This is a genomic window from Streptomyces sp. NPDC090499 (genome assembly GCF_044769305.1).
Lineage (GTDB): Bacteria > Actinomycetota > Actinomycetes > Streptomycetales > Streptomycetaceae > Streptomyces.
The window spans coordinates 475,072-701,084 of the sequence record NZ_JBIVXP010000003.1 but is presented as its reverse complement, the minus strand read 5'-3'; the positions used below and the strand labels follow the sequence as shown (position 1 = coordinate 701,084).

The window sequence follows — 226,013 nt, the reverse complement described above, 5'->3', positions numbered from 1 at the left end:
CGGTACCGGTGGCGTCGGCGCCGTTGTCGGCGAACGCGGCGGTGCTGCCGCCGAGGGCGAGGGCGGCGGCGAGGGCGCCGGTGGCGGCGAGGGAACGGATGCGCATGCCAGTCTCCAAGGTGTCTGGATGTCAGAACGCGTCCATCACAACCGCCTGCCACCGGGCCCGCATGCGCTGCTGGGCCGATCGGCGCAACCGGCCCCGGACCGGGGCCCGGTGCCGGCGCTCACGTCACGCGGCGAGGCGGTCCGCCAGTTCCTTCGCCTTGCTGGCCGCGTCCTGCAGGGCGCGCTCGCGGGAGGCCTCGTAGAGCGGCACGAGCTCGGCCATCGCCGGGTTCTGCGGGGCCATCGTCAGCTCCGGCACGATGAAGTCGACGTCCAGGCCGAGGCCGTCGGAGAGCAGCGCGGTCAGGTAGTTCTGGACGTACTCGAACGGCTCGCGCGGGGTGCCCGGCGCGTACGAGCCGCCGCGGCTGGCGACGACGGTGACCGGCGTGCCCTTGGCCGAGGGGTTCTCGCCCATCGTGCGGTTGAACAGGACCACGTTGTCCAGCCACGCCTTGAGCGTCGACGGGATCGTGAAGTTGTACATCGGGGCGCCTATGAGCACCGCGTCCGCCTGCTCCAGCTCCTCGATCAGCCGCACCCGGGCCGCGAAGGCGTCCGCCTGCTCCGGGCTGTGGGTGGCGGGGTCGGCGAAACCGGCGGTGTGGGCGGCCGCGGTCAGGTGCGGTACGGGGTCCGCCGCCAGGTCGCGGTAGATCACCGTGCCCTCGGGGTGCTGCGCCAGCCACGCCGTGCGGAAGGCGTCGGTGACGGCACGGGAGGAGGAGGCCCCGCCCGGGAGCAGGGACGAGTCGATGTGGAGAAGGGTGGCCATGAGAGGTCTCCGGATACACGGGCCCAGGGCAGAGCCGCAGGGGCTGAGAATTCGTACTCAGCTATAGATAACACAGGTGCTTACTTTTTTTCACCCCCTTCCTTTTGGTGTGGCTGTACCCTGATGCCATGGCGGTGGAGCAGGTCCATGACCCGGAAGCGTGCAAGGGCGTCGACGACGGCATCACGCGCGTCTTCCAGGTGCTCGGCAAGCGCTGGAACGGCCCGATCCTGTCCGTCCTGATGGATCAGCCCACGCACTTCGCCAGCCTGCGCCGCGCCATCCCCGGCATCAGCGAACGCATGCTCTCCGACCGGCTCGCCGAACTCGCCGCGGCCGGACTCGTGGTCCGCGAGGTCGACGAGGGCCCGCCGCTGCGGGTCTCCTACCGGCTCACCGCACAGGGGGCGGCCCTGGAGCCGTCGCTGAAGGCGCTGGGGGAGTGGGCGCGGGAGCACCTTCCCGACTCGCCCTGCTGACCGGCTCCGGCCCGGCGGCGCCGACTTGCGGGGGGCGCTATGCCCGGAAGGTGGCCCGGTAGTCCGCGGGGGACGTGCCGACGTGGCGGTGCAGCGCACGCCCGGCCGCGACGGCGCCGCGGACGCCCCGTCTCACGCTGGTCCGCAAGGGCAGACCCGGGGGCAACTTGCCCTGAGGGAACCGAAATCGGTCAACCACCGGTGTCGGCGGTCCTATGCTGACCGGGTCTTCGGGAGTCAGCGGTGCGGGAGGGGTCGTGGCAGCTCTGGAGCCCGGCGATCCACGCTCTGTCGGGGAGTACCAGCTGCTGAGGCGGCTCGGCGCGGGCGGGATGGGCCGGGTCTTCCTCGGCCGTTCGCCGGGCGGCCGGGCCGTCGCCGTGAAAGTGGTCCATGCCGAACTGGTCGCGGGACAGCCCGAGTTCAGGTCACGGTTCCGGCGTGAGGTGGAGGCCGCCCGCAAGGTGAGCGGTGCCTTCACCGCACCGGTCGTGGACGCCGACCCGGACGCCCCGCTGCCCTGGCTGGTCACCAGCTACATCGCCGGGCCCTCGCTGCAGGACGCGGTCGCCGAGCGGGGGCCGCTGCCCGCCGCCACCGTGCTCGATCTCGCCGCCGGGCTGGCCGAGGCGCTCACGTCGATCCACGCGGCCCAGCTGGTGCACCGGGACCTCAAGCCGTCGAACGTGCTGCTCGCCGAGGACGGGCCGCGGGTCATCGACTTCGGTATCGCGCGGAGCGTGGAGTCCGCGACGATCACGCAGGCGGGGCTGATGGTCGGCTCGCCCGGCTTCATGTCCCCGGAGCAGGTCGCGGGCAGTGAGGTGACCGGCGCGAGCGACGTGTTCGCGCTCGGCGCGGTGCTGGCGTTCGCGGCCACGGGCGGCAACCCGTTCGGCGACGGGCCCACCCCGGCCCTGCTCTACCGCGTCGTCCACGACGATCCCGACATCACCGCCGTCACCGACCCGGCCCTCGCCTCCCTCGTCGCGGACTGCCTGGCCAAGGACCCGGCCGGGCGGCCCACCCCGCGCGAGATCCTGGCCCGGATCGGCCCGGCGGCAGATGCCACCGCCTTCCTCGCGAGACCCGCAGCCGATCCCCGGGCCGGCTTCACGCGCCCGGCGCCGCAGCCCGTTGCGGCGACCCGCCCGGTCACCAGGCTCGCCCCGGCGCCGCAGCCGGTGCCCCAACGCCGGAACCCGGGCACGAGCCGCCGTACCCTGCTCGTCTCCGGGGGAGCGCTGGCCGTCGCCGCGATCGCCGCCGTACCGGTCGCACACCTGGTCAACCGGGGCAAGGCCAAGTCCCCGCAGCACTCGGCCGGTTCGGGTTCCGTCTCCGTCCCCTCGCCGCTGGACGCCTGGCCGCTGGACGAGACCTCGGGCGCGGTCGCCGCCGACGACACCGGCCGGTACGACGGCGCGGCCACCGCGGTCGGGTGGGGGCGGGGCAAGGACGGGGCCGCGCTGTTCGACGGCGGCACCAGCCAGATCGCGACCGCGGGACCGGTGCTGCGGACCGCGAAGGGCCGCAGCTTCACCGTCTCGGCGTGGGTGGCCCTGAGCAGGGTGCCGTCGTTCTTCGCGACCGCCGTCAGCCAGGACGCGCAGGACGTCAGCGGCTTCTACCTCCAGTACTCGGCCGCGGAGAACCGCTGGGCCTTCGCCCGCCCCGACCTGCGCGCCCTGTCGTTCACGGTCCCGAAGCCGGACGTCTGGACCCACCTGGTCGGCGTCTACGAGGGCCTCCGCAACCAGCTCCTCCTGTACGTCGACGGCGTCCAGGAGGCCGGCATCAACGACAGCAACCCCGTCGCCGCCCACGGCCCCCTCCTCATCGGCCGCGCCACCACCGCCGGCACCCCCGCCGACTGGTTCCCCGGCTCGATCAAACAGGTCCAGGTGTTCCAGCGGGCGCTGACGGCGGCGCAGGTCAAGGCGCTGCTGTAGCGGCCCTGTTCGAATCGAATGCCGTCGACGGCAACACCGTAAAACCCATTCGTGTCCGCCTTGACAGCGGGCTGCCGCCCCTTGTAGAGAAATACCTCCGAACAACTCCGAAGCGAAGAGTGCGCTCTGGCCCGGGAAGAGCAGCACTCTTCCCGGGGTGCGCCTTCCGGAATAGGTACATGTATGCGAATCGCTAGGCGGCTGGACAATCCGGGACCGAGCTGCGCCGGTGACGTGAACTGTCCGGCAGTATTCTCGACATCAACGGGTGATGTGGCCTTCATCGGGCGTACAGCATCGCCTGAGATGAGGGAAACGCTACCCGTCGGCTCGGGCGTGGGCGATGGTGAAGAGCTCGTCGTGGTCCCGAGAGAGGTTCTCATCAGTGCCGGCTGGAATCCACCCGGCGCATGATCCCGGTGGCGTGGCCGTGCAGGCGACCCCTGGTCAGGCCACGCCCCTGCTATCCGATCGGCGAGCGTAGGAGAGTTCCGCGAGATCGTAGAACTTGCGCATGTGTCCGCCATGCGGAGTCGCACGGTTGCGGGCCGATCGCGATGATTCCCAGAAATCGCGCAGGATGTCGTTGCTGAAGGCGTGGAAAAGACACTCCTCCAGTTCGTCGTCGGTGAGGTAATCGAGCTCGTAGCACATGCTGTGGTGGGACATGATCAGGTTGCAGTAGAGGTACTGCTTCCTCTTCTCGTCCGTATCCGCTAATCCATAGATCGGCCAGCACTTCATCAGCGCGGGGTCATTGATGGCCATCTCCAGAAGCTGGATATGACGAGCGCGTACCGCCGCCTCCGCCGAGCGCTGCACCGTCTTGTGCTGGCCCTGGGTGCTCTCGCGTTGCAGGCACAGTTCGGCCGTCTGGGCCTCCAGCACTTCCCGGTGCATTCGAGCCTCGTCGTTCTGGTGCCGGAAGGTGCGGGCTATGTAGATGAGGACCACGACGGAGGTGGCGGCAGCGGCGGCACCGTACGCCTGGCCTGCGTTGCTGGTGGCCGAGGACTGGATGGCGGGAAGACTGGTGAGCAGCATGGTGAGTCCGGCCGAGCCGGCGCATGCTGCCAGAGTGGTGATTCCGAGTATGCAGGCTTCTCGCATATGGCTCGACATGGCCATGGTGTCCTCCGCTGCCCCCGAGGCGTGCCCGACGCCTCTCAGAGTGGATTTCCCCTCTGGTCATATGGCAAAAACCGTCGAGGTGAAGCACGCAAAGGGCGCACGAGGGGGCATGCCGTGGGTGGAAGATCGGACAACCGTGATGACCTCTGGCTGACCCCTCGGCAGGCATCGCGACGTCATGCAAATCACGAACGTCACATCGTCGTTGACGGCCGGATCGCCTCCGGTGACCGACGGCCGTGCATCGGCGCGCCTGCCGTACGCCGTTGCGCAAACACCGAGGATGCTTTCGCGCTTTCGGAACCGGAAACTACTCTTCCCTTTTCCCGTCGCCAATATCGGCACGTCGGCCTATTCAACGGGAGGTGGGGACGTTCTGACAATCAGTCGGTGCGCGGATCGTCCGGCTTCAGCGACTTCAGGAACTCCGGGTTGTCGTCCGGCGCGACCCAGCGCTCGCGCGGCTGCCGGGTCCTGCCCGCCACCAGCCAGGCCACCGGGCCGACCAGGACCTCGCCGAAGAGCAGGATGATGAACACCCACGCCAGCTTCGGCAGGGCACGGACCTCGTCCTCGGGGGTGTTCAGGCAGTCCACGAAGGCGTAGATCCACAGTGCGAGGACCAGCAAGTAGGGCAGATACCTGAGCATGGCGGCCACACTACTGAAGTCGGCAGCGTGATGTCGGTGGGGGAAGCCGGTCGGGCCGGCGTCATCAGGAGCCGGCACCGGACGGCAGCGGACGGCACCGGACGGCAGCGGACGTCAGTGGACGATGGACACGATCCGGCACGCGGCTTCGGCGAGTCGTCGGTCTCCACGGACCCGGGTGCGGGACAGGGCGTCCGCGGGATCGATGCCGCGCGTGCACAGCCGCCAGAGGATCTCCGTGTCCAGCAGGACCACCGTGGTGGGCCGAGCGGTCGGTGCTACGGCCAACGACCACTTGTCCGCCGTGGCGGTCGCCGTCCAGCTGCCGCCGCCGGGGCCCTCGGCGATGACCTGGACCTGCGCCCCGATCGGTGCCGACGTGCTGCGGAGCGTGTGGGGCAGCGCCCGCATGAAGGTGTCGAGGACCAGGGCCAGGGCGCGCGGCTCCGGGTCGGTGCCGTGGCCGACGGCGTGCCGGATCTGCTGCCGGTGGGTCCAGTGCTCGGTGAACTCCCGGGCGATGTCCAGCCACGCCGGCGCGGGGTCGGCGCCGGCCCACGACACGCCCAGGTCGGCGACCGCGCCGAGGTCGGCCGTGGCGAACCGCTGGGCGAGCCGGGTACCTGCCGCGGCCAGGGCGTCGATGAGCGAAGCGGGGCTGTCGGCGGCGTGCAGCTCGACCCACTCCTGGTTCGTGCGGTGGATGAATGCCTCCAGCGTCTCGCCGTCGGCGAAGCCGTTCCGGTGGTCGTGGCCGAGACGGCTGCAGTAGGTGCCGAGGAGGTGGACGGCAACGTTGTGCACCGTCCAGTGCCCGGCCGCCGTCTTGCCCCAGTCGGCGGGCGTCAGGCCACGCAGGGTGTCGAGCAGCGACCTGAGCTCCGGACCGAACAGCGCACGCGCGTCGACCGGGTGCCCCAGCCAGGAACTGCCGGACACCCCGGACACGCCGTCGGACTCGGGACTCATGGCCACAGCCTGTCAGCCAGGAGCCGTGGCCTGCCACCGGATACTCCCGCGTTCGGCAGCGGGTGCCCGAGGCTGCGGACCGGCACCCCGGCATCATGGTTCTCGTCCGACGGGAGGGGAAGCGGTGGGGGTGCGTGGCTGGTCTCGCAGGAGCCGGGTGGCGGTCGGAATGGCCGTGGTGGGGCTGGTCGCCGGGGGCGCTCTGGTCGCCGGTGAACTGGACTCGCCGGTGTTCGGGCTGGCGCAGGGGCCGTTCGCCCGGGACCCGGCGTGTGCGCGGCTCGCCGACCGGTACCCGCACCGGCTCGGGGGTGTCGCCCGGGACCGGGTGACCTTCGAGGGACTCGCCGTGTGGGGGCACGGGGCGGTGGAGCTGCGGTGCGGGGTGAACCCGCCGGGCCCGACCACGGACGCGTGCGTCAGCGTGGATGGCGTCGACTGGGTGTGGCGGGAGACGGCTGGGGACGGCCGCAAGAAGCTGGTCACCTACGGCCGCAGTCCCGCCGTGGAGGTCTCGGTCGCCGGCTCCGTGGCGGGTCTCGACGGGGTGCTGGTGGACCTGAGCCACCTGATGGCGCCGCTTCGGGAGGGCGCCAAGTGCCTTGCCTCCAGCGACAGTTGACCGGGTGCGCTACTCCGCCAGCAGCGGCCCGGTGACGGCGCGGACGTCTGCCTCCGTCAGGGGGCTGAGGTACTTCGCGGCGATCTTCCCGCGCCGGTCGATGAAGAGGGTGTACGGCAGCGCCTGCGGCAGGTATCCCTTCGGCAGCCGGACGAGCTTGCGGCTGCCGGGGTCGTGCAGGCTCGGGTACACCAGGTCGTGCTCGTCCTGGAACGCCCGCCCCTTGTCCTGCCGGGCGTCCGTGTCCACCCCGAGCACCTGGACGCCCTTCGCCGCCAGCGCCCGCTGCGCCCTGGACAGTTCGGGTGCCTCGGCGCGGCAGGGCCCGCACCAGGACGCCCACACGTTGAGGACGACGACCTTGCCGCGGTAGCCGGCGAGGCTGACCGGCGTGCCGTCGAGGCTGCTGCCGGTGAGGTCGGGGGCCGCCTTCCGGTCGGCGGCCGGTATCCGGGTCAGCGGGGAGACCGGCGACCCGGCGGCCTCCCGGGCCGGAGCACAGCCGACGGCGAGCACGAGCAGCGGGGCGAGGAGCGGGGCGAGCAGCGGCAACCGGCGACGACGTCTCACGGCCGACGAGTATGCAGGGGGCGGTGGGCGGGCCCGGACCCCGGGTGGCCGATACTGGGACACATGGCTTACGACGATCTTCGCTCCCTGCTCCGGGCACTGGAGCGCGAGGGAGACCTCAAGCGTGTCAAGGCCGAGGTCGACCCGTATCTGGAGGTCGGGGAGATCGTCGACCGGGTGCAGAAGGCCGGTGGACCGGCGCTGCTCTTCGAGAACGTGAAGGGGTCGGACATGCCCCTCGCGATGAACGTGTTCGGCACCGACCGGCGGCTGCTCAAGGCCCTCGGCCTGAAGTCGTACGGGGAGATCTCCGAGAAGATCGGCGGGCTGCTGCGCCCCGAGCTGCCGCACGGCTTCGTCGGTGTGCGCGAGGCGTTCGGGAAGCTCGGCGCGATGACGCACGTACCGCCGAAGAAGGTGAAAGAGGCACCGGTGCAGGAGGTCGTCCTGACCGGCGACGACGTCGACCTGGACCAGCTCCCGGCGCTGTTCACCTGGCCGAAGGACGGCGGCTCCTTCTTCAACCTGGGGCTGACCCACACCAAGGACCCCGAGACCGGCATCCGGAACCTGGGCCTGTACCGGCTCCAGCGGCACGACCGCAACACCATCGGCATGCACTGGCAGATCCACAAGGACAGCCGCAACCACTACCAGGTGGCGGCGCGGAAGGGGGAGCGGCTCCCGGTCGCGATCGCCTTCGGCTGCCCGCCCGCCGTCACCTACGCCTCCACCGCCCCGCTCCCCGGCGACATCGACGAGTACCTCTTCGCCGGGTTCATCGCCGGCAAGCGGATCGAGATGGTCGACTGCAAGACGGTCCCGCTCCAGGTCCCGGCGAACGCCGAGGTCGTCCTGGAGGGCTGGCTGGAGCCGGGCGAGATGCTGCCCGAGGGCCCGTTCGGCGACCACACCGGCTTCTACACCCCGCAGGAGCCGTTCCCGGCCCTGACCATCGACTGCGTGACGATGCGCAGGCGTCCGCTGCTCCAGTCGATCGTCGTCGGCCGCCCCCCGACGGAGGACGGCCCCCTCGGCCGGGCCACGGAACGCTTCTTCCTGCCCCTGCTGAAGATCATCGTCCCGGACATCGTGGACTACCACCTCCCCGAGGCCGGCGGCTTCCACAACTGTGCGATCGTCTCGATCGACAAGAAGTACCCGAAGCACGCGCAGAAGGTCATGCACGCGGTCTGGGGGGCGCACATGATGTCGCTCACCAAGCTGATCGTGGTCGTCGACTCCGACTGCGACGTCCACGACCTGCACGAGGTCGCCTGGCGGGCCCTCGGCAACACCGACTACGCCCGTGACCTCACGGTCGTGGAAGGCCCCGTCGACCACCTCGACCACGCCTCCTACCAGCAGTTCTGGGGCGGCAAGGCGGGCATCGACGCGACGAAGAAGTGGCCCGAGGAGGGCTACACACGGGACGGGGGCTGGCCGGACATGGTCCTGTCGGACCCGGATACGGCGGCCCTCGTGGACCGCCGCTGGAAGGAGTACGGCCTGTGAGTTCCGCCTCCGCAGCCCTCCCGCAGCCGGGACGGACGAAAGCCTTCCTGCGCCTGGTGATGATCGAGCACTCGGTCTTCGCCCTGCCCTTCGCGTACATCGCCGCGCTGACCGCGATGTTCGAGCTGGACCGGAACATCCACTGGGGCCGGCTGCTCCTGGTCACGATCTGCATGGTCGGCCTGCGCACCTTCGCCATGGCCGTCAACCGGATCATCGACCGCGAGATCGACGCCCGGAACCCGCGCACCGCCCACCGCGAGCTGGTCACCGGCGCGATGAGCGTCAGGCACGCCTGGACCGGCGCGCTGATCGCGGTCGCGGTCTTCCTCGGCTCGGCGGCCCTCCTGAACCCCCTCTGCCTGGCCCTGGCCCCCGTCGCCGTGATCCCGATGGTGGTCTACCCCTACGGCAAGCGGTTCACGAACTTCCCCCAGGCCATCCTCGGCCTCGCCCAGGCCATGGGCCCGATCGGCGGCTGGCTGGCGATCACCGGCGAGTGGTCCTGGGACGCGGTGATCCTCGGCCTCGCCGTCGGCATCTGGATCGGCGGCTTCGACCTGATCTACGCCTGCCAGGACGTCGAGACCGACCGCGAGATCGGCGTCATGTCGGTCCCGGCCCGCTTCGGCATCCCGGCGGCGATCTGGGGCGCCCGGGTCTGCCACGCGGTGGTGACCGGCCTGTTCGTCTGGTACGCCGTGGTCACCCACGCCGGCGCGTTCTTCTGGCTGGGCCTGGTGATCGTCGCCGGCGCCTTCGCCTACGAACACTCCATCGTCCGCCCGCACGACCTCTCCCGCCTGAACCGCGCCTTCTTCAGCGTCAACGGGTTCATCGGGATTGCCCTCTTCGTGTGCGCGCTGCTGGACCTGCTGGTCCGGGGCCTGAGCGTCTGAGTACGGTCGGTCACCGTGGACCCGTCCTGAACTCGCCGGGTCGCGCCGGTACGCTCAAGATGTGAACGCAGGAGAAACGCAGCGCGTGCCTTGGATCGTGGGGGTGTCCGGGGCGTCCGGAACGCCGTATGCCGCTGCTGTGCTGCGTGCCCTGCTGGACGCGGGGGAGAGCGTCGACCTGGTGGTCAGCCGGGCCTCGCGGCTCACCCTGCTGGACGAGACCGGGATCTCCTTCCGGGACGCGCACTGGCAGGACGACCTGGGCGAATGGCTGGCGCGGGGGGCCGACGGCAAGCCGGGCACCTTCGCGGCCGACCTGGCCCGGGTGCGGTACTGGAGCGCCGGGGACCTGGCCGCGGGGCCGTCCTCCGGGTCGTACCCGGCGAAGGGCATGCTGATCGTGCCGGCGTCCACCGCCGCCGTCGCCGGGGTCGCCCTCGGCCTCTCCAAGGACCTGCTCCAGCGGGCGGCCAGTGTCACCCTGAAGGAGCGCCGCCCGCTCGTCGTCGCCGTCCGCGAGACCCCGCTGAACGGCCAGACCCTGCGCCACCTGGTCACCCTGGACGACCTCGGGGCGGTCGTCGTCCCGACCTCCCCCGCCTTCTACGCGGGCGCGACCCACATCCAGGACCTGGTCGACTTCGTCGCCGGGCGGGTGCTGGACGCGGCGGGCGTCGGGCACCGGCTCTACCGCCGCTGGGAAGGGGACCTCGGCGGCGGAAGCAAGTAGCACCACCCCCCGGCACCACCTCCGCACCACCTCTGCACCACCTCTCATCTACTTCGGGAAATCTTCAGCGGAAGGCTTCGATCGCATGGACGCCGTGGACAGGCAGCTCATCCAGGCCCTGAGGGAGAACGGCCGGGCCTCGTACGCTGAGCTGGGCCGCCTCGTCGGACTGTCGGGACCCAGCGTCACCGACCGCATCAACCGGCTGGAGGCGGCCGGGGTCATCACCGGCTACCGCGCCACCGTCAACGCGGCCTCGCTCGGCCTCGGCGTCACCGCCCTCATCGGGATCTCCCTCTCCGACGCGGCCGACCACGAGGACGTGGCGCAGCGGCTGCGGGACCTGCCGGAGATCGAGGACTGCTGGTTCATCGCCGGCGACGACTCGTTCATGCTCAAGGTGCGTTCGTCGGACGTGGACGGACTGGAGAAGACCATCCGGCGGCTGTCCGGGACGAAGGGCGTCTCCCGGACCCGTACCACGATCGTGCTGTCCACGAAGTGGGAGAACCGGGTCGGGGAACTGCCGGAAGAGGCGTAGCCGTACCGTAGTCGGAGTTGTCGTAGAGAGGTGTGGGCATGGACGTCGGGCTCAAGCGTGAGCTGGAGGAGAAGGTCAGGGCCGGTGAGCGGCTGACCCGCGAGGACGGCATCGCGCTGTACGAGTCGGACGACCTGGCCTGGCTGGGCGGCCTCGCCCACGAGGTGCGGACGCGGAAGAACGGCGACGTCGTCCACTTCAACGTCAACCGCCACCTCAACATGACGAACGTGTGCACCGCGTCCTGCGCGTACTGCTCGTTCCAGCGCAAGCCGGGCGAGAGGGACGCGTACACCATGCGCATCGAGGAGGCGGTGAAGCTCGCCAAGGCGATGGAGGGCGAGAACCTCACCGAGCTGCACATCGTCAACGGCCTGCACCCGAACCTGCCGTGGCGCTACTACCCGCGGTCGCTGCGCGAGCTGAAGGCGGCCCTCCCGAACGTCTCGCTGAAGGCCTTCACGGCCACGGAGATCCACCACTTCGAGACGATCTCCGGTCTGTCGGCCTCCGAGATCCTCGACGAGCTGATCGACGCGGGTCTGGAGTCCCTCACCGGCGGCGGCGCGGAGATCTTCGACTGGGAGGTCCGGCAGCACATCGTGGACCACCGCACCCACTGGGAGGACTGGTCCCGGATCCACCGCCTGGCGCACGAGAAGGGTCTCAAGACCCCGTGCACCATGCTGTACGGCCACATCGAGGAGCCGAAGCACCGGGTGGACCACGTCCTGCGCCTGCGCGAGCTCCAGGACGAGACCAACGGCTTCCAGGTCTTCATCCCGCTGCGCTACCAGCACGACTTCGTGGACGTGAAGGACGGCAAGGTCAGGAACCGGCTCCAGGCCCGGACCCAGATGGCGACCGGCGCGGAGGCCCTGAAGACCTTCGCGGTGTCCCGGCTGCTGTTCGACAACGTCCCGCACGTCAAGGTCTTCTGGGTCATGCACGGCGTGCAGACGGCGCAGCTGGCGCTGCAGCACGGGGCCGACGACATGGACGGCTCGGTCGTCGAGTACAAGATCACTCACGACGCCGACAACTACGGCACGCCGAACAAGCTGACCCGCGAGGACCTGCTGGACCTCATCCGCGACGCGGGCTTCCGGCCGGTGGAGCGCAACACCCGCTACGAGATCATCCGCGAGTACGACGGTCCGGACCCGGCGCGCCGGGAGTCCCCGCAGCCGATGCGGGTCTGAGCCTGGGCCGACGGTGCGTTGTCGGGTGCGAGTGCGTGGGGGCTGATCGCGCAGTTCCCCGCGCCCCCAAAAGCCAGAAGCAGGGGCCGCTGCAGTGCGCCCCCGTTTTCAGGGGCGCGGGGAACTGCGCGACAAGCCACGACGCACCCGCACCCGCCAACGCGCCCTCGGCGAAATCGGCGCTACCCACCCCCCGCCGTAATGGATACGATCCCGCCATGCCCCTTACCTTCACCCTCGACCCCGCCGTCACCCCCGCCCTCCGCGACGGTGTCCTCAGCCTGTGGACGGACGTGACCAACGCCGGCGGTGCCGTCGGGTTCGTCGCGCCGGTGACCTCCGAGGAGATCCGGCCGGAGCTGGTCCGGCACCTCGTCGCGATGGCCGAGGGCCGGCACCGGCTCCTCGTGGGGTACGACGAGGCCGGCGAGGTCGCCGCCACCGCCTTCTTCTCCTTCAACACGCACCGGCTGATGACGCACTGGGTGTGGCTGTACACGGTGATGGTGCACCCGAGGCACCAGGGCCGGGGCCACGGCCGCGACCTCCTCGCGGCCGCCGCCGACGCCGCCCGCGGCTTCGACGGCATCGACGCGATACGGCTCGGCTGCCGCGGCGGCCTCGGCCTGGAGGACTTCTACGCCTCCTGCGGCTACAAGGAGGTCGGCCGGGTCCCGGCCGCGGTCCGCGTCGCCCCCGGCGACGACCGCGACGACATCACCATGCTGCTCCCGCTGACCTGACCCGCCCCGACCGACCCCGGTGAAAGATCGGCCCCACGGCGTGCTTCACTGGACGGTGCCCCTTTTCGTCATCGGAAGACTGGATTGAGATGCTCCGCTACACGCTGATGCGCCTCGGTATCTTCGCGGGCTGCCTCCTCGTCGTCTGGGGCCTCGTCTACGCCGGCGCGTTCCCGCGTGGCTTCGGCGACTCCAACTTCCTGTGGGTCCTGCTGCTCTCCCTCGTCCTGTCGGCGCCGATCAGCTTCGTCGTGCTGCGCAAGGAGCGGGACCGGGCCTCGGTGCAGGTCGCGCAGCGGGTCGAGCGGATGCAGGCCAACATCGAGGCCAACCGCAGCCAGGAGGACGCGGCGGTCGAGGCGGCGGACCAGGCCCAGACCTCCTCCTGAGCTCCTGAGCGGCTCCCGCGCCTCCGGCCCCAACTAGGCTTTGTCCCATGGGGACCGTCAAGACCAAGCGGATGCCGCGGGCGGTACGTGAGCAGCAGATGCTGGACGCCGCCGTGCGGACCTTCGGCCAGCGCGGCTACATGGCCGCGTCGATGGACGAGATCGCCGAACTCGCCGGTGTCTCCAAGCCGTTGGTCTACCTGTACCTCAACTCCAAGGACGACCTGTTCACGGCCTGCATCCGCCGTGAGGCGAGCGCCCTGACCGAGGCGGTCCGCACCGGCGTCGACCGCGAGCTGCCCGCCGACCGGCAGCTCTGGGACGGACTGCGGGCGTTCTTCACGTACACCGCCGAGCACCCCGACGGCTGGTCGGTGCTGCACCTCCAGGCCCGTACGCACGGCGAGCGGTTCGCCTCCGAGGTCGCGGCGATGCGCGAGGAGATCGTCGCGTTCGTGACCCAGCTCATCGTCGCCGCCGCCCGCGCGGCGCACCGTGACCCCGACCTGGCGGAGGGCGAGGTCGCCGGCCTCGCCGAGGCACTGGTCGGCGCCGCCGAGTCCCTGGCCACCTGGGCCAACGCGACCCCGGGCGTGACGGCACGCCAGGCGGCGGCGACCCTGATGAACTTCGCCTGGGCGGGGCTGGGCAACCTGATGGAGGGCCGGCCCTGGTCCCCGCCGTGACCGGCCCGGTCCGTCACACGGCACTCCAGCGGCGCAACGCGGGCGCCACTCGGCGGCTGCCCACGCGGTAGAGCTTCTTGGCGCCCCGCCCGGCGACCCGTCGTACGGCCAGCTGCACCCGGCCCCGTCCGGTGGCACCCGGTGGTACGGGCAGCGGGCGGCCCTGCTCGTCGAAGCCGTTGTTGTGGAGGATGCCGGCGAGGTAGATGCCGGCGGTCTGCGGGGTGTAGTAGGGGCGCAGCGGCGGCAGGGGACCGGCGGCGCGCAGCTCGGTGACACGGGCCCGCGCCGCGGCGTACGGGTCGCTCCTGCCGATGCCGTGGGCGGCCGCCCACTCCGGGTCGGGCTGCGGGAGCGCGCCCGCGTCGATGTCGTCCCAGGACGCGAGGCAGCCGGAGTGCACGAAGTAGTGGTTGCCGTGGGCCTCGCGGACGCCGAAGTCGGTGAGGATCGCGGTGGGTATCCGCCGGTGCATCGACTCCAGGGCGGCCGTCGAACTCACCGTGACCAGCAGGTCGGTGCCGTCCAGCACGTCGGCCATGTTGCCGTAGACGAGCTGGAGGTTCGCGGGCGCGGGCTCGGCGAGGGTCTCGACGAGTCTCTGGTACGGGTTGGACTCCACGTGGGTGGTCTGCTCGCCGGGCAGGCTGCGCAGTTTCACCAGCACGAGCCGCTCCGGGTACAGGCGTGCGTGGGCGGCGGCGCGCTCCAGGAGCCGGAGCCGGGACGTGCGGTCCTTGGGCACGGACGGCTGGGCCGCGAAGGTGACGGTGAACGGCCGGTCGGCGGAGGTCCGGTAGGGGGCGCCGCCGAGGAAGGGCAGGGCGCACTCGACCACCGAGCCGGGATCGACGCCGACGCTCGCGAAGACGGAGCGGAAACGGCGGCTGTCGTGGTCGGAGTTGGCGAGCACCAGGTCGGTGCCGGCCCGGGTCATGAGACCGTCGACCATCTTCTCGTAGACCACACCGACGTACCCGCTGACCGTCACCGGCCGGTGCAGCCGGCCCTCCCAGGCCCGCCCCAGGCTGTGCACGAGCGACAGGACGGTGCCGCCGAGGACCGCCAGCACGACGACGTCGGCCGCCGCCAGTTCCTCGTCGTCGACCAGTGCGGCGGCGGGCACCTCACGGCGGCTGTCGGGCTCGATGCCGATCTCGGCGAGCTGCCGTTCGGTGGGCGTGGACCGGCCCTGCAGGAAGTACGCGTCCAGCGCGCAGTCGGGGGCGAGCTGCCGGGCCACCGACGCCCCCCATTTCCAACGGGTGTCAGAGTCGGCGATTACTGCGACGCGTCTGGGAGGCATGCTCAGCGCCCTTCGTGCAATGGATCATAAAAGTGAGCTGAGGCTAGGGACGCATTCTGAGCGCAGCATGGGGGAATTCTTCACGAAGCCTGGGGCAGGCTGGGTGTCCGGTGTGAAAAGGGCTTCGGGTGCAGCGGTGACCTGCGGATTTGCGAAGCGGTGACAGGAGAAGCACAGAAAGGCGAAACACACTCTTTGTACTGCGTTGGCCGATCACTGGGCAACGCGCGGACGCACGCTGCCCTCCACGTGCACCCGGTCGCCGCTCCGCAACTGAAAACGGCCGTCCGCGGCGGCGTACTCGACCGTGCCCGGCAGCAGCACCGGCGCCCGGAACTCCGCCCGCACGACGGCCGCCGTCGGCACCCCGTGCGCGGCCAGGCACCGGGCCACGGTCCACATGCCGTGCGCGATGGCCCGGGGGAAGCCGAAGAGGCGGGCGGTGAGCGGGTGCAGGTGGATGGGGTTGCGGTCCCCGGAGGCGGCCCCGTACCGCCGGCCGACGTCCCCGGCGATCCGCCACTCCTCGACCACGGGCAGCGGCGGGCGGCCGGGCTCGTCCCGGAGCGTCTCACCGGAGTGCCGCGTCCGGTGCCGTGCCAGATACGTACTGCGCGACTCCCACACGACGTCCTCGCCGGCCCGCACCCCGGTCACGACGGTGGCCTCGGTGCCCCGCCGGTGCGGTCTCAACTCCTCGACGTGGACGGCGATGTCGTACGTCCCGTCGCCCGGGAGCTCGGCATACCGCTCGATCTCGACGGAGGTGTGCACCAGCCCCAGCAGCGGCAGCGGAAACGCCCGCGCGCTCATCAGCCGCATGGCCAGCGGAAACCCGAGCACGTGCGGGTAGGTGACCGGCAGCCCGTCGTCCCCGGTGGCGAACCCGCAGACGCGCTCGTAGGCGGCGAGCTTTCCGAGGTCGGGGCGGACGCCGGGCAGTACGAGGCGGGTGCGGGGGAACGAGGCGTCGGCGCCCGGCTTCTTGAAGGGCGACCGCAGTGCGCCGAGTGCGAGCAGGGGCCCGAGAGAAGGAGCCCGGTCAAGGACGATCACAGGGTTGCCTTTCGGTGCCGGTGGCGGAAGTGCCCTGTTTTCAGGGGTGCGTGGCTGTATCCGGTCTGCGGCTCTCGCCGCGCGGGCGCGACAGGCCGCGACGCACCCGCGGCTTGAAACGTTGCTCATGCCGCCATCTCGCCAGATTCCTGACTCTGGAGTAAGGTTACCGTAGGTAAGCCTATGTCACAGCTGTCAATCACCGGGAATCGGGCCGAACGTGAAGGAGCCTCACGTAACCTCCGGGATTGCACAGGCCCGTCCCCGGACAACCCCCGAAAACCCACAAGCCCGCCACAGCGGCCCCGTACGATCTCCAGCCTGAACCGCCGGTAACCCCTCCAACCCCTTTCCGAGGGCCGGTACCGGTGAACGCCTCGGTGCGCGAGGCACGTACGTCATGCAGCAAGCAGTTCACCGCTGCACGCCCGAGGAGCCGCCCCGTGTCCACGTCCTCTTATCCGAACGCCGCCCCCGTCTCCTCCGGCGCGGCGATCCAGGCCACGGACTACGACGGAAACGCGATCCTGGTCGAGCCCCTCGTGCAGCGGCTCGACGGGGCGGTCCGGGAGGCGTACGTACCGCCGTTCGCGCCGCCGGTGCGGCACGGCTCGCTCGCCGACCTGCCGTTCGAGAACGCGGAAGCGGAGCCGGGTGCCGTGGTGCTCAGCCGCAAGTCGGCGGCGGACGACGGCCGTTGGGCGCACGTGACGGCGGCTCAGTTCGCCGCGCAGGTGCTGGCGGTGGCCAAAGGGCTGATCGCCGAGGGGCTGCTGCCGGGCGACCGGATCGCGATCATGGCCCGGACGACGTACGAGTGGACCCTCCTCGACTTCGGCGCCTGGGCGGCCGGCCTGGTGACGGTGCCGGTCTACCCGACCTCCTCGGTCTTCCAGACCCGCTGGATCATGCACGACTCCGGCGCCGTCGCCCTGGTCACCGAGACCGGCGCGCAGGCCGCCGCGCTCGGCCCCGAACTCGACCGGCTGCCCGACCTCAGGCACCTGTGGGTGATGGAGAAGGGGCACGTGGACCGGCTCGCGGAGGCCGGTGCGCAGGTGCCGGACGCCGAGGTGGGCGTACGGCGGGGCATGCTGGGCCCCGACACCCTCGCCACCCTGATCTACACCTCGGGCACCACCGGCCGCCCCAAGGGCTGCGCCCTCTCGCACGGAAACTTCTTCGCCGAGGTCGACAACGCGATCGAACTCCTCTACCCCATCTTCAAGGCGCGCAACGACGAGGAGGTCTCCATCCTCCTCTTCCTCCCCATGTCCCACGTCTTCGGCCGCATGGTCGCGATCGCCTGCGTCCGCGCCGGGGTCCGCCTCGGCCACGCCCCCAGCCTCAAGGCCGAGGACCTGCTCCCGGACCTCGCCGGGTTCAAACCGACCTGCCTGCTGACCATCCCGTACATGCTGGAGAAGGTCTTCAACACCGCGCGGGCCAAGGCGGAGGCGGGCGGCCGGGTCTCCGTCTTCGACCGGGCCACCGGGGTCGCGCAGCGCTACGGCGAGGCGCTGGAGGCGAAGCAGACCGGCACCGGCAGCGGACCGGGCCGGGCCCTGAAGACCGCCCGCACCTTCTACGACCCGCTGGTCTACCGCCGTATCCGCACCGCCATGGGCGGCCGGGTCCGGCACATCATCTGCGGCGGCTCCCCGCTGGGCCGCCGCCTCGCCGCGTTCTACGCCGGGGCCGGCATCGAGATCTACGAGGGCTACGGCCTGACCGAGACCACGGCGGCCACCACCTGCACCCCGCCCCTCAAGCCCCGCCTCGGCACGGTCGGCTGGCCGATGCCCGGCACCAAGGTCCGGATCGCCGCCGACGGCGAGATCCTGGTCGCCGGCGAGCACGTGCTGCGCGGCTACTGGGACCCGGCGGCCGGCGGTGTCGTCCCCGCGACCCGGGACGGCTGGCTGGCCACCGGCGACCTCGGCGAACTCGACGACGAGGGCTACCTGACCATCACCGGCCGCAAGAAGGAGATGCTGATCACGGCCGGCGGCAAGTCCGTGGCCCCCGCTCCGCTGGAGAACTGGCTGCGCTCGCACCCCCTCATCTCCCAGGTGATGCTGGTCGGCGACGGGCTGCCGTACGTCAGCGCCCTCATCACCCTCGACCGGGACGGCCTCACCCACTGGCGCCAGATGAACGGCAAGCACCCGGTGCCGCCCGAACTCCTGATGGACGACGCCGAGCTGCTTGCCGTCCTGCAGCGTGCCGTCGACGAGGCCAACAAGCTCGTCTCCCGCCCCGAGTCCATCCGGCGCTTCGCCATGCTCCCCGTCGACTTCACCGAGGAGGCCGGGCATCTGACCCCGTCGATGAAGCTGCGCCGCGACGCGGTCATGAAGGACTTCGCGACGGAGGTCGAGGGCCTGTACGCGAAGTGACCGCCGACCGCCGCGGGCGGCGGCCCGCGGCCGCAGCCGCCCACGGTGGTTTGCGTTAGCCCACGTGGCCCCACCAGGGGCGATTAACACACCGGTCGATCCGGAAGACGTGATTCCATCACGACAGGAGGTCACCATGGTCGACCGATGAAGGAGAACAACGTGCAGGCCGTCGACTGCCCCTTCGGTTTCAGCAAGGCCCTCGAGTTCGACCCGGCCCTGGCCGGTTTCATGGAGCGCGGTGCTCTCGGCACGATCCGGTTGCCCTACGGGGAGCCGGGTGCCTGGCTGGTCACCAGCTTCGAGTCGGTGCAGGTGGTGACCACGGATCCCCGGTTCAGCCGGGCCGAGATCATCGAGCACGACTATCCGCGGATGACCGCCGAGCCCATCGTCTCCCCCGAGTCGATCAACGTGATGGACCCGCCGCACAGCAGCCGGATCCGTCACCTGGCCACCCAGGCCTTCACCCAGCAGCACGTGGACCGCATGCGGGACCGGATCGTCCTCCTCACGGACCGGTTGCTGGACGAGATGGAGTCCGAGGGCTCGCCGGCCGACCTGGTCCGGCACCTGTCCGACCCCCTTCCCCAGCACACGATCATGGACCTGCTGGGCATCCCGCGCGCCGAGTGGCCCCGGATGCAGGAGCAGGTCCACCGGCTGCTGGTGGTGGGCGAGGGCAACCGCGACGTCGCCCGCGCGGCCAAGCAGGACCTGACGGCCTACTTCGGCCGGCTCGTCACCGAGCGCCGCAAGGCCCCCGGCACCGACCTCGTCAGCCTGCTCGTCCAGGCACGGGACGGCGACGACCACCTCGACGACAGGGAACTGGCCGTACTGCTGCTGACGCTCACGCTCAGCGGCCAGGACACGGCGACCTGCCAGATCAGCAACATCATGTACCTGCTGCTGACCCGCCCGGAGCTGGCGCAGTACGCCTACGCGCACCAGAAGGACATGACGGAGTTCCTCCACGAACTGCTCCGGTACATCCCCTTCCGCAAGGGCGTGGGCATTCCCCGGGTGGCGCTGGAGGACGTCGAGCTCGACGGGGTGCTCATCCGGCGCGGCGACTTCGTCCACGTCTCGTACCTGACGGCCAACCGCGACCCCGGCCGCTACCCGGATCCGCACGAGATCGTGCCCGACCGCCCCGTCGCTCCCCACATGACCTTCGGCTGGGGCGGCCACCGGTGCATCGCGGTTCCCCTGGCGATGGCCGAGCTGGAGGTCGCCGTGGGCCGTCTCCTGGACCGCTTCCCCGACCTGCGCCTGGCGGTGCGGCCGGAGGAGGTCCGCTGGGACACCGAGACCATCCGCCGGTTCCCGCTGGAGCTGCCGGTGACCTGGTAGCCCGTCCCCGGCGCCGCCGGCCCGCGACGCCCCGCGGCGGCTCGGGCCGGCGGCGCCGGACGTCCCTCGCCCGTCTTCACGACCCGTACGGCGCCCGGTGTGGTGAGGGGTGGCACACGGGGCGGTGCTCCTGGCGGCGGCCTGCCGTCGTCGACGGGCTCGGGTGGGGCACCGGCGCCGGGGGAACGCCCGTGCCCCACCACCATGCTGGGCCGGGCCGCACCCCGGCCGCGTCAGCCTCTGGTGCGGCCGGTGCCGCAGCGTGTCGGCCATCCGGCCGACAGCACGGGAGGGGGTCCGTTTCCTACGCTGTAGGGGTGGACTGGAAACTTCCGTTTTCGCCCGGAGTGCGGCGCCTCGTCACCGCCGCCGCGCTGCTGGCCCTGGCCCTCACCTGGGTGGTCGACATCCTCGCGGTGTACAACCCGGCGCAGCCGAGCTCACCCATCCGCTGGCTGCCGGTGTTCGTCACCGGTCCGCTGGCCGTGCTGGCGCTGCCCGACACCCGCTGGTCGCCCCCGCTCACGGTCCGGGCGCCGGTCATCGCCGCCCTGTCCGCCGTGCTGAGCTGCGTGTGCCTGGTCTATCCGCGGCCGGTGAACGACTGGGGCCTCCTGGAGCTCCTCGCCCTGCTGTTCCTGATCGTCCGGGTGCTCGCCGAGACGGAGTCCGACCGCACCACGGGCTGGACCGCCGCCGCCCTGGTCGCCGCCGTGCTGATGATGCCGCTGCGCGGCCGTACCGTGTCCAGCCTCGTGGCCGGGCAGTACGCGCTGACGGTCGCCCTCGCGCTGGCGCTCCTCATCGGCTGCTCCCTGCGCGCCCTGGAGGTCCGCCGCCGGCGCGCCGTCCAGGAGGTGCGCTACGCCGAGCGGCTCGCCCTCGCCCGTGACCTGCACGACCTCATCGCCCACCACATGACGGGGATCATCGTGCAGGCCAACGCGGCCCGGACCGTGCACGCGATCTCGCCCGAGAAGGTCGACCTGGCCCTGGAGGCGATCTCCCGGTCCGGGACGGAGACCCTGGATTCGATGCGGCGCCTGGTCCGGGTGCTGCGCGAGGACGACCACCAGGCGCTGCGCCCCGCCGACCTGCTCTCCGGGCTCGGCGACCTGGTCGCCGGCTTCTCCCGGCGCCGTCCCGACGCCCCCGCCGCCCGGCTGGAGGCCGCGGCGGCGGCCCGGACCAGCAGGTTCAGCCCGGAGGTGGAGACATCCGTGTACCGGGTGGTCCAGGAGGCCCTCACCAACGTGCACCGCCACGCGCCGGGCGAGCGGGTGGTCGTACGGCTGGACGCCGACCCGGAGTGGCTGTACGTGACGGTGGCCAACAGCCTGCCGCACCGCCGGATCGGCAGCCCCGCCGGCGGCCAGAGCGGGCTCGGCCTGATCGGGCTGCGGGAGCGCGTCGAGGCGCTCGACGGCGAGTTCTGGGCGGGCGCCGTCGACCCCGCCCAGTGGGAGGTCCGGGCCAGCGTGCCCCGGTCCCCGGACTCGCCGCCGCACCCACCGCGACCGGCGCGCGATGCTACTCGGACCGCGAGGTGACCACGCCGTTCTCCCAGGCCCAGGCGGCGACCTCCACCCGGTTGCGGGCACCGATCTTGGTCTGGATCCGGGCCAGGTACGTCTTCACCGACGACAGCGACAGGAACAGCTTCTCGCTGATCTCCTGATTGGTGCGGCCCACGGCCACCAGCCGCATGATCTCCGTCTCCCGGACGCTCAGCCCGGCCGCCTCCGCGTCGCGCCCACTGCGCGGGCCGCCGCGCTGCAACTCGCCGAGCAGGCGGACGGTGACCGCCGGTGAGACCAGGGCGTCGCCGCGCGCCGCCGCCCGTACCGCCTCCACCAGCAGCGCGGGGGAGGCGTCCTTCAACAGGAAGCCGCAGGCGCCGTACCGCAGCGCGTCCCGTACGTAGTCGTCCTGGTCGAAGGTGGTGATGACGACGACGTTCGGCCCGCTCCCGCCCTCGCCGCCGCCGTCGCGCTCGCCCGCCAGTATGCGGGTGACCTCCAGGCCGTCGAGGCGGGGCATCCGGATGTCGACCAGCACGACGTCGGGCCGCAGCCGGCGGGCCAGCTCGACGCACTCCACACCGTCGCCGGCCACCCCCGCGACCCGGATGCCCGGCTGGGCGTCCAGGATCATCTCGAAGCCGGCCCGCACCAGTTCCTGGTCGTCGGCGATCACCACGTCGATCGTCTCGTCGGTCACGGCCGGCCGTCCCGGTCCGCCCGCGGCGCGCGGGCCGGGATCGGCGCCCCGGCGCCGGCCTGCAGCATCGTGATGATCCGGTCCGCGTAGTCGGCCGGTGGCGTCCCGTCGAGGCTGTCGCGGTCGTGGTCGTACGCCATGCCGACGATCATGAGGGTGAGGTGTGCGGCGGCCGCGTTCCACAGCTGGTCGTGGCCGCTGCGCTCGGCGATCGCGTCCTCCAGCAGCAGGCGCTCGCGGCTCACCAGGTCCCACAGCCGGGCCCGCGGTCCGGGCGCCCGGTCGAGCTGGGCGCGCAGCCGGCGCAGCCGGGCGAGTTCCTCCGCAGGCAGCTCCAGCGCGGCGCGCACGGTCCACCCGAGGGAGACGGCGACGTCCTCCGCCTCGGGCCGGGCCCGCAGCCGGCCGGCGAGCACGCCGACGCTCCGCTCGACGGGATCGAGCAGGATCGCGTCCTTGTTCGCGAAGTACCGGTAGACGGTGGAGACCGCGACCTCGGCCTGCTCCGCCACCTGTTCCACCGTCGCGGCCTCGTACCCGTCCCGCTCGGCCAGCGCGATCATCGCGTCGTAGATCGCGGCCCGGACCTTCTCCGCCTTCTTCTCCCGCAGTCCCACCCGGCGACCGTAGCAGAACGAGAAGTCTTCTCTTTTGGCAACGCTTCCTCTCTTCCGGCGGAGCGCTCAGCCGACCCCGGCCGCCCGCAGCAGCGCCGTCACCGCCGCGGCCCCGAGGACCACGACCGCGAACGGCGCCCTGCGCCAGGCCAGTACGCCCGCCGCCAGCACCCCGGCCGGGCGGGCGATCCCGGCGAAGCCGCCGCCCTCGGTCAGCGCGCCGGTGGCCAGCAGGGCCGCCAGGAGCACCACCGCCCCCGCCGACGCCAGCTCCTGGACCCGCGCCGGGATCTCCACCCGACCGTGCAGCGCCGGGCCCACCAGGCGGAAGGCGTACGTGCCGAGGGAGAGGGCCAGGATCATGACCACCGTCGCGTTCACCGGCGTACCCCCGGAAGCGTGCACAGGCCCAGCAGGGCGAGGAGGACCGGAAGGCCGGGCGGGACGGCGGGGGTGACCGCGAGGGCGAGCGCCGCGCCGAGCAGGGCCGCGCGCCGCACGCCGCGGTCCGCGCGGAGGGCGGGCAGGACCAGGGCGACCAGCACCGCGGGGAACGCCGCGTCCAGGCCGTAGCGGCCGGTGTCGCCGAGGGCGCTGCCCGCGAGGGCCCCGGCCGCCACTCCCACGTTCCAGGCGGCGAACAGGCCGAGCCCGCAGACCCAGAACGCGGCCCGGCGGCGGTCCGGGTCCGGCTGGGCCAGGGCGAAGGCGACCGTCTCGTCGGTGACCAGGTGGGCGCCGAGCAGGCGGGTGGCGCGGCCGGGGCCGAGCAGGTCGGCGACGGCGAGACCGAAGGCCGCCGTGCGGGTGTTGAGGAGCAGGCCGGTGGCCGCGGCCGCCAGCGGGCCGCCGCCGGCGAGCAGCACGCCGACCGCGCTGAACTGGGCCGACCCCGCGTAGACCACGAGGGACATCAGGACCGGGACCCACCAGGGCAGGCCGCCGGCGACGCTGACCGCGCCGAAGGAGACGCCGACGATCCCGCCGGCCAGCCAGACGAGTGAACTGTCCCGGACCAGGGCGGCCGGCCTCCGCGGCCGGGCCGTGCGTCGAGTCGTTCGGGTTGTTCGGTTTGGCGAACGCATGTTCTTCACGATGAACGCGTAGAGTGGTGTTCGTCAAGGCGAACAGTCGTACCGATGGAGCGAACGAGCGTGATGTCCGAGGCATCCGGCCGGCCGGGCCGGTCAGAACGGCTTCCCATGGAGTGGATCGCCGGGTCGCTGAAGCGGGAGCGGACCCGGGCCGGGCTCTCCCTGTCCGAGCTGGCCAAACGGGCCGGTGTCGCGAAGTCGACGCTGTCCCAACTGGAGGCGGGCGGCGGCAACCCGAGCGTGGAGACGCTGTGGTCGCTGGGCGTGGCGCTGGGCGTGCCGTTCAGCGCGCTGGTCGAGCCGCCGGTGTCCGGCGTCCAGGTGATCCGGGCGGGGGAGGGGCCCACGGTCGCGTCGGAGCGGGCCGACTTCGCCGCCACCCTGCTGTCGTCCAGCCCGCCCGGCGCCCGCCGGGACATCTACCACCTGCGGATGGAGCCGGGCGCGGCACGGGAGTCCGAGCCGCACATCCCGGGAACGGTCGAGCACCTCGTCGTCTGCAGCGGGCAGGTCGAGGCCGGGCCACGCGGAGAAACCGTCGAATTGAACCCCGGGGATTATCTGACGTATCGCGGCGATGTTCCGCATGTGTACGAGGCGTTGGCGCCCGGCACCACGTTCGTGCTGGTGATGCAGCACGTGTGAACGGGGACGGAAAAGGCAGGAGCCCCGTCGCCTGACGGCGCGGGGCTCCTTGGGTACTGCACTCAGTCTGCGATCAGACTTGGATTGTCTGGGATCAGACGGGGGTGACGTTCTCCGCCTGCGGACCCTTCGGGCCCTGCGTGACGTCGAAGCTCACCTGCTGGTTCTCCTCCAGGGAGCGGAACCCGCTGGCGTTGATCGCGGAGTAGTGGACGAAGACGTCGGGGCCGCCGCCTTCCTGGGCGATGAAACCAAAGCCCTTTTCGGCGTTGAACCACTTCACGGTTCCGGTAGCCATAAGCCCTCCTTGGGCCCAAAGGGTCGCCCTGCTCCAGAACCTGCAAGTGTGAAAACAAACTAAGTGCCGCACAACTGCATATGTCTGAAAACTACGAGAGCCCGCGGTTACATGCTCCGCAGGCTCTGTACTGCAAGGGAAACCAAACTGCAACTTGCGGCGAGCCTAGCATGTGGGCAGCCGAAAGCAACAGAGGCCAAGATCACGTCACCCGGACGTTTGAAGGCCCCGAGGGCGGGTTGACCGGAGAGACGGTCGGGACACCAGAGGTGGGGGCGGTCCCAGCACGGTACCCCATGGGGTTTAGTCTCGCGATGTGGACAATTCTCGCACCCGGCCGCGCGTCGGCCACATCCAGTTCCTGAACTGCCTGCCCCTCTACTGGGGGCTCGCGAGAACCGGCACCCTCCTCGACTTCGAGCTGACCAAGGACACCCCTGAGAAGCTCAGCGAGCAGCTGGTGCGCGGCGACCTCGACATCGGGCCCATCACCCTCGTCGAATTCCTGCGCAACGCCGACGACCTGGTCGCCTTCCCGGACATCGCCGTCGGCTGCGACGGCCCGGTGATGTCCTGCGTGATCGTCTCGCAGGTGCCGCTGGACCAGCTGGACGGCCGCCGGGTCGCCCTCGGCTCCACCTCGCGCACCTCGGTCCGCCTCGCCCAGCTGCTGCTCGCCGACCGCTACGGCGTCCAACCCGAGTACTACACCTGCCCGCCCGACCTCAGCCTGATGATGCAGGAGGCGGACGCGGCGGTGCTGATCGGCGACGCGGCCCTGCGCGCCAACCTGCTGGACGCCCCGCGCTTCGGCCTCCAGGTCCACGACCTCGGCGCACTGTGGAAGGAGTGGACGGGCCTGCCGTTCGTCTTCGCGGTGTGGGCGGCCCGCCGGGACTACCTGGAGCGCGAGCCGCACCTCACCCGTGAGGTGCACGGCGCCTTCCTCGACTCCCGCGACCTCTCCCTGGAGGAGGTCGCCAAGGTCGCCGAACAGGCCGCCCGCTGGGAGGCCTTCGACGAGGCGACCCTCGCCCAGTACTTCACCACCCTCGACTTCAGCTTCGGCGCCCCGCAACTGGCGGCGGTGGCCGAGTTCGCCCGCAGGGTGGGCCCGACGACCGGCTTCGCGGCGGACGTGAAGGTCGACCTGCTGAGCGCCCCGTAAGGAGCGCCCCGCAGGGGCGCGGGGAACTGCGCGACCAGCCCCCACCGGCCCGCGGCGAAGGAACCGCCCGCCCCGCGGAGCGAATAGGCTGCTGCCGAACTCTCTGGGGGGTGAGGGCGCATGCAACCGCTCGCGGGTGACGAACCCACCACCGTCGGCCCGTACCGACTGCTCGGCCGGCTCGGCTCCGGCGGCATGGGCCGCGTCTATCTGGGCCGTTCGGCCGGCGGCCGCTCCGTCGCCGTCAAGATCGTGCACCCGCACTTCGCGCTGGACGAGGAGTTCCGCGCCCGCTTCCGCCGCGAGGTGCAGGCCGCGCGGCGGGTCGGCGGCGCCTGGACGGCCTCCGTCCTGGACGCCGACCCGGACGCGCCGGTGCCCTGGGTCGCCACGGCCTACGCGGCCGGTCCCTCCCTGACGGCCGCCGTGACCGACGGCGGCCCGCTGCCCGCGCACACGGTACGGGCGCTCGGCGCCGGGCTCGCCGAGGCGCTGACGGCCGTGCACGAACTCGGGCTTGTACACCGGGACGTGAAGCCCTCGAACGTGCTCCTGACCCTCGACGGGCCGCTCCTCATCGACTTCGGCATCGCCCGCGCCACGGACGGCACGGCCTCGCTGACGTCGTCGGGGGTGTCGATCGGCTCGCCCGGATACATGTCCCCCGAGCAGATCCTCGGCAAGGGCGCCACGGGCGCCGCGGACGTCTTCTCCCTCGGCGCGGTGCTGGCGTACGCGGCGAACGGGGCGCCGCCGTTCCCCGGGGACTCCTCGGCCGCCCTCCTCTACAAGGTCGTCCACGAGGAGCCCGAACTCGGCTCGCTCGGCGGCGAACTGCGGGAGGTGGCCGAGGCCTGCCTCGCGAAGGAGCCGGGCCGGCGACCGGCCCCGGCGGAGGTGGCCCGGCGGCTGGCGCCGGAGGGGGCCGCACGCCTGGTGGCCGGCGGGTGGCTGCCGGGGGCCCTGGTGGAGCGGGTGAGCCGGAGCGCGGTGGAGGTGCTGAACCTGGAGGCGGCGGAGGCCGTGCCTGCCGTCGTACCGGTGTCCGGGCCGGTGTCCGGGCCGGTGGAGTTCAGCACGCCGTCCGTGGCGGGGAAGTTCGGCCCGCCGCCGACGGTGCCGCCCGCGGCCGTACCCGACGCCGTACCGGAGCCGCGGGATGCCGTGCCCGCGCCGGAGGAGACGCCCGGCAAGCCCGGCAAGGTGTCCGTGAGCGTCGCCGCGACCGCCGTACCGGGCGCGGGCGGGCGCGGGCGGCGGGTGAGCTGCACGGTCGCGCTCGCGGTGGCCGCGGCGCTGGCGGTGGTCACCGTCGGGGTGGGGTTCCTGGTGCAGCCGTTCCTCGGGTCCGACGGCGACGGGGCGGGCAGTGACACGGGCGCCGCGGCCAAGTCGCCCTCGACGTCGCCCTCGGCGTCCGCGCCGTCCGCCACCGGTGGCGGGAAGATCCCGGCGGCCTACCTCGGCACCTGGGAGGGCTCGGCGACCGCCCTGTCCGGCAACCTGCCCATCGGCACCTTCCGGGTCACCGTCGAACAGACGGGGGTGGGCCACGAGCTGGGCCGCCTGCGGCAGACCGACCGGCTGGGCGGGGTCTGCACGGACATCCTCACGCTGAGATCGGTGACGGCGGCCCGGCTCGTCGCCTCCTCCACCGGCGCCAAAGGCAACCACGACGGCTGCGACCCCGCCACGAACACCGTCTACCTGACCCCGAGCCACGGCGACCTGGTCTACACCTCGGACAGCTCGGCGGAGGGGAACCCGGTGGCGGTGATGTCGAAGACGGGGGACTGAGGACTCCACTGTCCCCCGGCCTTCGTCCACTACTGCGGGGTCGTCACCGTGACGTGCTCCCCGCTGCCCAGGTGCAGCATGCCCTTGCCGGGCTGGATCGGCCCGCCCACCATGGCCCGGGTGGTCCGGATGCCGATCAGCTCGCCGGAGCCGGACTCCTGCGGGGAGAGCAGGATGCCCCGGCGGGCCTTCTTGGCGTCGACCTGCCAGCCCGAGAAGCCGTCGCAGATCTCGTCCTCGTCACCGGCGATGACGACGGCGAGGCCCTCCTCGGTGCCGCGTTCCACGATCCGCTTGAAGACGTCCTCGGCGTCGCAGTCGTCCAGCACCTCCGCGTCGTCGACGAGCACGACGACCGGCTCGGCCGGGGACGCCGACGACAGCACCTCCGTCAGCTCGTCCTCGTCCACGTCCCGCCCGGTGAAGACCTTCAGCACGCCTTCCTGGCCGTCGAGTTCACGCAGCGGTGACTGCCGGGGCGCGGCGACGACGATCCGCACGCCGTTGGCGAGGTAGGAGCGGGCGAAGCCCAACAGGGTCGTGGAACGGCCGGACTTGGCGGGACCGCCGATCACGAAGGCGGGGACGCCCTGCGCCAGGTCGGGCCCGAAGGCGGTGAGTTCGTCGCCGCCGACGCCGACCAGGGCCCACAGCGGGGTGGCCGCGGCAGCCGGAGTGCGCATCGCCCAGGCGTCCTCGAAGGAGATCCGGCCGGGCAGCACGTCCACCCGGAACGGGCGAAGGGAGCGCGGCACCTGGGCGTCGCGGGCCTCGGCCGCCTCGCCGATCGCGACGATCGCCGCGTTCTGGCCCTGCCCCGTGGTGTCCGCGGAGAGCAGCGCGAACTGGGTCTCGGCGGCCGTCTCGCTGCGGAAGGCGCGGCCGGGCGGGATCTCCTCGGGAACCTTGCGGGAGTTGATGTCCAGCATCGAGAAGTCGGCGCGGTCGGCGAGCCGCAGACCGTACTTGTCCTCGGTGAGGGAGGAGATCCGGCCGGCCAGGATCTGCCGGTCGCCGGTGAGGACGAGATGGATGCCGACGCTCGCGCCCTCCCGCATCATCACCATGATCTGGTCGGTGAGGTCACCGTGGTTCAGCTCGCCGAGGGTGGGCAGCCAGCCCTCCCAGCGGTCCAGGAGCAGCACGATGTGCGGCAGCCGCTCCGCCTCCGGCACGGCCGCCCGCTGCTCGCCGATGTCCGCGAAACCCCGGTCCGCGAGCAGCTCCTGACGACGGCCCAGCTCACCGGAGAGGCGGGCCATGAGCCGTTCCACCCGCTCGGTCTGGTTGCGGCCGACGACGGCACCGCAGTGCGGCAGCCGGGTCAGCGCGTTGAGCGCGCCGTTGCCGCAGTCGATGCCGTACAGGTGCACGTCGGCACAGGAGTTGGTGCGGGCCAGCGAACCGGCGATGGTGCGCAGCACCTGCGAGCGGCCGGTGCGCGGGGCACCGGCGATGATCAGGTGCCCGAAGGTCGCGAAGTCGACGGCGACCGCGCGGCGGGCCTGGTCGGCGGGCAGGTCCTCGACACCGTACGCGGCGGCGGGCAGCGAACCCTGCGCCTGCACGGCCGGTACGTCGTCGAGCAGGAGCGTGTCGTCGAGGGCGGGCAGCCACGGCGAGTGCTGGGCGGGGATCCGCAGGGCGGTGTTGGCCTCGCGGACGGCGTCGACGAGCACCTTCAGGTCGGTGATCTCGTCGTCCTCCTTCGCCTCGGACTTCGGCTTGCGCAGCGCGGCCCGCCCGAGGTCCTGCCAGGACAGCGCCCCGGCCCAGGGCGCGAGGGTGGCCGGGTCCGCGGCGCCCGGCCGCCGTCCGCCGACCCGCCCCGACTGGAAGGGGACCAGCGAGGCGTGCCCGAGCCGGACGTACGCCCGGCCCGGCGTGCTCTTCGCGATGTGCCCGGCGTCCGGCGCGTCGATGACGTCCGTCGACTCACCGGCGTCGGTGACGCGCAGCGCGATCCGGAGGTTGGTGTTGGCGCGGATCTCGGGCGACACGACACCGGAGGGCCGCTGGGTGGCGAGCAGCAGGTGAATCCCGAGCGACCGCCCACGCTGGGCGATATTGACAAGTCCCGTGACAAAGTCGGGCAGATCGCGCACCATCGACGCGAACTCGTCGATGACGATGAGGAGTCGGGGCACCGGGGCGCGCGCGGGGTCCCGCTTGACGAGGTCCTGGTAGTCCTCGATGTCCTTGGCGTCGGCGGCGGCGAGGATGTGCTCGCGCCGCTTGAGCTCCGCCCCCAGCGACTCCAGGGCCCGCTCCACGAGGTGGGCGTCGAGGTCGGTGACCATGCCCACGGTGTGCGGCAGCTTCACACAGTCCTTGAACGCCGAACCGCCCTTGTAGTCGACGAGCACGAACGTCATGTTCTCGGGGGTGTTGGCGACGGCCAGCGCGGCCACGATGGTCTGCAGCAGCTCGGACTTGCCGGAACCGGTGGTACCGGCGATGAGCCCGTGCGGCCCGTCGCGCCGCAGGTCGATGCCGAACGGGCCGTCGTACGACTCCCCGATGACCGCCATCGTCGACTGCCCGCCCATCCGCCAGCGCGCGGAGATCGCGTCCCGCGTGGGCGGCTCCAGCTGGAGCACGTCGAGCAGCCGGCTGGCGGCGGGCAGCGCGGAGTCCTCGCTCTCGCCGCTGATGTCGCGCAGCGGGGAGAGCGAGCGGGCGAGCCGTCCGCACCAGGCGGCGGAGACGAGGTCGGGCCGCACGTTCAGCTTGCGCAGCGCCCCGCTCTGCTCGACGCGCAGCCGCAACTCCAGGTCCTGCGGCGCCTGTTCCTCACCGCCGCCGCTGCCGCTCTGGGGATGCCAGGCCTGGAAGGACGGAAAGCCGCCGACCGCCTGCTGGGCCACCGGCGCCGCCGGAGCGGTCTCCTTGGCGGCCCGCGGCTCGGCGACCACGACCCCCTGGCACTCCCCGGGCAGGAACCGTTCCTCCTCGTCGAGGCAGAGAGAGCGGATGGCGACGCCCGGCCCCTCCTTCAGCAACCGGACGACACCCGGCATGGACCGCAGCCGCCGGGACCCGTCCCACACCACCACGATGTCGGGGTCCGAGAACGCCGGTCCGTCCGTCTTGCTCCGCCCGCCCTTCTGCAGGGCCTTCTGCCGGCCGTCGAGGAGCTGGGTGAGCTCGCCGACGCGGGCGCCGACGGTCTCGGAGTCGGTGCCGATGAGGACGTTCACGTCCTGCCCGCCGCCCGGCCGGGAGTGCGGCAACCACCGCACCCAGTCCCAGCGTTCACCGGCGTCGTTGTCGGTGAGGACGTAGAACTGCACGTCCATGGGGCTGTGCAGGACGGCGGTCTGGGCGACGGCCCAACGGCCCAGCGCATGCGCCGAGTCCCCCGGCCCGGCGACCCCGATCACCCCGAGGTCGCGCAGCGAAAGACCGACCGGGGCGTCCTCGATGTACCAGCGGACCTTGCGCTTGTGCTCGTCCTGCTCGGGGTCGTCCAGCTCGACCTCGGAGGGCACCCGCCCGGTGCCGAACCGGATCAGCAGATGGTCGGCGTCGGTACGCCGCCGCTCCCACAGCCGCGTCCGCGGCCCGGTGCCGTACGTCAGCACGGCCGCCGGGTCCGGCACCGCGGCCCGCCGCTCGGACCGCTCCGCGACCAGCGCCTCCTGCGCCTCCCCCTCGATCCGCGCCTTGTGCTCCTTGTACTCCTTGAGCTGCTTGGCGTGGGACTTCCGGCCGTGCTTCTTGTCCATGAAGTAGTTGCCGAAGAGCATGATCGGGCTCATGACCGCCATCACCAGGTAGTACCAGCGATGGAACATGAAGACGGACACGACCGCGCCGACGAGCGGCAGCAGCGCCATCAGCCAGGGCAGCGGCCGGGCCTCGTAGTCGCCGAGCGGGTTGGGCAGCGAGAAGTGCGTCTGCCGGTCGGCGGGACGCAGCCGCGGCGGCCGGTTGTAGTCGAGCCCGGCACCGTCGTCGGACCACTTGAGGGCGGCGTTGGGGGGACCGTATGCGGTGATTTCGAACAGGGAGTTGCCGAGGGCGAGTTGGGAACCGAGCGGCCAGTCGCCGTCGTTCTTGAACTCCTCCCCGTCCAGCCGCGCGTCGTCCGTGTGGGTCGTGACTTTGCAGGTGCCGTCGATGGCGATGGTGAGGGTGGCCGCGCGGGCGGGCAGCTCCGGGTCCTCGACGCGGAGGGGGGAAGCCTGCCCGCTGCCGATGTCGTACCGCCCGACCCCGAGCCGGTGCACGGCGCCGGCGGCGGGACCGCCCGCGACCCGGAACTCCACCACACCGGTGGGCTCACCGAGCAGACACCCGGCGGGATCGTGCAGACTGACGACGACTCCGTCACGCAACGGCGAGCCGACGACGGTGGCGGCGGGGTCGAGGGCGTACCCGTCGACGTAGGCGAGCGGCCCGGACACCTGTACGGCGGCGGCCTGTTGGCGGCCCGCGCCGATGGGGATGACCTGGGCGCCGCCCGCGGCGGCGTCCGGATGTCCCAGACCGACCTGCCGGGCCAACTCCCTTGCGACGTCTCCGACGGTCGACTCGGGATCTGCGTCGAGCACCACGTCGGCGGTGGCACCGCCGACCGGGTCGACGACGGTCAGACTCAGGCGCACGTTCCGTCCCCCAACACACCTAGAGCACCCAACACAGTGGAAGTGACCTTAGCCGCCCGCCCTTTCCCGGATGCAACGGGATCTGCACGGTTCACGATTCCGCCGCACAAGGCCCGTGCGGTCGCACGCGTCACCCCCGTAGGATCTTTGCTCGTGCGGACGGCCATGTCATGGCCAAGGATCCGCGCGATCGGTGCCACGGGGGAAGGCCCTGAGGCCACACCAACGGGAGGGAGCCGTCATGGCCAGCAAGGACACGGATCTCACATATGCCGAGATGGAGAAGGTCGCCGGCGACCTGATCAAGGACATGCACGAGCTTGAGGACAAGATCAAGAACGTCGAGAAGCGCGTCTCCGCCCTGGTGGAGAACGGCTTCACCACCCAGAAGGCCTCGGGAGCGTACGACGACTCCATGAAGGACTTCACCAAGGGCGCGACGAAGACGATCCAGGGCCTGCACGGCCTGTCCGACTTCCTGAAGAAGGCCAAGGAAGCGTACGAGCAGCTGGACGACTCGCTGGCGAAGCAGGCCAAGGGTTAGTAAAGTCCGAGGTCGCTGAACGACCGGGTGCGACGGAGCACGTCCCGTGCTCCGTCGCACTTGGCTGTCAGGCTTCGGTGGCCCGGGCCTCGCCCGGCTGCTGATGGTGCTTCAAGTACGTGTGCAGTTCGCTGTCCCACTGCACGGTCGTCAGCGTGAGCCACGAGCCGTCCTTGAAACGCAGGACCAGCTTCTCGTTCCTGACCTTGAAGGCGAGGAGGGGGTCCGCAAGGACGGCTTCTTCGGTGGGTATCTCGGCGACGACCTGCATGAGGGCGTCACGGCGGATCGACACGCGCTTGGGCGGAGCGGCCAGCAGGATGCGGTCCCCGGCGAGTGCGACAAGGCGTTGGTGGTGGGAGGAATGGCTGTACCACTGCAGGAGGAGGCGGCCGGCCGCCCCGTTCCAGTCGCCGTCGAAGGTCTTGTCGAGGCCGAGTTCGACGACGGCCTCGTCACGCTGTTTCTTTTCGAGCTTCGCGGCGCGGTGACGCTCTTGTTCCCCGGTCGTCGACAGCATCCGCTGGAGAGCCTCCTCACCCGCGCCGAGGAGACCGAACAGTTTGCCGATGAACAGCAAGGGCATGCCCACCGCGACCCCGAGCATGCCCAGCGGCCTGATGAAGGCGGGACGCAAGGGCGCCGATCCGGCTGCCCGGTGCACTTCGACAGGCGGTTCCGGGATCTTGCCGATCGTGCACCAGACCGCTGCGTCGGGCGTGACGCCGAGCCGGTCCCGCACGGTGTGGTCGGTACTCGTGGACAAACCCGTCCCACCTTCCATGTAGTTCGCCGGAGGAAGTCTCGCGGCAGTGTCTCATGTCCATGATGGGGGAATTTTTCAATGGCCGACAGAATCAGGTACGACCTCGACATGATCAAGGGGTGCTCTCGAACACTGGGCAAGCTCCACAGTGAGTTTGACCAGCACGGGAACCCTTCGGACGGTTACGAGGACGAACTTGGGCACGATGGACTGAAAGACGCCTTCGACGAGTTCAGCACCACCTGGAAGAAGACGCGCAAGACCCTGTCGAAGGAACTCAAGAAGCTGGCCGATTACACCGGAGCGGCGGCCCAGAAGTACGAAGAGATCGACCATGAGTTGGCCAAGGCAATTGCCGACAACACGGGGAGGGGCAAGAAGTGAGCAGGCGATCCGGTGACTGGCCGCCGCTGTGGGACGAAGATCCCACTCCGGGGGATCCCGACGAAGTCGCCGCCCTCGGACGCAAGTTGCGGCAGATGGCCGACATGATCGACGAGCAGGCGCGCGTGATCAAGGCCCTGTCCTCGGTGGAGGGCTGGGACAGTGACGCCGGCCGTGCCTTCAACGAGATCGCCGACGGTGCCGGAGACCGGCTCAAGAAGGCGTTCGAGCGGTACGACGAGGCGTCCAAGGCGCTGGGTACCAAGGTGGCCGAAGGTGAATCCAATGAGTTCGCCGGAGAGTTGCAGCGAGCGCAGAAGAAGGCTGACAAGGCCCTGACGGATTACCGTGAGGCCAAGTCCGATCACGATCTCGCCGATCGGGAAGTGAAGAAGATCACGGACAAGTACCTCGTCAGTGAGATACCCGAGGCAGAAAAGCCCGAGTACGAGCGCTGGGAGAGGAAGCGCGACGACGCGCTGCATCGCATCGGTCAGGCGCGCAAGGAAGTCAAAGACGCCAGGGACATCTTCGACGACGCCGGGGACCGTGCCGCCCGCCACATCAAGGACGTGGTCCATCACGACTCGGTGCGTGACCCCGGCGGATTCATGAACTGGCTCGCCGACTGGGCCGACACGTTCTCCAACATCTCCGCGATCCTGTCCGTTCTGGCAGTCGTCTGCGCATTCATCCCGCCGTTGCAGTTCCTGGTTCCCATCTTCGCCACCCTCGCGGTGCTCACCAGCGCGGCGGCGCTCGCAGGGCACGCCTACGACATGACGGTGCGCGGTGGAAAGGTCAACTGGCTCAAGCTCGGCACCGACTTTCTGGGAGTCCTTCCCGGACTCGGCGCGCTCAAGGGCTTCAAGGCTCTCTCTGGACTCAGGGGCATGGAAAAGTTCACGGCCCTCTTCAAAGCAGGCACCTTGGGTAAAGTCGGGGCTGGTGCTCTTGCCGGAGTCGGGCACAACTTCCTCAACGGCCTCAGCGTCACCTTGACGAACAAGGTCCTTGCCCAAGGTCTCAAAGTCGGGCAGCGGCTCAGCGTCGCCGGTCTTCCTGAAAAATTCGTCCCCATCGCCGGAAAGCAGATCACCGGGGTCATCAAGGGAAACGGCCTCGCGAGCGCACTCCACAGGATGTTCAGTGGCGAGAACGGCGGAACCACCGGCTACCAGGAGCCGGAACCCGCCGAGTCCACACCGACCCCAACTCCGTCGCCATCGCCTCAGCCTTCTCCGAAGCCGTTCCACGCGGCGTTGGCTGCGTAGGCGCTCTGACGTCCGTTCAAGCCGCGTATCAAGAAGGTGATCCAAGTGAGCGACTCGACCGACCTCGGCGAATGGGAATTCGTCGGCCGTAGGGGAGCAGAGGCCGCGCGGCTCGTTCCCGGTGAGGTGATTGCCGCCGTCCCGGCCGCCAAGGCGTTCGCAGAGCAGTCGAGCAAGGAACTCCGCTTCGACTTCCTGGACGACCGGCGGGTCCTTCGTATGCTCCGGCTTCGGCATGAGGACGAGACCGCGCTGTTCAACGCGGGGTTCAAGATCGGTGTGCCCCTGGCGCTCATCGGCTTTGGCGCGGCGGTGTACTGGGGCGGCGTGGTTCAGTTCTGGGAGTCGGGCACCGCGCGACTCGTCTATGCGGCCGTGGCCGGCGCCGTCGTGCTGATCCTGCTCGCCGTCTACGTACGCACTGCCGCTCTGCACTGGGGGAACCCGGTTCGCCAGAACCTCCGGGCCCGCGCGCGTGCCTACCGGGAGCTGGCGCATCTCGCGCGCAGAGGCGGGGCAGATGTACCCGCTCACTATCCGCACTACGGCCCGTATCCATTCGCGGCCACGTTCCGTCCCGAAGCGGACGAAGCAGAATCCGTTGATGGAGAAGGCCTGTCGTGAGCGCCGTAACAGCTGAAGAGAATGTTCAAGGTTCGCTCGGTGGCCCGGGTATCGATGTCCGCTGGATCATGCCGGAGGGATTCTTCGAGATCCCGATGGACGCGGAGAGCCTGGACGAGACCGCCGAGCAACTCGTCGAACTGGCCCGCTCCGTGATGCCCGAAGCCACCTTCGAGGTGCAACTGGAGTGGGCGGTCATGGTTGCCGCGCAGTACGACTCGTTCGCCGAGGCCGGGATCCAGTACTCCGGCTTCGTCATGACGGAGGTGGACGGGGACCGGTGCACGGCGACGGTCACCGTCAGCATGATCGACCTGGATGCGAGGGCCGGCACTCGCCCCGTCGCGTTCCTGGGCTCGACGATGCGTCACCTCGACATGGGCCAGGTCAGCGAGATCGAGCTGCCCTGCGGTCCGGCCGTGTCCTGCATCGGCACCCGGAAGGGGAGCCTGCCCGGCAGCCTCACCGCCTCCGGAGCCGACGAACCGGTGGTGACCTCCTTCATCCAGGTCCAGATACCGCTCGACAACGGAACGGTCCTGGTCCTGGAGATGGGCACACCCACACCCCGGGCCTGGGACGTCTTCTCGGCCATGTTCGCCGGTGTCGTGAAGAGCGTCCGCCTCTTCAACGAGTCGGGCAAGCCGGCAGTGATGCCGGCATGACCACGGAGCCCGACGCCACGGCACCCCCCAGGGACTACCGGCTCCTGGTCCCCCGGGACTGGTTCCGTATCGACCTCACCGAGGAGCGCTGGCGTGCCCAGCTGAAGACGTTCGTGGACCACCAGGCCGACGGAAAGAACGTCCCGGCCGAGATCAAGCAGGAGACCTGGGCGACCCTGCGGAACACCGCTGAGGCCGCGACCAGGACCGGTGCGCTGGAGTTCTTCCTGAGGCCGGAGCTGGAAGGCGGCGGCATTCTGCCTGCTTCGCTCATCGTCTCGCTGATTCCCCGGACCGGGGGGCTGACTCCGCGGGACCTCCGGGAGTCGCTCGCAGCGAAGCAACGGCAGAACCCGGCCCCGGCAGAGGTCTCGGCCGTCACTCTTCCTGCGGGCGAGGCGGTGCGAGTTGTCGGACCGACGATGTTGGACCTGTACGTCCGGATGCCCGGGGGCGTCGGCTATCTGGCCCTGGCGTTCGCGGTGCCGGTCAGCGGAGTGAACGGTCCCATGCGCAGGCTCTGTGACTCGATCGCGGAGTCGTTGCGGTGGATCGTGTGAGGGCAGCGGTTCGGATGCCGCCTTCCGTGGGGCCGACGGAACGAAGCTCCGTCGGCCACATGCCTCCGATCAGCGGACGACGGCCTGGATTTCCTGCACGGTGATGTCCTGCGTGGTTCCGAAGGTGCCGTCGGGCAGGTCGTCTCCCGCGTTGCCGGTACCCGTCCAGGAGATCTTCCAGGTGATCGTCGCCCGGAGCTTGAAGACGCCGTCACCGGAGGAGTGCAGGTACCGGATGCCGCAGGGCGGCGTCCTGCCGGCGTCTCCCTTGGTGTAGGGCTTGCCGATGGAGCCGTCGGCGTTGAAGACGCACTCGCCGGAGGCGGGGAAGGTCTCGGAGTCCGCGGTGCCGGGTTCGAGCTTGAGAGCGACGGGCTTCGCGGTGGTCGTGGCCCGGATGTTGAAACCGGGGACATCGAGAGCCGCCGTGGCCTGGACCTCGTTGAAGACGGCCTTGTCGAGCCAGGCCCAGGTCGGCAGGTTCACCTTGGTGGTGGCCTCGGGCGCGAGGTTCACCTTGGTGTCGGGCAACTGCATGCGCTGGTACGCGAGGGCGGCGAGGATCTCCGGGCTGAGGGCCTCTTCGTACCGGGCCGGCGGGGTGTCGCCGTTCTCGACCCAGAACGGGAGGTCGTTACACGAACTCCGCTTGAGTATGTCGGGTTCGTCGGGGTTCTCGACCGCGGCCCAGAACATCCCCTCGCCGTCCTTGTCGACGTTGTAGTCCTTGTAGCCGGGGGTGTCCGTCCAGCCGTACTCGTCCTCGTAGTGCCGCTGCATCTCACCGATCGCCGCGCCGGCGGTACCCCCCATACCGGGCGTGTTCTTGGCGCTATCGATCTGCCCGGACATCTTCTTCTTGAAGTCCTTGGCACCGAGGTAGGGGGCGTACCAGCAGGGCGGTGGCGTCCAGTTGACGTCGGAGGACGTGACGTTTCCGGTGCTGCCGTCTTTGGTGACGGAGCCGGAGTACTGGATGCGGGCGGCGGCGTAGATGCTGGTGCTGTCCTTGCCGCCCGTCTGCTCTGTGTCGGCGCCCCTGCCCTTGCTCGACGGCCCTTGAGCGTAGGCCGGTTCCGCGAGGAGGAGGCTGAGCAGCAGAGTCAGTGCCCCGGCGCCGAGCAGTACGCGGCGCGATCCGCTCACTGGCACTTCGCCGCCTTGGTCTGGACGTACACCTTGGACGCCTGCCACAGGTCATTGCCTGTGGGGAACTTGGCCATGACGATCTTGAAATAGTCGAAGTCCGCGAGACTGGGCTTGGTCTTCAGGACCTTCCCGGTCTTGATCTCCTTGCCGTAGAACGTGGTTGAGTCCACACAGAACGCCACTTCCACGGCTTGGCCGTTCGTGGTGGACCGGGTGCTGAGGTCGTAGTGGCGCTCAGTGCCGGTCGCCGTCCAGCCGCCCTTGATCCAGTCGTTGATCTGCACCTGCGCGTAGTGGAGCCCGTCGCCGGTGGCGTACGTGGACAGAGCCGCATCCTTGGTCGAGCGCAGGTCGATGCCCCGGTAGATGGCGCGAAGGAAGTTCGCGGCATCCTCCGTCGCTGCCGCCTCGTTCTTGTCCTTCGGCTTGTCCCAGTCGAAGGCCATGGTCAGGTTCATGTCCTTGGGCAGCGACACATCCACGCCGTCCGGCTTGTCCGCTGCCGGTGCTCCCGAAGCGGATGCCGAAGCTGTCGGCGTCTTCGTCCCCTGGTCCGCCCCGGCGATCTTGTCGTTGTCGCTGGCCTTGTCGTCCCCGCTACCGCAGGCGGTCAACAGCAGCGCTGCGGTTGCCGCCAGTGCGGCAGCTGCGGGCAAAGTACGGCGCTTCACAGTGAACTCCCCGTGAGACAAAAGTCCATTCAAGAGGTCCGACGCTATCGGGGAGCTTCTCGGTTTCGCCAGCGCGAACTTCGCTGTGAATGGTGATATTCCTGGGCGCATGGGGTGCTCGGAGGTGTGAGCTGTGTCCTGATCGTGCCTGATCGGATGACGAGGTCGGACGCGCTTGTGTGCCGTGTCCGTGGCTCCGTGCGGCGTGATTCCGCTTCGCTACCGCCGTACCTTGTGGTCCGGGCGGGCGCACGGCTGGTCTGGCGATGTGCGCGGCGCCGGTTCGGCTCGACCAACGGTCAGGATCCTGAGCTTGCCGCGATCCTCGATCACCGTGCCCGTGTCGACCTTGTGGGCGCGCATGGTGAAGGCGGGAGCGGAGGTAAGCGGATCCGCGGAGTTGGAGGAGGGTCGTGTCCCGCCACCATGGCGAACCGGCGTGAGGAGTGTGTGCCTCGTGCCCTGCCGGCACGTCATTTCCGGGCTTCGTCCAGGGGTGAGTCGAAGCTCGTGAGTTCAGCGATGTTGTGGAGGATCGCGCGGTATTGGACGCGTCGCTCCACCGCGGTGGTGCTGAGCGTGAGAACTGCCATGCGCCTGTGGTCCGGATGAGGAAGGTGGGCGTGGATCTGGAGCAACGGGGTCGCTGGAAGACCGGACTCGGGGGACGGGACGCGTACCGTCTCGCTCATGGACGCCGGTCCGCTGGGCAGGTCCAGGTACTCGACATGCTCATGCTGCTCCGCTGTCGCCACCGCCCGTGCCGCGCTCACGGACCGCGGGGCCCAGGCGACTTCCCGCCACGACACGGTGAAGAGGGAGTGCAGAGTACCGCCGCTGCCGTCCGCGACATCGTCGCGGTGGACGCCCAGAGCGCAGTGGACGGTGCCCACCTCGCGCAGGGCACGAAGGAGCTGTTGTCCCGATGCCAGCTGGGCGATGAACTGCTGCCTGGTCACGCCGTCGGGGATGGCCTCGACCAGAGGAGCCAACGCCTGACGGAGCCGGTCCGCCTCGGCAGAAGCCGGCGGCGCGAGAAGCACGTCGATGGGCAGCTCCGTGAAGCCGCCTGGCGTGGCGAACCAGATGCCGGCGTGGGGATCGGTGGCCGACTCGTCGATGACGATCTGGGGCGTTGGGTCCATGTTCTTCGAAAGTTCCGTCGGTGTCGGAGGTTCAGGGACGGGCGGGCACGACCCCGGCACGACGACCGCGGTCGATGTCCTCGGCGGTGGCACCCCAGTCGGCTACGCCACGAGTTCCTGCGTCCGCCCCGGTCTGCTGATCAAGGAAACGGAGCCGGCGAGGCCTCGACCCGTCGGACGCGGGTGCGCCGAGAACCCCGATGAAACGAGGATCGCCGGCGAACCACACCTCGCCGATCTGGGCCTTGAGCTCGGCTGCCGCACGCGGTGACATGCGCCGACTCCACCAGCCCACCCCCCAGTGCCGACCGAACACCATGGGCAGCGACTCCTCCGGTCGAGCCGGGTTCGGGAACTCGAACCAGCCGAACTGCCTGCCGACGACATCGGTTCGCTTGGCGAGGCCGTACCGGATCTCGCGGGACAGCTGCCAGGGGTAGACCCGCAGGACCCGACGCATTCGGAAGACGGAGGCGATGACGAAGAGCTGAAGGAAGGCACGGTAGAAGCTGTAGATCAGGAACGGTACGACGACGACCGAACTCGTTCGGCATGTCGTAGTTACGGTCGTAGCCCGCTCTCCCTGTTCCGCGTCGCCTCCCCGCGGATGCCTTTGTGGTACTCCTCGTCGTCCGGTACGACCAAACGCATGCCCCGGGACTCGGCGATGCGCAGAGTGTCGATGAGGCACTCGGCGAGGCGGATGCCGGCGTAGCGGACCTCGGTGTACGGCGACATCGGGTCGCCCAGCACCTGGCGGGCGTAGGTAAGGACATCGGTGCCGGTGGCGAGCTGGGTGGCCTCCATACCATCGGCGAGGCGGGAGAGATAGCCGCCGTTGTTGTCCGTGACGAGGTAGCACGGCTTGCCCTCGGGGGTGGGCCAGGGGAGGAGGCGGGGGGAGGCCGGGGTGTGTGCCGCGTTGCTGCTGGCCTGTTCCATCACGCGGCCACCTCCGGCGCGCCGATCACGTGCTGGTCGAGGTCGATCCCGAAGTCTGCGGCGAGTACGAGGGCGAGGCGGCGGCGCTGCTGGAGGGCGGCCTCGCGTTCGTGGGCGGTGAGGTAGGGGCGGATCAGGGCGGAGTCGGTGCCGTCGAGGAGCGTGGCCAGGCCGTACGGCGACCGGTGGCCGGGGAGGTGCGGGGGCTCGGCGGTGAGGGGGCAGCGCACGAGGGTGAGGTGCAGGTGGGGAAAGGGGTGGCGGTCAGGGCGGCGGCGCCGTTTCCCGGTGCCGGGGGCGAAGAGGAGGCGCAGCCATTGGAGGGCGCGGGGGATAAGGTCGTGCATGTCGACGCTCCTTGTAAGCGTTGGCCGTGCCCCGGGAGGTCTAGCCACCTCGCCGGGGTCCTGTCATTTCGACCATACCGGTAACTGCGTCCCCCTGCACCCTTCAGATATCTTCTGCGTCCCCCTGCGGCGGGACGCGTTCTGATCCTGCGATGTGCGTAGGGCTGCGGCACGGTGGAGACATGACCGAGCTTCCGCGCTACGAGTACGTGAAACTCGCCGACGCCATCGCGGCGGACATCGCCTCTGGGAAACTGCCGCAAGGGGCCGCTCTGCCTGGCGAGCGCGCCATGACGGATCTGTACGGCGTGAGCATCGGCACCGTGCGCCGCGCCATCGTGGAACTCCGAAAGCGAGGGCTGGTCGCGACGCTGCCCGCGAAGGGGACGTACGTCATCGGGATGCCGGAGGCAGACGGTGACGCCCGCACAGGGGATGGATCGAACGTCTGAAGGGGCTGTGCATTGCGTTGCGTGGTCCCGGCGCCCAGGTGACTACTCGGCGGCAGCAGCCCGCCACCCGCCCCGGTTCTTCTCAGGACGCCAGCGCCGGCCGTTCCGGTCTGTAGGCGCTCAGTTCTCCAAGTCCGACTCGTCGGCTCCGCCGTCGCCTTGGGCTGACGAGTCCATGTTGTTTTCAGGAGCGGGGAAGGACACGGTCCGTAGGATCGCGACCGTCACGTCGCAGAACTCGTTCCAGTATTCAGTGGAAGCCGTGTGGAGCGTGAACACGGCGGTGTAGGGGCCGGTCGGAAACGGGACGTGGATCTGGATCTGACCGGTCAGGAGCTCCTTTTCCGTGTTGTCGGCAGTGAGTTCCGGTGAGAGCGTCACCTCGCGCATGATCACGCAGGAGACCGCGGGGCCGCAGGGAAGATCCATCCAGCGTGCGTCGTGGTGCGGATCACGGGACAGGGCGACCAGGATCCCGTGCGTCGCCGTTTCCGGGTCCGCATGATCGGTTTCGACCGCTGCCACGGTGAAGGCGCACTGTGCGACACCGCCGCCGTCAGTGGAGAAGAGGCCAAGGGCCGAGTACGAGAGACCGCTCAGCGCCAGTTGTTCTGCCAGGGCCGCGTAGAACGGGGCGGCCGGGGTCCACAGGGACTCGTCACCGCGCGAGTAGAGATCGCGCACGAAGGCGTCCGACAGTGCAGCCCGTTCCTCGGGCTCGGCAGCCAGGGGCAGCGGGAAGAAACTCTCGGGGACGTCGAATGTCAGGGGAGGGACGTCGGCGTCGACCGTGATGACGGGTGTGGTCACTGGGAGTTGGCTTTCATCTCGGTCATAGGTCGCCTTCCTGGGCCTTGATGTCCTCGCCGTCGGGGCCCATCAAGCAGAAGTCGCCGCTGATTCCGTAGTTCGGACCGACCGAGTCGGTCCACAGGTACTCGATGAGGAAATGACCGCTTGGCCGGCGGGTGATGAGGAGCGCACCGGGCCTGTCCTGGCGCTCAAGGAACTTCGCGACAGTCTGTTGTTGCCCCGTTGTCAGGGCGTCTTCAGCTACCACTTCCGGCGGAGTGGCCAGGGTGCGGGTGACGTCGTCACGGCAGTTCGTGTTCCACCCCGCGAGGCGGCACCACGAGCCGTCGGTGAACACGAGCTTGAAGTCGACCTTGTACTGGCTGAACCGCATCCGCTTCGCGGTGGAGACGTTGGATCGCTCGGTCTCCCAGAGGACTTCGTCAGAGGGGACGTCCTTGTCGTCAAGCAGTCCGAGGACGAGAACACGCTGGTCCGTCACCACCAGGTGGGTTCGGTCCGTGTTCGGACGGCGGCCGGGATCAAGCTGCCACGGGAGAGTACGAGCCAGGGTGCCGGAGTCCGCCCACATGACGGGGAAATCCTGGACCTCGTTCTCCGGTTCCTCGGGTTCTCCGAGCTTGGAGACGTTCCCCGTGCTGCCCGAACCGGCAAGGGACTCGAGGACGCCGAGCGTCGCCACCAGCAGGAAGCGCGCCCCGAACGCGCCCCCCTTACGGAGTCGGCTTTCGTCCTTGGAGCGGGGTGTGAATCGGGGACCATCGGGCCAGCCCGGCAGTTCGTCCTGGATGTCACGTCGCTTCGTGTCCCTGAACCAGCGCATCCCGGACACCGGGGTCGCGACACCGGCGGCGAAGTTCACTCCGCAGCGTGCGAGCAGGGTCTCGCCGGAGTCAGGCAGCCATCTCGTCATCTTCTCGCGCCTCAGTGTGTGGTGGCGGACTGGTGAAGGCTGTCGCCGGGATTGGCCGAGTCACCGCTGTGCAGGCCGATGCTGATGCCCTTGGGGAGCACCTTGCCGGACACGTCGATGCCCCTGCCCAGTTTGCTCAACGGGTCGATGGTGAACTTCTCGCCCGCGAGGGCGAGTCCCTTGGTGCCGAGCCACTGGCCTTGGTGGTATCCCGCCTCGGCGAGCCCCGCCAGGCGGTTCATCGTGCCGCTCTCATGGGACAGCAGACCGAGGTTCTTGCCCGCGCCGCCCAGAACTATCTTCCTTCCCAGCAGTCCGATGCCTCCTTCAACGGATTTTGCCATGTCACCCGTCGCGATCACGTTGAAGGCACTTTCGATTCGGGAAGCCTTGAAGCCCGCCCCGAACTCGGCGATCCGGTCGACCGCGGCCGCCCTGCTGGCCACCTTGGCGCCCTTTCCGAGGAGGCCGATACCCGGAAGCAGCCCCAGTGCGTCCGTGCCCATGGTGAGCCAGCTGACGTCGGCGCCGCTCGCCTTGGCGACCGAGTGGGCCAGCAGCGCCATCCCGCTGGTGAGAACGGCCGCTGCACCGAAGATCGCGCCGAGCGGTTCGAAGGGCAGGGTGATGATGGCCAGTACACCGAGGATCGCGGTGACGTCACTGAGGATGTCGCCGATTTCCTTGATCGCATCGGCGTGTTCTTTGAGCCAGTCACCCGTGGCGTCCCAGGCGTTCGCGATGCCATGGCCCAGCTTGTCCCAGAAGCCCGGCTCATCCGGAGCGATGTCGCCGGCCTTGTCCAGCTCCTTGCCGACCTGACGGGCGGCCGCTCGGTAATCCTCTTCCAGCTCGTGGACCTTCTGGATGACGCCGTCCACGGCGCTGGATGCTCTGGCGAGGTCGTCGCTGCCCTTGCCGCCGGCCTTTCCCTCGGCCTCGGCCTTCGCGGTCAGCTTGTCTCCGGCGCTCTTCTCCAGCCGGTCCGCCCGGTCCTGGAAGTCCTGGAGTTCGCCTGCCCAGCGGTGCAGCGCACGTGAGGCCTTGTCGAAGGACTCGTGGCTCTTGCGGATGAGCGGGGTGACGTCCTGGCCGACGTACTCGCTGAATGCGATCGCGGTCTTGCCCTTCCAGGCACCGGTCTCGATGCGCTCCAGCTCTCCGAGCGCCGTACCCAGCTCGCCGGCCAGCTTGCCGAGCTGTTTGGCGAGATCCCGGGTGTCCTCCACGCTTCCCGGCGTGGGGTCCCAGCCTATGTGGGGGAAGGCAGGCCGTTGCCCAGCCACGTCACTTGCCCTTCCGCTGCGGAGCCTTGAGGGACTCGGCCAGGTCCAGGTCGAGCTTGCCGAAGCTCTCGCCGATCTTGTTGATCATCTTCACGGCGCCCTGGGTGTGCTTGCCGAGCTGCTTGATGCCGTAGCCCCAGTCGTCGGCGAAGTCCTGGACGTCTTCGACGAGTTGCTTCTCGCCGACAGCCGAGGCATCCGCGCTGCGGAGTGTGCGGCGGGTGGTCTCCATGCGGTCGCTGATGGACGAGAAGGTCTTCTTCAGGTCCTGGAAGATCGTGTCTTCTAGGCGCAGGTCACTCATGTCGGATTCCGGTCTCTTGGAGCGGCCCGGAGCCGTAACTCGGCGGGCCACTCGCGTCTCGTCAGCGGTTGACCGCCTGGATTTCCTTCACGGTCACGTTCTGTTCGTACGTGGACAGGCCGTCGGGCAGGCCCGGCTGCCGTGCGGGCCCGTCCGGGTCAGCCGAGTCCGTCCACGTCACCTTCCAGGTGATCGACGCCTTGAAGGGGTAGGTGCCGGTCCCGGACGAGTGGAGGTAGGTGACGTTGCAGGCCGCGTCCTTGCTGTCGACCGTGTAGCCGTTGTCGCCCTTGACCAGGTCGTACGTGCAGGTCTGCGGATCGGCGTCCGACGTGCCCGCGTCGACCCTGAGGGCCACGGGAGTCGCGACGGTCGTCGCGGCCATCTCGACGCCCTTGTAGTTGATGCTGGCAGTCGTCCAGACCCGGTCGAAGTCCCCCTCGAACTTCACCCGCGTACCGAGGTTCACCTTGAGCCGGTCCGGGCTCGGGTTCAGCACCACGGGCGGCTTCGGCAACTTCGTTGAGTTGTAGGCGAGTTCGGAGAGAATCTCCGGGGTCAACTGGTTGGGGTCGGCCTTCGGCTGGGCGGGCGGGACCCAGATCTCCCAGTTGTCGGTGGTGACGGGGCAGGCCTCGGTGTAGTCGTCGTTGCGGAACTGCACCTGCCACCACAGGCCCTTGTCACCCTTGTGGTAATCCTCGTCAGCGCGTTTCTTCGCGTAGTTCGCGGCCGGTTCCTGGGCGCCCTTGTACGAGGACTTGATGAAGTCCTCGTACTCGTCCGGCGTGTACATCGGTTCGTACCAGCAGACGGGGGGCTTCCAGTTGATGTTGGAGGAAGTCGAGGTGGTGGAGGAACTGCTCGAAGCGAGCTTGCTCTGGTTGATGCGGATGTGGGCACCGATGGAGCCGGGGTCGGAATCGCCGCCGGAGTCAGCGGGCGAACCCTTGGACGACTTAGGGGTGTCGGAGTTGTCGCCGGCGCCGTGCCAGGAGCCGTCACCGGCCTGTGCGGGAGACAAGGTGCCCAGAGCCAGCACGAGGCCGACGGCCGTCACCGTCGCCAGAGGGAGTCGGGCGGCCCTCATCCCTGCACGCATTCCGCAGTTGCCTTCTTCCAGCTCACGCGCCGGACCTGCCAGTCGCCCCGGGAGTCCTTCGCCGTCTGGACCGAGATCTGAATGAAGTCGTCGTTGCTCGGCGTGGTGCGGTGCACCTTGTTCGTCTTGATCTCCTTGGCGAACGCCTGCCGCTGGTCTTCGCAGTAACGGGCAGTCGCAGTCTGGCCCTTGAGGTCGAGTACCTGGAAGTCGTAGTAGCGGTAGGAGCCCGTGCTGGTGAGACCCTCCTTCCGGGTCTCGGAGATCTGCTTGGCGAAGTAGACGAGGGCATCCGCGGCGTAGTAGCGGCTCATGTTCGCCGTCTGGCCGTCGCCTTTGGCCAGGCCTTCCAGACGAGCCTGCGCCGCGTACGCCAGATCTCGCAGCACTGTGTCCTTCGTCGAGTCCCCCGTCGACTGCTTCTCGACGGTCACCTTGATGTCCGACGGGAGATCGAAGCTCGGTGCGCCTTTCTCGGCTGCTGCCGAGGCTGAGGCGGAAGGCGACGGAGAACCCGGTGCTCCCTTGTCAGCCCCCGCGATCTTGTCGTTGTCCTTGGAGCTGTCGTCCCCGCTTCCGCACGCCGTCAGCAGCAGAGCTGTGGTCGCGGCGAGCGCGGCGGCAACGGGCATGGTGCGGCGCTTCACTGTGGACTCCCCCGTGAGACAGATGTTTGGCAAGGACACAAACGCTATCCGTGGGGTTCCCGGTTCGCCACCGCGAACTTCCCTATCAACTTGGGCAAGGTGTTGTGAATCGGGCACTGTGAGAATGGTCCGTCTTCATGCTTTGCCCGAGTGCGCCGGGGCGCTCGCGGGGATGCCGCGGTGATTGTGTGGAGACGGAGTGGTCGGGCGATACCGCTGACTGGGCGTAGCCCCTCCCTTTGAGCTCCCTTTACGGTCCATTGGTTGTAGCACCGAAAACGCTCGACACACAGTGACCCTGGCCCTCTGCGTCTCGCGGGGCGGCCGGTAGGCAGGTGTTCACGGGGGTAGTAGTGGCGGACCACGTCAAGGTGTCCACGAGTGAGTTGCGGGAGATCAGCAGATCTGTCGCGAAGTTGAAGTCCAACTTTGAACATGCGAAGGATCTCGTCGACTCGTACGGCTCCGAGATCGGGTCCGGCGAGGTGGCCGACGCCCTCGGTGACTTCGCGGACGACTGGAAGAAGAAGCGCAAAGAGCTCTGCGACGGGCTGGAGTTTCTCGGGAAGACCGCGGGCGAGGCGGCGAAGGCCTACGACGGGGTCGATCAGCATCTTGCCGACGCGCTGGTCAAGGCTCAGCCGGGGGACAAGTGAGCGATCACGACTTCGCCGGCGTCGACTGGCAGACGGCCCGGTACGACGACAGGGAGTTCACGCCGGGGGACCCGTACGAGGTGGCCCGGCTCGGGAAGCGGATCTCCGACACGGCCCGGCTGATCGAGGAGCAGGCCGGCAAGCTGAACAACCTCGTCGACGGGAACGGGTGGGACTCGGACGCCGGGAAGGCGTTCACCACGAAGACCGGCGACACCGTCAAGCTGCTCAGCCAGTCGCACCAGCGGTATGCGGCGGCGGGGGCGGCGCTCGGTTCCTCCGTGCCGTACGAGCCCATCGCCGACACCGTGCGGGAGAACTGGGCCACCGCGCTCAACCACGCGCAGAACCGGGTGCGTTCCGCGCTGAAGAAGGCCGCGGCGGCCGATGCCGACAGCAGTAACTACCAGAAGCAGATCGATCAGCACCCGTCCGTGGACGACAACCACCCGGACAAGCAGAAGCTGAAGCGGCAGAAGGAGGCCTCGGACGGGGACCTCGACGCCGCGAAGCGGGAGCTCCGGGCCGCGCTCGACTACCGGGACACGCAGGCCGGGTATGCCGCCAAGGCGATACGGGACGCCATCGACGGCGACGGGCTGAAAGATCCCAAGCACCATTGGTGGGACAACTGGAAGGACTGGGTCACCACCATTGGTCACTGGGCGGGAGCGATCGCCGGTGTGCTCTGCCTCCTGGCCCTGTGCCTGAGCTGGGTTCCCATCCTCGGCGAGGTACTCGGGGCGCTGGCTCTGATCGCCTCCGTGGTCGCTCTCGTCTGCGACACCGTCTCCGCGCTGGACGGCAATGGCACCTGGCTGGACGTCGCCATCGACGTGGTCGGCGTGCTGTCCTTCGGCGCCGGCCGGGTCCTCGGGACGACCTTCAAGGAGGCGGCCACGGCCGCCCGGGGATCGTCGGCACTCAGGGAGTTCCTGAACCTGCGCGGGCTGGGCGTGGGCGAGAAACTGGCGGGCGAGATCGCCCAGGCGAACTCGGGGGTCAAGGCGGGCAAGATCGCCGAAGCACTGGCGAAGGGACCGGACAGCGTCCTGCCCAGGATGAAGTCGATCGTCAAGGAGTCCGTCAACGTCAAGGCGTACTTCAGCGACATTCGCACGGCCATCGCCGAGCGCGGAGCCGAGGACCCGATCCTCACCAAGGACCTGCCCAAGTGGCGCGGTCTCTCCGACTCGGTGTTCAAGGGCAAGGCATGGTCGGCCGGCGGCCTGTACGCCGCGAGCCAGGTGCTGCCGCTGGGCGCGGGCATCGTGAACCTGGCGCCCGTGGCGGGCTGGGAACCGACCTCCGTCGAACGCAACCAGTTCGATGGCATCAAGCACATCGCCCCGGTCGGGGCGAACGGCATTCCCTTCTACAACTGGAACTGGAAGGTCACCGGCGGCTGAACGCGTCCGCCGGTACCGGATCATGGCGAGGCCCGTAGGGGCGAGGAGAGAACGAGGAAAGTGGCACCTGGAGACGGTCAGACCGTCGACGAGCAGTTCGCCCGGCTCCCGAGAAGCAGACAGCGCGAACTCGAGGACAAAGGGCTCGGTCTGCCGCGCCTGCGCGAAATCGCCCTTGAGGAGGGCGGTGAGCCGGCCGTGCAGCACATCCTGGCGGAACACTCCCGCCCCTCCAGCCGGTGGGATTTCGACGGCGACCGGGGCACCGACGAGGGCAGAGCGGTGTGGCCATGGCTACGGCTGCTCCTGGTCGCCGTCGTCGGCGTGGTCCTGTGCCTGCTGTCCACGTATGTCCTGAATTCCTCGGCGCTCTTCGTCGGTGCGGCCTGTGGTGTGGTCGTGGCCTGGGCGGGGCTCAGGACGCGCAGGTCCCTCGGCGGGCTGGTGGCCTGCGGCCTCGTCGCGGTCGCCTATGTCGCGCTGATCTGGGTGGGCTCGTACGCCGCCGACGAGTGGTACCTGCACCTGCGCGGGCAGGAGACCACGGTCACCTACGCGAAGCCGCTGCACGAGCGGGCGTCGCACGGCGTGCGCGTCACGTACTGCCGTGTGACGCTCCCGGACGGAACCGTCCGCAGGGTGTTCGAGAACGACAAGCGGTGTACGGACGAGACCATGGTGGGTGCCAGGACCCTTGCGGCGGTCGACCCGTCGGACCACTACCGGCCCGTTCTCGGAGGCAAGTCCGCCATCGGCGGGATCGCCGCCGCGTACGGCTGCCTCGGTGCCGCCGCTGTCCTCGTCCTCGCGCCCCTGGCCGCTGCCGTGATGAGCCGGTCGAACGAGCGGCGCGCCCGACCGGGCGAGCCGGACGGCCGGGCGAGCGGAACGGACGTATGACGGACCGCACCGAATCCCCTGTCGCGGCAGCCGCCGTCCCACCCCCCTCCGACTACCGCCTGGCCGTCCCCGACGGCTGGGAGCGGATCGTGCTGGACAGTCCGGAGCGCTGGACCCACCGCATCGACAAGCTGGTCAGGCGGAGGCTGCGGCGGACGAGGGCCACCCCGCAGCTGGAGGCCGCGCTGGCGGAGCGGATGCGGGCGCAGGCCGAGGCTGCGCAGGCCAACGGCGGCGTGGAGATGTACGTCGTCGACCAGGTCCTCGGCCAGGTCCCGGTCTCCGCCGGTCTGGTCGTGACGGTGCTGCGGCCGTCGCCCGGCACCGAACCCGGCGACCTCGGCGACATCGCCCGCTCCCTCGCCCTCCGCACCGACGCCACAGACGCCGGTGACTCCGGCGTCGGCGACGTCACCCTCGTCGACCTCCCCGCCGGCCCCGCCGTACGCCACCGCTACCTCCGCCGGCCCGCCGCCGACGACCCCGACGGCAACAGGCTCGCCCTCGCCCACCTGGACGTCTACCTCGCCGTCCCGAACAGCGGCCAGCGGCTGCTGCTCTCCTTCTCGACGCCGACGGCACCGCCGCTGGAGCCGCTGGTGGAGGCCCTGGTCACGCTGTTCGACTCCGTCGCCCGCACCCTGCAATGGATGGCCTGATGCCCGAGTTCGCCGCCGCCACCGTTCGCATGCGGACGCCGGAGGACGCCGTCGCGCTGCCCGTGCGCACGTCCGTCGAACTGGGCGCCTGGGCGGGGGAGGCCGCCCGGCGGCTCGCAGGCCCCGACGACGGCGACCCGAAGCTGCTCGACGCCCTCGCCGCCGAACTCCGCGAGGCCGCCGCCGACTCCCGCGGGCGCGGACCCGTCACCGCGCTGTCGTACGTCCCGGAGCCGCGGCTCGGGGAGCTCGCCCGGATCGAGTTGTCGGCGCTGGTCGCCGACGAGACGTACCCGGAGGTGACCGTCGACCTGCTCCGAAGCTACCTCGCCGCTCCCACCGCCGACTCCTACCGCCCGCCCGAGGCCGAGCTGCGTACCCTGCCCGCCGGGCCCGCGGTGCGCGTCCGGCACGCGTATGTCCGGGACGTCGGCCGGGACGGGCTGGGGACGATCATGGAGACGTGCGCGTACGGTATCCGGGCCGACGAGACATGGGGGCTCGTGCTGCTGACGTCCTGGCAGGTGCCGGCCCACACGGACGACCTGTGCGAGCTGACCGACGAGTTGGCCAAGACCGTCCGGGTCACGTCCTAGCAGGGTCGCTCCGCCGGGTCAGGCCAAGGCCCTCCACTACGGCAGCCAGGCACTGCCCCTCGTGGTCGGCTGCTCGAACCTGGCACACACGAACCCCGACGAGGCGTGGAGTACCGGGACGAACTTCATCCGGGGGGCGAAGGAGATGCCGGGCATCGGGGCCGGCGGAACACCGTTCTACAACTGGCCCTGGAGCGCCGGCGGCTGACCCGGTCGGCCGTCCGGTACCCCCGGAGCGGAGAGAGCAAGGATCACGTGGCGAGCGAGGACGAGCGGTCCGTCGACGAACTGTTCGCGGAACTGCCGGAGAGGTGGCAGCAGGCGCTGGAAGAAGCGGACATGGGGCTGCCGGAGCTGCGCCGTATCGCGGTCGGCCCGAACGGCATGCGGCGGGTACGCACCATCCTCTCCGAGTTCTCCCAGTCCACCTCCGGGAATCGGCCGGCGCGGACCGGGTACGGATACGGCGGCGGAATTTCGGTGTGGCCGTGGGCCCGGTTGCTCCTGGTGGCCGCCGCCTCGGTCGTGGTCTGTCTGCTCTCCAGCCTGTTCATCGGCAAGGCGGCGGCGTTCGTCGGCCTGCTGCTCGGGCTGCCGGTGTTCTGGGTGGCCTTCAGGACCCGTGACTCCCGCGGCGCCCCCGTCGCCCGGTGTGCCACCGCGGCCGCCTATCTCGTACTGGTCCTGGTCGGCTCGTACTTCGCCAATGCCTGGTATTTGCAGCTGCGCGGAGTGGAAGAGACGGTCACCATCGCCGCCCCGACCCATCAGTGGACGCACGGGACCCGTGAGACCTACTGCAGGGTCCGGCTGCGGGACGGGTCCGTCCACGAGGTGATCGACAACAAGGAGGACTGTGCCGACCGAGTCGGGCGGACGACCACGGCCGTCGTCGATCCGGCAGGTCACTACAAGCCCACTCTCGGCACCAAGCCCGACATCGGCGGCGTCCTTGAGGGCTACGTCTGCCTGGGCGCTGCCGCGGTGCTCGTACTGGCACCGGTGACGGTTGTCGGCAGGGGACGACGCAGGCTGTACGACCGGGCCGTCGGGGCAGTGGGATGAACGGCGAGACGGCCGGCTCGGCGGATACGGCCGGTGGGGCGGATGCGGTCGGCTCTTGGCACCGATGCCGGTGATCTCGGAGACATCGCCCCGTCCTGGCGAGCGTTGGCCCACACCGACACTGTACGAGCCGGCGGCGACCGTACGGGTCACGCCTCGACCGCGTCGGCTCGCCGGCTCAGAGCCACCATCAGCCACACCAGCAGCACCGCCGAAGCGAGCGTCGAGGCGATGCCCACCGCCCACAGCCAGGGGTAGTGGGCGAACACCCAACTCGGCGCCACCGAACGGTGTTTGCGTTTGCCGCTGTCCATCGCGTCGAAGGCCAGGGACAGGAAGGCCAACAGCGACGCCACTGCCAGGACGGCGAGGAGCGTCCAGCCCAGGGCACGGGCCGGGTGGGTCTTCCACGCCTTGCGGTCCATGCCGTCCAGCGCCCGGAGAAAGAGGGCGGCCAGGAGCGGGGCGGCCATGCCGAGGCACACCGCGAAGGCGTACGCCCCGCCCGGCCAGGTCCGTGCCGCCCACCGCCAGGCGTCGTCGCCCCAGAGCATGGTGCCCAGCGCCATCAGGACGATCCCGCCCCCGATGCCGAGGAACAGCAGGCACCCGAAGAGAGCGTCCCGGTCCTTCCTCGCCTTCTTCGTACCGGCTCCCCGGACCCGCGACGCGGCCGGAGCGGCCCTCGGGCGCCTGGGCTTGGCCGATCCGCCCACGGTGTACCTCTCTCCCGGTCAGCCGGCGGTCAGACGGCGAAGCAGGGGCTCGCCCTCCAGGGACGTCAGGCGGCACCAGGAGCCGTCCGTGAAGGTGATCCTGAAGTCCCGTCCGCCGACGCTGAACGGCCGCCGTTCGACCGTGGCGACCGTGTTCAGGTCCGTCTCCCAGAGGATCTCCTCCCAGGGTTCCCTGGGATCCTGAAGTCCGCCGAGGACCAGCAGGCGGCGGTCGGTCAGGACCAGGTGTGTGACGTCCGTGTCGGGGCGGCGGGCCGGGTCGAGTTCCCAGGGGAGGGTACGGGCGGTCGTGCCGGGGGCGGCCCACAGCACCGGGAAGTCCGTCTCCTCGTTCTCCGGGTCCTTGCTCCTGCCCAGCGAGTCGGAGCCGCGGGGGCCGCTGCCGGAGGGCACGTTGCCGTCGAAGATCACGGCCACGGCCAGGACACCGAGGAGGAACACGCCGCCCAGGACGACCCGCAGCACGGGGCCGATCCTCGATCTGAGCCGGTATGCGGGGCCCTTCGGCCAGTCCGGCAACTCGCCCTGTATGTCGTGCCGTTCGGTGTCGCGGAACCAGCGCCGGCCCTGGACCCGGTCCGCCGCGCCGGTCGCGAAGGACACCGGGGCACGCGCCACGAGCGCCTCGCCCTCCGGGGGTTGCCAGGAGCGGCGCTGCGGCACGGTCACGGTCTGCCATCCTCACGGTCGTTCACGGCGGCGAAACCCATCGCCCGGCCGGGTGATCCGTGATCCTAGTCGGGGCGCCGTCCGAAACCGGCCGCCGTCGTGAGCACTTCGTGCAGGCCTCATGGGCGCACGGTGACGGCGCCGGGCATCGACCGGCCGCGATCGGGACGGGGAGGATTCACCGGCGCACACTTCGGCGTCCCTTGCTGTGTCCAGAGTCCCAACCGCCGCACAGGTCACCGCCGTTGCAGATCGCAACGACGATTTCGGTGAGGTCAAGGAGTCCGGCTGCGCCTTGAGGGGCTTATGTGCGGCTGATACGGTGCGAGCGCTTGACACTCACCCCGCGGCCGAGTATTTGGCTGGTTCGGGGTGATTGGTGTGGAGTGTCCGCTTTCGCTGTGCCGGTGGGCAGGGCGACGAGCGTTGACAGGTTTTCAGAGTTCTTGACAGACACTGTCTTGGCTGTAACGGGGAGCGGTTGCGTGAAGATCCAAGAGCGTACGGGGGCGGGCGCCGGTCGTTCCGCCGGTCCGGCTCAGCCTTCGGTCGGTGACCGGCTTCCCACCGCGCCGCGTGAGCGCAAGCCCGCCCTGGCCGCGCTCGCCGTGCTGCTGATCCTGCTCGGCGCGCTGGGAGCGACGACGCTCGTGCTGCAGGCCGGCAAGCGGATCGAGGTCATCAAGATCACACAGGAGATTCCGGCCGGCTCGTCGGTGACCGGAAGCAACGTGACCTCCGTGATGGTCGCCGACGACTCCAGCATCCACTACGTCCGGTGGTCCCAGCTGCAGAGCCTGAAGAAGCTGAAGGCCGTCAGCACCATCCCGGCCGGTGCCGTCGCCGTCGGTGAGATGTTCGGCAGCGGCAGCAAGCTTCCCGCCGGAAAGTCCACGGTCGGCCTGGCCCTCAAGGAGGGGCAGTACCCGTCCGGCATCGAGATCGGCGACACCGTCGCCGCCTACCGCGTCACCGGTGGCTCCTCCTCCGGCGGTTCGTCCTCCGGCAGTTCGTCCTCCTCCGGCAGTGACTCGCTGATCACGGGCGACGCCAAGGTCAGCGCCGTACCGGCGGACAAGAGCAGCTCGGACTTCACTGCCAGCACCAACTACGCCATCACGCTCACCGTCGACAGCGACAAGGCGGCCGAGCTGGCGGACGCCGCGTCCAACGGCGAGGTCGCCCTCGTCCTTGTACCCGGCGTATCCGGCAACGGCAACTAGAAGGCGGCCCCCACCCCATGGCGCTCATCGCAATCGCCGCCGACAAGGGCTCCCCCGGCGTCACCACCGCGGCCGTCGCGCTGGCCGCGGTCTGGCCGCGCCGGGTCCTGCTCGCCGAGGCCGACCCGGCCGGCGGCGACCTGGTCTACCGCAGTGCCGCCGCGCACGGCGGACCGCTGAACCCGAACACCGGCATGCTGTCCATCGCCGCCACGGCGCGACGCGGGCTCGTACCGGACCAACTCTGGGACCACGTGCAGCCGTTGAGCGGCGGTCTCGAAGTGCTCGTCGGGCTCGGGATAGCCGAGCACGCGGCCGGGCTCGCCGGGCTGTGGCCCACCCTCGGGCACGCCTTCGCCGCCCTCGCCGACTCCCCGAACGCCCCGGCCGACGTCATCGCCGACTGCGGACGGATCAGCGGCGACACCCCGGCCGTGGAGATGTTCCCGCACGCGGCGCTCGTGCTCCTCGTCGCGCGGACCGAGCCCGAGTCGCTCGCCCGGGTCCGGGACCGGGCCGCCGCCCTCGCGCAGAAGCTGCACGGCGGTCCGCGCGGTGCCGCCGCCCTCGCCACCCCGCTGATCGGGGTCGTCCTGGTCGCCGACCCGTCCAGCTCGGGCAAGCTGGTCAACCAGGTCAACGACATGCTCGTGCACGCCCAGACCGGCGCCCGCGTGGTCGGCACCATCGCCGACGACCCGGCCGGCGCCGACCAGCTGGCCGGCCGCAAGCGCGGGCGCCTCGACAAGTCGCTGCTCATCCGCTCGGCCCGCAAGGTCACCGCCGACCTCCACCAGCAGTACGGCGCCGCCTGGACCGTACCGGCGTCCGTACCGCCGCAGGCGCCCCACGCGGGGGCCGGCCGGTGACCGCTGTCGACCACCAGCTGGTCAAGCGGTTCCGGCAGGACGCCGGCGACCGGATCGCCGAGCAGCGCCGGCAGGACCAGACGTCCGGCGTGACGCCGATGTCCACCGAGGACGAACGGCAGTACGCCCGCGCGGTCATAGCCCAGATCCTGGAGGAGTACGCCCGCGCGGAGATCAACGCCGGGCGCACCCCGCTGGACGCGGAGACCGAGGAACAGTACGCGGCCGCCGTGCACGCGGCGCTGTTCGGCGTGGGACGGCTGCAGCCGCTGCTCGACGACCCGGACGTCGAGAACATCGACATCAACGGGTGCGACCAGGTCTTCGTCGGGTTCAGCGACGGACGGGAGGCCGTCGGGGATCCCGTCGCGGAGACCGACGAGGAGCTCATCGAGCTCATCCAGGTCCTCGGCGCCTACTCCGGTCTGTCGTCGCGGCCGTTCGACTCCGCCAACCCGCAGCTCGACCTCCGCCTTCCCGACGGCTCCCGGCTCTCCGCCGTCATGGACGTCACCCGGCGGCCCGCGCTCTCCATCCGCCGCGCCCGCATGGGCAAGGTCTTCATCTCCGACCTGGTGGGGAACGGGACGCTCACGCCCGAGGTGGCGCACTTCATGGCCTGCGCCGTCCGCGCCCGCAAGAACATCATGATCGCGGGGGCCACGAACGCCGGCAAGACGACCCTGCTGCGTGCGCTTGCCAATGAGATCCCGCCGCACGAGCGGCTCATCACCGTGGAGCGGGCCCTGGAGCTCGGGCTCGACACCTTCCACGATCTGCATCCCAACGTGGTGGCGTTCGAGGAGCGGCTGCCCAACTCGGAGGGGCAGGGCACCATCAGCATGGCGGAGCTGGTACGCCGGTCGCTGCGTATGAACCCCTCGCGGGTCATCGTCGGCGAGGTCCTCGGCGACGAGATCGTCACCATGCTGAACGCGATGTCGCAGGGCAACGACGGTTCGCTGTCCACGATCCACGCCAACAGCTCCAGCGAGGTCTTCAACCGCATCTCGACCTACGCCCTCCAGGCCTCCGAGCGGCTGCCCATCGAGGCCAGCCAGATGCTGATCGCGGGCGCGGTGAACTTCGTCGTCTTCATCCAGCGGCGCAACAACTACCAGACCGGCGGCCGCCTCCAGCGCATGGTCACCTCGGTCCGCGAGGTCAACGGCGTGGACGGCCGGGTGCTGTCCAGCGAGGTGTTCGCGGAGGCCCCCGACGGCCGCATCGTCCCGCATGCGCCCATAGCCTGCCTGGAGGACCTGATGGCCTACGGCTACCAGCCGCACGGGGCGTGGGGGTGACATGACATGAACCTCAACCCCTTCGCCTCCCTGGGCTCCATGGGCGGGCTCTTCTCCACCTCGGTCCTGTACGGCCTCGGCTGCGGTGTCGCCGTCGGCGGCGGGCTCGCGCTGCTGATCCTCGCGGTCCGTGGCCTGCCCGCCAAGCCCGAGCACGAGAAGCAGAAGGCGAACGAACGGGCCGCCGAGCTCATCCGGTTCGCAGGACAGCGCGGTTCGCTGGCCGCCATCATCGGCCTGGTCGTGCTGCTGCTGACCCGCTGGGCGGTGGCCGGCATCGCGGCCGGCGTCCTTGTCTTCTTCTGGGACAAGCTGTTCGGCGGCGCCGCCGAGGAGCGGGCCGCGATGAAGCGCGTGGAGGCGCTCGCCTCCTGGACCGAGTCGCTGCGCGACACGATCGCCGGCGCGGTCGGCCTGGAGCAGGCCATCCCGGCCTCCGCCCGCGCCGCCGCACCGATCCTGCGGCCGCACCTCGACGCCCTCGTCGACCGGCTGCGCGCCCGCACCCCGCTGCCCGACGCGCTCCAGCACCTCGCCGACGAGATCAACGACGCCTCCGCCGACATCATCGTGGCCGCGCTCATCCTCAACGCCCGCCTCCGCGGCCCCGGTCTGCGCCAGGTCCTTGGCGCGCTGGCCAAGTCGTCGCGAGAGGAAGTGGACATGCGCCAGCGCGTGATGGCCCAGCGGGCGTCCACCCGGCGCTCGGTGCAGATCGTCGTCGCCGTCTCGGTCGCGTTCGTCCTCGGCCTCGCCGTCTTCAACCGCGACTTCGTCTCGCCGTACGGCACCGCCGTCGGCCAGCTGGTCCTCGCCCTGGTCTGCGGGCTGTTCGCGCTCGGCTTCTGGTGGCTGCGCAAGCTGTCCACCATCGAGACGCCGGAGCGGTTCCTGGTCCGCGACCAGTCCTCCGTGCAGTTCGTACGGCCGCCCCGCACCGCTCCCGGCCAGCCCGGCCAGCCCGGCCAGCCCGGTCCGGTCGGTCAGCAGACGCTGCCCACCGAGGATGGAGTACGCCGGTGAACCTCACGATGCCGATTCTCGTCGGCGTGACCCTGGGGCTCGGCGTCTACGTCCTGATCCGCGCCCTGATGCCGTCCCGGCGCAGCGCGGTCTCCCAGGTCGCCCGGATCGACGCGATGCGGGCCCGCGGCGCGGCCTACGAGTCGGCGCGGCAGACACAGGACACCGGCCGGCTCGGCACCCTGCGCGCCGAGGTCGGCGAGCGGGTCGCCGAGTTCTACCGGCAGCAGGGCTGGGAACAGCGCTCGCTCCGCGCCGACCTCGCCGTCCTGGACCGCAGCTGGGAGAAGTTCCTGGCGACCAAGGTGCTGCTCGCGGCGGCCGGCCTGATCTTCGGGCCGTTCCTGTTCGCCGTCGTCTACACGATGGGCTTCGGCCACAACCCGGTCATCCCGGTCTGGCTGGCCCTGGCCTGCGCGGCCCTGTTCTTCTTCCTGCCCGACCTGGAGATACGACGGGACGCGGCCGAGAAGCGCCGGGACCTCAGGCGCGTGATCGGCGCGTACCTCGACCTGGTGTCGATGAGCCTCGCCGGCGGCCGCGGCCTGCCCGAGGCCCTGATGGCGGCCGCCGAGGTCTCCGACGGCTGGGCCAACCAGCGCATCCGCAACGCCCTCGCCGACGCCCGCATCACCGGCGTCAGCCAGTGGCAGGCGCTCGGCGCGCTCGGCGAGGAACTCGGCGTGGAGGAGCTCAAGGACCTCTCCGCCTCCCTCGCCCTGGTCGCGGACGACGGCGCCAAGGTCCGCGAGTCCCTCGCCTCCCGCGCCGAGACCATGCGCCACCGCGAACTCGCCGAGATCGAGGGCAGCGCGGGCGAGAAGTCCCAGTCGATGCTCGTCGCCCAGCTGCTGCTGTGCGCCGGCTTCCTGGTTTTCCTGATCTTCCCGGCGGCGATGCGGGTGTTCCAGGTGTGAGCCGACCCGAGCTGACCCGAGCTTCGTAGAGAACCTTCGCCAACTGCTGTTTCGAGAGGACAAGTCATCATGAACACACGGAACTTCAGCACCGGGATCCCGGCGATGGACTTCCTGGTCACCTTCCTGCAGGCCCGCGTGCAGCGCGCCCGCTCCGGCGAACTCGACCGCGGTGCCTCCGCCGTCGAGTGGGTCATCATCTCGGCGGTCGTCGTGGCGATCGTCGGCGTGGTGGCCGCCATCATCAACGCGGCGCTGAGCGACGGCGCCAACAAGGTCGGCAACTGCATCAAGGGCGCCAACGCCAGCGGAACCTGCTGAGCGGACGAGCGCGACCACGACGGGGGTGACGGGGTGACGGGGGTGACGGCGATGTCTGCGGGCGTGAACGGAGGCCTGCGCGGCTGGGTACGCCGCCGGGCGGCGGCCGCGCGCGGCGACTCGGGCATGACCGCGATCGAGTTCGTGTTCCTCACCCCTGTCCTGTTCTTCATGATCTTCGCGACGGTGCAGTTCGCGCTGTACTTCTTCGCGGACCACGTGGCCCAGGCGGCGGCCCAGGCCGGCGCCCGCAAGGCCCGCGCCACCGCCGACGCGGAGCCCGGCGCCTGGCGCGGCGAGGCCCAGGACGTGGTCGACTCCTACATCAGGCAACTCGGGCCGCAGCTGGTCCTGTCGCCCGACGTGAAGATGCTCCAGCCGGAGCAGACCACGGTCGGCGTCGAGATCACGGCCCGCATCCCGACGGTGTTCCCGGGCCTGGACCTGACGGTGCACGCACGGTCCGCGGGGCCGGTGGAGCGGTTCGTGGAGGACAAGAACTAGATGTCCGCCGTGGAGAGAAGAGCGCTGGACGACGACCGGGGGCTGTCGACCGTCGAGGTCGTCATCCTCGCCCCGGTCATGATCCTGTTCATCCTCGTCCTGGTCGCCTTCGGCCAGCTCGTCGACGGGCGCGGGGCCATCGACGGCGCCGCGCGGGACGCGGCCCGCGCCGGGTCCATCCAGAAGGACCACGCCACGGCCATGTCGGAGGCGCAGAAGGCCGCCGACGCGGACCTGTCCGACGTCTGCTCGGGGCCGGTCTCCGTCGTCCAGACCAGCGCGGGGTTCGAGTCCGGCGGCATCTTCACGGTCCAGGTGAGCTGCCGGGTGCGGGGGCTGGCCATGCTGGGCCTGGACATCCCGACGACCCTGTCCTCGACGTTCTCCTCGCCCCTCGACCCGTTCCGGAGGGCGGCATGAGCCTTGCGGTGCTGCGCAGTTGGTGGACCGCGCGTCGGCTCCGCCTCGACGACCGGGGCTCGGGGGCGGGCGCGGTCATCATCTTCGCCCTCGTCTTCATCTCCCTGTCGGCGTTCGTCATCGACGGCGGCCTGTCCATCTCCAAGCGGGAACGGGCCGCCGACATCGCGGAACAGGCGGCCCGTTACGCGGCCCAGGACATCGACCTGGAGAAGCTGTACGAGAACCAGGGCGAGGCGCCGATCAACTTCCAGGACTGCGACGCCCGGGTGAAGACCTTCGCCCGCGAGATGGACATGTCCACCGCCGACGTCGCGGGCACCCACTGCACTGCCGCCGACGCCCAACAGGTGCAGGTCGAGGTCCAGTTGACGTACGAGCCGGTCTTCACGGGGATGTTCTACGGCGGGGCGATCGTGGTGCACGGCGAGGCTACGGCCGAGAACGAGGTCGGTTAGCCGCGGAGCGCTCCGCTGGAACGGCCGTTACACGCCGTCGTTCGTCTGCGGCGCCGTCGTGGCTGGTTGCGCAGTTCCCCGCGCCCCTTCACGGTGCTTGTGCCGGGGTGGGCAGTCCTCATCAGGTGGGGTGACCGGGTCCGGGTCGGCCGGTGTCGGGGCGGGGTCCGTGACGGGTGGGGGGTCCGACGGGGGTGTGGGATCGGTGGGCGGGGTCGGTTCGGTGGGCGGGGTCGGTGGTGCCGGGGGAGTGGGGGGTGAGGCCGTCGGTGGGGCGGGCGGGGTCGGCTCCGTCGGTGCGGGGGGAGTGCTGCTCCTGTCGCCGTTCCCGGGGGTGTTCCCACCGGGTTCCGCCGTGGAGCCGTCGCCGTCGCTGCCCGACGGCGGCTGCGTCGTCGGCCCGGGCGAGGAGACGACCGCCGCGGGACCGCCCTCGCCCGCGCCGCCGTCGTCCGTGGCCTGCGGCCGTACCGTCTCCCCGTCGCCCTGATCCGGTGTCACCGTCGGTCGCGTGGCGGGCGTGCCCGTCGGGGTCACCGGCTGTCCGGCCACCGGTGCCTGTGCCACCGGTGCGTCGGCGACCGGTGTCCGGGCGGGGACGGAGGCGGACTGGCCGGGGCCGAGTATCAGCACCAGCGCCGCCGCACCGGCCGCCACCGCGCCCGCCGCCGCGACCATCACCGGTGCCTTCGTGCCGGCGACACCGGTGGCCTGCCGTACGCCGTGCAGCAGCCCGCTCCCCGCGCCGCCGCCGCCCGCGTGGCCGGCCGCCGAGGCTCCGGCGGCGGTCAGGGTCAGCAGGAACTTGCCGGCCGTGCCGCCCACCGCGAACACCAGCAGGGCCGGGCCGACCAGGGCGGGGAGCCGGTCGTTGGCGCTCATCAGGGCGGCGAGCCGGGTCCGGCAGTCCGCGCAGGTGTCCACGTGGCCGAGCAGCCGGTCGGACTGGCGTTCCGTCGCGGTGCCGCGCACGTAGGCGGGCATCCGGCTCCAGTGGACCTGGCAGGCGGGGTCGTCCGGGGCCCCGGTCTGGGTGCGCAGGAAGGCCTGCCGCATCCCCTCCCGGGCGCGGTGCAGCAGGACGGCGGTGGCACCCTCCTTCGTGCCCAGCTGCGGCCCGATCTGCGCCAGCGGCTGGCCCTCCGCCTCGGCCAGCCAGAGGGCCTTGACCCAGCGTTCGGGCAACTGGCCCAGGACACGCACCAGTAGATCGACGGAGGAGACGTGCTCGGCGGGGTCCTCGCCGTGCCGGCCGGGCTCGGCCTGCTCGTCCTCGTGCGGGTCGCGGGGCGTCTCGCGCACGGCACCGTTCGCGGCGTAGGCGAGATGCCGGACGGTCGTCGTCAGGTACGCCGACACGTTGTCGATCTCGTGCCCCTCGGCCAGCCGCCGCCAGACCCGGAAGTGCGCCTCGGCGACCAGGTCTTCGGCGACCCAGGCGTTGCGGGTGAGGGAGCGGGCGTACGCGACGAGCCGCGGCTGCTGTTCCTCGTAGATCCGGGCGTAGGCGGTGGTGCTGATCACTGCAGAGGAACCGTCGTGCATGGCGGAACGCTCCAGTTGCCGGCTCAGGGGCGGGAGAAGGTTTGTCAGCGTAGATGACGAAACTTTCAAGCAAAGTTTCAAGCACACCCGAAAGTGACACATGTCACTCAAGTCGCTTGTGTTTCCGGCGTAATGAACCCGTCGCCAAGCGCTCTCACTTGTACGACGGCCCATCACGCACCCCCGGAGACGATCCGTGCCCATCACGCTCGAGCAGCCCACCGGCGCCCGCCTGCTCACCGCCGACGAGCAGGAGGTGGCGGTCCCCGCGACACTCCGCTACACCTCTGCCGACCCGCAGGCCGTGCACTTCGTCTTCCCGCCGTGGATCTCCCTGGACGGCGAGGAGGTCACCTGGACCTTCGCGCGGGCCCTGCTGGAGGAGGGCCTGGCGGGCCCGGCCGTGCTCGGCAACGTGCACGTACGCCCGTACGGCGACTCCCGCACGGTCGTCGAACTCCGCGCGGAGGAGGGCGTGGCGGCGATCAGCTTCCCGACCTCCGCGCTCGCCCGCTTCCTGCTGTCCTCGCTGCGGGTCGGCGGCTGAGGGGCCGTGTGGGCCGTGTGGGCCGCGTGGAGAGAGTGTGCGCAGGTCGGGTGGCGGTAACTCCGGCCTATGGGGTGCACGTTGGCCAAAGCGGAGAATTCGGGCGGCGGTTGGTCGTTCTACCCCTTCGACGCTGTCGGTGCCAGTCAATAGGATCGTCAAGGGGACCTCGGCTGGCTCGATGCGCCCCCGGCCCACTCCTTCCACACACGACCCCGGGACACCCGCCATGGCGCGACGCAGCACATCAAGCTCGACGGGAAGGCCGACGGGCACCGCCCCGTCGGGTCCGCGGAACCGGACCCCGCAGCCGGTGCGGCTGCGTCGGCGCACGTTCGGGGACGTCGTCAAGGCGTTCCTCGCCTTCGTGGCGCTGCTGGTCCTCGTCGTCGGCGTCCCCGGCGCCCTCGCCGTGACCGTCGGCTGGCCCCTGCCGCGCAGCGCGCCCAGCATGGACTGGCTGTCGCAGCCGATCGGCGTCGACGTGTTCCTGAACACCCTGACGGTCATCGTGTGGCTGGCCTGGGCCCAGTTCACGGCCTGCGTGCTGGTGGAGGTCAAGGCCGCCCTCTCCGGTGTCGGCCTGCCCGGCCGGGTCCCCGGCGCCGGACCCAGCCAGCTGCTCGCCCGTCAGCTCGTCGCCGCGCTGCTGCTGGTCGGCGCCACCGCCGCCAGCTTCACCCCCGGTCTCTCCCAGCTCGGCCACAGCCTGGAGGGCAACCAGAAGGGCACGGTGGCCACCGCCCAGGCGACCCCCGGCATCCTCGCCCAGCAGCAGGAGCAGGCGAAGAGCACCGCCGCCGCCCTCGCCGAGCAGGCCGGCCACGCCGCGGCCCAGGCCGAACAGGGCGGCTCCACCGCCACGCACGGGGCCACGAAGTACTACCGGATCCAGCCGCCCGAGGGCCGCCACCACGACTCCCTGTGGGAGATAGCGCAGCGCCACCTCGGCGACGGCCGCCGGTACAAGGAGATCTACGAGCTCAACAAGGACCGCATCCAGCCCGACGGCTCCCGGCTCTCCGAGGCCAGCCTCATCCGCCCCGGCTGGATCATGGAGATGCCCGGCGACGCGCACGGCGGCGAACTCGTCGCGAACCCCGACGCGCACGTCTCGCCGGAGGTCCGGCAGCAGATCGGCGACTACGCGCAGACCGGCGACCACGCGCAGACCGGCGACCACGCCCAGCACCAGGAGCAGGGCGGCGGACAGCAGGCGGGCGGGGACGGGGCCACCGCCCAGATCACCGTGCCCGCACAGCGCCAGGCCGGCGACACCGGCACCCCCGCCGCGCACGCCCGGGAGAACTCCGGCGACTCCTCCTTCGGCCTGTCCGAGGCGCTGCTCGGCGCGCCGCTGCTCGCCGCCGGCCTGCTCGCCGCCCTCGGCCGCCGGCGCCGGCAGGCCCTGTGGCAGTCGGCGCTCGGCGCCGTCGGCGGCCGCCGCGGCATGGAGCCGCCGATCCCGGCCGGCGACGCCCAGGACGTGCAGGACGCGCTGCTGGTCGGCGCCGACCCGGAGGGCGTACGACAGCTCGACCGGTCGCTGCGCGGTCTCGCCGCCGCCCTCACCGCCGAGTCCCGTTCCCTGCCCGTCGTCTACGCGGCCTGGCTCAGCCACGGCGACCTGCACCTGCAGCTCGCCCAGCCGGCCGGCAAGCCCCCGGCGCCCTGGCAGCTCGGCCAGGACCAGACGTTCTGGACGCTGTCGCGCGCGGACGCCGAGCGCTACGAGGACACCGACGCGGCCGCCCCGTACCCCGGTCTGGTCAGCCTCGGCACCATGGACGACTCGCGGCTGCTGCTCAACCTGGAGGCCGTGCCCGGCATCGTCTCGCTGAGCGGCCGCGAGGCCGACCGGGCCGCCGTGTTCGCCTCCGTCGCCGCCGAACTCGCCACCAACGGCTGGTCGGACCGGATGACCATCACCCTCGTCGGCTTCGGCGCGGACCTCACCCCGCTCGCCCCCAACCGGCTGCGCCATCTCGACGACGTGGAGGCGCTGTTCGAGACGATGGAGGCGGAGACCCGGCAGCGGCGCGGTGCGCTCGGTGCCGCCGGGCACGACTCGGTCCTCACCGGCCGCACCGGCCCGGCCCAGCACACCCGCTGGGCGCCGAACCTCGTCCTGCTCGCCGCCCAGCCGTCCGCCGAGGACGCCGTGCGCCTCGCCGAACTCGCCGCCGACGCGGCCCGGCTCGGCATCGGCTACCTGGTCGGCAGCGAGCGCGACGACCTGCCCGGCGCCGCCTGGGCGATGGAGATCACCCCGGACGGCAGGCTGCTCGCCCCGCTCCTCGGCCTCGAACTCCAGGCCCAGCTGCTGCCCGCGGTCCAGCAGCGCGCGGTCGTCGAACTCTTCGTGGAGGCCGACCCCGAGCGCGACCCCGACGGGCCCACCACCACCCCGCCGTTCCTCGTCGACATCAGCGAGCAGGGCCGCCCCGCGGTGTACGCACGGCTCGTCGGCCCGTACGAGATCATCGGCCTGGACACCCCCGACGGGGACCGCAGCCCCCTCCTCCACGAGGCCCTCGCCCTCCTGCTCCTGCACCGCGAGGGCGTGCACCCGCGCGTGCTGTCGTCCGCGCTGTGGCCGCGGGGTGTCACGGAGGACGTCCGCGACGCGCTCCTGGAGCGGCTGCGCGGCTGGCTCGGCACGGACCCCGACGGCAGCCCCCGGCTCCGCGCCGACGCGGCCGGCCGCCTCACGCTCGCCAAGTCCGTCGTCTCCGACCTCGACGTGCTGCGCTCCCTCTACTACGAGGCGACCCAGGGCAAGGGCGCCGAGAGCCGCGCGGTCCGCGGCCGCCTCCTCACCGATGCGCTCGTCCTGGTGCGGGGCCCGCTGCTCGCCGACCGCGCGGAGGGCCGCTACCGCTGGCTCACCCACGAGATCATCGACGCCCAGCTCCCGTTGCTCGTCGCCGACATCGGCCTCGCGCTGTCCGCGTTCCACCTGGAGAAGGACCGCGCGGAGAAGGCGATCGAGGCGCTCGGCGCGGCCCTGCGGACGGCCCCGGCCGACGAGCGCCTCTGGAACGAGCTGCTGCGCGCCACGCATGCCACCGGCGACCCGGACCGGCTGCGCGCCCTCGCCGCCGACCTGATCACCCGCAGCGGCGCGCGCGGCCTGCCCCCGCGCACCGAGGCCCTCCTCGACGAACTCCTCCCGACCTGGCGCGACAGCGCCGCCGCCACCGGATGACCACCGCCCTGGACCTCGCCCTCCCGGCCGCCGCCGCCCTCTGGGGCGCGACGACCGGCGCCCTGCTGCCCCGCGCCGCATACCGCTTCTCGGCACCGGCGGGGGAGCAGTGGCACACCCGCTGCCCAGCCGGCCACCCCGTCACCGGCTGGCTGGGCCCCGCCCCCTGCAGCACCTGCACAACCACCACACGGACCCGCGCCGACGGACAGGTCCCCGAGGACGGACAGGCCCGCGAGGACGGACAGGTCCCCGAGGACGGACAGGCCCGCGAGGACGGACAGGCTCCCGACGAAGGTCAGACCCGCGACGACGGACGGGCCCCGGACGACGGACGGGCTCCCGCTGACGGATCCGCGGCCGCTGACGGATCCGCGGTCGCCGACGGCGAGGACGCCCCACAGGGGCCACCCGCACCCGACGACGAGACTGTCACGGGTGGTGCGGGTGGGAACACCAAAACCGCAACCACCCACGCACCCGCACCCACCCCCACCCCCCTCACCCTCGCGTCGGCCACCGCCTGCGCAGCCCTGGCCCTCGCCCTCGCCACCGGTACCCGCCCGGAGCTGGTCGTCTGGCTGCTCCTGGCACCCGTCGGCGTACTCCTCGCGGTCGTCGACTTCCGAGTCCAGCGCCTCCCCGACCCCCTCACTCTCCCCCTCGCGGCCGCCGCCCTCGCCCTCCTCGGCGTGACCGCCCTGCTCCCCGAGCACGCCGGCAACTGGTTCACCTCGCTCTACGCGGCCCTCGCCCTCGGCGGCGCCTACTTCGTGCTCTTCCTCGTCAACCCCGGCGGCATGGGCTTCGGCGACGTGAAGCTGGCCCTCGGCGCGGGCGCCGTCCTCGGCTGGTACGGCTGGCCCACCGTGCTGCTCGGCACCTTCGCCGGGTTCCTGTTCGGTGCCCTGTACGGCGGTGCGCTCGTCGTCGTACGGCGGGCCGGGCGCAAGACGGCGATCGCGTTCGGGCCGTTCCTGATCGCGGGGGCGTTCGCCGGGCTGCTGGTGGGGGCGTACACGGCGTAGCACTCCGGTAGTACGCAAAGACGTTCGACCGCTCGCCCCGTGCGGTGATTGTGCGGTTCCGGCGGACGTGGCGATGCTGAGGCAGGCCCGCGCCAGTCATGAACCGCGGGTGAGCCGCGGGTGAGCCGCGATCGGCGCGAGCGGGGGAGAGCCGCAGTGGGCGCAAGCGCAAGGAAGATCGAGCAGGTCGTATCCCGGTACCACCCCGTCTTCGACGTACCGAACCTGAAACTGGGGTACGGCCTGGACGGCAACCGCTACCTGGTCACCGGCGGCGCCCCGGACGGCCGGCTGCTGCGGCTGGGCCCGGACGGTTCCCGCCGCTTCGTCCGGGTCGGCGCCGCCGCCCTGGCCGTCACGGCCAATGCGGCCGGGGTGATCGCCGTCGCGGAGCACCACTTCGCGCACCGGATCGTCTTCTACGACGCCGACTTCACCGAACTCGGCCACTACGACGACTTCGCCGCCGACGACACCCTCGGCTACACCTCGCCCTCCGGACTCGAAGCCGCCGCGTCCGGCACCTTCTACGCCCTCGACCAGCACCGGCGGCGCGTGCTCAGGCTGAACCCCGACGCCACCCTGAGCGAGGAGATCCCCCTCACCGGACTGCCGCAGGAAGCCGTCTCGAACAAGACGGCGGTCGGCCTGCGCGTGGCGGAGGGCGCCGACCGCATCTACACCGCGTGGTCGAAGGCGGGGAACGGCGCGTCCGGCGTCCTCTGCGCCACCGATCTGAGCGGGCAGTTCCTCTGGTGCGACGAGGTCAGGGTCTCGGGCGGGCTCTTCGGCGGCTTCGACGCGAACGAGGACGGCGAACTCCATGTGATCGTCCAGGGCCGGGGCAGGCAGGAGCTGCGGGTCTACCAGCGCGGAAGTCTGGGACAGAAGGCGTGGGCACCCGGCACCATCGCGCTGCCCGACGACGGCCACGAGGTGCAGCACCTGCGCCTGCGCGACAAGAAGTACCACGTCAAGCGCAACGACCCGTTCTGCCTGGTCGAGGTGTACGACGCGCACCAGGGCACGGGCACCGCGCTCGGCCAGGTGCCGGCCGACGTCGAGCGGTTGAGCGTGCAGTACGACGCCGACGTGTGGACCGCCGGCCGGCCCGTGCCGCTGACCGTCACCCACACCCCGGGCAGCTGGGCCGGCCGGCCGCGCTTCCGGGTCTGGCTGCGCCCGCTCGGCCTGCCGGAGTTCACCGAACTCCCGCTGTCCGGCGGCGCGGTGACCCCGCCCGCAGACGCCCGCGGGCTGTACCAGGTGCGGGTGTCGCCGGACGTTGGCGGACGCGTGTCCGAGTACGTCCTCGACGGCATCGTCGAGATCCGCCCGGAAGGCGCCGAGCGGGGCTCGCTGTCCCTGATGAGCTGCCGTGTCGACAAGGACCGCGACGGCGTCGACAAGCCGCCGGTCGGCTTCAACCGCCTGCACTACGGCCGCGGCGAGGCCGTCACCGTCGCGATCGCGGCGCGGGCGGCCGCGGGGGTGCCGCTGCCGACCGCCGTACGGGTCGTGCTGACCCGGGCGGGGTCCGAGATCAGGGAGTGGGACGCCGTCCACCTGGACACCACGGGCGCCGGCCGGCTGGACATCGGCCCCGAGACCACCGCGGCCCTGGAGCCCGGACGGTACGTCGTCGACGCGGACGCGCCGGCCGGTTTCACCGTCGCCCCGCAGTACCTGGAGATCGGGCCGGGACTGGCCACCAGGCCGGACTTCCACCTCACCCTGTACTCCGACATCTACGCCCCCAACCACGCCTGCTTCCCGATCGACCCCCGCGAGGTCCCCAAGGACCCGGCCACCGCCCGGCTGCCGCGCTTCGCCGACCTGCCGGACCTGGTCCAGGCCCACCTGGCCAGGATGCGGGCGCTCGGCCTCAACCTCGCCGTCGACCGGCTCGGCGTGAACTGGGGTGACACCTTCTCCGCCGACTACGACGCCGACGGGGAGATCGTCGACAGGCTGAAGAAGTCACCGGCCGCGGTCCACTGGCAGAAGGCCGTCTTCGAGGACGTGGGCCGCCGGACCATCGCCGGCTACGGCGCGTACGGCATCGAGGAACAGGCGGTGCTCCTCTACAACGACGCCTTCCTGCCGCTTGACTGGCCGAAGAACTACGAGTCCCGTGACCTGCCGAAACTGGTGAACGACCTCACGACGACCACCGACCGGCTCGCCACCTACGCCGCCTTCCGCGGCTGGACCTGGGGCGCCAACTGGTGGAACGGCCCGGTGGGCGTGGCCGCCGCGGAGAGCGACGCGGAGCGGACGGAGTACAACGACCGCCTGCAGGCCATCGCCGACGGCGATCCCACCTGGGCGCCCGTGCTCGACACCGTGACCGACCGCTCGATCAGGCTGAAGCCGACCGCGGCGGAGGACTTCCGCAAGGCGCTCGACGACACGGCCCCGGGCCTGCCCCCTGGCCTGACCACCGCCCTGACCAGCGCCCTGACCACCGCCCTCACCCCGCCCTACCGGCAGCCCCAGACCGTGCCCCCGGTGCTGTTCGCCGAGGCCGACGAGGTCGACCTGCACTACCAGGGCGAGCAGATCCAGGTGATGCTGGCCACCGCCCACATGGTCGACTTCTACCGGCGGCCGGGCAAACCGGTCTGGGGCCACCCGGAGTTGTCCAACGACGACGGCACCGGCGGGATGATCCTTCCGACGCTGTTCCAGCAGGTGCTGCGCGGCCCGAACGGCACAGGCCTGGTCCCCGACGAGGGCGTCCGCCAGGTCGAACCGGTCGCCGCCTACGCGGAACGCACCGGCGGCAGCGGCTGGCGGCGCGGCGAGCCGCGCTCCGGAGGGGCGGGCAAGACCTCGGTCCAGCGCGCCGCGTTCGACCTGATCGCCCGCCTCGCCCCGGCCGTCGCGGGCGCCCGCTCCGCCGACCGGGTCGCGATCGTCGTCTCCACCCGGATGCTGCGCCTGGAGACCAACGAGGGCGGCTGGTTCGCCAGCCTCTACTTCGCCGGCCTCTACGACGCCTACAACGCCTGCCTGTACGCCCACCGCCCCGCGTCCTTCGTCTTCACCGAGGACGCCACCGCAGAGGTACTGCGCGGCTACCAGGCCGTACTCCTCGTGGGCCAGAAGGTCGACCTGGATCCGCAACTGGACGAGGCACTCCAGGCGGTGCGCGCGAACGTGTACGCCGACGCCACCTGCCACCCCAAGTACCTGACCGCCTTCCACCCGCTCGGCTTCGGCTTCGACCAGGTCGACCTCCAGCGGGAACCGGCCTGGCAGGGCGACGACACCTCCTACTACCGTCTGCGCCGCGCCTTCCTGGCCCAGGGCGCCGCCGTCGCCGGGGCGCTGGCCGCCGTCCCGCCGGTCGCCGAGTGCGACAACCCCGAGGTGCTGCTCAGCGAACGGACGGCCGGGGACATCACGTACATCTGGGCCGTCAACAACACGATGCCCGACTGGGAGCCGGAGACCGCCTGGCGGGTGGGGCTGCTCTGCGCCCAACGGCTGCCCGTGCAGGCCAGGCTGAAGGTGCGGCTGCCCCTGCTGCACCAGGTCGTCGACGTGCTCACCGGCGCACCGGTCGCGCTGCTCGACGGCGTCTTCACCGCGGACCTGCGGACCGTACCGGCCCGGCTCTACGCGATCGTCCCGCTGCTGCACGAGCCGCTGCCGACCGCCTCCGAGGACGGGTTCGGCCCGCACGTCCGGGACATCGCGGTCGCCGCGGACGGCCGTACCGCCGCCCTCAACACCTTCGACTGGGACCACAACCTCTACGGCCTCGACCTCGCCACCGGCCGCACCCGCTGGCGGCAGCGGGTCGGCCACCACTTCGCCTACGCCCCCGTCGCCCGCCCCGACGGCTTCGCCGTCCAGGGCTTCGACCTCGGCTCGGCCGAGGGCTACCACCTCTACCAGCTGGACCCCGCCGGACGGGCACAGCGCCGGTACGCCCTGTTCGGCCTGCCGAAGAAGGCCACCGACTGGTCGAAGAGCGAGTGGGGCTACGACTACGGGCTGAGCAACTTCGCGGTGGCGCCCGGCGGTTCGTGGACCGCCTCCTGCGGCGACCTGGGCCTCGCGGTGTGGGACGAGGAGGGGCACCAGAAGTGGACGCACCCCTGGTGGGAGCAGCACCGCCGCACCCCGCTGCGCCTCCTCGCCCTCGACGACGACACCCTGATCACCTTCGCCGACGACACCGTCACCGGCCTCTCCACGGCGGACGGCCGCACCCTGTGGACCTTCGCCACCACCGAGAACGGGAGCCTCGGCGGGGCCTTCGGCGCCGCGGCCGTCAGCGGTGACCGGCGTACGGCCGTGATCGCCTCCGAGGCCGACGGCGGCCGGGTCCTCGTGATCCGTGACGGCACCCTGGCCAACACCCTGCCCACCGCGGCGAGCGAGGTCTCCCTCTCGGCCGACGGCTCCTTCCTCGTCGTCACCACCGGCAACCAGCTCCGCGCCTTCGACACCGCGGGCGGGCTGTTGTGGACGTACACCGGGGACGACTTCCTGCGCCGCCCGGGAGTCTCGCCCGGCTCCACCCGGATCGCCGTGGGCAGCGAGCTGGGCACCCTGTCCGTACTCGGACGCGACGGGACCCTGCTGACCGCGACCGACCTGCGCGCCCTCCCGGTGCCGGCCTGGCTGCCCGACGGCGACCTGCTGGTGGCCACCTGGACGGGCACGGTGATCCGCTACGACGCCGACCTGGAGGAGCGCTGGCGGACCCGGCTGGTCCCGGAGGAGACGGACATCCGGCCGAAGCTGCAGGCCCCCGACCCGGTGCCGGTGGTGCGGGCGGAGTGGGGCAACGCGCGGTCCGAGGCCTACCCGCTGACCCCGAACCTCCTGGTGCAGACGCACGCCTATCTCGGCATGAGGACGGTCGATCCGGACCGTGGCATGACCCAGGACCCGAACGAGGTCTTCGGCCTCCTCACCGACGGCAGCGCCGATCCGCCGGCCGTACCGTGGCTGAACCGGACCCTCCTGAACGGCATGGGAGCCACCGGCTCGGACCACCGCTTCCTCTTCACGGTGGACACCTTCCGCTACCAGCTGGAGCTGACCGGCGTCACGATCGCCGAGGACCCCGCGCACCCCGAGTCCTGGCTGCGGGACGTCCTGCTCCAGTGGTGGGACGCCCGGGCCGGTGCCTGGCGGGACGGTCCGATGCTCCTCTCCGACCAGGCCCTGCACAGTCACGCCATCGAGCCGCCGCTGCACTCCGGACGCTTCCGGTTCGTCACCACCGGCGGCTCCACCTGGCCGGCCGGCAATCTCCGGCTCGGTGAACTCGTCCTCCACGGCAGGGTCCTCGGCCCCTCCCACCGGGACGTGGTGGAGAACAACGGCCTCGCCGTCCTCTTCGACGACCGCGTGGACGACGTGGAGGATCTCCTGCCCGCCAGCCCGTACGTCGTCGACATCCAGGAGGGCGGCGCGTACGCCGGTCACCGGTGCCTGCGGGTGCCCGTGGCGCTGCCGGACGCCCAGTACCCCATCCGGCACGGCCACTTCTTCCTGGACACGATGCACGACTGGAACTTCGAGATCAGGGAGCACCCGAGTGCCCCGGGCCAGTACCGGTACCTGCAGTTCGCCTGGAAGGCGCTCGGCGCCGGGACCACCGGGATCGGCCTGCGGCTGGGGCCCGGCGGCAGCCCGGAGGCGGACGGCGACAACCAGTACTTCGGTGTCAACGCCGGAATCTCGAAGTGGGGGTCCCCCGACACCCTGCTGACCCAGATCACGGTCCCGGCCGCCGAGTTCCCGGCCGGCGGCTGGCGGACCGTCCGCGTGGACCTGTGGGCGGCGAGCACCGGCAGGCTGAAGAAGATCACCCAGCTCGGCGTGCGCACCGACGGCGGCGGCGCCCTCTTCGACCAGATCGTGCTCGGCAGGACCGAGGCCGACCTGCCGCAGAGGCCGGCGCAGCGGCTGGCGTAGGCTGGCGGGGTCCGTCCACGACCCCTGCCGAAGGGAAAGCCCTGGTGACCGAGAAGGCCGACCTCCAGTCTGTCCTCGACCGTGCCGCGGCGGGCGGACGCATCACGCCCGAGGAGGCGCTCGACCTCTACCGTGACGCCCCCCTGCACGCGCTGGGCGCCGCCGCCGACGCCGTGCGCCGCCGCCGCTACGCGGGCACCGAGCACATCGCGACGTACATCATCGAGCGGAACATCAACTACACGAACGTGTGCGTCACGGCGTGCAAGTTCTGCGCCTTCTACGCGGCCCCCAAGGACACCGCCAAGGGCTGGACCCGCGACCTCGACGACATCCTGCGCCGCTGCGCGGAGACGGTCGAGCTGGGCGGCACCCAGATCATGTTCCAGGGCGGCCACCACCCGGACTACGGCGTCGAGTACTACGAGAAGCACTTCAAGGCGATCAAGGACGCGTTCCCGCAGCTGGTGATCCACTCCCTGGGTGCCTCCGAGGTCGAGCACATGGCCCGGATCTCCGGCGTCTCCGTCGAGGAGGCCATCACCCGCATCCACGAGGCCGGCCTGGACTCCTTCGCGGGCGCCGGCGCGGAGCTGCTCCCCGCACGCCCCCGCAAGGCCATCGCGCCCCTCAAGGAGAGCGGCGAGCGCTGGCTGGAGATCATGGAGACCGCCCACAGGCTGGGCGTCGAATCCACCTCGACCATGCTCATGGGCACCGGCGAGACCAACGCCGAGCGCATCGAGCACCTGCGCATGATCCGGGACGTCCAGGACCGCACGGGCGGCTTCCGCGCCTTCATCCCGTACACCTACCAGCCCGAGAACAACCACCTGAAGGGCCGCACGCAGGCCACGCTCTTCGAGTACCTGCGGATGATCGCCATCGCCCGCCTCTTCATGGACAACATCGCCCACATCCAGGGCTCCTGGCTGACCACCGGCAAGGAGGTCGGCCAGCTCTCGCTGCACTACGGCGCGGACGACCTCGGCTCGATCATGCTGGAGGAGAACGTCGTCTCCTCCGCCGGTGCCAAGCACCGCTCCAACCGCCTGGAGATCATCGACCTGATCCGCAAGGCGGGCCGCGTCCCGGCGCAGCGCGCCACCACGTACGAGCACCTCGTGGTCCACGACGACCCGGCGAACGACCCGGTCGACGAGCGGGTGATGTCCCACATCTCCTCGACGGCCATCGAGGGCGGCACGGCCCACCCCGAGCTGAAGCTGCTCAGCGCCAACTGACCCGGCCGTGCTGACGATTCACGCCGCGGTCGAGGTTCGCCGCGACTGGGACGGTGCCGCCATCGAGGACGGCGCCGTCGTGGTCGAGGGCGACCGGATCACCGCGGTGGGGACCCGGGCGGACCTGCTGGAGCGCTTCCCGGGCGCCCGGGTGCGGAACTGGCCCGGGGTACTCGGCCCGGCGCGCGTCCACGAACACGCCCTCCCGGACGCCCCGACACCGCGGGAACGCGTACACGCGGTGCTGAAGACGGGCGCGACGGCCGTCCTCGACCGGCACACCGACTCCCCGGAACTCCGAGCCGCGGCCGCCCGCAACGAGGTCCTGGTACTGCCCCACGCCCCTCGACCCCACCTCACCGAGACCACCAGAGCAGACCTGGCGGTATTCGACGAGACGGGGGAGTGCATCGCCACGGTGTGCGCGGGGCGCCTGGTCCACAGACGGCGCTAGTCCGACCTGTTTTTGGGGGGCGCGGGGCTGTATCGATGTGCGGCTCCGCCGCGTGGGCGCGACCAGCCCCCACCCACCCGCAGCCGACACTCAACCGGCCAACGCCTCCCCGAACGCCCCGGAACTCTGAGAAACCCCGCTGCAGTTCGTCGCTGCGTCGTCGTCATCCGTACCGCTCTCACACTGCACATCCCGGAACGTCGACCACATCGACACCCACGCGACCCCTTCCTCCTCCGCGAACGCCCGCACATCCTTCGCGTCGGACAGCGTGAACGTCTCCCCGTCGACATCGTTCACCCCGATCATCGAGGTCAGCGCCATCCCGCCCCACGCCCCCGCGTCCGACAGCCCGAACACCGTCTTCAGCTGCTTCTGCGTGGCCTTCGCCGAGGTGACCGCGTAGTCGCCCATGTCCCCGTCGTACGACTCGCCGTAGTTCATGGTCATGATGTCGACCGTCGAGACCTGCACGTCGTACTTGTTCGCGGACTCCAGCAACGCGAGGCCGTCCGAGTCGAGCCCCGACGGCATCACGGGGAGGGTGAACGAGACCTCCAGGTCCGGCCGTTCCTTCTGGAGCAGCGCGATCGCCTCCGACCGCAGCGCGACCGAGTCGGAGTCGGCGAGCGTGTCGCCCTCGATGTCGAAGTCGGCCTGCGTGGAGCCCGCGGCGTCCAGCGCGGCGCCGTACGCGGCGGCGAGTTTCGTCGCGCTGGAGCACGTCGTCGCCAGCTCCTTGCCGGAGGCCCCGCCGAAGGACACCCGGACCGTCGCACCGTCCTCCTTCAGCTTGGAGATCCGGGACTTCACGGTCGAACTGCCGACGGCGTCCGTCCCGTTCCAGGCCGGCGTGCAGCTGCTGCCGTCGGCGATCACGAAGGCCAGGTTGTACGTCGAGGGCGACCCGGCGGCGTCCGTGCCGGCGGCCTCCGTCGCGCTGACGTAGGGCGCGAACGACGTGCCGGACTCCGCCGAGCCGTCGGCCGTGCTCGCGGACGCCGACGCCTTCTTCGACGGTGCGGGCGCCGCGTCCGACGTGCCGCCGGAGCCCGAGGAGCACCCCGTGACTGCCATGGCAAACAGGCAGGTAAGCCCAGCAGCCGGCCTGAGGAAACTCCGCATTAAGATGCACCCGCTCTCGTGATTTGTGTCTCAGGCTCGAAACAAAGCCTGATTCCAAAGGAAAACGTCTCACACGGTCATGGTGTTCAACGGTTCGATCAATACATAGAAACTTCATGGAATGAAGGGTGCGGAGAGGACGAAAGGTGCGTCGCGAAAGGGGCGTTCAGGCAGTTTCCCGCCCCTGCCCGCCCTCGCAGCTGTTCATAGAATCTCTCAGTGAAAAGACAGGTTAAGGGGTTTCTCATGGGCACTTCACAAGAACTCAGAAGACGATCACATAAAGGCTCCCTAATATCCGTGGAATGCAATCCGAGCCTGCCATCGAAAGCCGCGCCGCCGGGCGCGGTCGCCGCCGCAAACAAGGCAACGGGTCTGCCGAGGGGCCCGTCTTCGTCGACTCCTCCGGGCGCCGCTCCAAGGTGCTGCGGCGCATCGGCCTCCTCCTCGGCGTCGTCTGCCTCGCCTACACCGGAGTGCTCGGTGCCGCCTTCATGGGCTGGGGAACCTCGCTCACCCCGGACTCGCTGATCCCCGATTTCGCACGCGCCGGCAACGCCCCCGGCGGCGAACGCCCGCAGGGCGGCATCGGCCGTCAGGCCGGCCTGCCCAGCGGCCGCCCCTCGGCACCGCCCTCGACCGCCGCCACCCCGTCCGCCTCCGCATCCGCCACCGCGGACTGACCGGGAACGCAGGCCTCTCCCCGTGACTACTCCGACGTCCGCACGCGGCCGCAGGCGCGCCCCCACCCGCATCGAGCGGGCGGCGGGCAGGGCCGCGGCGCTGCAGAAACCACGTGTCATCCTCGCCCTGCTGCTCCTGCTGGCGCTGACCTGCGTGATGCTGCTCGACGGCTATCTGCGCGCAGAGGTCGGCGGCGACCAGCGGGTGCGCACCGGAGCCAGCTCCAGCAAGGTCCCGGACAAGGTCCTCGACGGCGGCCCGATCCTCACCTTCCGGGGCGGTCAGGCAACCACCGTCTCGGTCCCCTCCAAGACCATCGCCCTCACCTTCGACGACGGCCCGAACCCGACCTACACCCCGCAGGTCCTCAAGATCCTGCAGCAGTACGACATACCCGCCACGTTCTTCCTGGTCGGCTCGATGGTGTCGCGCTACCCGAGCATCGTGAAGACGATGGTCCAGCAGGGCAACGAGGTCGGCATCCACACGTTCACGCACGTCGACCTCTCGTACCAGAGCGACGCCCGGATCAACCGCGAGATGCAACAGACGCAGCTCGCGCTGGCGGGCGCGGCCGGTATCACCACGACCCTCTTCCGCGCGCCGTACTCCTCGGAGACCGACGCCATCGACAACTACAGCTGGCCGGTCTACGAGAAGCTCGGCAACGAGGGCTACACCAGCGTCTTCGTCGACACCGACAGCGACGACTGGAAGAAGCCGGGCGTCTCGAAGATCGTCAAGTGGGCCACGCCCAGCGGCACCAAGGGCGCCGCCGTCCTCTTCCACGACGCCGGCGGCGAGCGCTCGCAGACGATCAAGGCGCTGCCGCAGTACATCAAGAAGATGAAGGCGAAGGGCTACACCTTCACCACCGTCAGCGGTGTCGTCGAGAAGCGGAACGCCGCGAGCCGGCAGACCGCCGCCGCCGGCACCACCACGAACGGCCAGGCCACCACCGGCCTCACCGAGGCCGGGGTGACCGGCACCGGCACCGTTTCTTCCGGCACCGGCACTGCTTCTTCCGGTACGGGCACTGCTTCTTCCGGTACGGGAACCGTTTCTTCCGGTACGGGCACCGCTTCGGGTGCGGGCACCGCTTCGGGTGCGGGCGCCGGTTCCCAGCCCGGTGCCGGCACCGCCCCGAACGGCGAGGGCGGCACCGCCCCGGGCACCCGCAGCACCACCACCGTCTCCCGGCTCCAGGCCGCCCACCGCACGGCCACCGGCATGACCCTCTACGAGGGCAAGGCCCTCATCGTGGCGGTGGCGATAGCCGAGTGGGCCCTCCCCGTCCTCTCCGGCCTGCTGTTCGTCGTCGGCGTCGCGGTGATGGGCCGCTTCGGGATGATGCTGCTCATCGCCCGCCGCCACTACAGACAGCGCAACAAACGCCGCTTCAGCTGGGGGGAGACGGTCACCCGGCCGGTGAGCGTGATCGTCCCCGCGTACAACGAGAAGGAGTGCATCGCCAACACCCTGGAGTCGCTGGCGCAGAGCACCCACCCGATCGAGGTCATCGTCGTCGACGACGGTTCCACGGACGGCACCTCGGAGATCGCCCGCGCCGCCGCCGACAAGCTCGGCATGCACAACGTCCGGGTCATCCGCCAGGAGAACGCCGGCAAACCGGCCGCCCTCAACAACGGTGTGCGCAACGCCAGTTACGACATCGTCGTGATGATGGACGGCGACACGGTCTTCGAGCCGGAGACGGTACGGCACCTCGTGCAGCCGTTCGCGGACCCCGGGGTCGGCGCGGTCGCCGGCAACGCGAAGGTCGGCAACCGCAACACGGTCATCGGCGCCTGGCAGCACATCGAGTACGTGATGGGCTTCAACCTCGACCGCCGCATGTACGACCTGCTGCGCTGCATGCCGACGATCCCCGGCGCCATCGGCGCGTTCCGCCGCGAGGCGGTCCTGGGGGTCGGCGGGATGAGCGAGGACACCCTCGCCGAGGACACCGACATCACCATCGCCATGCACCGCGCCGGCTGGCGGGTCGTCTACCAGGAGCACGCCAAGGCCTGGACGGAGGCGCCCGGTTCGCTGAAGCAGCTGTGGTCGCAGCGCTACCGCTGGTCCTACGGCACCATGCAGGCCCTCTGGAAGCACCGCAAGTCCCTGACGGACAAGGGCCCGTCAGGCCGCTTCGGCCGCGTCGGCATGCCCCTGGTCGTCCTCTTCCAGATCGTCACCCCGGTCTTCGCCCCGCTCATCGACGTCTTCACGGTCTACTCCATGATCTTCGTCGACTTCGAGGCCGCCCTGCTGGCCTGGCTCGCCGTCCTCGGCCTCCAACTGGCCTGCGCCGCCTACGCGTTCCGCCTGGACAAGGAGAAGTACCGCTACCTCGCGATGATGCCGCTGCAGCAGCTGGCCTACCGTCAGATGATGTACCTCGTCCTCATCCACTCCTGCATCACCGCCCTCACCGGCGGCCGCCTGCGCTGGCAGAAACTCAAGCGCACCGGCGAGGTCGGCACCCCGGCGGGGGTGAGCGGCTGATGACCTGGGACCAGCAGAACCCGTACCAGCAGAACCCCTACCAGCAGGGCTACAACGGCTACGACCACACCCAGTACGGCGGCCAGCAGCAGTACGTGCAGCAGCCGTACCCCGACTACACCTACACTCCGGCACCGGACCAGACGGCCCCGCTGCCCGTGGTGGAGCCGGAGCCGGACACACCTGCTGTGGGCACCCTCCCCCGCTCGAGCGAAGCCGAGAGTGGGGGAGGGTGGGCACAGCCGACAGTTCCGGGCACCGAGACAACAGACGCCAAGGAACCCGACGCGGAACCGCAGCCCAAAAAGCCCGCAAGGGACCGCTACTTCGACACCCTCCGCGCCGTCGCCCTCATCCGCGTCGTCACCTACCACACCTTCGGCTGGGCCTGGTGCGGCATGGTGTTCCCCTCCATGGGCATCATGTTCGGCCTCGCCGGCACCCTCATGGCGAAGTCCCTGGAGCGCCCCGCGCTCAAGGTGGTCAAGAGCCGCCTGCGCCGCCTCCTCCCGCCCTTCTGGTTCTGGGGTTTCTTCGTCGTCCTGGCGATGCTGATCCACGACTGGATGCCGGGCTGGCAGATCGTCTACTGGGTCGTCCCGCTCGGCGACCCGCCGGGCAACGCGTGGGGCGAGCAGGCCTGGGAGATCCTCTGGTACCTGCGCACCTACCTGTGGTTCGTCCTCCTCTCCCCGGCGATGCTGTGGATCTTCCGCAAGGCCCCGGTCCCGGTGCTCCTCCTGTCCCTCGCCCCGATCCTGGTCCTGAACTTCGTCTGGTCCGGCCCCGACAACCGCTTCGGCTCCGCCCTGTGGGACCTGTCGACGTACCTCTTCTGCTGGATCCTCGGCTTCGCCCACCGCGACGGCGTGCTCCAGCGGATGAAGCCGGCCCTGGTCGTCGTCGGCTCGCTCGCCGCCGTCGGCTACGGCGGCTGGTACGCCTTCTCGCACCAGGCCGACTTCGGCACCTACGACCTGGACGAGAACCCCCTCGCGCAGGCCTTCTGGTCGGCCGGGTTCGTGATGCTGCTGATGTGGGCGAAGGCCTACTTCAAGATCGACTTCGCCTGGCTGACCCGGTACCGGAAGGTCGACCGGACGGTCACGATCTTCAACGCGCGCGCGGTGACGATCTACCTCTGGCACGAGATCGCGCTGATCCTCGCGGTCCCGCTGATCGACCAGATGTGGAACGTGCCCGCGTTCGAGAAGTGGCTCCCACTGGACAGCCAGTGGTTCATGTTCGGCGTCGGCTGGATCCTGATCGCGGTGTTCGTCGTGGCGTGCGGCTGGGTGGAGGACGTGGCCGCGAAGAAGAAGCCGAAGCTTCTCCCCTGAGGGCGTGCTGCAACAATGGCGGGCGTGACCCGCGCTTCCCTGAACAAGCAGCCGCACGAAGTCGCCTCGATGTTCGACGACGTGGCGGAACGGTACGACCTGACCAACGACGTGCTGTCGCTCGGCCAGGACCGGCAGTGGCGGAAGGAGGTCGCCAAGGCGGTGGACGCGCGCCCCGCGCAGAAGATCCTGGACCTGGCGGCCGGCACGGGCACCTCCTCCCAGCCGTTCGCCCGGGCCGGCGCCTTCGTCGTGCCCTGCGACTTCTCCCTCGGGATGCTCCAGGTCGGCAAGCGGCGCACCGCATGGATGCCCTTCACCGCGGGGGACGCGACGAAGCTGCCGTTCAAGGACGACACCTTCGACGCGGTGACGATCTCCTTCGGGCTGCGCAACGTCCAGGACACCGACGCGGCCCTGCGCGAGATGTACCGGGTGACGCGGCCCGGCGGGCGGGTCGTGATCTGCGAGTTCTCGCATCCGACCTGGGCGCCCTTCCGGACCGTCTACACCGAGTACCTGATGCGTGCGCTGCCGCCGGTCGCCCGCGCGGTCTCCTCCAACCCGGACGCCTACGTCTACCTCGCCGAGTCCATCCGCGCCTGGCCCGACCAGCCCGCGCTGGCCGGCCGGCTGCGCGCGGCAGGCTGGTCGAAGGTGGCCTGGCGCAACCTCACGGGCGGAATCGTCGCCCTGCACCGGGGCTTCAAGGAGGCCTGAGCCCCGGCCCGGGGCTCACCGGCCGCGGACTCACAGGCTGCTCACCTCGAAGGTGTTGTCCCCGGGCTGGTCCAGCTCCCGTTGCAGCCCGCCTCTGGGCGGCCGCGGGATGCGCGGCTCGCGCACGCCTCCGCCGCCCTCGCCCTCACCGAAGTCGAACCACACGTACACCATCGAGTCCCGCGGCACCTCGGCACCGGGCTGCGGGAACTGGCGCACGACGTAGTCGACGACCGTGAGGTGGAAGTCGGGCCGGTCCGGCGCGTTGAGGAACAGACCCCGCGACCGGGCGGTCTCGCGCGCGTCCACGGCCATCAGCCCTACCAGCCGTGGCACGCGCACTTCGGGTGTTTTGGGTGTTATATGCACAGATGTCACCCCCAGCGGTACTGGAAGGGTAACCCCCGGCATATGGCGGCCGGAAGCGCCAAGTGTCTTTCTGTAACAGATCGTTACTCTGTGTAATTGAGTGTGCTGCCGCCCCGCAGGTCGAGCCGGAAGCAGAGAGCCTCCTCCGGCAGGCGCGGGTGCGGGAACGTCTCCCGCAACTCCATCCCGAGGCGCCGGGTCACCGCGACGGAGCGCGCGTTGCCCGGCCGCACCATCGCCACCACCGTCGGCACGCCTGCCGCCCGCAGCCGTCCCAGCGTCATGTGCGCCGCCGCCGTCACGTACCCCTTGCCCCAGTGGGCCCGCCCGAGCCGCCAGCCGATCTCGATCTCACCTCTGGGCCCCCAGTCCGGCGCCCACGGCTGGGCGCCGGTGAACCCGATGACCTGCCCCGCCTGGTCGGTCATCGTCCACAGGCAGAAGCCGAGCTCCGCGTCGTGCCGGCGCTGACGGGCGGTGAGCTCCTCGTAGACGGACAGCTCGGCGGCCCTGCCGCCGTGGAACTCCATGACCTCGGGGTCGTCGAAGACCCGGTGCCAGGCGAACGCGTCCTCGTGCGTGGGCACACGCAGCCGTACCGCGGGGAGAGCTCGGTTCACAGGGGCAGCCCTTCAGCCGGGTGATCAGTACCGCTGAATAGACTGCCCATGTCCAGTGCCGGTCGGCACGCAGATTTCGAGCCTTGGGGAGCCCCCGCCGTGACCGAGCCCCTCTCCGAAAACACCGCCGATGTCATCGTCGTCGGCGCGGGGCCAGCCGGCTCCACGACGGCCTACCACCTCGCCAAGTCCGGTCTCGACGTCCTTCTTCTGGAGAAGACCGAGTTCCCGCGCGAGAAGGTGTGCGGCGACGGACTCACCCCGCGCGCGGTGAAACAGCTGGTCGCCATGGGCATCGACATCTCCGAGGAGGCCGGCTGGCTGCGCAACAAAGGCTTGCGCATCATCGGCGGCGGCACCCGCCTCCAGCTCGACTGGCCGGATCTCGCCTCCTTCCCCGACTACGGCCTGGTCCGCAAACGCGACGACTTCGACGAACAGCTCGCCCGCCAGGCCCAGAAGGCGGGCGCCCGCCTCTTCGAGCGCTGCAACGTCGGCGCCCCGATCGTCGACGACCGCACCGGCCGGATCACCGGCGTGCACGCCAAGCTCGGCGAGGAGAAGCGCGAAGTCACCTTCCATGCCCCGCTCGTGGTGGCCGCCGACGGCAACTCCACCCGGCTCTCCCTCGCCATGGGCCTGCACCGCCGCGAGGACCGCCCGATGGGCGTGGCCGTCCGCACCTACTTCACCTCCCCCCGGCACGAGGACGACTACCTGGAGTCCTGGCTGGAACTCTGGGACCGCCGCGGCCCCCAGGACCGCCTGCTGCCCGGCTACGGCTGGATCTTCGGCATGGGCGACGGCACCTCCAACGTGGGTCTCGGCGTCCTGAACACCTCCGACTCCTTCAAGGAACTGGACTGGCGCGAGGTCCTCAAGGCCTGGTGCGCCTCCATGCCCGAGGACTGGGGCTACACCCCCGAGAACATGACCGGCCCGATCCGCGGCGCGGCCCTCCCCATGGCCTTCAACCGCCAGCCCCACTACACCCGCGGCCTCCTCCTCGTCGGCGACGCCGGCGGCCTGGTGAACCCCTTCAACGGCGAGGGCATCGCCTACGCCATGGAGTCCGGCCAGATCGCCGCCGACGTCATCGTCCAGGCCCACGCGCGGGCCACGCCCGGCGGCCGCGAGCTGGCCCTGCAGCGCTACCCGCGCGTCCTCAAGGACACCTACGGCGGCTACTACACGCTGGGCCGCGGCTTCGTGAAGCTCATCGGCAACCCGAAGGTCATGCAGATCGCCGCCCAGCGCGGCCTGACCCACCCGCTGCTGATGAAGTTCACCCTGAAGCTCCTGGCGAACCTCACCGACCCGACCGGCGGCGACGCGATGGACCGCATCATCAACGGCCTGAGCAAGGTGGCCCCGAAGGCCTGACCGCTCCTAGGAGCCGATCGCCTCGATGTTGGCGGCCCGGCGGGCGTAGACGTCCTCCCGCCGGTCCGCCATCTGCCGCAGCGCTTCCTTCCGCTCCCGCCCGGAGAGCCGGTCGAGATACACGCGCCCGTTCACATGGTCGGTCTCGTGCGCCAGGCAGCGGCCGAAATATCCCGTTCCCTCAATGGTGAGCGGATTGCCTTCCTTGTCTCGTCCGTGCATGACCGCCCGGTCCGGCCGCGGTACGTCCATCACCGCCCCCGGCACCGACAGGCACCCCTCGCCCTCGTCGAGCAGCCGCCGGCCGGCCGGGTCGGGTGCCTCCAGGACGGGGTTGACGATGTGCCCGACATGACGGACACCGTCGTCATCGAGGCAGTCGTACACGAACAGCCGGAGGTCGACCCCGACTTGGTTCGCCGCGAGGCCGGCTCCCTCGGCGATGTACATGGTGCGGAACATGTCGTCGATGAGCGCGGCGAGGTCGGGACCGAACTCGGTGACGTCCCGGCACGGCTTGTGCAGGACGTCCTCACCGGTCTCGGTGATCCGGCGCACCGAACCGCGCCGGGCCTCGGGGGTGTGCCGGGGGTAGTAGTCCATGGGGTCGCCCTGGACGAAGACGCGTGGCATCGCGGTGTCTCCTTCTCGGATCTCGGGGCCGCCGCGCCGTGTGCGAGCGGCCTGCACCGAGCATCCCAGGAGTCACCGGATCGCGGGCGGGCCTGTGGAAAACCCTCGCGAGGGCCTGCGGCCTGTGGAAAACCCGGAGAAGGGTGACCGAAGCGGAGAGGGGAGGGGAGAGAGGGAGAGGGGAGTGAGGAGGGAGGGCCGTGGCCGGGCGGGCATGCCGGAAGGGCCGCTGCCCCCGAGCGGCTGCGGCCCTACCGTGCTTGTGCGATGCCTGAGTTGTCTTGGTTGCCCGGGTTGTCAGAGCACCCGCACCGCGCCGGTCGGCGGGTCGTACGACAGCGGGTGCTCTCCGACGCCGCTGGAGGGGTTCTGCGCGCCCACGAACATGCCGTCGCCCACGTACACCGCCACGTGGTACGCGCTGCCGGCGCTGCCCCAGTAGAGGATGTCGCCGGGCTGGAGGTTGCTCAGCGAGACCTGGGTGCCCTGCGTCGACTGGTCCTGGGAGACGCGCGGCAGGCTGACGCCGACCGACTTGAAGGCGGCCTGGACGAGGCCCGAGCAGTCCCACGAGTTGGGGCCCGTGCCGCCGGAGACGTAGGCGTCGCCGATCTGCGCCTTCACGAAGGCGACCACCGCGGCCGCCGAACCGGTCGCCGTGGACGTGCTCGTGGAGGCGCTGGAGCCCGTGGAGGCGCTGAGGGTGGTCCGCTCGGCGCTGCGTGAGGCGGCGCGCTCTGCGGCGGCCTTGCGGGCCTCCTCGGCCTTCTTCTTCTTGGCCTCGGCCTTCTGCTTCGCCTCGGCGAGGTCCGCCTTGGCCTGCTTCGCGGCATTTGCGGCGGCCGCGTCGCGCTCGGCCTGGAGGGTGTAGTTCGCCGCGGCCTGCTGCGTGGCGTCGGCGGACTGGGCCACCTGGGTGGCCAGATCGGCCGTCAGGGTGGGCAGTTCGAGCGTCTGCGTCACGGGTTCGGCGGCACTCGCCGAGGCCGCGCCCGCCGCTGCCATGCCGAGGACGCCACTGGCAACTCCGGCGCGCACGGCGATGCTTGTCGTCGCGCTGCGGCGGGCTTTCCGGTGGCTGCGTATGTGAGCGGTGTGGGACATGGGAATAACCGGTATCAGGGGCTCCTTCATATCTACAAGAAACGTGTGCTGCGCCACAGTTGCTCAATCGAGACTGTGAATCCCTCGCGTGTCTTTCTTTATTGACGCCGTAACGGACATTGCGGACTCCTGTGATCAAGCCCGTGATCACGCTCTTTCGCTGTTACGTCCGGATTGCCCCCCGCCTACCATCGGTTTGGATGGTTGGCCAAGCCCCGTTCTCAGACGCCTCTCATGGATGTGGCGGAGGTCACGGAACGGTTACCGGTGAGGGTGCGTCTCGCGCGTCCCGGGTTCGTGAACGCGTGCACGCGTCCACATCACCCCTCACACCTCCCTCTGATGTGTGAATGCGGCGCACTATCAAGGCGCCCGGTCCATCGCGAATTTGCATGCAGGGGAACCCTCTTGATATAGAGACGCCCGCTCGAAACCCCCTCCCGTCTGCGGAGACGGTCGAAAATGTCACGTCTGGTGATCAAGCGAACGCTTCGTGTGTGAAGATCACCGCTCATCCGACTTCATGATCGATCGTCAGGTGGTGGAGATCACAAAGCTTGTGCAATACCCCGTGTCGCAGATCACAGAGCGGCGGGCATAAGATGCGAGGCAGTTGGGCTTGTGACCTGCTTCACATGTTCGCGATCTTCGCCCGGGACGCGCGGGGTTCGCGGGACGGACGAGGCAGGTGGGGAGCCCGATCCGAACCGCCACCAGTCAGTGCCGACTGAGAGGAGCGAGGAGCGGTGAACGCCTATGCGCCCATCCTCGTACTGGGAGCCCTCGGGGCAGGCTTTGCGATCTTCTCCGTGGTCATGGCCACGCTGATCGGTCCGAAGCGGTACAACCGCGCCAAGCTCGAAGCCTACGAGTGCGGTATCGAGCCGACCCCCACGCCGGCCGGCGGCGGGCGTTTCCCGATCAAGTACTACCTGACGGCGATGCTCTTCATCGTCTTCGACATCGAGATCGTCTTCCTCTACCCGTGGGCCGTCACCTTCGACGCCCTGGGTGTTTTCGGGCTCGTGGAGATGCTGCTCTTCGTGCTCACCGTCTTCGTCGCCTACGCATACGTCTGGCGGCGCGGCGGCCTGGAATGGGACTGAGGGGTCTTTGGACATGGGACTCGAAGAAAAGCTGCCGAGCGGCTTCCTGCTGACCACCGTCGAGCAGGCCGCGGGCTGGGTGCGCAAGGCGTCCGTCTTCCCCGCCACCTTCGGCCTCGCCTGCTGCGCCATCGAGATGATGACGACCGGCGCCGGCCGCTACGACCTGGCCCGCTTCGGCATGGAGGTCTTCCGCGGCTCACCCCGCCAGGCCGACCTCATGATCGTCGCCGGCCGGGTCAGCCAGAAGATGGCGCCGGTGCTCAGGCAGGTCTACGACCAGATGCCCAACCCCAAGTGGGTGATCTCCATGGGCGTCTGCGCGTCCTCGGGCGGCATGTTCAACAACTACGCGATCGTCCAGGGCGTCGACCACATCGTCCCCGTCGACATCTACCTGCCGGGCTGCCCGCCGCGCCCCGAGATGCTGATGGACGCGATCCTCAAGCTCCACCAGAAGATCCAGACCTCCAAGCTCGGCGTCAACGCGAAGGAAGCGGCCCGGGAGGCGGAGGAGGCGGCGCTCAAGGCCCTGCCCACGATCGAGATGAAGGGGCTGCTGCGGTGAGCGACGCGAACGGCCACAACGGGGTCAACCCCGAGAAGGACCTCGCCGCCGACAACCTCCCCGGCCAGCGTGGCCAGGGCGGCGAGGAGATCCGCGTCCAGCGCGGCATGTTCGGCGCGAACAACGGCGGCGACACCTCCGGCTACGGCGGCCTGGTCCGCTCGGTCCGCCTCCCCGGACCGGCCACCCGCCCCTACGGCGGCTGGTTCGACGAGGTCGCCGACGAACTGGAAGGCGCCCTGGAGGAGCAGGGACTGCTCCCCGACAACGCCATCGAGAAGACGGTCGTCGACCGCGGCGAGATCACCTTCCACATCGAACGCGAGCACCTGCCGCGCGTCGCCCGCACCCTGCGCGACGACCCGGCCCTGCGCTTCGAACTGTGCACCGGCGTCAGCGGCGTCCACTACCTGCACGACAAGGGCCGCGAGCTGCACGCCGTCTACCACCTGCGCTCGATCACCCACAACCGGCTGATCCGCCTGGAGGTCAGCGCCCCGGACGCCGACCCGCACATCCCGTCCCTGGTCTCCGTCTACCCGACCAACGACTGGCACGAGCGCGAGACCTACGACTTCTTCGGGATCGTCTTCGACGGTCACCCGGCCCTGACGCGGATCATGATGCCGGACGACTGGCAGGGCCACCCGCAGCGCAAGGACTACCCCCTCGGCGGCATCCCCGTCGAGTACAAGGGCGCCCAGATCCCGGCTCCGGACCAGCGGAGGTCGTACTCATGAGCACGCAGCACGCAACGCCGCGGGAGACCACCGAGGGCACCGTGTACACGGTCACCGGCGGCGACTGGGACGAGGTCGTCCAGTCCGCGGCCCGCGCCGACGACGAACGCATCGTCGTCAACATGGGTCCCCAGCACCCGTCCACCCATGGGGTGCTCCGCCTCATCCTGGAGATCGACGGCGAGACGGTCACCGAGGCCCGCTGCGGCATCGGCTACCTCCACACCGGCATCGAGAAGAACCTCGAATTCCGCACGTGGACGCAGGGCACCACGTTCGTGACCCGCATGGACTACCTGACGTCCTTCTTCAACGAGACCGCCTACTGTCTCGCCGTCGAGAAACTCCTCGGCATCGAGGACCAGATCAGCGAACGCGCCAGCATCATCCGGGTGCTCCTGATGGAGCTGAACCGGCTCTCCTCCCACCTGGTGTGCATCGCCACCGGCGGCATGGAACTCGGCGCCACCACGATCATGATCTACGGCTTCCGCGATCGTGAAATGATTCTCGATCTCTACGAGCTCATCACCGGCCTGCGGATGAACCACGCGTACATCCGCCCCGGCGGCCTCGCCCAGGACCTGCCGCCCGGCGCCGTCGACCAGATCCGCGAGTTCGTGAAGAAGATGCGCAAGAACCTCCCGGAGTACGACAAGCTCGCCACCGGGAACCCCATCTTCAAGGCCCGCATGCAGGACATCGGCTACCTCGACCTGGCCGGCTGCATGGCCCTCGGCGCCACCGGCCCGATCGTGCGCGCCGCCGGCCTCCCGCACGACCTGCGCAAGGCACAGCCGTACTGCGGCTACGAGACGTACGACTTCGAGATCCCGACGGCCGACACCTGCGACGCCTACGGCCGCTTCCTGGTCCGCCTGGAGGAGATGCGCCAGTCGCTCGGGATCGTCGAGCAGTGCCTGGACCGGCTCCAGCCCGGACCGGTCATGGTCGCCGACAAGAAGATCGCCTGGCCCGCCCAGCTCGCCCTCGGGCCGGACGGACTCGGCAACTCCCTCGACCACATCAAGAAGATCATGGGCACCTCCATGGAGGCCCTGATCCACCACTTCAAGCTGGTCACCGAGGGCTTCCGGGTCCCGCCCGGCCAGGCCTACGCGGCCGTCGAGTCCCCCAAGGGCGAACTCGGCGTGCACGCCGTGTCCGACGGCGGCACCCGCCCCTACCGGGTCCACTTCCGCGACCCGTCCTTCACCAACCTGCAGGCCATGGCGGCGATGTGCGAGGGCGGCCAGGTCGCCGACGTCATCGTCGCCGTCGCGTCCATCGACCCCGTGATGGGAGGCGTCGACCGGTGACCACCTCTTCCTCGGAGCGCGGTGTCAGCCTGGGCATGCCCGAGCTGCCCGCGCCCGCCTACCCGGACGACGTCCGGGCCCGCCTGGAGGCGGACGCGCGCGACGTCGTCGCCCGCTACCCCGACTCCCGGTCCGCCCTGCTGCCGCTGCTGCACCTCGTGCAGGCGGAGGAAGGGCACGTCACGCGCACCGGAATGCAGTTCTGCGCGGACGTCCTGCAGCTGACCACGGCCGAGGTCACCGCCGTCGCCACCTTCTACACCATGTACCGGCGCAAGCCCTCCGGTGACTACCAGGTGGGCGTCTGCACCAACACGCTGTGCGCGGTCATGGGCGGCGACGCGATCTTCGAGACCCTCCAGGAGCACCTGGGCGTCGGCAACGGCGAGACCACCGGCGACGGCAAGGTCACCCTGGAGCACATCGAGTGCAACGCGGCCTGCGACTTCGCGCCCGTCGTGATGGTCAACTGGGAGTTCTTCGACAACCAGAGCCCGGCCAGCGCCAAACGCCTCGTCGACGACCTGCGCGCCGGCCGCGACGTCGAGCCCACCCGCGGTGCCCGGCTGTGCACCTTCAAGGAGACCGCGCGGATCCTGGCCGGCTTCCCCGACGAACGGCCCGGGGCCGTCGAGGAGAGCGGGAGCGCGGGACCCGCGTCGCTCGTGGGCCTCCGCCTGGCAAGGGGTGAGGCCGCACCCGCGCGCGTGGTCCATCCGCGCGGAGGTCCGCAGGAACAACTGCAGGACAGGGTGCACGAGCCGTCGCCGACCGAGCACCTCAGTTCCCATGACGCGCCGCAGGAGACCTCGGCCTCCGACCCGTCGCACCCGGCAGGGCCTGCCGCAGAGGAGGGGGAGTGATGACGGTGGCACCCGACCTGAAGGACACCAGTCCCGAGAAGCTGCTCGCACCCGTGCTGTCGGCCTTCTGGGACGAGGACCGGTCCTGGACGCTCGACGTCTACCGGAGGCACGAAGGATACGAGGGGCTCCGCAAGGCGCTCGCCATGTCACCGGACGACCTGATCGCCTATGTCAAGGAGTCCGGACTGCGCGGCCGCGGCGGCGCGGGGTTCCCCACCGGGATGAAGTGGCAGTTCATTCCGCAGGGAGACGGCAAGCCGCACTATCTAGTTGTCAACGCCGACGAATCGGAGCCCGGGACCTGCAAGGACATCCCGCTCCTGTTCGCCAACCCGCACAGCCTCATCGAGGGCATCGTGATCGCGTGCTACGCCATCCGGTCGTCGCATGCCTTCATCTACCTGCGGGGTGAGGTCGTCCCCGTCCTGCGGCGGCTGCACGAGGCCGTGCGCGAGGCCTACGAGGCCGGCTACCTCGGCGAGAACATCCTCGGCAGCGGACTCGACCTGACCCTCACCGTGCACGCCGGCGCCGGCGCGTACATCTGCGGTGAGGAGACCGCACTGCTCGACTCGCTCGAAGGCCGCCGCGGTCAACCGCGACTGCGTCCCCCCTTCCCGGCTGTCGAAGGGCTCTACGCCTGCCCGACTGTTGTGAACAACGTCGAGTCCATCGCCTCGGTTCCCGCCATCCTCCACAAGGGCAAGGAATGGTTCAGGTCGATGGGGAGCGAGAAGTCGCCCGGCTTCACGCTCTACTCCCTCAGCGGCCACGTCACAAGCCCCGGCCAGTACGAGGCACCGCTCGGCATCACCCTGCGCCAGCTCCTCGACATGAGCGGCGGGATGCGGCCCGGCCACCGCCTGAAGTTCTGGACCCCGGGCGGCTCCTCGACCCCCATGTTCACCGACGAGCACCTCGACGTCCCCCTCGACTACGAAGGGGTCGGCGCCGCGGGTTCCATGCTCGGCACCAAGGCACTCCAGTGCTTCGACGAGACCACCTGCGTGGTGCGCGCCGTCACCCGCTGGACCGAGTTCTACGCCCACGAGTCCTGCGGCAAGTGCACCCCCTGCCGCGAAGGCACCTACTGGCTCGTCCAGTTGCTCCGCGACATCGAGGCCGGCAAGGGCGTGATGTCCGACCTCGACAAGCTGAACGACATCGCCGACAACATCAACGGCAAGTCCTTCTGCGCCCTCGGCGACGGCGCGGCGTCCCCGATCTTCTCCTCGCTCAAGTACTTCCGCGAGGAGTACGAACAGCACATCACGGGCCGGGGCTGCCCCTTCGACCCGGCCAAGTCGACGGCCTGGGCGGACCGCCCGGAGGTGAACGCATGACCGTGACCACGAGTTCCCCCTCCTCGGGGGGAACGGCGGCGGTCCCGCCGGAGGACCTCGTCACGCTGACGATCGACGGCATCGAGATCAGCGTGCCCAAGGGCACCCTGGTGATCCGTGCCGCCGAACAGCTCGGCGTCGAGATCCCGCGCTTCTGCGACCACCCCCTGCTCGACCCGGTCGGCGCCTGCCGCCAGTGCATCGTCGAGGTCGAGGGCCAGCGCAAGCCCATGGCCTCCTGCACGATCACCTGTACGGACGGGATGGTGGTGAAGACTCACCTCACCTCGCCCGTGGCCGAGAAGGCCCAGCACGGCGTGATGGAACTGCTGCTCATCAACCACCCGCTGGACTGCCCGGTCTGCGACAAGGGCGGCGAGTGCCCGCTGCAGAACCAGGCCATGTCGCACGGCAACGCCGAGTCCCGCTTCGCCGGCCGCAAGCGCACCTACGCCAAGCCCGTCCCGATCTCCACCCAGGTACTCCTGGACCGCGAACGGTGCGTGCTGTGCGCCCGCTGCACCCGGTTCTCCAACCAGGTCGCCGGCGACCCGATGATCGAACTCCTGGAGCGCGGCGCGCTGCAGCAGGTCGGCACCGGCGAGGGCGACCCGTTCGAGTCGTACTTCTCCGGGAACACCATCCAGATCTGCCCGGTCGGCGCGCTGACCTCGGCGGCGTACCGCTTCCGCTCCCGCCCCTTCGACCTGATCTCCTCGCCGTCGGTGTGCGAGCACTGCTCGGGCGGTTGCGCCACCCGCACCGACCACCGGCGCGGCAAGGTCATGCGGCGGCTCGCCGCCAACGACCCCGAGGTCAACGAGGAGTGGATCTGCGACAAGGGACGCTTCGCGTTCCGGTACACACAGCAGAAGGACCGCCTGGAGACCCCGCTGGTCCGCAACGCACAGGGCGTCCTCGAAGCCGCCTCCTGGCCGGAGGCACTCGAAGCCGCCGCCCAGGGCCTGGCCGCCGCCCGCTCCCGGGCCGGTGTCCTCACCGGCGGCCGGCTCACCGTCGAGGACGCCTACGCGTACAGCAAGTTCGCGCGCGTGGCCCTCGACACCAACGACATCGACTTCCGCGCGCGCGTGCACAGCAGCGAGGAGGCCGACTTCCTGGCCGCACGGGTGGCGGGCCGCGGCCGTGACCTGGACGGTACGGGCGTCACCCACACCTCCCTGGAGAAGGCACCCGCCGTCCTCCTGGTCGGGTTCGAGTCGGAGGAGGAGGCGCCCGGCGTCTTCCTGCGGCTGCGCAAGGCCTGGCGCAAGCACAAGCAGCAGGTGTTCTCCCTCGCCACGTACGCCACCCGCGGACTGGAGAAGGCCGGCGGCACGCTGCTGCCTGCCGCACCCGGCACCGAGACCGAATGGCTGGACGCCCTCGCGAGCGGCGTCGGCCTGGAGGAGCCCGGCACCCTGGCCGCCGAGGCGCTGCGCTCCGACGGCGCGGTGATCGTCGTAGGTGAGCGGCTGGCGTCGGTCGCCGGCGGTCTCACCGCCGCCGTACGGGCCGCCACCGCCACCGGCGCCCGGCTGGTGTGGATCCCGCGCCGGGCCGGTGAGCGCGGCGCGATCGAGGCCGGCGCGCTGCCGTCGCTGCTGCCGGGCGGCCGCCCGGCCACCGACCCGCGCGCGCGTGAGGAGGTCGCCGCCGCCTGGGGGGTCTCGGAACTCCCGCTCCGCTACGGCCGCGACACCGGCCAGATCGTCGAGGCCGCCGCCCGCGGCGAACTCTCCGCCCTGCTGGTCGCCGGAGTGGAGATCGCCGACCTGCCCGACCCGGCACGCGCGCGTGCGGCACTCGAAGCCGTCGGCTTCCTGGTCTCCCTGGAGCTGCGGCCCAGCGAGGTCACCGAACACGCCGACGTCGTCCTGCCGGTCGCCGCGGTAGCCGAGAAGGCCGGCACCTTCCTCAACTGGGAAGGCCGGGCGCGACTCTTCGAGGCCGCCCTCAAGCCCGAGCAGATGACCCGGCGGCTGCCGCCCACCGACGCGCGCGTGCTGCAGATGCTCGCCGACGCCATGGACGTCCACCTCGGCCTGCCCGACCTGCGCACCGCGCGGGCGGAACTGGACCGGCTCGGCGCCTGGGACGGACCCAAGGCCTCCGAACCGCTGGAGACGGCGGCAACGCTGCCCAGGCCCGCCGCCGGGGAGGCCGTGCTCGCCGGGCACCGGCTCCTCCTCGACCAGGGCGTCCTCCAGGACGGCGACGACGCACTGGCAGGCACCCGGCACGCCGCCCACGCGCGCGTGTCCGCGGCGACCGCCGCCGAGGCGGGCGTCGACGACGGCGGCCTCATCGCCGTCACCACAGGCGTCGGCACCGTCGAGCTCCCGCTCAGGATCACCGAGATGCCCGACCGTGTGGTCTGGCTCCCGCTGAACTCGGCCGGCGGCGGCGTCGCCTCCGACACCGGGGCGCTGCCCGGCTCCCTCGTCCGCATCGGCCCGGCGGCCACCGCCGGCGAGGCACCCAAGGAGGTGGAGGCATGAGCCCGTACTTCGCCGCTGAAGACCTCTCCATGTTCGGCCGCGACCCGTGGTGGCTGGTCGTCATCAAGGCGGTCTTCTGCTTCGCCTTCCTGATGGTGACCGTGCTGATCTCCATCGTCATGGAGCGCAAGGTCGTCGCCTGGATGCAGCTGCGCATCGGCCCCAACCGGCACGGCCCCTGGGGCATGCTCCAGTCGCTCGCCGACGGCATCAAGCTGATGCTCAAGGAAGACGTCGTCGTCAAACGCGCCGACAAGGCCGTCTACGTCCTCGCGCCGATCGTCGCGGCCATCCCGGCGTTCATGGCCATCGCGGTCATCCCGTTCGGCCCGGCCGACAACGAGATCTCGATCTTCGGCCACCGCACCACGATGCAGCTCACCGACCTGCCGATCGCGATGCTCTACATCCTCGCGGTCGCCTCCGTCGGCATCTACGGCATCGTCCTGGCCGGCTGGAGCTCCGGCTCCACCTACCCGCTCCTCGGCGGCCTGCGCTCCTGCGCCCAGATGATCTCCTACGAGATCGCCATGGGCGCCGCGTTCGCCTCCGTGTTCCTGTACTCCGGATCGATGTCGACGTCCACGATCGTCGACCAGCAACAGGGCCGCTGGTACATCCTGCTGCTGCCGGTCTCGTTCGTCCTCTACGTCGTCACCATGATCGGCGAGACCAACCGCGCCCCCTTCGACATGCCCGAGTCCGAAGGCGACCTGGTCGGCGGCTTCAACACCGAGTACTCGTCGATCAAGTTCGCGATGTTCATGCTCGCCGAGTACGTCAACATGGTGACCGTCTCGGCCGTGTCGACCACCCTGTTCCTCGGCGGCTGGCGGGCCCCCTGGCCGATCAGCACCGTCTGGGCGGGCGCCAACCACGGCTGGTGGCCGATGCTCTGGTTCCTCGCCAAGGTCGTCCTGCTGCTGTTCGGCTTCGTCTGGGTACGCGGCACCCTCCCGCGCGTGCGCTACGACCAGCTGATGAAGCTCGGCTGGAAGGTCCTCATCCCGGTCTCCGTCGTCTGGCTGATGCTCGTCGCGACCGTGCGGACCCTGCGCAACCAGAACTACGACTTCGCCGACATCGCCCTGTACGTCGGCGGCGGAGTCCTCACCCTGCTGGTCCTGTCCTTCGTCGTCGACATGTTCCGCGACAAGGGCAAGGAGGCCGCGCAGCCGACCGCGGAAGCGGCCGCGTTCGACCCGATGGCGGGCGGCTTCCCCGTACCGCCGCTGCCCGGACAGGAACTGCCGCCGGTGCCCCGGCGCACCCCGCGCCGGGAGCGGGAGCTGATTGTCAGTGGCGGGCCGGACACTGTCAGTGACGGACCTGCGGATGGAAAGGAGGCGTCCGATGGCTGAGGAGCCCAAGGAGACCAAGCCCGGTTTCCAGAACCCCGTCGCCGGCTTCGGCGTGACCTTCAAGGCCATGTTCAAGAAGCGGCTGACCGAGCAGTACCCGGAGCAGGCGAAGACCACGGCCCCGCGGTTCCACGGACGGCACCAGCTCAACCGCCATCCGGACGGCCTGGAGAAGTGCGTCGGCTGCGAACTGTGCGCCTGGGCCTGCCCCGCCGACGCCATCTACGTGGAAGGCGCCGACAACACCGACGAGGAGCGCTACTCGCCCGGCGAGCGCTACGGCCGCGTCTACCAGATCAACTACGCCCGCTGCATCCTGTGCGGCCTGTGCATCGAGGCGTGCCCCACGCGCGCGCTCACGATGACCAACGAGTTCGAACTGGCCGACAGCAGCCGCGCCAACCTCATCTACACCAAGGAACAGCTCCTCGCCGGTCTCGAAGAGGGCATGGTCGACTCGCCGCACGCGATCTTCCCGGGGACCGACGAACAGGACTACTACCGGGGCCTGGTCACCGAGGCCGCGCCCGGGACCGTGCGCCAGGTGGCCGTCTCCAAGGGCGAGCAGCCCGGGGACCAGGACCAGGAGGTGGAGGCATGAGCCCGCAGCTCGCCGCCTACGCCACCTCCACCGGCGAGGCCTTCCAGTTCTGGGTCCTCGGCACCGTCGCCGTGATCGGCGCCCTGTCCACCGTCTTCATGAAGCGGGCCGTGCACAGCGCGCTGTCACTCGCCGGAACCATGATCGTCCTGGCGGTGTTCTACCTCGCCAACGGCGCCTACTTCCTCGGCATCGTGCAGATCGTCGTCTACACCGGCGCGATCATGATGCTGTTCCTCTTCGTGGTGATGCTCGTCGGCGTGACCGCCGCCGACTCCCTGAAGGAGACCATCAAGGGCCAGCGCTGGCTGGCCCTTCTCTGCGGGGTCGGCTTCGGCGTCCTGCTCCTCGCGGGCATCGCCAACGCCTCCCTCAAGGACTTCGCGGGCACCGGCCAGGCCAACGCCAACGGCAACGTCGAGGGCCTCGCCGCCCTCATCTTCACCAAGTACGTGTTCGCCTTCGAAATCACCGGCGCCCTGCTCATCACCGCCGCCATCGGCGCCATGGTGCTCACCCACCGGGAGCGCACCGAACGCGCCAAGACCCAGCGCGAGCAGTCCGAGCAGCGCGTCCGCGACGGCAAGCACCTGCCGCCGCTGCCCGCCCCCGGCGTCTACGCCCGGCACAACGCCGTGGACATCGCCGGCCTGCTCCCCGACGGCACCCCGTCCGAGCTCACCGTCAGCAAGACGCTCCGCGACCGCGGCCAGCTCCGTGACGTGTCCGCCGAGGCGCTCGGCGACCTGCGCGCCCTGGAACAGCGCTCCGAGGAACGCCTGGAGCGGACCCCGGTCGAGCCCGCGCACTTCAAGCGCAGCGAGGAGGCGTCGAAGTGAACCCCGTCTACTACCTCTACCTCGCCGCCCTGTTGTTCACGATCGGCGCCACCGGTGTGCTGATCAGACGGAACGCGATCGTCGTCTTCATGTGCATCGAGCTCATGCTGAACGCCTGCAACCTCGCGTTCGTCGTCTTCTCCCGGATGCACGGCAATCTCGACGGCCAGATCATCGCCTTCTTCACGATGGTCGTCGCCGCCGCGGAGGTCGTGGTCGGGCTCGCGATCATCGTGTCGCTGTTCCGTACCCGCCACTCGGCCTCGGTCGACGACGCCAGCCTGATGAAGCTGTAAGGGGTCGCTGAATCGTGGAGAACCTGATTGCGCTGCTCATCGCGGCGCCCCTGCTCGGAGCGGCCGTACTCCTCGTCGGCGGCCGGCGGCTGGACGCCGTAGGACACTGGATCGGCACCATCCTGTCGACGACGTCCTTCGTGTTCGGCGTCATCCTCTTCGCCGACCTGCTCGGCAAGAACCCCGAACACCGCACCCTGATGCAGCACCTGTACACCTGGGTGCCGGTGGAGGGCTTCCAGGCGGACGTCACCTTCCGCCTCGACCAGCTGTCGATGACGTTCGTCCTGCTGATCACCGGCGTCGGCTCCCTCATCCACCTGTACTCCGTCGGGTACATGGAGCACGACGAGCGCCGCCGCCGCTTCTTCGGCTACCTCAACCTGTTCCTCGCGGCGATGCTGCTGCTCGTCCTCGCCGACAACTACCTGCTGCTGTACGTCGGCTGGGAGGGCGTCGGCCTCGCCTCGTACCTGCTGATCGGCTTCTGGCAGCACAAGCCCAGCGCGGCGACCGCGGCCAAGAAGGCCTTCATCGTCAACCGCGTCGGCGACATGGGCCTGTCGATCGCGATCATGCTGATGTTCACGACGTTCGGCACCTTCGCCTTCGGCCCGGTCCTCAGCCACGCCACCGACGCCTCCGAGGGCCGGCTCACCGCGATCGGCCTCATGCTGCTGCTCGCCGCCTGCGGCAAGTCCGCCCAGGTGCCGCTGCAGTCCTGGCTCGGGGACGCCATGGAGGGCCCCACCCCGGTCTCCGCCCTCATCCACGCGGCGACCATGGTGACCGCGGGCGTCTACCTGATCGTCCGCTCCGGAGCGATCTTCAACGCGGCCCCCGACGCCCAGCTCGTCGTCACCGTCGTCGGCGCCGTCACCCTCCTCTTCGGTGCGATCGTCGGTTGCGCCAAGGACGACATCAAGAAGGCCCTCGCGGGCTCGACGATGTCGCAGATCGGCTACATGGTGCTCGCCGCCGGCCTCGGCCCGATCGGCTACGTCTTCGCGATCATGCACCTGGTGACGCACGGCTTCTTCAAGGCCGGGCTCTTCCTCGGCGCCGGCTCCGTCATGCACGGCATGAACGACGAGGTCGACATGCGCAAGTACGGCGGCCTGCGCACGTACATGCCGGTCACCTTCATCACCTTCGGCCTCGGCTACCTCGCCATCATCGGCTTCCCCGGCCTGTCCGGCTTCTTCTCCAAGGACAAGATCATCGAGGCGGCGTTCGCCAAGGGCGGCACCGAGGGCTGGATCCTCGGCACCTGCGCCCTGCTCGGCGCGGCCATCACCGCCTTCTACATGACCCGCGTGATGCTGATGACGTTCTTCGGCGAGAAGCGCTGGCAGCCCGACGAGCACGGCCACGAGCCGCACCCGCACGAGTCCCCGAGGACCATGACGATCCCGATGATCGTCCTGGCGGTCGGCTCGGTCTTCGCCGGCGGCTTCTTCAGCATCGGCGACCGCTTCCTGCACTGGCTGGAGCCGATCACCGGCCACAGCGAGGGCGACTCCCCGATCAGCGCAGGCATCGTCACCGGCGCCACCATGGTCTGCCTGATCATCGGCGTCGGCATCGCCTACCTCCAGTACGGCCGTCGCCCCGTCCCCGCCGTCGCCCCGCGCGGTTCACTGCTCACCCGTGCGGCCCGCCGCGACCTCCTCCAGGACGACTTCAACCACGTCGTCCTCGTCCGCGGCGGCGAACACCTCACCCGCTCCCTTGTATATGTCGACCACACCCTGGTTGACGGCGTCGTCAACGGCACGGCAGCGGGCTTCGGCGGGCTCTCCGGCCGACTGCGCAAACTGCAGAACGGCTACGCGCGCTCGTACGCGGTCTCGATGTTCGGCGGCGCTGCCCTCCTGGTCGCCGCGACCCTGCTGATGAGGGCGGTCTGATACCGATGTCCTTTCCTCTGCTGACAGCGACGGCGGTCCTCCCGGCCGTCGGCGCGGTCGCCACGGCCGCCGTACCGGCCGCCCGGCGCACCGCCGCCAAATGGCTCGCCCTGCTGGTCTCGCTCGCCACCCTCGTCCTGGCGATCGTCGTCATGGTCCGCTTCGACCCCGGCGGCGCCCGCTACCAGCTCACCGAATCCCACGCCTGGATCAGCGACTTCGGCGTCCGCTACGAACTGGGCGTCGACGGCATCGCGGTCGTCCTGATCGCGTTGACCGCCCTGCTGATGCCTTTCATCATCCTGGCCGGCTGGAACGACGCCGACCCGCTGGAGACCGGCAGCAGGCGGTGGCGGCCCACCCAGGGCTTCTTCGCCCTGATCCTGGCCGTCGAGGCGATGGTGGTCATCTCCTTCGAGGCCACCGACGTCTTCCTCTTCTACATCTTCTTCGAAGCCATGCTCATCCCGATGTACTTCCTCATCGGCGGCTTCGGGGACCGCGCCCACGCCCAGGGCGAGGAGGCAGCGTCCACGCAGCGGTCGTACGCCGCCGTGAAGTTCCTCCTCTACAACCTGGTCGGCGGCCTGATCATGCTGGCCGCGGTGATCGGCCTCTACACGGTCGCCGGGAACTTCTCCCTCGCCGAGATCGCGCAGGCCCGCGCCAACGGCACCCTGCACATGGCCACCAGCACCGAACGCTGGCTGTTCCTCGGCTTCTTCTTCGCCTTCGCGGTGAAGGCGCCCCTGTGGCCGCTGCACACCTGGCTGCCCAACGCCATGCAGGAGTCCACCGCCCCCGTCGCCGTCCTCATCACCGCGGTCGTCGACAAGGTGGGCACCTTCGCGATGCTCCGCTTCTGCCTCCAGCTCTTCCCCGAGGCCTCGAAGTGGGCGACACCCACCATCCTCGTCCTCGCCCTGATCAGCATCATCTACGGCGCACTGCTCGCCGTCGGACAGCGCGATATCAAGCGGCTGGTCGCCTACGCGTCCATCTCCCACTTCGGGTTCATCATCCTGGGCATCTTCGCGATGACCAGCCAGGGCCAGTCCGGCGCCACCCTCTACATGGTCAACCACGGCATCTCCACGGCCGCCCTGATGCTGGTCGCCGGCTTCCTGATCTCCCGGCGCGGCTCCCGGCTCATCGCCGACTACGGCGGCGTGCAGAAGGTCGCCCCGGTCCTCGCCGGCACCTTCCTGATCGGCGGTCTGGCCACCCTGTCGCTGCCCGGCCTCGCGCCCTTCGTCAGCGAGTTCCTCGTCCTGGTCGGCACGTTCACGCGCTACCCGGCCATCGGCATCATCGCGACCTTCGGCATCGTCCTCGCCGCGCTCTACACCCTCGTCCTCTACCAGCGGACGATGACGGGCCCGGTGAAGCCGTCGGTCGCCGCGATGCCCGACCTGAAGGCACGCGAACTCCTCGTGGTCACCCCGCTGATCGTCCTGCTGATCTTCCTGGGCGTCTATCCGAAGCCCGTCACGGACATCGTCAACCCGGCGGTCAAACAGACCATGTCGGACGTACACAAGACCGACCCGAAGCCCGCAGTGGAGGCGGCCAAGTGAGCGCAGCAGCCGTCCACAGCCTGTGGACAACCGCAGCCGAACCGATCGCGAAGATCCCGGCACCGAAGATCGAATACGGGCAGCTGTCGCCCACCCTGATCGTCGTCGGAGCGGCGATCGTCGGGGTAATGGTCGAGGCGTTCGTCCCGCGCAAGTCCCGCTACTACGCCCAGGTGTTCGTCTCCGCCGTCGCCCTGTGCGCCGCCTTCGCGGCAGTCGTCGCCCTGGCCGCCGACGGCTACGGCACCACCAAGGCGCACATCGCCGCCATGGGCGCCATCGCCGTCGACGGACCCTCCCTGTTCCTCCAGGGCACCATCCTGCTCGCCGGCCTCGTCGGCCTGTTCACCTTCGCCGAACGCCGCCTTGACCCCGAGGCCCACGGCAACCGCGTCGACTCCTTCGCCGCCCAGGCCGCCGCGGTCCCCGGCAGCGACACCGAGAAGGCAGCCGTCAAGGCCGGCTTCACCACCACCGAGGTCTTCCCGCTCCTGCTCTTCGCCGTCGCCGGCATGCTCGTCTTCCCCTCGGCCAACGACCTGCTGACGCTCTTCGTGGCCCTGGAGGTCTTCTCCCTCCCGCTCTACCTGCTGTGCGCCCTGGCCCGCCGCAAGCGCCTCATGTCACAGGAAGCCGCCGTCAAGTACTTCCTGCTCGGCGCCTTCGCCTCCGCGTTCACCCTGTTCGGCATCGCCATGCTCTACGGCTACGCCGGCTCCGTGTCCTACGCCACCATCGCCCAGGTCGTCGACGGCACCGTCACCAGCGTCGACCCCGCCCTCGCCAACACCATGGGCAACGACGCGCTGCTCCTCATCGGCGCCGCCATGGTCGTCATGGGCCTGCTCTTCAAGGTCGGCGCCGTCCCCTTCCACATGTGGACACCCGACGTCTACCAGGGCGCGCCCACTCCGGTCACCGGCTTCATGGCCGCCGCCACCAAGGTCGCCGCCTTCGGCGCCCTGCTCCGCCTCCTGTACGTCGTCCTGCCCGGCATGCGCTGGGACTGGCGACCGGTCATGTGGGGCGTCGCGATCATCACCATGCTGGGCGGCGCGATCGTCGCGATCACCCAGACCGACATCAAGCGGCTCCTCGCCTACTCGTCGATCGCGCACGCCGGATTCATCCTCGCGGGCGTCATCGCGACCTCGAAGGACGGCGTGTCGTCCGTCCTCTTCTACCTTGCCGCCTACTCCTTCGTGACCATCGGAGCGTTCGCCGTCGTCACCCTGGTGCGCGACGCGGGCGGCGAAGCCACCCACCTGTCCAAGTGGGCAGGCCTCGGCCGCCGCTCACCACTCGTGGCAGCCGTCTTCGCCGTCTTCCTGCTGGCCTTCGCGGGCATCCCGCTGACCTCCGGCTTCGCCGGAAAGTTCGCCGTGTTCAAGGCAGCCGCCGAGGGAGGCGCGGTCCCGCTCGTCGTGATCGGTGTGATCTCGTCCGCGATCGCCGCGTTCTTCTACATCCGCGTGATCGTCCTGATGTTCTTCAGCGAGCCCAGGCCCGAGGGGCCCACGGTCGCCGTGCCGTCACCGCTCACCATGGCGGCGATCGGCCTCGGCGTCGCCGTCACCCTGGTCCTCGGTGTCGCACCGCAGTACTTCCTGAACCTGGCCAGCCAGGCCGGAGTATTCGTGCGCTGAAGCACCCCGCACACCCCCACGGGCCCCGGTTCCCCGCACAGGAACCGGGGCCCACGCGTCGCCGCACGGCCCGGGACTACGGGCACGCCACCGTCGGGTTCCACTGCGCGAACAGACCGCTCGGATTGTCCTTCCAGATCCAGGCGCGCAGTGTGTACACGGACCCCGTCACACCGGGAACCGTCGTCGGCCCCTGGAACTGCTGCCCGAACAACGTCGGCACGGTGCCGCTGCCCGCCCGCACGATCCACTCCGCCGCGACCAGCGCGCGGCCGCCGCCGGAATCGGTCTCGTAGAGGAGACCAGCGGGCTCGTCCGGGTCCAGACTGCCGACGCCGGCGGCCTTCACGTAGTGGTAGCCCGCGCCGCCCTTGCCGCCCAGGCCGTCCTTGTCGCAGATGTCGGTCCGGGCGTACCCGTCCGTGACCGCGAACGGCTCGTACTGGTAGTCCGCCGTCGCCGTGTACGTCGGGGTCAGATCCGTCCACACGAACGGGTCGGGGTCGGGGACGGGAGCCGCGCCGGCGGGAACCGCGGCCAGAGCGAACGGCACGGCCAGGGCCAGAACGGCGCCGGCAGTGCGGGACCTGAGAGACATCCTGATGCTCCTTGGGGCGGAAGAGGCACGCGAGCGCGATGCCTCCGTACAACGCGGGCCTCCCCGGTCCCGCCCGTGCAGCATCGCCCGCGCCTCTTCCCCGCCGCCACGCGAAGACCGCCAAAGGAATGAGGAGACCTCCGGACGGCGGAACCCCGCACCCCCACCCCCCTCCCCGGCAGGAAGCCTGTGGATAACTCCGGCGCTGTCGGTCCGGCCCCCTATCGTGGAGGCAGTGGTCGAAGGACGACGTACGGGGGACACGACGATGGGCGGGACGGGCGGGACCGACGACATGCCAGGGACGACCGAGACGCCGGGGGCGCCACAGGCGCACGGCCCGGCGGACAGCGAGGCACTGGCCACGCTGCACCGGGTCTTCGGATACGACGCCTTCCGGGGCGAGCAGGAAGCGATCATCGAGCATGTGGTGGCGGGCGGCGACGCCGTCGTCCTCATGCCCACCGGCGGTGGAAAATCACTGTGCTACCAGATCCCCGCCCTGGTCAGACCCGGTACAGGCATCGTGGTCTCACCGCTCATCGCCCTCATGCAGGACCAGGTGGACGCCCTGCGCGCCCTCGGCGTCAACGCCGGGTTCATCAACTCCACCCAGGACTTCGACGAGCGGCGCGTGGTCGAAGCCCAGTTCCTCGCGGGCGAACTCGACCTGCTCTACCTCGCCCCCGAACGGCTCCGCCTGGACTCCACCCTCGACCTGCTCACCCGCGGCAAGATCGCCGTCTTCGCCATCGACGAGGCGCACTGCGTCTCCCAATGGGGCCACGACTTCCGCCCCGACTACCTCACCCTCTCCCTCCTCGGCGAACGCTGGCCCGACGTCCCGCGCATCGCGCTCACGGCCACCGCCACCCACGCCACCCACCAGGAGATCACCCAGCGGCTCCACATGCCGACGGCCCGGCACTTCGTGGCCAGCTTCGACCGGCCCAACATCCAGTACCGGATCGTCCCCAAGGCCGACCCCAAGAAACAGCTCCTCACCTTCCTCCGCCAGGAACACGAAGGCGACGCGGGCATCGTCTACTGCCTCTCCCGCAAGTCCGTCGAGACCACCGCCGAATTCCTCACCCGCAACGGCATCCACGCCGTGCCCTACCACGCCGGCCTCGACGCGGCCACCCGCGCCGCCCACCAGTCCCGCTTCCTGCGCGAGGACGGCCTGGTCGTCGTCGCCACCATCGCCTTCGGCATGGGCATCGACAAACCCGACGTCCGCTTCGTCGCCCACCTCGACCTGCCCAAATCCGTCGAGGGCTACTACCAGGAGACCGGCCGCGCCGGCCGCGACAGCCTGCCCTCCACCGCCTGGATGGCCTACGGCCTCAACGACGTCATACAGCAGCGCAAACTCATCCAGTCCGGCGAGGGCGACGAGGCCTTCCGCCGCCGCGCCCAGGCCCACCTCGACTCCATGCTCGCCCTGTGCGAGACCGCCCAGTGCCGCCGCGGGCAACTGCTCAACTACTTCGGCCAGGACCCCGACCCCACCGGCTGCGGCAACTGCGACACCTGCCTCACCCCGCCCGAGACCTGGGACGGCACCGTCGCCGCCCAGAAGGTCCTCTCCACTATCGTCAGGCTCCAGCGCGAACGAGGGCAGAAGTTCGGCGCCGTCCAGATCGTCGACATCCTGCTCGGCAAGCGCACCGCCAAGGTCATCCAGTTCGACCACGACCAGCTGTCCGTCTTCGGTATCGGCACCGACCTCGACGAAGGCGAATGGCGGGGCGTCGTCCGGCAACTGCTCGCCCAAGGGCTGCTCGCCGTCGAGGGCGAGTACGGCACCCTGGTGCTCACCGAGGCCAGCGGGACGGTCCTGCGGCGGGAACGCGAGGTCCCGCTGCGCAAGGAGCCGAAGAAGCCGGCTTCCTCACGAGCGGCCGGAAGCACCGGGTCCGCCGGATCCTCCGGCAGGAGCAAGGCGAAGGCAGCCGTGGCAGAGCTGCCCGAGGAACTGCTCCCCGCCTTCGAGGCCCTGCGCGCCTGGCGCGCCGACCAGGCCCGCGAACAGGGCGTACCCGCATACGTGATCTTCCACGACGCCACCCTGCGGGAGATCGTCACCCGCTGGCCCGAATCCGTCGCCGAACTCGCCACCGTCGGCGGCGTCGGCGAGAAGAAACTCATGACGTACGGAGAGGGCGTCCTCGGGGCACTGGCCGCCCTGAAGACACCGGCCGCCGCCCCGGCCCAGGCGGCGCCGGGAACGGCAGACGAGGACCCCTGGCCCGAGATGGACGCGGAGCCGGAACCGGAGGACTGGATATAGGGGCGGCAGCCCGCGGTGGCGGCGGGGGAGCCGATCACAGCCCCCTCGCCGCATACGCCCTGACATCCGCGTCCGGGTCGGCCGTCGCCGTGGCCAGAGCCGCACGGGCCCCCTCGACACCGGAGTGCCGGGTCAGGGCGAGAACGGCAGCCTTGCGGACATCGGCGTTCCGGTCGGCGAGGGACTTGGCGAGAGCTGGCACCGCCACGGCACCGTCCGCGGCCCCCAGCGCCCTGGCGGCACCCACCCGCACCTGCCAGGCCGGCCCGGCCAGCGCGGCCACGGCGGCCTCGGCCAGGCCAGGCGGACAGCCGACGCCCCCCAGAGCCTCGTAAGCCGCACCCCGGACCAGCACATCGGCATCGCCGACCAGGACGGTCAGGGCCCCCAGCACACTGCCCTCTCCAGGGGCGGTACCCGAGGCCCCCACCGTCCCGAGAGCCTTCGCCAACGTCACCCGCACCTCACGGGACGGGTCCTCGACGCCGATGGCACCCACGAGGGCGGCGACGGCGTCCACCGACACCAGCGCACGCACCGCCTCGATCCGTACCCCCGGATCGGAGTCCGCCAGGAAACCGGCGAACAGACCGGCGCCACCCAGGCGCAACGCCCGCAGCACGTCGAGCACGGCCGCCCGGACCAGAGGATCGGCCACACCGAGCGCGTCGACCAGGGCGTCGCCCAGCGCCGGATCGGACGGAAGCGTCTCGACCAGCTCACGCAGCGAGGCCGCGGCCACCGAACGGACCCCGGCATCGGGATCCGCCAGCGCACCCGCCAGCGCAGGCCCGACCCCCGCCGGAGCCGTCTCCGAGAGCACCGCAACAGCGGTACGGCGCACCGAGGCATCGAGGTCCGTCAAGTACGGCTCCAGAACAGCGAGCTCGGGCTCCTCCTCGGCGAGGGCGAGGAGCCCCAGAAGACGGGGCGAGACCGGCTCGGCCCGGTCCCGCTCCACCGGCCGCACGGCGGCAGCCGCCACCGGCCCCGCGGCCACCGGCGGCACGTCCCGGGCACCCGCCGTGGCCACGTCCAGCGGACGCACCTCGCCGATGTACCGGGACGGACCGCCGACCGGGGTGAACTCCTCGACCGGCACCAGATACGGAGCCACGGGACGAGCCGTGAACTCCATCACACCAGAGGGGGACTTGTGCAGATCGAGATGATGGAACCAGGAGACGTCGTCACGCTCGGGGTGATCGAGCCGGTCGTGGTAGAGGCCCCAACGGGACTCGGTACGGGCCAGGGAGGCACGCGCGGCCATCTCCGCACAGTCGCGGATGAAACCGACCTCGGCACAGCGCATCAGTTCGTGCGGAGTGCGCGCACCCATGGCGGCGATGTCCTCCCGCATCCGCTCGAAGGACTCCAGAGCGAGGGAGAGCCGCGCCCCGGACTTCGGCGGCGCCACGTAGTCGTTGACGAAACGGCGCAGCTTGTACTCGACCTGGGGCTGCGGCGGGCCGTCCGGATGGCGCAGCGGACGGTAGATCAACTCGTGCGCCTCACGCACCTGGCCGGCCGGCAACTCCCCCTCGTACGCCGGGTACTGCGAGGCGTCCGCACCCGCCAGATCACCGAAGACGAACGCGCCGATCATGTAGTTGTGCGGGACACAGGCCAGGTCACCGGCCGCGTACAGGCGAGGAACGGTCGTCCGGGCATGGTCGTCGACCCGGACCCCGGAAGCGGAATGCCCGCCACACAGACCGATCTCCGAGATGTGCATCTCGACGTCATGGGTCCGGTAGTCGTGCCCCCGCCCGGAATGGAACGTGCCGCGGGTGGGCCGCTCCGTGGAGTGCAGGATGGACTCCAGAGCGGAGACCGACTCCTCGGGAAGGTGGCTCAGCTTCAGGTAGACCGGACCACGGTCCGAGGCGACCTCGGCGGCGAACTCCGCCATCATCTGCCCCGACCAGTAATCGGAGTCGACGAACCGCTCCCCGTGCCGGTTGACCTGGTAACCCCCGAACGGGTTCGCGACGTACGCGCAGGCAGGCCCGTTGTAGTCCTTGATCAGGGGATTGATCTGGAAGCACTCGATCCCCGTCAGCTCCGCGCCCGCGTGGTACGCCATGGCGTAACCGTCACCGGCATTGGTCGGATTCTCGTACGTCCCGTACAGGTACCCGGAAGCAGGCAGCCCCAGCCGACCGGCCGCACCGGTCGCAAGAATCACCGCACCCGCACGGACCGTCACGAACGCCCCCGTACGGGTGTTGAACCCCGCCGCACCCACCGCACGCCCGTCCACCGTCAGCACCCGCACCGGCATCACCCGGTTCTCGATCCGGATCCGCTCCCGCATCTCACGACGCCGCAGCTGCCGGTACAGGACCTTCTTGACATCCTTGCCTTCCGGCATCGGCAGTACGTACGAACCGGAGCGGTGCACTTGGCGGACCGCGTACGCGCCATGCTCGTCCTTCTCGAACTTGACCCCGTACGACTCCAGGCGCTGCACCATGGCAAAGCCACGCGTCGCCGTCTGCCGGACCGTGGACTGGTCGACGATCCCGTCGTTGGCGCGGGTGATCTCGGCGACGTAGTCGTCGGGCTCGGCACGGCCAGGGACGACCGCGTTGTTGACGCCGTCCATGCCCATGGCGAGCGCCCCGGAGTGACGGACATGAGCCTTCTCCAGGAGCAGCACGTTCGCACCGCGCTCGGCGGCGGTCAGAGCGGCCATGGTGCCGGCGGTGCCACCACCGACGACCAGGACGTCACAGTTCAGCTCCTCGGCGTCGGAGACGGCGGGAACCTCCAGGGAAGCGGGGACGGGGGCGTTCGCGGGGGTGGTCACCGGGATGCCTTTCAGATGCCGAACGAGGAGAGGACGGTACGGCGCAGGGCCACACGGGCCGGGTCGTCGAGGGCGCCGCGCTCACGCGGACGCGGAACATCACGCACCGAGGCCACCCGGCCGGCCGTGAGCAGGGCCACCCGGTCACCGAGGAACAGCGCCTCGTCGACGTCGTGGGTGACGAAGACGACGGTCGCACCCGTGCCCGCCAGCACCTCCACCAGCAGGTCCTGCATGCCGGAACGGGTCTGGGCGTCCAGCGCCCCGAACGGCTCGTCCATCAGCACCGCGCGCGGCGAACCGGCCAGCGCACGAGCCAACTGCGCCCGCTGGCGCTGCCCGCCGGACACCCGGTGCGGCAACTGCCCCGACTGCGCGGCCAGCCCGACCCGGCCCAGCCACGACTCCGCCTGGGCACGGCGCTCGGCACGCGCGACCCCCTTGACGGCGAGCGGCAGTTCGACATTGCCGCGCAACGTCCGCCACGGCAGCAGCGCATCCTCCTGGAAGACCAGCGCCCGGTCGGCCGACGGCCCCGTCAACACCGAGCCGTCCTGCGACACCGTTCCGGCCAGCGGCGGCAGCAGCCCCGCGAACGTCCGCAGCAACGTCGACTTGCCGCACCCCGACGGCCCGACCACGGTGAGGATCTCCCCGGGCCGGACGTCCAGCGCCACATCGTGCAGCGCCGGCGCGCCCGGACGCCCGAGCACGGCCGCACCCAGCGTCAGCCGGGCCCCGCGCGCGACCCCCGGCGCCGCAACCACCGCCAATACGGCCACCTCAGACGAAGTGCTCATCGCGTGCCTCCTTGTCGGTGTCGCCGCGGCCCTGCTGCTGGGCATCGGACTGCTGCTGGGAATCGCCGTCGGCCTGCACTGCGACCGGAGCGGCGACGACGGCGAGCCGCGCGCTGCGCGGCCGACCGCCGGGGACGTACGACGTACGGGGCAGCCAGCGGGTCAGCCACCGGCCGACGAGTTCCACGGCCGTCGAGGTGACCCAGCCGAGCACACCGATCGTGACCATCCCGACGAACACCCCCGGGTAGTTGACGACCGTGTAGTCCTGCCAGGTGCGGTAACCGACCCCGTACTGACCGGAGATCATCTCCGCGGAGATCACACAGATCCACGAAACACCGATACCGACCGACAGCCCGCCGAAGATCCCCGGCAACGCACCCGGCAGCACGACCGAACCCAGGATCCGCCACCTGCCGCCGCCCATCGTCCGCACCGCCTCCTCCCACACCGGAGTGAGAGCACGCACCGCGTGCCGGGTGGAGACCATCACCGGGAAGAACGCGGCGGTGCAGGTGATGAAGACGATGCCCTGCTCATTGGAGGGGAACAGCAGGATCGCCACGGGCACGAGAGCGATCGCCGGGATCGGACGGACCACCTCCAGGACGGGGCCGAGCAGATCCTCGGCGACACGCGAGCGGGCCACGAGCACACCCGTCGCCACACCCAGGACGGCCGCCAGCGCGAACCCGGTCAGGATGCGGGTGAGGCTGTCGGTGAGATCGGTCCAGTAGTCGCCGCCGGAGACCCGGCCGGCGAAGGCACGGGCAACGTCCGCGACCGTCGGGAACTGCGAGAAACGCAGCCACAGATCGACCTTCATGCTGGTCAGCAACTGCCACAGCCCCAGGGCGGCGGCCAGCGACACCAACCGCAGGACGTACCGGGTCACGACGCCCGCCGCAGCGCGTCGGCGTAACTGACGACCTGCGCGCCGTCGTGCGCGTCGACGTACGCCTGCGCCGTCGCCCGCGTCACGAACGGCAGCAACTGCTCACCGTCGGCCACCCACACCGCCTTGTCGGCGAACCATAGGGTATGGGTGGTGGCATCGGGGACGTAGGCGGCGCGAATGCCACCGCTGTGCTTGGCGACGTAGGCCAGCAACTTCTCCGGAGAAGCGAAACTCGTCGTCTTCTCGCTCCCCTTCGCCCACACCTCGCTCGCGGACGCCGGAGGCGCGGCGGCCAGCCGCCTGGCGTAGTCGGCGCTGCCCAGGGCCTTCTTCAGGTACTGGTCGTCGACGAACGAGTCCACGTCGACGTCACCGGTCAGCTTTGCGGCCTTCAGCACCGAGACGTCCTGCTTCAGCGCGGAGACCAGCGCGGGCTTGACGGCGGGGTCGAAGGTGGCGATGCCGTGGGCGCCGTTGTAGAGGTAGACGACCTCCGGGGGCAGGCCGGTGGCCTCGGCGACCTTCTCGGCAGCCGGCACAGGATGGGCGTTGAGGTAGTCCGTGGTCTGCGCCTGGGCTCTGAGGAAGGCCTCCAGGACGGCGGGCCGCTGCTGGGCGAAGTCTTCGCGGGCGGTGACGCCGTGGAAGGTGGGAAGGTTCAGCTGTGCGCCGTCGTAGAGTGCCTTCGCCTTGCCCTGATAGGCGAGCAGACCCGGCCAGGCCACGAACTGCGACAGGGCGTCCACGCTGCCCGCCGACAGTGCCGAAGCGCCCACCGCGGGCTGCTGGTTGAGCTTGGATATGCCCTTGTCCGGGTCGATGCCGGCACGCTGCAGGGCGCGGACGAGCGTGCCGTCGGCAGCGGACCCGATGCTTGTCGAGACCTTCTTGCCCTTCAGGTCCGTCAAGGACGTGAGCTTGGAGTCGGGTGCGGTGACGACGGTGTTGAGGCCGCCGCGGAGGTTGTAGCCGGTGACGGAGACCAGGCGGGTGGGCCGGCCGAGCTGTTTGCCGCGGGCCGCGTTGAGCAGCAGCGGGAAGTCACCCATCGAACCGATGTCGATCTTCCCGGCGGTCATCTGCGCGGTAATGGGGGCGCCCGTGGCGTAGTCCTGCCAGCCGACCTTGTAGGTGTGGCCGTCGTGGAGGGCGTTCAGCTGCTGCTCGAAGTAGCCGAGGGAACGCAGCAGGGTGCCCGCCGTGACCGTGTTGATGGTCTTGGACTGGTAGCCGACGGTGATGGTGACCGTGTTGCCGTCTCCGGCCTGGGCGCTGCCGCCGCAGGCGGAGAGCGACAGCAGAAGGAGGGCGGCGGTCGCGGCGGTCGCGGTGCGTTTCATGGGAGTTGTGGGCCTCTCACCGGAGCAGATAGGGCATGTTGACCGTGACGGCTCCGGTGGGGCAGCGGGCTGCGCACGGGCCGCAGTACCAGCACTCGTCGACGTGCATGTAGGCCTTGCCGTTGCTCTCGTCGATGGCGAGGGAGTCCAGCGGGCACATGTCCACGCAGAGGGTGCAGCCGTCGATGCACTTCGACTCGTCGATGGTCACGGGCACGTCGGCCCGCTGGGGTGCCAAGGGCATGGCTGTCTCCGGGGAACGGGTCTGGCGGGGATGGTCAGAGGGAGCGGTGCAGGAGGCCGCTCATGGTGATGCGGTCTCCGCGGAAGCGGATGAACTCGAGGTCGACGGGGCGGCCGTCGGCGAGGTGCGTGAGCCGTTCCAGCATCAGGACGGCCGCGCCGCGCGGGGCTTGGAGCACGGCGGCGGAGTGGGCGTCCGCGTTCACTGCCTCCAGGGTGATCTCTGCGTGGCCCAGGGGCTGTCCGGTGATCGACTCCAGGAGCCTGAAGACGTCGTTGTTCTCCAGGTCGGCACCGAGGAGGGCGCTGCCGATGTCGAGGGGGATGTAGGTGAGGTCGAGGGAGAGGGGCAGGCCGTTCAGGCGGCGCAGTCGTTCGATGTAGAGGACGTCGGCGCCGGGCGGGACGCGGAGGCGTTCGGCGACGGGCGTGGGTGCCGCGGAGGGGCCCACGGTGCGGACCTCGTTGGTGACCTGGCCGTGTTCACGGAGGGTTTCCGCGAGGCCCATCAGGCGGTCGAGCCCATGTGGGTACTTGCGGGCGACGACCACGGTGCCCACGCCGGGCAGCCGGTCGACGAGCCCTTCCGCCCGCAGCAGATCCAGGGCCTGGCGGACGGTGTTGCGCGTGGCGCGGTAGTCGTCGGCGACGGTGGACTCGTGCGGGAGGGTGCCGTCTGGGAAGGCGCTGGTGAGGATCTGGTGGCGCAGGAGGTCGGCGAGCTGCCGGGCCTGGTCCGCGCGCAGCCGGCGACGCGTCCGGTGGGCGGCGACCGTGGTCGCGGCGCCCTGGCCGGAGTGGTCTCGGATGCGGTCGGCGGGTGGCATGGCTGGAACCATACCGAGGGGGTAGGGAAAGGGGTGTTGCGGAAATGTTGCGCCACTTGAGGCTCCGTCCACACACTGCTGAGCTGGGCTTTTTCCGCCGTGTGGGGAAGATCTGCCACCAGGGCGCACGTTCGTGCGGTGCGGCGATCGGACGGCCGCGACCGGAGCCCTGCCCGCTGACGGCTACGTGAGCATGGACGCGCGGGCTTGTTCGGCCCACCCCGAAACCGCCTTGGCGCCGCGGCTCCGGGCAACGAACTCGGGCTCGTCGAGGTGCTGGAGCGCCGCCGCGCGGTCGCCGGACTCGGCCGCGAGGTGGGTCAGGGCCACCAGGTCGGCCGCCTCCTCGGGTTTGAAGCCGATCTCCCGCCGTAGCGACACCGACTCGGTCAGCCGCTCCCGGGCCAGGTCCAGGCGGCCCGCGTCCTTGTCGGTGAAGCCGGGACGGCGTACCGCGTAGGACATCGTCAACCGGTCGGCGACGGACTTCGCCGGGCGTACGACCGCTCGAAGTACGGTCTGCCGGTGGCGCCCTCGCCCTTCTCCACCTGGTGCCGGCAGCCGATCCAGAACAATGCGTCCGCCTCGCCCGATTGCAGCCCCCTGCCATTCCCGTCGGACGACGACAGCGCCGAAGCCATCTCCGAGGCCCTGCAAGGAGCCGAACAACGGTGACGGCGGCTCTCCTGCCCCTGCGCTGTCAGCGGTCCGGCGGTGATCGCTCTAGCCGAGTGCCGTCAGCCCCGGTGCGAACGCGATCAGGAGCGGCAGCAGAGGGACCAGGGCGGCCACTGTCGTCGTCAGGGCCCGCTGGCGGCGCAGCAGCCGAGGTGGCGGTTCCAGCAGGCGGTCGACGCGCTCGCCCAGCAGTCGGCGGCTCGACGCGCAGGACAGGACCCCGCGGTGCTGGTTCAGTTCGATCAGGGCCAGCGCGGTGGTGAGATGGCCGCAGCGGCGGGACGCCGTGTCGTCGGCGGCGAGTTCGACGAGCCGTTGGGTCTGGTCGCAGAAGTGGGAGAAGAGCGGCACGCGGGGGAAGCCCGTGGCCAGGGCGCTGGACAGGTGGAGCAGCCAGTCGTGATGGGCGCGGGCATGGCCCCGTTCGTGGGTGAGTACGGCGTCGAGCTGGTGGTCGGTGAGGCGGTGCAGTGCCCCCGTCGTCACGACCAGCTGCGGTGGATGTCCCGGCATCCACCAGGCGTCCGGGTACTCGTCCTCCAGTACCAGCATCGGTCCGCGTGCCGCGGGCAGCCCCGCCGGCAGTTCCGGTGCCCGCTCGCGCAGGTGCGCGCGGGTCCGGTCGCGGCGGCGCCGGGCCTCGACCAGTTCGCGGGCGAGCATCGCTGTCGTCCACGCGGCCCCGGACGCGAGCAGCACGGTGAGAGCGACCGCCCAGGGGGGCGCGACGGAGAGGTCGTACGCGGCGGTGACCGCCGGTGGCGCCGGCGCGAACACCCGGTCGCGCACGGTGTGGAAGACGGCCGCCGCACCCAGGGTCAGCGCGGCCAGGCAGCACATCAGCACGGTGGCGACCAGGCACTGCCACACCCACAGCGCGACCACCGGTTCCCGCTCCGGCCACAGGGACCGCACCAGGGCACGCGGCGCAGGTACCGCGGCCGTCAGGGCGACGACGGTCAACAGGAGCAGGCAGACGGTCATGCCGGGGCTCCGTTTCCTGATCGGAGATGCGTGCGGGTGGCGGCTGGTGCGGGGGCGATATGCCGCTGCGTGACATGGCGCGCGCCGGCGCGTCACGTGGTACGCGTGCCGACGCCTCGCATGGTGCGCGTGCGGGCGCATCGCATGGTGCGTGTCCCGTCAGTATGACGGTGCCGGGTGCCCCGAGTCAGGTGTCGACGACGATCCGGGCACCCCCCTTCCGTTCAGCGGCCCGGCGTCGTCCTCACCCCGCGACGACCCGCCCGCTGACCTCGCCGAGTCCCACCCGGCTGCCGCCCGGCCCCGGAGCCCAGCCCGACATCGTCACCACGTCGCCGTCCTCCAGGTACGTCCGCTTTCCGTCCGGGAGTTCGAGCGGGTCGCTTCCGTTCCAGGTCAGCTCCAGCAGCGACCCGCGTTGCCCGGGCTCCGCGCCGCTCACCGTGCCCGAGCCGTACAGGTCGCCGGTGCGCAGGGAGGCGCCGTTGACCGTCAGGTGGGCGAGTTGCTGGGCGGCGGTCCAGTACATGGTGGAGAACGGCGGCTCGGACACCGTCTGCCCGTTGATCGCGATCGAGATCCGCAGGTCGTAGCCGGCGGGCTCCTCCATGGCGTCGTCGAGGTAGGGCAGCAGCGGGTGCGTCCGCCTCGGCGGGGCGACCCGTGCCTCCTCCAGCGCGTCCAGCGGGGTGATCCACGCCGAGACCGAGGTGGCGAACGACTTGCCGAGGAACGGGCCGAGCGGGACGTACTCCCAGGCCTGGATGTCCCGCGCCGACCAGTCGTTCAGCAGGCAGAGGCCGAACACGTGCTCCCTGAAGTCGGCCAGGGCCACCGGGCTGCCCTGTGGTGACGGCGTGCCGACGACGAAGCCGACCTCGGCCTCGATGTCCAGCCGTACCGACGGGCCGAACACCGGTGCCGGGTCCGAGGGTGCCTTCCGCTGTCCCGAAGGCCGTACGACGTCCGTCCCGGACACCACGACCGTGCCCGCGCGGCCGTGGTAACCGATCGGCAGGTGCTTCCAGTTGGGGGTGAGCGGCTCGGCGGCGTCCGGGCGGAAGATGCGGCCGGCGTTCCGGGCGTGGTTCTCGGAGGCGTAGAAGTCGACGTAGTCGGCGACCTCGAAGGGCAGATGCAGGATCACCTCGGCCAGCGGGTGCAGGAGGGGGGCGAGCGTCTCCTGGTGCGCGGGCACGGTCACCCAGGCGGTCAGGGCGCGCCGTACGTCCGACCAGGCGGTGCGGCCGGCGGCCAGCAGCGGGTTGAGGGTCGGCCGGGCGAGCAGGGAGGCATAGGGGGAGCCGAGGGCGAGGGCCGCGGCGCCGGCGTCGAGGACGTGGTCGCCGAGGCGGACGCCGACCCTCCGTTCCGAGCTCTCGGAGGTCGAGAACACGCCATACGGAAGGTTGTTCGGGCCGAAGGGGTGACCCTCGGGGACCTCGAAGGGGGGCAAGGAGGGCATGGGGTGGCTGCCTCACTCTCATCCGTGCCGCGCGGGGGATGGCCATGTGGCGACGTCACTATGGCGTTGCGCGGCATTCCATGTGGTCGCGCCACACGTTACGGGTGAGTTGGCTGTCGTGACAGTGTCTAAAGAGTTCGCAATGTCCTAATAGGCCTTGTCGGAGTAGGCAATTCCGGCTTAGCGTCCTTTGGGGGACACGGACGGGGTGGGTCCGGTCCGTAGAGGGGGACACGTGGGGGGACCCGTGGCCAGGAATGCCGTCAGCGTGCCGTTCGAGGCGGATCGCGACGTGCCGGGCCTGATCGTCAAGTTCGGCGACTATCCGCTGCATCACGGCGGGGTCGGCGCGATTCGCAGTCTGGGCCGCCTGGGCGTTCCCATGTACGCGATCACGGAGGACGCGTACACGCCGGCGGCTTCGTCCCGCTATCTCAAACGGGCGTTCGTGTGGCCGACGACGGGCGCCGAGGAACCGGACCATCTCGTCGAGGGGCTGCTGCGCATCGGCCGCCGCATCGGCCGTCCGACGGTGCTGATCCCCACCGACGAGGAGGCCGCCGTCCTGATCGCCGAGCACCAGGACGCGCTCGGTGACCGCTTCCTCTTCCCGCGCGTGGACCCGGAACTGCCCCGCCGGCTGGCGAGCAAGCAGGGCCTGCACGAACTGTGCGTGGAACACGGCATCCCGAGCCCCGCGGCCGCCTTCCCCGACTCGTACGACGAGATCGCCGACTTCGCGGAGAAGGCCCGCTTCCCGATCGTCGCCAAGAACCGTGAGGCATTCGTCCGGCGCAAGCAGCCTGCCGTCAACGGGACGACGCGGATCGCCACCCGCGAGGGACTGCTCGCCCTCGCCCGTGACTGGGGCACCCATCCGGGTGTCATCCTCCAGGAGTACCTCCCGAGGGAGGAGGCCGAGGACTGGATCGTGCACGCCTACTTCGACGCCGACTCCACACCGCGCGCTCTGTTCACAGGAGTCAAGGTCCGCTCCTGGCCGCCGCACGCCGGCATGACCGCGAACGCGTACGTCGTCGACAACCCGGAACTCGCCGACCTCGCCGCGCGTTTCATCAAGCAGATCGGCTTCACCGGCATCATCGATCTCGACCTGCGCTTCGACCGGCGCGACGGGCAGTACAAGCTGCTCGACTTCAATCCGCGGATGGGTGCCCAGTTCCGGCTCTTCGAGAGCGAGTCGGGGGTGGACGTCGTCCGTGCCATGCATCTGGACCTGACCGGCCGCCGTGTGCCGGAGGGGGAACAGCGCGCCGGCCACCGTTACGTGGTGGAGAACATCGACCTGCCCGCCCTCCTCGCCTACCGCCGCAGCGGCTACACGACGCCGCACGCGCCGAAGCGGCCGAGCGGGACCGAGCTCGCCTGGCTGGCGGGTGACGACCCGCTGCCGTTCGTCACCATGCTCGCCCGCTTCGTGCGTCCGGGCGCGAAGCACCTCTACCAGCTGTGGCGCACCAACCGCCGCGGCTCCCGCAACGCCACGAAGTAGGGCCACGGCGCCGGTCCACGCCTGGCACCACGAGGGGCCGGACCGCCATCCGGTCCCGAGGGCCACGCCTCCTCCCCGGGCTGAACCTGTCGAACACCACCACCGGAGGCGGCCGCCCGAGGATCCTCTCGACCCGGCCGCCGCCGTGCGGATCCCGGACCGGCTGTATGCCCGCGTCGGCGCAGCGCAGCCCCGACAGCCCGTGCCTGGCGTCCGGTTCGACGGCCTCGCCGTCCCCGTCGAACCGGATTCCGAGCCGCCGGACCTCCCCGACGTGCAGCGCATCGCCGCCGGGTCTCGCGGCAGTTGCCGAGCGTCTCGGAAAACGCAACGCCCGTCACTGACAACAGCCCCATCACGGAGGCGGCGGGCGCCACTTGAGGCCGAAACGCACGTGAGTCCCGCAGCCGTACTGTCCGTATTCTCTGATCATGGTCGCACCCTCCCCGTACTCACTGATCGCCACCGACCTGGACGGCACGCTGCTGCGCGGCGACGACACCCTCTCGGAACGGTCCCTGGCCGCGCTCGGGCGGGCTCGCCGGGCCGGAGCCCAGCACCTCGTGGTGACCGGCCGTCCCGCCCCGAGAGTGCGGCCGCTCCTCGACGACCTCGGCTGCGCGGGGCTCGCGGTCTGCGGCCAGGGCGCGCAGGTGTACGACGCCGGAGCGGACCGGCTGCTGTGGTCGGTCACCCTGGACCGGGAGCTGGCGGAGACGGCACTCGGCAAGATCGAGGCCGAGGTCGGCCAGGTGTACGCGGCGGTCGACCAGGACGGTGTGGACGGGCTCACGCTCATCGAGCCGGGCTATCTGATGCCCCATCCCACACTGCCCGCGCTGCGCGTCGCCCGGCGCGACGACCTGTGGTGCGCGCCCATCAGCAAGGTGCTGCTGCGCCACCACACCCTGTCCGACGACGAACTGGCCACGACCGCCCGCTCGGTCGTCGGATCGCTGGCTACGGTCACGATGTCGGGGCCGGGCACCGTCGAACTGCAGCCGTGCGGCGTGACCAAGGCGACCGGGCTCGCGCTGGCCGCCGACCGGCTGGGGCTGAGCCCCGGGCGGGCCATCGCCTTCGGCGACATGCCCAACGACATCCCGATGTTCGAGTGGGCGGCCCACGGGGTGGCGATGGCCAACGCCCACCCCGAACTCAGGGCGATGGCGGACGAGATCACCACGTCGAACGAGGACGACGGCATCGCCGTCGTCCTCGAAAGACTCTTCGACTGAAGCGGGACGTCGATCAGTACGCGCCGTGCACGTTGTCGATCGAGCCGTACCGCGCGGCGGCGTAGTTGCAGGCGGCGGTGATGTTCGCGACCGGGTCGTAGACGTCGAACGACGTGCCGTCCACGTGGTACGTCTTGAACGTCGGGTCGATCACCTGGAGCAGGCCCTTGGAGGGGATGCCGGCGGCCGCGTTGGAGTCCCAGAGGTTGATGGCCTGCGGGTTGCCGGAGGACTCCCGCATCACGTTGCGGTAGATGCCGTTGTAGGTGCCCGGGATCTTCTTCTCCGCCATGATCGCGAGCGACTCGCGGATCCAGCCGTCGAGGTTGTTCGGGTACCCGGCGAGGGTCGTCGAGGCCGTCGTGGTGGTGGAGGAGGCGGCGGACGCGGTCGTCGCCCCGATGAGCGGGAGGGCGAGGACGGCGGCGCCGGTGCCGACGACGGCGAGTCGGCGGACGATGTCGTTACGGCGGGGACGGCGGTGCTGAGCGGCTGCAGGCATGGCGAGGTTCCTCTCCGTCGCCTGCGAGGTGAGCTGTCGGGTTCGGGCCCGGGGAGTGCCCGGCCGCACCGCCCGAAGGCGATACGACTTCACCCCTAGCCGTTCCGGAACGACGTCTGTTCTCTGACGTCGGTCGCCCGGTCCGGCGACTTACCTGGGTCCCCCGCTCCTGCCATGCGAATGAACTCGTCGATGGGTCACTACGGGCGGCGGCAGGATTCGGCGTCCGCCCGGCGAGCCGGAACGTATGCGAGAGCACATGTCCGAAACAAGAGCCTGATTCACACAACATGCCGATTGACCTTGATCTGCGCCGCATGAGGCGCTTGATCCTTTGCGGTTGCCAACCCTCAACTGGCCCACAGGGAAAGGGGAGAGAGGGTCGCCTAACAGCCTTTGCCGTGTCCGGGTCCACGTGACCTACTTCACGAATACGCAATGGCGGCAAATCGGGCATGTGGGACTAGTGGAATCCGCCTTTTTCCTGGTTCGGCGGAATACCGCCAGGCTCGTATTCGTTTGAATTGCACTCGCCGATGTCCTTATATGGATGATTAGAGAGATTAGTCCGAATTGATGGCCTCTGGGGCTGCTGGCCGATGCGGGTCGGGCGAGGAGGGTGGGTGCGTGCCGCTGGCCGGGCTCAACGGCGCAGGTGAGGCGGCCGGTTGGTGGGTCCGGGCGCGGAGAGTGCGTCGAGGGTCGATGTGCGGGCGCGTGATTCTCGTCACGTCGGGGAGGGTGCCGGGGGGCGGGGATCGCCGGTGGGTGTGTCCATCGTGAGGACGGAACCTCCCCTGTGGTGCCAGTCGTTGACATGGCGGCGGCCCGAGTGGGAACCCGGGCGTGTGTTGTCCCTGCGGGCCGGCAGAGGTGCTGCGGGCACCGTGTGCGGATAGGGATGCCGTTCCGTCGGCCGACGGGGTGACGGTCAGGGGGAGCACGCATCCAGGAGTCGCAGGCCGAAGGGTGCATGCCGAGCGGCGCAGACCGAGGGGTGCGGGTCGGCGGAATGCGGAGGTCGTCGTGCGAGGTCCCGTGGAGGAAGGGTGTATGGATGGATACGGGATGCCGCCGTTCGTGCATCGGGTGCCCCTGTCCGCTCGGGCGGACGGAGGAGAGTGCGCCCGGACGGGTGGCGACGTCGGCCGGGGCGAGCGGGGCCGTTTCCGGGCGGCGGCCGTGCGGAGGGCCCGCCGCCGGACGGGCCCGGGATGCCGTCCCGGATCCGGACCCGGTGCGGTGACCGGTGCGGGACACGACCAGTGCCTCGGTTCGGGACAACTGACCGCACTTCCTGTTAAGTCAGTGGATGTCAGGTCATATCAGCTGATCAAAAACATAACGGTCGTGATCCGATAGCGCCCGGGGTGTAACCGTGGGCGCTATCGGTGATCGAAACCTGACCGGATACGCTGACTTGAGTGATGGCAGCGACCTATCGACAAACCGCGTAATCGCCAGTAGACACCAGCAGACAGGAGACCCCTCGTGACCGTCGTCGGGCCGTTCGGGCTGAGCGTGCGGGACCAGGCTCTGGAAGCCGATGTCCAGGCCGGATTGACGGCTGTCGAGGAAGGCTTGCTAGACGCCACCAAGAGCGAGGTCCCGTTCATCACGGAGGCCGCGCAGCACCTCGTACGGGCCGGGGGCAAGCGGTTCCGTCCGCTGCTGGTGATGCTCGCCGCGCAGTTCGGCGACCCGTACGCGCCCGGGGTCGTGCCGTCGGCCGTCGTCGTCGAGCTCACCCACCTGGCCACGCTGTACCACGACGACGTCATGGACGAGGCCGCCGTGCGCCGCGGCGTGGACAGCGCCAACACCCGCTGGGGCAATTCGCTGGCGGTCCTCACCGGCGACTTCCTCTTCGCCCGGGCTTCCCAGATCCTCGCCGACCTCGGCCCCGAGGCGGTCCGGGTCCAGGCCCTCGCGTTCGAACGGCTGGTGACCGGTCAGATCCTGGAGACGGCAGGCCCGTCGGACGGCCGCGACCCGGTCGAGCACTACCTCGACGTGCTCAGCGGCAAGACCGGCTCGCTGGTCGCCGTCTCCTGCCGCTTCGGCGCGATGCTGTCCGGTGCCGACGAGACGGTCGTCGACGTCCTCACCCAGTACGGCGAACGGCTCGGTGTCGCCTTCCAGCTCGCCGACGACGTCCTGGACATCGCCTCCGACTCCCACGAGTCCGGGAAGACCCCGGGGACAGACCTCCGTGAGGGCGTGCCCACGCTTCCGGTGCTGCGGCTGCGCGAGCGGGCGGCCCGGCTGGGGCTGGCCGAGGACATCGCCCTGTGCGAGCTGCTGGACTCCGACCTCACGGACGACGCACGGCACGCGGAAGCCCTGACGGCGCTGCGGGCGCATCCTGCGCTGGAGCAGGCCCGCCGGGACGCGGTCCGGTACGCGGAGGAAGCGCGGGCCGCACTGAGTCCGCTGCCGGAGTGCGACCCGAAGGCGGCGCTCGTGGAGCTGTGCGACGCAGTGGTGCACCGGGCCGGATAGCCGGACAGCCCCTCCGGAGAGCCCCGCGGGCTCCGCGCTCGCCGAAAGCGCCGGCCGTCCCACCGACCTGCGCATCCGCCACAGCGCCAAGGGCAAGGGCGACGGCGGCTTCCGGGTCTTCGCCCGGCGCGACGCCGACCAGGGCGACGAACGGGGCACCGGCAACGTCCCCGTACCGGATCTCGGGAGCAACGGGCACGGCACGCGAGCCGGCCGGACACGGACCGTCGGCAGACGGGCACGGCACGTTATGCGACGGACACGGCGCGTGACAGAAGGCGCCTTCGCCGCACGACCCCTACGGGTCGGAGAGGGCGCCTCCACCCTTGTGTCATACCGCAGGTGTACGCGGAGTTGGCTCCGTGGTCTGACGCTTACCTGCCCTCGATTTGGTGAGATGGAAGCCACGGAAATCACCACCACTCACTGATTCGGGTGAGAATGGCGGCTCAGGGTGGGACACGTGCGAGGACGGCCGCCGCCGACGACGGAGGTAAGGCACACATGGCACCGTACGAATCCGACGACAGCACGGGGGCCGCGCAGGCCGGCGACGAGTTGCGCGCCGAGCGACGGCGCAAGGCCGCACGATACGTCGTCCCCGTCGCGGTGGTGGGCGTGGCCGCGGCCACCATCGGCCTGGTTCCGGCACTCGCCGACTCCGGCGACCCCGACCTGCCGAAGATCACCGCGCAGGAACTCATCGACAAGATCGCCAAGTCGGACGTGCAGCAGCTGTCCGGCACCGTGAAGATCAGCACCGACCTCGGCCTGCCCGACCTCGGCGGTCTGGAGAGCAGCCTGATGTCCGGGGCGACGCAGGGCGGCGGCGACGGCTCGTCCGCCGACCCGACCAGCAAGCTCACCGAGCTGGCCTCCGGCACGCACACCCTGCGGGTGGCCGCCGACGGCCCCGAGAAGCAGAAGGTGTCGGTGCTGGAGAGCGGCGCCGAGTACAGCCTCATCCACAACGGCACCGACGTGTGGGGCTACGACAGCAAGTCCAACGAGGTCTACCACTCCACCGCCGCCGACTCCGGCAAGGCCGAGCAGCACGAAACCCCGGCCACACCGAAGGACTTCGCCGACGAGGTCCTCAAGTCCGTCGACGACACCACGTCGGTGACGGTCGACGGCACTGCACAGGTGGCCGGCCGGGACGCCTACCGGCTCGTCATCAAGCCCAAGCAGTCCGGTACGACGGTCGGCGCGATCAGCATCGCGGTGGACGCGAAGACCGGTACGCCGCTGAAGTTCACGCTCACCCCGTCGAGCGGCGGCGCGGCCGTCGTCGACGCGGGCTACACCCAGGTCAGCTTCGCGAAGCCGGCCGCCTCCACCTTCGACTTCACCCCGCCCAAGGGCGCCAAGGTCACCGAGGGCGACCAGGCGGGCAAGGCCGGCAAGGAGGCTGGGGGCAGCGGGACGGACCAGGGCGGCAAGGCCTCCGAGGCCCCCGGCCACGGCTCCGCCGAGGGTCTCGACAAGTCCGGCTTCGACGTCCTCGGCAAGGGCTGGAACTCCATAGCCGTCCTCGACACCGGCAGCAAGGGAGGCGTGCCCACCGGCTCCGCGTCCGGCGGCGGAGACCTGAGCGGCTTCCTCGGCTCGCTCGGCGACCCCGTCTCCGGCAAGTTCGGCAAGGGCACCGTCTTCTCCACCCGGCTGATCAACGCCCTGATGACGGACGACGGCAAGGTGTACGTCGGTGCCGTGGACAAGGCCGCGCTGGTGAAGGCTGCCAACGCGGGCTAGCAGGGGCAGCGCGGGTGCGGCGGGACCCTCTGCCGCACGAAGAATCGAGGGAGCCGATGGACCGACCGTCCGCCACGGAGAGTCAGCCGGAGGCCCCCGGGCATCCCGGGGGCCTGGGCGACCCCGGGGACGACGCGCCGGTGGCCGCGGGTGTGATCGACACCCGTGGCCTCACCAAGCGCTACCGCGGCGGACAGCTCGCCGTGGACGGTCTCGACCTGACCGTCCCCGCGGGCAGCGTCTTCGGCTTCCTCGGCCCGAACGGCTCCGGCAAGACCACCACCATCCGCATGCTGATGGGCCTGATCGCACCCACCTCGGGCACCGCCCAGGTCCTGGGCCACCCGATGCCGCGCGCCTCCCGCCTGGTACTGCCGCACGTCGGCGCCCTCATCGAGGGCCCGGCGCTGTACGGCTTCCTCTCCGGCCGCGACAACCTGCTGCGGTACGACGCCGCCGACCCGGCAGCCGACCCGCGCACCCGCCGCGCCCGCGTGGAGGCCGCGCTGGACCGGGTGGGTCTCGGAGCCGCCGCCGCGAAGAAGGCGAAGGCCTACTCCCTCGGCATGAAGCAGCGCCTGGGCCTCGCCGCCGCGCTGCTGCAGCCCCGCAAGCTGCTGGTCCTGGACGAGCCGACCAACGGCCTCGACCCGCAGGGCATGCGGGAGATCCGCTCCCTGGTGCGGGAACTGGCCGGGGACGGCACGACCGTGTTCCTCTCCTCCCACCTTCTCGACGAGATCGAGCAGGTCTGCACGCACGCGGCCGTGATGGCGCAGGGCCGGCTGATCGCCCAGGGCGCGATGACCGACCTGGCGGCCGGGGCGCGCGGCCGGCTCGTGGTGACCACCCCGGACCCGGGGGAGGCGGCCCGAGTGCTCAAGGAACAGGGCGTCGCGGACGTCGTCGCCGCCGAGGACCGAGTGACCGGCGAGGCGCCCGAGCGCGATCTCGCCGAGGTGAACGCGGCGCTCGTCACGGCGGGCGTCCGGGTCCGCGGCTTCACCGTGGAACGGGCCTCGCTGGAGGACGCGTTCGTGGCACTGACCGGAGAGGGCTTCGATGTCGCGGGCTGACCTGGCCGTCGTGGACACAGCGGCCGCACGGCCGAACCCGCTGTGGAGCCTCGGCCTGCTGCGCAGCGAACTCGTCACCACGTTCCGCCGCTGGCGCACCCTCGCCCTGCTCGGTGTGCTGGCGGCGGTGCCGGTCCTCGTCGGGGTCGCCGTCAGGATCCAGACGCGGGGCGGCACGCAGGTCGGCCGGGGCGGCGGCGAAGGCCCGGCGTTCATCAGCCAGGTCACCAACAATGGACTGTTCCTGGTGTTCACGGCGCTGGCCGCGACCCTCCCGTTCTTCCTGCCGATGGCCGTCGGGGTGATCGCTGGAGACGCGGTCGCGGGCGAGGCCGACGCCGGCACGCTGCGCTATCTCCTGGTCGCCCCGGCCGGCCGCACCCGCCTGCTGCTCGCCAAGTACGCGACGACGATGGCCTTCTGCCTGGTCGCGACCCTGGTGGTGGCGGCCTCCGCGCTCGCCGTCGGCGCGCTCTTCTTCCCGCTCGGCGACCTGACGACGATCTCCGGCACCCGGATCTCCTTCGCCGACGGCCTCGGCCGCGCCCTGCTGATCGCCCTGGTGGTCGCCGCGTCCCTGGCCGGCGTCGCCGCCCTCGGCCTGTTCGTGTCCACCCTGACCAACAGCGGCATCGCGGCGATGGCGACGACCGTGGGCCTGGTCATCACGGTCCAGATCCTCGACCAGATACCCCAGCTGCACGCGCTGCAGCCGTACTTCTTCTCCCACTACTGGCTGTCCTTCGCCGACCTGATGCGCGACCCCGTCTACTGGGACGACCTGGTCAAGAACCTGGAGCTGCAGGCCCTGTACACGGCGGTGTTCGGATCGGCGGCCTGGGCACGGTTCACGACGAGGGACATCACCGCCTAGCGTGGCCCGCCCGCCCCCCGCCGGAGGTCCCTTCCTGGTGCGAGGCTGTGACGTCGTGGTGACGCGCGAGTCGTGCCGAGCGGAGACACTGGATCGTACGCACGAGTACGACCTGGGTACGACCGGATGGTGACGCCGGGGGAATGAGGGCCGATGTCCCGACTCAGCCGCGAGGAGAAGCGGGAAGTCCAGCAGGAGGGGCGCCTGGCACCGGTCGACGTCAGGGTGGCCGGCGCGGCCGCTTCCGTGGACGGCGTACCGCTGCTCCCGCGCCCCGGTGAGGAACCCCAGCAGGCGGTCCTCAACCACCTCCAGCGCCTCGCCCTCGCCAGCGGCCGCCCCGTCCTCGCCACCGTCCACGACACCCGCATCGGCTACGTCGTCCCCCTCCAGGTGAACCTGGACGGCTCCAGCAGCTTCACCGGCGACCCGGTACGACTGGCCGCACCGGCCGCCGAGCCGAACGAACAGCCCGCGCCGAAGGCATCCACCCCGTCCGACCCGGCACCGGCCGACCCGGCCTTGGCCGAACCAGGTCCGACGGAACCGGCGGAGGCCGCGGCCCCGGCGTTCCCCCGGCAGGCGTTGCACGCGGTACCCCAGCCGCCCGCCGCCCCACCGGCCCCGCCCACGCCGTCGGCCGTGGTTCCGCCCCTGCCGCCCGCGCCCGGTACCGTACGCCCACCCACCGGCGTCTTCGGCCCGCCGCCCGTGATGAGCCCCCCTGCCCCCGCTCCGGCCCTGACCCCGGCCCCTGCCCCCGCCGCCGCGCCGGCCCCCGAGGAGCCGGCGGCCGACCGGCACCCTGACCCCGACCCCCGCTCCACCCCCACCCCCGCCCGCGGCTTCGACGCGGTCGCCGAGGAGGTGCTCGGGGACGAGCCCGTGACGTTGACGGCGGAAGGAGCCGCGCTGCTCACCGAGCCGGTGGCGCGGATCAACGAGGCCGTCCGTACGGGCCGTATCGAAGCGGCGGCCGAGCTCGCGGAGGGCACCGTCGCCGAGGCCGCCGCGGTCCTCGGTGCCGACCACACGGAGGTCCTGCACCTGGGCGAGCTGACCGCGTACATCTCCTACCTGGCGGGCGACCCGGTGCGGGCCTTCCACCTCTCCCTCGACCTGGCCCGGCAGCGCCGGCACGCGGGGGAGGGCGAGGCGGCGTACGGGAACGTGCGGAGCGCGGCGACCGCCTGGCGCGCGGTGCGCGACCCCGAGCACGGGCTGCGCCTGGGCCGCGAGCTGATCGACCTGTGGGCGCGGCTCGCCACCGAGGACGGTCCGGCGGCCGACGACGCCGAGGAACTGGAGTCGGCCCGCGCCCGGATGGCCCGCCTCACGGAACGCGCCCGCCGCGCGGCAGGGAACGCCTGACCACCGCCGACGCCGTCACCACACGCAGGAGTCGTCACCGCTCGTCACTGCACGCAGAACTCGTTGCCCTCCGGGTCGGCCATCACGGTCCACGCCCCGGAGGGCTCCGAGACATGCCGCACCACGGCAGCGCCCAGCGCCTCCAGGCGCGCCACTTCGTCCGCCCGCTTCCCCGCCCCGGCGTGCAGGTCGATGTGGAGCCTGTTCTTGCCGGACTTCGCCTCCGGCACCCGCTGGAACAGCAGCCGCCGCCCCAGCCCTGTCCCGCGCTCCTCGTCGTACGGGTCGTCCGGGTGCCGCACGGCGATCAGGTCACGGAAGGCGGCACGGCCGTGGTACTCCAGGGTGGCCGCGCCCGGCAGCGCGCCCAGCTCCAGCAGCTGTGCCACGAACGCGCTGTTGTCCTCCGCCACGTAGTGCAGCGCGGCGGCCCAGAAGTCGGCCTGTGCGTGCGGGTCGCGGGCGTCGACGACGAGCTTCCAGTGCAGGGGTGCGGGCGTCTGCGTCATGCCGCCCACTTATAGCCGACGGCCCTGACAGTCACACCTGGCTTGCGGGAGTCTCCGCGACCGGCGCGGCCGGCCGTGGTACAGGCGCCGCCGCGAGCGCCCGCGCGCCCCGGCGGGCGGTGCGCAGCGCGTCCCAGGTGAGCAGGGCGAGGGCGAGCCAGACCAGGGCGAAGCCGGCCCAGCGCTCGGCCGGCATCGCCTCGTGGAAGTAGAGGATGCCGAGCAGGAACTGGAAGACCGGCGCCAGGTACTGCAGCAGGCCCAGCGTGGAGAGCGGGACGCGGATCGCGGCGGCGCCGAAGCAGACCAGCGGGACGGCGGTGACGATGCCGGTGGAGGCCAGCAGGGCGGCGTGCCCGGCGCCGTCGTTGACGAAGCTGGATCCGCCGTGACCGGCCAGCCACAGCAGATAGGCGAGCGCCGGCAGGAACTGGATCGCGGTCTCCGCCGCGAGTGACTCGATGCCGCCGAGGTTGACCTTCTTCTTGACGAGCCCGTAGGTGGCGAAGGAGAAGGCGAGGACGAGGGAGATCCACGGCGGCTGCCCGTAGCCGACGGCCAGGACGACGACAGCGGCGAAGCCGACGCCCACCGCCGCCCACTGCGCGGGCCGCAGCCGTTCCTTCAGCAGCAGCACGCCCATGGCGATGGTGACGAGGGGGTTGATGAAGTAGCCGAGGGAGGCCTCGACCACGTGCCCGGCGTTCACGGCCCAGATGTAGACACCCCAGTTGACGGTGATCACGGCGGCGGCGACCGTCACCAGGGCCAGCCGGCGCGGCTGCCGCAGCAGCTCGCCGGCCCAGGCCCAGCGCCGTACGAAGACGAGTGCGACGGCGACGAAGACGAGGGACCACACCATCCGGTGGGCCAGGATCTCCACCGACCCGGCGGGCTTCAGCAGCGGCCAGAAGAGGGGGACCAGCCCCCACATCCCGTAGGCCGCGAAGCCGTTCGCCAGTCCTGTCCGCCGCTCACCCTTCGATATGCCGGCCACCGGCCCTCCTCACACCCAGCTTCAGCACGCCGGGACGAAGGTAGCGCCGAGCACCCCGGTCTGTCATGGCCGTATCGGCATACGGTCATGACGAGCCGGGGTGGGTGGCTTCTGCCGGGTCTACTTGAGCGCGGCGGCGATCGCCTCGGAGATCGGGGAGGTCGGGCGTCCGGTCAGGCGGGAGAGGTCGCCGGAGTCGATGACCAGCTCGCCCTTGGCGATGGACGCGTCGACGTCGACCAGGATCGCGGCGAACATCTCCGGCACGCCGGCGCCGGTCAGGATGCCCTGCAGCACCTCGCCGGGCACGGAGTTGTAGGCGATCTCCCTGCCGGTCTGCCGCGCGATCTCGGCCGCGTACTCGGCGAAGCCCCAGGCGGCGTCGCCGCCGAGCTCGTAGGTCCGGTTCTCGTGGCCCTCGCCGGTCAGCACGGCGGCCGCGGCGGCCGCGTAGTCGGCGCGGGAGGCCGAGGAGACCCGGCCTTCGCCGGCAGCCGCGACGACGGCGGCGTGCTCCAGGACCGGGGTGAGGTTCTCGGTGTAGTTCTCGTGGTACCAGCCGTTGCGCAGCAGGGTGTAGGGCAGGCCGGAGGCGAGCAGTTCCTTCTCGGTGGCGCGGTGGTCGTCCACCAGCGAGGCGTGCAGGCTGCCCGGGGCGCTGGTGTACGCCAGGAGGGCCACGCCGGCCGCCTTGGCGGCGTCGATGACGACCTTGTGCTGGGCGGGGCGGCCCTTGTCGAACTCGTTGCCGGAGATCAGCAGCACCTTGTCGCCTGCGGCGAAGAGGCCGTCGAAGGTCTCGGGGGTGTTGTAGTCCGCGACGGCGATCGTCACGCCCGCCGCGGCGAAGTCGGCGGCCTTGGCCTCGTCGCGCACGACGGCGGTGATCTGCTCGGCCGGGACCTTTTCCAGCAGCTGCGTCACGACGTGACGGCCGAGGTGTCCGGTGGCTCCGGTGACAACGATGCTCATGGTGTGCGATCTCCTTGTGGGGTTCCGATGTCACTAACCCTAGGAGCAGCACTAACTAATGGAAAGTACCCACTTTGAAGTAAGGTACTGGCATGACCGTAAGTGCTGCCGAAGTCGATCAGCCGAAGGCCGCGAAGGCTGCGAAAGCCCCGAAGTACGTCGTCGGCGCGGAGATGTGCCCCTACCGCCTGGTCCTGGAGCACGTCACCAGCCGCTGGGGCGTCCTGGTGCTGATCGAGCTCCTCGACCGCCCCTACCGCTTCAGCGAGCTGCGCCGCGCGATCGGCCGGGTCAGCGAGAAGATGCTCACCCAGACCCTGCAGACCCTGGAACGCGACGGCCTCGTCCACCGTGACGCCAAGCCCGTCATCCCGCCCCGGGTCGACTACTCCCTCACCGGTCTCGGCCGCGAGGCCGCTCAGCAGGTGCGGGACCTGGCGCTGTGGACCGAGCGGCGGATGGCGGACGTGGAGCGGGCCAGGACGGCGTACGACGACGCGAAGCGCGCCTGAGGCCGCCGACCGGACCTGCCCTGAGCCTCCTGACCGCCTGAGCCTGCTGGCCCCCTGGCCTCCTGAGCCTCCCTGGGCCGCCGGGAACGCGAAGCGGGGCCCGGACGCACCGTCCGGGCCCCGCTCATGGCTTCTCCTGGTCAGCCGACGACGGTCCAGGTGTCCCCGCCGGCCAGCAGCGCCGCGAGGTCGCCCTTGCCGTGCTGTTCGGCCGCGGTGTCCAGCTGCTCGGACATCTGGACGTCGTAGACGGGCCGTTCCACCGAGCGGAAGACGCCGACGGGCGTGTGGTGCAGGGTGTCGGGGTCGGCCAGCCGGGACAGCGCGAAGGCCGTGGTGGGTGAGGGGGAGTGGGCGTCGTGGACGAGGACCTCGGACTCGTTGTCCGCGGTCACGTCGACCACCTTCAGGTCGCCGGTGAGCCGGTCGCGTACGACACCGCGCGCGTTGTCCGCGCCGAAGCGGATGGGCTTGCCGTGCTCCAGGCGGATCAGCGCCTCCTCGGCGGACTGCTTGTCCTTAAGGGCGTCGAAGGCGCCGTCGTTGAAGATGTTGCAGTTCTGGTAGATCTCGATCAGGGCCGTGCCCGGGTGGGCGGCGGCCGCGCGCAGCACCTCGGTGAGGTGTTTGCGGTCGGAGTCGATCGTGCGGGCGACGAAGGACGCCTCCGCGCCGATCGCCAGCGACACCGGGTTGAACGGGGCGTCCAGCGAGCCCATCGGTGTCGACTTGGTGATTTTGCCGACCTCGGAGGTCGGTGAGTACTGCCCCTTCGTCAACCCGTAGATGCGGTTGTTGAAGAGGAGGATCTTCAGGTTGACGTTGCGGCGCAGGGCGTGGATGAGGTGGTTGCCGCCGATGGACAGCGCGTCACCGTCACCGGTCACCACCCACACCGACAGGTCACGCCTGCTGGTCGCCAGCCCGGTCGCGATGGCGGGGGCGCGGCCGTGGATGGAGTGCATGCCGTACGTGTTCATGTAGTACGGGAAGCGCGACGAGCAGCCGATGCCCGAGACGAAGACGATGTTCTCCTTCGCCAGCCCGAGTTCCGGCATGAACCCCTGTACGGCGGCGAGGATCGCGTAGTCGCCGCAGCCGGGGCACCAGCGCACCTCCTGGTCGGACTTGAAGTCCTTCATGGACTGCCTGGCCTCGGCCTTGGGGACGAGCTGCAGCAGTCCGCCGGCGGCGTGGGTCCCGGCGTCGGCCCCTGAGTCGGTTCCGGTGTCGGTCCCTGTATCGGTTCCGGCGTCGGTCATGGCGTCAGTCATGGATGGCCTCCTTGAGCGCCGTGGCGAGCTGCTCGGCCTTGAACGGCATGCCGTTGACCTGGTTGTACGAATGCGCGTCCACCAGGTACTTCGCCCGGATGAGGGTGGCGAGCTGACCCAGGTTCATTTCCGGGATCACCACCTTGTCGTACTGCTTGAGCACGGTGCCGAGATTGCGCGGGAACGGGTTCAGGTGCCGCAGATGCGCCTGCGCGATCGGCTCCCCGGCCGCGCGCAGCCGTCGTACCGCGGCCGTGATCGGCCCGTACGTCGATCCCCAGCCCAGTACCAGGGTCCTGGCACCGTCAGGGTCGTCCACCTCGATGTCGGGGACGTCGATGCCGTCGATCTTGGCCTGCCGGGTGCGGACCATGAAGTCGTGGTTGGCGGGGTCGTAGGAGATGTTGCCCGTGCCGTCCTGCTTCTCGATGCCGCCGATGCGGTGTTCGAGACCCGGTGTGCCGGGGATGGCCCAGGGCCGGGCGAGGGTCTGCGGATCCCGCTTGTACGGCCAGAAGACCTCGGTGCCGTCGTCCAGGGTGTGGTTGGGGCCGCTCGCGAACTGCACCCGCAGGTCGGGAAGCTCCGCCGGCTCCGGGATCCGCCAGGGCTCGCTGCCGTTGGCCAGGTAGCCGTCGGAGAGCAGCATCACGGGTGTCCGGTAGGTCAGCGCGATCCGGGCCGCCTCCAGCGCCGCGTCGAAGCAGTCGGCCGGGGTCCGCGGGGCGATCACCGGGACCGGGGCCTCGCCGTTGCGGCCGTACATCGCCTGCAGCAGGTCCGCCTGCTCGGTCTTGGTCGGCAGTCCGGTGGACGGTCCGCCCCGCTGGATGTCGACGACCAGCAGCGGCAGCTCCAGCGAGACCGCGAGCCCGACCGTCTCCGCCTTCAGGGCGACACCCGGACCGGAGGTCGTCGTCACGGCCAGCGAGCCGCCGAACGCCGCCCCCAGGGCCGCGCCGATGCCCGCGATCTCGTCCTCCGCCTGGAAGGTCCGCACACCGAAGTTCTTGTGCTTGGACAGCTCGTGCAGGATGTCGGAGGCCGGGGTGATCGGGTACGACCCGAGGAACAGCGGCAGGTCCGCCTGCCGGGACGCGGTGACCAGGCCGTAGGCGAGGGCCAGGTTCCCGGAGATGTTCCGGTAGGTGCCGACCGGGAACGCGGTCGTCGCCGGGGCGATCTCGTAGGAGACGGCGAAGTCCTCCGTCGTCTCGCCGAAGTTCCAGCCCGCGCGGAAGGCCACCAGATTGGCCTTCATGACCTCGGGCTTGCGGGCGAACTTCTGCTGGAGGAATCTCTCCGTGCCCTCGGTCGGCCGGTGGTACATCCATGACAAGAGGCCGAGCGCGAACATGTTCTTGCTGCGCTCGGCCTCTTTGCGGCTGAGGTCGAATTCCTTCAGTGCCTGAACGGTCAGCGTGGTCAGCGGCACCGGATGGAGGCTGTAGCCGTCGAGCGACCCGTCCTCCAGGGGCGAGGCGTCGTAGCCGACCTTCTGCATCGCCCGTTTGGTGAACTCGTCCGTGTTGACGATGATCTCCGCGCCGCGCGGCAGATCCCCGATGTTCGCCTTCAACGCGGCCGGGTTCATCGCGACCAGCACGTTCGGCGCGTCACCCGGGGTGAGGATGTCGTGGTCCGCGAAGTGCAACTGGAACGAGGAGACCCCCGGCAGAGTGCCTGCGGGGGCCCGGATCTCGGCGGGGAAGTTCGGCAGGGTGGACAGATCGTTGCCGAAGGACGCTGTCTCCGACGTGAACCGGTCACCGGTGAGCTGCATACCGTCACCCGAGTCCCCCGCGAACCGGATGATCACCCGATCGAGGCGCCGGACGGCCTTCACACCGCCCGGCTTGCGCTGCTCTCCCACGACGGTTCCGTCGGCCTGTTCCGTTGTCCTGCTGACCTGGCTGGTCACTGAACTGGACCTCCTTCGAGGCGGCTGTCCGGGGGTGGCCGTCCCACCGACCATCCCGCAATCAACCCTACGTCGGTTAGGGTCGCCTTCCCGTGCCCGCTCGCATGCTGGACGGAGTTCTGAGACGACCTGTCGCCCTGACTTGTCATGATTTTCCCTCCCCCTGGCCGCCTTCCGGTGCCGACACGGTGCCGTCGGCCCGTCAGGAGTTCAGATACGTCAGAACGGCCAGAACACGCCGGTGGTCACCGTCGCTCTGGGAGAGTCCCAGCTTGAGGAAGATGTTGCTGACGTGCTTCTCGACGGCACCGTCGCTCACGACCAGCTGCCGGGCGATCGCCGAGTTCGTCCGCCCCTCGGCCATCAGCCCCAGCACCTCCCGCTCCCGCGGGGTGAGGCCCGCGAGGACGTCCTGCTTCCGGCTCCGCCCGAGCAGCTGGGCGACGACCTCCGGATCGAGCGCGGTACCGCCCTCGGCGACCCGCACCACGGCGTCCACGAACTCCCGTACCTCGGCGACCCGGTCCTTCAGGAGGTACCCCACGCCCCGGCTGGAACCGGCCAGCAGTTCGGTGGCGTAGCGCTCCTCCACGTACTGCGACAGCACCAGCACCCCGAGCCCCGGGTGCGCCTTCCGCAGCCGTACGGCGGCCCGCACGCCCTCGTCGGTGTGTGTCGGCGGCATCCGTACGTCCGCGACGACGACGTCCGGCAACGCGTCCTGCGCATCGAGGTCGGCGATGGTCTTGACCAGCGCCTCCGCGTCCCCGACGCCCGCGACGACGTCATGCCCCCGGTCGGTCAGCAGCCGGGTCAGCCCCTCTCTGAGCAGCACTGAATCCTCGGCAATGACCACCCGCACCCTGTCCTCCACGATCTCCCGGCCCCCCGCACCCCGTCCGGCGTACATGCCTGCCCTGTCCGAAAGTCCAGCATTCCAGCATTCGGATCGGAGTGCGTGCGGGTAACGAGAGGACGCGAACCAAATCAGGCCGCCCGGCCCCGGCCCCTCCGGCGGCGATGGACGACGGCGGGCCGGAACCACATCCAGCCGGCCCGGCGTTCGAGTCTTCGTCTGAGTCTTTCCAGCCCGTCCGGCGTTTGAGGACGAGGCCGCTCAGGCCGAACCGGGCGGTCGAAGGGGGCCCACCCCCTGGAAGGACGGGACGGGACGGGTAGGGGCGGCGGGGGCGTAGAACCCGCCCTCAACCCCGCCAGGGCAGCTCCGCCGTGACCCGCGTCGGCCCGCCCACCGGGGAGTCCACCAGCAGGATCCCGTCGACCGCGTCCAGCCGCTCGGCCAGCCCCGCCAGCCCCGACCCCCGCGCCGTGTCCGCACCCCCCACCCCGTCGTCCACGACCTGCAGCATCAACCGGTCCGCACTCCGCCACACATCGACCGCCGCCGCACTGGCCCGCGCGTGCTTGCTGATGTTCTGCAGCAACTCGGACACCGTGAAGTACGCGATCCCCTCGATCGCCGCCGCCGGCCGCTCCGCCAGGTCGACCTCCACCCGCACCGGCACCGTGCACCGCGACGCCACCGAGGACAGCGCCGCGTCCAGCCCGCGGTCGGTCAGCACGGCCGGATGGATCCCGCGGGCCAGGTCCCGCAGCTCCTGCAGCGCGGTCTTCACCTCACCGTGCGCCTCGTCCACCATCCGCGCCGCGACCTGCGGATCCTCCCGCAGTTTCTCCTTCGCCAGCCCCAGATCCATGGCCAGCGCCACCAGCCGCGCCTGCGCCCCGTCGTGCAGATCCCGCTCGATCCGCCGCAGGTCGGCGGCGGCCGTGTCCACCACGATCCCGCGGTCCGACTCCAGCTCCACAACCCGCGACGCCAGCTTCGACGGCCCCAGCAGCCCGTTCACCATCACCCGGTCCACCAGCGTCAGCGCCCGCACGATCCACGGCGTGGCCAGCGTGAACAGCAGTCCCACCAGCGCGGTCACCGTGATCTCGAACGGGTTGTCGAGGTAGACGCTGTGGTGCGCGTCGCCGTACAGCTGGATTCCGCCCTGCCCGGCCCACACCGGGAACACCCAGAACCACAGCGGATACGTCAGCAGGGCCCAGCCGTACGTCCAGAAGTTGAGGGCGACGACGAAGGAGAACATCGACCAGGGGAACTGCAGCACCGCGTAGAGCAGATGACGCCAGGACGTGCCGCTCTTCAGCACCGCGCCGACCCAGGCGAAGAACCCCGGCTTGCGCATCCGCAGCGGCTCCGGGTCGGCGACCTCCAGCTTCAGCAGCCCACGCGCGCGTGCCCGTTCCAGCGCCCCGAAGCCACGGCACCCGGCGAGGGCCACCGCCAGCAGCGGGATCCCGATGAAGGTCACCAGCAGACCGACACCGAGGGACAGCATCGTCACGGTCCACACGAACAGCGTGACGCCGACCGGCAGGCCCAGCAGGACATAGCCGAACTCACGCCAGCTGCGCGCCTCGAACGGCGCCCGCAACACCGCCGGCATCCGATGCCGGCGCTCGCCGTACGGCTCGCGGCCGTATCCGTGGTCCTGCCCGTACCCGTACCCGTACTCGTGTCCGAACTCCGTGGCCATCCGCGCCGTCCCGTCCTCTCCCCGCCTCGTCGGCCCTGTCCTGCCGTATCTCCACCCTGCTCTGTCGCAGGTCGGGGAACCATGGAGTCCGTCGGCCTCTTGGACGGGGGGTTTTCCCCACCCTCACCCCGCCCACCCCCACCCCGCCCCCACCTCTGCAGCTCGCTACGACCGGTCGCGCCAGGGCAGCTCGGCGGTGACCGTCGTGGGGCCGCCGGACGGTGAGTCGACGACGAACAGGCCGTCGACCGCGCCCAGCCGGTCCGCGAGCCCGCGCATCCCCGAGCCGCCGTCCAGGCTCGCCCCGCCGTGCCCGTCGTCCCGCACCTGGATCAGCAGCCGGTCGTCGGCCCGCCACACGTCCACCGAGGCGGTACGCGCCCCGCTGTGCTTGCTGACGTTCTGCAGCAGCTCGGAGACGGTGAAGTAGGCGATGCCCTCGATCGCGGGCGCCGGTCTGGACGGCAGGTCGGCGGTCACCTGGACCGGCACCGTGCACCGCGAGGCGACCGACGACAGCGCCGCGTCCAGCCCCCGGTCGGTGAGCACCGCCGGATGGATGCCGCGGGCGAGGTCCCTGAGCTCCTGCAGCGCCAGTTTGACCTCGCCGTGCGCCTCCTCGACCATCGCGGCGGCCGCGTCGGGGTCCTCCAGCAGCTTCTCCTTCGCCAGGCCGAGCCCCATCGCCAGATTGACGAGCCGCGCCTGCGCCCCGTCGTGCAGATCCCGCTCGATGCGCCGCAGGTCGGCGGCGGCCGTGTCGACGACCACGCCCCGGTCCGACTCCAGTTCGGCGATACGGCGCTCCAGCTCGTCAGAAGGCGACAGCAGGCCGCGCACCATCGCCCGGTCCACGTTCGACAGCCCGCGCGCGACGAACGGCAGCACCGGCCACAGCACGAACAGCGAGACCAGCGTGACGGAGAAGGTGAGGACACCCCACGGCAGCCGGATGAAGTCGTACAGCAGCGTCCGCCAGCCCACCGGGTCCTTCAACGTCAGCCACAGCCGCCCGGAGCCCGCACCCCGCCTGGCCCACGGCAACGGGGTCGGCTCCTCCACCCGCACCCCGAGCAGCGCACGCGCGCGTGCCCGCTCCAGCTTGCCCAGCTGACGGGCGCCCACCAGGGTCGCGGCGAGCAGGGGGACGCCGATCACCGTCAGCGTCAGCACACCGCTCACCCACACCGTCGTGACGACGTAGACGAAGCCGAACAGCGACATCGGCAGGTTCAGCAGGAGATGCGCGATCTCCTTCCAGGTATGACCTTCGAAGGCGAAGCGCACGGGCGGCAGTCGCTCGCGGTCCTCGCCGGCGTCGGTGAAACCGGGGGATCGGGGTGCTGGTGCGGTCATATGCGCCAGCGTGCCGTGTGCCGGAGCGCGACGCCATGGAGTTCCCCGCCCGGGTCACCCTGGGGAAAACCCCACCAGGCGGCCCTGGTCCCGTGCCCCGCCCTGTCCCACCGCGTGACGGCCTGCTTACCGTGGCTTTATCAGGGCCTAGACTCCCGTGCGTACAGATCGTCGATTCAAGAGTTGACTGAGGTCACGGCACCGGACCGGGTCGGGCCGGTGGTCTGTCGAGGGAGCGAGGGACGGGCGATGCGGGAGACGGTGGGCGGTGGACCGACCGCGGTGCTCGCCGCGGACTACTTCGCGTCCTACTCCGTGGTGGGACTGCTGACGCTGGTCGGCGTGGTCTTCGTCGCCGTCGCCTTCGGCGCCGGCCGGCTGCTGCGCCCGGTGGTCCCCACCCCCGAGAAGCTCCTCACCTACGAGTGCGGTGTCGACCCCGTCGGCGAGGGCTGGGCCCACACCCAGGTCCGCTACTACGTCTACGCCTTCCTCTACGTCATCTTCGCCGTCGACTCGATCTTCCTGTTCCCCTGGGCGACGGTCTTCGCCGCCCCCGGCTACGGCGCGACCACGCTCGTGGAGATGTTCGTCTTCCTCGGCTTCCTCGCCGTCGGCCTGCTGTACGCATACAAGAAGGGCGTCCTGACATGGACGTGACGCCGGAACCCGTGCCGTTGCCGGAGCCGCAGAGGCTGGGCGCGCTCGCCCGCCTCGCCCCCGAACCGATGAAGGTCGTCCTCAACTGGGGCCGCCGCTACTCGCTCTGGGTCTTCAACTTCGGTCTCGCCTGCTGCGCGATCGAGTTCATCGCCGCGTCGATGGCCCGCCACGACTTCATCCGCCTCGGCGTGATCCCCTTCGCGCCGGGTCCCCGCCAGGCCGACCTCATGGTGGTCTCGGGCACGGTCACGGACAAGATGGCCCCGGCGGTCAAGCGCCTGTACGAGCAGATGCCCGAACCGAAGTACGTCATCTCCTTCGGCGCCTGCTCGAACTGCGGCGGCCCCTACTGGGACTCCTACTCCGTCACCAAGGGCGTCGACCAGATCATCCCCGTCGACGTGTACGTCCCCGGCTGCCCGCCGCGCCCCGAGGCGCTCCTCCAGGGCATCCTCAAGCTCCAGGAGAAGATCGCGGCGGAATCCCTGAGCGAGCGCTACGGCACCCCCCGCCCGTCCGCCGCGGCCCTCCAGAGCGACCTGGTCCGGCCGCCGGCCCCCACGGGGGCCGAGAACGAAGGGGACGCGCGATGACGGCCCCGGCCGGCTGGCTCCCGGCCCCCGTCGAGGAACTCTTCGGCACGGACGCCAGGGCCGACGAGTCCTACGACGTCCTCACGGTCGACGTCCCTCCCTCCTCCTGGCTCGCCGCCCTGGAGATCGCCCGTACGACTCTCTCCTGCACCTACTTCGACTGGCTGAGCGCCGTCGACGAACCCGGCACCGGGTTCCGCGTCTCCGCCCACGTCGTCGCCCTCGCCCCGGTCCGCCGCCTGCTCCTGCGCACGACCGTCCCGCACACCGACCCCGAACTCCCGTCCGCCGTCGGCGTCTACGCGGGCGCCCGCTGGCACGAACGCGAGACCCACGAGATGTTCGGCGTCCGCTTCACCGGCCACCCCGGCCTGGACCACCTCCTCCTCCCGGAAACCTTCGAGGGCCACCCCCTCCGCAAGGACTTCGTGCTCGCCGCCCGCGTCGCCAAGGCCTGGCCCGGCGCCAAGGAACCTGGCGAGTCCGACCACGGCGGCCCCAGGCGCCGCCAGATGCTTCCCCCGGGCGTCCCCGACCCGAACGAGTGGGGACCCCTCAAGGGCCAACTCCCGGCCGCCCCCGCCCGCCCGGCCCGCACCGCAGCAGGCCGCGCGGCCGGCGACCGCCCGCCCCGTCCGGCCCGCGAGACCGACGACGGCCCGGTGCGCCGCTCACGCACGGCCGCGGAGGGCTCGGCGAGCCAGGCGACCAGCGCGGCCGCGGCGGCGGAGTCGACCGGGGCGGCGGAGCCGACTGGAGCGGTCGAGTCGACTGAGGCGCCGGGTGCGGCAAGGCCGACGGCCACTCCGCGCCGGGCACGGAGTGCGAGCGGGGGGTCCGCTTCGCAGCGGGCAACCTCCGGTGCGGAGGGCGCGCCCACCGGGAATGGCGTTGCGGAAGGCACCGGCGCGGAAGCGACCGCTGCGGAAGGGGCGGCCGCGGCGACGGGGCCATCGGCTGCTCCCCGGGGGCCTCGCCGGGCGCGTATCGCCTCAGGCGGCTCCTCTTCCCAGCGTGCGCAGGAGACGGAGCCGGGCACCCCGGCGGCACCGGCCACCCCGGGTCGCCCCGCAACCCACCGCAGCTCGGACGCGCCCTGGCACCACGCCCGCCCCGCCTTCGACGAAACGGCGGACGGGGGGTCGGCTGCCGAGACGTCGGCCGCCCCGCCGGAGGCAGCCGGCGCGCCCGGAACCGAGGCCCAGGAGCCGGGCGCGGGGGAGCCGAACACTTCCACGGCGCCCACCGCGGAGCCGACGGCACCGGAGCCGACCGGACCGGAACCGACCGGACCGGAACCGGCGGCGTCGGGGTCGGCCGAGTCGAGCCCTGCCGCGGCCGAGGAGCCCGAGGAGCTCGAGCCGAACGCTGCCGAGGCCCCCGCCCCCGCCCCCGCCCCCGAGCGCATCGCCGAAGCCCCGACCCCCGACGACACCGCCCCCGAACGCCCTGCCCACCCCGACGACCCCTCAGGAGGCCCGCAGTGAACGACGCTCTGGACGTCGCCCTGCGACTCCTCGTCGTGTTCGTCGTCTTCCTCACCTTCCCCCTGATCGTCGGTCAGACCGAGCACAAGGTGATGGCCCATATGCAGGGCCGCCTCGGCCCGATGTACGCCGGTGGTTTCCATGGCTGGGCCCAGCTGATCGCCGACGGCGTGAAGTTCGCGCAGAAGGAGGACGTGGTCCCGGCGGGCGCGGACCGCCGTGTCTTCCAACTGGCCCCCGCGGTGGCCCTCCTCCCGTATCTGCTCGTGCTGCTCGCCATCCCGATCGGCCCCGGCGAGGGCGCGGTCGGCCAGGTCCTGGACGCGGGAGTGTTCTTCGTGCTGGCCGTGATGGGCGTCGGCGTCCTCGGCTCGCTCATGGCCGGCTGGGCCAGTGCCAACAAGTTCTCCCTCCTCGGCGGCCTGCGCACCGCCGCCCAGCTCCTCGCCTACGAACTCCCGATGCTGCTCGCCGCCGCCTCCGTGGCGATGGCGGCCGGTACCGTCTCCCTGCCGGGCATCGTCGGCTCCTTCCACTGGTGGTGGCTGCCCTGGCAGATCACCGGCGGCCTGGTCTTCTTCGTCGCCGGCCTCGCGGAACTCCAGCGGCCCCCGTTCGACATGCCCGTAGCCGACTCGGAGATCATCTTCGGCGCGTACACCGAGTACACCGGCCTGCGCTTCGCCCTGTTCCTGCTCGCCGAGTACGCCGGGATCGTCGTCCTGTGCGGCCTGACCACCGTTCTTTTCCTGGGCGGCTGGCACGGCCCGTGGGGTGCGGACGGCCTCGGCTGGCTGTGGACCCTCCTGAAGACGGCGCTCCTCGCCTTCGTCGTGATCTGGCTCCGCGTGACCTACCCCCGGCTGCGCGAGGACCAGTTGCAGAAGTTTTCCTGGACCCTCCTCGTCCCCCTTTCTCTCGCCCAGATCGCCCTCACCGGCATCGTCAAGGTGGTGATCTCCTAGTGGCCCCCATCCCCGGCTCGGGCCTGGCCAAGGGCCTTGCCGTCACCCTGCGCACGATGACCCGGAAGTCGGTCACCGAGCAGTACCCGGACGCCCTTCCCGACCTTCCGCCCCGCACCCGGGGTGTGATCGGGTTGTTCGAGGAGAACTGCACGGTCTGCATGCTCTGCGCCCGTGAGTGCCCCGACTGGTGCATCTACATCGACTCCCACAAGGAGACCGTCCCGGCGGCGGCCCCGGGTGGCCGTGAGCGCAGCCGCAACGTCCTGGACCGCTTCGCCATCGACTTCTCCCTGTGCATGTACTGCGGTATCTGCATCGAGGTCTGTCCTTTCGACGCCCTGTTCTGGTCCCCGGAGTTCGAGTACGCCGAGACCGACATCCGCGAGCTCACCCACGAGCGCGACAAACTCCGCGAATGGATGTGGACGGTCCCGGCCCCGCCTGCCCTCGACCCCGGTGCGGAGGAGCCGAAGGAACTCGCCGCCGCCCGCAAGTCCGCCGAGAAGCTCGCGGCGGCCCGCGCTGCCGAGGCCGAGCAGGCCACCGACCGGGTCGAGCCGGGGGAGGGGGAGGCGTGAGCCCGCTCGCCCAGGCGCCGCACGGCTTCCTGTCCCCGACCGGCGTGGAGATCGCCTTCCTGCTCGTCGGCCTCGTCACCTTCGGCGCCGCCCTCGTCACGGTCAGCACCCGTCAGCTGGTGCACGCCGCCCTGTGGCTGGTGGTCGCCCTCGGCGGGATCGCCGTCGAATACCTCCTGCTCACCGCCGAGTTCATCGCCTGGGTGCAGGTCCTCATCTATGTGGGTTCCGTCGTCGTCCTCCTTCTCTTCGGCCTGATGCTCACCAAGGCCCCGATCGGCCGCTCCCCGGACGCCGACTCCGGAAACCGCTGGGTCGCGCTGGCCGTCGCCGTGACCGCCGCGGCCACTCTGGTCTGGGTGGTCGTGGACGCCTTCCGCGCCACCTGGATCGACCTGGACGGCGCCGCCGCCGGCTCGACGAAGGTCACCGGCGCGAGCCTCTTCCAGAACTGGGTCCTGCCCTTCGAGGCCCTCTCCGTCCTCCTCCTGGCGGCCCTGGTCGGCGCGATCGTCCTGTCCCGGAAGGCGAAGGCGGAGTCGGCCCCGCCCCCTGTGAACGGCCGGGTCGTCACACAGAGTTCCCCATCCGTCACGGATTCCGGGATTCACCCGATCGAGCAGGAAGCCGAGCAGGAAGCCGAGCAGGAAGCCGAGGGGAAGGCCCAGCGGAAAGCCGAGCAGAGGCCCGACAGGCCCGACCATAGGCCCGAGCAGAAGCCCCAGCAGAAGCCCGAGCAGGAAGGCGCCCGCTGATGCACCTCGCCTATCCCGCCGTTCTCTCCGCCCTCCTCTTCTGCACCGGCCTCTACGGCGTCCTCGCCCGCCGCAACGCGATCCTGGTCCTGATGTCGGTCGAGCTGATGCTGAACGCCGTCAACCTCAACCTCGTCGCCTTCGACGTCTGGTTGAGCAAGGCCGCCCGGGACACCCTGCACTCCGGCCAGGCCCTGACCCTGTTCACCATCGCCATCGCCGCCGCCGAGATCGGCATCGGCCTGGCGATCGTCCTCGCCGTGTACCGCAACCGCGGCACCTCCGACATCGACCGGCTCCGCGACACCGCCGAGGGCCACGAGGACGGCACGCCCACGGACGGGGCGGCCGACGAGAAGGCTGAGGCCACCGCGTGACCACGACCACCCTCGCCGTCCTCGTCCCCCTCCTGCCGTTCCTCGGCGCCGCCGCCGGTCTGCTCCTGGGGCGCTCCGCCCCCGGTTTCGTCCGCCCGCTCGCGGTCCTGCCGACGCTCGCCACGCTGGCCCTCGCCTGCACGGTCGCAGCCGACCAGGGCGGCGGCCGGGCCGTCGACGCCCACACCGAGCTCACGCCGACCGGTTCGGTACCGATCGAACTCGCCCTGCACATCGACGGCTTCGCCGCCCTCGTCGCCGTCCTGGTCGCGTTCGTCGCCGCCTGCGTGCAGATCTACTCGACCGGCTACCTCCGTGACGACCCGCGCTACCCCTCGTACGCGGCCCTCGTCTCCCTGTTCACCTCCGCGATGCTGCTGGTCGTCTACTCCGGCGACCTGATCGTGCTGCTGGTCGGCTGGGAAGTCATGGGCATCTGCTCCTACTTCCTGGTCGGCCACTACTGGGAGACCCCCGAGGCGCGCGCCGCCTCCATGAAGGCCTTCCTCGTCACCAAGCTCGGCGACGTGCCGTTCCTGATCGGCCTGTTCGCGCTGGCCACCGACGCCGGGTCGTTTCGCATCACCACGGTCCTCGGCACCGTCGCGAACGGCGGGCTGCACCATCCCACCCTGGTCGGGCTGCTGCTCCTGTGCGGTGTGGCCGGCAAGTCCGCGCAGTTCCCGCTGCACACCTGGCTCTCCGACGCGATGGCCGGCCCGACCCCTGTCTCCGCGCTGATCCACGCCGCGACGATGGTCGCCGCCGGTGTCTACTTCGTCGCCCGTCTCCTTCCGGTCTTCGAGGCCAGCGCGGCCGTGATGGTCGTCCTCGCCGCCATGGGCGCCGTCACGATGGTCGGTTCGGCCCTCGCCGCGCTCGCCCAGGACGACATCAAGCGCGTCCTCGCCTACTCGACGATCGGCCAGCTCGGCTACATGACCGGCGCCCTCGCCGTCGGCGACCGGGGTGCCGCCGTCTTCCACCTCCTGTCCCACGGCGCCTTCAAGGCGCTGCTGTTCCTCGCCGCCGGCGTGGTCATCCACGCCGCGGGCACCAACTCGCTGGCCGTCATGTCCCGCACCTCCGGCCTGCGCGACCGCGTCCCGGACGCCTACTGGACGATGACCGTGGCCCTGCTCGCGCTCGCCGCGGTCCCTCCGTTCAGCGGGTTCTTCTCGAAGGAGTCCGTCCTCGGCGCCGCTGAGCACGCCGCCACCGGCCACGCCGAGCACGCCCCGGGCAGCGCCGGCTGGATCGTCCTGGTCGCGGGCCTGGTCACCGCCCTGCTCACCGCCGCCTATGCGACCCGGCTGTGGCTGCTCACCTTCCGGGGCCGGGGGGCCGAGGCGCCGGACCACGGCAGGCAGCCGCTGTCCATGACCGTGGTGCTGTGGGTCCTGGCCGTGCCGTCCCTCGCCTTCGGCGGGTTCGCCTACCGGTCGCTGCCCGGCTGGTTCGACGGCCGTGCCCTCACCCCGACCCTGACCACCTCGATCCTCGGCACCGGCCTCGCGCTCGTCGGCGGACTGGTCACCTACGGAGCCTGGCAGCGCACCAGAACACAAGCCGCCCGCGCCCCGCTGGGTGCCGTGGCCGCCCACCCGGAGGGCGACGCCGGACTGGTCGAGGCCGAGGCCATCGCCGCCCACAAGCCCGCGTTCGGCGATGTGGCCTACGCACCCGACCCGGCGGACCCCGGCAGGCTGCTGCTCGGCCCGCTGCACCGGCACGCCGCCGAAGGCTTCCACCTGGACGCCGTCTACGACGCACTGTTCGTCCGCCCGGTCCTGGCCGCGGCGAGCCTCGTCCAGTTCCTGGACCGCGAGGTCGTCGACACCTACGTACGTGGAGCAGGCGCACTGCCCCGCCTGCTCGGCGCCGCTGTACGGCGCGCCCAGACCGGCAACGTCCAGACCTATGTGAGCGCGCTGCTCGCCGGCACCGTCGTCCTGGCGGTCGCCGTCCTCCTCGTCGCCACGGGAGCGTGAGCAGGCGTGATCGATATCAGCGAGTCCGTGATGCAAGTTCTTCTGGCACTGATCGTCGTAGGCCCGCTTCTCGGTGCCGTCGCCGCCCTGCTGCCCGCCCCGCCCGGACTGAAGGGGAAGTCGCCCGAGCAGGCCGTACTCCGGCACGGTGTGACCGTGACCGGCGCGGTCCTCGTCGCCGCGATCGTCCTGGCGCTCGGCTTCGACCACGACCATCCGTCGAGGATGCAGGCCACGACCGACATCGGCTGGATCCCCGCACTCGACGTGCGCATCCACCTCGGCATCGACGGCATCTCCCTCCCCCTCGTGGTCCTGACCGCGCTGCTGACCTTCCTCTGCGCGCTCTACTCCTACTTCAACCCGCCCGCGGGACCGTCCGGCCCTTCCCCGAAGGCCTTCGTGGCCCTGCTGCTCGTCCTGGAGTGCGGCGTCCTCGCGAGCTTCGCCGTCCTCGACCTGCTGCTGTTCTTCCTCGCCTTCGAGACGGTGCTCATCCCGATGTACTTCCTGATCGCCCGCTGGGGCGGCGAGGGACGGACCCGGGCCGCCTGGAAGTTCATCCTCTTCACGCTGTTCGGATCCGTCGTCATGCTGCTCGGCCTGCTCCTGATCGGAATCAAGGCGGGCACCTTCGACATGGTGGCACTCGCCACTGACAACGGCCGGTCACTGACCACATCCGTGCAGGTCATCGCCGTTCTGGCGATCGGGATCGGACTCGCGGTCAAGACCCCGATGTGGCCGCTGCACAGCTGGCTGCCGGACGCCCACACCTCCGCGCCGACCGTCGGCTCGGTACTGCTGGCCGGTGTCCTGCTGAAGATGGGCACGTACGGGTTCGTCCGGATCCTGCTGCCGGTCGCGCCGGACGGTTTCCGCACCTTCGCGCCCTACCTCGCCGCCTTCGCGGTCGTCGGGATCATCTACGGGTCCCTGGCCTGCCTGAACCTGGCCAAACGCGGCGCCCGGGGCGACCTCAAACGGCTGATCGCCTACTCCTCCGTCGGCCACATGGGCTTCGTCCTGCTCGGCATCGCCACCATGACCCCGACCGGCGTCAACGGCGCCCTGTTCGCCAACATCGCCCACGGCCTCATCACCGGCCTGCTGTTCTTCCTGGTCGGCGGCCTGAAGGACCGCACCGGCACGACCGACCTGGACACCCTCGCCGAGGAGACGGGGGCCGCGCTGTACGGCAAGGCACCGCGCCTCGGCGGTCTGCTCGCGTTCGCCGCCGTCGCCTCGCTCGGGCTGCCCGGCCTCGCCGGGTTCTGGGGCGAGATGCTGGCCCTGTTCGGCGCGTTCAAGCCCGCCGCCGGCCTCAGCCGTCCCGCCTTCCTCACCTTCATGGCGATCGCCGCCTTCGGCACCCTGCTGACGGCCGCCTACATGCTGGCCGTGGTCCGCCGCGTCTGCATGGGCGCCGCATCACAGGAAGTGCCCAAGCTCGCCGACGTCCGCAGCTACGAGTTCGCGGCCTGGACCCCGCTCGTCGCCCTCACCGTCCTCGCCGGCCTGTGGCCGAAGGCCCTGCTCGGTCTGACCGACCCGGCCGTGCAGCAGCTCCTCGCAGGAGGCACCCGATGAGCGCCCTGGCCCAGCCGCTGGCCGCGAACCTCGTCCAGTCCGTCGACTGGCTCGCCATCGCCCCGCCCACCCTCACCGCGACCGTCGGCCTGGTCGTCCTGGTCGCCGACCTGTTCGTCCCCGAGGCCAGGAAGCCCCTCCTCGGCTGGATCTCGGTCACCGGACTCGCCGCGGCCGCCCTCCTGCTGCTCCCGCTCCTCGACCACGACCGCAGCACCTTCTGCCTCACCGGCACCACGCGCGCGTGCAGCTACACAGCCGACCGGTTCACCCTGATCGTGCAGTTCCTCGTCCTCGGCGGCGCCCTGCTCACGGCCCTGCTGTCCGTCACCACCCTGAAGGACGGCAACCGCCGCTACCCCCAGGGCGAGTTCTGGTTCCTGCTGCTCTCCTCGGCCGCCGGCGCCGCCCTGCTCCCCGCCTCCCGAGACCTCGCCACCCTGGTCGTCGCCCTGGAGGTGGCCTCCCTGCCCGCCTTCGCCCTCGTCGGCATCCGGCACGGCGACAAGAGGTCCTCCGAAGCGGCCCTGAAGTTCTTCCTGTCCTCGGTGACCGCGACCGCCGTCAGCCTCATGGGCATCAGCTTCGTGTACGCCACCACGGGCAGCCTCTACCTCACCCAGGTCGCCGACCGGATCCAGCACGTCGACGGACAACTGCACACGCTCGCCCAGACGGGCGTCGTCCTCACCCTTGTGGGTTTCGCGTTCAAGACGGCCGCCGTCCCCTTCCACTTCTGGGTACCCGACACCTACGTCGGCGCGCCGCTCCCGATCGCCGCCTACCTGTCGGTCGTCGGCAAGGCCGTCGGCTTCTCCGGGCTGATCCTGGTCACCGTCGTCGCCTTCCCGTCCTACGCCGACGTCTGGGGCCCCGCGCTCGCCGCCCTGGCCGCGCTCACCATGACCGTCGGCAACGCGGCCGCCCTGCGCCAGCGGGCCACGCGCGCGTACAGCGCGGTACGGCTGCTGGCCTGGTCGTCGGTGGGCCAGGCCGGCTATCTGCTGGTGCCGATCGCGGCCGCCGGATACAGCGGGGACGCCCGGAAGACCGTCGGCTCCACCCTTGCCTACGCCCTCATGTACGCCGCCGTGAACCTCGGCGCCTTCGCCGTGGCCGCGGCCGTCGCCCGTACCGAGCGGCTCAACCGGATCTCCGACTACCGCGGCCTGTACGCCAGGAACCCGCTCACCGCTCTGCTCCTCGCGTTCTTCCTGCTGTGCCTCGCCGGACTCCCGCCCGGCATCATCGGCCTGTTCGCGAAGGTCACCGTCTTCTCGGCGGCCGTCAACGCCGGCCTCGGCTGGCTGGCCGTCGTCATGGCCGTCAACGTGGTGATCGCCCTCTACTACTACCTCCAGTGGACGGCCCTCCTGTTCCGAGCCCCCGAGGGCGAGCCCGCCAGGCACCGCCTGCCCGCCCCTCTCACGGCGGCGCTCGCCTGCACCGGCACCCTCGGCGTCGTCCTCTCCGGCGCTCCCCAGCTGGTACTCCGCTTCGCCGCCTCCGGCCTGTTCTGACGCGTCGCACGCGTGCGTGCGAACCGTCCCGCCCCGGACGCGGTCCCTCACCCGTACGGCTCACCCCGCGCACAGCGGACACAAGGGAACTAGTGGCCGTCGCCTGGCGTTGACCAGTGCGGGAGGGTCCACTGGACGTGACACCACGACACCGGTGGCATCGCAGATCGGAAGGCAGCACCGCAGGCAAAGGGTTCCCCTGCCGCACGACTTGGAGGGCGTACCGTGCACCGCCGGCACAACGGGCTCAGGACCGCAGTTCTCCTCGGGGGACTGTCGGCACTCATCATCGTCATCGGCAGCTTCTTCGGCCGAACGGGTCTGATCGTCGCGGTCCTCGTCGCCCTCGGCACGAACGCGTACGCGTACTGGAACAGCGACAAACTGGCGCTACGCGCGATGCGCGCCCGCCCGGTGAGCGAGTTCGAGGCGCCGGCCCTGTACCGGATGGTCCGCGAGCTCTCCACCCAGGCCCGCCAGCCCATGCCCCGCCTGTACATCTCCCCGACGGAGGCACCGAACGCCTTCGCCACCGGCCGCAATCCGCGCAACGCCGCCGTGTGCTGCACGGAAGGCATCCTGCGCATCCTGGACGAGCGGGAACTGCGCGGCGTCATCGGCCATGAACTCAGCCACGTCTACAACCGCGACATCCTCATCTCGTCGGTCGCCGGCGCCCTCGCCTCGGTGATCATGTTCCTGGTCAACTTCGCCTGGCTGATCCCGGTCGGCCGTTCGGACGACGACGACGGCCCCGGTTTCCTCGGCCTGTTGCTGATCATGATCCTGGGCCCGCTCGCCGCAAGCCTCATCCAGCTCGCCATCAGCCGCTCCCGGGAGTACGAGGCGGACGCCTCCGGCGCCCAGCTCACCGGCGACCCCCTCGCCCTCGCCAGTGCCCTGCGCAAGCTGGACGCCGGCACCAGACAGCTTCCGCTGCCTCCCGAGCCCCGGATCGAGACCGCGAGCCACATGATGATCGCGAACCCCTTCCGTCCGGGCCAGGGACTGTCCAAGATGTTCTCGACGCACCCGCCCATGGCGGAACGGATCGCCCGGCTAGAGAAGATGGCAGGTCGCCCTCAGTGAAGACCATCCTGAACATCATTTGGCTCGTCCTGAGCGGCTTCTGGCTGTTCCTCGGCTACCTGCTGGCCGGCGTGATCCTCTGCGTCACGATCATCGGCATTCCCTTTGGCATAGCCGCGTTCCGTATCGGCGTGTACGCCCTGTGGCCCTTCGGGTACACGACCGTGGAGCGCCGCGACGCGGGTGCCCCCTCCTGCGTCGGCAACGTACTGTGGCTGGTCCTCGCGGGCTGGTGGCTGGCCCTCGCCCACATCGTCACCGGCATCGCGATGTGCCTGACGATCATCGGCATCCCGTTCGGCATCGCCAACTTCAAGCTGATCCCGGTCTCCCTGCTCCCGCTCGGACGCGAGATCGTCCCCACGGACCAGCCGTTCGCGACCCGCTGACCGCACCTCGTCCGACCCGACCCGACGCCTGTGGCCCAAGAGTTGTCCACAGGCCGGGACGAGTCCGGAGCGCCGCCGGGAGGTTGTCCACAGGCCGGCGCGGTTGTCGGTGGCGGCCTGCATCATGAAGCCATGACCGAGATCGAGCTGTTGCTGACACGGGTGACCGCACAGGCCCGCAACTCCCGCCCGTGGGGCTGGCCTTCGCTCCCCGCGCCCGTCGACGCCGGCACGCTCGCCCAGGCCGGTCAGACCCTGGGCTTCCCCCTCCCACCTCTCCTCGCGGCGCTCTACGAGCGGGTGGGCGACGGGGGTTTCGGCCCGTCGTACGGCCTGCTGCCCCTGCTCGACTCGGCGCCCTCGGGGGAACCGGCGGCCGTCACCCAGTACCTCACCAACCGTGAGTACGGCCGTAAGAACCCGGACTGGCCCTGGCCCGAGGGCGTCCTGCCGATATCGCACTGGGGCTGCGGCATGTACGCGTGCGTGGACTGCCGGGCCCCGCAGGCCACGGTCCTGCTCTACGAGCCCAACGCCGACGGCGCCGACGGCGCCTGGTTCGTGGACGCGCCCAGCCTGACCGACTGGCTGCACATCTGGCTTGAGGGCACGGGCTGGTACGAGGAGACCGACGAGGGTACGGACCTGGCGCCCTGGCCCGGCTTCCGGACTCGCACGGCCCCGGAGCGGGCCCTCTGAGGGACGGAGCCTCCCGAGAGGGGCCGCCGCGGTCCCCTGCCGCAGCTCGCTGCCGCTGCCGCTGTTGTCGTCGTTGTTGGCGTCGATGTCGTCGTGGCGGCCACCGTGGCTACCGGGCCGCCACCCACCGCCGTACGGCGTACGCCGCCGCACCCACCGCCAGTACGGCCGCCCCCACCACCACCGAGATCACCGGCAGCGCGAAAGCGAGGACCACACACCCCAGCAGCCCCACCGCCGGAACCACCCGCGCCCGCGGCACCGGATCCAGCGTCCACGCCGAGGCGTTGGCCACCGCGTAGTACGCCAGCACTCCGAAGGAGGAGAAACCGATGGCACCTCGTACGTCCACGGTCGCCGCCACCACGGCGACCACCGCGCCCACGGCCAGCTCCGCGCGGTGCGGGACCTGGAAACGGGGGTGCACGGCGGCCAGCGCCGGAGGCAGATGACCGTCCCGGGCCATGGCCAGCGTCGTCCGCGACACCCCCAGGATCAGGGCCAGCAGCGAGCCGAGCGCGGCCACCGCGGCGCCCACCCGCACCACGGGCACCAGCCCCGGTACCCCGGCCGCCCGCACCGCGTCGGCCAGTGGCGCGGCCGCCCGCCCGAGCCCGCCCGTGCCCAGCACCGAGACCGCGGCCACCGCCACGCACGCGTACACCACCAGCGTGATCCCCAGAGCCAGCGGGATCGCACGTGGGATGGTGCGCGCCGGATCCCGCACCTCCTCGCCGAGGGTCGCGATCCGCGCGTACCCGGCGAACGCGAAGAACAGCAGACCCGCCGCCTCGAGCAGCCCGCGCACACCCGTCGGCAGTCCGACGTCCAGCCGCCCCGCGGTCGCCGCCCCGGACGTCAGGCACACGACCACCACGGAAGCGAGGACCACCAGCACCACGGCCACGATCACCCGCGTCAGCCAGGCCGACTTCTGGATACCGCCGTAGTTCACGGCGGTCAGGGCCACCACGGCGGCGACCGCCACCGCGTGCGCCTGCCCCGGCCAGACGTACGCGCCCACGGTGAGCGCCATCGCGGCGCAGGACGCCGTCTTGCCGACGACGAACGCCCAGCCCGCGAGGTAACCCCAGAAGGCGCCGAGCCGCTCCCGCCCGTACACGTAGGTACCGCCCGACTGCGGGTACCGGGCGGCCAGGCGTGCCGAGGACATGGCGTTGCAGTAGGCGACCAGGGCGGCGACGGCCAGGGCCGGCAGCAGCCCCGACCCGGCGGCGCGGGCGGCGGGGCCGAGGGCGGCGAACACGCCCGCCCCGACCATGGAGCCGAGGCCGACGATCACCGCGTCGCGCACGCCCAGTGTGCGCCGCAGACCGGAAGGAGGAGGGGAGGCCACCCGGCGTACCTTACTGATCACCGCAACCGTGCGGTATCGCCCAGGCGTCCTCGTCATCGACAAGGCACGAACAAGCGCGCGACGGACACATGCGGACGGCTCGGACGGCTCGACGGCTCGGACGGCCTGTCCGGCACCACCTGTCCGGCACAGCCGGCCCGGACCGAAATCACAGGGCCGGAACAGTGCGAACACAGCGCGGAAGGGCAGGTTCAGGTCATGGGCATCATCAGCTGGATCATCCTGGGACTGTTGGCCGGCGCCATCGCCAAATTCCTGCTGCCGGGACGCGACCCGGGCGGCTTCATCGGCACGACCCTCATCGGCATCGTGGGTGCGTTCCTCGGCGGCTGGATTTCGGCCCGCTGGCTGGACCACCCGGTCGCCAAGAACTTCTACGACGGTGCGACCTGGGTGGCGGCGATCGGCGGCTCGCTGGTCCTGCTGATCGCCTACCGCGTCCTGTTCGGCAACTCGCGCGACTGACCTTCCTCGGCCGGAGCCGACGCACGACAAGTACGAGGGGGGCGGGCACCACGTGGTGCCCGCCCCCCTCGTACTTCGAAAGCGCTGCCTACCGGTAGTTCACGAACTGGAGCGCGAAGTCGAAGTCCTGGCCCTTCAGGAGCGCGATCACGGCCTGGAGGTCGTCGCGGCTCTTGGAACTGACCCGCAGTTCGTCGCCCTGGACCTGGGCCTTCACGCCCTTGGGGCCCTCGTCGCGGATGATCTTGGCGACCTTCTTCGCGTTCTCCTGGGAGATGCCCTCCTCGATCGACGCGAAGATCTTGTACTCCTTGCCGGAGAGCTGCGGCTCACCCGCGTCCAGCGCCTTCAGCGAGATGCCACGCTTGATCAGCTTCGACTGGAAGACGTCGAGGATCGCCTTGACCCGTTCCTCGGAGTTCGCCTGCATCAGGATCTTCTCGCCGGACCAGGCGATCGAGGCGTCCACGCCCTTGAAGTCGTAACGCTGCGAGACCTCCTTGGCGGCCTGGTTGAGGGCGTTGTCGACCTCCTGCCGCTCGACCTTCGAGACGATGTCGAAACTGGAGTCGGCCATGTCCTGTGGCTCCTTGTATCGGGGGTGTGACGGGAGGCGTCGCGGCGCGCGACGGCAGCCGCCGAGCCCGGGGTGGGGACCGGGCCGCATCCGCACCAGCCTAGCCACCCCGCGTCCCGCGAGCGGCGATCAATCGGGTGGCGGAGCACCCCTGCGGATCGGGTATTGTTTACGTCGTTGCCAGGGAGCACCGCCGAAAAGCGGTACCGCCTGGTGGCAGAACCCCGGCGGTGTGCCCGAGCGGCCAAAGGGAGCAGACTGTAAATCTGCCGGCTCAGCCTTCCCAGGTTCGAATCCTGGCGCCGCCACACGGGAACGAAGAGCCCGTGACCTGCGATCAAGCAGGTCACGGGCTCTTCGTCATGTGCTCGATGGCATGCCTTCGCGCGGGCCGGACCGTGGATGCGGGGCGTGGACGCGGCGCGTGATGAAGATCATGGCGAGGCTGCGCCGGTGCGGCGGCCGGGCAGTGGTCCGCCGCGGATGCCCCGCCTCGGGGCACACTGAACACATGTCCTCCCGACGCAGAACCTGCCCGGTGTGCCGCCGTGAAATCGCCGTCGTGGCAGGCCGTTTCGCGCGGCACGACCCGCCCGGGGCCCGCGAGGCGGGAGAGCTCGTCTCCTGCGCCGGCTCGCGGCAGCAGGCCCGGATCGGGGCCGTGGAACCCTCGTTGGACGGTTACGTCGTGCCGGAGTTCCCCGGGCAGCTGCCGCTGTTCTGAGAACTCAGTTCCCGGCCACCGACTTCACGGCCACCGTGACCGGCGTCGAGCCGCCGATCAGCTCCAGGGTCAGGCCGGCCGTCGCCGAGGTGTCCACCAACTCCGCCAGTACGGCGGCCACGTCGTCACGCGTGACCGCACCCCGGCCCGTGTGCGCCTCCAGCCGCACCAGACCGGTGCCCGGCGCGTCCGTCAGCGAACCGGGGCGCAGGATCGTCCAGTCGAGAGCGTTCTGCCCGGTCACGTACGCGTCGGCCTCGCCCTTGGCCCGCAGATACACGTCGAAGACGCCGTCGCCCCGGTGCGCCGGGTCCGCGCCCATCGAGGAGACGACCACGAAACGGCGTACGCCCGCGCGCACGGCCGCGTCCGCGAACAACACCGCCGCGCCCTTGTCCACCGTCTCCTTGCGGGCCGTGCCGCTGCCCGGGCCCGCACCCGCCGCGAACACCGCCGCGTCCGCCCCCTGCAGGAGCGTCGCGACCTCCTCGGCCGACGCCGACTCCAGGTCCAGCAGCACCGGTTCGGCGCCGGCCGCCCGCAGGTCGTCGCCCTGCTCGGCCCTCCGGATGATTCCCGCGACCTCGTCCCCGCGCGCGGAGAGCAGCCGCTCCAGCCGCAACGCGATCTGACCATGACCACCAGCGATGACAATGCGCATGTTTCAGACCGTACGCCCGAAGCCCCGCATCCGCCGCACGACTTCATGCGCCCCACGCGCCGGGGTGGTTCCTCCTGGCGTGCCGGTCCGGTTCGGGCGTGCTGCGGGGATCCTTCGCTCCGTGCCGCGCGCTCCCGCGCCCCGGCCTGCGTGCGGGCGTTCACGTTCCCGCGTCCCTCAGGACAACTCTCCCCGCCCCTGCCGCGGCAGCCCCAGTTCCGCTGCCACCGCCGAGTTGCAGTACTCGCGGACTGCGCTCGTGCGTGCCACCACGCGCCCCCGGTGCACCACGATCCGGCTGTAGGCGAGCGAGAGCGCGCCGGCCAGGTGGTCGCCGCGTACCGCGAGGAGTTCGGCGGGGAAGCCGGCCTCGACGCGGACCTCGGGCAGGCCGAGGGCGGCGCGCGCGGCGACGCTCACGGCGTCGTAGGCGTCCCCGGGGCGCAGGCCGTGTCGGGAGGCCAGGAGGTAGGCCGCCTCCAGGGGGTCGCCGCGGCCGACGGGGTTCGACAGGTCGCGCAGGGCGCCGCTGCCGGCCGCGATCCGCACCCCGGCCGCGCGCAGCAGCCGTACCGGAGCCGTGCCGCGGCGGTCCACGGCACCGCAGCCGCCCTGGGGCAGGCAGACCACTGTGATGCCGGCCGCGGCGAGCTGGTCCGCGACCCGCGCGGCCACCTCGGCAGGCAGGCGCGCGAGCCCGGCGCACGGTCCGAGGACCACGCCGGGGCGCATGCCGCCCGCCATCGCCGCGAGCCTGGCCAGCCGGGCCGGGTCGGTGGCGTCCGTGTGCAGGTCGACCGGGCAGCCGTGTTCGGAGGCGACCTCCAGGACCGCTTCCGCGTAGCCGGTGGGATCGGGGTCCAGGTCGGGGCAGCCGCCCATGACGGACGCGCCCATCTTCGCGGCGTCCCGCAGTATGGCGAGCCCGTCGGCGCCGGCGATCCCGGTCAGCACGCGCGGCATCGCGACCGCCGTGAGTTCCGCGAGCCCGCGCAGCGAGCGGCGCGCCTGGAGGACGGCGGCAAGGGCGCCCAGCCCCTGGACGTCGCCCACGCGCACGTGCGCGCGTACCGCCGTCGCACCGTGTCCCAGCTGCAGCAGGGCCGCCTCGGTGGCGCGGCGCTGGACGTCCTCGGGTTCGTAGGAGACCGGGCCGTCGTGCTCGGCGGAGAGTGCGGTGTCGCCGTGGGCGTGCGGTTCGGCCGGGGCGGGGAGGAGGAGGTAGCCGGACAGGTCCACGCGCGTGCCGCCCGTGCTGGCCGGGGCCAGGCTGCCGGCCGTACCCACCGCCTCGATGCGCCCGCAGCCCAGCCGCACGTCCACGGTCCTGCCGTCGGTGAGCCGCGCCCCGCACAGCAGGAGCGCGGCCGGGTCGGGCTGGCCCGAGGGACCCTGCGGGTTGGACGACGACGAGGGCGGCTGCGGCTGGCTGTCGGGCATCGCACTCCATCAGGGTCGGTCCAGGCATGGGACTCAAGATCACGCAGAGTGAGTCGAGCCTAGGGCGGCGAGCCGCGTGCGGCGGGGAGGAGCGCAATAGTCGTACCGGAGCCGTCGGACCTGCGGGGAACGGTCCTCCACGCGCGCGTGGAGGGTGACGGAAGGGGCCCGGGAGGCCGTTGTGAGGCGTGCGGGAGGGGGGCCGGAAGGGGCCCGGAGGGGGCCGGGAAGGGCGGCGGGAAACGGATTTGGGCGAACGGCGGCCGAGCGTGTAATGTCTTCATCGCTCGCCCCAATAGCTCAGTCGGCAGAGCGTCTCCATGGTAAGGAGAAGGTCTACGGTTCGATTCCGTATTGGGGCTCTGGTGTGAGAGGTTCCCGTCGCGAGGCGGGGACCGATCTCATCAAAGCGGTGTAGCTCAGTCGGTAGAGCAAGCGGCTCATAATCGCTGTGTCACCGGTTCAAGTCCGGTCACCGCTACTGACAGTAGCCGATTGCGGGGTCGGTCCTTCGATCGGCTACTCTTTCTTGCGTTGAATCAAGTCCATCCGTTCGTCTTAGGAGCACTCACGTGGCTGCCACCGACGTCCGCCCGAAGATCACGCTGGCCTGCGTGGAGTGCAAGGAGCGGAACTACATCACCAAGAAGAACCGGCGTAACAACCCGGACCGTCTTGAGATGAAGAAGCACTGCCCGCGTTGCAACGCGCACACTGCGCACCGCGAAACGCGATAACAAACAGGCTCGTCCGTGAGGCCGTCCCCGACTCGGGGGCGGCCTCACGGCGTTTCGGCCGGTGCCTTTCCCGCTAGTTTGTGGGGCAGCACAGCAGACATCAGGAGGTGCCGGGCCAATGGCGCTCGACCAGTCCTTCGTGGGACGGACCTACCCACCCACCGAGCCCTACGAGGTGGGCCGGGAGAAGATCCGTGAGTTCGCCGAGGCGGTGGGTGACACCAACCCGGTGTACACGGACCCGGAGGCGGCCAAGGCGTTCGGCCACTCCGATGTGATCGCCCCGCCGACCTTTGTCTTCTCGATCACGTTCCGCGCGGCCGGACGGGTCGTCGAGGACCCGCAGCTCGGCCTGGACTACAGCCGGGTGGTGCACGGTGACCAGAAGTTCGCCTACCGGCGTCCGGTGCGCGCCGGTGACCGGCTGACCGTGACCTCGACCATCGAGGCCGTCAAGTCCCTCGCGGGCAACGACATCATCGACATCCGCGGCGACGTCCACGACGAGACGGGCGAGCTCGTGGTGAGCGCCCTGACGAAGCTGGTGGCCCGCGCGGCGGACGAAGAAGAAGGCGGGGCGTGAGGATCCGATGACGTCGAAGATCGCGTACGAGGACGTCGAGGTCGGCACCGAACTGCCGGCGCAGACCTTCCCCGTGACCCGCGCCACGCTGGTGCGGTACGCGGGCGCCTCCGGGGACTTCAACCCGATCCACTGGAACGAGAAGTTCGCCAAGGAGGTCGGCCTGCCGGACGTCATCGCCCACGGCATGTTCACCATGGCCGAGGCGATCCGTGTGGTCACCGACTGGACCGGCGACCCGGGTGCGGTCGTCGACTACGGCGTCCGCTTCACCAAGCCCGTCGTCGTCCCGAACGACGACCAGGGGGCCCTGATCGAGGTCAGCGGCAAGGTCGCGGCCAAGCTCGACGACAACACCGTGCGCGTCGACCTGACGGCGATGAGCGCCGGACAGAAGGTGCTGGGCATGTCACGGGCGGTCGTCCGGCTGGGCTGAGCCCGGCGAATCGGTAAGGGGCGCCCTCCTCTGAGGAGCGCCCCTTACGCGTGGGTGGTCCTGGAGAGCAGCGGCCCGGACCCCCCTTGACGTAGTTAGTGATTGAGTACTAACTTTCTCGCATGGTCAGGATGAGCGCAGAGGAGCGGCGCGAGAGCGTCATCCGTGCGGCGATCGCGGAGTTCGCGCAGAGGGGCTACTACGGCACCTCCACCGAGGCGATCGCCAAGCGGGTCGGAGTCTCGCAGCCGTATCTCTTCCGGCTTTTTCCAGGCAAGAAGGCGATCTTCGCCGTCGCCTCGCAGCGCTGCATCGACGAGATGTGCGAGCTCTTCGAGAAGGTGGCCGAGGGGCTGCGGGGCGAAGCGGCCCTGTCCGCCATGGGTGACGCGTATGTGCGGCTCATCCAGGAACGGCCGGAGCGGCTCCAGATGCAGATGCAGACGTACATCGCCGTCGCGGCCGCCGAGGCGGAGGGCGAGCACGAGTTCGGCGAGCTCGTGCGGTCCTGCTGGGGGCGGCTGTGGGACACCGTCCATCTGCTCTCGGGTGCGGACGTCGGCCGCACCACGACCTTCCTGGCCAAGGGGATGCTCATCAACACCTATGCCGCCATGGGGTTTCCGCCCGAGCACCGGGTCTGGCAGGGGATGTACTCGGACGCCGGGGTCACGGGGCGGCCGGAGGAGTGCGGCGACGAGTGACGGGGCGGTTCGCCGTTCCCGGACCGGGCCTTTTCATGAGCCAGAAAATTAGTGACTAATCACTAATCAACACGATCACGCTCTGGGGGAGCGATGTCACAGCAGACCGCACGTCGCGGCGGCGCCGGATGGGCGCTCGTCATCACCAGTGTCGCCGGATTCATGGCGGCCCTCGACAACCTCGTCGTCACCACCGCCCTGCCCTCCATCCGGAAGGACCTCGGCGGAGCCCTGGACGACCTCGAATGGACCGTGAGCGCCTACACGCTCACCTTCGCCGTCCTGCTGATGTTCGGTGCCGCCCTGGGCGACCGCTTCGGCCGGCGCCGGCTCTTCCTCGCCGGGCTCACCGTCTTCACCGGCGCCTCCGCCGCCGCGGCCATGGCGCCCGGCATCGACTCCCTGATCGCCGCCCGCGCGGTGCAGGGCGTCGGCGCGGCCGTCATGATGCCGCTCACGCTCACCCTGCTGACGGCAGCCGTGCCCGAGGCCAGGCGCGGGATGGCGTACGGCATCTGGGGCGCCGTCAACGGGCTCGCGGTCGCCTCGGGACCGCTCATCGGCGGCAGTCTCACCGAACACGTGTCCTGGCACTGGATCTTCTGGCTGAACGTACCGCTGGGCCTCGCCCTGCTGCCGCTCGCCCGCCTGCGCCTCGCCGAGTCGCACGGCACCGGCGCCCCGCTCGACATCCCCGGCACCCTGCTCGCCAGCGGCGGCCTCTTCGGGATCGTCTACGGCCTGGTGCGCGGCCCCGCCGACGGCTGGACCAGCCCGCTGGTGCTCACCGGGCTGTTCGCGGGCGCCGCACTGCTCATCGGCTTCGTCCTCCACGGCAGCCGCGCCAGGAACCCCATGCTGCCGATGCGGCTCTTCCGCTCCCGCGCCTTCTCCGGGATCAACGCGGCCAGCCTGCTGATGTTCCTCGGGATGTTCGGGTCGATCTTCCTGCTCAGCCAGTACATGCAGGGCGTGCTCGGCTACTCGCCCACCGAGGCGGGCCTCAGGATGCTGCCCTGGACCGGCATGCCGATGATCGTCGCGCCGATCGCCGGCATCCTGTCCGACCGCATAGGCGGCCGCCCGGTCGTCGCGGCCGGACTCTTCCTCCAGGCCGCCGGGCTCGGCTACCTGGCCTCGGTCGTCACCGCCGACGCCTCCTACGGCGCCCAGCTGCCCGGCCTGATCGTCAGCGGCATCGGCATGGCCCTGTACTTCGCCCCGGCCGCCAACCTGGTGATGTCCGCCGTACGCCCGCAGGAACAGGGCATCGCCTCCGGTGCCAACAACGCGCTGCGCGAGGTCGGCGGCGCGCTCGGCGTCGCGGTCATGTCGTCCATCTTCTCCGCCCAGGGCGGCTACGAGAGCGCCCAGAGCTTCGTGGACGGACTGCAGCCCGCCCTGTTCACCGGCTCGGCCGTGGTGGCCGTCGCCGGGATCGCCGCCCTGGCCATCCCCGGCCGGCGGCGGGCCGCGCGGCTCGTGGCCGAGGGGGAGCCGGCCCCGGCACTGGAGACCGTCGGCGGCTGACGACGGCTGACGGCACGCGCGTGTGGGGCCCCGTTTCCGGTGCGGACGGGGCCCCACACGCGCGTGCTGCTCGTGGCGGCCGGACCGCCGGCGGCGTCTCGTAGTCTTGGGCGCGTGCAGGAACTCCACGACGCCCCCCTCGCCCCCCTCACCACCTTCCGGCTCGGCGGCCCCGCCACCCGGCTGGTCACCGCGACCACCGATGCCGAGGTGATCACCGCCGTCCGCGCGGCCGACGACAGCGGGACCCCGCTGCTCGTCGTCGGCGGCGGATCGAACCTGGTCATCGGCGACAAGGGCTTCGACGGCACCGCCCTGCGCATCGCCACCACCGGTTTCGAACTGCGTGGTACGACGCTGGAACTGGCGGCCGGCGAGGTGTGGACCGACGCGGTCGCCCGCACCGTCGAGGCGGGCCTCGCGGGCGTCGAATGCCTCGCCGGGATCCCGGGGTCCGCGGGGGCCACGCCCATCCAGAACGTGGGGGCGTACGGGCAGGAGGTCTCCTCCACCGTCACCGAGGTCGTCGCCTACGACCGGCGGACCGGCGAGACGGTGACACTGGACAACGAGGAGTGCGCGTTCTCGTACCGGCACAGCCGGTTCAAGGCCGACCCGGAGCGGTACGTCGTCCTGCGCGTCCGGTTCGGTCTTGAGGACGCGGGCGGGCTGTCGGCGCCGGTGCGGTACGCGGAGGCCGCGCGGGCGCTCGGGGTGGAGCCGGGGGACCGGGTGCCGCTCGCCGACGCCCGTGAGACCGTGCTCAAGCTGCGCGCCGGAAAGGGGATGGTGCTGGATCCCGAGGACCACGACACCTGGTCGGCGGGGTCCTTCTTCACCAACCCGATCCTCACGGACGAGCAGTTCGCCGCCTTCCACGCGCGCGTGCGCGAGCGGCTGGGCGACGCGGCCGAGCCGCCCGCCTACCCCGCCGGGGAAGGGCGTACCAAGACCTCGGCGGCCTGGCTGATCGACAAGGCCGGGTTCGCCAAGGGGTACGGCAGCGGCGCGGCCCGGATCTCCACGAAGCACACGCTGGCGCTGACCAACCGGGGCGGGGCCACGACCGAGGACCTGCTGGAGCTGGCGCGGGAGGTCGTCGCCGGGGTCCGGGAGGCCTTCGGTGTGACCCTGGTCAACGAGCCGGTGACCGTCGGCGTCAGCCTCTGAGCGCTCCGCCGCATTCAGTACGCCACGCCCACCCCCTGCTTCACCGTCCCCGCGTCCTCGATCATCGCGAGCATCGCGTGGGCCACGTCCGCCCGCGCGATGAAGCGTCCCTTGCGCGGGAAGCCGCCCACGACCGTGCGGTAGGTACCGGTCAGCGGCTTGTCCTGCAGGCGCGGCGGGCGTACCGAGGTCCAGTCGGTGCCGCTGCGGGACAGTTCGGCCTCCAGCTCGCGCAGGTCGTCGTAGACCGGCTTGAGGACGGCGGCGACCAGACCGCGCATGGTGCGGTCCAGGAGGCCGTCGTCCGGTTCCGGGCCCACCGGCGCGGCGCTGACCACCAGCAGCCGTCGTACGGCCTCCGCCTCCATGGCGGCCAGGACCGTGCGGGTCAGCCGGGCGGCGACGCCGGCGTCACCCCGGCCGCGCGGGCCCAGACCGGACAGGACCGCGTCCCGGCCGGTCACAGCCGGACGGACCACCTCGGGGTCGGTGAGGTCCGCGCGGACCACCTCCAGGCCCGTGCCGGTCACGGTCAGCCGGGCCGGGTCGCGGACGACCGCCGTGACCCGGTGGCCGGACGCCAGTGCCTGGCGGACGATCTCCCGGCCGATTCCGCCGGTCGCGCCGAACACAGTGAGATTCATGACTGCTCCCGTTCCAGCACAGTGATTGTGATTCAGGTGGGTGAGTATTCACTCACCTCTGCTCGCCTCTAGGGTGAGTAAGCACTCACCCACCCGTCAAGACTTCTCGGGAAGTCCGTCGGAATCGCCGGAAGGGGCATGTGATCCTTGGTTGCCATGGAGCAGAAACCGGCCCGCGTCCGCATCCTCGACGCCGCTCACGAGCTGATGCGCACCGTCGGGCTCGCCCGCGCCACCACCAAGGAGATCGCCAGGGCGGCCGACTGCTCCGAGGCGGCCCTGTACAAGTACTTCCCCAGCAAGGAAGAGCTGTTCGTGCACGTGCTCACCGAGCGGCTGCCGCGGCTCCTCCCGCTGCTGGGCCAGCTCACCGTCGAACCCGGCCGGGGCAGCCTGGAGGACAACCTCACGCAGATCGCCCGTCAGGCCGCGCTCTTCTACGAGGAGAGCTTCCCGATCACCGCGTCCCTCTACGCCGAGCAGCAGCTCAAGCGGAAGCTCGACGACACACTGCGCACCATCGGCGCGGGACCGCACGTGCCGATGAGGGCGCTGGACGGCTACCTGCGCGCCGAGGCGGCCCTCGGCCGGATCCGGCCCGACGCCGACACGTCCGCGGCCGCTGCCCTGCTCCTCGGCGCCTGCGTCCAGCGCGTCTTCTCCTACGAGGCGACGGAGACGGGCGAGCGCCCGCCGGTGGACACGTTCGCCGCCCGCATCGCCCGCACCCTGCTCGGCGGGCTCGCCGTCGCCGGGGAGCCCGCACGCCCTTGACCGGCGGTCAGGAGACCGGGGCGGTCAGCCAGGCGTCGACGTCCGCCAGGAGCCCGGTCTTCACGTCCTCCGGTGCCGCCGAGCCGCGTACCGACTGGCGGGCCAGTTCGGCCAGTTCGGCGTCGGTGAAGGCGTGGTGCACGCGCGCGATGTCGTACTGCGCGGCCAGCCGGGAGCCGAACAGGAGCGGGTCGTCGGCGCCCAGGGCCATCGGGACGCCGGCCTCGAAGAGGGTGCGCAGCGGTACGTCCTCGGGCTTCTCGTAGACGCCGAGGGCCACGTTGGAGGCCGGGCACACCTCGCAGGTGATCTCCCGGTCCGCCAGGCGCTTGAGCAGCCTCGGGTCCTCCGCCGCCCGGACGCCGTGCCCGATCCGGGAGGCGTGCAGGTCGTCCAGGCAGTCCCGCACCGACGCCGGCCCGGTCAGCTCGCCGCCGTGCGGGGCCGCCAGCAGGCCGCCCTCGCGGGCGATGTGGAACGCCCGGTCGAAGTCCCGTGCCAGGCCCCGCCGCTCGTCGTTCGACAGCCCGAAGCCGACCACACCCCGGTCCGCGTACCGGACGGCGAGCCGGGCCAGCGTGCGCGCGTCCAGGGGGTGCTTCATACGGTTCGCGGCCACCAGGACGCGCATGCCGAGGCCGGTCTCCCGGGAGGTCGTCTCCACCGCGTCCAGGATGATCTCCAGGGCCGGGATCAGACCGCCCAGGCGCGGGGCGTACGACGTCGGGTCCACCTGGATCTCCAGCCAGCGCGAACCGTCCTTCAGGTCCTCCTCGGCGGCCTCCCGGACCAGGCGCCGGATGTCCTCGGGCTCTCTCAGGCAGGAGCGCGCAGCGTCGTACAGCCGCTGGAAGCGGAACCAGCCCCGCTCGTCGGTGGCCCGCAGTCTCGGTGGTTCGCCGCTGGTCAGGGCTTCGGTCAGCGCCTCGGGGAGGCGTACGCCGTACTTGTCGGCCAGTTCCAGGACGGTTCCCGGCCGCATCGAACCGGTGAAGTGCAGATGCAGGTGAGCTTTCGGCAGCTCAGAGACATCACGTACGTGCTCCATTCCAGGATCCTGCCGTACGCACCTGCCGTACCGGTAGCCGATTCCCCATTAGTGGCCTTGCTCGCACACGAGAACGCACACGAGAACGCACACCAGAGCGCACACGAGAACGCATACGAGAACGGGCCGCCTCCCCGCAGGGAGACGGCCCGCACGCGCGTGTGCAGCGCGGGAAGGTGTCTGTCAGTCCTTCGCCTCGGCCAGCAGCTTCTGCAGCCGGCTCACGCCCTCGACGAGGTCCTCGTCACCCAGCGCGTACGACAGGCGCAGGTAGCCGGGCGTGCCGAAGGCCTCGCCGGGGACGACCGCGACCTCGGCCTCCTCCAGGATCAGCGCGGCCAGCTCGACCGAGTCCTGCGGGCGCTTCCCGCGGATCTCCTTGCCGAGCAGCGCCTTGACCGACGGGTAGGCGTAGAAGGCGCCCTCGGGCTCGGGGCAGACCACGCCGTCGATCTCGTTGAGCATCCGCACGATGGTCCGGCGGCGCCGGTCGAAGGCCTCGCGCATCGTCGCCACGGCCTCCAGGTCACCGGTGACGGCGGCCAGGGCGGCGACCTGCGCCACGTTGGAGACGTTCGACGTGGCGTGCGACTGGAGGTTCGTGGCCGCCTTGACGACGTCCTTGGGGCCGATGACCCAGCCCACCCGCCAGCCGGTCATGGCGTACGTCTTCGCCACGCCGTTGACGACGATGCACTTGTCACGCAGCTCGGGCAGGATCGCCGGCAGCGAGGTGAACCTCGCGTCGCCGTAGACCAGGTGCTCGTAGATCTCGTCCGTGAGGACCCACAGGCCGTGCTCCACGGCCCAGCGGCCGATCGCCTCGGTCTCGGCCTCGCCGTAGACCGCGCCGGTCGGGTTCGACGGGGAGACGAAGAGCACGACCTTCGTCTTCTCGGTGCGGGCCGCCTCCAGCTGCTCCACGGAGACGCGGTAGCCGGTGGTCTCGTCCGCGACGACCTCGACCGGGACACCGCCGGCCAGGCGGATGGACTCCGGGTACGTCGTCCAGTACGGCGCGGGGACGATGACCTCGTCGCCCGGGTCGAGGATCGCGGCGAAGGCCTCGTAGATGGCCTGCTTGCCGCCGTTGGTGACGAGCACCTGGGAGGCGTCGACCTCGTAGCCGGAGTCGCGCAGCGTCTTCGCGGCGATCGCGGCCTTCAGCTCGGGCAGGCCGCCGGCCGGCGTGTAGCGGTGGTACTTCGGGTTCTTGCAGGCCTCGACGGCGGCTTCGACGATGTAGTCCGGCGTCGGGAAGTCGGGCTCACCGGCGCCGAAGCCGATCACCGGGCGCCCGGCGGCCTTGAGGGCCTTGGCCTTGGCGTCCACGGCGAGGGTGGCGGACTCGGAGATCGCGCCGACTCGGGCGGAGACCCGGCGCTCGGTCGGAGGGGTTGCAGCGCTCATGGGGCCCATCGTTTCAGACCGGAAACCTGCCCGGCACGCCGGTTTCACGGACTGAACAACTACGGACCGAACCATGCACAAGCGTGCGGATCCGCCGCCGGGCCAGGACGATCTTCCATACGGTCGGCCCGGACTGCTGCTTTCTGTTCGACGCGGCGCCGCGGACCACGTACACTCTCCACTCGTTGGCCTTCAGCGGCCGCGCGTGAGCAGGTGCACACCGAGCACCCGGTCGGATGCGGTACGTTGGGGACACAGCAAAGGGTCGTAGCTCAATTGGTAGAGCACCGGTCTCCAAAACCGGCGGTTGGGGGTTCAAGTCCCTCCGGCCCTGCTACACACACCGCCAGGATGTGTGCGCATGTACGTACAAGCATTGCACCGCCGTGCGGCTCCAGAAACCGGGCGCGGCACGGCCATGACCCGGGACCAGGTGAGGACGAATGACGGACGCCGTGGGCTCCATCGACACGCCTGATGCCGATGAGGTGCAGGAGTCCAATAAGAAGGGCCGCAAGGGCGGCAAGCGGGCCAAGAAGGGTCCGCTGAAGCGCCTTGCCACTTTCTACCGCCAGATCATCGCGGAACTCCGCAAGGTCGTCTGGCCGACTCGTAACCAGCTGACGTCGTACACCACCGTGGTGATCTTCTTCGTCGCCATCATGATCGCTCTGGTGACCGTGATTGACTATGGACTCAACCACGCGGCCAAGTACGTCTTCGGCTGAGCACAGAGCGAAGGGCGCCGTGGTACCGGCGCCCGTTTTCGCATGTTCCACCCCTATGTATCCAGGAAGAAGCAGCCATCGTGTCTGACCCGAACCTGAACGACGCCGTCGAGCCCCAAGAGGCCGTCGAAGACGAGCTTGACATCGTCGAGGGCGCGGACGAGCAGGACGAGTTCGAGGCTGCCGAGGCCGAACTGGGGGAGCCGGCCGAGGAGACCGCGGTCCACGTCGAGGACGAGGACGTGGTGGAGGACGAGGACGCCGACGAGACCGAAGAGGTCGAGGAAGTCGTCGAGGAAGAGCCTGCCGAGCCGGTCGACCCCGTCCAGGCGCTGCGCGAGGAGCTGCGGCTGCTCCCCGGCGAGTGGTACGTCATCCACACGTACGCCGGCTACGAGAACCGCGTGAAGACCAACCTGGAGCAGCGCGCCGTCTCGCTGAACGTCGAGGACTACATCTTCCAGGCCGAGGTGCCGCAGGAAGAGGTCGTCCAGATCAAGAACGGTGACCGCAAGACCATCAAGCAGAACAAGCTGCCCGGTTACGTGCTCGTCCGCATGGACCTGACCAACGAGTCGTGGGGTGTCGTCCGCAACACCCCCGGCGTCACCGGCTTCGTCGGCAACGCGTACGACCCGTACCCGCTGACTCTGGACGAGATCGTCAAGATGCTCGCGCCGGAGGCCGAGGAGAAGGCGGCGCGCGAGGCGGCGGAGGCCGAGGGCAAGCCGGTGCCGCAGCGCAAGGTCGAGGTCCAGGTGCTGGACTTCGAGGTGGGCGACTCGGTGACGGTGACCGACGGTCCGTTCGCCACGCTGCAGGCGACGATCAACGAGATCAACCCGGACTCCAAGAAGGTCAAGGGTCTGGTGGAGATCTTCGGGCGTGAGACGCCGGTCGAGCTCTCGTTCGATCAGATCCAGAAGAACTGAGGTAGTACCTCAGCAGCGGGTCGGTGGGGGCTGTTCGCGCAGTTCCTCCCCCAGCCTTCGGCTGGGGGTACCCCCAGCGCCCCTTTCGGGGCGCCCCGATTGACGTCCGTGTCAGGTCAGGTGCCTTTTTCGGGCCCCTGACCTGCTCGGTTTTTGGCCGCGCATCTATACCCGTTATCGTTGTGCGGTATGCCTGCGTTCGGGTTGGTCCCCTCGCGTAGGCAGGACCCGAAATGAAAGGACCCGGAGAGCTATGCCTCCCAAGAAGAAGAAGGTCACGGGGCTCATCAAGCTCCAGATCAACGCCGGTGCGGCGAACCCGGCCCCGCCGGTCGGCCCCGCGCTCGGCCAGCACGGCGTCAACATCATGGAGTTCTGCAAGGCCTACAACGCCGCGACCGAGTCGCAGCGCGGTTGGGTCATCCCGGTGGAGATCACGGTCTACGAGGACCGCTCCTTCACCTTCGTGACCAAGACCCCGCCGGCCGCGAAGATGATCCTCAAGGCCGCTGGTGTCGAGAAGGGCTCCGGCGAGCCGCACAAGACCAAGGTCGCCAAGATCACCGAGGCGCAGGTCCGCGAGATCGCCCAGACCAAGCTTCCCGACCTGAACGCCAACGACCTGGACGCCGCGTCGAAGATCATCGCCGGCACCGCCCGTTCCATGGGCATCACGGTCGAGGGCTGAACCCCACCTTCGTAGAACCACCGTGGTAGGGCCTGCTCGGCCCGTACACCACGACTCCTTCAGAACACACAGGAGCAAGTTGTGAGCAAGCGCAGCAAGGCTCTCCGCGCTGCGGACGAGAAGATCGACCGGGAGAAGCTGTACGCCCCGCTCGAGGCCGTCCGTCTCGCCAAGGAGACCTCCACGACCAAGTTCGACGGCACCGTCGAGGTCGCCTTCCGCCTGGGTGTCGACCCGCGCAAGGCCGACCAGATGGTCCGTGGCACCGTGAACCTCCCGCACGGCACCGGCAAGACCGCCCGGGTCCTGGTCTTCGCGACCGGTGACCGTGCCGAGGCCGCGCGTGCCGCGGGCGCCGACATCGTCGGCGCCGACGAACTGATCGACGAGGTGGCGAAGGGCCGTCTGGACTTCGACGCCGTCGTCGCCACCCCGGACCTCATGGGCAAGGTCGGCCGCCTCGGCCGCGTCCTCGGCCCGCGTGGTCTGATGCCGAACCCGAAGACCGGCACCGTGACCCCCGACACGGCCAAGGCCGTCACGGAGATCAAGGGCGGCAAGATCGAGTTCCGTGTCGACAAGCACTCGAACCTGCACTTCATCATCGGCAAGACGTCCTTCGAGGACGACAAGCTGGTGGAGAACTACGGCGCCGCGCTGGAGGAGATCCTCCGTCTGAAGCCGTCCGCCGCCAAGGGCCGCTACATCAAGAAGGCCGCGGTCAGCACCACCATGGGCCCCGGCATCCCGGTCGACCCGAACCGCACCCGCAACCTCCTCACCGAGGAGGACCCGGCCGCCGTCTGAGCCCCGAGCTCGGTCCGGTAGCCGCGTCAGGGACGCGACACCAACAGGACGGGCCCCGCAACCGAGAGGTTGCGGGGCCCGTCCTGATGTTTGAGCGACTCCCGGCGCGCTGTCAGTGCCCTGGGTTAGCGTCGGGGTACGGGACCGGGGTGCGGGACCTTCATGGGGGTGGGCGGGATGAAGAGCAGGCGAGCGCGTCGTACGGCCGTCACGGTCGCGGTGGCGGCCGCGCTGACAGGAGTGGCGGCCTGCAGCTCCGCGGCGGGCTCAGGGGGCACCGGAGGCTCCGGCAAGGAGGACAGGGCCGGCGCCCGCGCCGCGACCAGGGTCAGCCCCATCGCCGAACTGCGCTCCGCGGAGAAGTCCACCGACAACGCCGACTCCGCCCGGGTCCGCTCGACCACGACCATGGGCTCCCTGCTGTCCATGACGACGGACGGCAGCCTCGCCTGGGACCACGGCATATCCGGCACCGTCACCATCACCTACACCGGCGGCAGCACGGCCGAGCTGATGCGCAAGCTCGGTACGACGTCGATGGAGGCCCGCTATCTGCCCGACGCCTACTACGCGAAGATGAGCGACACGTTCGCCGCGCAGACGGGCGGCAAGCACTGGATCCGGTACGGGTACGGCGACCTGGCCTCCGTCGCCGGCGGCTCGGGCGCCCTGCTCAAGGACCAGATGCAGAACACCACGCCCAACAAGTCGGTGCAGATGCTGCTGGCCTCCGGGGACGTGCGGAAGGTCGGCGAGGAGACGGTCGACGGGCAGGCCACCACCCACTACGCGGGCACCGTGGACGTGGCCGACCTGGCCGGGCGGAGCAGCACCCTCACGGCGGGCCAGCTGGCCGCCCTGAAGAAGCAGCTCACCCAGGCCGGCGTCAGCACCGAGACCGTCGACATCTGGGTCAACGGCCAGGACCTGCTGGTCAAGAAGACCGAGAAGGCCGCCACGGCGACCGGCACGATGACCCAGACCGCGCACTACAGCGACTACGGCGTGAAGGTCAGCGCAGACAAGCCCCCGGCCGGTGACACCGAGGACTTCAAGACGCTGCTCAAGCAGCAGGGCGCGACCGGGCTGACCTCCTGAGCCGTCCGTGGCCGGGGACCGATTTGCTTGACGGTGCACAGGTCCCGTACTCTCCTACAGAAGCCAAAGACCGCTGGTCGTTGCCGTCCACTCGGAAGAGTGTGCGGTGGCCGAAGGATCCGCTGAACCGCGGACGACCCGCGCAGGTGACTGTGGAAGTGCTCCCGGAGCCGTATGCGTCGCGCATGTGATTTCGGTCGAGCTACGCCCCGTGCGCCTGCGCCGGGGCGTTTCGTTTTCCCCAGCCCCTTCTGAGCGGTCCTCATCACCCGGAAGGAGGCCGACGCTCTATGGCAAGGCCCGACAAGGCTGCCGCGGTAGCCGAGCTGACGGAGCAGTTCCGCAGCTCGAACGCCGCCGTGCTGACCGAGTACCGGGGTCTCACCGTGGCGCAGCTCAAGACGCTGCGCCGGTCGCTCGGTGAGAACGCCCAGTACGCCGTGGTGAAGAACACGCTGACCAAGATTGCGGCCAACGAGGCCGGGATCTCCACGCTCGACGACCTGTTCAACGGTCCGACGGCGGTCGCCTTCATCACCGGTGACCCGGTGACGTCGGCGAAGGGTCTTCGTGACTTCGCCAAGGACAACCCGAACCTCGTCATCAAGGGCGGTGTCCTTGACGGCAAGGCGCTGTCCGCCGACGAGATCAAGAAGCTTGCGGACCTCGAGTCCCGCGAGGTTCTGCTCGCCAAGCTGGCGGGCGCCCTGAAGGGCAAGCAGACGCAGGCTGCTCAGGTCTTCCAGGCGCTCCCCTCGAAGTTCGTCCGCACCGCGGAGGCGCTTCGTGCCAAGCAGGCCGAGCAGGGCGGTGCCGAGTAACTCGGCTCGCGAAATGACCGCCGCCTGAGGCACACCGCCCGAGGCAGTGGTCGTAGCGGGCCGAACGTACGCCCGCCAGACATGTACATACGGCACCAGCCGAATTAGTGGAAGGAAAGCCATCGTGGCTCTCACCCAGGACGAACTGCTCGCCGAGTTCGAGACGATGACCCTGATCCAGCTCTCCGAGTTCGTGAAGGCGTTCGAGGAGAAGTTCGACGTCACCGCCGCCGCCGCGGTTGCCGTCGCGGGTCCGGCCGGTCCGGCCGCCCCGGCCGAGGCCGCTGAGGAGCAGGACGAGTTCGACGTCATCCTCACCGGTGCCGGCGACAAGAAGATCCAGGTCATCAAGGTCGTGCGTGAGCTGACCTCCCTCGGCCTGAAGGAGGCCAAGGACCTCGTGGACGGCGCCCCGAAGCCCGTCCTCGAGAAGGTCGCCAAGGAGGCCGCCGAGAAGGCCGCCGAGTCCCTCAAGGGCGCCGGCGCCTCCGTCGAGGTCAAGTAACACCTCCGAGGTCGTACAGACCTCTGTGTGCTGAAACACCCCCTCGGGGGCTGTAACGCGCAGACCGCGAAGAGCGATCATCCATCCGGGTGGTCGCTCTTCGGCGTTACCGGGAGGCCGACCACGGTTGCCTTGCACCTGTGACGGCGGGGGGTATGGTGATCTTCGTCGTGTCTCCGGCGCACCGGGTTTGCGCAGAGGGGCCTTGACGAACCGCACGCAGCGCGCAATTCTCAGGACGCGTCGCCAGAACGGTCCGAATCCGAGGCATGGATCGGCGACGAAGAGGGCAGTATCAACGTGCGTTGAGGGCAGGCATGACGCAGGCGTTGACGATGAAGAGGGTCTCAGAAAATGGGGACTGGACATCAGTGTGCCAAGTGGCTACACTGACCCTTTGCGCTGCCTGTTAGCCTTCCCCTGCCCGTCACCAGGGGTCTGCCCTCACCCGAATGCCGACGACCGGACCTCCTCTGAACTGGGGTTTCTGTCTCTGTGTCCGGGAAGGGACCGGGGAGCGCGTAGTGAGTCCGAGCCCTCGGAAGGACCCCCTCTTGGCCGCCTCGCGCACTGCCTCGAACGCGAATATGAACAACGGCGCCAGCACTGCCCCGCTGCGCATCTCCTTTGCAAAGATCAAGGAGCCTCTCGAGGTTCCCAACCTGCTCGCGCTGCAGACCGAGAGCTTTGACTGGCTGCTCGGGAACACCGCCTGGCAGAGTCGGGTCGAGGAGGCTCTGGAGTCCGGTCAGGACGTCCCCACCAAGTCCGGTCTGGAGGAGATCTTCGAGGAGATCTCCCCGATCGAGGACTTCTCCGGGTCGATGTCGCTGACGTTCCGCGACCACCGCTTCGAGCCGCCGAAGAACAGCATCGACGAGTGCAAGGAGCGCGACTTCACGTACGCCGCCCCGCTCTTCGTCACGGCCGAGTTCACCAACAACGAGACCGGCGAGATCAAGTCCCAGACGGTCTTCATGGGCGACTTCCCGCTCATGACGCACAAGGGCACCTTCGTGATCAACGGCACCGAGCGTGTCGTGGTGTCGCAGCTGGTCCGCTCGCCCGGTGTCTACTTCGACTCCTCCATCGACAAGACGTCCGACAAGGACATCTTCTCCGCCAAGATCATCCCGTCCCGGGGTGCCTGGCTGGAGATGGAGATCGACAAGCGCGACATGGTCGGTGTCCGTATCGACCGCAAGCGCAAGCAGTCCGTGACCGTCCTCCTGAAGGCGCTCGGCTGGACCACCGAGCAGATCCTCGAGGAGTTCGGCGAGTACGAGTCGATGCGCGCCACCCTGGAGAAGGACCACACCCAGGGCCAGGACGACGCGCTGCTCGACATCTACCGCAAGCTGCGTCCGGGCGAGCCCCCCACGCGTGAGGCCGCGCAGACGCTCCTGGAGAACCTGTACTTCAACCCCAAGCGCTACGACCTCGCCAAGGTCGGCCGCTACAAGGTCAACAAGAAGCTGGGTGCGGAGGCTCCGCTGGACGCGGGCGTCCTGACCGTCGAGGACGTCATCTCGACGATCAAGTACCTGGTGAAGCTGCACGCCGGCGAGACCGAGACCGTCGGTGACAGCGGCGTGAGCATCGTCGTCGAGACCGACGACATCGACCACTTCGGTAACCGTCGTCTGCGCAGCGTCGGCGAGCTCATCCAGAACCAGGTCCGTACCGGTCTGGCCCGTATGGAGCGCGTCGTCCGTGAGCGCATGACGACCCAGGACGTCGAGGCGATCACGCCGCAGACCCTGATCAACATCCGGCCGGTCGTCGCCTCCATCAAGGAGTTCTTCGGCACCAGCCAGCTGTCCCAGTTCATGGACCAGAACAACCCGCTGTCGGGTCTCACCCACAAGCGCCGTCTGTCGGCTCTTGGCCCGGGTGGTCTCTCCCGTGAGCGGGCCGGCTTCGAGGTCCGTGACGTGCACCCGTCGCACTACGGCCGTATGTGCCCGATCGAGACCCCCGAAGGCCCGAACATCGGTCTGATCGGCTCGCTCGCCTCCTACGGTCGCGTCAACGCGTTCGGTTTCGTCGAGACCCCGTACCGCAAGGTCGTCGACGGCCAGGTCACCGACGAGGTGGACTACCTGACCGCCGACGAGGAGGACCGGTTCGTCATCGCGCAGGCCAACGCCGGCCTCAACGACGACATGCGCTTCTCCGAGGCCCGGGTGCTCGTCCGCCGCCGTGGCGGCGAGGTCGACTACGTCGCCGGTGACGACGTGGACTACATGGACGTCTCGCCGCGCCAGATGGTGTCGGTCGCGACCGCCATGATCCCGTTCCTGGAGCACGACGACGCCAACCGTGCCCTCATGGGCGCGAACATGATGCGGCAGGCCGTGCCGCTGATCAAGAGCGAGTCCCCGCTCGTCGGCACCGGCATGGAGTACCGCTCCGCCGTCGACGCCGGCGACGTGGTCAAGGCCGAGAAGGCGGGTGTGGTCCAGGAGGTCTCCGCGGACTACATCACCACCGCCAACGACGACGGCACGTACATCACGTACCGCCTGGCCAAGTTCGCCCGCTCCAACCAGGGCACCTCGGTCAACCAGAAGGTCATCGTCGACGAGGGCGACCGGATCATCGAGGGCCAGGTCCTGGCCGACGGCCCGGCCACCGAGAACGGCGAGATGGCCCTCGGCAAGAACCTGCTCGTGGCGTTCATGCCGTGGGAGGGTCACAACTACGAGGACGCGATCATCCTGTCGCAGCGCCTCGTGCAGGACGACGTCCTCTCCTCGATCCACATCGAGGAGCACGAGGTCGACGCCCGTGACACCAAGCTGGGCCCCGAGGAGATCACCCGGGACATCCCGAACGTCTCCGAGGAGGTCCTCGCCGACCTCGACGAGCGCGGCATCATCCGGATCGGTGCCGAGGTCGTCGCCGGCGACATCCTCGTCGGCAAGGTCACGCCCAAGGGTGAGACCGAGCTGACGCCGGAGGAGCGCCTGCTCCGTGCGATCTTCGGTGAGAAGGCCCGTGAGGTCCGTGACACCTCGCTGAAGGTGCCGCACGGCGAGATCGGCAAGATCATCGGTGTGCGCGTCTTCGACCGCGAGGAGGGCGACGAGCTGCCGCCGGGCGTGAACCAGCTGGTCCGCGTCTACGTCGCGCAGAAGCGCAAGATCACCGACGGCGACAAGCTCGCCGGCCGGCACGGCAACAAGGGTGTCATCTCCAAGATCCTGCCGATCGAGGACATGCCGTTCCTGGAGGACGGCACCCCGGTCGACATCATCCTCAACCCGCTCGGTGTGCCGTCCCGAATGAACCCGGGACAGGTCCTGGAGATCCACCTCGGTTGGCTCGCCAGCCGCGGCTGGGACGTCTCCGGCCTCGCCGAGGACTGGGCCCAGCGGCTCCAGGTCATCGGCGCCGACCAGGTCGCCCCGCGCACCAACGTCGCGACCCCGGTCTTCGACGGTGCCCGCGAGGACGAGCTGGCGGGTCTGCTGCAGCACACCATCCCGAACCGCGACGGCGACCGCCTGGTGCAGCCGACCGGCAAGGCGCGGCTGTTCGACGGCCGCTCCGGTGAGCCGTTCCCGGACCCGATCTCCATCGGCTACATGTACATCCTGAAGCTGCACCACCTGGTCGACGACAAGCTGCACGCCCGGTCGACCGGCCCGTACTCGATGATCACCCAGCAGCCGCTGGGTGGTAAGGCGCAGTTCGGTGGCCAGCGCTTCGGCGAGATGGAGGTGTGGGCGCTGGAGGCTTACGGCGCCGCGTACGCCCTCCAGGAGCTGCTCACCATCAAGTCCGACGACGTCACCGGCCGCGTGAAGGTCTACGAGGCCATCGTCAAGGGCGAGAACATCCCCGAGCCCGGCATCCCCGAGTCCTTCAAGGTCCTCATCAAGGAGATGCAGTCGCTCTGCCTGAACGTGGAGGTGCTGTCCAGCGACGGTATGTCCATCGAGATGCGTGACACCGACGAGGACGTCTTCCGCGCGGCGGAGGAGCTCGGCATCGACCTGTCCCGGCGCGAGCCGAGCAGCGTCGAAGAGGTCTGACGGGAGTCCGGCGGGCCCCTGAGCCATCAGGGCCCGCCGACCCCCAGGCCCCCGTTTCAGACCTGAAGACTCACAACCCTGAGAGGGATTGACGCATAGTGCTCGACGTCAACTTCTTCGACGAGCTCCGGATCGGCCTGGCCACCGCGGACGACATCCGTCAGTGGAGCCACGGCGAGGTCAAGAAGCCCGAGACGATCAACTACCGCACCCTCAAGCCGGAAAAGGACGGGCTCTTCTGCGAGAAGATCTTCGGCCCCACCCGGGACTGGGAGTGCTACTGCGGCAAGTACAAGCGCGTCCGCTTCAAGGGCATCATCTGTGAGCGCTGCGGCGTCGAGGTGACCCGCGCCAAGGTGCGCCGTGAGCGGATGGGCCACATCGAGCTGGCCGCGCCCGTCACGCACATCTGGTACTTCAAGGGTGTCCCGAGCCGGCTGGGCTACCTGCTCGACCTGGCTCCCAAGGACCTCGAGAAGGTCATCTACTTCGCGGCGTACATGATCACGTTCGTCGACGAGGAGCGCCGCACCCGCGACCTGCCCTCCCTGGAGGCGCACGTCTCCGTGGAGCGCCAGCAGGTCGAGAACCGCCGGGACGCCGACCTGGAAGCCCGCGCCAAGAAGCTGGAAAGCGACCTGGCCGAGCTGGAGGCCGAGGGCGCCAAGGCCGACGTGCGCCGCAAGGTGCGCGAGGGTGCCGAGCGTGAGATGAAGCAGCTGCGCGACCGTTCGCAGCGCGAGATCGACCGCCTCGACGAGGTGTGGACCCGCTTCAAGAACCTCAAGGTCCAGGACCTGGAGGGCGACGAGCTCCTCTACCGCGAGCTGCGTGACCGCTTCGGCACGTACTTCGACGGCTCGATGGGTGCCGCGGCGCTGCAGAAGCGTCTGGAGTCCTTCGACCTCGACGAGGAGGCCGAGAGGCTCCGCGAGATCATCCGCACCGGCAAGGGCCAGAAGAAGACCCGTGCGCTCAAGCGCCTCAAGGTCGTCTCCGCGTTCCTGCAGACCAGCAACAGCCCCAAGGGCATGGTGCTCGACTGCGTGCCGGTCATCCCGCCGGACCTCCGCCCGATGGTGCAGCTGGACGGTGGCCGCTTCGCGACCTCCGACCTGAACGACCTGTACCGCCGTGTGATCAACCGCAACAACCGCCTGAAGCGGCTTCTCGACCTCGGTGCGCCCGAGATCATCGTGAACAACGAGAAGCGCATGCTCCAGGAGGCGGTCGACGCCCTCTTCGACAACGGCCGTCGTGGCCGCCCGGTCACGGGCCCCGGCAACCGTCCGCTGAAGTCCCTCAGCGACATGCTGAAGGGCAAGCAGGGTCGTTTCCGTCAGAACCTGCTCGGCAAGCGAGTCGACTACTCGGCGCGTTCCGTCATCGTCGTCGGCCCGCAGCTGAAGCTGCACCAGTGCGGTCTGCCCAAGGCCATGGCGCTGGAGCTCTTCAAGCCGTTCGTGATGAAGCGCCTGGTCGACCTGAACCACGCGCAGAACATCAAGTCCGCCAAGCGCATGGTGGAGCGCGGCCGCACCGTCGTGTACGACGTCCTCGAAGAGGTCATCGCCGAGCACCCGGTGCTGCTGAACCGTGCGCCCACCCTGCACCGCCTCGGCATCCAGGCCTTCGAGCCGCAGCTGGTCGAGGGCAAGGCCATCCAGATCCACCCGCTCGTCTGCACCGCGTTCAACGCGGACTTCGACGGTGACCAGATGGCCGTGCACCTGCCGCTGTCCGCGGAGGCGCAGGCCGAGGCCCGCATCCTGATGCTGTCCTCGAACAACATCCTCAAGCCCGCCGACGGCCGTCCGGTGACGATGCCGACCCAGGACATGGTCCTCGGTCTGTTCTTCCTGACGACCGACGGCGAGATGCGCAACGTCAAGGGCGAGGGCCGTGCGTTCGGCTCGGCGGCCGAGGCGATCATGGCCTTCGACGCGGGCGAGCTCTCGCTCCAGTCGAAGATCGACATCCGCTTCCCGGTGGGCACCATCCCGCCGCGCGGCTGGACCCCGCCGGCCGCGGAAGAGGGCGAGCCGGAGTACCAGACCGGTGACAGCTTCCGTCTGAGGACCACGCTCGGCCGTGCGCTCTTCAACGAGCTGCTGCCCGAGGACTACCCGTTCGTCGACTACGAGGTCGGCAAGAAGCAGCTCTCCGAGATCGTCAACGACCTCGCGGAGCGCTACCCGAAGGTCATCGTGGCGGCGACGCTCGACAACCTGAAGGCGTCCGGCTTCTACTGGGCGACCCGTTCCGGCGTCACCGTCGCGATCTCCGACGTCGTCGTTCCCGAGGCGAAGAAGGCGATCGTCGCCGGCTACGAGGCCAAGGACGAGAAGGTCCAGAAGCAGTACGAGCGCGGTCTGATCACCAAGGACGAGCGCACGCAGGAGCTCATCCAGATCTGGACCCAGGCGACCAACGAGGTCGCCGAGGCGATGAACGAGAACTTCCCGAAGACCAACCCGATCTTCATGATGGTGAACTCGGGTGCACGAGGCAACATGATGCAGATGCGTCAGATCGCCGGTATGCGTGGTCTGGTGTCGAACGCGAAGAACGAGACGATCCCGCGTCCGATCAAGGCGTCGTTCCGTGAGGGTCTGTCCGTGCTGGAGTACTTCATCTCCACGCACGGTGCCCGTAAGGGTCTGGCGGACACCGCCCTGCGTACCGCCGACTCGGGTTACCTCACCCGTCGTCTGGTCGACGTCTCCCAGGACGTCATCATCCGCGAGGAGGACTGCGGCACCGAGCGCGGCCTCAAGCTGCACATCGCGGAGGTCGGCGCGGACGGCGTGCTGCGCAAGGCGGACAACGTCGAGACCAGCGTGTACGCCCGTGCGCTGGCCGAGGACATCGTCGTCGACGGCGTGGTGCTGGCCCCGGCCAACACCGACCTCGGTGACGTGCTCATCGACGAGCTGGTCGCCCGTGGCGTCTCCGAGGTCAAGACCCGTTCGGTCCTGACCTGTGAGTCCGCCGTCGGCACCTGCGCCATGTGCTACGGCCGCTCGCTGGCCACCGGCAAGCTGGTCGACATCGGTGAGGCGGTCGGCATCATCGCCGCCCAGTCCATCGGTGAGCCCGGTACCCAGCTGACGATGCGTACCTTCCACACCGGTGGTGTGGCCGGTGACGACATCACCCAGGGTCTGCCGCGTGTCGTCGAGCTCTTCGAGGCCCGTACCCCGAAGGGTGTCGCCCCGATCTCCGAGGCCCAGGGCCGCGTGCGGATCGAGGAGACCGAGAAGACCAAGAAGATCGTCGTCACCCCGGACGACGGCAGCGACGAGATGGCCTACCCCATCTCGAAGCGTGCCCGTCTCCTGGTCAGCGAGGGCGAGCACGTCGAGGTGGGCCAGAAGCTCACCGTGGGTGCCACCAACCCGCACGACGTGCTGCGCATCCTGGGTCAGCGTGCCGTCCAGGTCCACCTGGTCGGCGAGGTCCAGAAGGTGTACAACTCGCAGGGTGTGTCGATCCACGACAAGCACATCGAGATCATCATCCGGCAGATGCTGCGCCGCGTGACGATCATCGAGTCCGGCGACGCCGAGCTGCTGCCCGGCGAGCTGGTCGAGCGCTCGAAGTTCGAGCACGAGAACCGTCGTGTGGTCCAGGAGGGCGGTCACCCGGCTTCGGGTCGTCCGCAGCTCATGGGTATCACCAAGGCCTCGCTGGCGACGGAGTCCTGGCTGTCGGCCGCCTCCTTCCAGGAGACGACCCGAGTTCTGACGGACGCGGCGATCAACGCCAAGTCCGACAGCCTCATCGGCCTCAAGGAGAACGTCATCATCGGTAAGCTCATCCCGGCCGGTACGGGTCTGTCCCGCTACCGCAACATCCGGGTCGAGCCGACCGAGGAGGCCAAGGCCGCGATGTACTCGGCCGTCGGCTACGACGACATCGACTACTCGCCGTTCGGCACCGGCTCCGGCCAGGCCGTCCCGCTGGAGGACTACGACTACGGTCCGTACAACCAGTAAGCGAGCATGAGCCGAAGGGCGGTCACCCCGTTTCGTACGGGGTGACCGCCCTTCGGCGTTGTACCGGCCGCCGGTGTCGTTCTGGTTGGGGGGAGGGGAGCGAGGCGCTCTCGGCGGCGACGGCGAGGACGAGCGGAGTCGTGGCCGAAGAGGCTGTAATTTCGCGTTGCGTCCTGTGAACGTGAGGGGTAATTCCTTGACCTTCGGCAGAGCGCTTTCGGCGGTCACAAAGATGGCCGGTTTACTGAAAACTCCTTCATGGGGGGGGGCACGTCCTTCCAGTTCTGGATCGCCTCCATCTCGATGGCTGGATAGGCCTCAAAATTGCCTGATGTCCCAAAGATTCCTTTCCTGGCTGGCGGTGTTGCGGAGGGAGTTCGCCTTGTCCCGGCTCTCCCCCTCCGCTATTCTCTCAAATGATCACCGAGATACGTGGGGGCGGAGAATGAGGGTCTGGTACTTCTTTATTTCTGTAGGGCTCTTTACTGTTTCGGCGATTTCTTTCTTTGTTTCTTTCGCGACATGGGAAAGTGCTCGAAGGGTCCCGGAATTCCCGTCGAGGCCGCTGCGAGTTGCGGTGTCCGCCGGAGTGGGCGTGGCACTCCTGGGGCTCTCTGTATTCCTGCTCACGCTCTGAGCGCCGGGCGGCCAAGGTGGCGCTGGCCTCGGGCTTTGCTCCTGCCGGTTGCGATTGCGTCGGCGCTGGTATTCCTGGGGCTGGGAATGTTCGGACTGCGGGACGTGTGGATCCTCGCCATCGGCGAGGCTATTTATCGGGATGAAGTCAGTGTCGTCTACGTGACGTGCGTACCCGATTTCCGATCCGGTGTTCAAGGACATCTGCCGGGGCTGGATCAGGAAAGGGCGCCTGCCGTCGCTGCTGTCACGATCGGCAGGGCGAAGAGTGACTGGAATGCGATGCCCGCGCGAGAGCCGAAGGGCGCGATGGCGGCTTCGGGGCCGTGATCAGGGCCCAGATCTCCTCGCCGGCTGCGGGCCCAGAACGAAAAGTGCCCGGGACCGTGACGCGGGCTGTCGAGTCGGCCGCCAGGAAGCCGGCGTCGCCCCCGGTCTACGGAATTCCCAGCTCGAAGATCACGTAGTGCGCGTACCACCCCGACGCCACCGCCGCCGTGGCGAAGAACACCAGCAGGCTCGGCCACTTCAGGCGCGCCATCGCCGTCGCCGGAGCGAGCAGCAGCGGGAAGACGGGGAGCAGGTAGCGCGGGGTGTTGCCGAACATCTGCTGGGTGCCGAGGATCGTCACGATCGAGGCGAGGGTGTACGCCGTCAGCACCAGGGGTGGCCGTTTCCGCAGCAGGAGCGCGACGAGGAACGGCAGCGCCACCACCACCTGCACGGCGATCAGGTCCGGGACCGAGTAGGCGAAGAGGTAGTCGCCGTGCCCCACCGCCACGTTCCGCAGCACGTCCAGGGTGTACGCGCCGAAGTCGAAGTAGTGGGCCCAGGCCTCGCGCTGGAGCGAGAAGTACGCCCCTGGGGCGCCCATCGACCAGCCGACCCAGCCGATGTAGGTGAGCAGGCCGAGGGGCGCGGCGACCGCCGCGTACAGCGGGGCCGCTACGCCCTGCTCCCGCCGGCTGTCCCGGCGCACCAGCGTCACCAGCGCGGCCAGGCCGACCGCGCCGATCAGCACGGCCGCCGTGGGGCGGCTCAGGCCGGACAGGAAGGCGAGCAGGCCCGCCGTCACCCAGCGGCGTTTCATCACCGCGTGGCAGGTCCAGGCGGCGATCGCCACGAACAGGGACTCCGTGTAGACCGCCCACTCGACGCCGGCGGCGGGGGCCACGGCCCACAGGCCGGCCGCGACGGTGCCGGCCCGGGCGCCGGCGAGCAGCGAGACCACGGCGTAGATGCCGGCCGCCGCCACGAACGAGCACACCACCGAGACCGCGATCGCCGCGCCGTACAGACCGAGGCCGGTGACTTCCGAGACGGCCCGGACCAGCCCCGGGTACAGGGGGAAGAACGCGACCGAGTTCTGCTCCGCGCTGAACTGGCCGCCCGGAGCGAGGGGCTGGAGGGGGCCGGGGTGATAGCCCTTCTGCGCGACCTGGAGGTACCACCAGCCGTCCCAGGTGGACAGGACGTCCCACCAGTGGGCGCCGCCGCCGAAGCGGGGGTCCTTGTGCCGGTAGTCACCGGCGGACGTCAGCAGCCAGGCGAAGACGAGGAGGCCGGTGAGCTTGGCGGCGCCGTAGAGGGCGAGGGGCGGGAGGTAGGGTCGGGCGGCCGGGGGTAGGCGGGGGCGCGGCGCAGGCTCGGCAGTGGTCGCAGTGTTGCTCTGAGCTGTGCTCATGCGTGAATCCCCCTGAAGAACGCCGATGGAAGTGCCGCGCGTGGTCCTCGGGCGGCCGCGGGTCCGTCGTGGCTGGTCGCGCAGTTCCCCACGCCCCCTGCGGGCGCGGCGCTGGGGACCGGCGATCAGAAGATCTGATCAGCGTCGCACAGCTGTGAATCCGATCGGCGTCAGCTCGCGCCGCTCTCCGTTCGCGTGTCGTTCGTCTCCGTGGTATATCGGAAGGCGTCTCAAAACCCCAGCTCACGCCCCCCGCAACCGGTCCCCCTTCTTTTGTTTTGACCGGAGTGAATGCGCTGGGTACGCTCAGACCTTGTGCCTGGGGTGTGCCCTGATCCTCGTGCGTGCCTTCAAACCGCACCGGAGTGACGAAGCGGCCACCGCGATCCGCGTCCCTTCTGCCTCGCGGCAGGGGTCCACGGAATCCGACACACCCGACCGCGTGGGTCGGCGACGTTCCAGGTTAGCTTCACCATCGGCACACAGAAACCGGAGAAGTAGTGCCTACGATCCAGCAGCTGGTCCGCAAGGGCCGGCAGGACAAGGTCGAGAAGAACAAGACCCCCGCACTCGAGGGCTCCCCTCAGCGCCGGGGCGTCTGCACGCGTGTGTTCACGACCACCCCGAAGAAGCCGAACTCGGCCCTGCGTAAGGTCGCGCGTGTGCGTCTGACCAGCGGGATCGAGGTCACCGCTTACATTCCGGGTGAGGGACACAACCTGCAGGAGCACTCCATCGTGCTCGTGCGCGGCGGCCGTGTGAAGGACCTGCCCGGTGTTCGCTACAAGATCATCCGCGGCTCGCTTGACACCCAGGGTGTCAAGAACCGCAAGCAGGCCCGCAGCCGCTACGGCGCCAAGAAGGAGAAGTAAGAATGCCTCGTAAGGGCCCCGCCCCGAAGCGCCCGGTCATCATCGACCCGGTCTACGGTTCTCCTCTTGTCACCTCCCTGATCAACAAGGTGCTGCTGAACGGCAAGCGCTCCACCGCCGAGCGCATCGTGTACGGCGCCATGGAGGGCCTGCGCGAGAAGACCAGCAACGACCCGGTCATCACGCTGAAGCGCGCGCTGGAGAACATCAAGCCGACCCTCGAGGTCAAGTCCCGCCGTGTCGGTGGTGCGACGTACCAGGTTCCGATCGAGGTCAAGCCCGGTCGCGCCAACACCCTCGCGCTGCGCTGGCTCGTCGGCTACTCCCGCGCCCGTCGCGAGAAGACCATGACCGAGCGTCTGCTCAACGAGCTTCTCGACGCTTCGAACGGCCTCGGTGCGGCCGTCAAGAAGCGCGAGGACACGCACAAGATGGCCGAGTCCAACAAGGCCTTCGCGCACTACCGCTGGTAGTCGCTACCCCCATCGAGACCGAGAGAAGACCGAAGCCTTATGGCTACCACTTCACTTGACCTGGCCAAGGTCCGCAACATCGGGATCATGGCCCACATCGACGCGGGCAAGACGACCACCACCGAGCGGATCCTGTTCTACACCGGCGTTTCGTACAAGATCGGTGAGGTCCACGACGGCGCTGCCACCATGGACTGGATGGAGCAGGAGCAGGAGCGTGGCATCACGATCACCTCTGCTGCCACCACCTGTCACTGGCCGCTCGAAGACGTCGACCACACCATCAACATCATCGACACCCCGGGCCACGTCGACTTCACCGTCGAGGTGGAGCGCTCCCTGCGCGTGCTCGACGGTGCCGTGACGGTGTTCGATGGCGTCGCCGGTGTCGAGCCGCAGTCCGAGACGGTGTGGCGTCAGGCGGACCGCTACGGCGTGCCGCGTATCTGCTTCGTCAACAAGCTCGACCGGACCGGTGCCGAGTTCCACCGCTGCGTCGACATGATCAGCAGTCGCCTGGGCGCCACGCCGATCGTCATGCAGCTCCCGATCGGTGCCGAGGCCGACTTCAAGGGCGTCGTCGACCTGGTCACGATGAAGGCGCTCGTGTGGTCCGCCGAGGCGGAGAAGGGCGAGATGTACGACGTCGTCGACATCCCGGCCACCCACACCGAGGCTGCCGAGGAGTACCGCGGCAAGCTCGTCGAGACCGTCGCCGAGAACGACGACGAGATCATGGAGCTGTTCCTGGAGGGCCAGGAGCCTTCCGTGGAGCAGCTGTACGCCGCGATCCGTCGTATCACCATCGCGTCCGGCAAGTCCGACGGCGTCACCGTCACCCCGGTGTTCTGCGGTACCGCGTTCAAGAACAAGGGCGTCCAGCCCCTGCTCGACGCGGTCGTGCGCTACCTGCCCTCCCCCCTGGACGTCGAGGCCATCGAAGGCCACGACGTGAAGGACCCGGAGGTCGTGGTCAAGCGCAAGCCGTCCGACGAGGAGCCGCTGTCCGCGCTGGCGTTCAAGATCATGAGCGACCCGCACCTCGGCAAGCTCACCTTCGTCCGGGTCTACTCGGGCCGCCTGGAGTCCGGCAGCGCCGTGCTGAACTCCGTCAAGGGCAAGAAGGAGCGCATCGGCAAGATCTACCGCATGCACGCGAACAAGCGTGAGGAGATCGAGTCGGTGGGCGCCGGCGACATCATCGCCGTCATGGGTCTGAAGCAGACCACGACCGGTGAGACGCTGTGCGACGACAAGCAGCCGGTGATCCTGGAGTCCATGGACTTCCCGGCGCCGGTCATCCAGGTCGCCATCGAGCCCAAGTCCAAGGGTGACCAGGAGAAGCTGGGTGTCGCCATCCAGCGTCTCGCGGAGGAGGACCCCTCCTTCCAGGTTCACTCGGACGAGGAGACCGGCCAGACCATCATCGGTGGTATGGGCGAGCTGCACCTCGAGGTGCTGGTCGACCGTATGCGCCGTGAGTTCCGGGTCGAGGCCAACGTCGGCAAGCCGCAGGTCGCGTACCGCGAGACGATCCGTCAGGCCGTCGACCGCGTCGACTACACCCACAAGAAGCAGACCGGTGGTACCGGTCAGTTCGCCAAGGTGCAGATCGCGATCGAGCCGATCGAGGGCGGCGACGCGTCGTACGAGTTCGTGAACAAGGTGACCGGTGGTCGTATCCCGAAGGAGTACATCCCTTCGGTCGACGCCGGTGCGCAGGAGGCCATGCAGTTCGGCATCCTCGCCGGCTACGAGATGACCGGTGTCCGCGTCACGCTCCTCGACGGTGGCTACCACGAGGTCGACTCCTCCGAGCTCGCCTTCAAGATCGCCGGCTCGCAGGCCTTCAAGGAGGCCGCGCGCAAGGCCAAGCCCGTGCTCCTCGAGCCGATGATGGCCGTCGAGGTCACCACGCCCGAGGACTACATGGGTGAGGTCATCGGCGACATCAACTCCCGCCGTGGTCAGATCCAGGCCATGGAGGAGCGGGCCGGTGCCCGCGTCGTGAAGGGCCTCGTGCCCCTCTCGGAGATGTTCGGTTACGTCGGCGACCTGCGCAGCAAGACGTCCGGCCGGGCCAGCTACTCCATGCAGTTCGACTCCTACGCCGAGGTTCCGCGGAACGTCGCCGAGGAGATCATCGCGAAGGCCAAGGGCGAGTAAGTACCGCGTTCAACGCGGCGCACACACACGCCTTAGGCTTGACCCCGGAGCCTCACGGGTCGTTCCTCCACATTCGTGGCGGTACGGCCCGGGGCCCGGGACCCAACAGCAAAGATCACCTGGCGCCGACTGAACCCAGGCGTACAGAACCACTCCACAGGAGGACCCCAGTGGCGAAGGCGAAGTTCGAGCGGACTAAGCCGCACGTCAACATCGGCACCATCGGTCACATCGACCACGGTAAGACGACCCTCACGGCCGCCATTACCAAGGTGCTGCACGACGCGTACCCGGACCTGAACGAGGCGACCGCGTTCGACAACATCGACAAGGCGCCCGAGGAGCGTCAGCGCGGTATCACGATCTCCATCGCGCACGTCGAGTACCAGACGGAGACCCGTCACTACGCGCACGTCGACTGCCCCGGTCACGCGGACTACATCAAGAACATGATCACGGGTGCCGCGCAGATGGACGGCGCGATCCTGGTCGTGGCCGCCACCGACGGCCCGATGCCGCAGACCAAGGAGCACGTCCTCCTGGCCCGCCAGGTCGGCGTTCCGTACATCGTCGTCGCCCTGAACAAGGCCGACATGGTGGACGACGAGGAGATCATGGAGCTCGTCGAGCTCGAGGTCCGTGAGCTCCTCTCCGAGTACGAGTTCCCGGGCGACGACCTGCCGGTCGTCAAGGTCTCCGCGCTCAAGGCTCTCGAGGGCGACCCGGAGTGGACCCAGACCGTCCTCGACCTGATGAAGGCCGTCGACGAGTCCATCCCGCAGCCCGAGCGTGACGTCGACAAGCCGTTCCTGATGCCGATCGAGGACGTCTTCACGATCACCGGTCGTGGCACCGTCGTCACCGGTCGTATCGAGCGTGGTGTCCTCAAGGTCAACGAGACCGTCGACATCATCGGCATCAAGACCGAGAAGACCACCACCACGGTCACCGGCATCGAGATGTTCCGCAAGCTGCTCGACGAGGGCCAGGCCGGTGAGAACGTCGGTCTGCTCCTCCGTGGCATCAAGCGCGAGGACGTCGAGCGCGGCCAGGTCATCATCAAGCCGGGCTCGGTCACCCCGCACACCGAGTTCGAGGCGCAGGCCTACATCCTGTCCAAGGACGAGGGTGGCCGCCACACGCCGTTCTTCAACAACTACCGTCCGCAGTTCTACTTCCGTACGACGGACGTGACCGGCGTCGTGACCCTCCCCGAGGGCACCGAGATGGTCATGCCGGGTGACAACACCGAGATGAAGGTGGAGCTCATCCAGCCCGTCGCCATGGAAGAGGGCCTGAAGTTCGCCATCCGCGAGGGTGGCCGCACGGTCGGCGCCGGCCAGGTCACCAAGATCAACAAGTGATCTCGGCCCGCAAGGGCTGACCAGGCAGGTCTGAAGGGGCCCGTACGACTCCGGTCGTACGGGCCCCTTTGCCGTCCCGGCAACCCGCCACACCCGCGGGCGCCGGCTCGCGGGGCTCAGTGACCGGACCGCAACACCTGCACCGCCCGGTCGAACGCCGAGTCCCGTCCCTTCGTGAACTCCTCGTCCGTGAAGACCGGTTCGGTGATCTGCGGCGGGATCCCGGTCCCGTCGAAGGTCGTGCCGGTCCGGGTCAGGTACTCCTCGTTCGGGAGCCAGACGGCCATGCCGTTGGGGAGGGCTCGGGTCATGACGTCGGAGAAGACGCCCTGGGTCGGCTGCCCGATCCGGACCGTCCGCCCCGGCCGGTCGATCAGGGCCTGGGTGAACGTCTCGCCGGCGCTGACGGTGGAGCCGCCGGTGAGGAGGGCGACCGGGCCGGTGTAACCGGGGCCGTGGTACGGCGTGACCGGGATCGGCTCGGGGCGGGTGTGCGCGGTCGCGTCCCCCGGGTCGTTGCGGGCGCGCTTGGAGTAGGCGACGTACGGCGTGTCCGTGAGGCGCTGGGCGATGCGGATGCCGAGGGCGTCGGAGCCGCCGCCGTTGAGGCGGAGGTCGATGACCAGGCCGCGGAGGGCGCGGGTGCGGGCGGGGGTGAGGACGGTGTCGAGCGCCCGGTCGAGTTCGGCGAGCTGGGCGGTGTACGACGGGTCGTCGCGGTCGTACCCGTCGAAGCTCGCGATCCGGAGGTAGCCGAGGCCCCGCTGCTTCAGGTCGGCGTACGTGATGAGGCCGCCGGCGAAGTCCTGCCGGTGGGTGGCCTGGGCGAGGTCGCGTTCGACGACGAACTTCTTGACCTTGTCGTTGAGTTCCTCGGTGGGGACGACGGTGCCGGGCCTGGGCACGCCGTAGTGGCGGTCGCCGTCCAGGACGAGGACGTGCGCGTCGTGCAGCGGGGTGATCATGCGGCTGAAGATGTCGAAGAGCCGGGCTCGGGTGGTGTCCTGGTGGACCAGGGGCCGGTAGCGGTCGCGTACGGCGTGCCAGTCGATGCCCTTGGCGGCGAAGAAGGGGTAGTTCTCCTCGAACGACTGCCAGAAGACGTCGAAGGCGGCGCGGGGGTCGTCGGCCGCGGGCGGGCGGCTGCAGGCGGCGGGCAGGGAGCCGATCCGGCGCAGCTGCCGGTGTCCCACCGCGACGTCGACACCGAACCGGGCGTGTGCCCCGTCCGGGGCGGGCCGCACGGTGATGACGGCGCCCTCGACGTCGTACGTCCCCGGTTTCGGGGCCGCCGTGGCGAAGTACCCCTTCAGGCAGCTGACCGCGGTGGTCTGGTACTCCTGCACCCCGTGCCCGTCGATGGCGAGGACGGTCCCGTACCCGTCCATACGCCACAGCCCGGTGGCGCTGACGCCACCGGTCGAGCTGGTGGCGCTGGTGTCCGGTGCCGCCCCCACGGCCGGCACGGCGAGAGCGACGAGAAGAGCTGCGGTCCCGACGGCTTTTCGCACGATGGCGTCCTTCCCCCTGCACGCGACTGACGTTTCCGCCCTTCACGGTGACGGACGCCGAGGGCCCCCGACCATCCGGCAGACGGGTGGGCCGAGGGTGGGGACAGCCTCAGTGCAGCGAGGCGAACTCGGCGACGAGGCCGTAGGTGTCGTCGAGGTCGTCGAGGTCGTCGAGGGAGGTGTCGACCAGGGCCGCCATCCCAGGGTCGGCCGGTCCCGCTTCCCCTCCTCTTACGACTCGGGCTGCTCGAAGAGTTCGGCCGTGGTGGTGGCCGTGGCGGCGCGGGTCAGCCAGGTGGTGAGGGTGTCGTGGTCGTCGCAGGAGGTGATGCGGTCGCGGGCTTCGTCGCTGATGTCGACGCCACGGCCGCCGAGGACGACCAGGAGGGCTTCGGCGAGGCCTTCGGTCAGGCCTTCGGCGCGCAGGGCCTGGGCCGTCCGGGACTGGAAGATGGAGAGGTCGACGGCCATGAGATGCCTCCAGAGGTCCGCGGCCGGCGTCTTGCCCAGGCCTTGTTCGGTGAGCTCGATGTAGATGCTCGCGGTGTCTTCGTCGTCGGCCTGCAGGCCCTTCAGGGCGGCTGCCAGTGCTTTCAGTATGGCATCGGACTCCGGGGCACGGCTGTGCAGCGCGGAGGACAGCACCGCGAGGGAGATGTCCTTGGCGGCTGCTTCCGGCGTGTCGATGACGGGCACGACGTCCGGGCCCAGGACGAGCGGGCGCAGGGTGAGGGTGGGCCACTGCGGGGGCCCGAGGCTGACCTGTCGTGCCGCCCAGGCGGCCGTGTGCCTGTCCTGGCAGACGACCAGCAGCACCGCCGGCATCTTGTACTTGGCGTAGAGATACGCCAGGTAGTAGGCCCAGCTGGCGGGCTTGCCGGGGTCCCGACCTCCCTGCGCCTCCACGGCGAGGAGGAAGCTGCCGTCTTTCACCGTGTCGAGGCGGAGGAGGGTGTCCACCCGGCGTTCCAGGGGGTGGTTCTCCGTCAGGTCCGTGGGAAACGGTGAAGCCGAGACCGGATCGCTGAACGAGACACCGAGCGCCCTTACGGCTCGGGGGAAGAGCCCCGGATCCTGTTGGAAGATCCGGTGCATCGCTTCGTGCGGGGAGCTGACCATGAGGGGGAATCGGGGCCTCTCGTCGTAGTCGTACGGGCCTGGCTGGTCAGGCCGTTCTCTGCAGTGGTCGGTGGGTGCGGCAGTCTCGGCAGCGGCCGGGTTGTGCCGCGCGGAACGGGCGGTCGCAGCCGTCGCAGTCCTGGAAGGGGAGCGGACGCGGCGGGGCGGGCGGTGGTGGCGGTGGCAGGTACTCCGTGAGGCGGTGGGCCAGGAGGCCCGCCGGGTGGCGGAGCGGCTCGGCCGGGAGGCAGGACGTGAGGGTGCGGCGTACGGCATCGGGCGAAGCCCCGCGTTCCAGCCAGGCGTCGACGGCCGGGGCGAGCCGTCGTACCTCGCGTTCGGGGAGGAGCAGGCGGGGGTCGTCGTGGTGGAGGCGGGAGAGGAGGGTGGTGGCCGTGCGCTGCGGATCGGGCGTGCTGCGCGTGGGTTCTGGCAGAGGCGGCTTCGCCGGGCGGGGCGCCGGCGCCGGTGCCGGGGGATGTGTCCGGTCTGGGCGGGGCGCCCGATCCGGGCGGGGTGCCGGGGCCGTTGGCGGTGACGTTGGCGGCGTAAGCTCTCGTCCCTCCTCCGCCCCCGGCGGCCGGTTGTACGACACGGTCCGCGAGACCACCCGGCCGCTCGGCAGCCGCTCGCGTGTCCGGGACAGGTAGCCGTGGGCCTCCAGTTCGCGCAGCGCCGTCGCGATCCGTACCTCACCCTCCGGGAAACGCCCGGTCAGCGACTTGATGTCCACGCGGGCGCCGGTCGGCAGCGACTGGATGTGGCCGGCGAGGCCGATCGCGGTGAGGGAGAGTTCGCGGTGCTGGAGGAGGCGGTTGTCGACCACCGTGTACCGCGTGGTGAGCCGGACGTTGACGTGGGTCACCCCGTACGAGGGGTTCGACCCGGGAACGGCTGACCGGGCGCGCGAGGGCGCGCTAGTGTGCTGTGCATCCATCGGGAAGGTTGTGTCTTCCTAGGTGGTCAGGCCCTCGATCGGGATCGCTAGTCCCGGCCGGGGGCCGTCGTATGTGCGCGGGTGACCATCTGTCGCTCTCGCGATCACCCGGTGTTGTCGCGGCGAGCATATGCCGGGCAACCGGCACCGAATCCAGCCCAGTTGGCCATGTTCACTCCGGAGGGTGACGGGCGGCGGCGGGGAGGCGGGTGGGGTTGGGGAGGGGGATTTCCCTGGGTTTCTTGACTACTTGGCGGCGGGCGTCACCGTCTCGCGGCGGGCCGCGTGACGGTCAGTTCGGCCCAGACGGTCTTGCGGGGGCGGGGCCCGAGGGAGACGCCCCAGCGGTCGGCGAGGGCCTCGACGATCACCAGTCCGCGACCGTTCTCGTCCTCCCCGGAGGGGAGTTGCAGGCGCGGGTGGCGCTCCTCGCAGGTGTCCGTCACCTCGATGCGGACCGTGTTCCCGACGACGTACATCAACAGCCGGAAACCACGGCCCGCCGTCCGCCCGTGCGTCGCCGCGTTGGCCGCCAGTTCCGCGACGACGTGCGCCGCGTCCTCCGACGGCAGCCCCCAGGAGCGCAGTTGCTCGGTCGCCAGCAGCCGCGCCAGCCGGGCTCCTCTGCGTGTGGGTGACAGCAGCACGCTGAAGTTGCGGATCGGGCAGTCGAGGGGGGTGGAGATTTCCTGGTTCACGTCACTCAGCGTGGCCGCCTGTGCCTACCGTGAACAGTGACGGAGTCGTTGCGTACGGTCACTGTCCGCTGCTTGTCCGGTGCTGTCCGGGCTGTCGGACACGGTCGTACGGGTAGGGCGTCGTCGAGGCACGGTCGTACGACGGAGGGGTGCGGGATGAGCGTGGACGGCGCGGTGGGGCGGCTCAGGAGCGAGGCGGACGAGCCGGGTTGGGAGGTGGATCCCGATGACGAGTGGGGCGTCGCGGTCATCGCGACCGTCGGGCGGCAGCTGAAGCTGCGGCGGGAGGCGGTGGGGATGCGGGCCGCCGAGTTCGGGGAGGCGGTCGGGTACGGGGAGGACATGGTCTACAAGATCGAGGGTGGCAAGCGGATTCCCCGGCCGGAGTATCTGGACAGGGCGGACGAGGTGCTGGGAGCGGGTGGGCTGCTCTCGGCGATGAAGGAGGACGTGGGGCGGGTCCGGTACCCCAAGAAGGTGCGTGACCTGGCGCAGCTGGAGGCGAGGGCGGTGGAGCTCCAGCTCTACGACCCGCTCCACATCCACGGGTTGTTGCAGACCCCCGCATACGCGCGGGGGCTGCTCCTGATGCGTCGCCCGGCGTACACCGGGGACGAGGTGGAGCGGTTCATCGCCGCGCGCGTGGCCCGTAAGGCCGTCTTCGAGCGGGACCCGGCTCCCGAACTCAGCTTCGTCCTGGAGGAGTGGACGCTTCGGCGTCCGCTCGGCGGGCGGACGGTGCTCCGTCAGCAGCTGGAACACCTGCTGGAGGCCGCGCAGTTGCGGAACGTCGAGCTCCAGGTGATGCCGATGGACCGTGAGGAGCACGCGGGGGTCGACGGCGGAATCGAGGTGCTGAAGTCCGAGGACGGCTCGGCGGTGGGGCGTTCGCCGGCAGTGGCCAACGGCCGACCGGTGTCCGATGCGAAGCAGCTCCGTATCCTTGAACTGCGGTACGGCATCATCCGGGCGCAGGCGCTCACGCCACGTGAGTCGACGGCCTTCATCGAACAACTGCTGGGGGAGACATGATCCGCAGGACCTCGGCCGAGGACGCCTCCGGCCTGACGTGGTTCAAGAGCAGCTACAGCAGTGGCAGTGAAGGCGACTCCTGCGTCGAAGTCGCCCTCAGCCCTGCCACCGTCCACGTCCGCGACTCCAAGAACACCGCGACCCCCTCCCGCGGCCCCCACCTCGCCTTCCCGTCCGCCACCTGGACGGCCTTCCTCTCCCACGCGGCCGCCGCCGGCGAGTGAGGTACGCCCGCGAGCTGTTCGCACCCCTCGGAGCGGTCGTGGCCGTGGGTGCGCTGAACGCCACCGGCACCTGGTCGTTCGCGGACGTCTCGGTCGGCGCGTTCCTGGCGGGCAGGCGGCAGCAGTGGGACCGGCTCTTCGCCGAGGTCTGCGCGCTCTGCGCCTTCGACCGCGACCAGGCGTCGGCGATCGCCGACGAGATGGCCTACTTCCGCGACTACGACCTGTCCGCGCCGCTCCTCGTCCTCTGGTCCGCCGGAGTGACGGGGGTCGAGAGCCTGCACGACCCGTCCCCGTCGGTCGTACGCCGTATGTGCCGCATGGCCGCCGACCTCCAACTGACCGAGTTCCTGGACATGCTGGTGGGGGTGGCCCTCGACGCGGGTACGGACGCTGCTACCGGCGCACCCCAGGTCATCGAGATCCTCACCGCCGCCTGCGACCTGGCGGACCCGGCCGGAAACGTCACCCCGCACCACGTCCACCGCATGTGGCGAGTCGCCCGGCTGCCGTCGGTGCTCCGCCCGGACTCGTCCACTGCGGACCAGGTCAAGGCGGGGCTCCGGTCGTACGACGGGATGCTGGAGGAGCTGCTCGACGGCGGCCCGCCGGAGCGCGGCTACCGCTATGTCGGCCCCGCCGAACTCGCCGTCACGGCACGGCGGTCCACGGGCCCCGGCACCCCGATCGCCTCCGTGGCCGACTTCGAGGCGTGGGCCGGACGGCAGGCACCGGCGGAGCTGGCGGAGCCGTTCACGTACGTCGTCGGTCTCGACGGGCTGCTGCGACTGGCCCCTCGCCGGAGCGAGCACGTGGCCTGCGCGGGCGGCGCGGCCGTGCTCGGCGCCGGGGAGATCACCTTCGTACGCGAGGCGGGGGAGTGGGCGGTCGGCGAGGTCAGCAACCAGTCGACGGGCTACTGCCCCGACGTCACGTCGTGGACCGCCGTGGCCCGCGCACTCGACGGCATCCCGCTCCGCCGCCCCGCCGCCTTCACCCACGAGGTGGTGTTCCGCCGCTGCCCGGCCTGCGCGGAGCACAACATCGTCCGGGAGGCCGACTTCGTCTGCGTCTTCTGCGGCGGTGAACTGCCGCGGGCGTGGAACATGGCCGACGCCGGCCGTTCAGACGGCCGGTGAGGCGTCGAAGCGGACCTCCGCCGCCGGAGCCACGGTGACCGACCGCCCCGCGTACCGGATGACCGAGAAGATCGCGTTGTGGTGGGCGACCTGCTCCAGGCACGCCTCGCCGTCGTGGGCGTCCCTCAGCATGGCGCGCTGCATGTCGATGACGAGCAGTGCGGTGTCCTGCATGCCATCAGGCTGTCCCCGGAGAAGGCGGGCTACTCCGCCTTGTTCCCGCCGCCGCCCGTTGGCTGCTGCGGGCCCTCCTGCCGTACCGCGTCCTTCGCCTTCTTCGCGAGGTCGTCGTCCAGCTTCTTGAACTCGCGGACGACGGTGTCGGACATGTCGGCGAGCGAATCGATCTGCTTGGTGATGTCCTCGCGGCCGTCGTGCCAGTTGGACTCGAAGTCGTCGAGGGCGTCGTAGACGGTTCCGCTGCCGACGTCGTCCTTGTAGGACTCGAACATCTTCTTGGTGTGGTTGAGGCGTTCCTTGATGGAGCGCAGCTTGCGGCCGTAGTCCTCAAGCTCGCTCAGCGGTATGGCGAGATCGCTCTTTCCGTTGCCCACGTGACCGTCCCCCGTTCGCGCGTCTCGTAGTCTGGGCCGCACCGTATATCAGATCATCGGGGGAGGGGTGGCGTACAGCATGGCCCGCTACATGGAGACGCTGACCATCGAGCGCGGCGGTTTCCGGATCAAGGTGCCGGAGTCGTGGTGGGAGTTCGACGTGCGGCCGGAGTCGCGGGACGACTCGATCCGGCGGATGGTGAACGAGCGGATCGCCCAGCACCCGGAGCTGGCGCAGTACCGGGACACGTACGTCGGCTTCCTGCGCAAGTCCGCGGCCGACGCCTGGAAGTCGGGCGCGATGTACTGCGGCTGCATGGCGGAGAGCTTCGGCGGCGACACCCCGATCACCGGCTCGGTCACGGTGTCGCTGGTCGGCGGCCGTACGCGCGACGGCTCCCCTCTCTCCAACAACCCCGCCGCCATCGCCGCCCAGCTCGCCCCCAAGGAGGCCCACCGGGAGGGCGACTCCTGGCGCAAGGTGACGACCGTCGACATCCCCGGCGTCGGCCCCGCCGCCCGCACCTACGGCATCGAGGACATCCCGGTCCCCGAGGACAGCCTGGGCCGCACGATCCGCGCGGTCCTCATGCAGACGTTCATCCCGGTCCCCGGCCAGGAGGGCAAGGTCGCCCTGGTCGCCGGCAGCAGCCAGGTCCTCGACCTCGCCGACTCCTTCTTCGACATCTTCGACGCGATCACGTCGACGTTCCGGTTCGCGGACTGAGGGGAACGGACTCGCCAGCTGGGGCCGCGGCGCCCGTCCGCTGCGGTCAGGACATCACCCTGTCCCGCAGGAACCGGGCGCCCTCGGCGGAGCCGGCCATGGGCAGGTCCCCGGCGGTGATCAGACCGACCTGGGCGAGCACGGCTGCCTGGTCCCAGTAGATCCGCTCGCTCGCCATCAGGCCGTCCCGGAACTTCACGACCACCACCAGCGCCACATCCACGGTACGTCCGGTCGCGGCCAGCCCCGGCAGCAGGAACGGGATCTCCTGATCGTGCGTCATCCGCATGACGATCTCCTCGACGAGGAAATCGCCGCCCACCGACCGGTCCGCCGTCTCCACGGTGGTGTTCTGCGGAATGCCGGGAATGAAGACGTCGCGGTAGTAATCCCGAAGGTGGTCCTTGCCGAAGCCGCCGCTCATCGTCGGCAGATGCATCACGCTGGCGTCATCGACCATGGTGGACACCGCCAGGTCGGCGTCCCTGACGACGAACTCGTACTCCGTGTGCCGCTCCCACAGCGCGACCATGTCCTCTTGCTTCATGCGGCTCCTTCCGGGATCGGTCCCGGTCGGCCAACGAGCACCACCACGAACGGGATGCGGCCGTGCCGCCGGGCTTCACCTCGAACGGCCGTTCCTTGTAAGTTCGCGTGTGCACAGGTTTGTTGACGGGGCGTACGCGACGGGGGTTGCGGGATCATGGCGGGGTACCGACCGGCGGACTGGCATCCACTCGACCTGGACCGGGACCCGACCCCGGGCGACCCGCAGCGCGTGCGCACCCTGGCCACGCAGCTGCACGCCTTCGCCGACGACGTCTCCGACGCGCTCGGCCTGGTCAAGGGCATGGCCGGCGAGGACACCCTGCTGCAGTGGGCGGGGAAGTCGGCGGAGGTGTTCAAGGAGCAGTTCAAGGACGTCCCGAAGAACCTGAAGAAGCTGAAGAAGTCCTACGAGCTGTGCGGTGACGCCCTCGCGGACTACTGGCCCAAGCTGGAGCGCGCCCAGGCGCTGGCCGACAAGGCCCTGGCCAAGGCAAAGGACGCCCAGAGCGATCTCTCCTCGGCCAAGTCCCGGCTCTCCTCCGCCGACTCGTGGGTGACGCGGGCGACGAAGGAAGCCGACAAGTACAAGGACGACCCCACCGGCAGCAAGTCCGACGCCGACAAGCCCGACGAGGGCAAGGTCCGGGCTGCCACCCGGGACGTGCAGAGCGCCAAGTCCGCGCACACCCAGGCCCAGTCGGACGTCACCACCGCCCAGAGCGCCCTCGACGCCGCGAAGAAGATGGCCGAGGACGCCCGGAAGATGCGCGACGACGCAGCCGGTGAGGCGAAGCGGAAGATCGACGAGGCCTCGGATGCCGGGATCCCGAACCGGCACTGGTGGCAGGACGTCGGGCACTGGTTCGAGGACAACTGGGACACCATCGTCACGGTCTGCAAGGTCGTCGTCGCGGTCGTCGGGATCATCGCGATGATCATCGGCGGGCCCATCCTCGGCGCGATCGTCCTGGTCGCCGCACTCGTCGTCCTCGCCGACACCCTCTACAAATACTCACAAGGCCAGGCATCCCTGTGGGACGTGGCGTTCGCGGCGCTGGACTGCATACCCGGCGGGAAGGGCATCACCAGCCTCGGCAAACTCGCCAAGGGCATGCGGGGACTTGGCAAACTGGGGCTCAAGGGCATGGCCGAGGCCGTGCGTGGGCTCGGAACTCGTGGCCTGACCAGTCTGCGCTCCGGGATGACGGATCTGGTCGCCAGAGGCAAGGCACTTGCAGGGCGCTGCCCGGGCGGCGATCCGATCGACCTGGTGTCGGGCGAGATGCTCATGGTCGCTTCAGATGTGACGTTGCCGGGCATCCTGCCGCTCGAAGTCAAACGGACTCATTTGTCCACCTACAACTACGGCAGGTGGTTCGGTCCGTCCTGGGCATCAACGCTCGACGAACGACTGGAGATGGACGACCAGGGGATCGCCTTCGCCTCGGACGACGGAATGCTGCTCGCCTACCCCCGTCCAACGCCTGGTGATCCCGTGTATCCGCTGGAAGGGCCCCGCTGGCCGTTGGAGTGGGACGGAAAACCCGGCGGGCCGATGACCATCATGGATCCGGAGACCGGGGTCACCCGCGTGTTCCAGCCGGACGATGCGCCGGGTGCCGACGGCAGCACGGTGTTCTCCCTGCACAGCCGGAGCGACCGCAACGGACATCGCCTCGACATCGAGTACTCGGCTGCCGGGGAGCCGGTGGCCCTGCACCACAGCGGGGGGTACCGCGTCGCGATCGAAACGGAGGCCGGGCGCATCGCATCGCTGCGACTGGCGGAAGCGATCGGCTCGGACGACGCGACTCTGGTGCGCTACGCCTACCGTGACGGTGACCTGGTCCATGTGTACAACTCCTCCGGCCTGCCCTTCCGGTATGCCTATGACGACCGGGGGAGGATCACCAGGTGGGAGGACCGGTGCGGTTCCTGGTACGAGTTCGAGTACGACGAAGAGGACCGCTGCGTACGCGGCGCGGGTGCGGACGGATTCCTCGACTGCCGGCTCACGTACGACCGTGATGCGCGCCGGACCGTGTACTCCGACTCGTCCGGACAGGCCACCGTGCACGAGTACAACGAGCGGCTGCAGCGTACGGCGGTCATCGATGCGCTCGGGAACATCACGCGATACGAATGGGATCGCCGGGACCGGCTGGTGGGGCATACCGACGCGTTGGGCAACAGCACCCGTTATGCCTACGACGCGGCCGGAAACCTGGTCAACATCACGAGCGCCGACGGCACCACCGCTCGGGCCGAGTTCAATGAGCAGCACCTTCCGACGCTGACCGAGGCCGCCGACGGTTCCTGCTGGTCCTACGCCTACGACGACCGTGGCAACCGCACCTCGGTCACCACTCCACTCGCGGAGACGACCCGGTTCGCCTATGACGGCAAGGGAGCGCTGACCGAGATCACCGATCCGGCCGGAGCGGTCACAAGGGTCGAGACCGATGCACGTGGGCTTCCCGTGAAGTCGGTCGACCCCCTCGGCGGCACCGTGCAGCACACCCGGGACGCTTTCGGCCGGGTCTCCGAGATCCGCGACGCTCTGGGCAATGTGACCCGCCTGACCTGGAACGTCGAGGGCAAGCCCCTGTCGCGGACCACGCCCGACGGCGGCAGGGAGGTCTGGGAGTGGGACGCCGAGGGGCGTCTCGTGCGCCACACGGATTCCGCCGGCTCCGTCACTCGTTTCGGGTACACCCATTTCGATCTTCCTGCCTGGCGGTCCGATGCCGACGGCGGGCAGCGGCATTTCCGCTACGACACAGAACTCAGACTGGTAGGCGTCACGAACGAGCAGGGCCTCGCGTGGGAGTACCGATTCGGCACCACGGGGCTCCTGGAGTCGGAGACCGACTTCAACGGCCGCACGCTGATCTATTCGTACGATGCCGCCGGCCGACTCGCCCGGCGCACGAATGGCGCCGGGCAGGTCACGTCCTACGAGCGTGACGCGGTGGGCAGGGTCGTCGGAAAGCGCACCGCGGAATCCTCGACGACGTACTCCTACACGTCGAGCGGACAGGTGTACCGGGCCCGATGCGGCGATGTCGTCGTGGAGGCGGAGCGCGATCGGCTCGGACGGGTACTGAGCGAGACGACCAACGGCCGAACCATCAGTCACGCCTATGACCGACTGGGCCGCCGCACGGTGCGCAGGACGCCGTCCGGAGCGGAGAGCCGGTGGGAGTACTCGAAGCGGAGTCTGCCGTCGAGGCTTTCTAGCGCCGGCCACGAGATCGTCTTCCGGCACGACGAAGATGGCAAAGAGGTGGTCCGGGACTTCGGCGATTCCCTCCGCATGGAGCGTCACTGGGACGAATGCCGCCGCATGACGTCCCATGTGCTGCGGGTACCTGACGGTCACGGCCTCGGCGCCGAGAGCCCGGTCGTCAGCCGTCGCGACTATGTGTACGGAATCGGTGACCGACTGACCGAAACACGCGACCTCCACGGTGGTCGGCAGCAGTTCCGGCACGACGAGCGCGGTCGCGTCGTGGCGGTCGACGGTGACTCCTGGCAAGAACGCTACGCGTACGACGCCGCGGGCAACCCGACGTCCTCGTCCTCGTCACTCACGGGCCGAGCGGACGGAGAGCAGGCCCGGCACACGTATGCCGGGAACCAGGTCCGTCGAGCGGGCAGGAGGTCGTACACGTACGACGGCCAGGGCCGGGTCAACCGACTGGTACAGCGGACACTGTCCGGGGGCCGCCGGGCGTGGTCGTTCAGCTGGGACGCGGACGACCGGCTCACCGGCATGACCGGCCCCGACGGTCGTCGCTGGAGCTATGACTACGACCCGTTCGGACGCCGCACGGAGAAGCGGTGCCACGCCGAGGACGGGCAGGTCATCGAGCGGACCGCGTTCACCTGGGACGGCCAGCGCCTGGCCGAGCAGTCCCGCTGGAGCGACGCGGGCGAGCACACGGTCACGTGGGAGTACGAACCAGGTACGCACCGACCGATGGCACAGGCGGAGCGGACGCGGTCGCGCGAGCTGCCGCAGGACGAAGTCGACGAGCGGTTCTTCGCCATCGTCACGGACGTCGTCGGCACGCCTGTCGAACTGATCGGTCTCGACGGCGCGGTGCGGTGGCGGGGCAGATCCGGTCTCTGGGGCGACGAAGACGCCCCCGACACGGCCGTGTCGGGCGGGCTGTCGTGCCCGCTCCGCTTCCCCGGGCAGTACGCGGACGAGGAAAGCGGCCTCCACTACAACTTCCACCGCTACTACGACCCGCACAGTGTCCGCTTTCTGACCCCCGACCCGCTCGGGCTCCAGGCAGGGCCCGACCACTACGCCTACGTCTCCAATCCCCATCTCTGGGTGGATCCGCTCGGCCTGCAGCGGTGCCCGACGTTCGTGGGCATCCAGTGGATGACCGACAAAATGCTGCAACGCGTTTCATTCCGCTACCAACGGTTCGTCACGCACACGGACTACGAGCAGGTGTGGCGCCTCGGAGACGGTCGGGAGGTGCACGTGGACGGTGGTCCCACCGCGGACGGCTTCATCGTCGAGGCGAAGTGGACCGGTGGTGACCATCCGGGTGAGTGGGCGGCGTCTCAGTACAATCCTGCGCATCGTCACTACGACGAGGACCGGATCACCAGTCAGGCCGAGAAGCTCCTGGCGCTGAACGAAGGACTGGGCGGCAAGGGGGTGCGGTATGCCACCTCCTACCCGGAAGGAGCCGAGCACCTCCGGGATCTTTTCAGCAGCAAGTTCCCAGACGAATTCGCCGATGGAAGGCTGAACGTCTTCCACGTGCCGGGAAACGGAATGGATTAGGGCGTGGACGAGGTCGTTGCAGTTCTGGAGCTCCTGTCCGACGACGAGAGCCTGACGGGTGAGGGGATCGGCGCCGTCCTGGAACGGCTGGGCTGGGGCGTGGCGCGCCAGGTGCCGGGCGCCGCGTTCCCCCGTGTCTGGCGCAAGGACGACCTCCTGGCGGGTATCGAGGGGGATGCCCCGCAGGTGCGCCTCGCTGTCACCCTGTGGGAGCGCGAGGTCGACGAGGAGGCCGGTTTCGACGCGCTGGAAGCGCTGTACGAGGAGTCCGCGCAGGTGGTCGGACGGATCGCACATGAGGTGGAGACCGGTGTCCTTGCCGGGCGCCTCGCCCGACTGGACGGTGGCCAGACGGTGGGCATCGACTACATCGAGCAGCGGGCCTGGGGCCTGGGACGCCGGTCGCTGCTCGTCGGTGCGGTCCAGGACGACACGGAACTGCCGGTGAGGGTCGATGCCGTCGTTTCATGAACTCGGGCGTGCGGTGAGTACCGGCGCGATGTCTGATGTGCCGCAGCGGAATCCGGCGGTCTACCGGCTTCTGCCGAGCCTGAGCGACTACGAGACGCTGCGTCTGGACGGTGCCGACCAGAGCAGGCTCATGCGGTGGCAGCGGAGCAGGGACGAAGCGGACCGGCCGACCGGGCTGCGTGCCGAATGGATGGACGACTCCGCGCCCAGGAGCGAGTTCCCCAGCGGCAGTCCCGGAACGCCCGTGCTCAGCCGCCGTCTGGCCGAGGGGTTCGGGGACGAACTGCTGTCGGCCGGGAGCCTGGTACCCGTCGAGATCCGCAACGGCAAGGGCGACGACTACGTCCTGTACCTCGTCGACCAGGTGGTCGACTGCCTCGATCTCCGCAGGTCGTCCAAGCCGAAGCGGAACGGCGAGATCAAGAAGCCCGTGTACCGTTCCGAGGCACTGCCGACCGGCCTGCCCGCCTTCCGGCTGCCGCAGTTCCCCCGTGCCGTCCAGTGGAACGGCTGGGCCGCCGACCGGCTCCTCGGGCTCACCGGGGACCAGATCGAAGCCCGTCTGACCTGGTCGGAGGAGCCCGCGGCCAAGCCCCATCCCGACCCCTGGGGATTCTGAGCACGCGCCGTCCGGTCCGACGCCGAGCGTCAGCGCAGGGTCGGTACCCCGCACCCCTCGGCCCGCGTCAGCGTGACTCCGGTCAGGCCGCGCAGGCGGCGTTCCGCGAGAGCCGCGAGGTGGTCGGCGGCCGGTGGGGCGGAGCCCAGGCCGATGGCATAGCGGGCCGGGTTCGTGGTGAAGGGGCGGGGCCAGGCGTGGCAGTCGGGGGCCGACGTGGAGAGGTCGGTGACGAGGGCTCGCATCCTGCCCCGCACCCTGCCCTCGTCCGCGCCCGGGCCCACCGTGAGGACCGCCCAGGCCGCGTGGCGGCGGTGGAGCGGGGGAGGGGCGAGGAGTTCGGCCCGGGGGTAGGGGTCCGTGGTTCCCTCCAGCAACTCCCAGGCGCGGAACAGCTCTTGGGCCACCAGGTCACGCATGCCCGCCGTCACCTGGTCGGTGCAGGGGCGTACGGGGGCGGAGGGTGTCGTGATGCTGAGGGGGAGGAGGGGGTCGGGGCGATCGCCTGTCGGGCCCACCGGCTGCCGCCAGTCCCAGGCCGCCCACGTCGCGAAGAAGTGCCGCAGGAGGTCGCCCGGCGCGAGGTCGCCGGCCTCGGCCGTGGTGCGGGCGGCCAGGACGGACCAGGCCAGGCCCGGCAGGCCGCCGAACGGTGCCGAGTCCAGGCCCCGGGCCTTCGCCCACGCCTTGACCTGCGTGGCCAGCCGGGCGAAGGCCACTCCGTGCCCGCCCACCGAGGCCAGTACCGCGTCGGCGTCGCTCACCGCGCTGAGCGCGACCGCGGCCTCCTCGCCCAGCTCGGTCCGGCGCGCGACCGCCTCCGCGGGGTCCGCCGAACCCGTGGTGACCACGACCAGGTCCACGTCCAGCCCGTCGATCCGCAACCGCAGCCCGGGTACCCGGGCCCCGACCACCTCGCGCACCTCCGTCGCCTCGGGGAGGGCGGCGGCCAACCGCCCCTGTACGGCGGGGAGTCCGGCCGTGCCGGGCAGCACCGCCACCAGGTCCAGGTCCGCCCCGGGCAGCGCGCAGCCCATGCGCCGGGAGCCGACGACGTGCACGACGGCGTCGGGGAGCGCGTCCTCGATGCGGCGGGTGGTCTCCTCGGCCACCCGCGCCACCAGGTCTTCCGCTCCGCTCCGCGCGGCCTCCTCCGTCCACCGCACCTCGCCCGTTCCCAGCGTCACCGTGGCCCGCACCCGCATCGGCTCGTCGCCGCGCCGCGAGAGCAGCGCCAGCTCGCCGACCCTGACCGGCATCGGGGCGAGCCGGGCCGCGCAGGCGGTGGCCAGCGTGTTCGGGTCGGTGGTGCGGCCCAGGCTGAGGTGCGGAGTGAAGCCCGGGTGTCGGCCGCCGCAGCGGGGGAAGCGGCGCAGGACCGTGCGGTGCAGGTCGGCCCAGGGCTCCTCACCCGCGGCGGCGGGGTCGAGCCAGACGGTGGCGTCGTCCCGGTGGCCGAACCACTGCACGCCCTCCAGCCGGGCGTCGAAGGGAGCGGTGGCGGCCGTCGCGAGCACCGCCGCCGCCCGTTCGAAGGTGTGTTCCGGTACGAATCCGAAGAGCAGGTTCACATGCGGGGGCCAGCGGCGGATCTGCGGGTCGTGGTCCCGGCGGATCTCCTGCAGCGGGGGCCACAGTTCCCCGGGCGGGAGCCACGCCAGCGCCGTACGGGGCGTAGGACCTTCGGTGAGGGACTCCGGGGCGTCCGCCTCCGGAGCGTCCACCGCGAGCTCGGCCAGCACACCGTAGTGATCGGAGATGTACGTCCCCTCCGCCGACGGCACGTCACCGCGCAGTTCGGCGCTCCGTACCCGCAGCCCCTCCCCGCGCAGCAGTACCCGGTCCAGCCGCGAGGCCCGGCCCGTCAGTGACGAGATCGCGGCCAGCGGATTGCCGCCGGGGTCGAAGGTCGGGGTCGTGTCGTCGGCGCCGTGCACCTCGCTCCACGCGTCCCGCAGGCCCAGCGTCAGCTGCGGTGTGCCGCCGCCGTCGTTGAAGTCGCCCAGCAGGAGCAGCTCGGCGTCGACGGCCGCGAGGCCCTCGGCGATGCGGGTGAGTTCCGCCGTGCGCCGGCCGGCGCCGTTCTCCGAGTGGTCGCTGCTCAGATGGGTCGCCGCGATGACCAGGGGCCGTCCGCCGGCCTCCACGACGAGGGCGGTCACCGCCTTGTGCGGGCCCAGTTCGTGGTGCGCGGCCTCGATGACGGGCAGCCGGCTCAGGAGCAGCAGACCGCACGCGTCGACGTCCCGCCCTCGCGGGTCCGTGCCCAGGGTCCAGCCCGCCCGCACCCACTCCTCGCCCAGCAGCAGGGCGAGGAGTTCCGCCTCCACCTCCTGCAACGCGATCACGTCCACGTCCGCGTCGCGCAGCGCCCGCGACAGGAGAGGTCTGCGCCCGGCGGTGTCGATGCGGTCGGCGTCGTACCGGTCCCACAGGGTGTTCCACGTCAGTACCCGCACGCCCTCGGATACCTGCGCATCCCCGGATGCCCGGACACCCCTGGACGCGCCCCCGCGACGCGCGGGCGCAAGCCCCCACTCCTCGCCGTCCCACGCGTACGGCGTACGGGCCGTGAAGAACGGCGCCCGGAGCAGGCGGGCCTCCCGGACCCGCCCCGCCTCCGTCGCGTCGATCCGGTCCGTCCCCGTGGCCCGGTCCCACACCAGCTCGCCGTCGGCCTCGATGAACAGCACCCGGTGCCAGGGGATCTCGCCCCCGGGCACGAACGCGGGCAGCGGGACCCGCTTGGGCGCGGCGGCGCGCTGGAGGACGCCGAGGACGAAGCGGGCCGGGTCGAAACGCGGGTCCCAGCGCACCCGGTGGTAGATCTCCTCGCTCGTACGCACGCCTCAGACCTCTTCCTCGACGGTCCCGCTCGCCCCGACGTACCAGGTGCGATGGGCGTCGCCGGGATAGGGAGGGGCGAAGCGCCGCAGCTGGCCGGTGAGCACCCCGGGCGGCACCGGGTGCTCGCGGCGGGTGTTGCGCCGTACCAGCTCGTCCTCGTCGACCAGGACCACGGCATGGGTGATCAGGGCGTCATGGCGGTGGGCGATCCCGTGCACCAGCGAGCGCTGCTGCTTGGTGAGGGACGTGGCGTCCCACACCGCGGTCCCGCCCGCGGCCAGGGCCCGGTCCAGCCGGCCGAGCCCCTGGCGGAGGACCTCGCCGTTGGCCCGCTGGTCGGCGCGTGAGCCGCGTGCCTCGCGCAGGTCGTCCAGGGAGACGTACGCGTCCACGCCCGGCAGTCCCCGGGCGAAGGTGCTCTTGCCGCTGCCGGCCGGGCCGACGGTCTGGACCAGCTTCGGGAACGCGCCGGACCGCCAGCGCCAGGTCGCGGCGACGGCCTCGTCGGCACTGCCGATCCGCCCCAGCGCGTACGCCTCCCGGGCCTCGGCCCGGCACCGGGCGGCCGTGTCGGCCGGCAGCCCGGCGAACGCCTCGCGCAGCCCGAGGCTTCGCACGTCCTCGGCGTGCAGCGCCGACCACTCCACCTGCTCGCGCGCCGCGTCCGTGTCCGCGGTGGCACGGGCGACCGCGTGCAGCAGCCCCAGGTCGGCGGCGTACGACAGGCGCACCAGACCGGTCCGCCGGTCCTGGTCCGGATACGGCCGGTGCAGCGCCGGATGCAGCCCCACGAGGTCGGCGACCCGGCGGGCCAGCGGTACGCCCGCCACCGTGGCGAGCCGTGCCGCCAGCCGCCCGCGGCGGGTGCCGTGCAGCAGCGCGGCCAGGACGCCGGCCAGCAGGTCGTCACCGGACCGTCCGGCCGGATCGAAGCGGCCGACGGCCTGTGCGTCCCCTTCGCCGGGCAGCCCCACGGCCTCCTCCAGCGCCCGCACGTCGACGGCCGCTCCCGAGCGCACCGCCCACAGGGCCGCCCCGGCCCCGAGCCCGTTCTCGACGACGGCCGCGTGCATCCAGTGGGTGTCCGTCTGTACGTGTCCCGCCCGCACCCACTTGGCGACGCGCTCCCCGAACTCCTGCGCGCCGAACCCGTCCGCGACCCGCACGACGTATCCCTCCTGCCGTCCGAGGTCCAGCCGCAGCGCGCGCAGCGCCCGCTCGTCGAACACGCCTCGCCACAGCACCCGGGGAACGGGAACGCCGAGCCCGCGCAGGAAGTCCACCGTCCGGTCCCAGTCCAGGCAGCGGCCCTCCCCGTCCCACACCGAGAAGCCGTAGAAGTAGCTCTCCAGGTCGTCGTAGGCGATCGAGTGCCGGGCGAACATGTTCTCCCCGCACACCCGCCACCGCTCCGGGACGGCGTGGCCGATCCGGGCCTGCAATGCCTTGACCCAGGCGCGGGAGGGATGGTGGGCCGAGTCCGGCGAACGGGCGTGCAGGCCGTCGGTGTAAAGGGTGGTGTTCTCGCCGTCGAGCTTCTCGGTCACGACGACCTCGCGGCCGCGCAGGCCGGACAGGTCGGTGACCCGGAGATCGTCGGCACTCGCGCCGGGCGACCAGGGCAGATGCCGGGTCCGTGGATAGTGCGTACGCATGGTGAACGTCCCCCGTGACAGCCGTCGTGCCTGCTCAGCGTAGGGGCGCGGGTGATGGCGGGCGAGCGGATTACGGTGCGGCCGGGACCGGCCGAGGCCCTCGGGGACGCCGCTGGGGAGGGGCCGGGTTTGACCTGCGTCACTCCGGGGGTATGCTCCCCGGCCCGATTGGCCAGCCCCCCGCCCCGTATGGCAGACTAGCGGGGTTGCTCGGTCGAGTGTTGATGCTGCGCGCCTCCCGCCGGGAGGACCGGAAGCGAGTCCCACAGTACTCGTCGTCCTAACTGCCACTACGGCAGCACTGGGGCGGACGTACGGGAATCTTTCGGGAAGTGCGGTGCGGCACCGGCCAGGCACCCGGTGGGCCTTCCGCCCCCGGCTTGCGGTTCCGGAAGGGCCGTGTGCATTCCCCGCAGGGATGTTCGAACAAGGGGCATCTGTGTCAGCGGGAGCGCGACACGCCCGACCGCGTGGGTCGGAGAAGAGAAGTAGGCACCGGGTTCCAGAGCGTGCAGAGAAGGACTACTGAGTAGCCATGGCGGGACAGAAGATCCGCATCCGGCTCAAGGCCTACGACCACGAGGTCATCGACTCCTCGGCGAAGAAGATCGTCGAGACGGTGACCCGCACTGGTGCGTCGGTCGCGGGCCCGGTGCCGCTGCCCACTGAGAAGAACGTGTACTGCGTCATCAAGTCGCCGCACAAGTACAAGGACTCGCGCGAGCACTTCGAGATGCGCACCCACAAGCGCCTGATCGACATCCTCGACCCGACGCCGAAGACCGTTGACTCCCTGATGCGACTCGACCTCCCGGCCGGTGTCGACATCGAGATCAAGCTCTGAGGCCGGTGATCTGAGAATGGCTAAGCAGATCAAGGGCATCCTGGGCGAGAAGCTCGGCATGACGCAGGTGTGGGACGAGAACAACCGTGTTGTTCCGGTCACCGTCGTCAAGGCCGGCCCCAACGTCGTCACCCAGGTCCGCACCAACGACGTCGACGGCTACGAGTCGGTCCAGATCGCCTTCGGCGAGATCGACCCGCGCAAGGTGAACAAGCCCCTCAAGGGCCACTTCGCGAAGGCCGACGTCACCCCCCGTCGCCACCTCGTCGAGATCCGTACGGCTGACGCCTCCGAGTACACGCTCGGCCAGGAAGTCACCGCCGAGGTCTTCGAGGCCGGCGTGAAGGTCGACGTCACCGGCAAGAGCAAGGGCAAGGGCTTCGCCGGTGTCATGAAGCGTCACAACTTCAAGGGCCTCGGCGCCGGTCACGGCACCCAGCGCAAGCACCGCTCGCCCGGTTCCATCGGTGGCTGCGCCACCCCGGGCCGCGTGTTCAAGGGCCTCCGCATGGCGGGTCGCATGGGCAACGAGCGTGTCACCACCCAGAACCTGACCGTCCACGCCGTTGACGCGGAGAAGGGTCTGCTGCTCATCAAGGGCGCGGTTCCCGGTCCGAACGGCGGCCTCGTCCTGGTCCGCACCGCGGCCAAGGGGGCCTGAGGTAACCGATGAGCACTGTTGACATCCTTTCGCCTGCAGGCGAGAAGACCGGTAGCGTCGAGCTCCCCGCGGAGATCTTCGGCGTGGAGAAGGTCAGCATCCCGCTGATCCACCAGGTCGTCGTCGCGCAGAACGCCGCTGCCCGCCAGGGCACGCACAAGACGAAGACCCGTGGCGAGGTCCGTGGTGGCGGCAAGAAGCCGTACCGCCAGAAGGGCACCGGCCGCGCCCGTCAGGGCTCGACCCGCGCGCCGCAGTTCGCCGGCGGTGGCGTCGTCCACGGCCCGCAGCCGCGTGACTACTCGCAGCGCACCCCCAAGAAGATGAAGGCTGCCGCTCTGCGTCACGCCCTCACCGACCGGGCGCGCCACAACCGCATCCACGTCGTCACCGGCGTGATCGAGGGCGAGACCCCCAGCACCAAGGCCGCTCGCACGCTGTTCGGCAAGATCTCGGAGCGCAAGAACCTGCTCCTGGTCGTCGACCGCGCCGACGAGGCCGCGTGGCTCTCCGCCCGCAACCTGCCCCAGGTGCACATCCTGGAGCCGGGCCAGCTGAACACGTACGACGTGATCGTCTCGGACGACGTGGTCTTCACCCAGGCCGCTCTCGAGTCCTTCGTCGCCGGCCCGAAGGCCAACGACACCGAAGGGACTGAGGTCTGATGGCCATCCGTCACCCCTCTATCGCCTCGAAGGCCGCCAAGGCCGCGAAGGCCGCGCGCGTCGCCAAGGCGAAGCGCCACGCCGCCGAGGGCAAGAACACCGTCGAGACCCCGCTGAGCAAGTCGTTCACGGACCCCCGTGACGTGCTGCTGAAGCCGGTCGTCTCGGAGAAGAGCTACGCGCTCCTGGACGAGAACAAGTACACGTTCGTCGTCGCCCCGGGCGCCAACAAGACCCAGATCAAGCAGGCCGTCCAGGCGGTCTTCTCGGTCACGGTCACCGGCGTCAACACGCTCAACCGCCAGGGCAAGCGCAAGCGCACGAAGACCGGTTTCGGTCAGCGTGCCGGCAGCAAGCGCGCGATCGTGACCCTCGCCGAGGGCGACCGTATCGACATCTTCGGCGGTCCGACCGCGTAAGCGGGTCGGATCGTCCGATATCGGACGAGGACTGAGAAATGGGAATCCGCAAGTACAAGCCGACTACGCCGGGCCGTCGTGGCGCCAGCGTCGCCGACTTCGTCGAGGTCACGCGGTCCACGCCGGAGAAGTCGCTGGTCCGCCCCCTGCACAGCAAGGGCGGCCGTAACAACGCCGGTCGTGTGACCGTTCGCCACCAGGGTGGCGGACACAAGCGCGCCTACCGAGTGATCGACTTCCGTCGTCACGACAAGGACGGCGTGCCGGCGAAGGTCGCGCACATCGAGTACGACCCCAACCGCACCGCGCGCATCGCGCTGCTGCACTACGCGGACGGCGAGAAGCGCTACATCCTCGCCCCGCGCAACCTGCAGCAGGGCGACACCGTGGAGAACGGTCCCGGGGCCGACATCAAGCCGGGCAACAACCTGGCCCTCCGCAACATCCCGGTCGGTACCACGATCCACGCGATCGAGCTCCGTCCCGGTGGTGGCGCCAAGTTCGCCCGCTCCGCGGGTGCCTCGGTGCAGCTGCTCGCCCGTGAGGGCGCCATGGCGACCCTCCGCATGCCGTCCGGCGAGATCCGTATGGTGGACGCGCGCTGCCGCGCCACCGTCGGTGAGGTCGGCAACGCCGAGCAGTCGAACATCAACTGGGGCAAGGCCGGCCGCAAGCGGTGGCTGGGCGTTCGCCCGACCGTCCGTGGTGTCGTCATGAACCCGGTCGACCACCCGCACGGTGGTGGTGAGGGCCGGACCTCCGGTGGCCGTCACCCCGTGTCCCCGTGGGGCAAGAAGGAAGGCCGTACTCGTTCGCCCAAGAAGGCGTCGAACAAGTACATCGTCCGCCGCCGCAAGACGAACAAGAAGCGCTAGGAGCGGGTTTAGATGCCGCGCAGTCTCAAGAAGGGGCCCTTCGTCGACGACCACCTCATCAAGAAGGTGGACGCCCAGAACGAAGCCGGCACCAAGAACGTCATCAAGACCTGGTCCCGTCGCTCCATGATCGTGCCGGCCATGCTCGGCCACACGCTTGCGGTGCACAACGGCAAGACCCACATCCCGGTGTTCGTCACCGAGTCGATGGTCGGCCACAAGCTCGGCGAGTTCTCGCCGACGCGCACCTTCCGGGGTCACGTCAAGGAAGACCGGAAGTCGAAGCGCCGCTAGCAGCGGATCGCATTCAGACACGTAAGTAACTGAGAGGGACAACCATGGAAGCCAGGGCCCAGGCGCGGTACATCCGCGTTACGCCCATGAAGGCCCGCCGCGTGGTGGACCTTATCCGTGGCATGGATGCCACGGAGGCTCAGGCTGTTCTGCGATTCGCTCCGCAGGCAGCCTCCGTGCCGGTCGGCAAGGTGCTCGACAGCGCCATCGCCAACGCCGCGCACAACTACGACCACACCGACGCCGACAGCCTCTTCATCTCCGAGGCGTACGTCGACGAGGGTCCGACCCTGAAGCGGTTCCGGCCGCGCGCCCAGGGCCGTGCCTACCGGATCCGCAAGCGGACCAGCCACATCACCGTGGTCGTCAGCAGCAAGGAAGGAACCCGGTAATGGGCCAGAAGGTAAACCCGCATGGGTTCCGGCTCGGTGTCACGACCGACTTCAAGTCGCGTTGGTACGCCGACAAGCTGTACAAGGACTACGTCAAGGAAGACGTCGCCATCCGTCGGATGATGACGTCCGGCATGGAGCGCGCCGGTATCTCGAAGGTTGAGATCGAGCGCACCCGTGACCGCGTCCGCGTGGACATCCACACCGCGCGTCCGGGCATCGTCATCGGCCGCCGCGGCGCCGAGGCCGACCGCATCCGCGGTGACCTGGAGAAGCTGACCGGCAAGCAGGTCCAGCTGAACATCCTCGAGGTCAAGAACCCGGAGACGGACGCTCAGCTGGTGGCCCAGGCCGTCGCCGAGCAGCTCTCCTCCCGCGTCTCCTTCCGCCGTGCCATGCGCAAGAGCATGCAGTCGGCGATGAAGGCCGGCGCCAAGGGCATCAAGATCCAGTGCGGCGGCCGCCTCGGCGGCGCCGAGATGTCCCGCTCGGAGTTCTACCGCGAGGGCCGCGTGCCCCTGCACACGCTCCGCGCGAACGTGGACTACGGCTTCTTCGAGGCCAAGACGACCTTCGGCCGCATCGGTGTGAAGGTCTGGATCTACAAGGGCGACGTCAAGAACATCGCCGAGGTCCGCGCCGAGAACGCCGCTGCCCGCGCCGGCAACCGCCCGGCCCGTGGCGGTGGCGCTGGTGACCGCCCGGCCCGTGGTGGCCGTGGTGGCGAGCGGCGCGGTCGCAAGCCGCAGCAGGCTCCCGCTGCCGAGGCCCCCCAGGCCGAGGCCGCTGCCGCTCCGGCTGCTGAGAGCACCGGAACGGAGGCCTGACCGACATGCTGATCCCCCGTAGGGTCAAGCACCGCAAGCAGCACCACCCGAAGCGTCGCGGTGAGGCCAAGGGCGGTACGACGGTCGCGTTCGGCGAGTACGGCATCCAGGCCCTCACGCCGGCGTACGTGACCAACCGCCAGATCGAGGCGGCCCGTATCGCGATGACCCGCCACATCAAGCGTGGCGGCAAGGTCTGGATCAACATCTACCCGGACCGCCCGCTCACGAAGAAGCCCGCCGAGACCCGCATGGGTTCCGGTAAGGGTTCTCCGGAGTGGTGGATCGCGAACGTGCACCCGGGCCGGGTCATGTTCGAGCTGTCCTACCCCAACGAGAAGATCGCCCGTGAGGCCCTGACTCGCGCAGCCCACAAGCTGCCGATGAAGTGCCGGATCGTCAAGCGCGAGGCAGGTGAAGCGTGATGTCGGCCGGTACCAAGGCGTCCGAGCTGCGCGAGCTGGGCAACGAGGAGCTTCTGGGCAAGCTCCGCGAGGCCAAGGAAGAGCTGTTCAACCTCCGCTTCCAGGCGGCCACGGGTCAGCTCGAGAACCACGGCCGTCTGAAGGCGGTCCGCAAGGACATCGCGCGGATCTACACCCTGATGCGCGAGCGTGAGCTGGGCATCGAAACGGTGGAGAACGCCTGATGAGCGAGAGCAATGTGACTGAGAAGACCGAGGCGCGCGACAGCTTCCGCAAGACCCGTGAGGGTCTCGTCGTCAGCGACAAGATGGACAAGACCGTCGTCGTCGCCGTCGAGGACCGCGTCAAGCACGCGCTGTACGGCAAGGTCATCCGCCGTACGAACAAGCTCAAGGCGCACGACGAGCAGAACGCCGCGGGCGTCGGCGACCGTGTCCTCCTGATGGAGACCCGGCCGCTGTCCGCGACGAAGCGCTGGCGCGTCGTCGAGATCCTCGAGAAGGCCAAGTAATTTCCTGCGAGGCATCCCTCGCAGGACAGTTCCGCCAGGCTCGGCAGGGGCTCTCTTCACTGAGGCCCCTGCCGGGAACCGGCAGACAAACAGGAGATAGACGTGATCCAGCAGGAGTCGCGACTGCGCGTCGCCGACAACACTGGTGCGAAGGAGATCCTTTGCATCCGTGTGCTCGGTGGCTCCGGTCGCCGCTACGCGGGCATCGGTGACGTCATCGTCGCCACCGTCAAGGACGCGATCCCCGGCGGCAACGTGAAGAAGGGTGACGTCATCAAGGCGGTCATCGTTCGCACCGTCAAGGAGCGCCGCCGTCCGGACGGCTCGTACATCCGCTTCGACGAGAACGCCGCTGTCATTCTCAAGAACGACGGCGACCCTCGTGGCACCCGTATCTTCGGCCCGGTCGGCCGTGAGCTGCGCGAGAAGAAGTTCATGAAGATCATCTCGCTCGCGCCGGAGGTGCTGTAAGCATGAAGATCAAGAAGGGCGACCTGGTCCAGGTCATCACCGGTAAGGACAAGGGCAAGCAGGGCAAGGTCATCGCGGCCTACCCCCGCGAGGACCGGGTCCTGGTCGAGGGTGTCAACCGGGTCAAGAAGCACACCAAGGCCGGCCCGACCGCTCGCGGTTCGCAGGCCGGCGGCATCGTCACGACCGAGGCGCCCGTCCACGTCTCCAACGTCCAGCTGGTCGTTGAGAAGGACGGCAACAAGGTCGTCACGCGTGTCGGTTACCGCTTCGACGACGAAGGCAACAAGATCCGCGTTGCCAAGCGGACGGGTGAGGACATCTGATGGCTACCACCACTGCTCCGCGTCTGAAGCTGAAGTACCGCGAGGAGATCGCGGGCAAGATGCGTGACGAGTTCAAGTACGAGAACGTCATGCAGATCCCCGGCCTCGTCAAGATCGTGGTCAACATGGGTGTGGGCGACGCCGCCCGCGACTCCAAGCTGATCGACGGCGCGATCCGCGACCTCACCACGATCACCGGCCAGAAGCCGCAGGTCACCAAGGCCCGCAAGTCCATCGCGCAGTTCAAGCTGCGTGAGGGTCAGCCGATCGGTGCCCACGTCACGCTCCGTGGCGACCGCATGTGGGAGTTCCTGGACCGCACCCTGTCGCTCGCGCTGCCGCGCATCCGCGACTTCCGCGGCCTGTCCCCCAAGCAGTTCGACGGCCGTGGCAACTACACCTTCGGTCTCACGGAGCAGGTCATGTTCCACGAGATCGACCAGGACAAGATCGACCGTACCCGGGGTATGGACATCACCGTGGTGACCACGGCGACCAACGACGCTGAGGGCCGTGCGCTCCTTCGTCACCTCGGCTTCCCGTTCAAGGAGGCGTGAGCGAGATGGCGAAGAAGGCTCTGATTGCCAAGGCCGCCCGCAAGCCCAAGTTCGGTGTGCGTGGCTACACGCGCTGCCAGCGCTGCGGCCGTCCGCACTCCGTGTACCGCAAGTTCGGCCTGTGCCGCGTGTGCCTTCGTGAGATGGCTCACCGTGGCGAGCTGCCGGGCGTGACCAAGAGCTCCTGGTAATCCCGCTTTTTAGGGATTCCAGAGGCTCTCGGTAAGCAATGGGCGTGTCAGGCGCCCTCCCTTCCATGGCTTAGGCTTGGAGGGTTGGGCGCCTGACGGTCGCCCGTACGCCCGTGGGCAGGGCCCACAAATGTTTGCTTACTACGCCGTAGGTCCACCGCGCCGCACCCGTCCCGTCCCGGATCGGGGAGAGGGATGGCGCACCAGGAAACCCCGGCGAGAGAGGCCGAAGGCCAATTCATGACCATGACTGATCCGATCGCAGACATGCTGACTCGTCTGCGGAACGCGAACTCGGCATACCACGACTCCGTGACGATGCCGGCGTCCAAGATCAAGTCTCACATCGCGGAGATCCTCCAGCAGGAGGGCTTCATCACGGGCTGGAAGGTCGAGGACGCCGAGGTCGGCAAGAACCTCGTCCTGGACCTGAAGTTCGGTCCCAACCGTGAGCGCTCCATCGCGGGCATCAAGCGGATCTCCAAGCCCGGTCTCCGGGTGTACGCGAAGTCCACCTCCCTGCCGAAGGTGCTGGGCGGCCTCGGCGTGGCGATCATCTCCACGTCGCACGGGCTCCTCACCGACAAGCAGGCCGGCAAGAAGGGCGTGGGTGGGGAAGTCCTCGCCTACGTCTGGTAGCAGAAGGGAACGGAGGAAACAGCTATGTCGCGCATCGGCAAGCTCCCCATCGCGGTTCCCGCCGGCGTGGACGTCACCATCGACGGCCGCACGGTGAAGGTCAAGGGCCCCAAGGGCGAGCTGACCCACACCGTTGTCGCTCCGATCGACATCGCCAAGGGCGAGGACGGCACTCTCGCGGTGACCCGCCCCAACGACGAGCGTCAGAGCAAGGCCCTGCACGGCCTGTCCCGCACGCTGGTGGCGAACATGATCACCGGCGTGACCCAGGGTTACGTGAAGAAGCTCGAGATCAGCGGTGTCGGTTACCGCGTGACCGCCAAGGGCTCGAACCTCGAGTTCGCGCTCGGTTACAGCCACCCGATCCTGGTCGAGGCCCCCGAGGGCATCACCTTCAAGGTCGAGGCTCCGACCCGTTTCTCGGTCGAGGGCATCGACAAGCAGAAGGTCGGCGAGGTCGCGGCCAACATCCGCAAGCTGCGCAAGCCCGACCCGTACAAGGCCAAGGGCGTCAAGTACGAGGGCGAAGTCATCCGCCGCAAGGTCGGAAAGGCGGGTAAGTAAGCCATGGCATACGGACAGAAGATCCTCAAGGGCGACGCCTACAAGCGCGCCGCGATCAAGCGCCGTCACATCCGGATCCGTAAGAACATTTCCGGTACGGCGGAGCGTCCCCGTCTGGTCGTTACCCGCTCCAACCGCCACATCGTGGCCCAGGTGATCGACGACATCAAGGGTCACACCCTGGCGTCGGCGTCCACCCTGGACACCTCGGTCCGTGGTGGCGAGGGTGACAAGTCCGCGCAGGCCAAGCAGGTCGGCGCCCTGGTCGCCGAGCGTGCCAAGGCCGCCGGTGTCGAGGCCGTGGTGTTCGACCGTGGTGGCAACCAGTACGCCGGGCGCATCGCCGCCCTGGCGGACGCCGCCCGCGAGGCCGGGCTCAAGTTCTGAGCCGCTTGTAGCTAGCGGAAAGAGAGAGGTAATCCAATGGCTGGACCCCAGCGCCGCGGTGGCGGTGCCGGTGGCGGCGAGCGGCGGGACCGGAAGGGCCGTGACGGCGGCGCTGCTGCCGCCGAGAAGACCGCGTACGTTGAGCGCGTTGTCGCGATCAACCGCGTCGCCAAGGTTGTGAAGGGTGGTCGTCGCTTCAGCTTCACCGCGCTGGTCGTGGTGGGCGACGGTGACGGCACCGTGGGTGTCGGTTACGGCAAGGCCAAGGAGGTGCCGGCCGCCATCGCCAAGGGCGTTGAGGAGGCCAAGAAGCACTTCTTCAAGGTCCCGCGTATCCAGGGCACCATCCCGCACCCGATCCAGGGTGAGAAGGCTGCCGGCGTCGTCCTGCTCAAGCCCGCGTCCCCCGGTACCGGCGTTATCGCCGGTGGCCCGGTGCGTGCCGTGCTCGAGTGCGCCGGTATCCACGACGTGCTGTCGAAGTCGCTCGGCTCCGACAACGCGATCAACATCGTGCACGCGACCGTGGCGGCCCTGAAGGGCCTGCAGCGTCCCGAGGAGATCGCGGCCCGCCGCGGTCTGCCCCTGGAGGACGTCGCCCCCGCGGCTCTGCTCCGTGCGCGTGCCGGGGCGGGTGCGTAATCATGGCGCAGCTCAAGATTACGCAGGTCAAGTCCTACATCGGCAGCAAGCAGAACCACCGTGACACCCTGCGTTCCCTTGGTCTCAAGGGCATCAACACGCAGGTCGTCAAGGAGGACCGCCCCGAGTTCCGCGGCATGGTGCACACCGTCCGCCACCTCGTGACGGTCGAGGAGGTCGACTGATCATGGCGGAGAACAACCCGCTCAAGATCCACAACCTCCGTCCCGCCCCGGGCGCCAAGACCGCCAAGACCCGTGTCGGTCGTGGTGAGGCGTCGAAGGGTAAGACGGCTGGTCGTGGTACCAAGGGTACGAAGGCCCGTTACCAGGTTCCGGAGCGCTTCGAGGGTGGCCAGATGCCCCTCCACATGCGTCTTCCGAAGCTGAAGGGCTTCAAGAACCCGTTCAAGACCGAGTTCCAGGTCGTGAACCTCGACAAGCTGGCCGCGCTGTACCCGGAGGGTGGCGAGGTCACCGTCGAGGGTCTGGTCGCCAAGGGTGCCGTTCGCAAGAACAGCCTCGTCAAGGTCCTCGGCCAGGGTGAGATCTCCGTGGCGCTGCAGGTGACGGTCGACGCCGTCTCCGGCTCCGCCAAGGAGAAGATCACCGCCGCCGGCGGCACTGTCACCGAGCTCGTCTGATCGTTTCGGACGTCTCGATGACGTAAGCGAATCCCAACCGGGGATACCTCACAATGGGGTATCCCCGGTTGGTCGTTCCTAGGGGGGCAGTGCGGCCGGTAAGGTGGCCAGCACTGTTCTTTTTCCCATTCGTCGAACCTCAAGACCGTCACCCTTGACGCACTTGCGCGGGGGTCGCAGGAGGCACCGTGCTCACCGCGTTCGCCCGGGCGTTCAGGACGCCCGACCTGCGCAAGAAGCTGCTCTTCACGCTGGGCATCATCGTGGTCTACCGGGTCGGTACGCACATCCCGATCCCGGGTGTGAACTACACGTCGGTGCAGCAGTGCGTGAAGGAGGCCTCTGGCAACCAGGGTCTCTTCGGCATGATCAACATGTTCAGTGGCGGCGCGCTGCTGCAGATCACGATCTTCGCGCTGGGCATCATGCCGTACATCACGGCCAGCATCATCCTTCAGCTGCTGACCGTGGTCATCCCGCGCCTGGAGGCCCTGAAGAAGGAGGGCCAGGCCGGTACGACGAAGATCACGCAGTACACCCGGTACCTGACGGTGGCCCTGGCCATCCTCCAGGGCACCGGTCTGGTCGCCACCGCCCGCAGCGGCGCGCTCTTCAACGGCTGCTCGGTCGCGTCGAGCATCGTCCCGGACCAGTCGATCTTCACGACGATCACGATGGTCGTCTGCATGACCGCCGGTACGGCCGTCGTGATGTGGCTCGGCGAGCTGATCACCGACCGCGGCATCGGCAACGGCATGTCGATCCTGATGTTCATCTCGATCGCCGCGACCTTCCCGTCCGCGCTGTGGGCCATCAAGAAGCAGGGCACCCTGGCCGACGGCTGGATCGAGTTCGGCTCGGTCATCGCGATCGGCCTGGTCATGGTCGGCCTCGTCGTCTTCGTGGAGCAGGCCCAGCGCCGCATCCCGGTGCAGTACGCGAAGCGCATGATCGGCCGTCGTTCCTACGGTGGTACGTCCACGTACATCCCGCTCAAGGTGAACCAGGCGGGTGTGATCCCCGTCATCTTCGCCTCGTCGCTGCTGTACATCCCGGCCCTCGTGGCGCAGTTCGCGGGCGGCAACTCGGGCTGGAAGAGCTGGATCGAGCAGAACCTGACCAAGCAGGGCGACAGTCCCACGTACATCACCCTGTACTTCCTGCTCATTGTTTTCTTCGCGTTCTTCTACGTGGCGATCTCCTTCAACCCCGAGGAAGTCGCCGACAACATGAAGAAGTATGGTGGCTTCATCCCGGGCATCCGGGCTGGCCGACCGACCGCTGAGTACCTGTCGTACGTGCTCAACCGGATCACCTGGCCGGGTTCGCTGTATTTGGGGCTGATCGCTCTCGTACCGACAGTGGCGTTGGTCGGCTTCGGGGCGAGCCAGAACTTCCCGTTCGGCGGGACCAGCATCCTCATCATCGTGGGTGTCGGTCTCGAGACGGTGAAGCAGATCGAGAGCCAGCTCCAGCAGCGCAATTACGAAGGGTTCCTCCGCTGATGCGAATCGTCCTCGTCGGGCCGCCTGGCGCCGGTAAGGGAACGCAAGCCGTTCGCCTTGCCAAGGAGCTGCAGATCCCGCACATCTCCACGGGCGACCTGTTCCGCGCCAACATCAGCCAGAAGACGGAGCTCGGGAAACTCGCGAAGTCCTACATGGACGCCGGCAACCTCGTTCCCGACGAGGTCACCATCGCCATGGCCAAGGACCGCATGGAGCAGGAGGACGCCGCGAACGGCTTCCTGCTGGACGGTTTCCCGCGCAACGTCTCGCAGGCCGAGGCGCTGGACGAGCTGCTGAAGGCCGAGAAGATCAAGCTGGACGCGGTGCTCGACCTCGAGGTCCCCGAGGAAGAGGTCGTCAAGCGGATCGCCGGGCGGCGCCTGTGCCGCAACAAGGCGGACCACGTGTTCCACGTGACGTACAGCCCGCCGAAGGTCGACGGCGTCTGCGACATCTGCGGCGGCGAGCTCTACCAGCGCGACGACGACTCCGAGGACACCGTCCGGACGCGGCTGGAGGTCTACCACACGCAGACCGAGCCGATCATCGACTACTACAAGTCGCAGGGCCTGGTCGCGACGATCTCCGCCCTCGGCCCGGTGGACGAGGTCACCAAGCGCGCGCTGGAGGCGCTCAAGCGTGACGGGGACGACGAGAAGTAGTCCCTCGGCGGTTCCGGCCGCGGTGCCCCCTCGGGTGCCGCGGCCGTACTGTTGGGTTCGTGTTCGGTTGACGCCGACGTTGACGTTGACGTGATTGTTGTCGTGAGTACGGAGAGCGCAGGCCACCCATGGTGCAGATCAAGACCCCCGAGCAGATCGCCACGATGCGGGCGGCGGGCCTGGTCGTGGCGGCGATCCACGCGGCCACCCGCGAGGCGGCGGTCCCCGGCGCCAGCACCAAGGACCTGGACGAGGTGGCCCGCAAGGTCCTCGCCGAGCACGGCGCCAAGCCGAACTTCCTCGGCTACGGCGGTTTCCCCGCCACCATCTGCACGTCCGTCAACGAGGTGGTCGTCCACGGCATCCCCTCGGAGGACGTCGTCCTCAAGGACGGCGACATCATCTCCATCGACTGCGGCGCGATCGTCGACGGCTGGCACGGTGACGCGGCCTACACGGCCTTCGTGGGCTCCGGACACGCTCCGGAGCTGATCGAGCTCTCCCGGGTGACCGAGGAGTCGATGTGGGCCGGCATCGCGGCGATGAAGCAGGGCAGCCGGCTGGTGGACGTGTCCCGGGCGATCGAGACGTACATCCGCCGCCAGCCGAAGCCGGGCGGCGGCCGCTACGGCATCATCGAGGACTACGGCGGCCACGGCATCGGCACCGAGATGCACATGGACCCGCACCTGCTGAACTACGTCGACCGGCGGCGGGGCAAGGGGCCGAAGCTGGTGCCCGGTTTCTGCCTGGCCATCGAGCCGATGGTGTCGCTGGGGACGCCCCGGACCAAGGTCCTCGAGGACGACTGGACGGTCATCACGACGGACGGCACCTGGTCCTCGCACTGGGAGCACTCCGTCGCCCTCACCGAGGAGGGCCCGCTGGTGCTGACGGCTCCTGACGGGGGCCGGGCGAAGCTGGCGGAGCACGGGGTCACGGCGGCGCCCGACCCGCTGGCCTGAAGATCGTAAAGAGATCACAAAGCCCCCCTTCGAATCGATCCTCTGTTCGATCTTTGAGGATAAGATCATTGGCGACCGGCAGGGGGGCGGTCGTGCAGTGCTGTGCCGGCTTCCCTGTCATGCACATGATGAAAGGGAAAACGGTGGGTTCCACTCTGAAGCGAACGGTCGGCATCCTCGCGGGGGCGGCCGCTCTGGCCATCACGACCGGCACCGCGCCCGCGTTCGCGTCCGCGGCCGGCTGTCACGGCGCCGCCTGTGTCCGGGTCGACGGCTCGGGCCTCAAGGTCAACTGGATCCAGGCGTACTCGGGCGACGAGACGTTCCACGGCAAGTTCAAGATCTACGCCGAGAAGATGGGGTACGTGAAGTACTCGCCGCTGACGACGTACTACAACAACGGCAACCACCTCACCTACTTCCGGGTCCCGATCAACGCGAACTGGAAGGACGGCACCGACATCTGCGTCCAGGCTCTTCTGGACGGCACGCACGACGACGGCACCGCCTGCGAGACCGTCGAGAAGTGAGCAGTGAGAAGTAGGCAGTAGGCAGTAGGGGGCGGCCGGGGGAACGGCCGCTCCTGCCCGCCCCGTCCGCCGCGCATAACCTGCCGGCGGGCGGGGCATTGTCATGGGCAGGTGCGCAGGACGAGTGAGTTCGTCTTTTTCTGGGCGCTGACGTAGACTGACTCGTCGGCTCTCGTGCACCCGCATGTCCGCATGCCCCTCGTGAGTCGATCAAGGTAGTCGATTCGAAGGGCGAAGCGTGGCCAAGAAGCAAGGTGCCATCGAGATCGAGGGCACTGTCGTCGAGTCTCTTCCGAACGCCATGTTCAAGGTCGAGCTCCAGAACGGCCACCAGGTCCTGGCACACATCAGCGGCAAGATGCGTATGCACTACATCCGCATCCTCCCTGACGACCGGGTCGTGGTGGAGTTGTCTCCGTACGACCTGACGCGTGGCCGGATCGTCTACCGATACAAGTAGATCTTGCCCACGTCCCGCGCGAGCGGGGCCGCCGGCAACTGACCCGGAGAACCTCAATCCCATGAAGGTCAAGCCGAGCGTCAAGAAGATCTGCGACAAGTGCAGGGTGATCCGCCGTCACGGTCGGGTCATGGTCATCTGCGAGAACCCGCGCCACAAGCAGCGCCAGGGCTGACGCAGGACCGATCCCTCTGCATCCATCGCAGAGATTCGCGCGACGCAAGCTGAACATGTTCATACGCAGAACCCAGGTGCCACGGCGCCTGACACCCCCGGTTCGGAGGCCGGGGACCCAGTTCGTACCTGATACGGCGGCTGGGAACCGGTTCTGCGGAAGACCTCCGATGATCACCAGGAGCCATTGAATGGCACGCGTTTCCGGTGTTGACATCCCGCGCGAAAAGCGCGTGGAGGTCGCGCTCACCTACGTGTTCGGCATCGGCCGGACACTCTCGCAGCAGACGCTGGCCGAGACCGGCATCGACCCGAACACCCGCGTGCGCGACCTGAGCGAAGAGCAGCTGGTCGCCATCCGCGAGTACGTCGACAACAACATCAAGACCGAGGGTGACCTCCGTCGCGAGATCCAGGCCGACATCCGCCGCAAGGTCGAGATCGGCTGCTACCAGGGTCTGCGTCACCGTCGCGGTCTGCCCGTCCGCGGTCAGCGCACCAGCACCAACGCCCGCACCCGCAAGGGTCCGCGTCGCGCCATCGCCGGCAAGAAGAAGCCGGGCAAGAAGTAGTCCGCAGCGGACAACGCTTCATCAGCGGTCTTCGCTGTAGGACCGACCACCTCCCCGTAGGAGTTACTAGATGCCCCCCAAGGGTCGTCAGGGCGCTGCCAAGAAGGTGCGCCGCAAGGAAAAGAAGAACGTCGCTCACGGCCACGCGCACATCAAGAGCACGTTCAACAACACGATCGTCTCCATCACGGACCCGTCCGGCAACGTGATCTCCTGGGCCTCCGCCGGCCACGTCGGCTTCAAGGGCTCCCGGAAGTCCACGCCGTTCGCCGCGCAGATGGCCGCCGAGTCGGCTGCCCGCCGCGCCCAGGAGCACGGCATGCGCAAGGTCGACGTGTTCGTGAAGGGCCCGGGTTCCGGTCGTGAGACCGCGATCCGCTCCCTGCAGGCCACGGGCCTCGAGGTCGGCTCCATCCAGGACGTCACCCCGACCCCGCACAACGGCTGCCGTCCGCCGAAGCGCCGTCGCGTCTGACCTCGCTTCGCAGGGCTGCTCGGGCGGTACGGCTCCGTAAGGGCCGTGCCGCCCGTACCCTTGCAGTACCCGCGCTCTTACGGGTGCGGTTCCGTCGGGCGTCAAATAGCGGGCGTCCACGAAAGAAGGATCTGATCCACACATGCTGATCGCTCAGCGTCCCTCGTTGACCGAAGAGGTCGTCGACGAGTTCCGCTCCCGGTTCGTGATCGAGCCGCTGGAGCCGGGCTTCGGCTACACCCTCGGCAACTCCCTCCGCCGTACCCTCCTCTCCTCGATCCCCGGCGCGGCTGTCACGTCGATCCGGATCGACGGCGTGCTGCACGAGTTCACCACCGTGCCGGGCGTCAAGGAGGACGTCACCGACCTGATCCTCAACATCAAGCAGCTGGTCGTCTCCTCGGAGCACGACGAGCCGGTCGTGATGTACCTGCGCAAGCAGGGCCCGGGTCTGGTCACCGCCGCCGACATCGCGCCCCCGGCCGGTGTCGAGGTGCACAACCCCGACCTCGTCCTCGCCACGCTCAACGGCAAGGGCAAGCTGGAGATGGAGCTGACGGTCGAGCGTGGCCGCGGTTACGTCTCCGCCGTGCAGAACAAGCAGGTGGGCCAGGAGATCGGCCGTATCCCGGTCGACTCCATCTACTCGCCGGTGCTCAAGGTCACGTACAAGGTCGAGGCGACCCGTGTCGAGCAGCGCACCGACTTCGACAAGCTGATCGTCGACGTCGAGACGAAGCAGGCCATGCGTCCCCGTGACGCCATGGCGTCGGCCGGCAAGACCCTGGTCGAGCTGTTCGGTCTCGCCCGCGAGCTGAACATCGACGCCGAGGGCATCGACATGGGCCCGTCCCCGACGGACGCGGCTCTGGCGGCCGACCTCGCGCTCCCGATCGAGGAGCTCGAGCTGACCGTCCGTTCCTACAACTGCCTCAAGCGTGAGGGCATCCACTCCGTGGGTGAGCTCGTCGCGCGTTCCGAGGCGGACCTCCTGGACATCCGCAACTTCGGTGCGAAGTCCATCGACGAGGTCAAGGCGAAGCTGGCCGGCATGGGCCTGGCCCTCAAGGACAGCCCGCCCGGATTCGACCCGACCGCTGCGGCGGACGCCTTCGGGGCTGATGACGATGCTGACGCCGGTTTCGTGGAGACCGAGCAGTACTGATTCGGCTGCCGGTCCGTTGTGGCTGGTCGCGCAGTTCCCCGCGCCCCCTACGGGGCCGCGGACCCTCCGGGCGTCTGAAACGGCGCCCGGATCTCCGACAGACAACCGTCTGCTCGGATACTGACCCCGGTACCTGACACGGCCGGGGCAGACACACAGGAGAAGAACCATGCCGAAGCCCACCAAGGGTGCCCGTCTGGGCGGCAGCGCCGCGCACGAGAAGCTGCTCCTCGCGAACCTCGCGAAGTCGCTCTTCGAGCACGGCCGTATCACCACCACCGAGGCGAAGGCCCGCCGCCTGCGCCCGTACGCCGAGCGTCTGGTCACCAAGGCGAAGAAGGGCGACCTTCACAACCGCCGTCAGGTGCTCCAGGTCATCACGGACAAGAGCATCGTGCACACGCTCTTCACCGAGATCGGCCCGCGGTACGAGAACCGTCCCGGTGGCTACACCCGCATCACCAAGATCGGTAACCGCCGTGGCGACAACGCGCCCATGGCTGTCATCGAGCTGGTGGAGGCCCTGACCGTCGCCCAGCAGGCGACCGGTGAGGCCGAGGCCGCCACCAAGCGTGCCGCCAAGGACGCCGAGGAGACCAAGGCTGCCGAGACCGTCGAGGTCGAGGACGCCAAGGTCGACGTGACCAAGGCCGACGAGGCCGAGGACGCTGCCGAGGAGTCGAAGGACGCGTAAGCGTTCGGCCGGGGACTGCCGGTCGGCGGCTGCGGGTTCGTTGCGGCTGGTCGCGCAGTTCCCCGTGCCCCTGACGGGGCGCTTGAGCGGGCCTGTTCCCTCACGGGACGGGCCCGCTTTTGTTTACCTGAGAGGATCTCCGCGTGAGTGACGAAGTGCAGCCCGGCCATGTCCGCGTCCGTCTCGACCTGTCCTACGACGGCACCCACTTCCACGGCTGGGCCAAACAGGCCGGCGGGAAGCGGACCGTGCAGGGGGAGATCGAGGATGCGCTGCGGACGGTGACGCGGTCGGGGGAGACCACGTACGAGCTGACCGTCGCGGGGCGGACCGACGCCGGGGTGCACGCCCGCGGCCAGGTGGCGCATGTCGACCTGCCCGGGGAACTGTGGGCGGAGCAGCGGGAGAAGCTGCTCAAGCGGCTGGCCGGACGGCTGCCGAAGGACGTGCGGGTGTGGTCGGTCGGCGAGGCGCCGGCGGGGTTCAACGCGCGGTTCTCCGCGATCTGGCGCCGGTACGCGTACCGGGTCACCGACCACCCCGGGGGAGTGGACCCGCTGCTCCGCAACCACGTCCTCTGGCACGACTGGCCGCTGGACGTGGACGCCATGAACGAGGCGGCGGCCCGGCTGCTGGGGGAGCACGACTTCGCCGCGTACTGCAAGCGCCGGGAGGGGGCCACGACCATCCGGACGCTCCAGGAGCTGAGCCTTCGGCGGGGGACCGACGGGATCGTCACGGCCACCGTGCGGGCCGACGCCTTCTGCCACAACATGGTGCGCTCGCTGATCGGCGCGCTGCTGTTCGTCGGGGACGGCCACCGCGGACCGGACTGGCCGGGGAAGGTGCTGTCCGTCGGCGTACGGGACTCGGCGGTCCATGTCGTACGCCCACACGGGCTGACGCTGGAGGAGGTCGGTTACCCGGCGGACGAACTCCTCGCGGCGCGGAACAAGGAGGCGCGCAACAAGCGGTCGCTGCCGGTGGCCGGGTGCTGAACCGGCTGCCGGCGACCTGCCGAAGGTGATCCGCGCGAAGGACGAAGCCCCGCCCTCGGCCGCTGGCCGAGGGCGGGGCTGTTCAGCCGGGTCGGTCGTGCTCACTGCCTGACGGTGAAGTACTGCCAGGCGCCCCAGGTGCTGAGACTGGTCGTGTCCTTGGAGCTGTGGATGTACTCCGCGGCGATGCGGTACCTGTAGTTGACGGACTTGGTCAGGGACATCTTGTGGCGGCCGGCGCTGGTTGAGCTGAGCGTGGAGCAGGGGGTCGTCGTCTGCGTGTGCCAGGAGCCGCTGTAGTACCGCTGTACACGGAACTTCAGGCACTGGCCGGCCTTGTTGGGTGCGACGGTGACGTCGAGCTGCTCCTTGGCGGTGTGGTGGTACACCCGGTAGAGCGTGCTGCCGTAGTGCGTGTTCGTGTAGTAGCCGGAGAGCTTCTCCGAGACGCGCACGTGGGTCTGGACGCTTCGGGCGACGGTCTTCGGCGCGTACCGGTAGTCGCCGGCGAACACCGCGCTGAATGTGGTGTTGCGGGTGAGCTTGTACGACGCTGCCAGGTTGCCGTGGGAGTCCACCGTGCCCGACTTCACCAGGACCGATGAGCCGCCGTACGGCTTGGCGTAGATCGACACCGTCCGCTTGTTGTAGGTCGTGCCGAGATGGGTGGTGACCTTCGCGGTCTGGCCGTACGCATAGGTCGAGTGGTCACTGGTGATGGTCAGGGACGTCGAGGCCCGGGACACCTGGACGGTGGCGCTGCGGGTGCTCGGCCTGTGCGAGGTGTCGCCGGCGTAGGCCACCTTGTAGGTGTTGGCACCGCCGATCTGCGGGGTGTCCGTGAAGGTGAACGAACCGTTCGCGGCGACCTTCGCACTGGCGAGTGCGGTGCCGGACGGGTGCGCGAGGTCGGTCTTCGTCACCGTGACGACCCCGCCGCCGGCGAAGGGCGAGCCGGAGATCGTGCCGGACACGGTCAGCTTCGCGGTGCGGGAGGCCGTGGCCGGGGCCGTCAGCGTGGTCGAGGTGGCCACCTTGGACACCTGGACGAGGCTCGTGGTGCTCGCCGTCTCGTGGGTGTCGTCCCCCGCGTAGCTCGCGGCGTAGGTGTAGGTGCCCTCTGCCGACGGGGTGTCGCCGAAGGTGAAGGAACCGTCCGCCGCCGTCGTCACGTCGGGCAGTGATGTCCCGTTCCGCGTGATGTGCACGGTCTGGCCCGAGGCGAGCGCCGCGGACGAGGCCAGGGTGCCGTCGACGGTCAACGACCTGCCCGGGACACCCGTGCTCGGGGCGGTGAGCTGGAGTGAGGTCGTCGCCTTCGGGTCCGTCGCCGGGGGCGGCCCCTCGCTGACGACCAGGCCGCTCACCGTCTGGACGTCGGAGCTGCCGCCGGTGGCGCCGGAGAAGGCCAGGAGCGCGGTGGACGTCAGCGTCGGTGTCGCGTCCATCACCTGCGTCCCGTCGATCCAGACGTACACATGGCCGGCGGCCACCTGGACGTCGACCTGGTGCGTGCCCTGGCGCAGAGAGGTGCTGAGGACGGCGGTCGACCCGTAGTCGATCGCCGACGAGTCGGCCGAACTGCTGCCGACGCCTACGAAGTTCTGCGCCTTGAGCGTGTCGTTCCACCCGGTTGCGAACGCGATCACCGTGCCCGGTCGCCCCGCGATACCGAGGCCGTCACCGCTCCCGCCCAGTGCCGAGGCGGAGTTCTTCGCCGGGTCGAGCAGCGAGAGCGTCATGCCCTTCCCGCCGCTGCCGGGGCCGAACTTCGCGGTGAAGGTGGCCCGCAGACCCTCGGTGCGCAACGGCTCGGTGTAGACCGCCGTGCCCGCCTGATCGCTGGTGGCCGGGGTCAGCTGGACCCCGCCGCCGTCGGCCTGCACCGCCGAGCCGTTGGTCTGCCACTGCCCGTCGGCGGCCGAGGTGGTCGTGGCGGAGCCGGTACCGGTGCCCTTGACCGCCACGTACATGGCGCCCTGGGCGTTGCCGCTGTCGTCGGTCCCGGTCCCCGTGACCTCGTAGGAGGCGCTGAGATCCGCGGCCGTACGCGGAGTGAACGTCACGCTCTGCACCGCGGTCTGGTCGGGGCCGATGATCAGGCCCTCCGACAGCTGCACCGCGCTGTTGAAGTCACCCGTCGGCGCCTTGGCCTTGGTCACCGTCACCGGGATGTTGCCGGTGTTGGTGATGGTGAACGACAGCGACTTGGAGCTGCCGATCGGGACCTCGCCGAAGTCCAGTGAGCTCGTGGAGAACTCCAGGTGTCCCTGTCCGGTGATGGCGGTCGCGCTGACCGGCACGCTCAGGGTGTGGGTGGCGCCGCTGCCGCCGCTGCTGGTGACCACGAGCGCGTCGCTGTCGACCTGGTCGGCGGTCGGGGTGTAGGTGACCGAGAGCACGAACGAGCCGCCGGCCGGTACGACCGTCCCCTCGCTCGGCAGCCCCGAGGCGGAGAAGGCGCCGCCGGGCGAGTCGACCGAGTCGATGGTCTCCGGTTCGGTACCGGTGTTGGTGATCTGGAGGTTCAGCGTCGAGGTGCTGCCGGTGGGCACCTCGCCGAAGTCCAGGGCCGCGGGTGCCGCCCCGAGGCCGGGTCTGGTGCCGACGCCGTGAAGGGCGAAGACCAGTTTCTGCCCGTCCGAGAGATTCGCGGTCAGTGTGCCGTTGATGCCGCCGGTGGCGGTGGGGGTGAAGCTGATCGGGACGTCCAGGGTGGCGTCCGTCGTCAGTTCCGTGGGCTGGTCGGAGGTGGGTACGGCGGACGGGTCGACCGAGAACGTGCCGGAGGCCTTGAGTCCGGTGATGCTGACGTCCTGCGTGGCAGTCAGTTTCATCGTCGCGGAGCTGCTGTCGCCCACACCGACCTGGCCGAAGTCCAGCGAGGCCGCCGTGAGCGCGGTCCTGGCCGGGCTGCCGAAGCCGTAGAGCACACCGTCCCGGGTGCCGACGTACACCTTGCCGTTGTAGGCGGTCGGCGTGCTGAACTTGGTCGCGGTGCCGATCGGCGCGGACCACAGCAGCTGGAGCAGACCGTTGCTGTCGGGAGTGGGGCTGTAGGCGCGCAGGGTGCCGTCGGCTCCGGAGGCGTTGCTCGCGGAGGTCATCCACACCAGGGCGCTGGACTCGTCCGTGCCGTCGGAGGTGACCAGGGGAGAGCCGCTGGTGTAGCCGAAGGTGTCCCGGCTCTGGCCGGTGAGGGTGAGGGCGGGCGTACCGCCGTTGCGCACGCCGTACTTGAGCGCGCGCAGCGGACCCTGGTTGCCGACGACGTAGACGTAGCCGCCGTCGCCGCCCCAGAACGCGGGGTGCCCCCACATGCCCTGGTAGGGGCCGGACACGCTCACCGCGGCGTCGCCGCCCTGGGCGCCCTGGCCCATGCCGCCGAGGTCGTCGCGGTCGAGCAGGAAGATCCGCCCGTCCTTGCCCTGCTGGACCAGCAGGTGGGGGTGGTCGCTGGTGCCGAAGCCGTCCGGCAGCGCCATCGGGGCGCCCGAGGAGATGTCCTGGTCGTTGAGGTCCAGGGTGGAGGCGTCGCTCGGGCTGAAGAAGTCGGCCGTACTGAGGCTGTTGTCCGAGCCGACCTGGAGGCGTACGACGGACTCGGCCAGGGTTCCCTGGACGGTCTTGCCCGGCCCGGGTGCCGGGCTGATGCCGTTGCCGGTGCTGAAGAAGATCCGGCCGGACCCGTCGGAGACCAGTCCGCCGCCCGACTGCCAGATGCCGGCGCCGCCCGTGCTGGCACCGGTCACCGAGGCCCACATCGAGGTGATGCTGTGCTCGGTGGTGCTGACGCCGACCACGTAGCCGCGGTACGGCCAGGCGTCGCAGTGGGCGCCGAAGCCCGCGTAGACGACGCCGTCCATCAGCAGCAGGCCGGGGCGCTGCTGCTCGTAGTAGGCGTCGAAGCTGACGCTCGGGTCGTTGCTGGGGCTTCCCTGGATGGTGACCGGCCAGCCCGAGAGCTCGGCTCCGGAGCTCGGGTCCACCGCGTGCATCAGCCAGGTCGGGTGGCGGTGCGTGGAGGTTCCGTCGTCGACCTTGGTGGTGAAGTAGAGGGCCTTGGTGGCGGGGTCGTACACGGGGGTCGCGGTCGCGCCCACGTTGGGTGTCAGGTCGCCGCAGCCGATCGCCGAGGCCGGCCAGGACGCTCCGTAGTTCTTGCTCCACTCGATCGCGCCGGTGGTGCGGTCGAGGCCGTACACGGTGTTGCTCTCGGTGACCGCGATCACCTGGTCGCCCACGACCAGCGGCTGGGCGTATATCTGCCCGTCCAGTTTCGTCGCGAAGAGCTGGCCGAAGGCGGACGACTGGACGACCGCCGGAGAGAGTGCGGACTCGTCCTGGTCCCAGTTGGTGCGCAGGTTGTCGGCGCCCTGGGTGGTCTGGTCGGCCTGGGCCGCCACGAGGCCGATCGTCGTGCCGATCAGTGCCGCGACGGCCGCGGCCACCGTGGCGAAAACCCATCTGCGCCGCCGGTCGCGATGGCGGCCACCGCGTGCGGGCATGGAAAACCCGGGCAAATCTGGACCTCCCCCTACAGATCGCGCCCGGAGTGGTCACAGGCGCGACGCAAACGTGAAGACTGAGTGGTCGTTCTTACCATCAGTTGGCTTATTTGCGCACTGTTGGGGTGCGGGTTCATGGTGAGGCTGCCCGGGTCACGCTGTGCGCCGCGACTGCTACCCCTGTGGCGCGTGGGGAAACCCTGACTTCACAAAGTCGTTGCGTCGCACACGGAAAATCCGGTTATGATTTCGCGGCCTGGCTGAAAGTCAACTTTGGGGCAGCCGGGCTCAGGGTGGGTTCACAGGGCCGTCAAAGGTCCTGGGGGGGGTCATGAGTAGTGCACTGAGTCCTGCGGCGCGCGCTGAGCGTCCGCACCGGCGCAGACGCGAGTCCGAAAACCATGGGCTCTTGCCGCTGCCGCCGGACAA

At 70.0% G+C, this 226,013-nt stretch carries 221 protein-coding genes, 4 tRNA genes and 1 riboswitch (2 of these 226 only partly in view); of the genes, 153 read left to right on the top strand and 72 right to left on the bottom strand.

Annotation, left to right across the window (positions count from 1 at the left end; translation table 11 throughout):
• A protein-coding gene (locus ACIQVL_RS15210; RefSeq protein ID WP_403433627.1) for a chaplin crosses the window boundary here: on the bottom strand, positions 1–106 show its start. It extends 137 nt beyond the left edge of the window; the window shows 106 of its 243 coding nt (coding positions 1–106); the start codon lies at positions 104–106; its stop codon lies off the left edge, out of view.
• 126 nt (positions 107–232) lie between these two features.
• A complete protein-coding gene (locus tag ACIQVL_RS15205; protein WP_403433629.1) occupies positions 233–883 on the bottom strand; it encodes an FMN-dependent NADH-azoreductase in 651 nt (216 codons plus the stop codon).
• A gap of 128 nt (positions 884–1,011) precedes the next feature.
• Between ACIQVL_RS15205 and ACIQVL_RS15200 the strand changes: the two genes are divergently transcribed.
• A complete protein-coding gene (locus ACIQVL_RS15200; protein ID WP_403433632.1) occupies positions 1,012–1,362 on the top strand; it encodes a winged helix-turn-helix transcriptional regulator in 351 nt (116 codons plus the stop codon).
• 257 nt (positions 1,363–1,619) lie between these two features.
• On the top strand, positions 1,620–3,314 hold the full coding sequence (locus tag ACIQVL_RS15195; protein ID WP_403433634.1) for a protein kinase: 1,695 nt from the start codon (positions 1,620–1,622) through the stop codon (positions 3,312–3,314).
• A gap of 447 nt (positions 3,315–3,761) precedes the next feature.
• On the opposite strand, the gene ACIQVL_RS15190 is transcribed toward ACIQVL_RS15195, so the two are convergent.
• From ACIQVL_RS15190 to ACIQVL_RS15180, 3 genes are all read right to left on the bottom strand, one after another.
• Positions 3,762–4,442, bottom strand: coding sequence for a DUF6082 family protein (locus ACIQVL_RS15190; protein WP_403433637.1), 681 nt, complete (start codon positions 4,440–4,442; stop codon positions 3,762–3,764).
• A gap of 386 nt (positions 4,443–4,828) precedes the next feature.
• Positions 4,829–5,095 carry a PLD nuclease N-terminal domain-containing protein gene (locus tag ACIQVL_RS15185; RefSeq protein ID WP_351957448.1) on the bottom strand — a complete coding sequence of 89 codons (267 nt, stop codon included), beginning with the start codon at positions 5,093–5,095 and terminating at the stop codon, positions 4,829–4,831.
• Between the two features lie 114 nt (positions 5,096–5,209).
• Complete coding sequence (locus ACIQVL_RS15180; RefSeq protein WP_403433640.1) at positions 5,210–6,064, bottom strand: maleylpyruvate isomerase family mycothiol-dependent enzyme; 855 nt, start codon at positions 6,062–6,064, stop codon at positions 5,210–5,212.
• A gap of 157 nt (positions 6,065–6,221) precedes the next feature.
• Between ACIQVL_RS15180 and ACIQVL_RS15175 the strand changes: the two genes are divergently transcribed.
• Positions 6,222–6,686, top strand: a complete 465-nt coding sequence (locus tag ACIQVL_RS15175) for a DUF3515 family protein (protein ID WP_403433643.1) — start codon at positions 6,222–6,224, stop codon at positions 6,684–6,686.
• Positions 6,687–6,695: 9 nt separating this feature from the next.
• On the opposite strand, the gene ACIQVL_RS15170 is transcribed toward ACIQVL_RS15175, so the two are convergent.
• Positions 6,696–7,256 carry a TlpA family protein disulfide reductase gene (locus tag ACIQVL_RS15170; protein ID WP_403433646.1) on the bottom strand — a complete coding sequence of 187 codons (561 nt, stop codon included), beginning with the start codon at positions 7,254–7,256 and terminating at the stop codon, positions 6,696–6,698.
• Positions 7,257–7,319: 63 nt separating this feature from the next.
• Here ACIQVL_RS15170 and ACIQVL_RS15165 point away from each other — a divergent pair, with 63 nt between their 5' ends.
• From ACIQVL_RS15165 to ACIQVL_RS15130, 8 genes are all read left to right on the top strand, one after another.
• Positions 7,320–8,771 (top strand): menaquinone biosynthesis decarboxylase, encoded by a 1,452-nt coding sequence (locus ACIQVL_RS15165; protein WP_403433647.1) that lies wholly within the window; start codon positions 7,320–7,322, stop codon positions 8,769–8,771.
• Complete coding sequence (gene mqnP / locus ACIQVL_RS15160) at positions 8,768–9,670, top strand: menaquinone biosynthesis prenyltransferase MqnP (RefSeq protein ID WP_403433650.1); 903 nt, start codon at positions 8,768–8,770, stop codon at positions 9,668–9,670. Before ACIQVL_RS15165 ends, mqnP begins: the two co-directional genes overlap by 4 nt.
• A gap of 85 nt (positions 9,671–9,755) precedes the next feature.
• Positions 9,756–10,400, top strand: coding sequence for a UbiX family flavin prenyltransferase (locus ACIQVL_RS15155; RefSeq protein ID WP_403433653.1), 645 nt, complete (start codon positions 9,756–9,758; stop codon positions 10,398–10,400).
• Between the two features lie 85 nt (positions 10,401–10,485).
• A complete protein-coding gene (locus ACIQVL_RS15150) occupies positions 10,486–10,941 on the top strand; it encodes an Lrp/AsnC family transcriptional regulator (protein ID WP_093499807.1) in 456 nt (151 codons plus the stop codon).
• A 38-nt stretch (positions 10,942–10,979) separates the two neighbouring features.
• Positions 10,980–12,143: an aminofutalosine synthase MqnE gene (gene mqnE / locus ACIQVL_RS15145; RefSeq protein WP_403475491.1), complete on the top strand. Its 1,164-nt coding sequence runs from the start codon at positions 10,980–10,982 to the stop codon at positions 12,141–12,143.
• Positions 12,144–12,361: 218 nt separating this feature from the next.
• Entirely contained in the window at positions 12,362–12,886 is a 525-nt protein-coding gene (locus ACIQVL_RS15140; protein WP_403433658.1) for a GNAT family N-acetyltransferase, read from the top strand.
• Positions 12,887–12,975: 89 nt separating this feature from the next.
• The gene (locus ACIQVL_RS15135; protein WP_403433661.1) at positions 12,976–13,275 is read left to right on the top strand and encodes a DUF4229 domain-containing protein; all 300 of its coding nucleotides are present in this window, start codon (positions 12,976–12,978) and stop codon (positions 13,273–13,275) included.
• A 47-nt stretch (positions 13,276–13,322) separates the two neighbouring features.
• Positions 13,323–13,961: a TetR/AcrR family transcriptional regulator gene (locus ACIQVL_RS15130; RefSeq protein WP_403433663.1), complete on the top strand. Its 639-nt coding sequence runs from the start codon at positions 13,323–13,325 to the stop codon at positions 13,959–13,961.
• A gap of 13 nt (positions 13,962–13,974) precedes the next feature.
• Here the strand turns inward: ACIQVL_RS15130 and ACIQVL_RS15125 are convergent, their stop codons facing one another.
• Together ACIQVL_RS15125 and ACIQVL_RS15120 are read right to left on the bottom strand one after the other, a co-directional pair.
• Positions 13,975–15,267, bottom strand: coding sequence for a DUF6716 putative glycosyltransferase (locus ACIQVL_RS15125; protein WP_403475490.1), 1,293 nt, complete (start codon positions 15,265–15,267; stop codon positions 13,975–13,977).
• 213 nt (positions 15,268–15,480) lie between these two features.
• A complete protein-coding gene (locus ACIQVL_RS15120) occupies positions 15,481–16,323 on the bottom strand; it encodes a MaoC family dehydratase (RefSeq protein WP_403433668.1) in 843 nt (280 codons plus the stop codon).
• A gap of 494 nt (positions 16,324–16,817) precedes the next feature.
• On the opposite strand from ACIQVL_RS15120, the gene ACIQVL_RS15115 reads away from it, so the two are divergent.
• The 3 genes from ACIQVL_RS15115 (at position 16,818) to ACIQVL_RS15105 (ending at position 21,628) form a co-directional block, all read left to right on the top strand.
• Positions 16,818–18,722, top strand: coding sequence for an AMP-dependent synthetase/ligase (locus ACIQVL_RS15115; RefSeq protein ID WP_403475543.1), 1,905 nt, complete (start codon positions 16,818–16,820; stop codon positions 18,720–18,722).
• A 147-nt stretch (positions 18,723–18,869) separates the two neighbouring features.
• On the top strand, positions 18,870–20,078 hold the full coding sequence (locus ACIQVL_RS15110) for a cytochrome P450 (RefSeq protein WP_403433670.1): 1,209 nt from the start codon (positions 18,870–18,872) through the stop codon (positions 20,076–20,078).
• A 317-nt stretch (positions 20,079–20,395) separates the two neighbouring features.
• The gene (locus tag ACIQVL_RS15105) at positions 20,396–21,628 is read left to right on the top strand and encodes a sensor histidine kinase (RefSeq protein ID WP_403475489.1); all 1,233 of its coding nucleotides are present in this window, start codon (positions 20,396–20,398) and stop codon (positions 21,626–21,628) included.
• Here ACIQVL_RS15105 and ACIQVL_RS15100 read toward each other — a convergent pair.
• The 4 genes from ACIQVL_RS15100 to ACIQVL_RS15085 form a co-directional block, all read right to left on the bottom strand.
• Complete coding sequence (locus tag ACIQVL_RS15100) at positions 21,609–22,298, bottom strand: response regulator (RefSeq protein WP_403475488.1); 690 nt, start codon at positions 22,296–22,298, stop codon at positions 21,609–21,611. The two genes, ACIQVL_RS15105 and ACIQVL_RS15100, sit on opposite strands and share 20 nt — an antisense overlap.
• Complete coding sequence (locus ACIQVL_RS15095; RefSeq protein ID WP_403475487.1) at positions 22,295–22,915, bottom strand: TetR/AcrR family transcriptional regulator; 621 nt, start codon at positions 22,913–22,915, stop codon at positions 22,295–22,297. Before ACIQVL_RS15095 ends, ACIQVL_RS15100 begins: the two co-directional genes overlap by 4 nt.
• A gap of 66 nt (positions 22,916–22,981) precedes the next feature.
• Positions 22,982–23,296 (bottom strand): AzlD domain-containing protein, encoded by a 315-nt coding sequence (locus ACIQVL_RS15090; protein ID WP_403433677.1) that lies wholly within the window; start codon positions 23,294–23,296, stop codon positions 22,982–22,984.
• Positions 23,293–24,000, bottom strand: coding sequence for an AzlC family ABC transporter permease (locus tag ACIQVL_RS15085; RefSeq protein WP_403433680.1), 708 nt, complete (start codon positions 23,998–24,000; stop codon positions 23,293–23,295). The genes ACIQVL_RS15090 and ACIQVL_RS15085 overlap by 4 nt, the downstream gene beginning before the upstream one ends.
• A 54-nt stretch (positions 24,001–24,054) precedes the next feature.
• Here ACIQVL_RS15085 and ACIQVL_RS15080 point away from each other — a divergent pair, with 54 nt between their 5' ends.
• Positions 24,055–24,654, top strand: a complete 600-nt coding sequence (locus tag ACIQVL_RS15080) for a helix-turn-helix domain-containing protein (RefSeq protein WP_403433683.1) — start codon at positions 24,055–24,057, stop codon at positions 24,652–24,654.
• Between the two features lie 94 nt (positions 24,655–24,748).
• Here ACIQVL_RS15080 and ACIQVL_RS15075 read toward each other — a convergent pair whose 3' ends face one another.
• A complete protein-coding gene (locus tag ACIQVL_RS15075; protein WP_003992177.1) occupies positions 24,749–24,952 on the bottom strand; it encodes a cold-shock protein in 204 nt (67 codons plus the stop codon).
• A gap of 316 nt (positions 24,953–25,268) precedes the next feature.
• On the opposite strand from ACIQVL_RS15075, the gene ACIQVL_RS15070 reads away from it, so the two are divergent.
• Positions 25,269–26,120 (top strand): menaquinone biosynthetic enzyme MqnA/MqnD family protein, encoded by an 852-nt coding sequence (locus ACIQVL_RS15070; RefSeq protein ID WP_403433685.1) that lies wholly within the window; start codon positions 25,269–25,271, stop codon positions 26,118–26,120.
• 120 nt (positions 26,121–26,240) lie between these two features.
• Positions 26,241–27,917 carry a serine/threonine-protein kinase gene (locus tag ACIQVL_RS15065; RefSeq protein WP_403475486.1) on the top strand — a complete coding sequence of 559 codons (1,677 nt, stop codon included), beginning with the start codon at positions 26,241–26,243 and terminating at the stop codon, positions 27,915–27,917.
• A 29-nt stretch (positions 27,918–27,946) separates the two neighbouring features.
• Here ACIQVL_RS15065 and ACIQVL_RS15060 read toward each other — a convergent pair whose 3' ends face one another.
• Entirely contained in the window at positions 27,947–32,527 is a 4,581-nt protein-coding gene (locus ACIQVL_RS15060) for an FtsK/SpoIIIE domain-containing protein (protein WP_403475485.1), read from the bottom strand.
• Between the two features lie 241 nt (positions 32,528–32,768).
• On the opposite strand from ACIQVL_RS15060, the gene ACIQVL_RS15055 reads away from it, so the two are divergent.
• Positions 32,769–33,071, top strand: a complete 303-nt coding sequence (locus ACIQVL_RS15055) for a WXG100 family type VII secretion target (RefSeq protein ID WP_351708727.1) — start codon at positions 32,769–32,771, stop codon at positions 33,069–33,071.
• 67 nt (positions 33,072–33,138) lie between these two features.
• On the opposite strand, the gene ACIQVL_RS15050 is transcribed toward ACIQVL_RS15055, so the two are convergent.
• Entirely contained in the window at positions 33,139–33,837 is a 699-nt protein-coding gene (locus ACIQVL_RS15050) for a hypothetical protein (RefSeq protein ID WP_403433693.1), read from the bottom strand.
• Positions 33,838–33,915: 78 nt separating this feature from the next.
• On the opposite strand from ACIQVL_RS15050, the gene ACIQVL_RS15045 reads away from it, so the two are divergent.
• The 5 genes from ACIQVL_RS15045 (at position 33,916) to ACIQVL_RS15025 (ending at position 37,344) form a co-directional block, all read left to right on the top strand.
• Entirely contained in the window at positions 33,916–34,221 is a 306-nt protein-coding gene (locus ACIQVL_RS15045; protein WP_403475484.1) for a hypothetical protein, read from the top strand.
• Complete coding sequence (locus tag ACIQVL_RS15040; RefSeq protein ID WP_403433695.1) at positions 34,218–35,495, top strand: putative T7SS-secreted protein; 1,278 nt, start codon at positions 34,218–34,220, stop codon at positions 35,493–35,495. Before ACIQVL_RS15045 ends, ACIQVL_RS15040 begins: the two co-directional genes overlap by 4 nt.
• A gap of 45 nt (positions 35,496–35,540) precedes the next feature.
• Positions 35,541–36,119, top strand: coding sequence for a hypothetical protein (locus tag ACIQVL_RS15035; protein ID WP_403475483.1), 579 nt, complete (start codon positions 35,541–35,543; stop codon positions 36,117–36,119).
• A 68-nt stretch (positions 36,120–36,187) separates the two neighbouring features.
• Positions 36,188–36,784: a hypothetical protein gene (locus tag ACIQVL_RS15030; protein WP_403475482.1), complete on the top strand. Its 597-nt coding sequence runs from the start codon at positions 36,188–36,190 to the stop codon at positions 36,782–36,784.
• Complete coding sequence (locus ACIQVL_RS15025; protein WP_403475481.1) at positions 36,781–37,344, top strand: hypothetical protein; 564 nt, start codon at positions 36,781–36,783, stop codon at positions 37,342–37,344. The genes ACIQVL_RS15030 and ACIQVL_RS15025 overlap by 4 nt, the downstream gene beginning before the upstream one ends.
• 69 nt (positions 37,345–37,413) lie before the next feature.
• Here the strand turns inward: ACIQVL_RS15025 and ACIQVL_RS15020 are convergent, their stop codons facing one another.
• The 6 genes from ACIQVL_RS15020 to ACIQVL_RS14995 all read right to left on the bottom strand — a co-directional run bounded on the left by ACIQVL_RS15020 (position 37,414) and on the right by ACIQVL_RS14995 (position 41,598).
• The gene (locus ACIQVL_RS15020; protein ID WP_403475480.1) at positions 37,414–38,496 is read right to left on the bottom strand and encodes a hypothetical protein; all 1,083 of its coding nucleotides are present in this window, start codon (positions 38,494–38,496) and stop codon (positions 37,414–37,416) included.
• Entirely contained in the window at positions 38,487–39,164 is a 678-nt protein-coding gene (locus tag ACIQVL_RS15015) for a hypothetical protein (RefSeq protein ID WP_403475479.1), read from the bottom strand. Before ACIQVL_RS15015 ends, ACIQVL_RS15020 begins: the two co-directional genes overlap by 10 nt.
• A 473-nt stretch (positions 39,165–39,637) precedes the next feature.
• Complete coding sequence (locus tag ACIQVL_RS15010; protein ID WP_403475478.1) at positions 39,638–40,309, bottom strand: hypothetical protein; 672 nt, start codon at positions 40,307–40,309, stop codon at positions 39,638–39,640.
• Between the two features lie 31 nt (positions 40,310–40,340).
• A complete protein-coding gene (locus tag ACIQVL_RS15005) occupies positions 40,341–40,769 on the bottom strand; it encodes a hypothetical protein (RefSeq protein WP_403475477.1) in 429 nt (142 codons plus the stop codon).
• Between the two features lie 101 nt (positions 40,770–40,870).
• Positions 40,871–41,251 (bottom strand): hypothetical protein, encoded by a 381-nt coding sequence (locus ACIQVL_RS15000; RefSeq protein ID WP_403475476.1) that lies wholly within the window; start codon positions 41,249–41,251, stop codon positions 40,871–40,873.
• On the bottom strand, positions 41,251–41,598 hold the full coding sequence (locus ACIQVL_RS14995; protein ID WP_403475475.1) for a hypothetical protein: 348 nt from the start codon (positions 41,596–41,598) through the stop codon (positions 41,251–41,253). Before ACIQVL_RS14995 ends, ACIQVL_RS15000 begins: the two co-directional genes overlap by 1 nt.
• Before the next feature lie 182 nt (positions 41,599–41,780).
• Between ACIQVL_RS14995 and ACIQVL_RS14990 the strand changes: the two genes are divergently transcribed.
• Positions 41,781–42,050 carry a winged helix-turn-helix domain-containing protein gene (locus ACIQVL_RS14990; protein ID WP_403475474.1) on the top strand — a complete coding sequence of 90 codons (270 nt, stop codon included), beginning with the start codon at positions 41,781–41,783 and terminating at the stop codon, positions 42,048–42,050.
• A gap of 120 nt (positions 42,051–42,170) precedes the next feature.
• Here the strand turns inward: ACIQVL_RS14990 and ACIQVL_RS14985 are convergent, their stop codons facing one another.
• The 6 genes from ACIQVL_RS14985 to ACIQVL_RS14960 all read right to left on the bottom strand — a co-directional run bounded on the left by ACIQVL_RS14985 (position 42,171) and on the right by ACIQVL_RS14960 (position 47,115).
• The gene (locus tag ACIQVL_RS14985) at positions 42,171–42,860 is read right to left on the bottom strand and encodes a hypothetical protein (protein ID WP_403475473.1); all 690 of its coding nucleotides are present in this window, start codon (positions 42,858–42,860) and stop codon (positions 42,171–42,173) included.
• 22 nt (positions 42,861–42,882) lie between these two features.
• Positions 42,883–43,725 carry a hypothetical protein gene (locus ACIQVL_RS14980; RefSeq protein ID WP_403475472.1) on the bottom strand — a complete coding sequence of 281 codons (843 nt, stop codon included), beginning with the start codon at positions 43,723–43,725 and terminating at the stop codon, positions 42,883–42,885.
• Positions 43,726–43,787: 62 nt separating this feature from the next.
• Positions 43,788–45,005 (bottom strand): enoyl-CoA hydratase/isomerase family protein, encoded by a 1,218-nt coding sequence (locus ACIQVL_RS14975; RefSeq protein WP_403475471.1) that lies wholly within the window; start codon positions 45,003–45,005, stop codon positions 43,788–43,790.
• Positions 45,006–45,063: 58 nt separating this feature from the next.
• Entirely contained in the window at positions 45,064–45,366 is a 303-nt protein-coding gene (locus tag ACIQVL_RS14970) for a hypothetical protein (protein WP_403475470.1), read from the bottom strand.
• 61 nt (positions 45,367–45,427) lie between these two features.
• Positions 45,428–46,456 carry a hypothetical protein gene (locus ACIQVL_RS14965; RefSeq protein ID WP_403475469.1) on the bottom strand — a complete coding sequence of 343 codons (1,029 nt, stop codon included), beginning with the start codon at positions 46,454–46,456 and terminating at the stop codon, positions 45,428–45,430.
• Positions 46,453–47,115 (bottom strand): hypothetical protein, encoded by a 663-nt coding sequence (locus ACIQVL_RS14960; RefSeq protein ID WP_403475468.1) that lies wholly within the window; start codon positions 47,113–47,115, stop codon positions 46,453–46,455. The genes ACIQVL_RS14965 and ACIQVL_RS14960 overlap by 4 nt, the downstream gene beginning before the upstream one ends.
• Before the next feature lie 353 nt (positions 47,116–47,468).
• Between ACIQVL_RS14960 and ACIQVL_RS14955 the strand changes: the two genes are divergently transcribed.
• The 6 genes from ACIQVL_RS14955 (at position 47,469) to ACIQVL_RS14930 (ending at position 52,400) form a co-directional block, all read left to right on the top strand.
• A complete protein-coding gene (locus ACIQVL_RS14955; RefSeq protein WP_403433734.1) occupies positions 47,469–47,771 on the top strand; it encodes a WXG100 family type VII secretion target in 303 nt (100 codons plus the stop codon).
• The gene (locus ACIQVL_RS14950) at positions 47,768–49,180 is read left to right on the top strand and encodes a hypothetical protein (protein ID WP_403475467.1); all 1,413 of its coding nucleotides are present in this window, start codon (positions 47,768–47,770) and stop codon (positions 49,178–49,180) included. Before ACIQVL_RS14955 ends, ACIQVL_RS14950 begins: the two co-directional genes overlap by 4 nt.
• Positions 49,181–49,240: 60 nt before the next feature.
• Positions 49,241–50,080 carry a hypothetical protein gene (locus ACIQVL_RS14945; RefSeq protein WP_403475466.1) on the top strand — a complete coding sequence of 280 codons (840 nt, stop codon included), beginning with the start codon at positions 49,241–49,243 and terminating at the stop codon, positions 50,078–50,080.
• Positions 50,077–50,739, top strand: coding sequence for a hypothetical protein (locus ACIQVL_RS14940; protein ID WP_403475465.1), 663 nt, complete (start codon positions 50,077–50,079; stop codon positions 50,737–50,739). Before ACIQVL_RS14945 ends, ACIQVL_RS14940 begins: the two co-directional genes overlap by 4 nt.
• Positions 50,739–51,335, top strand: coding sequence for a hypothetical protein (locus tag ACIQVL_RS14935; protein ID WP_403475464.1), 597 nt, complete (start codon positions 50,739–50,741; stop codon positions 51,333–51,335). Before ACIQVL_RS14940 ends, ACIQVL_RS14935 begins: the two co-directional genes overlap by 1 nt.
• A 255-nt stretch (positions 51,336–51,590) precedes the next feature.
• The gene (locus tag ACIQVL_RS14930) at positions 51,591–52,400 is read left to right on the top strand and encodes a hypothetical protein (protein WP_403475463.1); all 810 of its coding nucleotides are present in this window, start codon (positions 51,591–51,593) and stop codon (positions 52,398–52,400) included.
• 149 nt (positions 52,401–52,549) lie between these two features.
• On the opposite strand, the gene ACIQVL_RS14925 is transcribed toward ACIQVL_RS14930, so the two are convergent.
• A complete protein-coding gene (locus ACIQVL_RS14925) occupies positions 52,550–53,116 on the bottom strand; it encodes a hypothetical protein (RefSeq protein WP_403433748.1) in 567 nt (188 codons plus the stop codon).
• 18 nt (positions 53,117–53,134) lie between these two features.
• Positions 53,135–53,806: a hypothetical protein gene (locus tag ACIQVL_RS14920; RefSeq protein ID WP_403475462.1), complete on the bottom strand. Its 672-nt coding sequence runs from the start codon at positions 53,804–53,806 to the stop codon at positions 53,135–53,137.
• Positions 53,807–54,291: 485 nt separating this feature from the next.
• On the opposite strand from ACIQVL_RS14920, the gene ACIQVL_RS14915 reads away from it, so the two are divergent.
• The 9 genes from ACIQVL_RS14915 (at position 54,292) to ACIQVL_RS14875 (ending at position 60,845) form a co-directional block, all read left to right on the top strand.
• Positions 54,292–55,029, top strand: coding sequence for a hypothetical protein (locus tag ACIQVL_RS14915; protein WP_403433754.1), 738 nt, complete (start codon positions 54,292–54,294; stop codon positions 55,027–55,029).
• Positions 55,030–55,046: 17 nt separating this feature from the next.
• Positions 55,047–55,898, top strand: a complete 852-nt coding sequence (locus tag ACIQVL_RS14910; RefSeq protein WP_403475461.1) for a hypothetical protein — start codon at positions 55,047–55,049, stop codon at positions 55,896–55,898.
• Complete coding sequence (locus ACIQVL_RS14905) at positions 55,895–57,202, top strand: CpaF family protein (protein ID WP_403433758.1); 1,308 nt, start codon at positions 55,895–55,897, stop codon at positions 57,200–57,202. Before ACIQVL_RS14910 ends, ACIQVL_RS14905 begins: the two co-directional genes overlap by 4 nt.
• A gap of 6 nt (positions 57,203–57,208) precedes the next feature.
• Positions 57,209–58,225 (top strand): type II secretion system F family protein, encoded by a 1,017-nt coding sequence (locus tag ACIQVL_RS14900; protein ID WP_403475460.1) that lies wholly within the window; start codon positions 57,209–57,211, stop codon positions 58,223–58,225.
• Positions 58,222–59,142, top strand: coding sequence for a type II secretion system F family protein (locus ACIQVL_RS14895; RefSeq protein ID WP_403433761.1), 921 nt, complete (start codon positions 58,222–58,224; stop codon positions 59,140–59,142). Before ACIQVL_RS14900 ends, ACIQVL_RS14895 begins: the two co-directional genes overlap by 4 nt.
• Before the next feature lie 69 nt (positions 59,143–59,211).
• Positions 59,212–59,463 carry a hypothetical protein gene (locus ACIQVL_RS14890; RefSeq protein WP_403433764.1) on the top strand — a complete coding sequence of 84 codons (252 nt, stop codon included), beginning with the start codon at positions 59,212–59,214 and terminating at the stop codon, positions 59,461–59,463.
• Positions 59,464–59,514: 51 nt separating this feature from the next.
• Positions 59,515–59,967 (top strand): TadE family protein, encoded by a 453-nt coding sequence (locus ACIQVL_RS14885; protein ID WP_403433766.1) that lies wholly within the window; start codon positions 59,515–59,517, stop codon positions 59,965–59,967.
• Positions 59,968–60,387, top strand: coding sequence for a TadE/TadG family type IV pilus assembly protein (locus tag ACIQVL_RS14880; RefSeq protein ID WP_403433768.1), 420 nt, complete (start codon positions 59,968–59,970; stop codon positions 60,385–60,387).
• Positions 60,384–60,845, top strand: a complete 462-nt coding sequence (locus tag ACIQVL_RS14875; protein ID WP_403433770.1) for a TadE/TadG family type IV pilus assembly protein — start codon at positions 60,384–60,386, stop codon at positions 60,843–60,845. The genes ACIQVL_RS14880 and ACIQVL_RS14875 overlap by 4 nt, the downstream gene beginning before the upstream one ends.
• A gap of 27 nt (positions 60,846–60,872) precedes the next feature.
• Here the strand turns inward: ACIQVL_RS14875 and ACIQVL_RS14870 are convergent, their stop codons facing one another.
• Positions 60,873–62,390 (bottom strand): sigma-70 family RNA polymerase sigma factor, encoded by a 1,518-nt coding sequence (locus tag ACIQVL_RS14870; protein ID WP_403475459.1) that lies wholly within the window; start codon positions 62,388–62,390, stop codon positions 60,873–60,875.
• A gap of 196 nt (positions 62,391–62,586) precedes the next feature.
• Here ACIQVL_RS14870 and ACIQVL_RS14865 point away from each other — a divergent pair, with 196 nt between their 5' ends.
• From ACIQVL_RS14865 to ACIQVL_RS14840, 6 genes are all read left to right on the top strand, one after another.
• Positions 62,587–62,937, top strand: a complete 351-nt coding sequence (locus ACIQVL_RS14865) for an SsgA family sporulation/cell division regulator (protein ID WP_403372580.1) — start codon at positions 62,587–62,589, stop codon at positions 62,935–62,937.
• Positions 62,938–63,166: 229 nt separating this feature from the next.
• A complete protein-coding gene (locus ACIQVL_RS14860; protein ID WP_403433774.1) occupies positions 63,167–66,145 on the top strand; it encodes a BTAD domain-containing putative transcriptional regulator in 2,979 nt (992 codons plus the stop codon).
• Positions 66,142–67,173 carry a prepilin peptidase gene (locus ACIQVL_RS14855; RefSeq protein WP_403475458.1) on the top strand — a complete coding sequence of 344 codons (1,032 nt, stop codon included), beginning with the start codon at positions 66,142–66,144 and terminating at the stop codon, positions 67,171–67,173. The genes ACIQVL_RS14860 and ACIQVL_RS14855 overlap by 4 nt, the downstream gene beginning before the upstream one ends.
• A 156-nt stretch (positions 67,174–67,329) precedes the next feature.
• On the top strand, positions 67,330–73,116 hold the full coding sequence (locus ACIQVL_RS14850; protein WP_403475457.1) for a WD40 repeat domain-containing protein: 5,787 nt from the start codon (positions 67,330–67,332) through the stop codon (positions 73,114–73,116).
• A gap of 44 nt (positions 73,117–73,160) precedes the next feature.
• Positions 73,161–74,360 carry a cyclic dehypoxanthinyl futalosine synthase gene (mqnC, locus tag ACIQVL_RS14845; RefSeq protein WP_403372572.1) on the top strand — a complete coding sequence of 400 codons (1,200 nt, stop codon included), beginning with the start codon at positions 73,161–73,163 and terminating at the stop codon, positions 74,358–74,360.
• Positions 74,361–74,367: 7 nt separating this feature from the next.
• Complete coding sequence (locus ACIQVL_RS14840; protein ID WP_403475456.1) at positions 74,368–74,814, top strand: imidazolonepropionase-like domain-containing protein; 447 nt, start codon at positions 74,368–74,370, stop codon at positions 74,812–74,814.
• A 90-nt stretch (positions 74,815–74,904) separates the two neighbouring features.
• Here ACIQVL_RS14840 and ACIQVL_RS14835 read toward each other — a convergent pair whose 3' ends face one another.
• Positions 74,905–75,939: a chitinase gene (locus tag ACIQVL_RS14835; RefSeq protein WP_403433781.1), complete on the bottom strand. Its 1,035-nt coding sequence runs from the start codon at positions 75,937–75,939 to the stop codon at positions 74,905–74,907.
• Between the two features lie 305 nt (positions 75,940–76,244).
• Between ACIQVL_RS14835 and ACIQVL_RS14830 the strand changes: the two genes are divergently transcribed.
• From ACIQVL_RS14830 to ACIQVL_RS14815, 4 genes are read left to right on the top strand one after another with little or no spacing between them, the layout of a single operon-like run.
• Complete coding sequence (locus ACIQVL_RS14830; RefSeq protein ID WP_403475455.1) at positions 76,245–76,622, top strand: hypothetical protein; 378 nt, start codon at positions 76,245–76,247, stop codon at positions 76,620–76,622.
• A 22-nt stretch (positions 76,623–76,644) separates the two neighbouring features.
• Positions 76,645–79,134: a glycosyltransferase gene (locus ACIQVL_RS14825; protein WP_403475454.1), complete on the top strand. Its 2,490-nt coding sequence runs from the start codon at positions 76,645–76,647 to the stop codon at positions 79,132–79,134.
• Entirely contained in the window at positions 79,134–80,474 is a 1,341-nt protein-coding gene (locus tag ACIQVL_RS14820; protein ID WP_403475453.1) for an acyltransferase family protein, read from the top strand. Before ACIQVL_RS14825 ends, ACIQVL_RS14820 begins: the two co-directional genes overlap by 1 nt.
• Positions 80,475–80,498: 24 nt before the next feature.
• Positions 80,499–81,194, top strand: a complete 696-nt coding sequence (locus ACIQVL_RS14815; protein WP_403475452.1) for a demethylmenaquinone methyltransferase — start codon at positions 80,499–80,501, stop codon at positions 81,192–81,194.
• 30 nt (positions 81,195–81,224) lie between these two features.
• On the opposite strand, the gene ACIQVL_RS14810 is transcribed toward ACIQVL_RS14815, so the two are convergent.
• Complete coding sequence (locus ACIQVL_RS14810; protein WP_351708868.1) at positions 81,225–81,536, bottom strand: PASTA domain-containing protein; 312 nt, start codon at positions 81,534–81,536, stop codon at positions 81,225–81,227.
• Positions 81,537–81,646: 110 nt separating this feature from the next.
• Positions 81,647–82,183 carry a GNAT family N-acetyltransferase gene (locus ACIQVL_RS14805; RefSeq protein ID WP_403475451.1) on the bottom strand — a complete coding sequence of 179 codons (537 nt, stop codon included), beginning with the start codon at positions 82,181–82,183 and terminating at the stop codon, positions 81,647–81,649.
• Between the two features lie 48 nt (positions 82,184–82,231).
• Here ACIQVL_RS14805 and ACIQVL_RS14800 point away from each other — a divergent pair, with 48 nt between their 5' ends.
• Positions 82,232–83,566 carry a geranylgeranyl reductase family protein gene (locus ACIQVL_RS14800; RefSeq protein ID WP_403433797.1) on the top strand — a complete coding sequence of 445 codons (1,335 nt, stop codon included), beginning with the start codon at positions 82,232–82,234 and terminating at the stop codon, positions 83,564–83,566.
• Between the two features lie 6 nt (positions 83,567–83,572).
• On the opposite strand, the gene def is transcribed toward ACIQVL_RS14800, so the two are convergent.
• On the bottom strand, positions 83,573–84,199 hold the full coding sequence (gene def / locus ACIQVL_RS14795) for a peptide deformylase (RefSeq protein WP_403475450.1): 627 nt from the start codon (positions 84,197–84,199) through the stop codon (positions 83,573–83,575).
• Positions 84,200–84,496: 297 nt separating this feature from the next.
• Positions 84,497–85,303 (bottom strand): C40 family peptidase, encoded by an 807-nt coding sequence (locus ACIQVL_RS14790; protein WP_403433803.1) that lies wholly within the window; start codon positions 85,301–85,303, stop codon positions 84,497–84,499.
• 746 nt (positions 85,304–86,049) lie between these two features.
• Between ACIQVL_RS14790 and ACIQVL_RS14785 the strand changes: the two genes are divergently transcribed.
• Genes ACIQVL_RS14785 through nuoN form a run of 14 tightly spaced genes read left to right on the top strand, consistent with a single transcriptional unit; the run spans position 86,050 to position 101,976 of the window.
• Positions 86,050–86,409 carry an NADH-quinone oxidoreductase subunit A gene (locus tag ACIQVL_RS14785; protein WP_007383963.1) on the top strand — a complete coding sequence of 120 codons (360 nt, stop codon included), beginning with the start codon at positions 86,050–86,052 and terminating at the stop codon, positions 86,407–86,409.
• A gap of 13 nt (positions 86,410–86,422) precedes the next feature.
• The gene (locus ACIQVL_RS14780; RefSeq protein ID WP_053654534.1) at positions 86,423–86,977 is read left to right on the top strand and encodes an NADH-quinone oxidoreductase subunit B family protein; all 555 of its coding nucleotides are present in this window, start codon (positions 86,423–86,425) and stop codon (positions 86,975–86,977) included.
• Positions 86,974–87,717, top strand: a complete 744-nt coding sequence (locus tag ACIQVL_RS14775) for an NADH-quinone oxidoreductase subunit C (protein WP_403433806.1) — start codon at positions 86,974–86,976, stop codon at positions 87,715–87,717. Before ACIQVL_RS14780 ends, ACIQVL_RS14775 begins: the two co-directional genes overlap by 4 nt.
• Positions 87,714–89,036: an NADH-quinone oxidoreductase subunit D gene (locus ACIQVL_RS14770; RefSeq protein ID WP_403433809.1), complete on the top strand. Its 1,323-nt coding sequence runs from the start codon at positions 87,714–87,716 to the stop codon at positions 89,034–89,036. Before ACIQVL_RS14775 ends, ACIQVL_RS14770 begins: the two co-directional genes overlap by 4 nt.
• A complete protein-coding gene (gene nuoE, locus ACIQVL_RS14765; protein WP_403433812.1) occupies positions 89,033–89,899 on the top strand; it encodes an NADH-quinone oxidoreductase subunit NuoE in 867 nt (288 codons plus the stop codon). The genes ACIQVL_RS14770 and nuoE overlap by 4 nt, the downstream gene beginning before the upstream one ends.
• Complete coding sequence (gene nuoF, locus ACIQVL_RS14760) at positions 89,899–91,245, top strand: NADH-quinone oxidoreductase subunit NuoF (protein ID WP_403433814.1); 1,347 nt, start codon at positions 89,899–89,901, stop codon at positions 91,243–91,245. Before nuoE ends, nuoF begins: the two co-directional genes overlap by 1 nt.
• Positions 91,242–93,746, top strand: coding sequence for an NADH-quinone oxidoreductase subunit G (locus tag ACIQVL_RS14755; RefSeq protein WP_403433817.1), 2,505 nt, complete (start codon positions 91,242–91,244; stop codon positions 93,744–93,746). The genes nuoF and ACIQVL_RS14755 overlap by 4 nt, the downstream gene beginning before the upstream one ends.
• Positions 93,743–95,107, top strand: a complete 1,365-nt coding sequence (gene nuoH / locus ACIQVL_RS14750) for an NADH-quinone oxidoreductase subunit NuoH (RefSeq protein WP_403433819.1) — start codon at positions 93,743–93,745, stop codon at positions 95,105–95,107. The genes ACIQVL_RS14755 and nuoH overlap by 4 nt, the downstream gene beginning before the upstream one ends.
• Positions 95,100–95,708: an NADH-quinone oxidoreductase subunit NuoI gene (gene nuoI, locus ACIQVL_RS14745; RefSeq protein ID WP_403433821.1), complete on the top strand. Its 609-nt coding sequence runs from the start codon at positions 95,100–95,102 to the stop codon at positions 95,706–95,708. Before nuoH ends, nuoI begins: the two co-directional genes overlap by 8 nt.
• Positions 95,705–96,547, top strand: coding sequence for an NADH-quinone oxidoreductase subunit J (locus ACIQVL_RS14740; protein ID WP_403433824.1), 843 nt, complete (start codon positions 95,705–95,707; stop codon positions 96,545–96,547). The genes nuoI and ACIQVL_RS14740 overlap by 4 nt, the downstream gene beginning before the upstream one ends.
• Positions 96,544–96,843 carry an NADH-quinone oxidoreductase subunit NuoK gene (nuoK, locus tag ACIQVL_RS14735; RefSeq protein WP_046726439.1) on the top strand — a complete coding sequence of 100 codons (300 nt, stop codon included), beginning with the start codon at positions 96,544–96,546 and terminating at the stop codon, positions 96,841–96,843. Before ACIQVL_RS14740 ends, nuoK (ACIQVL_RS14735) begins: the two co-directional genes overlap by 4 nt.
• 14 nt (positions 96,844–96,857) lie before the next feature.
• Complete coding sequence (nuoL, locus tag ACIQVL_RS14730; protein ID WP_403475449.1) at positions 96,858–98,753, top strand: NADH-quinone oxidoreductase subunit L; 1,896 nt, start codon at positions 96,858–96,860, stop codon at positions 98,751–98,753.
• A 5-nt stretch (positions 98,754–98,758) separates the two neighbouring features.
• Positions 98,759–100,330, top strand: coding sequence for an NADH-quinone oxidoreductase subunit M (locus tag ACIQVL_RS14725; protein WP_403433829.1), 1,572 nt, complete (start codon positions 98,759–98,761; stop codon positions 100,328–100,330).
• Entirely contained in the window at positions 100,327–101,976 is a 1,650-nt protein-coding gene (gene nuoN, locus ACIQVL_RS14720; RefSeq protein WP_403433832.1) for an NADH-quinone oxidoreductase subunit NuoN, read from the top strand. Before ACIQVL_RS14725 ends, nuoN begins: the two co-directional genes overlap by 4 nt.
• Positions 101,977–102,052: 76 nt before the next feature.
• Here the strand turns inward: nuoN and ACIQVL_RS14715 are convergent, their stop codons facing one another.
• Positions 102,053–102,574, bottom strand: coding sequence for a hypothetical protein (locus ACIQVL_RS14715; protein ID WP_403433835.1), 522 nt, complete (start codon positions 102,572–102,574; stop codon positions 102,053–102,055).
• A gap of 268 nt (positions 102,575–102,842) precedes the next feature.
• On the opposite strand from ACIQVL_RS14715, the gene recQ reads away from it, so the two are divergent.
• A complete protein-coding gene (gene recQ / locus ACIQVL_RS14710; protein WP_403475542.1) occupies positions 102,843–104,867 on the top strand; it encodes a DNA helicase RecQ in 2,025 nt (674 codons plus the stop codon).
• A 34-nt stretch (positions 104,868–104,901) separates the two neighbouring features.
• Here recQ and ACIQVL_RS14705 read toward each other — a convergent pair whose 3' ends face one another.
• The 9 genes from ACIQVL_RS14705 to fahA form a co-directional block, all read right to left on the bottom strand.
• Positions 104,902–107,679, bottom strand: a complete 2,778-nt coding sequence (locus ACIQVL_RS14705; protein ID WP_403475448.1) for a fumarate reductase/succinate dehydrogenase flavoprotein subunit — start codon at positions 107,677–107,679, stop codon at positions 104,902–104,904.
• 11 nt (positions 107,680–107,690) lie between these two features.
• Entirely contained in the window at positions 107,691–108,479 is a 789-nt protein-coding gene (locus tag ACIQVL_RS14700) for an ABC transporter ATP-binding protein (protein ID WP_403433840.1), read from the bottom strand.
• On the bottom strand, positions 108,463–109,377 hold the full coding sequence (locus ACIQVL_RS14695) for an ABC transporter permease (protein WP_403433843.1): 915 nt from the start codon (positions 109,375–109,377) through the stop codon (positions 108,463–108,465). The genes ACIQVL_RS14700 and ACIQVL_RS14695 overlap by 17 nt, the downstream gene beginning before the upstream one ends.
• A complete protein-coding gene (locus ACIQVL_RS14690) occupies positions 109,374–110,720 on the bottom strand; it encodes an ABC transporter substrate-binding protein (protein ID WP_403433845.1) in 1,347 nt (448 codons plus the stop codon). The genes ACIQVL_RS14695 and ACIQVL_RS14690 overlap by 4 nt, the downstream gene beginning before the upstream one ends.
• Before the next feature lie 16 nt (positions 110,721–110,736).
• A complete protein-coding gene (locus ACIQVL_RS14685; protein ID WP_010986276.1) occupies positions 110,737–110,964 on the bottom strand; it encodes a ferredoxin family protein in 228 nt (75 codons plus the stop codon).
• A gap of 34 nt (positions 110,965–110,998) precedes the next feature.
• Positions 110,999–111,790, bottom strand: a complete 792-nt coding sequence (locus tag ACIQVL_RS14680; RefSeq protein ID WP_403433848.1) for a GntR family transcriptional regulator — start codon at positions 111,788–111,790, stop codon at positions 110,999–111,001.
• Positions 111,791–111,973: 183 nt separating this feature from the next.
• Positions 111,974–112,255, bottom strand: a complete 282-nt coding sequence (locus tag ACIQVL_RS14675; RefSeq protein WP_403433851.1) for a hypothetical protein — start codon at positions 112,253–112,255, stop codon at positions 111,974–111,976.
• A gap of 258 nt (positions 112,256–112,513) precedes the next feature.
• Complete coding sequence (locus ACIQVL_RS14670) at positions 112,514–113,452, bottom strand: M56 family metallopeptidase (protein WP_403475447.1); 939 nt, start codon at positions 113,450–113,452, stop codon at positions 112,514–112,516.
• A gap of 244 nt (positions 113,453–113,696) precedes the next feature.
• Complete coding sequence (fahA, locus tag ACIQVL_RS14665; protein WP_403434226.1) at positions 113,697–114,908, bottom strand: fumarylacetoacetase; 1,212 nt, start codon at positions 114,906–114,908, stop codon at positions 113,697–113,699.
• A gap of 277 nt (positions 114,909–115,185) precedes the next feature.
• Here fahA and ACIQVL_RS14660 point away from each other — a divergent pair, with 277 nt between their 5' ends.
• Positions 115,186–116,430: an ATP-grasp domain-containing protein gene (locus ACIQVL_RS14660; RefSeq protein ID WP_403434229.1), complete on the top strand. Its 1,245-nt coding sequence runs from the start codon at positions 115,186–115,188 to the stop codon at positions 116,428–116,430.
• Between the two features lie 431 nt (positions 116,431–116,861).
• Positions 116,862–117,668, top strand: a complete 807-nt coding sequence (locus tag ACIQVL_RS14655; protein ID WP_403433856.1) for an HAD family hydrolase — start codon at positions 116,862–116,864, stop codon at positions 117,666–117,668.
• A 13-nt stretch (positions 117,669–117,681) separates the two neighbouring features.
• Here the strand turns inward: ACIQVL_RS14655 and ACIQVL_RS14650 are convergent, their stop codons facing one another.
• Positions 117,682–118,170, bottom strand: coding sequence for a transglycosylase SLT domain-containing protein (locus ACIQVL_RS14650; protein WP_403433859.1), 489 nt, complete (start codon positions 118,168–118,170; stop codon positions 117,682–117,684).
• A gap of 5 nt (positions 118,171–118,175) precedes the next feature.
• Positions 118,176–118,372: riboswitch (cyclic di-AMP (ydaO/yuaA leader) on the bottom strand.
• A 1,289-nt stretch (positions 118,373–119,661) separates the two neighbouring features.
• On the opposite strand from ACIQVL_RS14650, the gene ACIQVL_RS14645 reads away from it, so the two are divergent.
• From ACIQVL_RS14645 to ACIQVL_RS14625, 5 genes are all read left to right on the top strand, one after another.
• Positions 119,662–120,672: a polyprenyl synthetase family protein gene (locus ACIQVL_RS14645; RefSeq protein ID WP_403433862.1), complete on the top strand. Its 1,011-nt coding sequence runs from the start codon at positions 119,662–119,664 to the stop codon at positions 120,670–120,672.
• A gap of 504 nt (positions 120,673–121,176) precedes the next feature.
• On the top strand, positions 121,177–122,427 hold the full coding sequence (locus ACIQVL_RS14640; RefSeq protein WP_403475446.1) for an outer membrane lipoprotein carrier protein LolA: 1,251 nt from the start codon (positions 121,177–121,179) through the stop codon (positions 122,425–122,427).
• A gap of 56 nt (positions 122,428–122,483) precedes the next feature.
• On the top strand, positions 122,484–123,503 hold the full coding sequence (locus tag ACIQVL_RS14635) for an ATP-binding cassette domain-containing protein (protein ID WP_403433866.1): 1,020 nt from the start codon (positions 122,484–122,486) through the stop codon (positions 123,501–123,503).
• Complete coding sequence (locus ACIQVL_RS14630) at positions 123,490–124,377, top strand: ABC transporter permease (protein ID WP_403433868.1); 888 nt, start codon at positions 123,490–123,492, stop codon at positions 124,375–124,377. The genes ACIQVL_RS14635 and ACIQVL_RS14630 overlap by 14 nt, the downstream gene beginning before the upstream one ends.
• Before the next feature lie 153 nt (positions 124,378–124,530).
• Entirely contained in the window at positions 124,531–125,748 is a 1,218-nt protein-coding gene (locus ACIQVL_RS14625; RefSeq protein WP_403433870.1) for a tetratricopeptide repeat protein, read from the top strand.
• 44 nt (positions 125,749–125,792) lie between these two features.
• Here ACIQVL_RS14625 and ACIQVL_RS14620 read toward each other — a convergent pair whose 3' ends face one another.
• The 3 genes from ACIQVL_RS14620 to ACIQVL_RS14610 form a co-directional block, all read right to left on the bottom strand.
• Entirely contained in the window at positions 125,793–126,257 is a 465-nt protein-coding gene (locus tag ACIQVL_RS14620) for a VOC family protein (RefSeq protein WP_403433873.1), read from the bottom strand.
• 31 nt (positions 126,258–126,288) lie between these two features.
• On the bottom strand, positions 126,289–127,254 hold the full coding sequence (gene rarD, locus ACIQVL_RS14615; RefSeq protein WP_403433876.1) for an EamA family transporter RarD: 966 nt from the start codon (positions 127,252–127,254) through the stop codon (positions 126,289–126,291).
• Positions 127,255–127,374: 120 nt separating this feature from the next.
• Complete coding sequence (locus tag ACIQVL_RS14610) at positions 127,375–128,226, bottom strand: NAD(P)H-binding protein (RefSeq protein WP_403433878.1); 852 nt, start codon at positions 128,224–128,226, stop codon at positions 127,375–127,377.
• Between the two features lie 173 nt (positions 128,227–128,399).
• Between ACIQVL_RS14610 and ACIQVL_RS14605 the strand changes: the two genes are divergently transcribed.
• Complete coding sequence (locus ACIQVL_RS14605) at positions 128,400–128,738, top strand: winged helix-turn-helix transcriptional regulator (protein WP_403434232.1); 339 nt, start codon at positions 128,400–128,402, stop codon at positions 128,736–128,738.
• Positions 128,739–128,878: 140 nt separating this feature from the next.
• On the opposite strand, the gene ACIQVL_RS14600 is transcribed toward ACIQVL_RS14605, so the two are convergent.
• The 5 genes from ACIQVL_RS14600 to ACIQVL_RS14580 all read right to left on the bottom strand — a co-directional run bounded on the left by ACIQVL_RS14600 (position 128,879) and on the right by ACIQVL_RS14580 (position 135,856).
• Complete coding sequence (locus tag ACIQVL_RS14600) at positions 128,879–129,880, bottom strand: 2-oxoacid:ferredoxin oxidoreductase subunit beta (RefSeq protein WP_403475541.1); 1,002 nt, start codon at positions 129,878–129,880, stop codon at positions 128,879–128,881.
• A gap of 124 nt (positions 129,881–130,004) precedes the next feature.
• Positions 130,005–131,933, bottom strand: a complete 1,929-nt coding sequence (locus ACIQVL_RS14595) for a 2-oxoacid:acceptor oxidoreductase subunit alpha (protein WP_403433880.1) — start codon at positions 131,931–131,933, stop codon at positions 130,005–130,007.
• Between the two features lie 202 nt (positions 131,934–132,135).
• The gene (locus ACIQVL_RS14590; RefSeq protein WP_403433883.1) at positions 132,136–132,843 is read right to left on the bottom strand and encodes a LuxR C-terminal-related transcriptional regulator; all 708 of its coding nucleotides are present in this window, start codon (positions 132,841–132,843) and stop codon (positions 132,136–132,138) included.
• Positions 132,844–133,138: 295 nt separating this feature from the next.
• Positions 133,139–134,500: a sensor histidine kinase gene (locus ACIQVL_RS14585; RefSeq protein ID WP_403475445.1), complete on the bottom strand. Its 1,362-nt coding sequence runs from the start codon at positions 134,498–134,500 to the stop codon at positions 133,139–133,141.
• Between the two features lie 165 nt (positions 134,501–134,665).
• Positions 134,666–135,856 (bottom strand): sensor histidine kinase, encoded by a 1,191-nt coding sequence (locus ACIQVL_RS14580; RefSeq protein WP_403475444.1) that lies wholly within the window; start codon positions 135,854–135,856, stop codon positions 134,666–134,668.
• 249 nt (positions 135,857–136,105) lie between these two features.
• On the opposite strand from ACIQVL_RS14580, the gene ACIQVL_RS14575 reads away from it, so the two are divergent.
• From ACIQVL_RS14575 to ACIQVL_RS14515, 13 genes are all read left to right on the top strand, one after another.
• Positions 136,106–136,516, top strand: coding sequence for an NADH-quinone oxidoreductase subunit A (locus ACIQVL_RS14575; protein ID WP_093499722.1), 411 nt, complete (start codon positions 136,106–136,108; stop codon positions 136,514–136,516).
• Entirely contained in the window at positions 136,507–137,112 is a 606-nt protein-coding gene (locus ACIQVL_RS14570) for an NADH-quinone oxidoreductase subunit B (RefSeq protein WP_403433890.1), read from the top strand. Before ACIQVL_RS14575 ends, ACIQVL_RS14570 begins: the two co-directional genes overlap by 10 nt.
• Positions 137,109–138,599, top strand: a complete 1,491-nt coding sequence (locus ACIQVL_RS14565; protein WP_403475443.1) for an NADH-quinone oxidoreductase subunit C — start codon at positions 137,109–137,111, stop codon at positions 138,597–138,599. Before ACIQVL_RS14570 ends, ACIQVL_RS14565 begins: the two co-directional genes overlap by 4 nt.
• Complete coding sequence (locus ACIQVL_RS14560) at positions 138,596–139,564, top strand: complex I subunit 1 family protein (RefSeq protein WP_217549043.1); 969 nt, start codon at positions 138,596–138,598, stop codon at positions 139,562–139,564. The genes ACIQVL_RS14565 and ACIQVL_RS14560 overlap by 4 nt, the downstream gene beginning before the upstream one ends.
• The gene (locus ACIQVL_RS14555; RefSeq protein WP_403433896.1) at positions 139,564–140,145 is read left to right on the top strand and encodes a NuoI/complex I 23 kDa subunit family protein; all 582 of its coding nucleotides are present in this window, start codon (positions 139,564–139,566) and stop codon (positions 140,143–140,145) included. The genes ACIQVL_RS14560 and ACIQVL_RS14555 overlap by 1 nt, the downstream gene beginning before the upstream one ends.
• Positions 140,142–140,900 carry an NADH-quinone oxidoreductase subunit J gene (locus ACIQVL_RS14550; RefSeq protein WP_403475442.1) on the top strand — a complete coding sequence of 253 codons (759 nt, stop codon included), beginning with the start codon at positions 140,142–140,144 and terminating at the stop codon, positions 140,898–140,900. Before ACIQVL_RS14555 ends, ACIQVL_RS14550 begins: the two co-directional genes overlap by 4 nt.
• Positions 140,900–141,277, top strand: a complete 378-nt coding sequence (gene nuoK / locus ACIQVL_RS14545) for an NADH-quinone oxidoreductase subunit NuoK (RefSeq protein ID WP_403433900.1) — start codon at positions 140,900–140,902, stop codon at positions 141,275–141,277. Before ACIQVL_RS14550 ends, nuoK (ACIQVL_RS14545) begins: the two co-directional genes overlap by 1 nt.
• Positions 141,274–143,268 (top strand): NADH-quinone oxidoreductase subunit L, encoded by a 1,995-nt coding sequence (locus ACIQVL_RS14540; protein WP_403475441.1) that lies wholly within the window; start codon positions 141,274–141,276, stop codon positions 143,266–143,268. The genes nuoK (ACIQVL_RS14545) and ACIQVL_RS14540 overlap by 4 nt, the downstream gene beginning before the upstream one ends.
• Before the next feature lie 6 nt (positions 143,269–143,274).
• A complete protein-coding gene (locus ACIQVL_RS14535) occupies positions 143,275–144,858 on the top strand; it encodes an NADH-quinone oxidoreductase subunit M (protein ID WP_403475440.1) in 1,584 nt (527 codons plus the stop codon).
• Positions 144,855–146,378 carry an NADH-quinone oxidoreductase subunit N gene (locus tag ACIQVL_RS14530; protein ID WP_403433909.1) on the top strand — a complete coding sequence of 508 codons (1,524 nt, stop codon included), beginning with the start codon at positions 144,855–144,857 and terminating at the stop codon, positions 146,376–146,378. Before ACIQVL_RS14535 ends, ACIQVL_RS14530 begins: the two co-directional genes overlap by 4 nt.
• 225 nt (positions 146,379–146,603) lie before the next feature.
• A complete protein-coding gene (gene htpX, locus ACIQVL_RS14525) occupies positions 146,604–147,467 on the top strand; it encodes a zinc metalloprotease HtpX (RefSeq protein WP_403433912.1) in 864 nt (287 codons plus the stop codon).
• Positions 147,464–147,856: a YccF domain-containing protein gene (locus ACIQVL_RS14520; protein ID WP_403433914.1), complete on the top strand. Its 393-nt coding sequence runs from the start codon at positions 147,464–147,466 to the stop codon at positions 147,854–147,856. The genes htpX and ACIQVL_RS14520 overlap by 4 nt, the downstream gene beginning before the upstream one ends.
• Positions 147,857–147,988: 132 nt before the next feature.
• A complete protein-coding gene (locus ACIQVL_RS14515) occupies positions 147,989–148,555 on the top strand; it encodes an SMI1/KNR4 family protein (RefSeq protein WP_403433915.1) in 567 nt (188 codons plus the stop codon).
• Positions 148,556–148,664: 109 nt separating this feature from the next.
• On the opposite strand, the gene ACIQVL_RS14510 is transcribed toward ACIQVL_RS14515, so the two are convergent.
• Entirely contained in the window at positions 148,665–149,912 is a 1,248-nt protein-coding gene (locus ACIQVL_RS14510; RefSeq protein WP_403433918.1) for an APC family permease, read from the bottom strand.
• Positions 149,913–150,131: 219 nt separating this feature from the next.
• Between ACIQVL_RS14510 and ACIQVL_RS14505 the strand changes: the two genes are divergently transcribed.
• On the top strand, positions 150,132–150,398 hold the full coding sequence (locus ACIQVL_RS14505; RefSeq protein WP_403433920.1) for a GlsB/YeaQ/YmgE family stress response membrane protein: 267 nt from the start codon (positions 150,132–150,134) through the stop codon (positions 150,396–150,398).
• Positions 150,399–150,486: 88 nt separating this feature from the next.
• On the opposite strand, the gene ACIQVL_RS14500 is transcribed toward ACIQVL_RS14505, so the two are convergent.
• Positions 150,487–150,975 carry a YajQ family cyclic di-GMP-binding protein gene (locus ACIQVL_RS14500; RefSeq protein WP_093499708.1) on the bottom strand — a complete coding sequence of 163 codons (489 nt, stop codon included), beginning with the start codon at positions 150,973–150,975 and terminating at the stop codon, positions 150,487–150,489.
• A gap of 226 nt (positions 150,976–151,201) precedes the next feature.
• Here ACIQVL_RS14500 and ACIQVL_RS14495 point away from each other — a divergent pair.
• Positions 151,202–151,283: transfer RNA gene (locus tag ACIQVL_RS14495), tRNA-Tyr, on the top strand.
• A 203-nt stretch (positions 151,284–151,486) separates the two neighbouring features.
• The gene (locus ACIQVL_RS14490) at positions 151,487–151,699 is read left to right on the top strand and encodes a hypothetical protein (RefSeq protein ID WP_403433922.1); all 213 of its coding nucleotides are present in this window, start codon (positions 151,487–151,489) and stop codon (positions 151,697–151,699) included.
• Between the two features lie 4 nt (positions 151,700–151,703).
• Here ACIQVL_RS14490 and ACIQVL_RS14485 read toward each other — a convergent pair whose 3' ends face one another.
• Complete coding sequence (locus ACIQVL_RS14485) at positions 151,704–152,360, bottom strand: NAD(P)H-binding protein (protein ID WP_403433925.1); 657 nt, start codon at positions 152,358–152,360, stop codon at positions 151,704–151,706.
• Positions 152,361–152,537: 177 nt separating this feature from the next.
• Positions 152,538–153,800, bottom strand: a complete 1,263-nt coding sequence (locus ACIQVL_RS14480) for a hydrolase (protein ID WP_403433928.1) — start codon at positions 153,798–153,800, stop codon at positions 152,538–152,540.
• A gap of 289 nt (positions 153,801–154,089) precedes the next feature.
• Between ACIQVL_RS14480 and ACIQVL_RS14475 the strand changes: the two genes are divergently transcribed.
• The 8 genes from ACIQVL_RS14475 to ACIQVL_RS14440 all read left to right on the top strand — a co-directional run bounded on the left by ACIQVL_RS14475 (position 154,090) and on the right by ACIQVL_RS14440 (position 158,960).
• Positions 154,090–154,162 (top strand) — tRNA-Thr (locus ACIQVL_RS14475).
• Between the two features lie 46 nt (positions 154,163–154,208).
• Positions 154,209–154,281 (top strand) — tRNA-Met (locus tag ACIQVL_RS14470).
• 91 nt (positions 154,282–154,372) lie between these two features.
• A complete protein-coding gene (rpmG, locus tag ACIQVL_RS14465) occupies positions 154,373–154,537 on the top strand; it encodes a 50S ribosomal protein L33 (protein WP_003948671.1) in 165 nt (54 codons plus the stop codon).
• 118 nt (positions 154,538–154,655) lie between these two features.
• Entirely contained in the window at positions 154,656–155,120 is a 465-nt protein-coding gene (locus ACIQVL_RS14460) for a MaoC family dehydratase N-terminal domain-containing protein (RefSeq protein WP_403433930.1), read from the top strand.
• A 7-nt stretch (positions 155,121–155,127) separates the two neighbouring features.
• Positions 155,128–155,556 (top strand): MaoC family dehydratase, encoded by a 429-nt coding sequence (locus tag ACIQVL_RS14455; RefSeq protein WP_388905970.1) that lies wholly within the window; start codon positions 155,128–155,130, stop codon positions 155,554–155,556.
• Between the two features lie 122 nt (positions 155,557–155,678).
• Positions 155,679–156,260 (top strand): TetR/AcrR family transcriptional regulator, encoded by a 582-nt coding sequence (locus ACIQVL_RS14450; RefSeq protein WP_403475439.1) that lies wholly within the window; start codon positions 155,679–155,681, stop codon positions 156,258–156,260.
• A 93-nt stretch (positions 156,261–156,353) separates the two neighbouring features.
• Positions 156,354–157,790, top strand: a complete 1,437-nt coding sequence (locus ACIQVL_RS14445) for a DHA2 family efflux MFS transporter permease subunit (RefSeq protein ID WP_403475438.1) — start codon at positions 156,354–156,356, stop codon at positions 157,788–157,790.
• 114 nt (positions 157,791–157,904) lie between these two features.
• Positions 157,905–158,960, top strand: a complete 1,056-nt coding sequence (locus tag ACIQVL_RS14440) for a UDP-N-acetylmuramate dehydrogenase (protein ID WP_403475437.1) — start codon at positions 157,905–157,907, stop codon at positions 158,958–158,960.
• A 14-nt stretch (positions 158,961–158,974) separates the two neighbouring features.
• Here ACIQVL_RS14440 and ACIQVL_RS14435 read toward each other — a convergent pair whose 3' ends face one another.
• Positions 158,975–159,604, bottom strand: coding sequence for an NAD(P)-dependent oxidoreductase (locus ACIQVL_RS14435; protein ID WP_403433942.1), 630 nt, complete (start codon positions 159,602–159,604; stop codon positions 158,975–158,977).
• Between the two features lie 156 nt (positions 159,605–159,760).
• Between ACIQVL_RS14435 and ACIQVL_RS14430 the strand changes: the two genes are divergently transcribed.
• Positions 159,761–160,378 carry a TetR/AcrR family transcriptional regulator gene (locus ACIQVL_RS14430; protein ID WP_403433945.1) on the top strand — a complete coding sequence of 206 codons (618 nt, stop codon included), beginning with the start codon at positions 159,761–159,763 and terminating at the stop codon, positions 160,376–160,378.
• A gap of 7 nt (positions 160,379–160,385) precedes the next feature.
• Here ACIQVL_RS14430 and ACIQVL_RS14425 read toward each other — a convergent pair whose 3' ends face one another.
• A complete protein-coding gene (locus ACIQVL_RS14425; protein WP_403433948.1) occupies positions 160,386–161,426 on the bottom strand; it encodes an adenosine deaminase in 1,041 nt (346 codons plus the stop codon).
• Positions 161,427–161,609: 183 nt separating this feature from the next.
• Positions 161,610–162,836 carry a pyridoxal phosphate-dependent aminotransferase gene (locus ACIQVL_RS14420; RefSeq protein ID WP_403475436.1) on the bottom strand — a complete coding sequence of 409 codons (1,227 nt, stop codon included), beginning with the start codon at positions 162,834–162,836 and terminating at the stop codon, positions 161,610–161,612.
• A 261-nt stretch (positions 162,837–163,097) separates the two neighbouring features.
• On the opposite strand from ACIQVL_RS14420, the gene ACIQVL_RS14415 reads away from it, so the two are divergent.
• The 11 genes from ACIQVL_RS14415 (at position 163,098) to ACIQVL_RS14365 (ending at position 177,419) form a co-directional block, all read left to right on the top strand.
• A tRNA-Trp gene (locus ACIQVL_RS14415) sits at positions 163,098–163,170 on the top strand.
• A gap of 109 nt (positions 163,171–163,279) precedes the next feature.
• Positions 163,280–163,564: a preprotein translocase subunit SecE gene (gene secE / locus ACIQVL_RS14410; RefSeq protein ID WP_403433954.1), complete on the top strand. Its 285-nt coding sequence runs from the start codon at positions 163,280–163,282 to the stop codon at positions 163,562–163,564.
• 80 nt (positions 163,565–163,644) lie between these two features.
• A complete protein-coding gene (gene nusG / locus ACIQVL_RS14405) occupies positions 163,645–164,496 on the top strand; it encodes a transcription termination/antitermination protein NusG (protein WP_403475435.1) in 852 nt (283 codons plus the stop codon).
• 253 nt (positions 164,497–164,749) lie between these two features.
• Positions 164,750–165,184 (top strand): 50S ribosomal protein L11, encoded by a 435-nt coding sequence (gene rplK / locus ACIQVL_RS14400; RefSeq protein WP_037858373.1) that lies wholly within the window; start codon positions 164,750–164,752, stop codon positions 165,182–165,184.
• A gap of 81 nt (positions 165,185–165,265) precedes the next feature.
• A complete protein-coding gene (rplA, locus tag ACIQVL_RS14395; RefSeq protein WP_189268819.1) occupies positions 165,266–165,991 on the top strand; it encodes a 50S ribosomal protein L1 in 726 nt (241 codons plus the stop codon).
• A 177-nt stretch (positions 165,992–166,168) separates the two neighbouring features.
• On the top strand, positions 166,169–167,089 hold the full coding sequence (locus tag ACIQVL_RS14390) for a hypothetical protein (RefSeq protein ID WP_403433960.1): 921 nt from the start codon (positions 166,169–166,171) through the stop codon (positions 167,087–167,089).
• Between the two features lie 290 nt (positions 167,090–167,379).
• Positions 167,380–167,910 (top strand): 50S ribosomal protein L10, encoded by a 531-nt coding sequence (gene rplJ, locus ACIQVL_RS14385; RefSeq protein WP_403433963.1) that lies wholly within the window; start codon positions 167,380–167,382, stop codon positions 167,908–167,910.
• Positions 167,911–168,031: 121 nt separating this feature from the next.
• A complete protein-coding gene (gene rplL / locus ACIQVL_RS14380) occupies positions 168,032–168,415 on the top strand; it encodes a 50S ribosomal protein L7/L12 (protein ID WP_403434237.1) in 384 nt (127 codons plus the stop codon).
• Between the two features lie 554 nt (positions 168,416–168,969).
• A complete protein-coding gene (gene rpoB, locus ACIQVL_RS14375) occupies positions 168,970–172,455 on the top strand; it encodes a DNA-directed RNA polymerase subunit beta (RefSeq protein WP_403433966.1) in 3,486 nt (1,161 codons plus the stop codon).
• Positions 172,456–172,553: 98 nt separating this feature from the next.
• Complete coding sequence (locus ACIQVL_RS14370; protein WP_403433968.1) at positions 172,554–176,453, top strand: DNA-directed RNA polymerase subunit beta'; 3,900 nt, start codon at positions 172,554–172,556, stop codon at positions 176,451–176,453.
• 672 nt (positions 176,454–177,125) lie between these two features.
• Positions 177,126–177,419: a hypothetical protein gene (locus tag ACIQVL_RS14365; protein ID WP_403475434.1), complete on the top strand. Its 294-nt coding sequence runs from the start codon at positions 177,126–177,128 to the stop codon at positions 177,417–177,419.
• Positions 177,420–177,525: 106 nt separating this feature from the next.
• Here ACIQVL_RS14365 and ACIQVL_RS14360 read toward each other — a convergent pair whose 3' ends face one another.
• The gene (locus tag ACIQVL_RS14360; protein ID WP_403433971.1) at positions 177,526–178,773 is read right to left on the bottom strand and encodes a glycosyltransferase family 39 protein; all 1,248 of its coding nucleotides are present in this window, start codon (positions 178,771–178,773) and stop codon (positions 177,526–177,528) included.
• Between the two features lie 500 nt (positions 178,774–179,273).
• On the opposite strand from ACIQVL_RS14360, the gene rpsL reads away from it, so the two are divergent.
• The 4 genes from rpsL (at position 179,274) to tuf (ending at position 183,648) form a co-directional block, all read left to right on the top strand.
• Entirely contained in the window at positions 179,274–179,645 is a 372-nt protein-coding gene (rpsL, locus tag ACIQVL_RS14355) for a 30S ribosomal protein S12 (RefSeq protein ID WP_003948652.1), read from the top strand.
• A gap of 2 nt (positions 179,646–179,647) precedes the next feature.
• Positions 179,648–180,118, top strand: coding sequence for a 30S ribosomal protein S7 (rpsG, locus tag ACIQVL_RS14350; RefSeq protein ID WP_005481264.1), 471 nt, complete (start codon positions 179,648–179,650; stop codon positions 180,116–180,118).
• Positions 180,119–180,157: 39 nt separating this feature from the next.
• Positions 180,158–182,284: an elongation factor G gene (gene fusA, locus ACIQVL_RS14345; protein WP_403433972.1), complete on the top strand. Its 2,127-nt coding sequence runs from the start codon at positions 180,158–180,160 to the stop codon at positions 182,282–182,284.
• A 170-nt stretch (positions 182,285–182,454) separates the two neighbouring features.
• Complete coding sequence (gene tuf / locus ACIQVL_RS14340) at positions 182,455–183,648, top strand: elongation factor Tu (RefSeq protein WP_403433975.1); 1,194 nt, start codon at positions 182,455–182,457, stop codon at positions 183,646–183,648.
• 116 nt (positions 183,649–183,764) lie between these two features.
• Here tuf and ACIQVL_RS14335 read toward each other — a convergent pair whose 3' ends face one another.
• From ACIQVL_RS14335 to ACIQVL_RS14320, 4 genes are all read right to left on the bottom strand, one after another.
• The gene (locus ACIQVL_RS14335) at positions 183,765–185,159 is read right to left on the bottom strand and encodes a S41 family peptidase (protein WP_403475433.1); all 1,395 of its coding nucleotides are present in this window, start codon (positions 185,157–185,159) and stop codon (positions 183,765–183,767) included.
• 231 nt (positions 185,160–185,390) lie between these two features.
• Positions 185,391–186,278 (bottom strand): hypothetical protein, encoded by an 888-nt coding sequence (locus ACIQVL_RS14330; RefSeq protein WP_403475432.1) that lies wholly within the window; start codon positions 186,276–186,278, stop codon positions 185,391–185,393.
• A gap of 46 nt (positions 186,279–186,324) precedes the next feature.
• Complete coding sequence (locus tag ACIQVL_RS14325) at positions 186,325–187,143, bottom strand: helix-turn-helix domain-containing protein (RefSeq protein WP_403475431.1); 819 nt, start codon at positions 187,141–187,143, stop codon at positions 186,325–186,327.
• 335 nt (positions 187,144–187,478) lie between these two features.
• Entirely contained in the window at positions 187,479–187,913 is a 435-nt protein-coding gene (locus ACIQVL_RS14320; protein WP_403433985.1) for an ATP-binding protein, read from the bottom strand.
• A 156-nt stretch (positions 187,914–188,069) separates the two neighbouring features.
• On the opposite strand from ACIQVL_RS14320, the gene ACIQVL_RS14315 reads away from it, so the two are divergent.
• The 3 genes from ACIQVL_RS14315 to ACIQVL_RS14305 all read left to right on the top strand — a co-directional run bounded on the left by ACIQVL_RS14315 (position 188,070) and on the right by ACIQVL_RS14305 (position 190,308).
• Positions 188,070–188,945 (top strand): helix-turn-helix domain-containing protein, encoded by an 876-nt coding sequence (locus ACIQVL_RS14315; protein WP_403433987.1) that lies wholly within the window; start codon positions 188,070–188,072, stop codon positions 188,943–188,945.
• On the top strand, positions 188,942–189,169 hold the full coding sequence (locus ACIQVL_RS14310; protein WP_403433990.1) for a DUF397 domain-containing protein: 228 nt from the start codon (positions 188,942–188,944) through the stop codon (positions 189,167–189,169). Before ACIQVL_RS14315 ends, ACIQVL_RS14310 begins: the two co-directional genes overlap by 4 nt.
• Positions 189,170–189,747: 578 nt before the next feature.
• Positions 189,748–190,308, top strand: coding sequence for a hypothetical protein (locus ACIQVL_RS14305; RefSeq protein WP_403434239.1), 561 nt, complete (start codon positions 189,748–189,750; stop codon positions 190,306–190,308).
• Here the strand turns inward: ACIQVL_RS14305 and ACIQVL_RS14300 are convergent.
• Both ACIQVL_RS14300 and ACIQVL_RS14295 read right to left on the bottom strand, forming a co-directional pair.
• Positions 190,294–190,482 carry a hypothetical protein gene (locus tag ACIQVL_RS14300; protein WP_403475430.1) on the bottom strand — a complete coding sequence of 63 codons (189 nt, stop codon included), beginning with the start codon at positions 190,480–190,482 and terminating at the stop codon, positions 190,294–190,296. The genes ACIQVL_RS14305 and ACIQVL_RS14300 overlap by 15 nt on opposite strands.
• Positions 190,483–190,511: 29 nt before the next feature.
• Complete coding sequence (locus ACIQVL_RS14295) at positions 190,512–190,862, bottom strand: hypothetical protein (RefSeq protein ID WP_403475429.1); 351 nt, start codon at positions 190,860–190,862, stop codon at positions 190,512–190,514.
• A gap of 79 nt (positions 190,863–190,941) precedes the next feature.
• On the opposite strand from ACIQVL_RS14295, the gene ACIQVL_RS14290 reads away from it, so the two are divergent.
• Positions 190,942–191,589: a hypothetical protein gene (locus ACIQVL_RS14290; protein WP_403434241.1), complete on the top strand. Its 648-nt coding sequence runs from the start codon at positions 190,942–190,944 to the stop codon at positions 191,587–191,589.
• A 46-nt stretch (positions 191,590–191,635) separates the two neighbouring features.
• Here ACIQVL_RS14290 and ACIQVL_RS14285 read toward each other — a convergent pair whose 3' ends face one another.
• On the bottom strand, positions 191,636–192,136 hold the full coding sequence (locus ACIQVL_RS14285) for a nuclear transport factor 2 family protein (protein ID WP_403433995.1): 501 nt from the start codon (positions 192,134–192,136) through the stop codon (positions 191,636–191,638).
• Positions 192,137–192,292: 156 nt separating this feature from the next.
• Here ACIQVL_RS14285 and ACIQVL_RS14280 point away from each other — a divergent pair, with 156 nt between their 5' ends.
• The 3 genes from ACIQVL_RS14280 to ACIQVL_RS14270 are packed head-to-tail and all read left to right on the top strand — an operon-like array spanning position 192,293 to position 198,038.
• A complete protein-coding gene (locus tag ACIQVL_RS14280) occupies positions 192,293–196,948 on the top strand; it encodes an RHS repeat-associated core domain-containing protein (protein ID WP_403475428.1) in 4,656 nt (1,551 codons plus the stop codon).
• A gap of 3 nt (positions 196,949–196,951) precedes the next feature.
• Positions 196,952–197,419 carry a hypothetical protein gene (locus ACIQVL_RS14275; protein WP_403475427.1) on the top strand — a complete coding sequence of 156 codons (468 nt, stop codon included), beginning with the start codon at positions 196,952–196,954 and terminating at the stop codon, positions 197,417–197,419.
• Between the two features lie 28 nt (positions 197,420–197,447).
• Positions 197,448–198,038, top strand: coding sequence for a hypothetical protein (locus ACIQVL_RS14270; protein WP_403475426.1), 591 nt, complete (start codon positions 197,448–197,450; stop codon positions 198,036–198,038).
• Positions 198,039–198,067: 29 nt separating this feature from the next.
• Here ACIQVL_RS14270 and ACIQVL_RS14265 read toward each other — a convergent pair whose 3' ends face one another.
• Together ACIQVL_RS14265 and ACIQVL_RS14260 are read right to left on the bottom strand one after the other, a co-directional pair.
• Positions 198,068–200,884, bottom strand: coding sequence for a poly(A) polymerase (locus ACIQVL_RS14265; protein WP_403475425.1), 2,817 nt, complete (start codon positions 200,882–200,884; stop codon positions 198,068–198,070).
• A 3-nt stretch (positions 200,885–200,887) separates the two neighbouring features.
• Positions 200,888–202,540, bottom strand: coding sequence for an RNA ligase family protein (locus tag ACIQVL_RS14260; RefSeq protein ID WP_403475424.1), 1,653 nt, complete (start codon positions 202,538–202,540; stop codon positions 200,888–200,890).
• Positions 202,541–203,075: 535 nt separating this feature from the next.
• Between ACIQVL_RS14260 and rpsJ the strand changes: the two genes are divergently transcribed.
• The 32 genes from rpsJ to truA all read left to right on the top strand — a co-directional run bounded on the left by rpsJ (position 203,076) and on the right by truA (position 221,076).
• Positions 203,076–203,384: a 30S ribosomal protein S10 gene (rpsJ, locus tag ACIQVL_RS14255; protein WP_003948644.1), complete on the top strand. Its 309-nt coding sequence runs from the start codon at positions 203,076–203,078 to the stop codon at positions 203,382–203,384.
• Positions 203,385–203,400: 16 nt separating this feature from the next.
• The gene (gene rplC / locus ACIQVL_RS14250) at positions 203,401–204,045 is read left to right on the top strand and encodes a 50S ribosomal protein L3 (protein WP_062706771.1); all 645 of its coding nucleotides are present in this window, start codon (positions 203,401–203,403) and stop codon (positions 204,043–204,045) included.
• A gap of 8 nt (positions 204,046–204,053) precedes the next feature.
• Positions 204,054–204,710, top strand: a complete 657-nt coding sequence (gene rplD, locus ACIQVL_RS14245) for a 50S ribosomal protein L4 (protein ID WP_123974799.1) — start codon at positions 204,054–204,056, stop codon at positions 204,708–204,710.
• A complete protein-coding gene (rplW, locus tag ACIQVL_RS14240; protein ID WP_362601098.1) occupies positions 204,710–205,129 on the top strand; it encodes a 50S ribosomal protein L23 in 420 nt (139 codons plus the stop codon). Before rplD ends, rplW begins: the two co-directional genes overlap by 1 nt.
• A gap of 38 nt (positions 205,130–205,167) precedes the next feature.
• Positions 205,168–206,004 carry a 50S ribosomal protein L2 gene (rplB, locus tag ACIQVL_RS14235; protein WP_041665436.1) on the top strand — a complete coding sequence of 279 codons (837 nt, stop codon included), beginning with the start codon at positions 205,168–205,170 and terminating at the stop codon, positions 206,002–206,004.
• A 12-nt stretch (positions 206,005–206,016) separates the two neighbouring features.
• Complete coding sequence (gene rpsS / locus ACIQVL_RS14230) at positions 206,017–206,298, top strand: 30S ribosomal protein S19 (protein WP_023547380.1); 282 nt, start codon at positions 206,017–206,019, stop codon at positions 206,296–206,298.
• Between the two features lie 44 nt (positions 206,299–206,342).
• On the top strand, positions 206,343–206,690 hold the full coding sequence (gene rplV / locus ACIQVL_RS14225; RefSeq protein WP_003974262.1) for a 50S ribosomal protein L22: 348 nt from the start codon (positions 206,343–206,345) through the stop codon (positions 206,688–206,690).
• Positions 206,690–207,517: a 30S ribosomal protein S3 gene (gene rpsC, locus ACIQVL_RS14220; RefSeq protein ID WP_093499641.1), complete on the top strand. Its 828-nt coding sequence runs from the start codon at positions 206,690–206,692 to the stop codon at positions 207,515–207,517. The genes rplV and rpsC overlap by 1 nt, the downstream gene beginning before the upstream one ends.
• A 5-nt stretch (positions 207,518–207,522) precedes the next feature.
• A complete protein-coding gene (gene rplP, locus ACIQVL_RS14215) occupies positions 207,523–207,942 on the top strand; it encodes a 50S ribosomal protein L16 (protein WP_030788270.1) in 420 nt (139 codons plus the stop codon).
• A complete protein-coding gene (rpmC, locus tag ACIQVL_RS14210) occupies positions 207,942–208,166 on the top strand; it encodes a 50S ribosomal protein L29 (protein WP_018564811.1) in 225 nt (74 codons plus the stop codon). Before rplP ends, rpmC begins: the two co-directional genes overlap by 1 nt.
• Positions 208,166–208,453 (top strand): 30S ribosomal protein S17, encoded by a 288-nt coding sequence (gene rpsQ / locus ACIQVL_RS14205; RefSeq protein ID WP_093499639.1) that lies wholly within the window; start codon positions 208,166–208,168, stop codon positions 208,451–208,453. The genes rpmC and rpsQ overlap by 1 nt, the downstream gene beginning before the upstream one ends.
• Before the next feature lie 102 nt (positions 208,454–208,555).
• Positions 208,556–208,924, top strand: a complete 369-nt coding sequence (rplN, locus tag ACIQVL_RS14200; protein WP_003992364.1) for a 50S ribosomal protein L14 — start codon at positions 208,556–208,558, stop codon at positions 208,922–208,924.
• A gap of 2 nt (positions 208,925–208,926) precedes the next feature.
• Positions 208,927–209,250 (top strand): 50S ribosomal protein L24, encoded by a 324-nt coding sequence (gene rplX, locus ACIQVL_RS14195; protein WP_030967306.1) that lies wholly within the window; start codon positions 208,927–208,929, stop codon positions 209,248–209,250.
• Positions 209,250–209,807, top strand: coding sequence for a 50S ribosomal protein L5 (rplE, locus tag ACIQVL_RS14190; protein WP_351709192.1), 558 nt, complete (start codon positions 209,250–209,252; stop codon positions 209,805–209,807). The genes rplX and rplE overlap by 1 nt, the downstream gene beginning before the upstream one ends.
• A gap of 5 nt (positions 209,808–209,812) precedes the next feature.
• Entirely contained in the window at positions 209,813–209,998 is a 186-nt protein-coding gene (locus ACIQVL_RS14185) for a type Z 30S ribosomal protein S14 (protein WP_003948630.1), read from the top strand.
• A 240-nt stretch (positions 209,999–210,238) separates the two neighbouring features.
• Positions 210,239–210,637: a 30S ribosomal protein S8 gene (gene rpsH, locus ACIQVL_RS14180; protein WP_089099428.1), complete on the top strand. Its 399-nt coding sequence runs from the start codon at positions 210,239–210,241 to the stop codon at positions 210,635–210,637.
• Positions 210,638–210,661: 24 nt separating this feature from the next.
• Positions 210,662–211,201: a 50S ribosomal protein L6 gene (gene rplF / locus ACIQVL_RS14175; RefSeq protein ID WP_046732374.1), complete on the top strand. Its 540-nt coding sequence runs from the start codon at positions 210,662–210,664 to the stop codon at positions 211,199–211,201.
• 3 nt (positions 211,202–211,204) lie between these two features.
• Positions 211,205–211,588, top strand: coding sequence for a 50S ribosomal protein L18 (rplR, locus tag ACIQVL_RS14170; RefSeq protein WP_089099426.1), 384 nt, complete (start codon positions 211,205–211,207; stop codon positions 211,586–211,588).
• A 36-nt stretch (positions 211,589–211,624) separates the two neighbouring features.
• Positions 211,625–212,230: a 30S ribosomal protein S5 gene (rpsE, locus tag ACIQVL_RS14165; protein ID WP_003992370.1), complete on the top strand. Its 606-nt coding sequence runs from the start codon at positions 211,625–211,627 to the stop codon at positions 212,228–212,230.
• Between the two features lie 2 nt (positions 212,231–212,232).
• Positions 212,233–212,415, top strand: coding sequence for a 50S ribosomal protein L30 (gene rpmD / locus ACIQVL_RS14160; protein ID WP_003974250.1), 183 nt, complete (start codon positions 212,233–212,235; stop codon positions 212,413–212,415).
• A 2-nt stretch (positions 212,416–212,417) separates the two neighbouring features.
• Positions 212,418–212,873, top strand: coding sequence for a 50S ribosomal protein L15 (gene rplO / locus ACIQVL_RS14155; RefSeq protein ID WP_003974249.1), 456 nt, complete (start codon positions 212,418–212,420; stop codon positions 212,871–212,873).
• Positions 212,874–213,061: 188 nt separating this feature from the next.
• Positions 213,062–214,378 (top strand): preprotein translocase subunit SecY, encoded by a 1,317-nt coding sequence (gene secY, locus ACIQVL_RS14150; RefSeq protein ID WP_351957586.1) that lies wholly within the window; start codon positions 213,062–213,064, stop codon positions 214,376–214,378.
• Complete coding sequence (locus tag ACIQVL_RS14145; protein WP_403434018.1) at positions 214,378–215,043, top strand: adenylate kinase; 666 nt, start codon at positions 214,378–214,380, stop codon at positions 215,041–215,043. The genes secY and ACIQVL_RS14145 overlap by 1 nt, the downstream gene beginning before the upstream one ends.
• Before the next feature lie 128 nt (positions 215,044–215,171).
• Positions 215,172–216,008 carry a type I methionyl aminopeptidase gene (map, locus tag ACIQVL_RS14140; protein ID WP_403434021.1) on the top strand — a complete coding sequence of 279 codons (837 nt, stop codon included), beginning with the start codon at positions 215,172–215,174 and terminating at the stop codon, positions 216,006–216,008.
• Between the two features lie 143 nt (positions 216,009–216,151).
• Positions 216,152–216,538 carry a hypothetical protein gene (locus ACIQVL_RS14135; RefSeq protein WP_403434023.1) on the top strand — a complete coding sequence of 129 codons (387 nt, stop codon included), beginning with the start codon at positions 216,152–216,154 and terminating at the stop codon, positions 216,536–216,538.
• A 238-nt stretch (positions 216,539–216,776) separates the two neighbouring features.
• Positions 216,777–216,998: a translation initiation factor IF-1 gene (gene infA, locus ACIQVL_RS14130; protein WP_003948620.1), complete on the top strand. Its 222-nt coding sequence runs from the start codon at positions 216,777–216,779 to the stop codon at positions 216,996–216,998.
• Between the two features lie 61 nt (positions 216,999–217,059).
• On the top strand, positions 217,060–217,173 hold the full coding sequence (gene rpmJ, locus ACIQVL_RS14125) for a 50S ribosomal protein L36 (protein ID WP_003998809.1): 114 nt from the start codon (positions 217,060–217,062) through the stop codon (positions 217,171–217,173).
• 190 nt (positions 217,174–217,363) lie between these two features.
• A complete protein-coding gene (gene rpsM / locus ACIQVL_RS14120; RefSeq protein ID WP_020135802.1) occupies positions 217,364–217,744 on the top strand; it encodes a 30S ribosomal protein S13 in 381 nt (126 codons plus the stop codon).
• Positions 217,745–217,814: 70 nt separating this feature from the next.
• Positions 217,815–218,219, top strand: a complete 405-nt coding sequence (rpsK, locus tag ACIQVL_RS14115) for a 30S ribosomal protein S11 (protein ID WP_003956432.1) — start codon at positions 217,815–217,817, stop codon at positions 218,217–218,219.
• Between the two features lie 142 nt (positions 218,220–218,361).
• Complete coding sequence (locus ACIQVL_RS14110) at positions 218,362–219,384, top strand: DNA-directed RNA polymerase subunit alpha (protein WP_003966937.1); 1,023 nt, start codon at positions 218,362–218,364, stop codon at positions 219,382–219,384.
• A 169-nt stretch (positions 219,385–219,553) separates the two neighbouring features.
• The gene (rplQ, locus tag ACIQVL_RS14105; protein WP_403434026.1) at positions 219,554–220,078 is read left to right on the top strand and encodes a 50S ribosomal protein L17; all 525 of its coding nucleotides are present in this window, start codon (positions 219,554–219,556) and stop codon (positions 220,076–220,078) included.
• A gap of 143 nt (positions 220,079–220,221) precedes the next feature.
• Positions 220,222–221,076, top strand: coding sequence for a tRNA pseudouridine(38-40) synthase TruA (truA, locus tag ACIQVL_RS14100; protein ID WP_403434029.1), 855 nt, complete (start codon positions 220,222–220,224; stop codon positions 221,074–221,076).
• Positions 221,077–221,177: 101 nt separating this feature from the next.
• Here truA and ACIQVL_RS14095 read toward each other — a convergent pair whose 3' ends face one another.
• Positions 221,178–225,584, bottom strand: a complete 4,407-nt coding sequence (locus tag ACIQVL_RS14095) for a choice-of-anchor D domain-containing protein (RefSeq protein ID WP_403475423.1) — start codon at positions 225,582–225,584, stop codon at positions 221,178–221,180.
• A gap of 331 nt (positions 225,585–225,915) precedes the next feature.
• Here ACIQVL_RS14095 and ACIQVL_RS14090 point away from each other — a divergent pair, with 331 nt between their 5' ends.
• Positions 225,916–226,013: the 5' end (the start) of a glycosyltransferase family 2 protein gene (locus ACIQVL_RS14090; protein WP_403434035.1), read on the top strand. Its footprint extends 1,504 nt past the window's final position; 98 of the gene's 1,602 nt are visible here — the first part of the coding sequence; the start codon lies at positions 225,916–225,918; the stop codon falls past the right edge of the window.

Coding starts and splice junctions, on each gene's coding strand:
- ACIQVL_RS15205 (WP_403433629.1), bottom strand. CDS start 883: ATGGCCACCCTTCTCCACATCGACTCGTCCCTGCTCCCGGGCGGGGCC.
- ACIQVL_RS15200 (WP_403433632.1), top strand. CDS start 1,012: ATGGCGGTGGAGCAGGTCCATGACCCGGAAGCGTGCAAGGGCGTCGAC.
- ACIQVL_RS15190 (WP_403433637.1), bottom strand. CDS start 4,442: ATGGCCATGTCGAGCCATATGCGAGAAGCCTGCATACTCGGAATCACC.
- ACIQVL_RS15185 (WP_351957448.1), bottom strand. CDS start 5,095: ATGCTCAGGTATCTGCCCTACTTGCTGGTCCTCGCACTGTGGATCTAC.
- ACIQVL_RS15180 (WP_403433640.1), bottom strand. CDS start 6,064: ATGAGTCCCGAGTCCGACGGCGTGTCCGGGGTGTCCGGCAGTTCCTGG.
- ACIQVL_RS15165 (WP_403433647.1), top strand. CDS start 7,320: ATGGCTTACGACGATCTTCGCTCCCTGCTCCGGGCACTGGAGCGCGAG.
- ACIQVL_RS15150 (WP_093499807.1), top strand. CDS start 10,486: ATGGACGCCGTGGACAGGCAGCTCATCCAGGCCCTGAGGGAGAACGGC.
- mqnE (WP_403475491.1), top strand. CDS start 10,980: ATGGACGTCGGGCTCAAGCGTGAGCTGGAGGAGAAGGTCAGGGCCGGT.
- ACIQVL_RS15140 (WP_403433658.1), top strand. CDS start 12,362: ATGCCCCTTACCTTCACCCTCGACCCCGCCGTCACCCCCGCCCTCCGC.
- ACIQVL_RS15135 (WP_403433661.1), top strand. CDS start 12,976: ATGCTCCGCTACACGCTGATGCGCCTCGGTATCTTCGCGGGCTGCCTC.
- ACIQVL_RS15130 (WP_403433663.1), top strand. CDS start 13,323: ATGGGGACCGTCAAGACCAAGCGGATGCCGCGGGCGGTACGTGAGCAG.
- ACIQVL_RS15125 (WP_403475490.1), bottom strand. CDS start 15,267: ATGCCTCCCAGACGCGTCGCAGTAATCGCCGACTCTGACACCCGTTGG.
- ACIQVL_RS15110 (WP_403433670.1), top strand. CDS start 18,870: ATGAAGGAGAACAACGTGCAGGCCGTCGACTGCCCCTTCGGTTTCAGC.
- ACIQVL_RS15085 (WP_403433680.1), bottom strand. CDS start 24,000: ATGCGTTCGCCAAACCGAACAACCCGAACGACTCGACGCACGGCCCGG.
- ACIQVL_RS15080 (WP_403433683.1), top strand. CDS start 24,055: ATGGAGCGAACGAGCGTGATGTCCGAGGCATCCGGCCGGCCGGGCCGG.
- ACIQVL_RS15075 (WP_003992177.1), bottom strand. CDS start 24,952: ATGGCTACCGGAACCGTGAAGTGGTTCAACGCCGAAAAGGGCTTTGGT.
- ACIQVL_RS15065 (WP_403475486.1), top strand. CDS start 26,241: ATGCAACCGCTCGCGGGTGACGAACCCACCACCGTCGGCCCGTACCGA.
- ACIQVL_RS15055 (WP_351708727.1), top strand. CDS start 32,769: ATGGCCAGCAAGGACACGGATCTCACATATGCCGAGATGGAGAAGGTC.
- ACIQVL_RS15045 (WP_403475484.1), top strand. CDS start 33,916: ATGGCCGACAGAATCAGGTACGACCTCGACATGATCAAGGGGTGCTCT.
- ACIQVL_RS15030 (WP_403475482.1), top strand. CDS start 36,188: ATGCCGGAGGGATTCTTCGAGATCCCGATGGACGCGGAGAGCCTGGAC.
- ACIQVL_RS15025 (WP_403475481.1), top strand. CDS start 36,781: ATGACCACGGAGCCCGACGCCACGGCACCCCCCAGGGACTACCGGCTC.
- ACIQVL_RS15010 (WP_403475478.1), bottom strand. CDS start 40,309: ATGGACCCAACGCCCCAGATCGTCATCGACGAGTCGGCCACCGATCCC.
- ACIQVL_RS15005 (WP_403475477.1), bottom strand. CDS start 40,769: ATGCGTCGGGTCCTGCGGGTCTACCCCTGGCAGCTGTCCCGCGAGATC.
- ACIQVL_RS15000 (WP_403475476.1), bottom strand. CDS start 41,251: ATGGAACAGGCCAGCAGCAACGCGGCACACACCCCGGCCTCCCCCCGC.
- ACIQVL_RS14995 (WP_403475475.1), bottom strand. CDS start 41,598: ATGCACGACCTTATCCCCCGCGCCCTCCAATGGCTGCGCCTCCTCTTC.
- ACIQVL_RS14990 (WP_403475474.1), top strand. CDS start 41,781: ATGACCGAGCTTCCGCGCTACGAGTACGTGAAACTCGCCGACGCCATC.
- ACIQVL_RS14970 (WP_403475470.1), bottom strand. CDS start 45,366: ATGAGTGACCTGCGCCTAGAAGACACGATCTTCCAGGACCTGAAGAAG.
- ACIQVL_RS14965 (WP_403475469.1), bottom strand. CDS start 46,456: ATGAGGGCCGCCCGACTCCCTCTGGCGACGGTGACGGCCGTCGGCCTC.
- ACIQVL_RS14940 (WP_403475465.1), top strand. CDS start 50,077: ATGACGGACCGCACCGAATCCCCTGTCGCGGCAGCCGCCGTCCCACCC.
- ACIQVL_RS14935 (WP_403475464.1), top strand. CDS start 50,739: ATGCCCGAGTTCGCCGCCGCCACCGTTCGCATGCGGACGCCGGAGGAC.
- ACIQVL_RS14910 (WP_403475461.1), top strand. CDS start 55,047: ATGGCGCTCATCGCAATCGCCGCCGACAAGGGCTCCCCCGGCGTCACC.
- ACIQVL_RS14900 (WP_403475460.1), top strand. CDS start 57,209: ATGAACCTCAACCCCTTCGCCTCCCTGGGCTCCATGGGCGGGCTCTTC.
- ACIQVL_RS14890 (WP_403433764.1), top strand. CDS start 59,212: ATGAACACACGGAACTTCAGCACCGGGATCCCGGCGATGGACTTCCTG.
- ACIQVL_RS14885 (WP_403433766.1), top strand. CDS start 59,515: ATGTCTGCGGGCGTGAACGGAGGCCTGCGCGGCTGGGTACGCCGCCGG.
- ACIQVL_RS14880 (WP_403433768.1), top strand. CDS start 59,968: ATGTCCGCCGTGGAGAGAAGAGCGCTGGACGACGACCGGGGGCTGTCG.
- ACIQVL_RS14875 (WP_403433770.1), top strand. CDS start 60,384: ATGAGCCTTGCGGTGCTGCGCAGTTGGTGGACCGCGCGTCGGCTCCGC.
- ACIQVL_RS14870 (WP_403475459.1), bottom strand. CDS start 62,390: ATGCACGACGGTTCCTCTGCAGTGATCAGCACCACCGCCTACGCCCGG.
- ACIQVL_RS14860 (WP_403433774.1), top strand. CDS start 63,167: ATGGCGCGACGCAGCACATCAAGCTCGACGGGAAGGCCGACGGGCACC.
- ACIQVL_RS14855 (WP_403475458.1), top strand. CDS start 66,142: ATGACCACCGCCCTGGACCTCGCCCTCCCGGCCGCCGCCGCCCTCTGG.
- ACIQVL_RS14835 (WP_403433781.1), bottom strand. CDS start 75,939: ATGCGGAGTTTCCTCAGGCCGGCTGCTGGGCTTACCTGCCTGTTTGCC.
- ACIQVL_RS14830 (WP_403475455.1), top strand. CDS start 76,245: ATGCAATCCGAGCCTGCCATCGAAAGCCGCGCCGCCGGGCGCGGTCGC.
- ACIQVL_RS14820 (WP_403475453.1), top strand. CDS start 79,134: ATGACCTGGGACCAGCAGAACCCGTACCAGCAGAACCCCTACCAGCAG.
- ACIQVL_RS14800 (WP_403433797.1), top strand. CDS start 82,232: ATGTCCAGTGCCGGTCGGCACGCAGATTTCGAGCCTTGGGGAGCCCCC.
- def (WP_403475450.1), bottom strand. CDS start 84,199: ATGCCACGCGTCTTCGTCCAGGGCGACCCCATGGACTACTACCCCCGG.
- ACIQVL_RS14790 (WP_403433803.1), bottom strand. CDS start 85,303: ATGTCCCACACCGCTCACATACGCAGCCACCGGAAAGCCCGCCGCAGC.
- ACIQVL_RS14780 (WP_053654534.1), top strand. CDS start 86,423: ATGGGACTCGAAGAAAAGCTGCCGAGCGGCTTCCTGCTGACCACCGTC.
- ACIQVL_RS14770 (WP_403433809.1), top strand. CDS start 87,714: ATGAGCACGCAGCACGCAACGCCGCGGGAGACCACCGAGGGCACCGTG.
- nuoF (WP_403433814.1), top strand. CDS start 89,899: ATGACGGTGGCACCCGACCTGAAGGACACCAGTCCCGAGAAGCTGCTC.
- ACIQVL_RS14755 (WP_403433817.1), top strand. CDS start 91,242: ATGACCGTGACCACGAGTTCCCCCTCCTCGGGGGGAACGGCGGCGGTC.
- nuoH (WP_403433819.1), top strand. CDS start 93,743: ATGAGCCCGTACTTCGCCGCTGAAGACCTCTCCATGTTCGGCCGCGAC.
- nuoI (WP_403433821.1), top strand. CDS start 95,100: ATGGCTGAGGAGCCCAAGGAGACCAAGCCCGGTTTCCAGAACCCCGTC.
- ACIQVL_RS14740 (WP_403433824.1), top strand. CDS start 95,705: ATGAGCCCGCAGCTCGCCGCCTACGCCACCTCCACCGGCGAGGCCTTC.
- ACIQVL_RS14725 (WP_403433829.1), top strand. CDS start 98,759: ATGTCCTTTCCTCTGCTGACAGCGACGGCGGTCCTCCCGGCCGTCGGC.
- ACIQVL_RS14715 (WP_403433835.1), bottom strand. CDS start 102,574: ATGTCTCTCAGGTCCCGCACTGCCGGCGCCGTTCTGGCCCTGGCCGTG.
- recQ (WP_403475542.1), top strand. CDS start 102,843: ATGGGCGGGACGGGCGGGACCGACGACATGCCAGGGACGACCGAGACG.
- ACIQVL_RS14700 (WP_403433840.1), bottom strand. CDS start 108,479: ATGAGCACTTCGTCTGAGGTGGCCGTATTGGCGGTGGTTGCGGCGCCG.
- ACIQVL_RS14690 (WP_403433845.1), bottom strand. CDS start 110,720: ATGAAACGCACCGCGACCGCCGCGACCGCCGCCCTCCTTCTGCTGTCG.
- ACIQVL_RS14685 (WP_010986276.1), bottom strand. CDS start 110,964: ATGCCCTTGGCACCCCAGCGGGCCGACGTGCCCGTGACCATCGACGAG.
- ACIQVL_RS14680 (WP_403433848.1), bottom strand. CDS start 111,790: ATGCCACCCGCCGACCGCATCCGAGACCACTCCGGCCAGGGCGCCGCG.
- ACIQVL_RS14675 (WP_403433851.1), bottom strand. CDS start 112,255: ATGTCCTACGCGGTACGCCGTCCCGGCTTCACCGACAAGGACGCGGGC.
- ACIQVL_RS14670 (WP_403475447.1), bottom strand. CDS start 113,452: ATGACCGTCTGCCTGCTCCTGTTGACCGTCGTCGCCCTGACGGCCGCG.
- ACIQVL_RS14655 (WP_403433856.1), top strand. CDS start 116,862: ATGGTCGCACCCTCCCCGTACTCACTGATCGCCACCGACCTGGACGGC.
- ACIQVL_RS14650 (WP_403433859.1), bottom strand. CDS start 118,170: ATGCCTGCAGCCGCTCAGCACCGCCGTCCCCGCCGTAACGACATCGTC.
- ACIQVL_RS14640 (WP_403475446.1), top strand. CDS start 121,177: ATGGCACCGTACGAATCCGACGACAGCACGGGGGCCGCGCAGGCCGGC.
- ACIQVL_RS14635 (WP_403433866.1), top strand. CDS start 122,484: ATGGACCGACCGTCCGCCACGGAGAGTCAGCCGGAGGCCCCCGGGCAT.
- ACIQVL_RS14630 (WP_403433868.1), top strand. CDS start 123,490: ATGTCGCGGGCTGACCTGGCCGTCGTGGACACAGCGGCCGCACGGCCG.
- ACIQVL_RS14625 (WP_403433870.1), top strand. CDS start 124,531: ATGTCCCGACTCAGCCGCGAGGAGAAGCGGGAAGTCCAGCAGGAGGGG.
- ACIQVL_RS14620 (WP_403433873.1), bottom strand. CDS start 126,257: ATGACGCAGACGCCCGCACCCCTGCACTGGAAGCTCGTCGTCGACGCC.
- ACIQVL_RS14610 (WP_403433878.1), bottom strand. CDS start 128,226: ATGAGCATCGTTGTCACCGGAGCCACCGGACACCTCGGCCGTCACGTC.
- ACIQVL_RS14605 (WP_403434232.1), top strand. CDS start 128,400: ATGTGCCCCTACCGCCTGGTCCTGGAGCACGTCACCAGCCGCTGGGGC.
- ACIQVL_RS14600 (WP_403475541.1), bottom strand. CDS start 129,880: ATGAAGGACTTCAAGTCCGACCAGGAGGTGCGCTGGTGCCCCGGCTGC.
- ACIQVL_RS14590 (WP_403433883.1), bottom strand. CDS start 132,843: ATGTACGCCGGACGGGGTGCGGGGGGCCGGGAGATCGTGGAGGACAGG.
- ACIQVL_RS14585 (WP_403475445.1), bottom strand. CDS start 134,500: ATGGCCACGGAGTTCGGACACGAGTACGGGTACGGGTACGGGCAGGAC.
- ACIQVL_RS14580 (WP_403475444.1), bottom strand. CDS start 135,856: ATGACCGCACCAGCACCCCGATCCCCCGGTTTCACCGACGCCGGCGAG.
- ACIQVL_RS14575 (WP_093499722.1), top strand. CDS start 136,106: ATGCGGGAGACGGTGGGCGGTGGACCGACCGCGGTGCTCGCCGCGGAC.
- ACIQVL_RS14570 (WP_403433890.1), top strand. CDS start 136,507: ATGGACGTGACGCCGGAACCCGTGCCGTTGCCGGAGCCGCAGAGGCTG.
- ACIQVL_RS14565 (WP_403475443.1), top strand. CDS start 137,109: ATGACGGCCCCGGCCGGCTGGCTCCCGGCCCCCGTCGAGGAACTCTTC.
- nuoK (WP_403433900.1), top strand. CDS start 140,900: ATGCACCTCGCCTATCCCGCCGTTCTCTCCGCCCTCCTCTTCTGCACC.
- ACIQVL_RS14530 (WP_403433909.1), top strand. CDS start 144,855: ATGAGCGCCCTGGCCCAGCCGCTGGCCGCGAACCTCGTCCAGTCCGTC.
- ACIQVL_RS14515 (WP_403433915.1), top strand. CDS start 147,989: ATGACCGAGATCGAGCTGTTGCTGACACGGGTGACCGCACAGGCCCGC.
- ACIQVL_RS14505 (WP_403433920.1), top strand. CDS start 150,132: ATGGGCATCATCAGCTGGATCATCCTGGGACTGTTGGCCGGCGCCATC.
- ACIQVL_RS14500 (WP_093499708.1), bottom strand. CDS start 150,975: ATGGCCGACTCCAGTTTCGACATCGTCTCGAAGGTCGAGCGGCAGGAG.
- ACIQVL_RS14490 (WP_403433922.1), top strand. CDS start 151,487: ATGTCCTCCCGACGCAGAACCTGCCCGGTGTGCCGCCGTGAAATCGCC.
- ACIQVL_RS14485 (WP_403433925.1), bottom strand. CDS start 152,360: ATGCGCATTGTCATCGCTGGTGGTCATGGTCAGATCGCGTTGCGGCTG.
- ACIQVL_RS14480 (WP_403433928.1), bottom strand. CDS start 153,800: ATGCCCGACAGCCAGCCGCAGCCGCCCTCGTCGTCGTCCAACCCGCAG.
- ACIQVL_RS14460 (WP_403433930.1), top strand. CDS start 154,656: ATGGCGCTCGACCAGTCCTTCGTGGGACGGACCTACCCACCCACCGAG.
- ACIQVL_RS14455 (WP_388905970.1), top strand. CDS start 155,128: ATGACGTCGAAGATCGCGTACGAGGACGTCGAGGTCGGCACCGAACTG.
- ACIQVL_RS14450 (WP_403475439.1), top strand. CDS start 155,679: ATGGTCAGGATGAGCGCAGAGGAGCGGCGCGAGAGCGTCATCCGTGCG.
- ACIQVL_RS14445 (WP_403475438.1), top strand. CDS start 156,354: ATGTCACAGCAGACCGCACGTCGCGGCGGCGCCGGATGGGCGCTCGTC.
- ACIQVL_RS14435 (WP_403433942.1), bottom strand. CDS start 159,604: ATGAATCTCACTGTGTTCGGCGCGACCGGCGGAATCGGCCGGGAGATC.
- ACIQVL_RS14430 (WP_403433945.1), top strand. CDS start 159,761: ATGGAGCAGAAACCGGCCCGCGTCCGCATCCTCGACGCCGCTCACGAG.
- ACIQVL_RS14425 (WP_403433948.1), bottom strand. CDS start 161,426: ATGGAGCACGTACGTGATGTCTCTGAGCTGCCGAAAGCTCACCTGCAT.
- ACIQVL_RS14420 (WP_403475436.1), bottom strand. CDS start 162,836: ATGAGCGCTGCAACCCCTCCGACCGAGCGCCGGGTCTCCGCCCGAGTC.
- secE (WP_403433954.1), top strand. CDS start 163,280: ATGACGGACGCCGTGGGCTCCATCGACACGCCTGATGCCGATGAGGTG.
- rplK (WP_037858373.1), top strand. CDS start 164,750: ATGCCTCCCAAGAAGAAGAAGGTCACGGGGCTCATCAAGCTCCAGATC.
- ACIQVL_RS14390 (WP_403433960.1), top strand. CDS start 166,169: ATGAAGAGCAGGCGAGCGCGTCGTACGGCCGTCACGGTCGCGGTGGCG.
- rplJ (WP_403433963.1), top strand. CDS start 167,380: ATGGCAAGGCCCGACAAGGCTGCCGCGGTAGCCGAGCTGACGGAGCAG.
- ACIQVL_RS14360 (WP_403433971.1), bottom strand. CDS start 178,773: ATGAGCACAGCTCAGAGCAACACTGCGACCACTGCCGAGCCTGCGCCG.
- rpsG (WP_005481264.1), top strand. CDS start 179,648: ATGCCTCGTAAGGGCCCCGCCCCGAAGCGCCCGGTCATCATCGACCCG.
- fusA (WP_403433972.1), top strand. CDS start 180,158: ATGGCTACCACTTCACTTGACCTGGCCAAGGTCCGCAACATCGGGATC.
- ACIQVL_RS14330 (WP_403475432.1), bottom strand. CDS start 186,278: ATGGTCAGCTCCCCGCACGAAGCGATGCACCGGATCTTCCAACAGGAT.
- ACIQVL_RS14315 (WP_403433987.1), top strand. CDS start 188,070: ATGAGCGTGGACGGCGCGGTGGGGCGGCTCAGGAGCGAGGCGGACGAG.
- ACIQVL_RS14310 (WP_403433990.1), top strand. CDS start 188,942: ATGATCCGCAGGACCTCGGCCGAGGACGCCTCCGGCCTGACGTGGTTC.
- ACIQVL_RS14305 (WP_403434239.1), top strand. CDS start 189,748: ATGCTGGAGGAGCTGCTCGACGGCGGCCCGCCGGAGCGCGGCTACCGC.
- ACIQVL_RS14300 (WP_403475430.1), bottom strand. CDS start 190,482: ATGCAGGACACCGCACTGCTCGTCATCGACATGCAGCGCGCCATGCTG.
- ACIQVL_RS14290 (WP_403434241.1), top strand. CDS start 190,942: ATGGCCCGCTACATGGAGACGCTGACCATCGAGCGCGGCGGTTTCCGG.
- ACIQVL_RS14285 (WP_403433995.1), bottom strand. CDS start 192,136: ATGAAGCAAGAGGACATGGTCGCGCTGTGGGAGCGGCACACGGAGTAC.
- ACIQVL_RS14280 (WP_403475428.1), top strand. CDS start 192,293: ATGGCGGGGTACCGACCGGCGGACTGGCATCCACTCGACCTGGACCGG.
- ACIQVL_RS14270 (WP_403475426.1), top strand. CDS start 197,448: ATGTCTGATGTGCCGCAGCGGAATCCGGCGGTCTACCGGCTTCTGCCG.
- ACIQVL_RS14260 (WP_403475424.1), bottom strand. CDS start 202,540: ATGCGTACGCACTATCCACGGACCCGGCATCTGCCCTGGTCGCCCGGC.
- rpsJ (WP_003948644.1), top strand. CDS start 203,076: ATGGCGGGACAGAAGATCCGCATCCGGCTCAAGGCCTACGACCACGAG.
- rplC (WP_062706771.1), top strand. CDS start 203,401: ATGGCTAAGCAGATCAAGGGCATCCTGGGCGAGAAGCTCGGCATGACG.
- rplD (WP_123974799.1), top strand. CDS start 204,054: ATGAGCACTGTTGACATCCTTTCGCCTGCAGGCGAGAAGACCGGTAGC.
- rplW (WP_362601098.1), top strand. CDS start 204,710: ATGGCCATCCGTCACCCCTCTATCGCCTCGAAGGCCGCCAAGGCCGCG.
- rplB (WP_041665436.1), top strand. CDS start 205,168: ATGGGAATCCGCAAGTACAAGCCGACTACGCCGGGCCGTCGTGGCGCC.
- rpsS (WP_023547380.1), top strand. CDS start 206,017: ATGCCGCGCAGTCTCAAGAAGGGGCCCTTCGTCGACGACCACCTCATC.
- rplV (WP_003974262.1), top strand. CDS start 206,343: ATGGAAGCCAGGGCCCAGGCGCGGTACATCCGCGTTACGCCCATGAAG.
- rpsC (WP_093499641.1), top strand. CDS start 206,690: ATGGGCCAGAAGGTAAACCCGCATGGGTTCCGGCTCGGTGTCACGACC.
- rplP (WP_030788270.1), top strand. CDS start 207,523: ATGCTGATCCCCCGTAGGGTCAAGCACCGCAAGCAGCACCACCCGAAG.
- rpmC (WP_018564811.1), top strand. CDS start 207,942: ATGTCGGCCGGTACCAAGGCGTCCGAGCTGCGCGAGCTGGGCAACGAG.
- rpsQ (WP_093499639.1), top strand. CDS start 208,166: ATGAGCGAGAGCAATGTGACTGAGAAGACCGAGGCGCGCGACAGCTTC.
- rplX (WP_030967306.1), top strand. CDS start 208,927: ATGAAGATCAAGAAGGGCGACCTGGTCCAGGTCATCACCGGTAAGGAC.
- rplE (WP_351709192.1), top strand. CDS start 209,250: ATGGCTACCACCACTGCTCCGCGTCTGAAGCTGAAGTACCGCGAGGAG.
- ACIQVL_RS14185 (WP_003948630.1), top strand. CDS start 209,813: ATGGCGAAGAAGGCTCTGATTGCCAAGGCCGCCCGCAAGCCCAAGTTC.
- rpsH (WP_089099428.1), top strand. CDS start 210,239: ATGACCATGACTGATCCGATCGCAGACATGCTGACTCGTCTGCGGAAC.
- rplF (WP_046732374.1), top strand. CDS start 210,662: ATGTCGCGCATCGGCAAGCTCCCCATCGCGGTTCCCGCCGGCGTGGAC.
- rplR (WP_089099426.1), top strand. CDS start 211,205: ATGGCATACGGACAGAAGATCCTCAAGGGCGACGCCTACAAGCGCGCC.
- rpsE (WP_003992370.1), top strand. CDS start 211,625: ATGGCTGGACCCCAGCGCCGCGGTGGCGGTGCCGGTGGCGGCGAGCGG.
- rpmD (WP_003974250.1), top strand. CDS start 212,233: ATGGCGCAGCTCAAGATTACGCAGGTCAAGTCCTACATCGGCAGCAAG.
- rplO (WP_003974249.1), top strand. CDS start 212,418: ATGGCGGAGAACAACCCGCTCAAGATCCACAACCTCCGTCCCGCCCCG.
- ACIQVL_RS14145 (WP_403434018.1), top strand. CDS start 214,378: ATGCGAATCGTCCTCGTCGGGCCGCCTGGCGCCGGTAAGGGAACGCAA.
- map (WP_403434021.1), top strand. CDS start 215,172: ATGGTGCAGATCAAGACCCCCGAGCAGATCGCCACGATGCGGGCGGCG.
- rpmJ (WP_003998809.1), top strand. CDS start 217,060: ATGAAGGTCAAGCCGAGCGTCAAGAAGATCTGCGACAAGTGCAGGGTG.
- rpsM (WP_020135802.1), top strand. CDS start 217,364: ATGGCACGCGTTTCCGGTGTTGACATCCCGCGCGAAAAGCGCGTGGAG.
- rpsK (WP_003956432.1), top strand. CDS start 217,815: ATGCCCCCCAAGGGTCGTCAGGGCGCTGCCAAGAAGGTGCGCCGCAAG.
- ACIQVL_RS14110 (WP_003966937.1), top strand. CDS start 218,362: ATGCTGATCGCTCAGCGTCCCTCGTTGACCGAAGAGGTCGTCGACGAG.
- rplQ (WP_403434026.1), top strand. CDS start 219,554: ATGCCGAAGCCCACCAAGGGTGCCCGTCTGGGCGGCAGCGCCGCGCAC.
- ACIQVL_RS14095 (WP_403475423.1), bottom strand. CDS start 225,584: ATGCCCGCACGCGGTGGCCGCCATCGCGACCGGCGGCGCAGATGGGTT.